Below are 163,366 nucleotides of genomic sequence, written 5' to 3' on the forward strand. Positions count from 1 at the left end.
TGCGATGGTGGGGGCACCTCCCACGCCCTTCGGGGCAGTGGGGGAGCATCTGACGCCGCACCCTGGTCCACGAAGATCCAAACGACACGACCTAGCCCCCCCGACCGCCGCCCACCCGAAGGAGAGGCACCGTGAAACACGTCGAGCACACCACGCACGTCGAGCACACCGTCACCGTGAACGCACCGGCCGCGATCGTCTGGGAGGTGCTCGCCGACGTCGAGGGGTACGCGGACATCTTCCCGCCCACCCAGAAGGCCGAGGTCATCGAGCGCGGCCCCGGCTACGAGGTGGCCAGGCTGCACGTGGACGTCGCGGGCGAGACCACCTCCTGGACCTCCCGGCGCGACCTGGACGAGGAGCGCCGGGTCATCGCCTACCGCCAGTTGGAGACCGCCCCCATCGTCGGCAGCATGGGCGGCGAGTGGCGCGCCCTGCCGCTGGCCGAGGACCGCACCCAGCTCGTGCTCACCCACGACTTCGTCCCCCGGGAGCCGGTCGACGGACTCGTCGCCGGGCGGCTCACCCCCGACGAGGCCCGCAGAACGCTGGAGGCGGCCGTCGAACGCAACAGCGTCGCCGACCTGAACGCCGTACGCGACCAGGCCGAGCTGCGCCACGGCGAGCGGGGAGGCGTCCGATGAGGCGCTTCCTCGACCTGAGCTTCGCCACCCGCGACACCCCGAGCGAGGCCACCCCGGTCACGGTCGACCTGCTCGACCACCGCACCGGCGCCACCGTGCTCGGCCTCACCCCCGACGACTTCCCCGACGGCATGGCGATCTCCAACGAGACCGTCACCCTCACCACACACACCGGCACTCACATGGACGCCCCGCTGCACTACGGCCCCACCAGCGGCGGCCGCCCCGCCAAGCCGATCGACGAGGTGCCGCTCGACTGGTGCTACGGGCCCGGGGTCCGCCTCGACGTGCGGCACGTGCCCGAGGGCGACGGCATCACCGTCGACCATCTGACACACGCCCTCGACGCGGCAGGGCACACCCTCGCACCGGGCGACATCGTGCTGCTGTGGACGGGCGCCGACCAGCACTGGGGCAGCCGCGACTACCTCAGCCGCTTTCCGGGGCTGACCGGCAAGGGCACGGCGTTCCTCGTGGAGTCCGGGGTGCGCGTCATCGGGATCGACGCGTGGGGCCTCGACCGGCCCGCCGCCGCGATGATCGACGAGTACCGGCGCACCGGCGACAAGGGCTGCCTGTGGCCCTCCCACGTCTACGGCCGCACCCAGGAGTACCTCCAACTGGAGAAGCTGACCAACCTCGCGGCGCTGCCCGGCGCCACCGGCTTCGAGGTGAGCTGCTTCCCGGTGGCGGTCGCCGGGGCGGGCGCGGGATGGACCCGGGTCGTCGCCGTCCTGGACGGCACGGACGGCGAGGGGGCGGCGAGATGAACGCCGACGTCGTCATAGCAGGGGCGGGCCCCACCGGCCTCATGCTCGCCGCAGAACTGCGGCTCGCCGGGGCCGACGTACTGGTGCTCGACCGGCTCCCGGGACCCACCGGGCAGTCCCGCGCGCTCGGGCTCAACCCCCGGGCCCTCGAACTGTTCGACCAGCGGGGCATCCTCGACCGCTTCGCCGACCTGCGCGTCATCACCGGCGCCCACTACGGGGCGCTGCCGCAGCCGCTCGACTTCGGTCGCCTGGACAGCCCGCACGGCGCCATGCTGGTCCCGCAGAGCCGTACCGAACGCGAACTCTGCGCCTGGGCACAGGAGTTGGGCGCCCGTGTCCGGTACGGCCACGAGGTGCTCGGCTTCACCCAGACACCGGACCAGGTGGACCTCACGGTACGCGGCCCCGATGGCGAGAGCCGGGTCACCGCCGCCTACCTGGTGGGCTGCGACGGCAGCCGCAGCGCGGTCCGCAGGGCCGCGGGCATCGGCTACCCCGGTACCCCGTCCACCGTGGACGCCCTCATGGCCGACGTGTCGGGCGCCGACCTCTCGTTCAAGTTCTTCGAGCGCGGCGAGCGCGGCCTGTGGGCGGTCTTCCCCGTCACCCCGGAGATCTCCAGGATCGTCGTCTACGCCTTCGACCGGCCGCCCGTCAGGGGCGCGGCGCCGCCCGACTTCGCCGAGATCCGGGAGGCGGCCCTGCGGGTCGCCGGCATCGACCTGGGCGGGGCCACCGCGCACTGGGTCGGCAGGCACGGCAACACCACCCGCCTCGCCGAGCGGCTGCGCGCGGGACGCGTCCTGCTCGCGGGCGACGCGGCACACGTCGTACCGCCCGCCGGGGGGCAGTTGCTCACCTGCGCCCTGCACGACGCGGTCAACCTGGGGTGGAAGCTCGCCGCGCAGACCGCGGGCTGGGCGCCCCCAGGACTGCTGGACAGCTACCACGACGAGCGGCACCCCGCCGCCGCCCGCGTCATCCTCAACGCACGCGTGCAGAACGAGCTGATGGCGGCGGGCGAGAACGCCGAGGCACTGCGCACCCTCTTCACCGAACTCCTCGCCCTCGACGAGGTGAACGCCACCCTGTCGGAACAGCTCAGCGGGGTCGGCGTGCGCTACGGCACCCACGAGGGCGACCACCCCCTGCTCGGCGTGCGGCTGCCGCACCGCCGCCTCGCCACGGACACCGGCCCGACCACCACGACACGGCTGCTGCGCCGGGCGCGCGGCGTGCTGCTCGTCCTCGACGGCGGCGCCGCCGACCCGGCGCGCCGCTGGCGAGGCCGCGTGGACACCGTCAGGGCGGCCGTGCTCGACGACGCCGAGGTGCTGGGCGGGGTGCCCGCGCTGCTCGTGCGCCCCGACGGGCACATCGCCTGGGTGGGCGGCACCGGCAGCGGCGCCGACGGCCTCGACGGCGCGCTGCGCCGCTGGTTCGGCGAGCCGTCCCACGGGGGAGCGGCGCGGTGATCCCCGACGAGGACGCGCTCGCGTTCGCCCCGGCCACCGACCTGGTGGCGGCGCTGCGGCGGCGCGAGGTGTCGAGCCGTGAACTCCTCGACCTCTACCTGGCCAGGATCGACCGGCTCGACCCCGCCCTGGGCGCCGTCGTCACCCTGGACACCGACCGCGCACGCGCCCGGGCGGCCGCCGCCGACGAGGCCACCGCCCGCGGCGACGCCACCGGGCCGCTGCACGGGCTGCCGATGACCGTGAAGGACACCCTGGAGACCGCGGGCGTGCGCACCACCTCGGGCGCGGCGGAGCTGGCGTCGCACGTCCCGGAGCGGGACGCGGAGGCGGTCGCCCGGCTGCGCGCCGCAGGGGCCGTGGTGTTCGGGAAGACCAACACGTCCACCTACGCCGCCGACGCGCAGACGTTCAACCCGGTCTTCGGCACCACGAACAACCCCTGGGACACCGGGCGCGCGCCCGGCGGCTCCTCGGGCGGCGCCGCCGCGGCGCTCGCCGCGGGGCTCACCGGCCTCGAACTCGCCGGTGAACTCTCCGGGTCCGCGCGCTACCCGGCGCACTGCTGCGGTGTCTTCGCGCTGCGGCCCTCGCACGGGCTCGTACCGGCCCGGGGCAACATCCCGCGCGCGCCCGGCTCCCCTACCTCCAACGACATGGTCACGCCCGCGCCGCTCGGCCGCGACGCCAGGGACCTCGGGCTCGCCCTCGACGTGCTTGCGGGCCCCACCGCGGACCAGGCCGTCGCCTGGCGGCTCGACCTGCCCGCCGCACGCGGCCGCGAGGTCCGGGACTTCCGCGTCGCGCTGTGGCTCGACGACCCCGACTGCCCCGTCGACGGACAGGTCGCCGCGGTCCTCGGGGCCGCCGTCGAGGCGCTGCGGGCGGCCGGGGCGCGGCTGTCCGAGACCCGCCCGCTCGACCGCGCGGCGCACGACCGGCTCTACGAGCGGCTGCTCCAGGGGGCGGTCGCCTCCGGCGTCCCGCGCGCGGTGTACGACCGGAACGTCCGGCTCGCCGCGGGGCTGTCGCCCGACGACGCCTCGCCGCGCGCCGCCATGCTCCGCGCCGCCACCCAGTCGCACCGCGACTGGCTCGCCGCCGACGAGGAGCGCGCCGCGCAGCGGCACCGCTGGGCGGAGTTCTTCCGCGACCACGACGTGCTGCTCTGCCCCGTCGCCCCGGTGCCCGCGACCCCGCACGACCAGAACCCCGACCTGTCCGCCCGCTTTCTCACGGTGGACGGCAGGCCGCGCCCGTACTGGGACCTGATCCGGTGGACGAGCCCCGCGACGGCCGCGGCGCTGCCCGCCGCCTCGGTGCCCGTGGGCACCACCCACGAGGGGCTTCCCGTGGGGCTCCAGATCGTGGGACCACGCCTTGAGGACCGGACCGTCGTCCGGTTCGCACACCTGGTGGCACAGCTCACGGGCGGTTTCCGGCCCCCGCCCGCCATGACGTCAGCGGGCCGGACCCAGGAGACCCGGACTCGGGAGACGGAGAGGGACGCACATGTCTGAGCGGACGTACGACGGGGGACAGGGGCCGGGCGGCGGCCACCCCGTGGTGGTGGTCGGCGGCGGCCCCGTCGGCCTGATGCTGGCCTGTGAACTGCGCAGGGCGGGGACCGGGGTGCTGGTGCTCGAACAGCGCACGAGCCCCTACCCGCTGCCCAGGGCCGGTTCGATGGGGCCGCTCGCCTTCGAGGCGCTGGAGCGTCTCGGCCTGCGGGAGGCGCTGCTGACCGCCGAGCAGGACACGCTCGCCGAGTACGCCCGGATGTTCGCCGACTGGGAGGCCAAAACGCAGGCCGCACAAGGCGGCACACCCGGCGGGCCCGCGACCCGCAAGGCGCCCAAGGAGCACTTCGCCGGTCTCGAACGCATCGACCCCACCCGCCGCACCGACCCGGACCGCCGCAGGGTCCGCGTGGAGCAGCCGGTCCTTGAGGACATCCTCCGCCGCCGCGCCCGGGAACTCGGCGCCGAACTGCGCCACGGGCACACGGTCACCGGAGTCCGCCAGGACGAGGAGCGGGTCGTGATCGACGTCCGGGGCCCCGGGGGCGGCGAGGACCCGGCGGGCACGCAGGATCGTGGGGAACCGGGCGGCCCCGGCGGGCGCTACACCGTGCCCACCCAGTACCTGGTGGGCTGCGACGGCGCCGACAGCACCGTACGGCGGCTGGCCGGCTTCGACTTCCCGGGCACGAGCGCCACCGTGACCGGGCGGATGGCCGTGGTGGAGATGGCCGACGCGGAGAAGCTCGCCCCCGGCTTCCACGCCACCCCGGTCGGCCTCTACGTCCACGGCCTCGGGCTCAACCGCCTCTCCACCGTCGAGTTCGACGGACCCCCGCCCGACGGCGCGGGGGAGCTGACGCTGTCCGAACTCCAGGACAGCATCAGGCGGGTGAGCGGCACCGACGTCACCCTCACCCGGATGTCCTCGGGGGCGCGCTGGATCGACACCGCACGCCAGGCGTCCGCGTACCGGATCGGCCGGGTGCTGCTCGCCGGGGACGCCGCCCACGTCTACGCGCCCGTCGGCGGGCAGGGCCTCAACGTCGGCCTCGTGGACGCCGCGAACCTGGGCTGGAAGCTCGCGGCGCAGGTCGGCCGGCGCGCCCCGCACCACCTCCTGGACAGCTACACCGCCGAGCGCCACCCCGTCGCCGCGCGGCTCCTGGCGAACACCAGGGCGCAGATCGCCCTGATGCGGCCCGACCCGCAGACCAGGGCCCTCAGGGAGATGTTCGACGGGCTTCTCGGTATCGACGAGGTCCACCGCGGTATCGCGGACATGATGGCCGGTATGGACGTGCGCTACGCACTCGGCGGCGGCCACGCCCTGGTCGGCACCCTCTGCGCCGACATGAAGCTGTCGGGGCCCGCGGGGGCGACCCGGCTCTCCGAGCTGTGGGGCGGCGGCTGCGGCGTACTGCTCGACCTGGCGGGGCGCGCCGAGGTGCGCGCGACGGCCGAGCCCTGGTCCGCGCGGGTGCGCACGGTGACCGCGGCCGCGGAGGGGCACGAGACCGAAGGACTCGACGCCCTGCTGCTGCGCCCCGACGGCTGCGTCGCCTGGGCGCTTCCGGCCGCCGCGCCCCTGGACGCGGACCTGCTCGCCGACGCGCTCGGCGCCTGGTTCGGCGACCGGTGAAGAACGACACCACGGAACTGACTTGGGGAAGGGAACGCGCGTGAATCCCGTGACCATAGACGACCTGCGCAGGCTCCTCGCGGAGTGCGCGGGCGAGGACGAGGCGGTCGACCTGTCCGAGGACATCCTCGACACCACCTTCGGGGACCTGGGGTACGACTCCCTGGCCCTGATGGAGACATCCGCCCGGATCACCAGCGAGTACGGCATCACCGTGCCCGACGAGGACTTCACCGGCGCCGCCACCCCGCGCGCCGTACTGGACGCCCTGGCGGCCGCGGCGGCGAAGCAGACGGCCTGACCGGAGGGGAGTTGAGGGGACCGTGGCACAGGGCAGGGCACACGGCCCGAGAGTGCTCGTCGTCGACGACGAGCCGAAGATCCGCATGGTCGTCCGCGGCTATCTGGAGGCGGACGGATTCGACGTCGTGGAGGCCGCGGACGGCCCCTCGGGGCTGCGCGCGGCCACCTGTGACCGTCCTGACCTGGTCATCCTCGACGTGATGCTGCCGGGCCTCGACGGATACGAGGTACTGCGGCGGATGCGCGCGGTCGGCACCACCCCGGTCATCCTGCTGACGGCGCGTGCCGAGGAGGTCGACCGCCTGATCGGCTTCACGGCGGGCACCGACGACTACGTCACCAAGCCGTTCAGCGCCCGCGAACTGGCGTTACGGGCCAGGGCGGTACTGCGCCGCACCAGCGCCGCGGGCGAACCGGGGCCGCCCGACACCTCGTTGCGCTTCGAGGGCCTGGCCATCGAACCGGCCGCCCGCCGGGTCGTCGTGGGCCCCGGCGACCGGCAGGCCGAGCTGACCGCGCTCGACTTCGACCTGCTGCTCGCCATGGCCCGCGCCCCCGGGCACGTGTTCACCCGCCGACGGCTGCTCGACCACGTCTGGGGCCAGAGCGCCTTCGGCGACGAGCGGGTGGTGGACGTGCACATCCGCACCCTGCGCCGCGCCCTCGACGACGACGCGGCGGCGCCGCGGTTCATCGGCACGGTGCGCGCCGTCGGCTACCGCTTCCTCGCCCGCCCCGCTTCATCGAACCTTCATGACCGGCGCGGCGCGGGACTCACAGGGGGGCGGTGTCATGAAGGCCATGACTGCGATCGCCGCTGAAGAGACTCCTCCCGTGCCCGCCGGTGTGACCGCGTCGGTCGTCCGCGGTACCAAGAGCTACTGGACGGGCGGCGCCGAGGTACGCGTCCTCGACGGGGTCACCGTCGACTTCCCGGCCGGCTCCCTCACCGCCCTGATGGGCCCCCCGGGTTCTGGCAAGTCCACGCTGGTGCGCTGCGCCTCGGGGATGGAGCGGCTCACCGCGGGCCGGGTGTACATCGGGGACACCAACCTCGGCGAACTCGACGACCGGGAGCGCGTGTTGCTGCGCCGCCGCCGCGTCGGGTTCCTGTTCCAGGCCCCCAGCCTCCTCGCGCCCCCGGCCGGGCAGCCGCTGCCGCCCAAGAACCTCGCGGGCACCCGCGCCGTGGTGCGCGCGGGCGGCAGGCCAGGCCCAGGACCTGACGTCGTATTCGTCGACGAGCCCGCGTGCCGTGCCGAGCGCGCCGTCGACACCGACGCGCTGGCGTTCCTCCTCGCCACCGCCGAGGGGCTGTGCGCGACCGTGGTGGCGGTCACGCACGACCCGCGGGTCGCCTCGCACGCGCACCGCGTGGTCTTCCTGGACGCGGGCCGGGTCGTCGCCACCCTTGAGGACCCCACGGAGGACGGCGTCAGGGAACGGGTGCTGAGCCTCGGGAGAGACCGTGGCGCGGCCCCCTGACGCGGAAGGCCCCGGGCCAGGCGGCGGCCCGCCGCGCTCGCGCGCGGCGGGGCGTCCGCGCGGCGCGGGGCGCCTGCGGCGGCGCCTCGCCGCGACGGGGCTGCGCGCCCGGCTCGTGCTCTCCCATGTGGCGGTCCTGGTCATCGCCCTCGCCGTGATGTCGGTGGCCGCCAGGCTGCGCGCCCCCAGGGGGTTCGAACGCGCCATGTGGGGCTACGAGGGCGCGCACGCCCGCAACGTCTCGTACTCCGTCCTCGACGTGCTCGGCGACTCGCTGCTGCTCGCCATGGCCGTGGGCCTCGCCGCCGCGGTCCTCCTCGCTCTCGCGCTGTCCAAGGTGCTGCTCAGCCCGCTCGACCGGATCAGGGCCGCGGCCCGCAGACTGGCCGCGGGCAAGTACGGGGAACTGCTCGACGTGCCGGGGGAGCCGGGGCTCGCGGTGCTGGTGCGGGACGTGAACCATCTCGCCGCCGCGCTCGCCGACACCGAGCGCCGCAGGGCCCGCCTGGTGTCGGAGGTGGCCCACGAGATGCGCACCCCGCTGGCCACGCTGCGCGGTCAGATCGACGGCATAGCGGACGGGGTGTTCGCCCCCGACGAGCCGATGCTCGCCTCGCTCTCGGAGGACCTGGACCGGCTGCACCGGCTGGCCGAGGACCTGTCCCAGCTCTCCAGGATCGAGGAGGGCGGCTTCGCGCTGCGCCGGGAGCGCGCCGACGTCTGCGAGGTCGTACGGCGCACCGTGGAGCGGCTGCGCCCGCGCTTCGCCGACGCGGGCGTCGCCCTGCTCGCCCCCTCCCGCATCCCGGCCTTCGCGCACATCGACCCGGACCGTGTCGCGCAGGTGGTCACCAATCTGCTGGGCAACGCGCTGGTCGCCTCGGGGCCCGGCGGCCTGGTCACGGCCGAGGTCCTGGCGGGGCGCGACGAGGTGCTGATCTCCGTCGAGGACGACGGCGTGGGGCTCGACGCCGAGGACCTGGAGCGGATCTTCGCCCGCTTCGAGCGGATCGACCACCCGAGGCGCGGCGCGCCCGCGAGCGGCAGCGGCATCGGTCTCACCATCGCCCGCGGCATCGCCAACGGCCACGGCGGCGACATCACGGCGTCGTCGCCGGGACCGGGCCGCGGCGCCCGCTTCGATGTCAGACTGCCGCGGCGGCGCCCTCAGGCGCCCGACGGGTGACGGCGGCCCTCAGGGCGCGCCGCCGGCCACGCGGGCGCGCACGCCCCACGGTGCGAAGACGCCCCTGTGGTGCAGGACCGGCACCCGGTCGAGCACGTCCGCCGCCTCCACGCTGCCGATGAGGACCCAGTGGTCGCCCGCCTCAAGACGGTCGACGACGAGGCACTCGGCCGCCGTGAGCACCCCGTCGAGCAGGACGGGGGCGCCGCCCGCCGCGGCGGAGGGGCGCCACCGCAGCCCGGCGAACTTGCGCTCCCCCTTGCCCGCGAAGCGCAGCGCCGTCTCCTGCCCGCCGTCCGCCAGCACGTTCAGCACGAAGACCCCGGACGCCAGTAGCGCGGCCAGGGTGCGCGAGCGCTTGTCGGCGCACACCAGCAGCAGCGGCGGGTCGGCCGACACCGCGGAGACGGCGTTGCAGGTGAAGCCCTGCGGCTCGCCGCCGGGCCCCACGGTGGTGACGATCGAGACCGCGGTCGGGAAAGAACCGAACACCGCGCGGAACCGTCCGGCGCTCACTGGCATATCCGCCCCCTGTTTCCGTCCGCTCCAGCGTGCCCGAGCGGCCCTGGAGCGGCGGTGGAGGGCGGCTGGAGGGGTACGGGGCCCGGGGGCGGGGGCCCCGGCTTCACACGTGGCGTTCTTGTCACTAGCCTGACGGCTCGTTCGCGACGGCAACGCGGGGGACAGAGGCGCAAGGATGACCGAGGCGTTGGGTCCTGACGACCCCGTGGAAATCTCCGGCTACGTGCTGCGTGGCAGGCTCGGCGAGGGCGGCATGGGGAGCGTGTACCTCTCGCACACCCGGGGCGGCCAGCCGGTGGCGCTGAAGGTGATACGGCGGGAGTTCGGGCGCAACGCCGAGTTCGTACGGCGCTTCGTCCGGGAGGTCGAGGCGGCGCGGCGGGTGCAGGGCGCGTACACCGCGGCGGTGCTCGACAGCAGCGTCGAGGGGCCCCGGCCCTGGCTGGCCAGCGCCTATGTCGCCGGTCCTTCGCTGGCGAGCGCGGTCGAGGAGCACGGGCCGCTGCCGCCCCGCACCGTCCTGCTGCTGGTGGCCGGGGTCGCCGAGGCGCTTCAGTCCGTGCACGGGGCCGGCATCGTGCACCGCGACCTGAAGCCGTCCAATGTGCTGCTCGCCGACGACGGGCCCCGCGTCATCGACTTCGGCATCGCGCGCGCCACCGACGCGACCGCCCTGACCGGCACCGGCGTACGCCTCGGCACACCCGCGTACATGGCGCCCGAGCAGGCCGTCGGCACCGAGGCGGGGCCCGCGCTCGACGTCTTCGCGCTGGGCCTCGTCGCACACTTCGCGGCGACCGGCGGGCATCCGTTCGGCGAGGGCGACGGGCACGCCCTGCTGTACCGGATCGTGTCCCAGGAGCCGGACCTCGCGGCCTGCCCCGAGGCGCTGCGCCCGCTGGTCGCTCGGTGCCTGACGAAGGAGCCGGAGCGGCGGCCGGGGCTCGCGGAGGTCATCGACGAGTGCCACAGGATCGCGGCGGCCGACGGCATCGCGCTCGCGCGCGGCGAGGGGTGGTGGCTGCCCGCCGGTGTGGCCGACGACGTGGCCCGCCTCACCCACGTCCTCCTCCCGCCGCCGACCGTCCCCGACGGCACGGCCCCCGCGCCGCCCGCACCTCCCGCGCCGCCCGTCACGGTCCCCGCCGAGAGCGGGCCCGACGGCGGCGGGCCAGGTGCGGGGCGGCGGTTCGCGACCGCGCTGCTCGGCGGCCCCCGCCGCCGGACGAAGGCCGTGGCCGCGGTCCTCGCGGTGGCGGTGATCGTGGCGGGGGCCGTGATCGCCGTCCAACTGGGCGGCGACGACGGGCCGTCCGACTCGCCGGGGTGGCGGGCCCAGAGGACGGACGTCCCCCTGACGATCCCCGCCCCTGTCTTCGACAAGCAGTCCAACTACCAGGAGTACGGCTCCGGGCAGTGTGTGAACGGGGACGGCGCCCTGTTCAAGTCGACCGTCTTCGTCGACCTGAACACCCTCAAGGTGCACGCCGGGCAGTCGGACAAGACCGCCGACGACATCCCCACCTCGTACACCCTGCGCTACGCCGACTGCTCCGACGGCCTCGGCACCTCGGGGGCCGGGCCGCAGAGCGGCTTCCAACTCCTCGAAGGGCGCGGCAGTTGGGGCGTCGTCGACAAGCACGCGATATCCGCGGCCGACTGCCGGAAGGCGGCCACCTCCAAGAAGCTGGACAGCACCGTCACCGTCGGGCAGATCCAGAGCCGCAAGGTGCTCCACTCCGGCATGGGCCTGTGCGTCCTCGGCCGCAACCAGACGCTCGTGCTGCTCTGGTTCACCAAGGACAGGCCCCGCCCCGACCAGGACGACCTGCGGGAGTTCTCCGTCCAGGCCACCCAGTGGCTGCCCACCTGACACCCGCCCCCGCCGCACCCCCGGCGTACAGTGGGGCACAGGCGCCGGGTGCCCGGTGCGAGGACGACGGTTACTTCTCACCTCCCGCGGGACAGCGGGTCGGCGTCGCACCGCCGTTCACCTGATCTCGGGCACCCGACCAGCGCCCGCGCGTACGGCCGTGCCTTGACGGCGACGAGGGCGTTCGCCGTCAGCGAGGCTCCGACCGCGGACGGGGCGGCTCCGGGGCGGGAGCCACCCGCAGGCCGTGGTGGGCGAGGTGCGCGGCGAGGAGTTGGGCCATGACGCTCGCCGGGTCGTTGGGCTTCAACAGCCGCCCGGCCTCTTCCGCCGCCGCGTTCCCCCAGGGGAACGGGATGTCCCCGGGCCAGACGACGGCACGGCTGAAGAAGTCGCACAGCACGTCGGAGAACGCGTCGCCTTCGTGGTCGGGGACGCTCTTGCCCAGCGTCGTCAGCCCGTTCTCCACCACGGTGTTGAGGTGGCGCCGGCGCGCGTTCCTGCGGTGCCTGGCCTCGCTGGTGGCGCTCTCCTCGCTCACCTCCACCACCCGGAACCTGCCCGGGTCGGCGCCGGGCCCCTCGCGCGGCCGCCAGTGCTCCGGGTCGCGCACCTTCACCAGCGCCTCTTCGAGCGAGGCCGCCCGCACGCCGGTCTTCCTCCTGATGCCCTCCTCCACGCTCTCCAACTGGACCCAGTAGTACGGCAGATGGTCCTCGCCGCCCGCCTCGGGGGCCGAGGGCCCTGCCGGGGTCCGCGGTGCCGGTGACTCGCTCATTCGCCCTCCTCGGGCGGCCGTACGGGCGCTGCCCGCCCCTGTGGCGCGCCGGGACCCGACGTCGGCCGCGGCAGCAGCGTAGCGGTCAGGCCCGTACGGGCTCCTCGTCGGCGGGGGCGCCGTCCTGCGTGCCGCTCGCGGCGTCCGTGCGCGGCGCGGGGATCAGCAGGGCGACGGCGGCGGACGCGAGGGCGACGCCGCAGCCGATGAGCAGGCCCGTGCGGAAGCCGTTCTCGGAGGCGAGGGTGTGGCCGCCCAGGGTGACGGTCATCTGCGCCAGGACGACACCGACGACCGCGGACCCGATCGTCGTGCCGAGCGAGCGCATCAGGGAGTTGAAGCCGTTGGCCGCCGCGGTCTCGGAGAGCGGCACCGCGCTCATCACCAGGGCGGGCATGGCGCCGTACGCGAGCGCGACACCGCTGTTGATGACGATGCCGACCGCCATCAGGCCCCAGGCGGTGCCCATCAGCGGCAGTGCGAGCGCGTAACCGCAGGCGATCACCACGGCCCCGCAGATCAGGGTGAACTTCGGCCCCCGTGCGTTGATCAGCTTCCCGCCGAAGGGGGAGAGGATCATCATCATCACGCCGCCGGGCGCCAGGTAGAGGCCCGCAGCAAGCATCGACTGCCCGAGCCCGTAGCCGGTGGCCCCGGGGAGCTGGAGCAGTTGCGGCGCGATCAGCATGAAGGAGTACATGCCGACGCCGATCAGCACCGAGGACGCGTTGGTGAACAGCACCCGGGGGCGGGCCGTGGTGCGCAGGTCCACCAGGGGCTCACGGGTGCGCAGTTCGTACCGCCCCCACACCAGCAGCGCCACCACGGCGAGCCCGAACAGGCCGAGGGTGGTGCCGGAACCCCAGCCCCAGTCGGCGCCCTTGGAGATCGCCAGCAGCAGCGAGACCAGGCCGATGGCGAGGCCGACGGCGCCCGGCGCGTCGAAGCGCTGCCCCTTCGCGCCGGTCGGCACCTCGGGAACCAGGAAGAAGATCAGCAGGCCGACGGCGAGGGCGAGACCGGCGGAACCCCAGAACAGCGCCCGCCAGTTCGCGTACTGCGCGACGGCGGCGGCCAGCGGGAGGCCGATGGCGCCGCCGATGCCCATGGAGGCACTGACCAGGGCTATGGAGCTGCTCAGCCGCTCCGTCGGCACGACGTCACGCAGCAGCGCGATGCCGAGCGGCACCATGCCCATCCCCATGCCCTGGAGCCCCCGTCCGACGATCATCGTGACGACGTCCGAGGCGAGCGCGCAGATCACCGAACCGACCACCAGCGGCACCGCGCAGACCAGCAGCATGCGCCGCTTGCCCAGCAGGTCCCCGAGGCGGCCGGAGACCGGCACGCACACACCGGCCACGAGCAACGTGGCCGTGACCACCCAGGCGGCGTTCGACGCCGAGGTGTCGAGGAGCCGTGGCAGCTCCGCGATCAGCGGGGTCACCAGGGTCTGCATGACCGCGGCCACGGTGCCTGCCAGGGCGAGCGTGGCGACGACACCGCCTGAGCGGGCCGTCGGCTGGGGGGCGTCCATGGTGTGGGGCTCCTCTGGGGGACTCGGTGTGAACTGACGACGGGGACTGCGAACCGGCGACCGCGCACCGCGGACCGGGGAACTGGGCACCCCGCCTTCGGCAGCGTGCATGTGCATACTACACATCGAGTGTGTCTACCACATACCGTGTGGGCTACATATGATGAGGTAGGGGGTGGTCGGCGCCACAGCACGGAAGAGAGGGCACGTGAACACCGCGGACAGGGGCACGGAACGGGTCGAGTTCGAACAGATGCTGCTGAGCCGCTACATGCATCTGCACAAGGGCAGGGGCCGCCGCACCGGCAGCGTCCTGGACCGCAGCGCCTACGTCCTGCTCAGCCGCATCCGTATGCAGGGCCCCATGTCGATCGGGCAGCTCGGCGACGCCTTCGGGCTCGACGCCTCCACGCTGAACCGGCAGACCGCGGCGGCCATGCGCGCGGGCCTCGTCGAGCGCATCCCCGACCCCGAGGGCGGGATGGCCCGCAAGTTCCGCATCACCGAGGAGGGCGAACGGCGCCTGGAGGAGGAGCGCACCGGCAACGTCGCGGCCCTGGACCACATCATGGCCGAATGGCCGGAAGAGGACGTCACCGCCTTCGCCGACTACCTCAGGCGCTTCAACGCCGACATCGAACGCCTCCACGGCATGCCGTGGCCCCGCACCGAGAGCGCCGGGCGCCACGCCTGAGCCTGCCCCAGGACCCGACAGGCCACCGGGATACGGCCGCGCACGGCGGCGTCGGCGCGGGCCGGCCTCGCGGGCGTGCGCGACACACCCGCTTCACCTGCACTAAGCTGCCGTTCATGTCTTCATCCGAACGGCCCGCCGAGCCGGTTCGCCGCCGCGACTCCGCGGCCACGAAGGCAGCGATCCTGGCGGCGGCACAGGAGGCTTTCACCGAACACGGCTACGACGGCGCGGGCACCCGGGACATCGCACGGGCCGCGGGCGTCGACGCCCGGCTGATCGGCCGCTACTTCGGCTCCAAGGAAGGGCTGTTCGCGCAGGTCGTGGACATCGCCTACGAGAAGTCGCTGATGATGACGCCCGAGGAGAACGCGCACGCGGCGAGGGTGCTGCTGACCGCCCCCGACCAGCGCGCCGAGCGCGGCCTGCTGCTCACCCTGCGCTCCGCGGCCAACCCGCGCGCCGCCGAGATCATGCGCCGCAGCATCGAGCGCAACTACCAGCGGCGGCTGGGCGAAGCCCTCCCCGGCGAGGACACCGTGGAGCGTGCGGCGCTCCTCGTCGCCTTCTGCTCCGGCATCCTCATGTCCCGCTTCATCCTGCGCAACTCCGCCCTCACCGGGCCCGACGCCGAGCGGCTCGTACCGCTGCTGCGGGCCGCCCTCGACACCGTCGCCACCGCGTCGGGCGTCGACGACGTGCCCGGGGGAGCCGGCCCGCGGCCGCCCGCGGGAAACGACCCTGCCGGTCAGTAGCGGGCCCCGGTGACCCGGGACGCCAGCCGGTCGAGCGCCGCGTGGTCCTCGGGGGAGAGGACGACGTCCAGCGCCGCGGCGTTCTGCTCGACCCACCGGGGCCGCTTGGTACCGGGGATCGGCACCACCGGCACCCCGAGCCGCGCGCCGCGCGCCGCCACCCACGCCAGCGCCACCTGCGCGGGCGCGGCCCCGGCCGCCGCGGCGATCCGCGCCACCTCGTCCACGAGCGCCCGGTTGGCCGACGCGGCGTCCGGCGCGAACCGCGCCAGCCGGCGCCGCCCGTCGTCGGCCGCGAGCCGCGCCGAGTCGACCGTCCCCGTCAGGAAGCCGCGCCCGAGCGGCGCGTAGGCCACCAGACCCACGCCCAGCTCCCGCGCCGCGTCCACGACCACGGTCTCCGGGTCACGGGTCCACAGCGAGTACTCGCTCTGCACCGCGGCGACCGGATGCACCGCGTGCGCCGCCCGCAACTGCTCGCCCGTGACCTCCGAGAGACCGATGTGCCGCACCTTGCCCTCCGCGACCAGCCCGGCGAGCGCGCCGACGGACTCCGCCAGCGGCACGTCCGGCTCGACCCGGTGCAGGTAGTAGAGGTCGATGCGGTCGGTGCCGAGACGCAGCAGCGAGGCGTCCGCGGCGGCCTTGATGTACGCGGGGTCGTTGCGCACGACGACCTTCCCGCGCCCCGTGGAGAAGTCCATGCCGACCTTCGTGGCGAGCTGCACCCGGTCGCGGCGGCCGGCGACCGCCCGGCCCACCAGGACCTCGTTGTGCCCCGCGCCGTAGGCGTTCGCGGTGTCGATCAGCGTCACCCCCAGGTCGAGGGCACGCCGTACGGTCCGCACGGACTCGTCCCAGTCGGCGGCGCCGTACACCGCGCTCATGCCCATACAGCCGAGCCCCTGGGCGGAGACCGTGAGCCCGCCGAGCCGTACCCGTTCCATGGTGATCTCTCCTCCGGTGGGCCGTGCGCCCCGTGCCCCGGACGGTCCGGGGCCGTGCCCCCACGCTCGCGCCGGGTGCGGACGCCTGCCAGTACCGAGGTCTTCCTGGGACTGACAGGGACAGTCACACCCCACGGGCGGCGACGTAGCGTGGGGGCATGGAGACCGGGAACGCCCTCGGCGGGTTCCTCAGGGCCAGGCGCGAGCGGACGCGGCCCGAGGAGCTGGGATTCCGCCCGCGCGGACAGCGGCGCACCCCGGGCCTGCGCCGCGAGGAGGTCGCCCTTGCCGCGGGCATCAGCACCGACTACTACCTCCGCCTCGAACAGGGCCGCGACCGCACCCCCTCGTCCCAGGTGCTCGACGCCCTGGCCACCGCGCTGCGGCTCGACCCGGACGAGACCGCCTATCTGCACTCCCTGGTACACCCGCCGCCGCGGCGCCCGCGCGGTCCCAGGGCCGAGCGGGTCCCCGACGGCACCCGGCGGCTGCTGCGGGCGCTGCCGATGCCCGCGTTCGTCCAGGACCGCCACATGACGGTGCTGGCGGCCAACCGCATGGCCGAGGCGCTGTCGCCCAACCTCGCGGCCGGAGTCAACCGGCTGGCCGCGGCCTTCCTCGACCCACGCGAGCGCGAGCTGTACGACGACTGGGAGCGGGCCACCGCCGCCGCCGTGGCCCAACTGCGCGCGGTCGCGGGCCCCGAGACCGACGACCCGCGGCTGGTCGAACTCGTCGGGGAGCTGTCCGTGAAGAGCGCGCGCTTCTGCCGCCTCTGGGCCCGCCAGGACGTCGTCCGCAGGACCGGCCGGCGGGTGCTGCTGCACCACCCCGAGGTCGGCGACCTCGAACTCGACCGCCAGAAGCTCGTCGTCACCGGCACCGACGACCAGGTCCTCGTCGTCTACCACGCGGAACCCGGCACCCCCTCGGCGCAGGCGCTCGACCTGCTGGGCAGCATCGCCGTCAGCGTCACCCGGGAGGCCGCCGCGGGCCCGGACCCGGGCAGGCGCGACGCCGCCACCCAGGAGTGACGTACAGGGGCGCACCGCAGCCCGGCGTTCGCCGGACCTTACCCGAGGACGGACGCCCGGCCTCAGCCCCTGCGGACGCTCGCGGGGGAGCGCCCGGTCACCCGCTTGAACGCCGCGCTGAACGCGCTCTCCGAGCCGTACCCCCACCGCGCGGCCGTCGCCGCCACCGTGCGCCCCGCCGCGAGGTCGGACGCGGCACCGGCGACCCGCCGCCGCAGCACGTACTCCATGGGCGCCATCCCGACCCGGGACTTGAAGCGCGCCGCGAACACCGTCCGTGACATCGACGCCTCCGCGGCCAGCGCGGCGACCGTCCAGGCCCGCGCGGGCTCCCGGTGCACGGCGACGAGCGCCGCGCCCACCCCCGGGTCGCGGAAGGCGGCGAGCAGCCGGGGCGCGCCGTCGCCCGAGGCGAGCAGGTGCCGCATCAACTGGAGGTGGAGCACCCGCGTCAGATGCAGCCCCATGGCCTCGCCGCCGGGCCGCTCCGCCCGGCGCTCACCGGCCAGCAGCCGCAGCGTCGACTGGATCACGGAGGCGGTGTACGGGTCGTCGACCCGGGTCGGTCCCAGCCCTTCGAGCAGGGCGGCGGTGGCGGGGTCCGCGGCGTCGATGGTGCCGCCGAGCAGCCGGGTTTCGGGCGCCTCGCCCGCCGTCGCCACCCCATCGACCGCGCGGGAGAAGAGCGGGCCGCTCGGCTCGGGGGAAAGACCGAGGTCACTGGCCGTGACATAGCCGGAGTCACGCGCCGCGAGAAAGCAGTCGCCCGCCGCGAGCCGCACCGGGGCGTGCCCCTCGGGGCGCAGCCAGCACGAGCCGGACAGCACCGTGATGACCTTCGCGTACGGGTGGCGGTCGAACCGCACCGACCAGCGGCCCCCGGCGGCGAGCTGGGCGGGGGCCGCGGGCCGCACGGCGGCCATCGCCAGCACACCGTCCAGCGCGGCGCCCTCCGGACGATCCAGCACGGACTCGGGACGATCACTCATGGTCGGCACCGGATACCTTCCGTAACGTCGAGGGCGGAAACAGCGGATGAGCCGCGGAAAGGACCCACCCGTGCAGTATCAACAACTCGGCAGCACCGGATCTTTCGTGTCCCGTGTCGCACTCGGCACCATGACCTTCGCGGGGGCGGGCAAGGACACCTGGGACCGTATCGGCGGGCTCGGCTACGACGCCGCCGACGAACTGGTCGGCATCGCGCTCGACCACGGGGTGAACCTCGTCGACACCGCCGACATGTACGCGGGCGGCGACTGCGAGGAATACCTCGGGCGCATCCTGCGCGGCCGCCGCGACGACGTCTTCCTCGCGACGAAGGCGTACGCGCGCGTCGGTACGGGCCCCAACGACGTCGGCCTCTCCCGCGTCCATCTGACCCGGGCCCTGGAAGCCAGCCTGCGCCGTCTGCGCACCGACCACATCGACCTCTACCAGGTGCACGCCTGGGACCACCTCACCCCGGTCGAGGAGACCCTGGCCACGCTCGACGACGCCGTACGCCAGGGCAAGGTGCGCTACGTCGGCGCCTCGAACATGTTCGCCTGGCAGCTCGCCAAGGCCCTCGGCGTGTCCGAGCGCGAGCGCCGGGAGAGGTTCGTGTCGCTCCAGGCGTACTACTCGCTCGTCGGCCGCGACCTCGACCACGAGACGCTGCCCCTGCTGCGCGACGCGGGCCTCGGCCTGCTGGTCTACAGTCCGCTCGCCGGGGGCTTCCTCACCGGCAAGTTCACCAGGGAGGGCGCCACCGACCCCACCGCGCGGCGCGCCCGGTTCGACAACCCGCCCGTCGACCTGGAGCGCGGCCACGACATCCTGGACGTACTGCGCACGGTCGCCGAGCGCCACGGGGCGAGCCCCGCGCAGACCGCCCTGGCCTGGGCGCTCGCCAGGCCGGGCGTCACCAGCGTCATCGTGGGCGCCCGCCGCCCCGACCAGCTCCGCGACAACCTCGGCGCGGCCGACCTCGCACTGACCACGCGGGACCTCGCGGAACTCGACGCCGTGAGCGAGCCGCGCGCGAGGTACCCGCAATGGGCCCTCGACGGCGCCTACCCGCAGCGCACACCCGCCGGGGCCTGAGCGCCCCCCGGCGCGCGCGGTCACCGGGGGGCGCCGGGTGGCGGCGCGGGCGCCGTGGTGAAGATCGGCCAGCCGATCTCCGTCACGGTGTGCGCCGTCGGGGAGTCCGTGTCCGCGTCGAGGTACGTCTCCCGCACCGGGCCCGGCACACCGATGGCCCGCTCACACACATACCCGCCGAGCGCCCCGTAGACCCGGTCGATGTCGATGTCCTCGCCCCGGTGGACGGCCACGGCCAGCTCGGCGGCCGGGACGGTCCGCACCTCGGCGCGCCCCGGCGGCGCGGGCGGCCGCGGCTGCGACGCCGCGACGGGCCGGTACACCGTCAGCTCGCCGCGGCCCTCCGCGAACAGCGCCGTCGAGTAGAGCCCGCCCCTGGGTCCCGCGGCCCTGAGCCCGTCGGCCCCGCGGAGCACCGTGTCCAGCTCGCGGAACGCCTCGGGCCACCAGGCGTCGAGGTCCGTGACCGGGATCTCGGCCGTGATGGCGAGCGCCGGGAACGCGGCCACCGAGCGGTGCTCGACGGGGATGTCCCACGGCTCCCCGCCGAGCAGCGCGCGCAGCGAGTCGACGGCCTCACGGGTCTGTGCGAGCCGCCGCTCCATGGCGGCCAGATGCTCCGCGACCAGCCGGTTGCGCTCGTCGGCCGACGGCGCGGCGAGCACGGTCCTGATCTGCTCGACGGACATGTCGAGCGCCCGCAGCCGCCGGATGACCTGCGCCGTGACGGCCTGCTCGGGACGGTAGCGGCGGTAGCCGTTGGCCGGGTCGACGTCGGCGGGGGCGAGGACACCCTCCCGCTGGTAGAAGCGGAGCGCCTTCGCGCTCAGGTGGGTCATCCGGGCGAACTCGCCGATCGTCACCATGCCCGACGCCATCTGCTCTCCTTGACCTTGCCCTCGGGGGAGGGTTGACGGTGGCCGTATGACTGTTCAGATACCGATGCAGGCCGTCCGCTACCTCGTCGCGTCCGACGGCGAGCCCGAGGACGTGCTCCCGGCCCTCGCCCCCGGAGCCACCATCATCGACGAGGGCAGGTCCCACACCGGTGAGGGGGCCATCCTGGAGTGGCGGCGGCGCTCCCGCTCGGGCGGCGAGTTCCGGTACACCCGCTCGTTCCTCGGGCTCCTGCCGTCCGCGTCGGGCACCTTCACCGCGACCTACCGTATCGAGGGGAACTTCCCCGGAAGCCCCGTCGACCTGCGCTACGTCTTCACCCTCGACGACGACGGCCTCGTCACCCGCCTGGAGATCACCCCCTGAGCACCGGGGCGCCGAAGGCGCGGCGGTAGGCGTGCGGGCTGACGCCCGTGCTGCGTTTGGACCGGTCACGGAAGGCGGTGGGTGAGCTGAAGCCGACCCGGGCGCTGCGGCGCGCAGACCCGCGTCAGGTGGCCGGGGCCGCCGTCGGGCGGCGTGACCCGCCCTAACACCTCGACCGGGGTGCCGAGATCGAACGGGATGACCTGGTCCGCCCTCATGGCGGCGGGCGCGGGCGCCGCCTACCTCAGCGGCGGCGGCATGGGCGGCCGGGAGTTCGCCTTCACCGCGGTGAGCACCTGTGTCGCCTACCGGGGCCTGGACTCCTGGGTGTTCATCGGCGTGGGCCGGCTGCTGCACGCCGCCTGGGACGTGGTGCACGCCGTCAAGGGCAGCCCGCTGATCCCCTCCGCGGAGCACTCCTCGCTCGGCTGCGCCATCTGCGACCCGGTGATCGCGCCGTGGTGCCTCAGGCGCGGACCCACCCTGCGCCCGCGGCCACGCGGCGCCGGGCGCGCGGCGGCGGAGCGGGGGGCGTAGCCGGTGACTGTCCGCCGACCCCGGATGAGCTGCTGGTCACAGTTCGGCCGGTGCTCAGGGCCAGGTCGGCAAGCTGATCTCCGTTCGTCATCTCACGGCCGCCCGGCTTCGGTTACTTCTCCATAGCTTCGTTGCGTTTGAAGTATCCACCCTGGAAGGACCCCTATGTCCACGGACAGTGACATACCCTCACAGGATGCGGACGGGCACAGCCGCCGAGGCTTCCTGCGCAACACGGCACTGGCCGGTGCCGGGACGGCGGCCGCAGGTGTCGGCGCCACCGTGCTCGGTGCCGCCCCGGCGTCCGCGGCCGAGGCCGCCAGGAGCGGCGGCGGCACCTGGAGACCCGACGCCACCGCCCTCCAGTTCACCCTCGCGGTCATGCCGGACACCCAGTACCTGTACTGGGGCAGCCAGGACAGTGTGAACAGGACGCCGCAGGAGGAGTCGTTCCGCTACGTCATCGACCACAGCGGACCCGGCGGCGGCGACAACATCGTGTTCATGGCGCACCTCGGCGACCTGACACAGGACGCCGACCCGTCGTCGTTCCGGCAGGTCGACAAGGCGTTCACCCTGCTGGACAAGCACGGTGTCGCGTACAGCGTGCTGGCGGGCAACCACGACGTGACCGGCGACGACAGCCGCGGCGACTCGCCGTACCTGCGGACCATGGGCCCGCACCGGTTCAGACGCTCCCGGACGTTCGCCGGTGCCGACGCGACCGGCTACAACACCGCGCACATCTTCCAGGCCGCAGGCCGCTCATGGCTGGTGCTCGCCCTGGACTGGCGCACCACCGACCAGGGCTTCGCCTGGGCCGACAAGGTCATCAAGGCCCATCCGAGGACCCCGGTGATCCTCACCACCCACGACCTCGTCCACTCGACCTACGACGACAACGTCTTCCCCTACGAGTCGGGCGACCCGGAGGACAACGCCGCGCTCGCCGACTACGGCCGGACGGTGTGGGACAAGCTGGTCGACCACAACGACCAGGTCTTCCTGACCCTCAACGGCCACTACTGGCCGCCCGGGCGCACGACCAGGAAGAACGCCGCGGGCAACGACGTGTACCTGCACATGACGAACTACCAGAACCGGTACTTCGGCGGCGGCGGGATGCTCAGGCTCTACCACTTCGACCTGGCCCGCGACACCATCGACGTCGAGACGCTCAACCCGTGGGTCCTGGCGCAGCAGCCGGAGTCCCGCAGCGGGCTGGCCGCCGAACTCTCCAGGATCAGCGGCCCCGTCGACACCTTCTCCCTCCCCATCGACTTCGAGAAGCGCTTCTCCGGCTTCGCCCCGGTGGGCGCCAGGCCCGCACGCCCCGCCAGGAGAGAGCTGGTCAGGGGCACGGTGGCGTACTGGCGCTTCGACGGGCAGGGCGCGCCAGGCACCGCGCTCGCCGAGGGCGACACCGTCCGCGACCTGTCGGGCAGCGGCAACGACCTGACGGTGGTGACCGTCCCCGGCACCGCCGCCTCCGCGCTGACCTGGTCCGACGACCACCACCCCGACCAGCCGGGGCACGCGAGCCTGACGTTCGCGGGCGGCAGGAACCCGCTCCACGGCAGCTATCTGACCACCGGCGCGAAGGCCCCGCTGAACGCGGAGACGTTCAGGAGCGGCTACACCATCGAGACGTTCGTCATGATGCCGCTCGACTGGGACGCCACCGACAACGGCTTCGCGTCGATCCTCAGCCGCCGCGGCTCCGCGGGCGCCGCGGGCAAGCACGGCAGGAACACCGACCCGGACGAGCCGCTGGCCCAGCTCTCCATCTCGAACAACGGCCGCGAGCCGCAGTTCAACCACTACCCGCTGAACGACACCTACCCGACGACCAACTGGGGCCACGGCCTGGTGGAGTCCCGGTGGTGGCACCTCGCCGTGGTCAACGACGGCCGGTTCACCAGGCTGTACGTCGAGGGCGCCCCCGTCGTCGACAACCCCGACCGGGTGTCGGTCGGCCTCACCACGCTCGGCAGGCCCTGGCTGTTCGGCGGCCACGAGAACGCCGACGCCGTCGACATCGTCTTCCACGGCAGCGTCGGCGACACCCGTATCGTGAACCGCCCCCTGCGCGGCGACGAGTTCCTGACCGCGAGGTAGGACCCGCGCCGCGGCACACACCCTCTTCCCCGGGCCGCTCGCCGGGGGCGGGGGACACCCCTGGACGACAGCGGCGGCGCCCCCGGGAACGGGTGGCGCCGCCGCGACGGAGTTCCCGGCCGGGTCAGCCGCCCTGCTGGTACTCGTACACGGTCGTGCTGACCATGCAGACCCCGGGCGAGACGACCTGGGCGCGCAGGACGCCGGAGCCCGGGTGGTAGTCGACACCCTCGGTCTCGAACGTGCCGGTGCAGACGCTCTCCTGCGGCAGCGGCCCGAGTTCGCTGACCTTGCCGGTGACCTGCTCGCCGTCGAGTGCGTGCGGCAGGTCGACCTGGAGCAGCGGGCGCGCGTCCGGCCACAGGTCGGTGGCCGCGTCGTCGGACACGCACACCAGCCGGGTGTCCGTGACGAAGTCACAGCCCTGGATGTCGCGCACCGGGTGGTCGAGGGAGATCTGCCCCGCCTGCGGCAGGGTGCCGCCGGTCTTCGGGGTGGACGGGTTCAGCAGCGGCGCGGGGAAGACCTGGAGCCGGTCCTGGTCGCCCCACTCGCCCGACACCAGCCACTGGTTGTCGGGAGACACCGCGGCGAAGGAGTTGTTGATCTTCTCGCCCGTGTCGAGGGGGTGCGTGTACTCGTAGCGCTGCCCGTCGGGGGTGGTCACCGCGAACATCTTCGACGTCCCGTCGTCGGGGCCCTGGTAGGCGTCGAAGACGTCGCCGTCGGCGATGTCGGGGTCACCGACGTGGTTCCAGCCCTTGACCCGCAGCTCCAGCGGGATCGAGGCGAGCCCCCGGTACAGCAGCGAGCCGTCGTCGTACGTGGCGAGCCCCTCGCCCCCGGTCAAGGAGTTCACCGTCGAGCTGCCGGTACGCACCCAGCCGGAGGGGTCGGCGAACGCGGCGGCGGCGCACACCGCCGTCAGCGCCGCGGCTCCCAGGAGCGCCGTGCCCGCTCTGGCGGCGGTGCGGGTACGGGGACGCAAGCGTCTCATCTTCACTGTCACCTCGTCAGTTCCGCAGTGGGGAACCCGAGCCTAGAACCCCGCACCCCGCCGCACTACCCCTGGGTAACAAACCTGCCCCGAACGCCCGTTGAACGTGCGAGGCGGGTCTGGCCGTACGGGCAGACCCGCCGAGGGCGGCGGCCGGCGCCCTCGCGGGACCGGCCGCCGCGCGGCTCACACCGTCTTCGCCAGGTGCTCGGCGAGCAGCCGGGAGAAGCGTGCCGGGTCGGCGAGGTCGCCGCCCTCCGCCAACAGGGCGGTGCCGTAGAGGAGTTCGGCCGTCTCCGGCAGGCCCTCCGCGTCCGCGGACCGCTCGTGCGCCGCGCGCAGCCCGGTGACCAGCGGGTGGTCGGGGTTCAGCTCCAGGATGCGCTTGACCGGCGGCAGCTCCTGGCCCATCGCCCGGTACATCTTCTCCAGCGTGGGCGTGATGCCGCCCTCGTCGCCGACGAGGCAGGCCGCGGAGGTGGTGAGCCGGGTCGAGAGGCGTACCTCCTTGACCTGCTCCTCCAGGGTCTTGCCGAGCCAGGACAGCAGCGGCGCGTACTCCTCGACGCGCTCCTCGGCCGGCTTCTCGTCGGTCGCGGACAGGTCCACCTCGCCACGCGCGACGGACTGGAACCTGTGGCCCTCGTGCTCCGCGACGGTCTCGACCCAGATCTCGTCGACCGGGTCCGTCAGCAGCAGCACCTCGAAGCCCCGCGCCTTGAACGACTCCAGATGGGGCGAGTTCTCCACCTGCGACCGGCTCTCGCCGGTGATGTAGTAGATCTCGTCCTGCCCCTCCTTCATCCGCCCGGTGTACTCGGCGAGGGTGGTGGGCTCCTCGCCCGCGGTGGACGCGAACGAGGCGATGTCCAGGATGGCGCCGCGGTCCTCCGCCTCCCCGAGCAGGCCCTCCTTGACCGCGCGCCCGAACTCCCGCCAGAACGTGCGGTACTTCTCGGTGTCGTTCGCCATCAGGTCCTTGACCGTGGCCAGGACCTTCTTCGCGAGGCGGCGCCTGATCAGATGGATCTGCCGGTCCTGCTGAAGGATCTCCCGTGAGATGTTCAGCGACAGGTCGGCGGCGTCCACCACGCCCCGCACGAACCGCAGGTAGTCGGGCACCAGCTCCTGGCTGTCGTCCATGATGAACACGCGCTTCACGTACAACTGGACGCCGTGCTTGCCGCCCTGCTGGTACAGGTCGTGCGGCGCGCGCGCCGGGATGAACAGCAGCGCCTCGTACTCGAAGGTGCCCTCGGCCCGCATCCGCACGGTCTCCAGCGGATCGGTCCAGTCGTGGCTGATGTGCCGGTAGAACTCGCTGTACTCCTCGTCCTTCACCTCGGAACGCGGCCTGGCCCACAGGGCCTTCATCGAGTTCAGGGTGGACTCGCCCATCCGGATGGGGAACGAGATGAAGTCCGAGTACTTCTTGACGAGTTCGCGGATCTTCGCGGTGTCCGTATAGTCGTGGAGCGCGTCCTCCTCGTCCGCGGGCCGCAGGTGCACGGTCACCGCGGTGCCCACCGGAAGGTCCGTGGTGTCCTCGACGGTCTCGATCGTGTACGTGCCCTCGCCCGACGACTCCCAGCGCGTCCCGGTGTCCTCCCCGGCCTTGCGGGTGACGAGGCCGACCCGGTCGGCCACCATGAAGGTCGCGTAGAAGCCGACGCCGAACTGGCCGATCAGCTCCGCCGACTCCCCGTTCTCGCGGTTCGCGCGCATCCTGCGCAGCATCTCGGCCGTGCCCGACCTGGCGATGGTGCCGATGAGGCCGACGACGTCGTCACGGGACATGCCGATGCCGTTGTCCCGCACGGTCAGCGTCCTGGCCTCCTCGTCGACCTCCAGACGGATGTGCGGGTCGTCCGTCTTCAGGGCCTCGTCGGTGAGCGCGGCGAGCCGCCTCTTGTCGAGGGCGTCGGAGGCGTTGGAGATCAGCTCGCGCAGGAAGATGTCCTTGTTCGAGTAGATCGAGTGGACCATCAACTCCAGGAGCTGGCGCGCCTCGGCCTGGAACTCCAGCGTCTCGGTGGTCATGAACTCCCTTACTCCCTTACTCCCGGGTGCCTTCGGTTCGGGTCGTTTTCCCCCCTCGGAGGATATAGCTCGCACACCCCCGCCGTGCGGCGTCCCGGCAACCCCGGTCCGCAGGTGGGGAGGGGCGTACGACGCGGCAGGGAAAGGGGCGTACGACGCGGCCGGGAAAAGCGGGTGCGGGCCGCGGCGGCGCCCCGCTACCCTCCTGGCGTACCGCGCGCCGCCTCCGGGCGGTCCGCGCACCGTGACGAGCGAGGGGAGTCCGGCCGTGCGCCACCGCACCGCTGCCGCCGTCCCCCCGTCACGCTTCGAGGTGATCCTGGTGTCTTCGCCCGCCCGGTGCCGGCTGCGCGGCCGGACCGGACGCCCGTGACGCACGCCTGACCAGGGCCCGGCCCCGGTCGGCCGCTGCCCGCACGGGAATCGCGCCGTCCACCGTGGACTACCGAGGAGAGGCCGAAGGGCCATGCGTGCCAACCGCAACCACACCGCTCCCGCAGCGCGGACACCGCTGTCCGCCGTACGCAACCTGGGCATCCTCGCCCATGTCGACGCGGGCAAGACCACCGTCACCGACCGCTTCCTGTACCTGGCCAAGGCCACCCACAAGCGCGGCGAGGTCCACGACGGCACCACCGTCACCGACTTCGACTCCCAGGAGCGCGACCGCGGCATCACCATCTTCGCCGCGGCCGTCAGTTGCGACTGGGACGGGCACAGGATCAACCTCATCGACACCCCCGGACACGTCGACTTCGCCGACGAGGTCGAGCGCTCGCTGCGGGTCCTCGACGGCGCCGTAGCCGTCTTCGACGCCGTCGCCGGGGTCGAGCCGCAGAGCGAGTCGGTGTGGCGGCAGGCGGACCGGTACGCCGTCCCCAGGATCGCCTTCGTGAACAAGCTGGACCGCGCGGGGGCCGACCTGGACACCGCCGTCGAGTCGATCAGACGCCGACTGCACCCGGTGCCGCTCGCCGTGCAGCTCCCCATCGGGGCCGAGGACGGCTTCAGGGGCGTCGTCGACCTGACACGGATGCGCGCCCTGATCTGGGCCGACGGCGCCGAGGCCCCCGAGGAGGGCCCGGTGCCCGGCGCGCTGGCCGAGGAGGCCGCGCGGCGGCGCCGACTGCTCGACGAGGCGGTGGCGGAGCTGCACCCCCGCGCCCTCGACGAGTTCTGCGCCGACGGCACGGTGTCCACCGCCACCCTGGTGCGGGCGCTGCGCGAGCTGACCCGCACCGGCGACGCCCTCGTGGTGCTCTGCGGCTCCGCCTACCGGGGCCGCGGCATGGAGCCGCTGCTCGACGCCGTCGTCGCGTATCTGCCCGCGCCGCCGGACGTGCCGCCGGTGCGCGGCACCCACCGCGGCGAGCCGCGGGAGCGGCCCGCCGACCCGGCGGCGCCGCTGGCCGCGCTCGCCTTCAAGGTGGCCGCGACCGCCACGGGACGGCTGACGTACCTGCGGGTGTACTCGGGAACGCTCGGAAAGGGGGACACCGTGCTCGACGCCACCACCGGCCGCACCGAGCGCGTCGGCCGGGTGCTGCGAGTCCAGGCCGACCGGCACACCGAGGTGGACCGCGCCAGGGCAGGCGACATCGTCGCCGTCGTCGGACTGCGCACCGCCCGCGCCGGTACCACCCTGTGCGCGCCCGGCGCGCCGCTGCTGCTCGAACCGCCCACCGCGCCCGAGCCCGTGGTGTCGGTGGCGGTCGAGGCGCGCCGCGCCACCGACACCCAGCGGCTGTCGGCCGCCCTCGCGCGGCTGGTCGAGGAGGACCCCTCGCTCGCCGTGCGCACCGATCCCGACACTGGCCAGACCCTGCTGTCCGGGATGGGCGAACTCCACCTGGAGGTGGCCGTGGAGAAGATCCGCAGGGCCCACGGCATCGAGGCCGCCGTGGGCGGCCCGAAGGTCTCCTACCGGGAGACGGTGGCCCGCGGGGTGACGGGGTTCGGGTACCGGCACGTCAAACAGGACGGCGGTGCCGGGCAGTTCGCCCATGTCGTCCTCGACGTCGCCCCGCTCGACAGGGAAACCGGCGGCGACGGCGCGGAGTTCGCGTTCGCGTCCACCGTCGTCGGCGGCCGGGTGCCGCAGGAGTACGCCCGCGCGGTCGAGGCGGGCTGCCGCGACGCGCTCGCCGAGGGGCCGCTCGGCGGGCACCGGGTCAGCGGGGTGCGGGTCACCCTGACCGACGGGGCCACCCACCCGAAGGACTCGTCGGAGATGGCGTTCCGCGCCGCGGGCAGGTTCGCGCTCCGCGAGGCGCTGCGGGCCAGCGCCATGGTGCTGCTCGAACCGGTGGCCGAGGTCACCGTGACCGTGCCCGACGACGCACTCGGCGTGGTCCTCGGCGACCTCGCGGCGCGCCGGGGCCGGGTCTCGGGCTCGTGGGCCAGGGCGGGCACCACGGTGGTGACCGCCACCGTGCCGCTCGCCGAGGTGTTCGGCTACGCGACCCGGCTGCGCGGCAGGACCCACGGCCGTGGCACCTTCACCGCGAGGCCGAGCGGCTACGCCCCGGCGCCCGCGAAGGACGCCGGCGCCGCCGCGGCCGGCTGACGCCGGGTGTGCGGCCCCTCCCACACGGGCGGGGCCGCACACCGTGGGTCAGTGGCCCCCGGGGTCCCGCCCCCGGGACGTCAGCAGCAGCGCCGCCGCGCGCGCCCGGTCGGCCGGGGCGGGGGAGCGCTCCACCTGGGCGGCGGTGATGGCGCCCTCGACCAGCAGGTGGACGCCCTCGGCGACCGCGGGGGAGTGCCCCTCGGCCAGCGGGACGCCGGTCACCACCTCATGGAACACGCGCTTGTGGCGCAGCGCCTCGGCGGCGATCGCCTCGTTGGTGGGGCCGAGTTCGCCGTAGGCGTTCATCCAGGCGCAGCCCCTGAAGCCCGGCTCGGCGCACCAGTCGCGCAGCCAGTCGAAGAGCGCGGCCACCCGCGCCCCGGGCCCGGCCGCGTCGACGCGCGCCCCGATCACCGCCATCATGCGGTCGTGCCTGCGCCGCAGGAACGCGCACACCACCTCGTCCTTGCCCGGGTAGAGCGCGTAGATCCGCTTCAGCGGCAGCTCTGCGGCGGTGCGCAGCTCCGCCATGCTCACGGCCTGGATGCCCCGTGCGTAGAACACGCGCTCCGCCGCTTCGAGCAGCCGGTCGCGCGCACGCTCGTCGTCGGGGGCCTCGGACGCCATGAAACCTCCAGGACCGGGACGGAAAACGATCTTCAGAGATTAGCAGCAGCGCGGCACCGGTCCCCGGCCCGCCGACCGGTGCCGACCGCACCCCGCCGCGGTGCGCACAGGGGCCCGGCGGGCCCGTGCGTCCCGATGCCCGTACGACGTATTGACTCGCCCAGGGGCCCTCAATAGAGTCTCCCGCCATCGCGTCTGAATCGATTCATCCCCCGCTCTCCCGTACGGGCCCCCTGCTCCGTGCCGTACGAGTCCCCGGTGATCGCGCGCAAGGAGCCGCCCCGCCATGGAGTCCACCCCGGCACACCCCAGCCGCAGACAGGTGGTGCGCGGCGCGGCCGTCGCCGCGGGGGCGCTCGCCGCGGGCGGTGCCGGGGCGGGCGGGGCCGCCGCGGCGGCAGGGCACGGGGGCGCGCGGCCCGTCACCGGGGCGCTGCGCGCCGACGACCTGGTCGACCCGTGCGGCATCGACGACACCGCGCCCCTGCTCTCCTGGCAGGTCACCTCGCCGGAACGCGGCGAGCGGCAGGGCGCGGTGGAGGTCCAGGCCGCCTCCACCGCCGCCGCGCTCGCGGCCGGGCGGCCCGACCTCTGGTCGAGCGGCCGTGTCGAGGGCCCCCGGCAGTCCCTGCCCTACGGCGGCAGGAGACTCGGCTCCCGGGACCTGGTGCACTGGCGCGCCCGCACCTGGGACACCCACGGCCGGGTCTCCGCGTGGAGCCGCACCGCCACCTTCGAACTCGGCCTGACCACCCCGGAGGACTGGGCGGACGCCGCGTGGATCACCGGACCCGGCTGGACCTCAGGCGACGCGCCGCACACCGCGCTCCCGGTCCTGGTGGGCGAGTTCACCGCGCGCCGCGCCGTGGCGCGCGCCCGGCTCCATGTGGCAGGCGGCGGCATCTTCGTGTGCAGCGTCAACGGCGAGGCCGCGGGCGACGAGGTGCTCGAACCCGCGAACACCGTCCTCGCCCGGCACGCCGAGTACGCCACCTACGACGTCACCCGGCTGCTGCGCCGCGGCCGCAACGCCGTCGGGATCAGGCTCGGCACCGGCATCGACGACGTAGCGGACACCGAGGGCCGCTACACCAAGTTCACCGGCACCATGTGCGCGCCACGCGCCGTCGCACGCCTGGAAGTCCTGTACACCGACGGCTCCCGCGACGCGCTCGCCACCGGCGACGGCTGGGCGGCCGCCGAGGGCCCGACCACCCTGGCGCACTGGTACGGCGGCGAGGACCACGACGCCCGCCGCGCCCTCCCCGGCTGGGACCTGCCGGGCACCGACAGGAGCGGCTGGGACCGCGCGGCCGTGGTCGGGCCGCCCGCCGGCACCACCCGGCTGACCGGGCGCGCGGCGCCCCCGCTGCGCGTCGTCGACACCCTGGACGCCACCCTGCTCGCCGGTCCCGCCGAGGGCGTGCTGCTCTACGACACCGGCACCAACGCGGCGGGCTGGCCCGAGATCACCGTCGAGGCACCGTCCGGCACGGTGGTGTCGGTGTACCCGGCGGAGCGGCTGAAGGACGGCCGCGTCGACCAGTCGGGCTCGGGGCAGCCGGTGTTCAACACCTTCACCGGCGACGGCCGCCGCCACATCTGGCACCCGGAGTTCGTCTACCAGGGCTTCCGCTACTTCGAGGTGCGCGGTGTCACCGACGGCGTACGGGTCACCGGGGCACGCGCGCTGGTGATCCGCGCCGACAACGCCCCCGGGGGCACGTTCCGTTCGTCGGACGACGTGGTGGACGGTGTGCACCGGCTGTGCGACCGCGCGATACAGAGCAACATGTACAGCGTCCTCACCGACTGCCCGCACCGCGAGAAGCTGGGCTGGATGGAGCAGAACCAGCTCGTGTTCGGCGCGGTGGCCCGCAACTACGACATCGCCGCCTACGCCCGCGGCATCGTGCGCACCATCGCCGACGCCCAGCTCCCCTCGGGCCTTGTGCCGGACATCGCGCCCGAGTACACGGTGTTCTCCGGCGGCTTCCGCGACGACCCCAACTGGGGCTCCGCGATGATCCTGATGCCCTGGCAGATGTACCGGCACTACGGCGACACCCGCACCCTCGAAGCCCACTACGCCGGTATGCGCGGCTATCTGCGCCACCTGGACTCCAGGGCCGTCGACGGGCTCGTGGTGTACGACGAGGGGCTCGGCGACTGGGCGGAGCTGCTGAGCGGCGACGCGCGGACCGACGTCGAACTGGTCGCCAACTTTGGCTACTTCAGGGCCACCGAGGGCATGGCGAACATCGCCGCGGTACTCGGCAGGGACGCCGACGCCCGGGAGTTCGGGGCGGCGGCCGACGCCGTCAGGGACGCCTTCCGGGCGCGCTGGTACGACCCCGAGGGCCGCACCGTGGCCACCGGCACCCAGGCGTCGCTGGCGCTCGCGCTCGACATCGGGGCGGTGCCACGGGAGGACGAGGACGCGGTGTTCGAGGCGCTGGTGGCCGCGGTCACCGCCAACGACACCCATCTCGACGTCGGCGAGATCGCCCTGCCCTCCGCGCTGCGGGTACTGGCCGCGCACGGCAGGAACGACCTGGTGCACACCCTCGTCACCCAGCCCACGGCGCCCGGTTACGGTTACTTCGTGGCACAGGGCGCCACCTCGCTCCCCGAGTTCTGGGACATGGCCAACTCGCTCAACCACTTCATGCTCTCCGCGGTGGACGAGTGGTTCTCCTCCCAACTCGCCGGTATCCAGCAGGCCGACGGCTCGGCGGGCTTCCGGGAACTGGTGGTGCGCCCCGCGGTCGTCGGCGGTGTCACCCACGCCGCCGCGACGTACGAGAGCCCGTACGGCACCGTCGGCTCGTCCTGGGAGACGGACGCCGAGGGCGTGGTGACGCTCGACGTGCGGGTGCCGTTCGGCGCCACCGCCACGGTGTACGTACCGCTGGGGCGGCGCCCGCCGCGGCCACCGCGCGGCCCCGCGGGCGCACGGGCGCGGGGCGTGCGGACCTGGGCGGACGGAAAGCCGTACGCGGTGTTCTCGGTCGGCTCGGGGGAGTGGCGTTTCACCGGGGGGTGACCGCGGGGGCCGCGCGGCCCGTTCCCGTGGGGGGAACTCGCGGGCCGCGCGGCCCCCGCCCGTGCCGGGCGCGCCGCCGGGCTACTCGGGGGCCTTGCTCCACTCGTCGACGGTGGTGATGCCGGCCTGGCGCGGGAACACCTTCTCCACCAGGACCCGGTGCACCTCCTCGTCCGGGTCGTAGCAGCCGTCGGAGAGCACGGTGAGCCGGAAGTCGAGGTCGGCGGCCTGCCGCAGGGTGGACAGCACCACACCGCTGGTGGCGATGCCGGACAGCACCAGATGGCGGATGCCGCCCGCGCGCAGCACCATGTCGAGGTCGCTGCCCGCGAAGGCGCTCACCCGCTTCTTGGTGACCACCGTCTCGCCCTCGGCGGGCACGACGGCAGGGTGGTTGGCCGAGCCCGGGTCCTGCGCGGTGAACACACCGTCGGGCATGGCGCCGAAGGACTTGTTGGCGGCGCTGATCTCGGGGTGCCCGGCGCGGAAGCCGATGACGACGTGGATCACCCGCACCCCGGCGCCGCGCGCCGCTTCGACGGCGCGGGCGAGCCGCGGCACATAGCCTTCGTCCTCGACGCGTCCCGTGATGCCCTGCTGGACGTCCATCACCAGCAGTGCGGTGTCCTTGGTGTCGCTCATGGGGAAACTGCCTCTCTCATAACGGTCGGTGACGGAACGTCACGTTCGTCGGCCCGGATACGGGCCTGTGGAAGGGGGGCTGAGGGGGGTGCGTCGGGGGTGGCCGCTCCCGGGGCTACTTCTCCGCGGCGGGCGCCGCGCCCAGCGACCGGTCGAGGACCGTCACCAGCAGGAACACCGCCGCGACGGCGATCAGGAACCAGGCCAGGTGGTGCAGCCCCGGGGTGTCGGCGCGCTCCGGGAAGAAGGCGCCGCCCGCGGCGGACGACACGATGGCGCCGAGGTAGCCGAAGGTGCGCAGCAGCCCCGCAGACGACGCCATGCGCTCGGGCTCCGCCTGGTAGTACACGGCGTTCTGGAAGGCGAGGCCGTTGAGCCCCTGGGGCACGCCGAGCACGAACGCGACGGCGAGCAGCAGCACGAAGGGGCTGTCGGGCGCCAGCGCGAGCAGCATCACACAGGCCGCGAGCTGCCCCACCGCGCCCGTGAGCAGCTTGCCGCGGATCTCGGTGCGGCGCCCGGTCGCCGTGGACACCACGATCGCGACGCAGAACAGCGGCAGCAGCGCGACCCCGGCCCGCGAGGCGCCGAGGCCCCGCCCGTCCTCCATCCACTGGGTGTACCCGTAGAGGAAGGAGTACGAGACGACGTACGCGAGCAGGGCGCGCCCGTAGGTCAGCAGCAGCGGGGAGTTGCCCGCGAGCACCCTGAGGTCGATGAACGGCTTCGGGGCCCGCAGCTCCCGTATCGCGAAGCCCGCGGCCGCGGCCGCCGCCAGCGCGAGCAGGTACCAGTTGCCGGGCGCCGGGCTCATCAGGAACAGCAGCAGGGACAGCAGCGCCGCCGCGAAGAGCGCCATGCCCGCCGGGTCGAGTTCGGCCAGCGGCCGTGTGCTGCCCGCGGTGCGCGGCGGCGTCGTCTTCGGCAGCCGGAGCAGTCCGAGGGCGCCCGCGGCGAGTGCCAGCGGGATGTTCACGGCGAGGGTGGTGCGCCAGCCGCCGAGGTCGATCAGCAGCCCGCCGAGCGAGGGGCCGATGACCGCGATGGTCTGGTTGGTGACCGCGAGCGCGGTCAGCACCCCCGCCGGGCTGTCGTGCCCGGTGCGCCTCGCCTCGCTGCGTATCAGGTACATGGCGGCCGGGTAGCCGGCGCAGGTGCCGAAGCCGAGGATGGCGCGGGCGGCGATCAGCACGCCCAGGTTCGGCGCGAGGGCGCCGACGACGCCCGCGACGCCGGTCAGCAGGGTGCCCGCGAGGAACAGCCGACGCGGCCCGAACAGGTCGATCAGCCGTCCCACCACGGGCTGGCCTATGGACGTCGCCAGATAGAGCGCGGAGATCAGCCATGCGGTGCTCGACGGTGGGGCGCCGAACGCGGCGCCGATCGGGACGAGCGACACCGAGATGATCGACGAGTTCACCGGGTTCAGTACCGAGCCCAGCATCATCGGGGCCAGCAGCCTGCGGTCGAACGCGGTCGCGCCACCGCTCCCGGCGCCGGGGCGCAGCCTGCCCACCAGCCGTGCGAACGGGGTGGTCACGGGCCGATCAGCCTCTCGACCAGCGCCATGGCCTCGATGACGGTCGCGCGCTCCGCCTCCGTGCACTTCTCTTCGAGCGCCGTCGCCAGCCACTCCTCGCCCAGCCTGCGCCGGTCGGTGAGGAACGCGGCGCCCGCCGCGCTGAGCGCCACCAACTGCCTGCGGCGGTCGCCGGGGTCGGGGCTGCGGGTGATCATGCCGCGCTCGTCGAGGACGGCGAGGGTGGCGGCGATCGACTGGGGCCGCACCCCCTCGGCTGCCGCGAGATCGCTCGCGGACATCGGGCCCTGCCGGTTCAGCCGGCTGACCGCGGAGGTCTGGGAGGGCGTGAACCCCTCGGTGTCGTACGTCTCCTTCAGCCGCCTGCGCAGCCTGCTGAAGACGATCCGCAGCTCACGGGCGGCGCGCACGGCGGATTCCGACGCCGTTCCGTTCTCTGGCATGCCCCCACCGTAAAACCTTCAGCTTGGCCTGTCCAGTTTCGGCTGAACAGGCTGGGCTGTCGATATGGGAGGGGGCGTGTCATGACGAAGCGGCGGCCCCGGCAACGGTCTGCCGGGGCCGCCGCCCCCTGGGGAAGGGGTTCGGCTACCAGCGATACCAGCGCCCCCTGCGGCCGCCGGACGCGGCGGGGCGGATGACGAAGCCGAGCAGCCATACGACGGCCACCACCACGGCGATCCACCACAGCGCCTGAACGGCGAAGCCGGCGCCGAAGAGGATCAGAGCCAGCAGCAGCACGACAAGCAGAGCAACCATGTCAATTACCTCCAAAAGGTCCCTCAGGCAGAAGGTTCCCCGAAATCCCCCCGCCATGACTCCCGGTTGCCCCGCTCCCCGCCGACCACGCACCGCCGGGGCGGAACCGGCCCCGCACCGGCGGGACGGTGGCTAGGGGCGGACCCCCGCCGCGAACGGCACCCCGGCTTCGGCCCGTTCCGCCGCCGGGGCCGTCGGGCGGGTCCACAGGCCGCGGCGCGCCAGCAGCGGCAGCACCCCCTCGCCGAACCAGTACGCCTCCTCGACGTGCGGGTGCCCCGACATGATGAACTCGTCGATGCCGAGCGCGTGGTACTCGGCGATACGGTCGGCCACCTCCGCATGGCTGCCCACCAGCGCCGTCCCCGCGCCGCCGCGCACCAGGCCGATCCCGGCCCACAGGTTGGGCGACACCTCCAGGCGCTCCGTACTGCCGCCGTGCAGCGCCAGCATCCGGTGCTGCCCCTCCGACTCGCTGCGCGAAAGCCCCTCCTGCACCGCGCGCACCGCTTCCTCGGAGAACCCGTCGAGCAGCCGCCGCGCCTGCGCCCACGCCTCCTCGGCGGTGTCCCTGGCGATCACGTGCAGCCTGATGCCGAAGCGCGGGGCGCGGCCCTCGCGGGCCGCGAGGCCCCGTATCCACTCGGTCTTCTCGGCGACCTGCGCGGGCGGCTCCCCCCAGGTGAGGTACACGTCCGCGTGCGCCGCCGCGACCCGGCCCGCCGCCGCCGACGAGCCGCCGAAGTACACCGGCGGCACCGGGTCGGGCACCCGCCCCAACTCGGCGCCCTGCACCTGCAGATGCTCGCCCCTGAAGGTGACGCTGCCGCCGCGCCACAGCCGCCGCGTGATCTCCAGGAACTCCCCGGTGCGCGCGTACCTGGCCTCCTTGTCGAGGAAGTCCCCATAGCCGCGCTGCTCATGGCTCTCGCCGCCGGTCACCACGTTGAGCAGCAGCCGCCCGCCGGAGTGCCGTTGGAAGGTCGCCGCCATCTGCGCCGCGAGCGTGGGGGAGAGCAGCCCGGGGCGGAACGCCACGAGGAACTTCAGGCGCTCGGTCTCCCGCGCGAGCATCGCGGTGGTCAGCCAGGCGTCCTCGCACCAGGCGCCGGTCGGGGTGAGCGCCCCGGCGAAGCCGAGCTGTTCGGCGGCGCGGCCGATCTGGGCGAGGTACCCCAGATCCGCGGGGCGGTGCCCGCCCGCGGACCCGGTCGGGACGCCGTGCCCGCCGCCGACGACATGGCGGCTGTCTCCGTACGTGGGCAGGAACCAGTGGAAGGTGAGGCTCACGGGGCTCTCCGGGGGTGGCGGGACGGGGGCGTGGCCTGCCGCGGGGTCACAGCAGGCCGTGTCTGGGGGGCCTGGTGCCGTTCAGGGCGTACCGGCCCAGGTGCTGGACCTTCCAGCGGACCGGGTCGTGCAGGGAGTGGGTGCGCGCGTCGCGCCAGAAGCGGTTCAGGTTGAGCCCCTCCTGGGCTGCCCTGGTCCCGGCAAGATCGAACAGCGCGCTGCCCGACTCGACGGCCGCGCGCGCCGCCTCCGCCCTGGCCGCCGCGACCGCGAGCGACGCCGTCGCCGCGGTCTCGTCGGTGAGACCGGCCGCGGCGGTGTCCACCGCGTCGGCCGCGGCGGCGAGCAGCGCCTCGGCGGCCCGCACCCGCAGGTCAAGTTCGCCGAACTGCTGGATCAGCAGCGGGTCCTGCGCGGCGGTCTCGACACCGCTCTCGAACCACGGCCTGCTTCTGGTGCGCACGAACTCCGCGGCCTCCCCGAGCGCCGCCCTCGCCAGCCCCGCGTCGATCGCGGCATGAAGCAACTGGGCGTTGGCGCCGTGCAGTTGAGGCCCCTGGAAGGTGAGGTGATGGGGGACGACCCGGTCGTCCGCCACCGCCACGCCCGCCAGCCGCACCGTGCCGCTCGCGGTGGTGCGCTGCCCCATGCCGTCCCAGTCGTCGACGACGGTGACCCCGGGCGCGCCGCGCTCCACGTACGCCACGTGCAGCGCGTCACCCGCGCCGCGCGCGAGCACCGGTATCCAGTGCGCGAACAGCGCCCCGGTGGCGTAGTGCTTCTCACCGGTCAGCAGATGGCCGCCCGCGCCGTCCGGGGTGAGCCGGGTGCGGTAGTCCTGGATGTGCCTGCCGCCGCGCTCCGACTGGGCGTTGCCGAAGCCGCGCCCGGCCAGCACCTCTCCGAAGAAGAACTCGCGCTGCGCCCGACTGCCCTGCGCGCGCAGCACGTTGACGTACACGAAGTGGTTCTGCGGGAGCTGCGCGAGGCTGGCGTCGGCGGTGGCGAGCAGCCGGAACACCTCCGCGAGGGTGCGCGCCGACACCTCGGCGCCGCCGCAGGAGCGCGGCACGGTGACGCCGAGCAGCCCCGACGCCGTGAGCCGCGCCATCTCCTCGCGCGGCAGCAGCCGTTCCGCGTCCCTGCGGGCGGCGCCGGGACGGAACGCGTCGGCGAGACGGGCCGCCACGGCGAGCGCCTCGGCGTCGGAGGCGATGACATGGACGGGGCGGGCGGAGGCGGCGGGCAAGGACACGGGCAGCTCCGGGGGCGGCGGACGGGACGGGCGGGGGCGGCCCGGGTGCACGGGGCACCCCCGCCCGGTACGGGGCCACGGCAGGTGGGACGCCGGGCGCCGGTCAGAGTGCGGCGGCGGGCCGCCAGGGCGCTCCGGGGTGGTCGCGGCGGCCGGTCAGGGGTGGTCGCGGTGGCCGGTCAGGGGCGGATACACAGGGCGCTCGACACGCGTACGAGGTCGACATGGCGGCGGCAGGTCAGCTCCCACAGATCCCGCACCGGCGCGTCACCCCCTCGTCCGTCCCTGCCGTACACCACCCTGGCTCCCGCTCGCCCCCGCACACCGGGGGCCTGGAGTCGGGCCGCTCGGCTCCTGACGATACGCCCGGGGGGCGGCCCCGTACATGAGGCGTCGGCCGTCCGCGCCCCGCACGGCATGGTCGTACACGGCGCCGAGGAGCACGTGCGGGACGGCAGCGCCGCCGTCGATTCTCAGGAGTTTCGAAGCGGGCACCAAGGCCGCTCTCATCACCGCCGACCAGCATGCTGGACATGACCGTAGCTGTGTCCCCGCCGACCCCGTACGCGCCGCCGACCGCGCCTGCCGCGGGCCGGGGCGTGCTGCCGCGCCCCGAGCGGGAGCCGCGGCGGCCCGACGGCGGCCCGGTGCGCGTCCTCGTCGTCGACGACGAGGCGCCCCTCGCCGACCTGCTCTCGCTCGCCCTCGGCTACGAGGGCTGGGAGGTCAGGGCCGCGCCCGACGGCGCGGGAGCGCTGCGCACCGCCCGCGCCTGGCGCCCCGACGCGGTCCTGCTCGACGTGATGCTGCCCGACATGGACGGCCTCACCGTGCTCGGCCGGCTCCGCGCCGACCTGCCCGGCATCCCGGTGCTCTTCCTGACCGCAAGGGACGCGGTCGAGGACCGTATCGCGGGGCTCACCGCGGGCGGCGACGACTACGTCACCAAGCCGTTCAGCCTCGCCGAGGTCGTCGCCAGGCTCCGCGGGCTGCTGCGGCGCGCCGCCGCAGCCGCGCCCCCGCCGGGCGCCCTGCTCACCGTCGGTGACCTCGTCCTCGACGAGGACAGCCACGAGGCATGGCGCGGCGGCGACGAGATCTCCCTCACCGCCACCGAGTTCGAGCTGCTGCGCTACCTCATGCGCAACCCGCGCCGGGTGCTCAGCAAGACCCAGATCCTCGACCGCGTCTGGTCCTACGACTTCGGCGGCCAGGCCAATGTCGTCGAGCTGTACATCTCCTATCTGCGCCGCAAGATCGACCGCGGCCGGGCCCCGATGATCCACACGAGGCGCGGCGCCGGGTACCTGATCAAGGCGGCGGAGTAGCGGCGGGCGCCATGGCACCACGCACACTCCGCGGGCGCCTGCCCCGGGTGGGCCGGTGGTCGCTGCGTACCCGGCTCGTGGTCTCCGCGGTGCTGCTGATCGCCGTCGTCGGCTCCGTGATCGGCGTGGTCACCGCCGTCGCACTCCACTCCTACCTGCAAGGCGGCCTCGACAAGCGGCTTGAGGAGTCCGTGCACAGGTCCTTCGGGCCGCCCCCGCAGCGCGGGCGCGACGACGGGCCCTCGCTCGACTTCGTGGCGCTGCCCGGGCAGCCACTCGACACCGTCGGCGCCCTCGTCGACCACGGCACGATCAGCAGCGGCGCGAGGAACACCGACTCCTCGTCCCGGCAGCCCGCGGGACACCTCACCGCCCTCACCGGGGCCCAGCTCGCCGCCCTGCGCGCCGTGCCCAGGGACGGCCACCCGCACACCGCCACCCTGCCGGGGCTCGGCGACTACCGGGTCGAGGCGGGGGCACGCGCCGACGCGACCGGGGCGGGAGCGGGGGACCCCGCGGTGGTGGTCGGGCTGCCGCTCCACGGCGTCCAGGACACCGTGGGCACCCTGGTGCTCGTCGAGGCGTCCGTCACCGCCGCGGGACTCGTCGCGGCCGGCCTCACCGGCACCGCCATGGTCTCCCTCGCCCTGCGCCCGCTGCGCCGGGTCGCCGCCACCGCCACCCGCGTATCCGAACTGCCTTTGCACCGCGGCGAGGTGGCACTCGACGAGCGGGTACCGGCCGCCGAGGCCGACGGCCGCACCGAGGTCGGCCAGGTCGGCGCCGCGCTCAACCGGCTGCTCGGCCACGTCGCCGACGCGCTCGCCGCCCGCCAGGAGAGCGAGACCCGGGTACGCAGATTCGTCGCCGACGCCGGGCACGAACTGCGCACCCCGCTCGCCGCCATCCGCGGCTACGCCGAGCTGACCAGGCGCGGCGACGAGGAGATCGGCCCCGCCACCCGGCACGCGCTGCGCCGCGTCGAGTCGGAGGCCGAGCGGATGACGGAGCTGGTGGAGGACCTGCTGCTGCTCGCCAGGCTCGACGCCGGCCGCCCCCTGCTGCCCGCGGACACCGACCTGTCCGCACTGCTCGTGGACGCCGTGAGCGACGCCCACGCCGCGGGCCCCGGGCACCGCTGGCGCCTCGAACTCCCGCCGGAGCCGGTACGCGCCCACGCCGACCGGCACCGGCTGCACCAGGTGCTGGCCAACCTCCTCGCCAACGCCCGCACCCACACCCCCGCGGGCACCACCGTCACCGCACGGCTGCGCCGGGACGGGACGCGGGTGCGCATCGAGGTCGAGGACGACGGGCCCGGCATTCCCGAGGAGCTGCGCCCCCGCGTCTTCGAGCGGTTCGCACGCGGCGACGCGTCCCGCTCCCGCGCCGCGGGCAGCACCGGCCTCGGCCTCGCCATCGTGCGCGCCGTCGTCGGCGCCCACCGGGGCACCGTCGAACTGGCGGGCGGCGCGGGACACACCGTGTTCCGCGTCACCCTGCCCACCGCCCCACCGCCCTGACCAGGCAGAACGCCACGACCCCCGGACTCACAGGCCCACCACAGGCTCGGCACACCCCCATGACAGGGCCGCCCACCAGCGTCGAGACCATGACGACGACCCAGCCGACCCAGCCGACCCAGCCGACCCAGCCGGGGCCCGGGTCCCTGCCGGCCAGGGAACACCTGTGCCCCAGGCCCACCGACACCGTGCTCGACGTGGTGGTGCCCGTCCACAACGAGGAGACGGACCTCGAACCCTGTGTGCGGCGCCTGCACGCCTACCTCGTCCGCACGTTCCCGTACGGCTTCCGCGTGACCGTCGCCGACAACGCGAGCACCGACCGCACCCCCGAGATCGCCGCCGCCCTTGCCGCGGAACTCCCGGACGTCGCGGTGGTGCGCCTCGAACGCAAGGGCCGCGGCAGGGCGCTGCGCACCGTGTGGACCGGCTCCGACGCGCCCGTGCTCGCCTATATGGACGTCGACCTGTCCACCGACCTCAACGCGCTGCTGCCGCTGGTCGCCCCGCTGATCTCGGGCCACTCCGACCTCGCCATCGGCACCCGCCTCGGCCGCGGCTCCCGGGTGGTGCGCGGCCCCAGGCGCGAGCTGATCTCCCGCGGTTACAACCTGATCCTGCGCGGCTCGCTCGCCGCCCGCTTCTCCGACGCCCAGTGCGGCTTCAAGGCGGTGCGCGCGGACGTCGCGGCCCGGCTGCTGCCGCTCGTCGAGGACGGCGGCTGGTTCTTCGACACCGAGCTGCTGGTGCTCGCCGAGCGCGCCGGGCTGCGCATCCACGAGGTGCCCGTCGACTGGATCGACGACCCGGACAGCACCGTACGGATCTGGCGCACCGCCACCGACGACCTCAAGGGCGTGTGGCGGGTGGGCCGGGCGCTGGCGGGCGGTGCGCTGCCGCTCGAACGTCTTGCCCGCCCCTTCGGCGACGACCCCAGGGACCGGCGGGTGCCCGGGGTGCCCAGGGGCCTGCCCTCCCAACTCGTCGGGTTCTGCGCCGTCGGCGTCCTCAGCACCCTCTTCTACCTCGCCCTCTACTCGCTGTTCAGGCTCGGCACCGGGGCGCAGGCCGCCAACGCCGTGGCCCTGCTGCTCTCCGCCGTCGCCAACACCGCAGCCAACCGGCGGCTCACCTTCGGCGTACGGGGCCGCGACCTCGCGGTGCGCCACCACGCCCAGGGACTCGTGGTGTTCGCCGTCGGCCTCGTCCTCACCAGCGGCTCGCTCGCCGCACTCGGCGCCGCGAGCGGCACACCGTCGCACGGAACGGAGCTGACGGTGCTGGTCGCCGCCAACCTGGCCGCCACCGTGCTGCGGTTCCTGCTGCTGCGCGCCTGGGTGTTCTCCGAGCGCACCCAGGGCTCCCCACCCCAAGACCGCCCCACCGGAGACTAGTTGACCCCCGCCATGTCCACCACGACGCCCCGTGACACCACCACCCCCGCCACGACCCCGTCAGGAGCACCGATGCCCTCCCACCCGTCCGCCGCCAGGCTGCTGCGCGGACACCCCGATGACCCCCGCTGGGCCAGGCCGGCGCTGTTGGCCCTGCTGCTGGTCACCGCCGCGCTCTACCTCTGGGACCTCGGCGCCTCCGGCTACGCCAACCAGTTCTACTCGGCCGCCGCACAGGCGGGCAGCACCAGTTGGAAGGCGTTCCTCTTCGGCTCGCTCGACGGCGGCAACGCCATCACCGTCGACAAGCCAGCCGGGGCGCTGTGGCCCATCGCGCTGTCCGTCCGCCTCTTCGGCCTCGGCCCCTGGGCGGTGCTCGTGCCGCAGGCCCTGATGGGCGTCGCGTCCGTCGGCGTGCTGTACGCGGCCGTACGGCGCCGCTTCGGGGCGGGTGCGGCGCTGCTGGCCGGAGCGTGCTTCGCACTGACTCCGGTGGCCGCCCTGATGTTCCGCTTCAACAACCCGGACGCGCTGCTGTGCCTGCTGATGGTCGCCGCGATCGCCTGTGTGCTGCGGGCGCTTGAGGGCGCGGCCACCAAGTGGCTGGTCGCGGCCGGGGTCTGCTTCGGACTCGCGTTCCTGGTGAAGACCCTCCAGGCATGGCTGATCCTGCCACCGCTCGCCGTCGTCTACGCGGTGTGCGCCCCGACGCCGCTCCGTCGCCGCCTGGTCCAACTGCTGCTCGCCGGACTCGCGATGGTGGTGTCCTGCGGCTGGTGGGTGGCCCTGGTCGAGCTGTGGCCCGCCGGGTCGCGCCCGTACATCGGCGGCTCCCAGCACAACGACTTCCTCGAACTCACCTTCGGCTACAACGGGTTCGGCCGGATCAGCGGCGACGAGGCCGGCAGCGTCGGCGGCGGTGGCGGCGGTGGCCGGGGCGGCGGCGCCTGGGGCGACACCGGGATCACCCGGCTCTTCTCGGCCGACATGGGCGGTCAGATCGCCTGGCTGCTGCCCGCGGCGTTCGTGCTGCTCGTCGCCGGTACCGTCGCCCTGTGGCGGGCCAGGCGCGCCGTCGACGCGCTCGACGCGGCCCGCCGCACCGAGTTCCTGGTCTGGGGCGGCGCGCTGCTGATGACCTTCGGCACCTTCAGCTTCATGTCCGGGATCTTCCACCAGTACTACAACATCGCCCTCGCCCCGTACGCCGCCGCGCTCGTCGGGATGGGCGCCACCGTGCTGTGGCAGCGCCGCGAGCATCTGGCGGCCCGGGCCGCGCTGGCGCTCGCGGTGGCCCTCACCACCTGGTGCGCCTGGGTGCTGCTGGGGCGCTCGCCCGACTGGCTGCCGTGGCTGCGCCCCGCGGTGCTCGCCGCGGGCCTCGTCTCGGTGGTGGGCCTGCTCGTGCCGGTACGCGCCCGGTGGCGGGCGGTGCCGTACGCCGCCGTGCTCGGCGCCTTCGCCGTGCTCGCGGGCCCGGTGGCGTACACCCTCGACACCGTGCACACCCCGCACAGCGGCTCCATCGTGACGGCGGGCCCCACGGTGACCACGGGCTTCGGCGGCCCCGGCGGCGGCTTCCCGGGGCGCGGCGGCGGCACAGGACCTGGCGGCGGCACAGGCCCCGGCGGCCCCCAGGGCCAGGGCGGGGCCGGGGCGCAGGGCGCTCCCGGCGGGCAGGCGGCCACGGGCGGACGGTTCGGCGGCGGCCAGGGCGCGCGCGGCGGCGAGTGGCCGGGCGGCACGGGCGGCGGACCGGGCGGCATGGGCGGCGGCAGGGGCGGTGGCGGCATGGGCGGACTGCTCGACGGCCGCCAGGTCTCCGCGGCGGAGCGCACGGCGCTCACGGCGGACGCAGGAGACTACACCTGGGTCGCCGCCTCGGTCGGCTCGCAGAACGCGGCGAGCATCCAACTCGCCACGGGGCACCCGGTGATGGCGATCGGCGGCTTCAACGGCAGCGACCCGTCACCCACCCTCGCCGAGTTCCGGCAGTACGTCAGGGACGGCCGTATCCACTACTTCCTCGCGGACGGGCGCGGCGGTGGTGGCGAGACCGGCGCGACCGGCGGTCAGGGCGCCCCCGGCGCGGCGAACGGCGGCGGAGGCGGCGGGGGAGGCGGCGGCCCCATGGGCGGCTTCGGGAACAGCGGCACCGCGGCCGAGATCACCACCTGGGTCGAGGCGCACTACACCAAGGTCACCGTCGGCGACACCACCCTCTACGACCTGACCAAGCCCACCTCCTGACACCCCCGCCCCCGTCCCCGGCGCCGCAGGGGACGGCCCCAGGCGCCCCGGCCCGCCACACCCGGCCGGGGCACCGCCCTGTCCGCGACTCCCGCGACTCCCGCGACCCACCGCACCCCCTCGCCGAGCGGCCCGCGGGGGCCTGGTGTGACCCCGCCCTCACCCCACCGGTGCCGGTGCGGGGTCCCGGTAGGGGTCGGTGCGGTGCAGGTTGTCCCGCAGCCGCTCCTGGAGTGCCGCGACCGGCACCTCGTGCACACCCCCGCCGTCCGCGAGCGCGAGGTCGAGGGCGTGCGCGGCGGCGGCGCCGGTCGCGATGCACGGCCCCATCACCCGCACGCTCGACAGCGCGGCGACGTCCCCGTCGACACACCGCCCCGCCGCCAGCAGGTTGTCGGCCTCCGGCGGGACCAGCGCCCCGTACGGGACGTAGTGCACATGGCCGGGCGGCTGCGGCTCCCACAGGGAGGTCTCCCGCTCGTTGTGCAGCTCGACACCCCAGCCGGTGCGGGCGATCGCGTCGTCGGGGCGGCGCCCGGAGCGCACATCGTCCACGGTGAGCTGGGTGCGGCCCCTGATCCACCGGGTCTGGCGCACCCCCAGGAGGCCCATGGTGCGCACCCGGGCGGCGCCGAACGCCTTCGGGAACTCCTCCCTGAGGAACCGCACCGTCTTCTCCGCCTCCGTCCTGCCCTCGTACGCGCTCCTGGCGGCGAGTGCGGGGTCGAGCGGGGTCTCGATGTGCGTCATGTTGAGGACGGCGGTGCTCCGCCCCACGAACAGGTTGGCCAGGCCGTCCTTGCGGACCACCCCGTAGCGGTCGCCCACCGTCCGCAGCCTGTCGAGGAGTTCGGCCGGTGCCGGGTAGAACTCCTCGTCGATGTTCTCCAGCACCACCTTCTGCGACCCGTACACGGGCCCGTCCGCGGGCTCCCTGCATTCGAGGCCCGCGAGCCATGCCACCGTCGCGTCCCCGGTGGCGTCCACATAGCCGCCCGCGCACACCCGCACGTCCCCGTGCCTGGTGGCCGCGTCCAGCGCGGTCAGCCGCCGCCCCTCGCGCTCCACCCCGCGCAGCACCGCGCCGAGCAGCACCGTGATCCCCGACTCGTGCACGGTGCGCTCCACCCACCGGCCGAGCGCCCCCTCGTCGTACATCACGGTGTTGTGCTTGCGGCGCAGCCGCAGGTCCCCCGAGGCGCCGAGCTCGCGCAGGATGTCCTCGGCGATGCCGTACGTGAAGGCGTACGGCTCCGGGTCGTTGGAGAGCAGTCCCGCGAAGGTGCCGATGACGGCGTTCACCGCCTGCCCGCCGAGCCGGGGCAGCCCGTCCACCAGCACCACACGGCGGCCCGACCTCGCCGCCTCCACCGCCGCCGACACCCCGGCGATGCCGGCGCCGACGACACAGACGTCGGCCTCCACGAGCCGCACCGCGTCCCGCTCCGACCTGCGCACCACCCGGGTCGCCGTGATGCTCCTCGTCGCCGCCATGGTCTCCTCTTCTCCTCTCGCCGCCTGCGCCGCCGTCTCCCGCCGGGGCGCCGCCCCGTTCAGGACGCGTCCGGTGTGACGTGCTCCATCAGTTCGGCCACGCCGTCCGCCTCGTCGAGCGCGAACGCCGCCGCCACCGCACGCTCCGCCTTGTCCGCGGGCAGCACCACCGCCGCGTTCACCCGGAACTTCTCCGCCAGCGCCTCGTCGGTGAACTCGTAACCCGGCACCGGGGTGCCGTACGCGTAGTCCGTGCTCTCCCGGTACGTGGCGCCCCGCGCCGCCACCTCGACCGCGCCGATGCTCATCTGCGCGTCCCTCGGCAGCGGCCCCCGGTAGGCCGGGTGCACCTCGTATGTGACCCGGTCCATGAAGGCGCGCACCGACGGGTCGGACAGGGTGGCCGCAGCCTGCCACGCCGGGCCCACCGGCACCCCGTGCGCCGCCACCGAGAAGATGTACGGGATGCTGAACTGGGCGTCGACGGTGTTGGTGACGTCCCTGTTCAGGGAGTTGGGGTGGGCGCCGTAGGGGTGCCCGGTGACCCGGATCGCCTCGATGTCGCCCGGTTTCAGGCCGTGTTCGTCGCGCAGCCGCAGGAACAGGTCGAGCGACGACTGCACGAGACGGCAGCACGGGTACGGCTTGTAGTGCAGCTCGGGGTAGCCCCAGGCGTCGCCGAGGCCGTCGAGCACCGCCTCCGGGTCCCACTTCTCCGAGCCCGAGAACCGCCAGAAGCCGATCTCGCTCTCGAACAGGGTGACATCGCCGGTGTAGCCCATCTCGGCGAGGAACACCGACACCACCGCGCCGGTCGACTGCCAGCCCGCGGTGCCGTACTTGGTCATCGCGGCGGGCGGCTCGCTGTGCGCGAACTTGGCGTTGGTGGGCAGTTGGGCGTGGTGCCCCGCGAGCCCGAGGGCGTGCGCCATGCGCTCCGCGTCGAGGCCGAGCAGCCGCCCTGCCCCCGCCGCTGCGGCGATGTTGAAGCGGGAGAACCCGTACGTCGGCGCCCACCGGTAGTCCAACTCGTCCGGGCGGTCCGGGTGTTGCTCCACCGTCATGATGGGGGAGAGCCCCCGGGAGAGCCGCAGCGCCAGCTCGTGCCCGATCGCGGTGGCCAGGATCAGCTCCCGGCCCGAGGCCCCCACCGCCTCCGCCACGGCGAGGATCGCGGGCAGCACACTGGGGGTCGCGTGGCCGCCGCGCCCGTACAGCGCGCTGTAGTCCATGGCGTTGATCAGCTCACCGTTGGCGAGCGCGGCGCTGGTGGGGGACACCTTGCCGCGCACCCCGATCACGGACGACTCGGGCGCCCCGCCGAGCCGCCGTGAGAGCGCCGTGCACATCCGGCCCTTGGGCACCGACGACGACGCCAGCGCGCACCCCAGCGAGTCGAGCACGGTGCGCCGCGCCTCGCGGACGACGGCCTCCGGCAGGTCCTCGTAGCGCGCCCCGGCGGCGAACGCGGCGAGTTCGGTCAGTGTGTTGCCCACGGTGTCTCCTCGTTCCCGGCCGCCCTCGGGTCCCTTGCCGCGGCGGCAGCCCGGCGCCCTGCGGCGAGTCCTGTGGTGAGGGCGAGCGCGAGCCCGCCGCCGTACCCGTCCCCGAAGGCGCCCCCGATGTCGGCGCCCGCGGCGAACACCCCGCGCACCCCCGCGACCGCGAGCCCGTCGTCGACGCGGAGCCCCGCGCCCGCGTGGGTGATGCTCGCCGTCACCTCGACGGCGTGGAACGGCGGGGTACGCAGCACCCCCGCCACCGCGGCGCGCGCCCCCGCGCCGAGCGGCGGGAGCCCCCACGTGCCGAGCGCGCCCAGCAGTTCGCCGAGGGTGTCGGCGCGCGCGGTGCGCGCGCCGTGCTCGCTCGCGAAGGCGAACCTGTCGGCCGCCCACGAGGCGCCCCCGACCGGCTTCCTGATCAGCGGCGGAGCCGCGTCGATGTCGTGGACGAGGAACCCGCGCCGCTCCGGGGTGCGGGCCAGGGCCCGGTTGAGGTGGTGGTCGTCGGTGCCGACCGGTGCCACCACCGTGCCGTCGGCGCCGAGCAATACCCCCGCGCTGCTGTGGTACTGGGCGGCGAGCGGCGCGGTGACCTCGCCCGGCGGCAGGCCCGCCGGTACCAAATGCCCGTAGATGCCGTCCGCGGTGCCGGCGAGGGTGGCGCCGAGGCCGGTGGCGAGCCGCACCCCGTCCCCGCCGCGCGGCCTGCTCCGCACCGGGAGGCCCACATAGTGGCCGAGGCCCGCGGCCCGCAGCAGGGCCGGGTCCCCGTGGATGCCACCGGAGGCCACCACCACCGCGCCCGCCGCGATCTCGCGTCCCGAGGCGCACACCACCCGCACCCCCGCGCCGTCCCGGGCGAGGCCCGTCACCGGGTCCCCGGTGGTCAGGGCCGCCCGCGCGCGTACGGCGGCGGCGAGCACCGCCACCAACTCGGGCGGCGACACCTGGTGGCTGGTGGCGGCCCCGTACAGGCTCGGGCCGCGCTCCGCGACCGTCACACCCTCCCGGCGCAGCCATGCCACCACCGACCCGAGCCCGCCGGTGACGCGCCGCGCGACGGCGGGGTCGGCGCCGGGACAGCGGGCGAGAAACGTTTCCGCGCTGTCGAAGGTCCACAGCGAGCCGTTCGACAGCGGCGCGGCGCCGCCCGGTTCCGGCGCCCCCTCGACGACCTCGGCTCGCGCCCCCTCGTCGGCCGCCCCGAGCGCGGCGGCGAGCCCCGCGGGCCCCGCGCCGACGACGACCAGGTCAGGCATGGACGTGCGCGGCGAAGAACGCGTCGACCTCGGCGGCGTCCCGCGCGGCGAGGCCCGCGCCGGTCAGCAGGGCGCACAGCCGGTCGGCCTCGGCGCGCTCGGGCTCCGGCATCGGGTCGCGCATCAGCGGCGAGGAGATCTCCCCGGCGAGCCAGGCGGCGACCTTGTAGCGGATGTGCAGGCGCGCGTAGTCGGAGTACACGTACTCGTGCAGCTCCGCGAGCCCGTCGAGCCACAGGTCGGTGGCGGCGGACACCTCGCCCTTGCGCCACAGCTCGATGTGCTCGACCATCGGGTCGAGCGCGTAGCAGAACGAGCCGGAACAGGCCCCGTCCAACTGCCGGTTGGCCAGGTTCTCGTGGTAGCGCACCGCGCTCGACGGCAGCACCGCCACCTGCGGCGCGTGCGCGCGCAGATAGCGGGCGACCCTGCGGTAGCCCTCGTAGGAGTACGTCATCTTCCACCCGGCGACGGTCGGCGCCCGGCCGATGACCGCCCGCACGGTCTCCAGCGGCCAGCCGATGCCGTACGCGGGCGAGCGCGGCCCCGAGGGGTGGATGACGAGCGGCACGTCGCCGACCGCGTCCGCGATCCGCCCGGTGTACTCGCTGACCACCCGGGGGTAGCGCACCGGGTCCCAGGAGGTGGTGATGTCGCCGGAGCCGAACGGCGGCAGCACGAACAGCGCCTGCGCGCCCGCCGCCACGGCCTCCTTCGCGACCTCGACCGCCTCCGCGGTGGTGCGGCCCACCACACCGCCGACCACGGGGCCGAGCCCGGCGCCCACCACCGCCTCCAGGTTGGCCGTCCGCTCCTCGCGGGAGAGCGTGTAGATCTCCCCGGCCTCCGCGTTGATGATCGGGACGAGCGGCACCGACGACCTGGCGGAGGCGTCCGCGAGCCTGCGGGCCATCGCCGTCAGCTCGTCGAGGAGCACCGCCCCGGTCCCGGGGTCGAAGGGGGTCACCAGGGTGGCGTGCAGCGCGTGCGAGGTGTAGCTCGTATGGGTTGTGAAAGTCGTACCAGACATGGTGTTGGCGTCCTCAGCATCCGTGCTCGTGCGGGCCGCGGCGCGCGGTGCGCGCGCCCGCGAAGGGGGTCAGGTCGGGCCGGGTCAGGCGTACTTGACGTCCTCGTTCCAGGCCAGACCGGCCTTCTTGTACGCCTTCTTCAGATACGAGAGGTCGATGGCCGACTCGTATGTCACCTTGGTCTTGCCGGGGATGCCGCCGCCCGCCTCCAGGGCCTTGAGCGCCGGGTCGACGAAGGAGTGCGGCATCCGCAGCAGTCCGCCGAGCTTCGACTCCTGCCCGATGTCCAGCAGCCGGTAGGTGACGTAGTCCCTCATGGTGGGCTTGTCGTACTTGAGGACGGGCTGGAGGAGCTTGACGGTCTTGGCGCCCTGGTGGGACGCGACGTCCTTCTCGATCCAGGACTCGGCCTTGAGCAGCCCCGCCAGGAAGCCGACGGCGCTCTTCTCGTTGTCCTTGAGCCAGTCGGTGCGTGCCACCACGCAGCCGGTGATCTCGATGGGCGCGTCGGCCAGCCCCGCGGTGGTGTCCACCACGTTGACCTTCTTCTCCGCCTTCAGGCCCGCGTAGTCGACGGCGAGCAGCAGCGCCGCGTCCACCTGGCCCTGGTCGAGCGCGCCCTTCATCTGCGGGTACGGCACGGGGACGATCTGCACGTCCTTGGTGCTGAGCCCGACGCCCTTCAGCGCGGCCCGCAGATAGAAGTCGTAGCTGGTGCCGATGCCGGTGACGGCGACCTTCTTGCCGCCGAGGTCCTTCAGGCTCCTGATGCCGGAGGACGCGGGCGCGGTGAGGTAGCCGGCCTGGTGCTCGCCCTGGCCGAAGCCGAGGCTGGCGAGGATCTTGAGGGGGACGCCCTGGGACATCGCGGCGAACGCGGTGGTGGGCGCCGAGTGGCCGAACTGGGCCTTGCGGCCGTTGGTGAGGTCGGTGGCGAGGCCGACGTCGTTGACCTGGTCGACCTTGACGGACACACCGGCGTCGTCCCAGGTCTTGAGCTGCTGGGCGGCCAGGACCGACGCCAGGGGCGAGGTCGAGGCGTAGGCGAAGCGGGCTCCTGTGGAGCTGGAGCCGCCCTTGGACTGTGACGAGCCGCAGCCGGCGAGCGCCAGTATTCCGGCCGCGGAGCCCGCCAGCAGCTCCCGTCGTCCGATCGTCCGCTGTGATTGCACGGGAACTGCCCTTCCGCTGAAGGTGGAGAACGAGGCACACGGTGCGGGGGGATGTGCGCGCGATGCGCGCCGAGGGGGGTGCGGGTGGCGGGCGCGCCCTCGCGCGCGCCGCGGGCGCCGTCAGCGCGCGGAGTCCTGCCAGGCGAGGAGCCGGGCGGAGGCGTAGCTGACGAGCCGGTCGATGACGAAGCCGAGGGCGGCGGTCGCGAGGATGCCCGCGATGACGAGGTCGGGCCGGTAGTTGCGCTGGGAGAAGATGATCAGGTAGCCGAGGCCGTCGTTGGCCGAGATCATCTCGGCGGCCACGACGAGCAGGAACGCCACCCCCGTGGCCACCCTGATGCCGCTGAGGATGTGTGGCAGCGCGGCGAACACGACGACGGTGCGCAGTTGCTGGAGCTTGTTCGCGCCGAGGGTGCGCGCGTTCCACAGCAGCACCCTGCTCACCCCCGTCACCCCCGCGTAGGTGTTGACGACCATCGGGAAGAACGCCCCGAGCACCACCATCACGAGCAGCGAGGTCTGGCCGATGCCGAACACCACGATCAGCAGCGGCAGCAGGGCCAGCTTGGGCATCGGGAACGCGAACGAGATCAGCGGTTCCAGCAGGTGTGCCACCCACTTGGACTCGCCCATCAGCACCCCGATGACCAGGCCGAGGGCGGCGCCGATCAGCAGGCCGAGCACCGCGCGGTAGAGGGTGGCCCCGAGGTCGGACCACATGTCGCCCTGGGTGATGAGCCCGTCCCACAGGGCGGTGCCGACGGCCTTGGGGCCCGGGATGATGGTGGGGTCGAACGCGCCGCCCGCGGAGAGCGCCCACCACAGCAGCAGGACGAGGACGAACGGCGCGAGCCGCAGCCCGGCCGCGCCCAGCCACTTCGCCGGGCGGCGGCCGCGGCGCGCGGGGGTCTTCCCGGGGACGGCGCCGCCGCGGGCGGGCGCGGCCTTCGCGGCGGTGCCCGGGGGCGCCGCAGCCTCGGCGGGGACCGCCTGGGCGCCGGGGGAGTCGGTGGAGTCCGTGGAAGGAGGGGCGTTATTCATCTGCGCCTGCCATCGCATACTGGTTGATCGTTTCCCAGACGGTCTGCCTGGCCTCCTGGAACTCGGCCGAGCCGCGCACCTCGGGGGTGCGCGGGCGGGCGAGCGGCACCCTGACCTCCCTGACGATCCGGCCGGGACCCCCGGCCATGATGAGGATGCGGTCGGCCAGGATGACGGCCTCGTCCACGCCGTGGGTCACGAAGACCACGGTGGTGCGCTGCCGCTCCCAGATGTCGAGCAGCGCGAGCTGCATGGCCTCCCTGGTGAAGGCGTCCAGCGCGCCGAACGGCTCGTCCATCAGGAGCATGCTGGGGTCGCAGGCCAGGGTCTGGGCGATGGCGAGCCGCTGCCGCATACCGCCGGAGAGCGCCTTCGGCAGCCGGTCCTCGAACTTCTCAAGGCCGACCATCCTGATCAGCTCCCTGGCGCGTTCCCTGCGCTCGGCCTTGGTGCCGATGCCCTGCATGTCGAGCCCGTAGGTCACGTTCCTGAGGACGGAACGCCAGGGCAGTACGGCCCCCTCCTGGAAGACCACACCGCGTGCGGGCGAGGGCCCCCTGACGGGCTCGCCGTTCGCGACAATCCGCCCCGACGACGGCGGCACCAGGCCCGCGATCGACATCAGCAGGGTGCTCTTGCCGCAGCCGCTCGGCCCCACGATGCAGACGAACTCACCTTGTCCCACGGTGAAGTTGACATCGTCGAGCGCGACGAAGTCGGCCCCGTCCACATCGAAGCGCCGGCCCACGGAATCGATCGACAACGCGGGCGCCGCGCCGGCGCCCGGCTCGGTACGACTCCGTGCCGCAAGCGAACCCGAAGGTGCCACGTTGCCTCCCTGTCCGGTTTCCATGGCGTCACGAGTGACGCCGGATGTGGCCGGAGCCTAACCATGGGTGCCGCTCAATGGGAATACTGCTCCCAGAAATTCTTTCCTGCGGACTTCGAAGAGGTGATTTCGGCCTTACGCGGTCTTGGTGAGGGTTTCCTCCACCGCGTCCACCGCGTCGAAGAGCATCGGGCGCCAGCGCTTGGCCCTGTCCAGGTCGAAGCGGCTGGCCGGGACGACCACCGCGAGCGCGCCGAGCGGGCTGCCCGTGGGGTCGCGCACCGCGGCGGCCACGGCGCTGATCCCGCTCTCGCTCTCCTCGAAGTTGATCGCGTACCGGTCTCTGCGCACCGCGTCCAGCTCGGTGCGCAGCCGCTCCCTGGACAGTGGTGACGAGGCGGTGAGCGCGGGCAGCTCGTCGTCGGGGAAGCGCAGCGCGAGGTCGCCCTCGGGGAGCGCGGCCAGGATCGCCTTGCCCCCGGCGGTGGAGCTTGCGGGCAGTACGAGCCCGGTACGGTCGGCGACCCGGACCGAGCGGGTGCCCTCAAGACAGGACACGAACCGGACGCTCTGCCCTTCGAGCACGGACAGGCTCACGGTCTCCCCGGTCTGGTCCCGCAGCCGCTCCAGCATCGGCGCCGCCGCCACCCTTATGTCGAGGCGCCGGTTGGCCGCGAGGCCGATCGTGGTGAGGGCGGGGCCGATCCGGTACGCCGCGTTCGCCTTGTCCTGGGCCGCGAACTCGTGGTCCTTGAGGGTCGCGAGGAGGCGGTGCGCGGTCGAGCGGGCGATGCCCAGCTCGGACGCGGCGTCGGCGACCCGCAGGCTGGGGCGGGCGCTGAGCAGCCGCAGGATGCGCAGCGCGTTGACCACGGAGCCGAGTTGGCCGGGGTTCGACTCGCCGGCTTCGGAAGTATTCGACATGCAGGAATTCTAGGAAGCATGTTTTCTTTGTCAAGGGATTGTGGTTACCTGCCCCCGTGGTTACTGCGAACCGAGGGCCCATCATCGTGGTGGGAGCCGGACCTGTGGGAATGACCGCCGCCGCGTCGCTGGCCCACGCGGGCATCGAGACCGTCATCGTCGAGCGGACACCCGAGCCGCAAACCGACTGGCGCGCCTCGACGTTCCACGCAGGGACGCTCCAACTCCTGGAGACGATCGACATCACGCCCGCGATGCTGGCCGAGGGGCTGCGTGTGCCCCGCTACCAGTTCCGCGACAGGCGCGAGGGCCTCATCGCCGAGTTCGACCTGACGGTCCTCGCCGACGAGACCCCGTTTCCCTTCCGGCTCCAGCTCAACCAGCAGCGTCTTGTCGCACTGCTCTGGGACCGCCTGAAATCCGACCCCCGGGTCACCCTGCGCTTCGGCGCCGAGGTGCGGTCGGTGCGCAACACGGGGGAGGACGGCGGGGGAGTCGAGGTCGTGGTACGCACCGCGACCGGCGAGGAGACCCTGAAGGGGGCGTACGCGATCGGCGCCGACGGCGCGGGCAGCACCGTCCGCAAGTCGCTCGGCATGCCCTTCGAGGGGTTCACGTACGAGGAGCGCTTCCTCATCGCCAGCACCCCCTGGGACATGCGGACCTTCCTGCCGGGCATCGCGGAGGTCAACTACATCTCCGACCCGGAGGAGTGGCTGTTCATCCTGCGCACGCCGGACGCCTGGCGGGTGCTCTGGCCGGTGCCCGCCGACGTGGACGACACCGCGGCCCTCTCGGACGGCGAGATACAGCGCCACTTCAGGGGCGTGGCGCAGACGGCCGACGAGTTCCCCATCATCGACACCCAGCTCTACCGGGTGCACCAGCGGGTGGCGGAGTCCTTCCGCGCGGGCCGCGTCATGCTCATCGGCGACGCGGCGCACCTCAACAGCCCGGTCGGCGGCGTGGGCCTCAACAGCGGCATCCACGACGCCTTCGACCTGACCAGGCGGCTGGAGCGCATCCTGCTCGGCGCCGCGGACGAGGACCCGGAACTCGACGCCTTCGCCGAGGTGCGCCGCCAGGTCGCCGTCCAGTACGTGCAGGCCGACACCCAGCGCAACACGGACCGCCTCCGCGAGAAGGACCCGGAGCTGCGCCGCCGCAGCGAGCGCGAGCTGAAGGAGATAGCCGCCACCCCCGCCCGCGCCCGCCAGTGGCTGCGCCGGGTCTCCCTCCTGGAGAGCGTCCAGAAGTACGGCATCGGGCTGCCGCCCGACGAGACCCTGCGGAGGCTGGCGGCGGCGGCCACCTGAGCAGGGGCCGGTGCGTCACCCGAGCAGGGGCCGGTCCTGAGCCTCCCGGGCCCGGGGCCCCCGGGCTCAGGGCTTGGCGGACTCAGGGCTTGGCGAACTCCACGTCGGCCGTCCTGACGGTCCCGGCCGTGCGGCCCGGCGCCTCTTGGTGGGTCCAGTACAGGTTCGTGTGCGCGATGACCTGCTCAGGGGCGGGGGCGCCCCACTCCGACTTGTCCCCCGTGGTGTGCGCGTCGCTCACCAGGGTGGCGTCGTACCCGCGGGCCAGCGCCCCGTGCAGCGTGGAGCGGATGCAGGCGTCGGTCTCGGCGCCCGCGACGAGGAGCGTGCCCACCCCGAGCCCCGCGAGCACGCTCTCCAGCGCGGTGTCCTCGAACGAGTCGCCGTAGTGCTTCCCCACCACCGCCTCGGCCTCCCCCGGGACCAGCTCGGGCACGATGCCCCAGTCCGCGCTCCCCTCCACCAGCCCGGCGTCGGAGTGCCGCACCCACACCACGGGCACCCCCGCCCGCCGTGCCTTGTCCACCAGAGCGGCCACGTTCCCCACCACGGCATCCCGCTGGTACGCCTCGTCGACGACCCCGCTCTGCACATCCACGACCAGCAGCGCGGTGGTGGACCGCCCCTGGAGCGTACTCATACACGACACCTCTCCGCCCTCGACGACTTCTGACCTCTCGCACGCTATATCGGGGGTCTGACAACGGCCCCCGGGCGGGAGGTCAGAGGCTCAGTTCGGTCAGGCCGGGGTGGTCGTCGGGGCGGCGGCCCCAGGGCCAGTGGAAGGCGCGGTCCGATGCGTCGATCGGCAGGTCGTTGATGCTGGCGTGGCGGGCGCGCATCAGGCCGGCCTCGTCGAACTCCCAGTTCTCGTTGCCGTAGGCGCGGTACCAGGTGCCGGAGTCGTCGTGGTACTCGTAGGCGAACCTGACCGCGATCCGGTCGCCCTCGAACGCCCACAGCTCCTTGATCAGCCGGTACTCCAGCTCCCTGCGCCACTTGCGGGTGAGGAAGGCGGCGATCTCGTCGCGCCCGGTCAGGAACTCGGCGCGGTTGCGCCACCGCGAGTCCGGTGTGTACGCGAGGGAGACCCGCTCCGGGTCCCTGGTGTTCCAGGCGTCCTCGGCCATCCGGACCTTGCGCACCGCGCTCTCCCGGTCGAAGGGCGGGAACGGCGGGCGTGCGGGGTCGCTCATGCGTGCTCCAGGGGCGGGGGTACGGGGGTGGGCAGGCAGACGGGGATTGTCGACCGTATGCACTCCGCATCGTAGGAGAATAAGCCTTCTCGGGCAATCATGCCGCACCTCGCCCTCGGCTTCCGCCCGCCCCGCCGGGCTCCCACCGCAACCCCCGTATGCATGCATAGGCCACTGATATAACGGACGTATGGACGCAACGGAGGGCAGGGTCTCGCTGATCACCGGGGGCTCGCGGGGCATCGGGCGGGCGCTCGCGCTGCTGCTCGCCGAGGGCGGCGGCACGGTGGTCGTGGGCTACCGGCGCGACGCCCGGCAGGCGGACCGCACCGTCGCCGCCATCGAGGCGGCCGGGGCGCGCGGCCTCGCGGTCCGCGCCGACCTGGAGACCGAGGAGGGCGTACGTACCCTCTTCGACGCCGTCGCCGAGGAGTGCGGGCGGCTCGACCACTTCGTCTCCAACGCCGCCGCCAGCGCCTTCAAGCACATCCTCGACCTGCGCCCGCACCACCTCGACCGCTCGTACGCGGCCAACGCGCGCCCCTTCGTGCTCGGCGCCCAGGAGGCCGTGCGGCTCATGGACCGCGGCGGCCGTATCGTCGCCCTCACCTCCTACGGCTCCGCCCACGCCTACCCGGTCTACGCCGCGCTCGGCGCGATGAAGGCGGCCGTCGAGGCGTGGGTGCGCTACATGGCGGTGGAGTTCGCCCCGTACGGGATCAACGTGAACGCGGTCAACGGCGGCCTCATCGCCACCGACTCCCTCGACTACTACTACGGGGTCCCCGGCATGCCCGACATCCGCACCGTGCTGGAGCGGACACCCGCGGGCCGCGCGGGTACGGCACGCGAGATGGCCGAAGCAGTAGCGTTTCTGCTGGGGCCGGGTGCCGGTTACATCACCGGTCAGACCCTGGTCGTCGACGGCGGCCTCAGCATCGTCGCGCCGCCGTTCTTCGCCGACGCGGGGCCGGGCCTCGCCCTGCCCCCGCGCCCCCGGCGCGACACCCCGGACGCGCCCGCGCCCGGAAGCTGACCCCTTCCACCCACCCACACCGGCGATGCACAGCAACCGACACGGGGGTCTTCGAGAGGAACCGCGATGGCGGACAACGGACATGTGGTGGTGACGGGCTTCGGTGCCGTCACCCCGCTGGGCAACGACCGGGAGACCACCTGGCAGGGCCTGCTCGCGGGCCGCTCCGGCGTCGGCCCCCTCACCCACTTCGACCCCGAGGGGCTGCCCACCACGATCGCCGCCGAGGTGCGCGGCTTCGACCCCGCCACGCTCTTCGACGAGCCGAAGCGGCTGCGCCGCACCGCGCGCTTCAGCCGGTTCGCGGTGGCCGCGGCCCGGGAGGCCGCCGCCGACGCCGGGCTCGTGGTGGGGGAGGAGGCGGGCGGGGTGGACTCCGCCCGGGTCGCGGTCGTCGTCAACAGCGCGGTGACCGGGATGCCGGAGATCGAGGCCGGGATGGAGCAGATGGCGAGCGACCCGCGCCGTATCAGCCCCTACTTCGTGTCCTCGGTCATCCCCAACATGGCCGCATGCGAGGTCGCGATGGACCTCGGCGCCCACGGCCCCGTCACCGCAGGCGCCCTCGCCTGCGCCAGTGGCATCCAGGCGCTCCTCGACGCCAGGCGGCTGATCCTGGCGGGGGAGGCGGACGTGGTGGTCGCCGGGGGCACCGACGCCGCCATCACCCGGCTGATGTTCTCCGGGCTCGCCACCATGGGCGCCCTGTCCAAGCGCAACGGCGAACCGGAGCGCGCCAGCCGCCCCTTCGACGCCGACCGCGACGGCTTCGTCTTCGGCGAGGGCGCGGTGGTCTGCGTCATGGAGTCCGCCGCACACGCCGCCGCGCGCGGCGCCCGCCCCTACGCCGAGGTCGCCGGGGGCACCCTGACCTGCGACGCCTTCCATGTCTCCGCGCCCGAGCCGAGCGGCAGGTACATCGTCGCCGCCATGCGCGGCGCACTGCGCGCCTCCGACACCGCGCCGGGCGACATCGACTACGTGTGCGCCCACGGCACCGCGACCCGTATCAACGACGTCACCGAGACCCGCGCGCTGCGCGAGACCTACGGGCCGCACGCCGACGAGCTGGTGGTCAGCTCCCCGAAGTCCATGACGGGCCACCTCATCGGGGCCGCGGGGGCGCTCTCCGCGATGGTGTGCGCGCTCGCCATCAGGGACGGCGTGGTGCCGCCCACCACCAACCTCGACACCCCGGGCGAGGGCTGTGACCTCGACTACGCCGCGGGCGGCGCGGTCCGCCGGGATGTGCGCGCCGCCGCCGTCGACGCCTTCGGCTTCGGCGGCCAGAACGTCGTCGCCGTGCTGCGCCGCACCTGAAACCCCCGAACCCGGCCCGCGCCGCCACCCCGGCGGGAGCCGCACCCCACCGGCAAGCCCAGGACAAAGGACCCCCACCCCGTGAGGAATCAGCCGAACACACCGCAGCAGCAGGACCCCGCCCCCGAGACCTACGACCCCACCGCCTTCCGCGAGGTCTTCGAGCGGCACTTCACCTACTGGGCGGGCTTCGCCCGCAACACCCACCGCCACGCCCGCGCCACCGCGATGACCGACCCCGCGAGCCGGCGCGCCTGGACCTACGCACAGCTCGGCGAGGAGGTCGAACGGCTCGCCGCGGGTCTCGCCGCCGCCGGTGTCGGACCGGGCGACCTGGTGGTCCACCAGCTCCTCAACACCCCCGAGTTCGCGCTGTGCTACCTCGCCACCCAGCGCCTCGGCGCCATCGGGTCCCCCGCCAACTTCCGGCTCGCGCCCGGCGAGAGCGCACACATCCTCGACACCGGCCGCCCGGCCGCGTACGTCTACGACACCGCGCTCGCCGAGCCCACCGCCCAGGCGCTCGCGCTCGCCCGGCACCGCCCCGCGCTGCTCGTCCATGTCACGGCGCCCGAGGGCGGCGGCCGCCCGCTGCCCGGCTCCGTCGCCTTCGACGACCTCCTCGCCTCGGGCGCCAGGGCGCCCGCACCGCCGCAGCCCGCGGCCGGTCTTTACGGCGAGACCACCCGGCTGTACACCTCGGGCACCACCGGGCTGCCCAAGGGGGTGCCGCTGAACAACGCCACCGAGGTGCTGACCGCACACGACGTGATCATGCACTTCCCGCTGGCGCCGGGGGACCGCACCCTCAACATGACCCCGTGGTTCCACCGCGGCGGCCTCTACGCGGGCGGCCCCAACCCCGCCTTCTACGTGGGTGCCGAGGTGCTGCCGCTGCGCCACTTCGACGCGGACACGGTGCTCGACCTCGTCCAGGAGCACCGCCTGACGTACCTGATCGGCGCCCCCACCAATATGAAGCTGCTCGCGGACGCCCAGGAGGCCGTCCCCCGCGACCTCGCCTCGCTGCGCGGCATCGTCACCATGGGCGCCCCGCTGGAGCGCCGCGCCTGCCTGCGCTACCAGGACGTGCTCACCGAGCGGATCTTCAACGGGTACGGCACCACCGAGGCGTTCTGGAACACCTTCCTGCGCCCCGCCGACCTGCCGGAGCACGCCGGCACCGCGGGCCGCGCCTGCACCGACGACGACGTCGCCGTCGTCCGGGTCCACGAGGGCCGCAGGGCCGCCCCCGACGACCTCGCCGCCAAGGACGGCACCGAGGTCGGCGAGGTCATCGTCCGCTCGCCCAAGGCCGGGTACGCCTACACCGCGCGCCCCGGGGAGCAGGCGGAGAACTTCCGCGACGGCTGGCTCTACATCGGGGACCTGGCCACCTGGGACGAGGACGAGTACGTCACCGTCGTCGGCCGCCGCGACGACATGGTGATCTCCGGTGGCGAGAACGTCCACCCCGTCCAGGTGGAGGAGGTGCTGAACGAGCACCCGGGCGTCGCCGATTCCGCCGTCGTCGGCGCCCCCGACCCCCGCTGGGGCCAGGTCGTCACCGCGTACGTAGTCCGCGCCGACCCGGAGCTGACCGCCGCCGACTGCGAGAAGCACTGCCGCACCCACCCCATGCTCGCCCCCTACAAGCGGCCGCGCGCCTACTGCTTCGTCGACTCCCTGCCCACCACGGCCACCGGCAAGAAGATGCACTACGTGCTGCGGGAGCGGGTGGTGCGCGACGGCGAGCGCGGGCTGCTGACGCGGGTCTGACCGGCCGCACGGTGCGTCGCGCACCGACCCGCACGGTGCGTCGCGCCCCGCCGCACGACGGGCCTGTGCCACCGTGGCCACCGGCCGCCCGGGCCCCGGGCGGTGTCGCCGTGTACCGGCCCGTACGGCGGGCCGCATACCGAGAGGAGAGGTCGATGGCGGGTGGCGTGTTGTCGGAGAAGATCGCGCGGAGGGTGGACGAGGAGCGGATGTTCGCCGGGGTGGCCACGGTGCTGCCGGACGGCACCCCGCACCTCGCGGTCGTCTGGATCGCCAGGGACGGCGACGACCTGGTCTTCGCCACCGCGGCGGGCAGCCGCAAGGAGCGCGATCTGCGCCGCGACCCCCGGGTCACCGTGCTGCTGAACCCGCACTCGGCCCCGTACACCTACGCCGAGGTGCGCGGCACCGCCACCGTGCAGGAGGAGGGCGGCGCCGAGCTGCTCGACCGGCTGTCCGTGAAGTACGAGGGCAAGCCGTACCGGGAGTTCTCCGGGACCGGCACGGACGGCGCCGTCCTGGTGCGGGTGACACCGCGGAAGGTCGTCGACATGCTCTGACCGCAGGGCACCGGCACCGCCCGGGGCGCCCCGCGCGGTCCCACGCCGCGGGCCCCGGGCGCGGGCCACCGGGGCGGGCTCGGCACGGGCCCGGCGGGCCGCCGTCGCCCGGCGCGGGTCAGAGCACGCCGCGCTCGTGCGCCGCCTCGATCGCCGACAGGGTCGAGCGCAGGTGTTGCAGCGTCAGCTCCTCCACGGCGTCGATCTCCCCCGCGCGGTAGAGCCGTACCAGGTCGGCGTGCTCGGAGTTGGCCTCGGGCACCTGCTCGGGCCTGGCACGCAGCGACAGGCTCACATAGGGGGACGCGCTGTCGCGGAGGTTCGCGAGGATACCGGCGAGCTTGCTGCCCTGGTCGGGCTCCCCGAACACCGCGTGGAACTCGCGGTTGAGGTCCACCCACGCCGACATATGGGACTCCCGCTGCATCCGCAGCGCCAGATCCTCCGCGTGGTCGAGCTGGTCGGGCGTGATGCGCTCCGCGACCCTGCGCACCATCAGCGGCTCAAGCGTGATGCGCAACTGGTAGATCTCGCGCACCTCGTCGATGTCGAGCCGCCGCACCACGGCCCCCCGGTGGGGGTCCATCACGACGAGCCCCTCGACGGAGAGGTCGCGCAGCGCCTCCCGCAGCGGGGTGGTGCTGATGTTCAGCTCGGCGGCCAGCTCCGTCTGCACGAGCCGGGTGCCGCCCGCCAGCGTGCCGTCCAGGATGGCGGTACGGAGCGTGGCCAGCGCGTACTCGTGTGCCGTTCTGGCCCGTCCGGCCGCCGCCAGCCTGCCGACCGTCACCGTTGCCTCCAATTACCGGGATCGATGTCGTCCGCACTCAGCTTAGAGCGCTCCGCCCCCGGGACCCGACCGAGTGGCGAAGCCGGCGCGCACCGCGTCCGCGTCGGCGCCCGACGCGAGGAGCGCCCACAGCAGCAGCCGCGCCTTGCGGCCGTCGAGCCAGCCCGCGGGGACGGCGCCCCGCCTGATCAGGTCCTGCTCCGAGCCGGTGAAGCCGTAGGTGTCACGGAACACGGCCCCGGCGCCGGTACGGGTGGCGAAGACCACCGGGACCCGCTCGACCGTCTTCGACACCGCGGCCGCGAGGTCGGCGGAGACGTGCCCCGCGCCGAACGCCGACACGACCACCCCGTCGAACCCCGCCGACGAGGCGAGACCGAGGAGTTCGCCGTCGTCCCCGAGGAAGGTCTCCAGCAGCGCGACCCGCGGCACCGGTCCTTCGGACGCGGCGGGCGGCGCGAGCGGTGCGGGCCTGGGCGCCGCGGGGCGGCTGCCGTACGCGAGGGCCCGTTCGTGGACCCGGGCCAGCGGTCCGAACGGCACGGAGGCGAACGCGCCGGGCGCGGCGCTGTCCTGCTTGCGCACCCGGGCTGCCGCGTGCACCTCGTCACCCAGGGTGACGAGCACCCCGAGGCCGCGGGAGCGCGGGTCGGCCGCGGTGAGCGCGGCGGCCAGCAGGTTCGCGGGCCCGTCGGCGCCCGGGTGCTGCGGGGGGCGCATCGCCCCGGCGACCACCAGCGGCTCGGGCCTGTCCCAGTACAGGTCGAGGAAGTACGCGGTCTCCTCCAGCGTGTCGGTCCCCTGGACCAGCACGGCGCCCGAGGCGCCCTCCGCCACGGTGCGCCGCGCCCAGGCGAGGGCCGCGAGCAGGTCGGGGAAGCCGAGGGAGGCGCCCGGCTTGGTGAACAACGTCTCGGCCCGTATGGAGGCGACGTCCGCCAGCTCCGGCACGGAGGCGGTCAGATCGTCGGCGGTGAGCGAGGGCGTGACCCCGGGGGCCCGGGCCGTGCCCGCCGTGCCGGCCCCCGGAGGTCCCGCGGTCATGGTGATCGTCCCGCCGAGGGAGGCGACGGCGACGACGGGCTGCGCGACGGGCGTACCGGCCTTGGGCATGGTGCTCACTCTCAGTTATTTGACAGTCAATAGTTTGCATTTTATAGGATGCTGGAATCATTCGGAATGCTACCCGAAACCCTTCGGAGGGACACCGTGGTCGCAGCAGCAGACATCGGGACCGAAGGCCGGCGCCGTGGCGCCTACGACGACGGTCCCCGGCTGAGCAACACGCTCGCGCTGATCAGCCTGGCCGTCCTGGCGGCCTCGTACGTCGTCAACGCCATGGACCGGCAGGTCTTCTCGGTCCTCCTGCCGGGCATCCGGCACGACTTCGGGTTCGACCTCGGCCAGGGAGGTCTGCTGGCCACGATCTTCACGCTCGGTATCGGAGTGGCCGGTGTGCCGACCGGCTACCTGCTCGACCGGGTCTCCCGCAAGAGCGTCATCATCGTCGGCATCGTGATCTACTCGGTCTTCACGTTCCTGACCGCGGTCGCCGTCGGATTCCCCGACATGATGGCCTACCGCGCGCTCTCCGGGGTCGGCGAGGCGATGCAGAACGGCGCCCTGTTCTCCGCCGTCGGCGCCTACTTCTTCGCCCGCAGGTCCGTGGCGATAGGCACGCTGAACTTCGCCTACGGCCTCGGCGGCTTCATCGGCCCGCAGTTGGGCACGAAGATCGCCGGAGGCAACAGCGGCTGGAAGACGCCGTTCTACACATACGGCCTCATCGGCCTGGTGTTCGCCGTCATCGTCGCGCTCGTCATCCGCAAGTCGTTCACGGAGCGCAAGGAGGTCGTCGTCGAGGAGGGGCCGCGGCTCCGCGTCGCGCACCTGCCCGACGCCCTCTACAACCGCAACGTGCTGCTGCTGATGCTGGCCGCCGTCGCCGTCGGCATCTCGATGTACGGCTATATCGGCCTGTACCCCACGTTCCTGGAGGACCACCTCGGCTTCGGCTCGGGGCAGGCGTCCCTCGCGGCCAGCATGTTCGGCCTCGGGGCCGTCCTCGGCATCCCGGCCGGCTGGCTCGGCGACCGCCTCAACCAGCGCGCCGTCATGATCGTGGCCGCGCTGGCCGGCTGCGTCATCGGCTATCTGCTCTTCAACGGCCCCACCACCGCGGGCCCGCAGTACGCGCTCTCCTTCGGCGAGGGCGCCATCGCCAGCGGCTTCCTGTTCGTCAACATCTACTCGGCGTTGCAGCGCTCGGTGAAGCCCCGGCTGATCGGGCGGGTCTCCGGCCTGTTCGTCGCGTCGTTCTACCTGCCCGCCGCCTTCGCCGGATACCTGTTCTCGGCGCTTGTCGACCACGCGGGCTGGGGCGGCGCGGGCCTGTGGCAGCTCACGGTGCTGCCGCTCGTCGCCGTCGCGGCACTGCTCTTCGTCAGGACCGACGCGCTGGCACGCACCGTGCGGGGACCCGGCGCCGACACCGCCTGACCCGCGCCGCCCGTCCCTCCACCACCCCCGCCCCACCGCAGCACACCACCCAGGAGCCCGCCCCATGAAACCCACGAGTGGCCCGCGCCGCTGGCACGAGCAACGCTGGATCACCGACTCGGTCCTCCGCACGGACGGACTTGAGTGGGACCAGCCCCGCGTCGCCTACACCCTGCGCCCCATGGGCGTCGACGCCACCGCCGACTTCCGGGTGGCCGAGTCGCGCATCCACAAGTTCGCCGACCTCGTGCCCGTCTTCACCGATCTCGCCGAGCGCCGCAGGAACCTCGCCGAGGAGGCCGAGGCGGCGGGGCGCACCGTCGCCGCCCGCGAGCACTACTTCCACGCGGCGCTGCTCTACGCCACGGCCGAGTGGCCCATCTGGGAGGACTGCGAGCGCCTCACCCGCCTCGACGACCTCAAGAACGCCTGCTACGGCGGGTACGGGCGGCTCGCGGACCACCATGTCGAGCGCGTCGAGATCCCGTTCGGCGACGGCTTCATCCCCGCCTGGTTCCACCTGCCCGTCGGCTATGCGGGCGGCCCCGTGCACACGGTCCTCTCCTGCGGCGGCATGGACGCGCCCAAGGAGTTGAACGTCAACATGTACGGCGACAAGTTCCTCGAACGGGGCTTCGCCGTCCTCGCGTTCGACGGCCCCGGGCAGGGCGAGGCCCCGGTCCGCGGCGTCAAGTTCACCCCGACCGCGTGGATCGACGCCGGGGCCGCGCTCGTCGACTGGTGCCGCGGGCGGCCCGAGGTCGACGAGGACCGCCTCGTCGGCTTCGGCCTCTCCTTCGGCTCCTACTGGATGTCCCAGATCGCCGCCACCCAGCCGTCCCTGCTGGGCAGCGCGGTCGGCCTGGTCTGCCACGAGCCCGGCTGCCACATGATCTTCGAGATGGCGTCGCCGTCGTTCAAGGCCCGGTACATGTGGATGTCGGGCCTCGAACACGACGAGGCCGCCTTTGACGAGATGGCCCGCGAGATCGACCTGCGGCCCCTCGTCGGCCGGATGAGCGCGCCATGGCTCGTCGTCGCGGGCGACGAGGACGAACTCTCCCCGGTCGAGCACAGCTACGACCTCGCCGCGGCCTGCCCCACACCCGCGCCGATGCTCGTCTACCAGCAGGGCAGGCACGCCCTCTCGCTGCCCACACCGTCCGTGGCCCTCGGGCCCAACTGGGTCACCTACAGCGCGGACTGGCTCCTCGACCGGGTGCACGGCGTCCCCGCCGACGACCATGTCGACTACGTCCTGCCCACCGGCGCCGTCGAGCGCCGCCCGCACCCCAAGGAGGCAGCCCGATGACCAGGCGGACGCCGCAGACACCGCACACACCGCAGACGCCCTCGACGGCACAGGCACAGGCACCGGCGCCGCGCACCGCACGCCCCGTGCCGTACGGACGCGCCGCCGTCGTCACCATCGACCTGCACCGCGGGCACCTGGACCCGGCCGTCGCCACGATGCCGCTGCCCGCCGCCGACGCGGAGCGCGTCACCCGGGCCAACGCCGAGTTCCTGGCCGGGGCCAGGGAGCGCGGCCTGCCCGTGGTGCACGTGGTCACCTCCTACCACGCCGTCGAGGACATCGCGTCCAACCCCTGGTGGGCCTCGGTCGCCGACACCGACGCCTCCCGCGCGAACGTGCTGCGCCACCAGCTCCCCGGCAGCCCCGGCCTCCAGCTCATGCCGGAGGTCCACGACCCCGCGTACGACCTCGTCGTCACCGGCAAGAAGCGCTACGACTGCTTCGCCGCCACCGACCTGGACCACGTCCTCAGGTCGCGGCACATCGACACCCTGCTGCTGACCGGCGTCAACACCAACAGTTGCGTCCTCGCCACCACGGTCGCCGCGAACACCCGCGACTACGTGCCCGTCGTCGTGGAGGAGTGCGTCGACACCATGGACCGGGCCGCCCACGAGGCCGCGCTGCTCGTGATCCGGCAGGCGTTCGGCTGGACCGCCACCGTGAAGGAGGTGCTGGCCGCCGTATGACCAGCCGGACCCGGCGGCCCAGGGCCGTCGACACCCACGCCCACGTCATCCCGCCCGCCCTCGTCGACGCGATGCGCGCGGGCACCGCTCCCGACGGCATCCGGCTTGAGGAGCAGGCGGACGGCTCCACCTGGGTCGTCCACCGGCAGGGGTACCGCTACCCGCTGCTCGACGCGTTCCACGACGTGCCCGCCAGGATCGCCACCATGGAGCGGCAGGGCATCGACGCGGCGCTGCTGTCCGTCGCGCCCCCGCTGTTCCTCTACTGGATCGAGGCGGAGGCCGCGGCCGACGCCGCGCGGACGCTGAACGACACCCTCGCCGGCATGGTCGCCGAGGCCCCGGAACGCTTCGCCGGGCTCGCCACCCTGCCGCTCCAGGACCCGGCCGCCTCGGTCGTGGAACTGCGGCGCGCGGTACGGGAGCTGGGGCTGCGCGGCGCCCAGATCGGGCCGCACGCCGAGGGCGTCCAGCTCGACGACCCGAGCCTGCGCCCCGTGCTCGCCGCCGCCGAGGAGCTGCGGGTGCCGCTCGTGGTCCACCCGTACTACGTCGGCGCCACCCCGGGACCGCTCGACGACTTCTACCTGACCAACCTCCAGGGCAACCCCTGGCAGACCGCGGTGTGCGCCTCCCGGCTCATCCTGTCCGGCACCCTGGACGCCCTGCCCGACCTCGACGTCGTCCTCGTGCACGGCGGCGGCCACCTCCCGTACCAGCTCGGCCGCCTCGACCACGGCCACGCGGTACGGCCCGAGGCGCGCGGCTGCAAGCTGAAGCCCAGCGAGTACGCCCGCCGCTTCCACTACGACACCCTCACGCACAGCCCCGAGGCCACCGCCTTCCTGATCCGGCAGGTCGGGGCCGACCGGGTCGTGCTCGGCACGGACACGCCCTTCGACATGGGCGGGGGCGGGCTCGGCGACCAGCTCGCGGGTGTCACGCTGTCGGACGGGGAGCTTGCCGAGGTCGCCCACGCGGCCGCGACACGACTCGTCGGCCCTGTGGGCCGGCCCGCGGAGAGTGAGTGAACACCATGTCCAGGACCCTGCTGCTGCACATCGACGGCAAGGACGTCGCCGCGTCCGACGGCGCCTCCTTCACCGTCGCCTCGCCCACCACGGGCGAGACCCTGTACGACGTCGCGCACGCCACCCCCGCGGACGTGGACACGGCCGTCACCGCGGCCCGCACCGCCTTCGACGACCGCAGGTGGCGCGGTATCGCGCCCCGCGAGCGCGCCCGCGTGCTGAACCGCGCCGCCGCCCTGCTCGCCGACCGCATCGACGCGTACGCCCGCCTGGAGACCTTGCAGATCGGCCGCCCGCTGCGGGAGATGCGCGCCCAGCTCGCCCGGCTCCCCGAGTGGCTTGAGTACTTCGGCGCCGTCGCGCAGACCGCCGAGGGCACCGTCCCCGACTTCGGCGCCGGGCACCTCAACGTGGTGCGGCGCGTGCCGCTCGGCGTCGCCGGGCTCATCACCCCCTGGAACCACCCCCTCCTCATCACCATGAAGAAGCTGTCCGCCGCGCTCGCCGCGGGCAACTCCCTGGTGATCAAGCCGAGCGAGCTGGGGCCCGCCGTACCGCTCGCGCTCGTGGGCCTGCTGGAGGAGGCCGGGGTGCCGCCCGGTGTCGTCAACACCGTCACCGGGCTCGGCGCCACCACGGGACGCGCCCTCTCCGAGCACCGGGGCCTCGCGAAGCTCGACATCACGGGCGGCACCGAGACGGGACGCACCGTCGCCGCCAACGCGGGCCGCTCCCTGATCCCGGTCACGGCCGAGCTGGGCGGCAAGGCGCCCGTCCTCGTCTTCGCCGACGCCGACCTCGACCAGGCGGTCGCGGGCGCCCTGTTCGCCTCGTTCATCGCCACCGGGCAGACCTGTGTGCAGGGCGCCCGCATCCTGGTCCAGCGCTCCGTGCACGACGAGTTCACCCGGCGCCTCGTCGCCCGTACCCGCGCCCTCAGGCTCGGCGACCCGCTCGCCGCCGATACCCAGATCGGGCCCCTGGTCTCCGAGGCCCAGCGGGCCAAGGTCGCCGACGCCGTCGCCAAGGCGCAGGACCAGGGTGCCCGGGTCCTCGCGGGCGGCCGGGTCCCCGAAGGGGAGGCGTACTCCCGCGGCTGGTTCTACGAACCGACCGTCGTCGGCGACGTCACCCCCGCCCAGGACCTCTGGTACGAGGAGGTCTTCGGCCCGCTGACGCTGGTCGTCCCCTTCGACGACGAGGCCGACGCGCTGCGCAGGGCCAATGACGCCGAGTTCGGGCTCGCCTCGTCGGTGTGGACCTGCGACATCGGCACGGCGCTGCGCGTCAGCGAAGGGCTCGACGTCGGCATCACCTGGATCAACGACCACCACAGGATCGACCCGGCGTCGCCCTGGGGAGGCTCCAAGGACAGCGGCATCGGCTCCGAGAACGGTCTTGACGCGTACCACGCCTACACCAGGCCCAAGAGCGTCGTGATCAACTCCTCGGGCCAGCCGTTCGACTGGTTCGCGACCACCGAAGACCTGCGCTACTCGTGAGGGGCCGAGCACATGCCTGACACAGACCTTGACCTCCTCGTCGAGGGCGGCACCGCGGTCACCCCGCAGGGCCGCCACCGCGCCAACATCGGTGTGCGCGGCGGCCGGATCGCCTATGTGGGGCCCGAGCGCCCCGCCGCGGGCGGCACCGTGGACGCGGGCGGCCTGCTCGTGCTGCCGGGCGGCGTCGACACCCACGTCCACCTCATGGACCCGGGCAGCACCGACCGCGAGGACTTCCCCACCGGGACGTCGGCCGCGGCCGCCTCCGGCGTCACCACCCTCGTCGAGCACAGCCACGGACAGCCCGTCAGGACCGTCGACGACCTCCGCGACAAGCGCGCCCACCTGCGCGGCAGGTCCAACGTCGACTACGGGCTCGCCGCCCACGCCTGGCCGGGCAGCGCCCCGTCCGTACCTGACCTGTGGGCCGCGGGCGTGACCTTCTTCAAGGTGTTCACCTGCACCACCCACGGCGTCCCCGGGCACACCGCCGCCGCGCTGAAGGAGCACCTGGCGCAGACGGCGCTGTGCGGCGGCGTCAGCCTGATGCACTGCGAGGACGAGTCGCTGACCGAGTCGGCCGAGGCGCTGCTGAAGGCGGCGGGCCGCACCGACGGCGGGATTCTGCCCGAGTGGCGGGGCCGCGACGCCGAACTCGTCGCCGCCGCCGTGGCCGCCCTGCTGGTACGGCTCACCGGCGCACGCGCCACCATCGCCCACGTCAGCAACCCCGAGGTCGCCTCCTACGTCGCCAGGGAGCGCGCCGCGGGCGCCCGCCTCGCCGCCGAGGGCTGCCCGCAGTACTTCCTGCTGCGCGAGGACGAGGTCCTCGACGCGGGCGCGCTGCGCAAGTTCACCCCGCCCGCCAGGGCCCGCACCGACGAGGACGAGCGCGAGATGTGGCGGCTGCTGCGCGGCGGCACCCTCACCCACATGTCGACCGACCACGCCCCCTCGACCCTGGAGCAGAAGCGCGCGGGCGACATCTGGAACGTCCACTTCGGCCTGCCGGGGCTCGACAGCACCATGGCGCTGCTGCTCGACGCGGCGGCGCGCGGACACCTCGGGTACGAGGACGTCGCCCGCGTCTACAGCGAGAACCCGGCGAAGCAGTACGGCCTCTGGCCCCGCAAGGGCCGCCTCGCGCCGGGCGCCGACGCCGACCTCGTCCTGGTGGACCCGGGCGCCGAGCGCACCCTGCGCAACGAGGACGTCCTGTCGAAGGCGGGCTGGACCCCCTTCGACGGCCGCCGGGTGCGCGGCCGGGTGGTGCGCACCTATCTGCGCGGCGTCCCCGTCGCGGAGGAGGGCAGGCCGCACGGCGCCCGGGAGGGCGCGTTCGTGCCCGGGGCGGGCGCGGCCCCCACCGCGGGAGCCTGACACCCGCCGCGCCGGGGGCCGACCACACGGGGGCGTCGGCCGCGGCGTGGCAGGCCCCCGTCCGGCGCTACCCCGTACGGCGCGGCACCCCCCAGGGGTTGCCCTCCTTGAGCGGGTCGGGCAGCAGCCGGTCGGGGACCGACTGCCAGGCCACCGGGCGCAGAAAGCGCTCGATGCCCGCCGCGCCCACCGACGTGGTGGCCTCCGCGGTGCTCGACGGGTACGGGCCGCCGTGCTGCTGCGCCCAGGACACCGTGACCCCGGTCGGCCAGGCGTTGTAGAGCAGCCGCCCGGCGTGCCGCTGCGCCACCGTGAGCAGCCGGGCGGCGGTGGCGTCGTCGCCCGGCTCCGCCTGCACGGTGCTGGTCAGGCTGGGCTCCAGGCTCCCCGCGAGCCGCAGCAGCTCCTCCTCGTCCCGGTAGGTCACCACCAGCGAAAGCGGCCCGAAGCACTCGCCCTGCAACAGCTCCTGGCGCCGTACGAAGTCCCGGGACGAGACCTGGAGCAGCAGCACGGGCGGCAGCCCCTGGCCCCCGCCGTCGGCCGCCGCGAGCACCGACACCCCGTCGGCGCGGGTGCGCGCGTCCGCGCCCGCCGCATAGCCCTCCGCCATCCGCCCGGTCAGCATCCGCTGCCCGCCCGCGCCCGTCAGCGCGTCGCGCAGCGCGCCGTCGAGGCCGTGCCCCTCCGGCAGGAACAGCAGCCCCGGCTTGGTGCAGAGCTGGCCCGCGCTCGCCGTGAACGACGCCACGTACTCGGCCGCCAGCGCCGCGCCCCGCTCGCGCACCGCGCCGGGCAGCGCGAAGACCGGGTTGACGCTGCCCAGCTCCCCGTAGAACGGGATGGGGTCGGGGCGGGAGGCCGCGATGTCGAAGAGGGCGCGCCCGCCGGGCACGGAGCCGGTGAACGACGCGGCGCGCACCCGGCTGTCCCGCAGCGCGCTCACCCCCGCCTCCTGCCCGTGCACCAGCGCGAACACCCCGTCGGGCGCGCCCGCGGAGCGCAGCGCCCCGGTGGCGAGCGCCCCGAACGCGGCGGCGAGACGGGGGTGCGCCTCATGGGTCTTCAGCAGCACCGGGCAGCCCGCGGCGAGCGCGGACGCGGTGTCCCCGCCGAGCACGCCGAAGGCGAAGGGGAAGTTACTGGCCTCGTAGACCAGGACGGGGCCGACCGGGATGTTCACCCGGCGGATGTCGGGGCGCGGGCCCATCGGCCAGTCGGCGTCCGCGTGGTCGACGACCGCCCCGAGGAAGCGTCCTTCGGCGAGCACGTCCCCGAAGAAGCGGAGCTGGAACGAGGTGCGCACCGCCTCCGCGCGCAGCCGCTCCGTGGGGATGTGGGTCTCCTCGTGGGCCAGCGCGATCAGCGCGTCGGCCTCCTCGTCGACCCGGTCGGCGAGCGCCCGCAGCCAGCCCGCGCGCTCGCCGGGTGTGGAGCGTGCGACGGTCTCGCGGGCGTCGTGCGCCGCGCCGAGCAGCGCCGCGAGGTCGCTCGGGGTGGTGGCGTCGGTGGTCCGTGTGCTGCTCATGCCTGCCCGTCCTGGTCGGTTCTCTGCTGCCGGGTGCCGCGGGCACCGGGCCGCACCGCCGTGCGCCCGGTGCCGTGGCGGCCGGGTTCCCCGCTCACCACACGGTGTAACCGCCGTCCACGACCAGATCCGTGCCCGTGCAGTAGCTCGCCGCGTCGGAGGCGAGGAAGACCACGGCGGGCGCGATCTCGCGGGGCTCGGCGACCCGGCCCATCGGGGTGCCCTCGATCCAGGCCCTGCGCCACTCCACGTTGTCCATGCCGCGCTGGGTCATCTCGGTGCCCACGTAGCCGGGGGAGACGGAGTTGACCCGCACACCGCGCGACGCCCACTCGCCCGCGAGGGACTTGGTGAGGTGGATGACCCCCGCCTTGGCCGCGTTGTACGCGGACTGCGGCTGCGGCCGGTTGGAGATGTGGCCGCTCATGCTGCCGGTGTTGACGATGCTGCCCGAGCCCTGGGCGAGCATCAGCCGCCCGGCGGCGCGGCACGAGTAGTAGACGCCGTCCAGGTTGACCGACAGCACCCGGCGCCAGTCCGTGTCGTCGAGGTCCTCGCTCGGCCCGTTGTGGACGATCCCGGCGTTGTTGACGGCGATGTCGAGCCGCCCGGACTCGGCCGCCACCCGCTCGAACGCGGCGGCCACGCTCGCGGAGTCGGTGACGTCCGCGGCGACGAAGGCGGCGCCGAGCCGGTCGGCGGTGGCCCGGCCGGCCTCCTCGTCGCGATCGCAGATGTGCACCCGGGCGCCCGCGTCGAGCAGTCCGGTCACGATGGCCTCGCCGATGCCCCGGGCGCCGCCGGTGACCACGGCCACCCGGCCGTCGAGGGAGAAGACACTGCTCATCGGGCAACACCCCTGTTCGTGACGGTGGGACGGGCGGACGGCGCGCCGGAGACGTTGCGGATCTCGTACTCGCCGGAGGCCGAGCCGATGACCATCTCGTCGGCGACCCCGGTGAACAGGCCGTTCTCCACCACGCCGGGAATCCAGTTCAGCTCGGCGTCCAGCGCGAGCGGGTCCTTGATGGCGCCGAGCGGCGCGTCGAGCAGGAAGTTGCCGCTGTCGGTGACGACGGGCCCGCCGCCCTCGGTACGCCGCGGCAGCTCCACGTCCGGGTGGCCGTGCCTGGCGAGCAGCCTGGCCACCGAGCGCCTGGTCGACTCCCAGGCGTACGGGACGACCTCGATGGGCAGCGGGAAGGCGCCGAGGGTGCGCACCAGCTTGGTGTCGTCGACCACGGCCACCATCCGCGCGGAGGCGTCCGCGATGATGCGCTCCCACAGCAGGCAGGCGCCGCCGCCCTTGATCATGGCGCCTTGGTGGTCGATCTCGTCGGCGCCGTCCACGGTCAGGTCGAGCCTGTCCACCTCGGCGAGGGTGGTCAGCGGCACCCCCACCTGGACGGCCAGGTCCCTGGTGCCGGTGGAGGTGGGCACGCCCACCACGTCGAGGCCGCCGGACACCGCCTCGCCCAGGGCGCGGACGAACCAGTGGGAGGTGGTGCCGGAGCCGAGGCCCAGCTTCATCCCGTTGTGGACGTAGACGTCGATGGCCGCCTTTCCCGCGGCCCATTTGGCGCGGTCCTGGTCGGTGGTCGGATGCATGGTGCGGGCTCCTGTGGGTGGGTGGTGGGGAGGGTCGGTTGGGTGGTGGGGAGGGTCGGCTGGGTGGTGGGGAGGGTCGGCTGGGTGGTGGGGAGGATCGGTTGAGCGGTGGGGAGGGTCGGTTGAGCGGTGGGAAGGGTCGGCTTGGTAGGAGGTAAGGGTGGTCGGTGGGAGGGTGTGGCTTCCGGTGCGTCGCTGGCCGCCGCGGGCGGCGGGCGGTGCGGGGGAGCGGCGTCCTGCCTCGGCGAGCAGACCGCTGGTCAGGGCGGCCTCGGCGACTTCGGCGAAGCCGCCGACGGTGGTGGCGCCGGGGACGGGCGAGCCCCAGGCGACGTGGCGGTAGGGCACGCCGAGGCGTTCCGCGGTCAGCGCGTCGACCCGGGTGTCGCCGACGTACAGCGTCTGGCGCGCGGAGACCCCGAGGAGGTCGAGGACCGTGCGCAGATGTGCCGGGTCGGGCTTGGCGGCCGGGGCGTCGTCGATGCCGACGACGATGTCGAACAGCGCGGCGAGTCCGGTGCCTTCGAGCACCCGGTCGGCGAGGTCGGAGCGCTTGTTGGTGCACACCGCGGTCCGCACCCCGGCCTCCCGCAGCTCCCGGAGCGCCTCGTGGGCGTCCGCGTGGACGGTGGTGGCGGCCACCGGGGTGCGGGCGTAGGCGTCGCCGTAGTCGGCGAGCACGGTGTCCGCGAGGCCGGCGGGGCCGCCCGTGAGGTGCAGCGCGCCCTCGACGAGGGTGGCGGCGCCGCCGCCGAGCAGGCCGCGGGTCTGCTCGACGCTGAGCGGTCCGAGTCCCCGCGCGGTCAGCGCCTCGTTCAGCGCCGCCGCGATGTCGGGCGCGGAGTCGACGAGGGTGCCGTCGAGGTCGAACACCACGGCGCGCACCGCTCCTTCCGGCAGGGTCACGCGTCCCCTCCTTCCCCCGCCGCCGTACGGTAGGTATCCGCGAGGCTGTCGTAGAGCCCCCGGTGGCGTCCGAACACGGTGTCGTAGCGGCGGGCGGCCGCGGTGTCGGGCACGTGGATCTCCTCCACGGCGATCCCGACCAGCGCCTCTTCGAGCGAGGACCACTGGCCGGTGCCGATCCCCGCGATGAGCGCGGCGCCGTACGCACCGCCCTCCGCGGCCCCGGTGACGGTGACGGTCTCGCGGCCGAGGACGTCGGCGAGCATCTGGAGCCAGAGCGGCTCCGCGGCGGCGCCGCCCGAGGCGATCACCCGCTCGCAGTCCATCCCCGCCGTCCTGCACACCTCAAGGATCTCGCGGAGGTTGAGCAGCACGCCCTCCATCACGCTGCGGGCCAGGTGCCCCGCGTCGTGGTACGGGGTGAGCCCCACCCACACCCCGGACGCCTCGGGCGCGAGGTGCGGGGAGCGCTCGCCGAGCAGATAGGGCAGGAACAGCAGCCCCCGGGAGCCGGGTTCGACCTCGGCGGCGAGTTCCACGAGCCTTTCGAAGGTGACGGGCCCCAGCGGGGTCAGCGCGTCCCGCAGCCACTGGAAGGCGCCGCCCGCGGAGAGCGAGACGCCCATGATGTGCCAGCGCCCCGGGGCGTTGCCGCAGGACACCTGGACCCGGCCCCCGGGGTTGTCGGGGCAGGCGGAGGTGCCGCCCGCGACGATGCCCGCGGTGCCGACGGTGAAGCCGACGGGCCCCGGGTCGACGATGCCCATGGCGGTGGTCTGGAGCACCGCGTCACCGCCGCCGCCGAACACCCGGGTGCCGACGGGCAGATGCCACCGCTCGGCGAGGGCGGGCAGCAGCACCCCGGTGGCGTCGCTCGACTCGACCGCGTCGGGCAGCAGCGCGCGGTCCACGCCGATGAGGCCGAGCAGCTCGGTGGACCAGGTGCGGTGCGCCACGTCGAACAGGCCCGTGCCCGAGGCGTCCGAGACGTCGGTGGCGTGGCCGCCCGTCATCTTCAGCCGCAGGAAGTCCTTGGGGTTGAGGAGGCGGGCCATCCGCTCGTAGTTCTCCGGCTCGTTCTCCCGCAGCCAGACGATCTTCCCGCCGGTGAACCCGGGCAGCATCCGGTTCTGGGTCATCCGCAGCAGCCCGTCGAGGCCCCCGGCGCGCTCGGTGATCCAGTCGCACTGGTCCGAGGAGCGCTGGTCGTTCCAGAGGATGGCGTGCCGCAGCGGCTCGTCGTGCTCGTCGAGCGCGGTCAGCCCGTGCATCTGCCCGCACAGGCCGATCCCGGAGACCTCACGGCCGCCCTGCGGCAGTGCGGCGGCGAGCGCGGTGACGGCCTCGTCGGTGGCGCGCCACCACTCGGCCGGGTCCTGTTCCGCCCAGCCCCGGCGCAGGTTGATCATGGGGTACTCGCGGCTCTGCTTGGCGACGACCTCGCCGCCGGGGCCCACCGCGATCGCCTTGCAGGCCGAGGTTCCCAGGTCGATCCCTATCAGCATGGCTGGTCAGTCCCTTCGTGCGCCTCATTGCGCGCCGTGGCGGAGCCTCACGTGCTTGTACTGGAGGTACGAGGCCAGGCCCTCGGGCCCGTGCTCCGAGCCGAACCCGCTCTCCCTGCGGCCCCCGTAGGGCGCGTTCATGATGCCCGCGTCCACGTTGTTGACGGCGACGTTGCCGAAGTCGAGCCCTCTGGCGAGCGCGAAGGTCTCCCGGGTGTCCTGGGTGTAGGCGTACGCGGCGAGGCCGCCGGGGGCGCCGTTGGCCCGCTCGATCGCGTCGTCGAGGTCGTCGAAGGGGGCGACGCCGACGAGTGGCCCGAAGGTCTCGTCGTGCATGACGAGCGCGTCGGCGGGGGCCCGCGCGAGAACGGTGGGCCGCAGGAAGAGCCCGGGCGCGAGGCCGTCCACGGGGCCGCCGCCCGCCACCACCTCGGCGCCGCGCGCCACCGCGTCCTCGATGTGGTCGAGGGTGCGCCGGTAGGTCTCGTCCATGGTGAGCGCGCCGACGTCGGCGTCTGGCACCGCGAGCCCGTCGGCCACCGTGAGCGCGTCGGCGGCCTCCGCGAGGCCCGCGGTGAACGCCTCGTACACACCGCGCTGTACGTAGACGCGGTTGACGGCGATGCAGATCTGGCCCGCGTTGCGGAAGGAGCGCCGGGTGGCGCCCGCGACGGCCGCGGCGACGTCGGCGGTGTCGGTGACCACCATGGGGCAGCTCCCGCCGAGTTCGAGGGAGAGCCCGGTGATCCCGGAGACGGTGCGGAACAGGGCCTCGCCGGTGCGCAGCGAGCCGGTGAAGGCGACCTTGGCGATGTCGGGGTGCCCGGCGAGCGCGGCCCCGGTTCCGCCCTCCCCGTAGACGAAGTTGACGACGCCGGGCGGCAGGGTGGCGGCGACGCACTCGGAGAGCACCTGGGCGCAGCCCGGGGTGTACTCGGAGGGCTTGACGACGATGGTGCAGCCCGCGGCGGTCGCCCCGCCCAGCTTCCAGCCGATCAGCTCGACGGGGTAGTTCCAGGGGACGATGCCGGCGACGGGGCCGAGGGGTTCGCGCTCGACGATGCTGAGGAAGCCGGGGGTGTCGTTGGGCACGGTGCGCCCGTAGACCCGTACCGCCTCCTCGGCGTAGTAGTGCAGCGCGGTGACGAACTTGGCGGTCTCGCCACGCGCCTCGTCCAGCGGCTTGCCCTGCTCGCGGGTGATGGCGGTGGCCAGGTCCTCGGAGCGGGTGGCGCAGGCGGCGGCGAGTTCGTGCAGCAGCCGGGAGCGCTCCGCGGGCACGGCGCGCTTCCACTCGGGGAAGGCGTCGCGTGCGGAGGCGACGGCGCGCGCGGTCTCCTCGGCGGTGGCGCGGGGCGCGACGGCGGCCAGTTCCCCGTTGGCCGGGTTGCGGCGCTCGATCGGCTCGCCCGTGCTGTCGTGCCAGGCGTTGTCGTGGAAGTTGCGGCAGACGAGGGGCGCGGTGTGCGGCATGGCTGCGGCTTCCTGGGGTGCGTTCGATGGCATGGGTCAGCTCTCCCGGTGCGGCTCGGGCAGTGGTACGGGGGAGCGCAGCGGCTCGCCGAGCAGGGCGCGGCGGGCCTCGTCGGCGGCCAGTTGCTGGAGCCGGTGCACGGAGCCCTCGGAGTAGAACGCGGCGTGCGGGGTGAGGATGACGTTCGGCAGGGTGCGCAGCCCGTCGTCGGGCGCCGGCGGCCCCTCCTCGACGACGTCGAGCGCGACCCCGCCGAGCCGCCCCTCGCGCAGGGCCTCGACGACGGCGGCGGTGTCGACGAGGGAGCCGCGCGCGGTGTTGACGAGCACCGCGCCGCGCGGCATGAGGGCCAGGCTCTCCCGGCCGATGAGGTGGTGGGTGTCCGCGGTGGCGGGGGCGTGCAGGGACACCGCGTGAGAGGCGGCGAGCAGGTCGCGCAGCCCGCTGGGCACGATGCCGGCCGCGGTGAGCCGGTCCTGGTCCGCGTACGGGTCGTAGCCGAGGACCCGGGTGCCGAAGGGGGCGAGCCGGGCGGCGAGCGCGCGCCCGATGCGCCCGGTGCCGACGAGGCCGACGGTGGTGTCGCGCAGCGCGCGCACCGGCGCCAGGTCGGACGGCGCCGGCCACTCGCCCGCGGCGATCATGGCCCGGTGCTGCGGCAGTTTGCGCAGCAGCGCGAGGAGCAGCGCGGCGGCGTGGTCGGCGACGGTGTCGGAGCCGTAGTCGGTCACGTTCGCGATCCGCACCCCGCGCCCGGCGGCGGCCGCGAGGTCGATGTTGTCGACGCCGATGCCGTAGCGGACCACGGTGGCGCCGGGCGCGAGCGCGGCCAGCACCCGGTCGGTGACCGGGGCGAAGTTGACCAGCGCGACGGCGGCCCCGCGCACCGCTGCCGCGGTCTCCTCCTCGGTGGTGCAGTCGTACCTGCGGTAGTCGGCGCCCGCCGCCCTCGCGGCGCCGCGCTCGGCGGCGTCGTCGGGGAAGGTCATGTCGGTGACGACCAGGAGCGGGGCGGTCATGAGGAGGGGCCGGTCGCGGTGCGTGCGGACAGATGGGCGTACAGGTCGCGGATGCCGGTCTCCCAGCGCGGCGCGTTCTCGCTGCTGGTGACGGTGTTGCGGAGCGCGCCCAGGGCGGGGGTGGCGATCTCCACCAGGTCGCCCTTGTGGTGGGTGAAGCCGCTGCCGGGCTCGTGGCGGTCCTGGGTGGGCGCGAACAGGGTGCCGGTGAACAGCACGAGGCCGTCGGGGTACGGGTGGCGCGCCCCGGTGGCCTGGCCCACCAGGTCCTCGAAACTGCGGCTGATGAGGCCGACGTGGGAGGAGGCGTCCAGCTCGAAGCCGTCCTCGCCGCGTACCGCGAGGCCGATGTGCGCGCCGCGGATGTCGTCGATGCCGAAGCGGTCGTCGAAGAGCCGCACCAGCGGCCCGACGGCGGTGGAGGCGTTGTTGTCCTTGGCCTGCCCGAGCAGGAGGGCGCTGCGGCCCTCGATGTCGCGGAGGTTGACGTCGTTGCCGAGGGTGGCGCCGACGATGGTGCCGCGGGAGTTGACGACGAGGACGAGTTCGGGCTCCGGGTTGTTCCACTCGGAGACCGCCGCGATGCCGATCTGGGCGCCGTAGCCGACGGCGGACAGCACCGGGCCCTTGGTGAACACCTCGGCGTCGGTGCCGAGCCCGACCTCCAGGTACTGCGACCACAGGCCCTCCTCGCGCAGCCAGGCAAGCAGCTCCACGGCCTGCGGGCTGCCCGCCCTGACCGCGTCGAGCCTGGCCCCCACCCGCGTGGTGATCTGCGCCCTGATCTCCTCGGCCGCCTCCGGCCTGCCGCCCGCGCGCTCCTCGATGACCCGCTCGATCATGCTGTCGGCGAAGGTGACGCCGGCCGCCTTGAGCACTTGGAGGTCGATCGGCGCGAGCAGCCGGGTGGCGGAGGTGTCACGGGCCGCGCTCGCGGCGAGCACCGCCTCCAGGGGCCAGCTCCTCGTGCCCTGCGCGGCGCGTACGACGGCCGCGGCGTCGGGGCGCTCCAGCAGGTCGGAGAGGGTGGGACCGAGATGCGTGATGTCGTGGAAGGCGCCGTCGCGCACGGTGACGAGGCTGGGTCCGCTCCCGTCGCCCGCGAGCACCCGGCCGACCAGGGTGGCGCCGCCGTCGGTGCCGTCGGTGCCGTCGGCGTAGTCCTCGGGCAGGACGTCGGAGGGTGCTGCGGAGATCTCGGTGGAGGTGGTCATGTGCCTGGACGGGCCTTCCTGCGTGGGAACCGGGGCGCGGGCGCGCCCGCGGGGCGCGGCGGCGGTCGGCTGCGGGTGGGGTCGGGGCCTGGTTCTGCCGGTCCCGGTTCTGTCGGTCCCGTTTTCGCGGGAGCCACGGAACGGAGGGAGGATGTGCGGCCCGCGGGAGAGCGGCGGAAACCGGGGTACCCGGGGCGTCGTACGGCCGCCGACAAGGTCTCATTGACTTTGTATGATGATTAGACAATAGTTCTCGTATGGACCCAATGCAACCCACCGGCACAGGCGCGAGCGACCCGTCCGCGCGCGATCTGCCGCCGCGCCCGCCGCGGCTGCCCGAGGTTGTCGCGGAGCGGTTGCAAGCCGACCTCCTCGCCCAGGGGCTACGCCCCGGCGACAGGCTGCCCACCGAGGCCCAGCTCGCCACCCGGCACGGTGTCAGCCGCACCGTCATCAGGGAGGCGGGGCGCATCCTCGACCAGCGCGGGCTCGTCGACATCAGGCCGGGCCGCGGCATGGTCGTCGCGATGCCGGACGGCTCCGCCATCGCCCGGCACTACGCGCTGATGCTCGGCATGAACACGGCCACCTTCCAGCAGCTCATGGAGACCCGCCTGGTCATCGAGGCGGAGATCGCCGCGCTCGCCGCGGAACGCCGCAGCGCGGACGACGTCGCCGAGATGCGGGCCTCGCTGGAGCGCGCCGAGGGCCACCCGGACGACTACCGGCGCTGCCTTGAAGAGGACATGCGCTTCCACGAGCTGATGGCCAGGGCCAACGGCAACCCGTTCTTCTCGTGGTTCATGAACCCGGTGAACGAGTGCCTGCGCGAGTCCTACAAGGACGCCAGGACCTATCTCGCCAGCCTGTCGGACACCTTCGGGGAGCACCGGGCGATCCTCGACGCGATCGAGGCCCGCGACCCGGACGCCGCGCGCGAGGCGGTGCGCGCCCATCTGCGGCGGGTGCTCGCGCAGCAGCGCGAGCTACTGGCCAGGGACGGCCGGACGCCGGAAGGCGCCGCGCCCGATGCCGCCGCGCCGGGCGCCGCAAGCGGCCCCGGGGACGGTCCACCCGAGGGCGGCTGACCGGCCGCCGCCGTACGCCGGGGCGGTTCCAGCACCCGTCCCGGACAGCGGTGCGGGGCGGCACGGCGCCTTCCGGCGCCGCCCGCCCCGCACCCGCGCACTCAGCGGTTCTCGTCCACCCACTGGTCGATCGCCTTGGCGGCGTCGGCCGGGCTCTTGCCGGTGTAGAGGCTCTGCGCGATCTCGGTGAACTTCGGGTTGAACCCGGTCACCGGCAGCCGCACGTTGCCCATGCCCTCACCCACGGCGACCAGTTCCGGCGCCTTGGTGAGGATGTCCTGCACCTGGGTGTCGGTCGCGGTCGGCTTGCCCGCGCCCGTGCCGTCCTCGCGGAAGACACCGTCGGCACCGAGCTGGCCCTTGATCGCGGCCTTGTCGGTGACCAGGTACTTCACCAGCTTCTTGGCGTCCGACTCGCTGCTCGCGCCCTTGCGCACCATGTAGGGGGTGGCCATGGTGGCGCCCTGCGGGCCCGGGTACGCCTTGCCGTCGGTGGGCGGCGAGAAGACGCCGACCTCGAAGGGGAGGTCCTTCGCCTGGTCCAGGGTGGCGGCGAACCAGCTCCCGTTGACGTACATGCCCGCCTTGCCGGCGATGAAGTTGCCGTCGGCCTGGGAGGGGTCGAGGCCCGCGTCGCTCTTGGCGATGTAGCCCTTCTTGATCCAGTCCGCGTACATCTGGAACATCGGCTTGTACGCGTCGCCGACCTTGAGCTTCTTGTCGGAGACCGCGGTCTGCCACTTGGGGTGCGCCTGGTTGAGCGCGGGGTGGTAGATCTGCTGGAGCTGGAGGCCGGTCTCGAAGTCGCCCGCGGTCTGCATGGCGGTGAGGCCGGCCTTCTTGAGCTTGTCCATGTCGGTGGCCAGCTCGTCCCAGGTGGTGGGCGTCTTGCTGATCTTCGCCTTCTTGAACGCGTCCTTGTTGTAGAAGACCAGCGACTGGATCTGCTCGCCGATGCCCACCGCGTAGTGCTTCTTGCCCATCGCGTAGTTCTCGAACATCGGGGTGCCCTTGGTCCAGGACTCGCCGCTCAGGTCGACCAGTTCTGGCGCGGTGTCGTCGTCGGGGAAGATCGACTGGATGACGTCGGGCGCGGTGCCGGCGGCGAGCTGCTGGGGGAAGGACTCCGCGACGCTCTTGCCCGAGGGGCCCTCGATCTTCACCTTGAGCCCGGTCTTGTCCTCGAAGGGCTTGACCAGCTTCTTCCAGTACGCCTGGTCGAGGTTGTCGGTGAGGTTGACCATCATCCGTATCTCGCCGTCCTTGCCTCCGCCCGTGGAGGAACTGCCGGACGAGCAGGCCGAGATGATCACGAGCAGGGGGGCGGTCGCGAGCACCGCGGCTCCCCGGACCCGCCGCCGGCCGATTACTGACTTCATGGGTTTCTCTCCAGGGGGAGCGGAAGCGAATTGCTTGTGTGGGTGGACTGGGCAGATGACGGAATCGCTCGGGCCACCCCGCCGCCGGGCGCGACGGGATGGCCCGGGGATTGACCGTCGGGCGGGAAGCGGATGGGGGAGGGCGCTAGCGGTTCTGGTCGACCCAGCGGTCGAGGTTCGTCGCCGCCTCCGAGGGGGAGGTGCCCTTGTACAGGCTCTGGGCGATCTCCGTGAACTTGGGGTTGAATCCGGTGACGGGCAGCTTGGTGTCGCCGAAACCCTCGCCGACGGCGACGAGTTTGGGCGCGTCGTCCAGCACGTTCTGTACCTGGGTGCCGATGTCGGACTGCCCCATGATGGCGTCCTGGCGGAACGACCCGTCGGCCTTCAACTGGACGATGATGACGGTCTTGTCGGTGGTCAGGAACTGGACGAGGCCCTTGGCGGCCTCGACGTTCCTGGACTCCTTGTGGACCATGTAGGAATTCGCCATGGTGGCGCCCTGCGGGCCCGGGTAGTTGCCCTTGCTCACCGGCGGCGAGAACACCCCCACCTCGAAGGGCATGCGCCCCGCTGACTCGATGGTGGCGGCGTACCAACTGCCGTTGCAGTAGAAGCCCGCCTTTCCGTCGATGAAGTCCTGGTCGGCATCGGCCGGGGTGACGTCGACGTCGTCCTTGCTGATGTACTTGCTGTCCAGCCAGTCCGCGTAGTGCTGGAACATGGGCTTGTACAGCTCGCCGGCCCCGTCCTGGCTGTCGGAGACGAGGGTCTGCCAGTTGGGGTGCAGCTCGTTCAGGTCGGGGTGGTACATCTGCTGGAGCTGGAGGCCGGTCTGGAAGTCGCCCGCGGTCTGGAGCGGGGTGTATCCGGCGTCGTTCAGCTTGCCGAGGTCCTCGCCGAACTCGTCCCAGGTGGTCGGGGGCTTGGTGAGCCCCGCCTCCTTGAACGCGGTCTTGTTGTAGAAGATGAGCGACTGGATCTGCTCGCCCACGCCGACGGTGTAGTGCTTTCCGTGCATGGCGTAGGTGTCGAACATGGGGGTGTCCTGCGCCCACTTCTCGTCGCTGAAGTCGACGAGGTGCTTCGCGGAGTTCTCGTCGGGGAAGATGGACTGGACGACGTCGGGCGGTGTGCCCGCGGCGAGTTGCTTCTGATAAGTGGCCGCGACGTTGCCGTCGTCGGGGCCGACTATCTCGACGTTCACACCGCTCTTCTGCTCGTAGGGCTCGACCAGGTTCTCCCAGTAGGTGCGGTCGAGATTCTCCGTCAGATTGACCATCATCCGAATGTGGGGCTTGTCACCGTTCGCGGAATCACTCCCCGTTGAGCAGGCGGCAAGCGTCATGAGCGGAACGGTCGTCACCACGACCGCATTCCGTACCCTGCGCCCTCTGATCTCTGATTTCACTGGCGGTTTCTCTTCTCCTCGACGGAAACCCCGCATGGTCTCGCGGACGGCGCTCCTTGATTGTCCGCTGCGGGGTATCGGACCGTGCCCAACCGGCCGATGACATGGGTCGCAGCGGCGCCCGAGGGCTGAGCCCCGACCGTGTGCGCCGCGGCCGCCGGCCTCCGGCGCGCCGTCACGCGCCCGCCGACCGGGGCCGGTTGGCGCGGGTGCGGGGCCGCGGGCCGGTCCGCGCCGAGGTGTACCAGTCTCATTCGCTCACTCTGCTGGCCGTCATGTCGCCGGATGTCGTCGCTGAGCATAAGGGGGCCAGGGGGGACCCGGTCGTACTACATCGTACGAATGCTATCGCGGTGAAGGGGTTCGCTGAAATCGGCTCCGGGTAGTGGTGAAGAGCGGGGTTCACAAGCCCTCCGCATCTCCTGCCCATGCCTGACACATCGCCATACGGTCGATTTGCCGCGTCAATTGGCATTCGCGGGGCCGGTCACCGAAGAAACGCGATAAGGGATAAAGGGGCGGGATGATCGCCCCTCCTCCCAAACACCCCCGGCATGACGGTTGTTGACTCCTGAGGGGGCTGAACGGGCCTCGGGCGGGCCCCACATGGCCGCGGGCCCGGCCGTGGTGAGGCCGGGCCCGCGGGCGGGGGTGCGGGGGTCAGGACGCGGGCGGTGGCGAGTCGACCACCATCCAGTCCAGCACCGGTGTGCTCTGGAGATACGCCAACAGGCACATGAACAGCAGGAACACCAGGCTCCACACGATGACCCGGCGGAAGAGGATGCCCTCCTTGCCCTGGAAGCCGACCGCGGACGCGGCGATGGCGAGGTTCTGCGGCGACACCATCTTGCCGAGCACACCGCCCGAGGAGTTGGCCGCCGCCATCAGCGCGGGCGACAGGCCCGCCTTGTGCGCCGCGGTGACCTGGAGGGCGCCGAACAGCGAGTTGGACGAGGTGTCGGAGCCGGTGACCGCGGTGCCGAGCCACCCCAGGATGGGGGAGAGGAACGCGAAGGCGCCGCCCGCCCCCGCCACCCACAGGCCCAGCGTGGTCGTCTGCCCCGACTCGTTCATGATGTAGCCGAGCCCCAGCACCAGCATCACCGTGAGGATCGCGAACTTGAGCTGGTCCAGGGTGCGTCCGTACGCGCGCAGCGCCCGCCCGGGGCCGAGCGCGAGCAGCGCCATGCTGAGGATGCCCGAGATCAGCAGCAGGGTGCCCGCGGCGGACAGGTAGTTGAGCTTGAAGGTGGTGGCGACCGGGTCGCCCGCGTCGTTGGTGATGTGCAGCCCCGGCCAGTTGACGATCCGGGTGACCGCCTCGATGCCGGTGCCCGACTTGCCCACCTCGGTCGGCGCCTTCCCGGTGATCGCGGGCACCCGGGTCGCCAGCACGAACACCACGATGATGACCAGGTAGGGCGCGTACGCCTTGAAGATGTCGAGCGGGGTGTCGCGCACCGCGGCGCCCTCGCCCGTCCTGGTGAGCACCGCCGTGCCGCCCGCGCCCGCCGGGGCACCGCCCCCTCCGCCGGAGCCCGCGGCGCCACCCGAACCGCCCGCGCCGGGGCCGGTGTCGCCAGCGCCCTCGTCGGGGTCGCTGTCCGTCTCCGTGTACGGCTCCCTGGCCTGCCACACCCGGGTCAGGGCGAGCACGGCGAGCGCCGAGGCCAGGGCGGCGACGATGTCGGCGAGCGGCACCGACCAGAAGTTGGACGACAGGTACTGGAACACCGCGAACACCACGCCCGCCACCACGGCGGGCTGCCAGGTCTGCCGCAGCCCACGGCGCCCGTCCACGATGAACACCAGCGCGAGCGGTACGAACAGCGAGAGCACCGGGGTCTGCCGCCCCACCATGGCGCCCAGGTCGTCCACCGGCATCCCGGTGACCCCCGCCAGGGTGGTGATGGGCACCGCGATGGCGCCGAACGCCACCGGCGCCGTGTTGGCGACCAGGGCGACGGTCGCGGCCTTCAGCGGCTTGAAACCGAGCGCGATCAGCATCACGGAACTCATCGCGACCGGCGTGCCGAAGCCCGCGAGCGCCTCCATCAGCGCCCCGAAGCAGAACGCGATGATGATGGCCTGCACCCGCTGGTCGTCGCTGATCGACGCGAACGACCTGCGCAGCACGTCGAAGTGCCCGGTCTCCACGGTGAGGTTGTAGACCCAGATCGCGTTGATCACGATCCACATGATCGGGAAGAACCCGAAGGCGGCGCCGAGCACCCCGCTGTTGAGGGCGTCGCCGACCGGCATCCCGTACGCCGCCACGGCCAGCACCACAGCGACGACCACGGATATCAACGAGGCCAGCCACGCCCTCATGCGCAGCACGCCGAGGAGCAGGAACAGCACGAGCAGCGGCAGGATCGCGACGATCGACGAGAGCCCGACGGAGTCCCCGAGCGGACTGTAGTCCTGTTGGTAGTCGGCGAGTTGATATGTGTGCATGTACCACCCCTCGGTTGGCGGCGCCGCCGTGGCGACGCCTGGGTGCCTGGTGGTGCGGCGGCTTGCCTGGCCGTCCCGGGGCGGGGCCCCGGGACACGGCCGCGGCGGGGGCCCGTCCGGGCCGTGGCGCCCCGCGCGGGGCGCCGGTGGGGTCCGCTACGGGCGCACGGCCGTGCCGGGGCCGTCGAGCGCCCTCGCCAGCAGCCGGTCGGCCGGCACCCCGCGCAGGGCGGCGTCCAGCACCTGCACGGTGTGCGCGACCGGCATGCGCTCGCCCATCCGGGCGAGCGTGGTGGAAATCTGCATCCAGCAGCCGGGGTTGGCCGTCACCAGGACGTCGGCGCCGGTCGCCAGCACGGCGTGCGCCTTGCGCTCGCCCAACTCCGCAGCGGGCTCCGGGTGCAGCACGTTGTACGTGCCCGCGCTGCCGCAGCACAGCTCGGGCTCCGCCAGCTCCCGCAGCCCGAGCCCCGGGATGCCGGAGAGCAGCCTGCGCGGCGCGTCCCGTACCCCCTGGGCGTGGGCGAGATGGCAGGCGTCCTGGTACGCGACCGTCATGGGCAGCGGATGGCGCTCCGCCACCGGGCCGAGTTCGTCGAGGAGTTCGGAGACGTCCCGCACCTTCGCGTCGAGCGCCGCGGCACGCTCCGCCCACCCGGGCTCGTCCCGCAGCAGGTGCCCGTACTCCTTCAGATGCGAGCCGCAGCCCGCCGAGTTGACGACGAGCGTGTCCACCCGGGCCGCCTCGAAGACGGTGACGATCCGTTTGGCGAAGGCGATCGCCTCCGGCTCACGCCCCGCGTGCGCCGACAGCGCCCCGCAGCAGCCCTGTCCGGGCGGCACCACCACGTCACAGCCCTCGGCCGCGAGCACCCGTACCGTCGCCGCGTTCACGTCGGGGAAGAACGAGCCCTGCACACACCCCGTCAGCAGCCCCACCGTGCGCAGCCTTGTGCCCACCGCGCGGGTGACCACCGGCAGCCGGGGCGCCCTGCCGAGCTTCGGGGCGAGCGACTCCATGGCGCGCAGCGGACCCGGCAGCCGCTCCAGCACCCCGGTGCGCCGCAGCAGCCGCCCCACACCGCTCGCCTGGTAGGCGCGCAGCGGGCCGCGCAGCGCGCGCAGCCGGGCCGGATAGGGGAAGAGGCCGTAGACCACGGCCCGCACCACCCGCTCGGCGGGCGGCCGCGCCACCCGGCGCTCCAACTGCGCCCGCGTCGCCTCGATCAGCTTGTCGTACTGCACCCCGGAGGGGCAGGCGGTGACGCAGGACATACAGCCCAGGCACTGGTCGAGATGGCGCACGCTGTGGGCGTCGAAGGCGTCGCCCTCCAGGGCGCCCTTCATGATGTCGATACGCCCGCGCGGGCTGTCCATCTCCTCGCCCCAGAGCACGTACGTGGGGCAGCTCGGCAGGCAGAAGCCGCAGTGCACGCAGTCGCCGATGAGGGCCGCGTCCGGCGGGTGGTGGGCGTCGAACGCCCCCTTCTCGGGCGGCCCCACCCCCGGCATCCCGAGGCCGACCGTGGCGCGGCCCGCGCTCGGCGCCACCGGGCCGCCGGGGTCGCGCCCCGGGCTGCCCGCGGCGGGTTCCGGAGCGCGGGACGCGCGCCCGGTGTGGTCAGCGGTCATCACAGCCCTCCCAGCAGCCGTCCGGGCGACAGTCGCCGCCCGGGGTCGAACTGGTCCTTGACCCGGGTCATCAGGCCGAACGCACCGCCCGGCGGGCCCCAGTGGTCCACGCCCGTGCCCGCGACCACCACCGCGGAGCCGTCGTACGGCGCGAGCGCCGCCCGCAGCGCGGCGAGGTCGCAGTCCCGGGGCACCGCCGCGTAGCCGACCCCGGTACAGGCGTGCGCGTTGCCGTGCGAGCCGTCGGGCAGCGCGTCGAGCACCGCGGTCAGCGCGGCCGGCTCGTACGCCAGCCGCAGCACCAGGCCGCCCTCCGGCCTGGCGCCGAACCACGCCGGGGGCGCCTTCGCCGCGGCGCCGCCGAGCAGCGCCACGGCGGCCCGCGCCTGTGCCCGTACGGACGCCTCGGTGCTCTCGAAGAGCACGGCGAACTCCGCGCCCTCCCCGAGTTCCCCGCCCCACCGCAGCTCGGCGGCGGCCGGGGTGAGCGGGGAGCGCGCCAGCTCAGCGGCGAGGCGGCCCGCGTGCGCGGTGTCGCGCACCGGCACCAGCACGGTGCGCGCGGCGGGCGGCAGCGGGTGCAGCCGCCAGGCCGTGGAGACCACGACCCCGAGGCTGCCGTGCGCTCCGGTGTACAGCTTGCCGAGGTCGTAGCCCGCGACGTTCTTGACGACCTTGCCGCCCGACCTGGCGACCGTGCCGTCCGCGAGGACCACCGTCACCCCGATGAGCAGATCGCGCACCGTGCCGTAGCGCAGCCGCCGCGGGCCCGACGCGTTGGCGCCGACGACGCCGCCGAGCGTCGCGCCGGGCTCCGGCGGGTCGAGCGCCAACTGCTGCCCGTGCTCGGCGAGCCGGTCCCGCAGCGCGTCGAGGCGCACCCCCGCCTCCGCGACCACCACCAGGTCCCCGGGCGCGTGCTCCACCACCCGGTCGAGCCCCGTGGTGCGCAGCAGCAGGTCGCAGGAGGCGGGCGGGGCCGCCCAGCCGGTCTTGGTGCCCGCGCCGACCGGGACCACGCTGCCGGTGCTGGACCGCAGCACCTCGGCGGTCTCGGCCACCGACGCGGGCGTCGCCACCGCGCCCGCCACGACCCCCGCCACCTCGGCCATCAGAAGCCCTCCTCGGCCATCAGAAGACCTCGCCGAGCGACGGGTCGTGGGTGTCGGCGGCGGTGCGCACCCCTGGCCGCTCGCCGCAGAGCCGGGGGGTGGGGAACTGCTTGCCCGGGTTGGCGATCCCGGCCGGGTCGAAGGCGCAGCGCACCAACTGCATGGTGTCCAGGTCGTCCTCGCTGAACTGGTACGACATCCGCGACCTCTTCTCCAGGCCCACCCCGTGCTCCCCCGTGATGGACCCGCCCGCGTCCACACACAGGTCGAGGATGGCGAAGCCCAGCTCCTCGGCCGCGTGCGCCGCGCCCGCCACCCGGTCGTCGAAGAGGATCAGCGGGTGCAGGTTGCCGTCCCCGGCGTGGAAGACGTTGGCGACCCTGATCCCGGCCTCGTCGGCCAGCCTGCCCACCTCGTCCAGGATCTCGGGCAGCCGGGTGCGCGGGATCACGCCGTCCTGGACGTAGTAGGCGGGGCTGATCCTGCCGACCGCCGCGAACGCGGACTTGCGGCCCTTCCACATCAGGGCACGCTCCGTGTCGTCGCGGGCGATCCTGGTCTCGAAGGCGGCGCGGGCCGCCGCGATCGCCTCGACCTGCCCGAACTGCTCCTCGACCTCCACCCGGGGCCCGTCCAGCTCGATGACGAGGACCGCGGCGGCGCCGTCCGGGTAGCCGCAGGCCACCGCGGCCTCGGCGGCCTCGATGGCGAGCGCGTCCATCATCTCGATCGCGGCGGGCACGATCCCGGCCGCGATGATGTCGCTGACGGTGCCCGCGGCGTCGGCCACCGTGTGGAAGCCGACCAGCATCGTGGAGACCGTCTCGGGCGCGCGTACCGTGCGCACCGTGACCTCGGTCGCCACCCCGAGCGTGCCCTCGCTGCCGACGAACGCGCCCAGCAGGTCGTATCCGGGGTGCTCGGGCGCGCTGCCGCCGAGCCGTACCGCCTCGCCGTCCGGCAGCACCACCTCGGCGCCCGTGACGTGGTTGACCGTGAAGCCGTACTTGAGGCAGTGCGCGCCGCCCGCGTTCTCCGCGACGTTGCCGCCGATCGAGCAGACCTGCTGGGACGAGGGGTCGGGCGCGTACGCCTGCCCGTGCGGCGCCGCCTCCCTGGTCACCCAGAGGTTGATCACCCCGGGCTCCACCACCACGCGCGCGTTCGCCGGGTCGACGGAGAGCACCCGGCGCATCCGGGAGAGCACGATCAGCACCCCGTCGGCCACCGGCACAGCGCCGCCGGAAAGGCCGGTGCCCGAGCCGCGCGCGACGAACGGCACGCCGTGCTCGGCGCACAGCCGCACTGTCTCCACCACATGGTCGCGGTGCTCGGCAAGCACCACGACCGCGGGACGCACCCGGAAGGCCGCGAGCCCGTCGCACTCGTACGTCCGGAGCTGGGCGGGTTCCGTGAGCACCCGCTGTGCGCCGATCCTGTCCCGCAGCGGCCCGGCGAGCCGTTCCGCACGCCCGCCGCCGCTGCCCTCGCTGGCGGTCATCTGCCTCTCCGTACGCCTTGGGTGAGTCCGGTGTCGGGCTACGTGAGTTTCCGCTAGGCGGTGGTCGGTTTCCGTCATGCGGTCATTGACGATGGTGCACGCATTGTCGAACCGGAGGTGGTTGAAGAGCAATACTATTGCGGGGGTTACTCGTTTCACCGGCGCCGACGCGTGCCGCGGGGGGGGTTCCTGGCCGGTTCCGCCGGGAACGGTGAAGGCCCTGTGTGTGTCCGTGTCGCCCCGCGTTCCCGCCGGTTGTCCCCTCATTCCCCCGGAAGCGCCCCGGTACCCGCGCGAACCGGCCCCGGGGGGCGGGGGGTTGAGCGCTCACGCCCCGGCAAACGCCGCGAAAACGGTCAAGTCCACCGGTGGGTACGCCCGGTGCGGGTGATCTTTTCGAGCCACGGTTCAGAGCCGTGCGGTGACAGTGTGTACTGTGCTGCGTGCGCCTCACGAGGCGGTCCGACTTCCCACCACGCCCGTCTTCCCTGGAACCGATTCGATGATCGAAATACCGGACCTGGTCGCCGGCTGCCTTTCCGCCGGGACGCTGGCCGCGTTCGTACTCGGCGCCGTACTCCTGCGGTCCCGACGCGTCAGAGCCAGGCAGCGACAGGAGATCGCCGCCCTCCGTGGACGGTTGGACGAGTCCAGACGAGCCACGGCGGCCGAGATGGAGCACCTCGCCGACAAGCGGGTCCCTGCCGCGCTCCAGAAGCTGAACCACCCTCACCTCCCCGTGCCGGGACCGCTGCTGCCCGAGGCGGAGGGCGGCAGGCTCGGCGCCGCCTTCGACCGCGTGCTCGCCGCCCTGCGCGAGGCGCAGAGCGCGCAGCGCCGCCGCATCGACGCCGCCGCCCAGGCCGGGATGCGCGGCGCCACCCGCGAGGTGCAGGCCGGCCTCTACCGGCTCCAGGACGCGCTGCGCGCGCTCCAGGAGAAGTACGACGACCCCGAACTCGCCGGCACCCTCTTCGCGTTGGAGCACGAGAACGAGCAGTCCCTGCGCCGCGCCCAGGTCACCGCCGTGGTCTGCGGCGCCTGGGTCGGGCTCGCCCGCGAGGAGTCCCACGTCGTGGACGCCGTCACCGGCGGCCTCGCCCGGCTGACGGGCTATCAGCGGGTACGCGTGCACAACCACCTGAAGGTCGGCACCGCACTCGTCTCGCACGCCGTCGAACCCGTCGCGATCATCGTCGCCGAACTCCTCGACAACGCCCTGCGGCACTCCGCGCCCGACACCGACGTCGTGATGCAGCTCGAACACGTCCACCACGGCGTGTGCGTCACCATCGACGACTCCGGCGTCGGCATGACCGAGGACGAACGCGACCGCGCCCAGCGCCTCGTGGGCGGCAGGGAGCCGATCCTGCTCACCGACCTCGGCGACCCGCCCCGTATGGGCCTCGCCGCGATCGGCCAGCTCACCCGGCAGTTCGACCTCAACGTCGACCTCACCTCCCGCTCCCCGTACGGGGGCGTGCGCGCCGTGATCCGGGTCGACGGCCGGCTGCTGACCACCCTCGACCCCGAGGAGCAGCCGCAGGCCGCAAGCTCGTCCCGCTCCACCCTCACCGAGGCCCCGGCCCAGGCCGCGGCCCCCGAGGACGGCGCCCACTCCTACGCGGCGGAACGCGAAGCCCCCGTTCGCGGCGGGCCCGCGCCTGTGCCCGTCGAGCGGCCCGCACCGGCGCCCGTCGGGCAGCCCGGGCCCGCCGCCCCCGCGGCCCCGCCGAGCGAACTGCCGCGCCGCCGCCGCAGGACCCCCGCGGCCCCGGGCGCCGAGCACAGCCCCCCGCCCGCGAACCCCGTGCGCCGCCCCGAGGAGGCCGCCGCCGCGCTCGGCGCCCTCCAGGCCGGCACCGAGGCCGCGCGCGCCGCGGCACCAGAACCGCCGGGAGCGCCCGCGCCCCGCGCCGCCGTCCCCGTTTTGGGCACGGCCGAGGACGACACCGCGGCGGCCGGGCCCGACACCAGGGACCCGGCAGCCGACAGCACCGCCAGTACCGAAAGCCACCCGGACAACCAAGGGGGAGCGGCCCGATGACCAGCCGCGATGCCGCCGACACCGCATGGGTACTCGATCCGATCCTGGAGGTGCCGCACGTCCTCGCCGCCGTCGTACTGACCCGTGACGGGCTCGTCACCGGATACAGCGAGGCCCTGAGCCAGGCCAGCGCGGAGCGGGTGGCCGCCATCACCAGCACCGTGCACGGCGCCTGCCGCACCGCGGCGGCCGCCTTCGCCGACCGCGACAGCGCCTCCGTGCGCCAGATCGTGGTCGAGTCCGACCACGGCTACATCCTCATCGTCCCCACGGAACACGGCAGTTGCGTGGCCGCCTCCGGGGACGGCGAGGTCCGCCTCGACCTGCTGGCGCACCGGGTGCACTCCCAGGTGGCACGGCTCGGGGAGAAGGCGATGGCCGCCGCGCCCCGCGCCGTCGACGGTGGCCCGGGGGCATGACCCCCCACCGTGGCGGCCGCCGTCTGGTCCCCGCGTTTCTGTCCACCGCAGGGGCGGCCCCGCAGGACTCCGCGAGCCTGGAGCGCCTCAGCGTGCTCACCGCGGACGGCGGGCCCGCCCCCCGGGACCTCCCGGCCGCCCAGCACGCCCTGCTCGACGTGCTCGACGGCGGCTCGCTGACCGTCGTGGAGGCCGCGGCCCTGCTGCGGCTGCCGGTCTCCGCGGTCCGCGTCCTCGCCGCCGCCCTGATCGACCGGAACCTGCTGCGTGCCCGGGCCCCGATCCCACCGGCCGCCCGGTACGACCCCGACCTGCTGAAGAGAGTGGCCGATGGCCTCCGTGCCCTCAAGCACTAGCGGTATCCATCTCCCCGACACCGCGCGGGATCTGGTGAAGATCCTGGTGGCGGGCCCCTTCGGGGTGGGCAAGACCACCCTCATCGACTCCGTCTCCGAGATCCGCCCGCTGCACACGGAGGAGCGCCTCTCCGAGGCGTCCACGACCGTCGACGACCTCGCGGGCGTCCGGGAGAAGTCCACCACCACCGTCGCCATCGACTTCGGCCGTATCAGCCTCACCGGCGGTGTGGTGCTCTACCTGTTCGGCACCCCCGGGCAGGAGCGCTTCAGGCCGCTGTGGCAGGACATCTCCTACGGCGCCCTCGGCGCGCTCGTACTGATCGACGCGCGCCGGGTCGACGCATCCTTCGACGTCCTCGCGCTGGTGGAGGAGGCGGGGCTGCCCTACGCCGTCGCCTTCAACGACTTCCCCGACTCCCCGCGCCACTACACGGAAGAGCAGTTGCGCGGCGCCCTCGACCTGGCCCCCGAGACCCCGATGGTGGTCTGCGACGCCCGGGACCGGGACTCGTCCATCGACGCGCTGCTCGCACTCGTCCAGCACCTGATCGACCACCAACCCCCGGAGCAGTCCAGGTGACCACGACATCCGCCGCCCCCCGCGTCGTCACCGACGCCGAGCCCATCAGGCTGTGGGAGAACGGCTTCGCGACCGACCCGCACCGCTACTACGCCGCGCTGCGCGCCCAGGGCCCCGTCGGCTGGGGCGAACTCGCCCCAGGAGTGCCCGCGTACGTGGTCACCGAGCGCATCGCGGCGCTCGACCTGATGCGCGACACCGACACCTTCTCGCACGACCCGCGGCCCTGGGAGAGCACCGTCTCCGAGGAGTGCCCGCTGCTCGGCATGATGCGCTGGCGCCCCAACTCGCTCTTCAGCGACGGCACCGACCACCTGCGCTACCGCACCACCCTCCTCGACGCCTTCGACCTGGTCGAGCCGCACGACCTGCGCGAGCGCGTGCACCGCGCCGTGCATGTACTGGTCGGCCGCTTCGGGCCGCGCGGCGAGGCCGACCTCGTCGCCGACTTCGCCAGGCCCCTGGTCTCCATGCTGTTCAACAGCCTCTTCGGGCTCCCCGACAGCCAGAGCGGCCGGCTCACCCAGGCGCTGGTCAAGGTGATCGAGGGCGGCGACCAGGCGGCCGAGGGCGAGGCCGAGTTCGGCGGCTACATCCTCGAACTGATCGCCACCAAGACCGAGGAGCGCGGCGACGACCTGACCAGCAGGCTGCTCGACCACCCCGCAGGGCTCTCCGCCGAGGAGGTCACCTGGCAGGTGTTCCTCACCGTCGCCGCCGGGCACGAGCCCTCCGCCAACCTGGTCTCCAACGCGCTCTCCCGCATCCTCGGCAACCCCGAGTACTACACCACCCTCACCAGCGGCGCCCGCCCCGTCATGGACGCCGTCGTCGAGGTGCTGCACCACGAGACCCCGCTCGCCAACTTCGGCATCCACTTCGCCCGCCGCCAGACCGAGTTCCACGGCACCGAGATCAGGCCCGCGGTGCCCATAGTCATCTCCTACGGCGCCCTCGGGACCTTCGCGGAGCGCGCCGCCACCGGGCCCCTGCACCCCAAGGACGCCTCCCACCTGTCCTGGTCGGCGGGGCCGCACGCGTGCCCGGTGCGCAGGGAGGCGCTGCTCATCGCCACCGAGGCCATCGAACGGCTCACCCAGTGGCTGCCCGACCTCGAACCGGTCCTCGCGCGCGACCGGCTCGCCTGGCGCCCAGGACCGTTCCACCGCTCCCTGATGGCCCTGCCCGTCCGCTTCACGCCACGCACCCCCGACCTACCGGCGGAGGACCGCACGTGACCCCGGGACAACGCACCGCCCTCGACCCCTTCGGCGCCGACATCCCCGCCGAGACCGCACGGCTGCGCGCCCTCGGCCCGATCGTCCCGGTGGAGCTGCCCGGCGGCATACCCGCCTGGGCGCCCACCGACTACGACACCCTGCGCCGCCTGATACTCGACCCCGAGGTCAGCCGCGACCCACGGCGCCACTGGTCGCTGTGGCCGGAGATACCCGACCACCCCACCTGGGGGTGGATACTCGGCTGGGTCGGCGTCGTGAACATGTTCTCCACCTACGGCGCCGACCACACGAGACTGCGACGGCTCGTCGCCCCCAGCTTCACCCACCGTCGCACCGCGGCCATGGCCCCCCGGGTGGCCGCCATCACCGGCGAACTCCTCGACGCACTGGCCCGCAAGGGCGCCGAGGGCGCCCCCGTCGACCTGCGCGAGGACCTTGCCAGGCCGCTGCCGATCCGTATGATCTGCGAACTCTTCGGGGTCCCCGACGAACTCCTCGCCGACACCGCCCGGCTCGCCGACGGCGTCATCGACACCTCGGACCCCAGCCCGGAACACGCCGAGATGGTGCAGAGCCTGATCTTCCGCACCCTGCCCGCGCTCATCGCGCACAAGCGCGACCGGCCGGGCGACGACATGACCACCGAGCTGATCCGGGTACGCGACGAGGACGGCGACCGGCTCAGCGACGAAGAGCTGATGTACACCCTGCTGCTGGTGATAGGGGCCGGGTTCGAGTCCACGGTCAATCTCATCGGCAACGCCATCGTCGCCCTCCTCTCCGACCCGCGTCAACTCGCCGCGGTGCGCTCCGGGTCCGTCGGCTGGGACGCTGTCATCGACGAGACCCTCCGCCTGCACCCCTCCTTCGCCACGCTGCCGCTGCGCTACGCCGTCAGCGACCTCACCGTCGGCGACACCACCATCCCGGCAGGCGACGCCATCATCACCACCTACGCCGCCTCGGGCCTCGACCCCGCGCACTACGGCGACGACGCCGCTGACTTCGACGCGGCCCGCGGCGCCGACGACCACCTCGCCTTCGGTATCGGCGTCCACCGCTGCATCGGGGCCCCCCTCGCCCGCCTGGAAGCCGCCACGGTCCTCCCCGCCTTCTTCACCCGCTTCCCCCACTCCACCCTGACCGTCCCCCCGTCAGAACTGCACCAGGTCCCGTCGTTCATCGCGGAGGGGTGGCGGGAGATTCCGGTGCGGTTGGGGGGCTGAACGGGCCGCGGGGGTGGTCCTCGGCTCCGCGGTCGGCGACGCGCTGGGCGTCCCCTTCGAGTTCGGGCCCACCGGCGCCTTCTCGGCCCGGTTCCCCGAGGCCGGGTGCGGCGGTGAGATGTGCGGTGGCGGCGGCTGGGACCCGGGCGGGGCACCCCGCGCTCGCGGCGGCCCGGCTGCGCCAGGTCGGGTGACCCGGCCCGCCCCACACCCCCTTGCCGCCCCGCGCCCCGCCGGGTGATGGTTGCCCCTGGGCCGCCCGGGGCTCCCGGGGACGGGAGCCGTATCCGGCGGCCCTGATCGCGAACGGATCGCGGCAGGGCAGGAGAGTGGGGCAGGGCATGGAGCCGAACGGTCAGGACAGCACCGCGGGCCGCCGCAGCCAGGCGTGGTTCGGGGCGGGCGGGCGCGCGGGGATGATCCACCGCTCCTGGATGCGCAACCAGGGCTACGGGGACGAGGTCTTCGACGGGCGCCCCGTCATCGGCATCGCCACCACCTGGTCCCAGCTCGCCCCCTGCAACGCACACCTCGACGAGGTGGCCGAGGCCGTGCAGCGCGGGGTGTGGCAGGCGGGCGGCTTCCCGCTCGTCTTCCCGGTGCTGGCCACGGGCGAGACCATCATCCGCCCCACCGCGATGCTCTTCCGCAACCTGATGGCCATGGAGGCCGAGGAGCTGATCAGGAACAACCCGCTGGACGGCGTGGTCCTGCTCTCCGGCTGCGACAAGACCACCCCGGGGCTGCTGATGGGCGCCGCGAGCGTGGACCTGCCCACCCTGATGGTCACCGGCGGGCCGATGCTGAACGGCAAGTTCCGCGGTCAGGACGTCGGCTCCGGCACCCATGTCTGGAAGTTCGAGGCGGAGATGGCCGCGGGCCGCATGTCCGAGTGCGAGGCGCGCGCCGCCGAGGGCTGTATGGCCCGCTCCAAGGGCCACTGCATGACGATGGGCACCGCCTCCACCATGGCCTGCATGGCGGAGGCGCTCGGCATGCAGCTTCCCGGCGGCGCCGCCTGGCCCGCGGTGGACATGCGCCGCATGGAGCTGGCGCAGGAGTCCGGCCGCAGGATCGTGGACATGGTGGAGAGGGACCTGCGCCCGAGCACCGTCATGACCCGCGCCGCCTTCGAGAACGCGATCCGGGCCAACGCCGCCATCGGCGGCTCCACCAACGCGCTCGTCCACCTGGTGGCCCTGGCGGGACGGCTCGGCGTGGACCTCGAACTCGCCGACTTCGACACCCTCACCCGCGACATCCCCACCCTCGTCAACCTGATGCCGTCGGGGAAGTACCTCATGGAGGACTTCTGCTACGCGGGCGGTCTGCCCGTGGTGCTGCGGCGCCTGCTCGAAGCGGGCCGTCTGCACCCGGAGTGCGTGACGGTGTCGGGCCGTACCGTCGCCGAGAACGTGTCCGCCGCCGAGTGCTGGAACGACGACGTCATCGCCCCCTGGGCGGAGCCCTTCCAGACCGCGGGCAGCGGCACGGCGGTGCTGCGCGGCAACCTCTGCCCCGACGGCGCCGTCATCAAGCAGTCGGCCGCCACCCCCGGACTGCTCGTCCACGAGGGCAGGGCCAGGGTGTTCGACTCGCCCGAGGACTACCACGCGGTGTGCGAGGACCCCGACCTCGACATCACCGCGGACGACGTCATCGTGGTACGCGGCGCGGGCCCCCGCGGCTACCCCGGCATGCCCGAGGTGGCCAACGTCCCCCTGCCCGCGAAGCTGCTGAGGGCCGGTGTCACCGACATGGTCCGCATCAGCGACGGCCGTATGAGCGGTACGGGGTACGGCACCGTGGTGCTGCACGTGGCGCCCGAGGCCGCGGTCGGCGGCCCCCTCGCGCTGGCCCGCGACGGCGACCGCATCCGCCTCGACGTCCCCGCCCGCCGCCTCGACCTGCTGGTACCCGACGAGGAACTGGCCGCCCGCACCCCGTCCACCACCCCCGCGAAGGCCGCCACCGGCTACGCCTGGCTCTACGTCAACCACGTCCAACAGGCCAACGAGGGCGCGGACCTCGACTTCCTGCGCGGCGCCCGGGGTTCGGAGGTCCCCCGCGACTCCCACTGAGCGCCGCGGGGCGGCGGCCGTGACGGGGGCCGCACCCCGTCGGCGCGCGGACCGCCGGTGTGGCCTCCGGGAACAGCGCGCGCAGCCGTGCCCGCGCTGAACCGCCGATGGGGAAGGGGCATGTGTGGCGAGGGTCGCGCCTCATCTCGCCCTGGAAGACAGGGAGTGCTTCGAGTCCCTGGTGGAACTCGACCCGCGCGCCACGCTGCGGTTCGACGAGGGGAGCGCGTTACTGGTCGACGTCGTGGCGGCAGATGCCGACGGGCAACTCTTCCTCACCGCCCACGAGGCGGAGCCGGAAGACGCGGAGGAGCAGCAGCCGACTCGGGCTCCGTGGGCGCGAAGCACGCTCTGGTGTGGTGGGCCGGGCGTTTGGCGCGGTCGGGGTCCGGCGTCGGCCGGCCCTCACTCCTCCCCGGGCCGCCTCCGCCTCCAGGACTCCCCGATGTGGTCGCGCATCGCCGCCCCGGCGGCCTCCGGGTCGCCTGCCAGGAGGGCGTCGTGGATGCGGGTGTGGGCGTGGTGGGTCACCGTCAAATCCTCCGGGGTGGGGTTTCCGCTGTAGCCGGAGGAGTGCAGCGCCCTGCCCTGGATGCTGGAGACGATGGCCCGCCCGAAGGCGTCGCCCGACACCTGGTGGATGAAGTCGTGGAAGGCGATGTCGGCGGCGGCGTACGCCTCCGCGTCGTCCAGCAGCCCGGCCAGTTCGGCCAACTGGCCACTCAGGTGCTGCCGTTCCGCGTCGGTGATCCGTTCGGCCGCCGCCGAGGCCATCGGGCACTCCAGGGTGATCCGGATCTGGATCACGTTGTCCAGGTAGCGCAGCCGGTCGTGCCGCTGGAACAGGGCGTCCAGGATCAGCGGGTCGAGCAGGCTCCAGTGGCTCTGGTCGAGCACCACCGTGCCCCACCCCTGGCGGGTGCTCACCAGGCCCTTCTCCGCGAGCGCCATGGTCGCCTCCCTGATCACGGTGCGGCTGACACGGAACATGGTGCACAGCGTCCCCGCGGGCGGCAGCACCGTACCGCTCGGGTACTCCTCGGTGACGATCGCCGTGGTGAGGCTCTGCACCACCGCGGCGGCCAGGGGAGGCCGGTTCCGCGGGGCGGGTGCCGAGGCCGCTGGGCCCGGGGGCAGGGTAGTCATCGTGCAGGGCTCTCCGTCGCTGTCGTGAGTGCGCGCCGGGCGTCGATCCGAAGGCCACACGCTGGGGGAACAGGGCAGGGTGCGGGGGAACGGGCGGGCGGATGGCAGGCGGTACGCAGGGGGACCGCAGGGGAAACTGCGGCGAAACCCGGGCCAGGATATCGCAGACCGGCCAGTCATCACTTGTATGATAAGTTACGACCGCATCGACGGGCAGGGGGCACCCACGCCTCCGCCGCCGAGACCCCCGTACCCCATCTCCCCGGGCGCCACAGCAAGGGGAGGGCCGGTCGGCGGTCCCCCGTCCCCCGTACGACCTCCCGGCACACCCCCGAAGCCAGCCGCACCACGGGCTTCGCGTAGGGCGCGTGAGCCAAGGGGCCCGCAGGCCCGGTCCCGGAGGCGAACAAGCCGAAAATTGAGGTGCTGATGAAGATCACGGGCTACCGGAGTCTGCGGACCGTCCACCGGTGGGGCCGCCCCGTGGGGGACGCCAACGGCTTCATCGCCAGCGGTGTCACCGAGGTTCCGGTCCTGCTGCTGGAGACCGACGGCGGTCTCACCGGCGTCGGCCTCGGCGCCCACGCGGACGCGGGCCGTATCTTCCCCGCCCTCGCGGGACAGGACCCGCGCGCCACCACCGCCCTCTACGACCGGATGCTGGCCCACACCTTCAAGAGCGGCCACGGCGGCATGACCTTCGGCACCATCGGCGCCTTCGACATGGCGCTGTGGGACCTCAAGGCGAAGATGGCCGACGAGCCCCTGTGGCGCACCCTGGGCGCGGCCGACCGCTTCGTCCCCGGCTACGCCTCCGGACTCGACTTCGCCCTCGACGACGACGAACTCGTCGCCCTCTACGCCCGCTGGGCCGAGCGCGGCTTCACCGGGGCCAAGATCAAGGGCGGCCTCGACACCGACCGCGACATCGTGCGCCTCGGCGCCGTCGCCGAGGTGCTGCGCGGCAACACCCGCTCGCCCGCCATGATGCTCGACGTCAACGAGAACTGGGGCAGGCACCAGGCGGTACGGCTGCTCGCCAGGATCGAGGACCGGGTGGAGCTGACCTGGATCGAGGAGCCCGTGCGCCGCTGGGACGTCGAGGGCAACCGCGCGGTGGGCCGTGCGGCCCGCACCGCCGTCGCCTCGGGCGAGAACCTCACCGGGCTCGAACAGTTCCGCCCGCTGCTCGCCGCCGACGCCGTCCAGGTGGTGCAGGCCGCCAGCGCCTGGGGCATCACCCACTTCCTGCGCGTCGCCACCCTCGCCCTCGGCCACGACCTGCCGGTGAGCCCGGTCGGCTACAACGCCAACCCCCTCGCCCACGCCGCCGCGGCCACCCCCAACCACCTGGTCACCGAGGTGCAGGACACCGGCATGCCCTTCGGACTCACCGTGGACCAGGTCATCGCCGACGGCGGTATCGTCCTCGGCGACACCCCGGGGCTCGGGATCTCGGTCGACGAGGCCGCCATCGGCGCCCTCCAGGAGACCGGCGAGTGGTCCCACCCCGACGGCCCCCATGTACGCCCCGTCGACGCGGGCCTCAGGCTGGTCCCCGAGGAGGGCCCCGCGGGCGCCGGAGCGGACGTGACCTCATGAACCCCGTGACCCCACACCTCATGCACCCCACGACCCCACCGACCCCCGCCGCCTGCACCGGCACGGCCGCGACGGCCCGAGAGGGGGTGGCGCCATGACCCGGCCGCGGGCGGTGCTCACCATGAACCCCCGGCAGCTCGCCGGAGCCCTCTTCGACGACGCCACCATGGCCCGGCTGCGCCGCGTCGTCGACATCGACCCCGGCCTGGTCCTCGGCGAACTCGACTCCGAGGGCTCGCGCGCCGCGCTGGCCTCCGCCGAGATCCTCATCGGCGGCTGGGCGGCGCCCGTGATCAGGGCGGAACACCTCCCGCACACCGCCCGCCTGCGCGCCGTCGTGTACGCGGGCGGTGTCGCCGCCACCCTCCTCGAAGAACCCGCGGTGTTCGCCGCCCGCGGCGTGGTGGCCGCCAACGCCCGCGCCGCCAACGCGGTCCCCGTCGCCGAGTACACCCTCGCCATGATCCTGCTCGCCGGCAAGGGCGCCCTCACCGCGGGCCGGCTCTACCGCCGCTTCAGATACCTGCCCGACCGCACCAACCCCGTACCGCACGGCGGCAACTACCGCGGCACCGTGGGCATCGTCGGCGCCTCCACCGTGGGCCGCGCCGTCCTCGGCCTGCTGCGCCCCTTCGACCTCGACGTCCTGCTCTACGACCCCACCCTCACCGCCGAGCAGGCCACCGCGCTCGGCGCCCGCCTCGTCCCGCTGCCCGAACTCATGGCACACAGCCAGGTGGTGTCGCTGCACCAGCCGCTCACCCCCGAAACCCGCGGCCAGATCGGCGCGGAACTCCTCGCGCTGATGCCGCGCGGAGCCACCCTGCTCAACACCGCACGGGGCGCCGTCGTCGACGAGGACGCCCTGCTAGCCGAGCTGCGCACCGGCCGCATCGACGCCGTACTCGACGTCACGGAACCCGAACCCCCGGCCAGGGACAGCGAGTTGTGGACCATGAGCAACGTGGTGCTCACCCCGCACCTGGCGGGCTCCATGGGCGGCGAGCTGCGCCGCATCGGGCAGTCCGTCGCCGACGAGGTGGAGCGGTACGCGGCCGGGCTGCCCTTCGCCCACCCCGAGGACCTGGCCGCCTCGGCCGCAGCGAGGGTGCGGTGAGCACGATGCGTACCCATGTGACCCCGCGCGGCCAGCGGCTGACCCGGCTCGGCCTCGGCGCCGCCCAACTGGGCAACCTCGCCAGGGCCACCACCGACGAGGACGCCGCGGGCGCCGTGGCGGCCGCGTGGGCGAGCGGAGTGCGCTACTTCGACACCGCGCCCCACTACGGCCTCGGCCTGTCGGAACGCCGCCTCGGCGCCGCCCTCGCCGACCGCCCCCGCGCCGAGTACACCGTCTCCACCAAGGTCGGCAGGCTGCTGGTGCCGAGCCCCCGGACCGCCGACCGGCAGGACGACGGCGGCTTCGCGGTGCCCGCCGCCCACCGCAGGCAGTGGGACTTCAGCCGGGACGGCATCCTGCGCTCCCTCGAAGGCAGCCTGGAGCGCCTGGGCCTCGACCGCGTCGACATCGTCTACCTCCACGACCCCGACGACCACTGGGAGCAGGCGTCCACCACCGGGGTGGCCACCCTGGTCGAGCTGCGCGACCAGGGCGTCGTCGGCTCCGTCGGCGTCGGCATGAACCAGGCCGCGATGCCCGCCGAGTTCGTCCGCCGCTGCGACATCGACCTGGTGATGCTCGCGGGCCGCCACACCCTGCTCGACCAGTCCGCCACCGAGGAGCTGCTGCCGCTCGCCCTGGAGCGCGGGGTGGAGGTCGTCGCCGCCGCGGTCTACAACTCGGGCCTGCTCGCCTCCCCCCGCCCCCCGGCCGACGCCACCTACGACTACACCCCCGCCTCCCGTGAGCTGACGGAACGCGCCCGCGCCCTCGCGGACGTCTGCGAGCGGCACGGCACCACCCTGCCCGCCGCCGCCGTCGGCTATCCGCTGCGCCACCCCGCGGTGGCCTGCGTCGTCCTCGGCGCCCGCGACGCCTCCCAGTCCACCGCCAACGCCCGGCGGCTCGGCGCCGAGGTGCCCGAAGCCCTCTGGGCCGAACTCACCGCCCTCGGCCTGATACCCGCCGACCCCGCCACCCCCGGGGAGCGGCCATGACCGTCATCGACGCCCACCAGCACGTCTGGGACCTCGGGCGGGCCCCGTACGACTGGCTCGGCCCCGCCATGGCCCCCGTCGACCGCACCGTCGCCTTCACCGAGGCGCGCCCCGCGCTGCGCGCCGCGGGCGTCACCGGCACCGTGCTCGTGCAGGCCGCCGACCACGACGCCGACACCGACCACATGCTCGCCACCGCCGCCGCCCACCCCGAGATCGTCGGCGTGGTCGCCTGGGTCCCGCTCGACGACCCCGCGAGGGCCCGCGCCCGGCTCACCGCGCTGCGCCGCGACCCGCATGTGGTGGGGGTGCGCGCCCTCCTCCACGAGCGGGCGGAGCAGGACTGGATACTGCGGCCGGAGGCAGGTGAAAGCCTCGCGCTGCTCGCCGCCGAGGGCGTCGCCTTCGACTACGTGGTCTCCGCCCCGGCCGCGCTGGCCCACCTACCGGAGCTGGCCCGCCGCCACCCGGGGCTGCGCCTCGTCGTGGACCACCTCGGCAAACCCCCGGTCGGCGGCGACGCGCGCGAGCGTGCCGCCTGGCGCGGACTGCTCGCCGCCGCCGCCCGCCACCCCAACGTGCACGCCAAGCTCTCGGGCCTCTACGCGGCCCACGGCCCGCTCGACTCCTGGACCACACGGGCGGTACGGCCCTTCGTCGACGACGCCCTCGACCTGTTCGGACCCGGGCGCCTGATGTACGGCGGCGACTGGCCCGTCTCGCTGCTCGCCGGGGGCTACGCCCGCACCTGGGAGGCGTACACCCACCTCCTCGCCGACCTCGACACCGCCGCACGGGACGCCGTGCTCGGCGGCACCGCCACCGCCTTCTACCGCATCGACACGGCCCTCCTCGACGCCGCGCGCGCCGCGGCCGTATGAACCGCCCCGGAAGGAACGCCATGGAACACCGCACCACCGCCCCGGACACCGCCGCCCTCGCGGGCTGGCTGCGGACCTGGGTGACGGCCGAGGGCGCGATCAACGGCTTCCACAACCACAGCGTGTGGGGCACCAACCCCTTCAGCTTCCTCGACTTCACCAGCGGGCACACCGCCTTCGCGGGCCCCGCGGTCGGCGCCTTCGCACAGGCGCTCGCGGCCGACCCCGACGAGCGCGGCACCGACCTGCTGCGCCGCCTGGTGCGCTACCAGTACTCCGAGGTGCAGGCCGACGGCCAGTACGAGCACATCGGCTTCCAGGTCGGCGAGTCCGCCACCCAGGGCCTCATCCACAACGCCGTCGGCAGCCTCGGCATCCTGCTCGCGCTGAAGCACGCACGCCATCTGCTGCCCGCCGACGAGGCGGCGGCCGCCCTGGCCGCGGTCCGGCGCAACCTCGACGCCTGCGAGGTGTACGGCGGCGGCCGGCCGGGCGAGGACGGCACCTGCAACCAGGAGTACGCCAGGGTCTGGGTGAAGCAGCTCTACACCGAGCTGTCCGACGACACCGTCTTCGCCGCGCAGCTCCCCGAGGACCTGGCCACCCTGGTACGCCTCTTCCACCACCGCGGTGTCCCCGACGACGACAGCGCGGCCACCTTCCGCACGGTCGGGGACAGGCGCGGCGGCGGCATCCTGGAGCCCGCCGAGTACTACGGCCTGTGCATCGTGCCGCTGGTCATCGGCTACCGCACCCACGGCGACCCCGAACTGCTCGCCGAGGCACGGCGGCTGTGCCGCCATGTGGCGCGCTCCGCGTGGACCGACACCGAGGGCGCCACCCGCTACCACCGCTACTGGTACGTCAAGGACGGCCGGGCCCTGAAGACCGACACCCCGATGCTGATCGCGGGCATGGGCCTGACCCTCTACGGCATCCACGAGGTGCTGGCCGAGGGCCCCGACGCCGAACTTGAGGCGTTCACCGAGGCGTGCCTCGCCACCTACGCCCGCTACCAGACCCCCGCCGGTTACTTCGCCTCGGCGAGCGGCTGGCACAATGAGGCCGACATCGCGCCGAGCACCGCCTGGCACGCGCACGACCTGCTGTTCCTGATGGCACGGTGCGGCGGCGGCGAGGGCTTCTGGGACCGGGTGTTCGCCGCCCGCGACCGGCAGTCGGTGCTGGTGAGCGACCGCGCCTTCTGGGCCGAGCGTGGTGCGCACTGGTGTGTCCGCAGCCCCCTGACCGCGGGCGACCTGCACCTCTACGGCCGCAAGGACCGGGCCACCTTCACCCGGGAGTTCTTCTCCTGGACCGACCGCGAGCCGCTGCCCGAGGAGTTGCACTACCCCGACGTCCCCGAGTTCTTCGTCGCGAACGACGGCATCCACCGCGTCGACACCGCCGAGGACCCCACCGACATCACCGCCGTCGGCCCGCTGCCCTACCGGGGCAGGCTCTGACGGCGCCGCCCGGCAGCGCTCGCGCCACCCCGTCCCGTACCCGCACACCCGAACGTCCCCCCGTCCGAACCGCCCAGGGGAAGCCGACCCACCGAGTGCCTCCCCCATCGAGGAGAAGAGAGACGACAATGATGTCAACCAGCCGATGGAGCAGGGCACGTGGCGCCGCGGTGGCCGCCACGGTTCCGCTGATCCTGGTCGCCGCCTGCTCGTCGGGCGGCAGCGGCTCGTCCGGCGGCAAGGACGGCGAGATACGGATGATGGTCAACCTCACCGACAACCTCGACCAGGCGTACTGGAAGAAGCTGGTCAAGCCCTTCGAGGACAAGACCGGGCTCAAGGTGAAGATCGAGGGCCCGACCGGGAAGTCCGTCGCCGAGTCCTTCCCCGAGCAGCTTGCCGCGGGCACCGCGCCCGACGTCATCCAGTCGATCTTCCCCGACGACGACACCGCGCCAGAACTGGTCGACCTGAGCGGCGAGTCCTGGGCCAAGGGCACCCCGATGTTCGAGAACTACGCCATGAAGCGGGAGCACTACGCCGTCGGCGTGGGGGAGCAGACCCAGTCGCTGATCTTCTACAACAAGGACGCGTTCAAGAAGGCGAAGATCAGCAAGACGCCCACCACCTGGGACGAGCTGGCCACCGACATGGGCAGGCTCAAGAAGGCCGGCTTCACCGCCATGCAGACCGCGGGCGACTTCCAGACCGGCCTCCAGCTCCAGCAGATCTACCACCCCGCGCTCAACCAGGCGCACCCCAAGTGGCAGACCGACGTCAACAACAGCATGCTGAACGTCGGCGACGCGTACAAGCCGATGTTCCGGATGTACGCGGACTGGATCAAGAAGGGCTACATCGCCAAGAGCGACGCGGGCCTCGACCCCTCCCAGGCCGACGGCAACTTCATCGCGGGCAAGGCGGGCCTCTACACCAACGGGAGTTGGTTCGCCGCCACCCTCGACCAGGCCGAGGACGTGCCCTTCGAGGTCGGGGTGTTCTCCCCGCCGGTCGACGACGGCAAGCCGTACCCGGGCCCGCAGGGCGCCACCATGGCCGACCCCTACATGATCAACAAGGGTGCGCGCAGCGAGTCGGACGCCAAGAAGCTGGTGAAGTACCTGGTCACCGACAAGGCCGCGATCGAGGCCCAGCTCGGCTCCGACGGTGTCTTCCGCAAGGACGCCAAGCTGAAGCAGACCGCCCTCGACACCGAGGTGCAGGGCATCCTCAACGACGCGCCCGAACTGGTGGCGGTCGGCGAGGGCCAGGGCAACGTACGGCTGCCGGTGACCGGGTTCAACCCCAAGTTCACCGAGGTCGCCCAGAGCCTCTACACCGGCAAGAGCCCGGACGAGGCCGCGAAGACCATCGACCAGTGGGTCAGTGAGAACCGCTGACGATGGCACGCAAGTCTCCCTCACGGTCGCGGGGATGGCGCGACGCCGGCGCCCGCGTCAGCATGGTCGTCCCCGCGATCCTGATTTACGTCGCACTGCTCGTCGTGCCGGTGGTCTACGCGTTCTACTACAGCTTCACCGAGTACAACGGCTTCCCGAACCGCATACCCGAGTTCATCGGCCTGGCCAACTACCGCACCATCTTCGACTCCAGTGACATCACCGGCACCATGGTGGTGACCGTGATCGTCGCCGCGGTGGGCGCGGTGGCGGTCAACCTGGCCGCGCTCGGCCTCGCGCTGCTGTTGCAGCGGACCAACAGGTTCAACACGTTCGGCCGGGTGGTCATGTTCTACCCGCACGTGCTGAGCGCGCTGGTGGTCGGCTTCCTCTGGCAGGCCATCCTGGGCCCGCAGGGCGTGGTCAACACCATGCTGGAGAAGGTCGGCACGGACAGCCTGCCGTTCCTCAGCGACCCGGACTGGGCGCTGTGGTCGATGATCCTGGTGATCGTCTGGTCGCTGTTCGGGGTGCAGCTCATCCTCTATCTGGCCGGGCTCCAGGCGGTCCCCGCCGACCTGCTGGAAGCGGCCCGTATCGACGGCGCCGGGCGCTGGCAGACGTTCCGCGCGGTCACCTGGCCGTCGCTCGCCTCCACCGTGACCGTCGCCATCATCACCTCCGGCATCTCCCTGCTGAAGACGTACGACGTCGTCGTGTCGCTGACCGGGGGAGGGCCCGCCGGGTCCACCAAGACCCTCGCCTACTCGATCCTCGCGGTCTCGTTCCCCCAGCGGAAGATCGGCGTCGCCTCGGCCCAGGCCGTGCTGCTGATCCTCGCGGCCGCGGTCCTCGCCATCACGGTCCTCGTCCTGCGCAGGCGCGCCGAGGACGACGCGGAGTCCATCGGATGAAGAAATCAAACAGTGCGGCCGCCGCGGTCCGGGTGGCGTTCATCTCCCTGGTGTCGCTCGGCATGCTCGTGCCGATGTACATCCTGGTGGTCAACACCTTCAAGAGCCAGCAGGAGATCCTCGCCAACCCGTTCTCGATCGACTTCGCCACGGCCACGTTCCAGCACCTCGCGGACGCCTGGGACAACCCCGACTTCAGCATCCTGAAGGGGTACGGCATCACCATCGCGCTGGTGCTCGCCGTGAACGCCATCGCGATGGCGGTGTGCGCGCCCGCCGCCTACGTCCTGGCGCGCACCCCCAGGCTGGTCGCCAGGCTGCTGCTCTTCTTCTTCATCGCGGGCATGTTCATCCCCACCCAGGTCATCCTGGTGCCGGTGATCTTCGTGCTGCGCGCGGTGGGCCTGATGGGCACCCTGCCGGGCCTCATCCTGTTCATGACGGCCACCACCATCCCGTTCACCCTGTTCGTGTTCTTCGGCTACATCAGGGTGCTGCCGCGCTCGCTCGACGAGGCGGCGGCCATCGACGGGGCGGGCAGGTACTACACCCTGTGGCGGATCATCCTGCCGCTGATGCGCCCGATCATCGCCACCGTGTTCATCCTGAACTCGCTCAGCGTGTGGAACGACTTCGCCAGCCCCCAGATGATCCTGGGTCCCGGCAGCGGCATCTACACGGTCACCACCGGGGTGTACCAGGCGGTGGGGGAGTACTCGACGGACTACACCAAGGTGTTCCCGACCCTGCTGCTCGCGGTCATCCCGATCCTGGTGATCTTCATCGTGATGCAGCGGCACATCATGAGCGGCCTTGCGGCGGGGGCGGTCAAGGGCTGAACCGGGGGGTGGTTCCGGCGGGCGGCCCGGCGTGGCCGCCCGCCCGCGCCGCGTCCCGCCATGTCGGCCAAATGCCCTGCACACAGGGCGAATTGGGGATGTACCGGCGTTGAAACGTAGCCCCGCCGAAGCTACGGTCAAGCCAGACAGCACACGTAACACCTTTTACATGTGTCCCACGGGACCCACCCCTTACCTGAGGCCGAACCGTGCTGTCCTCCCTCGGCCAGGACAGGAGTCCGACGAGCATGAGAAGAAGACAGAGACAGAGATGGGGCACGGCCGCCGCGGCGGCCGCGTTCGCCGCGGGCACCGCCCTCGGCACCCCGGCGGCCGCGGGGGCCGCCCAGGACCACGGCGCCGCCGCGGCGGGCACGACCGTCTACGTGGCCACCGACGGCAAGGAGGGCGCCTCCGGCACCCAGGACGACCCGTTCGCGACCGTCGAGGACGCCCGCGACGCGCTGGCGGGCACCACGAGCGCCGACGCCCCCGGCACCGTCTACCTGCGCGGCGGCACCTACCCGCGGGCCGAGACGGTCGAGCTGAAGGGCGCCGCGAACTCCTACGTCACCTACGCCGCCTACCCGGGCGAGAAGGTCGAGTTCACCGGCGCCGCCGACCTCGCCGCCGACAAGTTCACCCCGGTCGACTCGCTCGCGGACAGCACCGACGCCAAGTGGTCCTCGCTCGTCCGCATCCCCGAGTCGGTCCGGGCCAAGGTGTACGCCTACGACCTCGGCGCCGAGGGCATACCGGCGGGCGACATCTACAAGAACGGCTTCAACTGGGAGGCCCAGCCCTTCGCCCCCGAGCTGGTCACCGACGACGCCACCCAGACCGTCGCCCAGTACCCCAACGGCACCGACCAGCTCGACGCCACGGACGTCGGCGTCCAGGAGGCGTTCAAGGGCGCCAGGGACTACTTCTCCGACAAGACGCCGGACGGCAGCAGCCTCCCCTACGACGAGATGCTGAAGCTGCCGGGTCCTGTGTACTCGGTGGTCAGCGACGCGGTCAGGGAGCGCTACACCGACTGGGCGCCGCCCACCGACACCGGCTCGGAGAGCTCCACCGACCAGCCCGACCGGGACATCGACAACACCAAGTACGAGACCGACGGCTGGCTCTCCGGCTACTTCGGCAACAACTACGGCAACGACCGGGTCCGCATCTACTCGGTGAACCCCGAGGGCACCGACGACGACGGCCAGGCCGCCGACTGGAACATCCGCACCAAGTTCCCCACGATGTACGCGGCCACCGACAAGTGGACCAAGTTCGTCGCCCAGAACATCCTCGGCGAGCTGGACAGCGAGGGCGAGTACTACATCGACCGCTATGACGGCCACGATGTGCTCTACTACTACCCGCCGGGCGGCTCGATCGACGGCAAGCACATCACCCTGACCGCCTTCGACCAGCCCTTCTTCACGCTGGACGGGGTCACGGGCGTCACCCTCAAGGGCCTCACCCTGAACGGGTCCACCGGCAGCGGGGTGCGGATGCTGGACGCCGAGTCCTGCACCCTCGACTCCGACGAGATCATGAACGTCAGCCTGGACGCCGTCACCATCGGCGTGTCCAACCAGGTGCCCACCGCGCTGCCCGAGTTCACCACCAGCCGCGGCGGCCACGACAACAAGGTCGTGAACAGCAAGCTCCACGACCTCGGCGGCGGCGGGGTGTTCACCGCCGGAGGCGACCGCAAGTCCCTCGATCCCGGCAACAACACCGTCGAGCACAACGAGATCTACAACTTCTCGAAGCTCGCCACGTACACCCCGGCCGGCTACATGGACGGCGTCGGCAACACCTTCGCGTACAACGACGTCCACGACGCACCGCACATGGCGATCCAGATCATGGGCAACGACATGCGCATCGTCCACAACAGGTTCGAGAACATCCTCACCAACACCTCGGACCAGGGCGTCATCTACGCGGGCCGCGACTTCACGTACCTCAACAACGAGATCGCCTACAACTACTTCGGCCATCTCAACCACGCCGACGACCAGGCCGTCTACATGGACGACGGCGCCTCGGGGCTCGTCGTGCACCACAACTACTTCGAGGACGCCGAGCACGGCCTGTTCTTCAACTCCGGGCACAGCAACGTCGCGTCCGACAACGTCTTCAACGACGTCACGGACACCGGCCACGACAAGCTCTACCACTCCGAGGGCCAGAAGCTGCCCGTCTCCAACTCCATCGTCGTCATCGAGCGCTTCGACGACATGCTGAAGCCGGGCGACGGCACGCACTTCACCAACACCCAGGCCAACATCGACAAGTGGTACGCCGCGTACGCCGCGCAGTACCCCAACATCGAGGACTGGTACGTCCCGGTCGACAGCGCGGGCGAGGTGTGCGCCGCGGTCGGCACCACCGACTGCACCCAGAGCTACGTCTGGGAGGACCCCGACTCGCTCTACGTCCCCTCGCACAACGTGCTGACCCGCACGGTCCGCATCAACACCGGGGACTTCGCCTACACCGACGGCGCCGCGGGGCAGACGGTGAAGACCTTCAGCCCCGACTTCAACTCGTACGACGTCTCGGGCGACGCCCCGTCGGACTTCGCCTTCGACACCGCCACCGGCACCTTCGGCGCGGACTCCGCGCTGAAGACCACGGACGGCTTCGGCGAGGACTGGCTGAAGGACTGGAACGACAACTTCGACCTCACCGGCGTGGGACCGCAGGACTGACCCCCGCATGAGGACCCCCACGCGGCGGCGGACACAGCCGCGCCCTGCCGCCGCGTGGGCCATCCCCCCGGGCTCCGGGCCCGCTCAACGCCCCAGCTCCTCCGCCACGAACGCCAGCGCCGTCGCCGTCTGGAACGCGCCGCCGCCCTCGTGGCCGCCGTACGGCCAGATCTCCAGGGACTTGGGCCCCGCCCACCCGTGGTGCGCGGCGATGACCGTGCCTGGCGGGCAGACCGGGTCCCTCAGCGCCGCGGAGAACAGCGCGGGCGCGGTGGCGCGCGCGGCCAGGTTCACCCCGCCGAAGTAGTCGAGCGCGGCCGCCGCGATGGCGACGCCGCCGCCCTGCCCCGCGCCGTGGACCGCGACCCGGTCGGCATCCACCCGCGGATGCGCGCGCCGCGTCGACCGCCCGCACCGCGTCGGTGAAGAGCCGCCGGCAGATACGGGCCCGGTGTCTCACCCGGACACAGAAAACAGGGGGCGGTCGGTCGGGGACGCCCTGCCTCACCGGCCACTTACGTCCGATCTGTTGTGGCCGAAATGCGGGCGCTATATCTTCGGCCGGACCTCGATCGGCCTGCAAACAGCAGAGTGAGGAGCATCCCTCCATGGCGCTGCCCACCCCTGACCATCGGCAATCATCCCCCAGTCGTCGGACCTTTCTCGCGGCCTCCGCCGCCGGTGCCCTGGCCGCCACCGCGCTGCCCCGTTACCGCGCCGCCGCCGCGGAGCCCCTGCGCCCGGCCGGGGACCCCCGGGTGCCGGAGCGCGACGCGCTGCGGCTGTGGTACCCGGGCCCCACCGACCGGGACCGGATGATCGAACAGGCGCTGCCGATCGGCAACGGGCGCCTCGGCGCCCTCGTCGGCGGGGTACAGGACGGCGAGACGCTGTATCTCACCGACGGCACCCTGTGGACGGGCGGCCTCAACGACACCCTCGACGACGACGGCCAGTTCCCCTACGAGCAGGAGCACTTCGGCTCCTTCACCCAGCTCGCCCACCTCACCGTCGCCGTCCCCGGGCACACCGCGGACACCGTCACCGGCTACCGCCGCGCCCTCGACCTCAGCAACGGGCTCGTCACGTCCTCGTACGAGCACGGCGGCCACACCTTCCACCGCGAGGTCTACGCCAGCCACCCCGACGACGTCGTGGTCGTCCGGCTCACCTCCGACGGCGGCACCCTCTCCGGAAGCGTCACCCTCGACGGCACCCACGGCGAGACCACCGCCGCCGCCGGGGGAGTGCTCGGCATCGCCGCCGCCTTCGACAACGGGCTGCGCTACGCCGCCGCCGCGACCGCCACGGCCGCCCACGGCACCGTCCGCGCCTCCGGCACCGCCCTCGCCTTCGAGGACTGCGCCGAGCTGACCGTCGTCCTCAGCGGCGGCACCGACTACGCCCCCGACGCCGCCCACGGCTACCGGGACCCGGGCACCGTCCCCGCCGACCTCGCCCGCGCCAAGGTCCACGCCGCCGCCCGGCACCCCGCTGCCCTGCTGCGCGCCACCCATGTCGCCGACCACCGGCGCCTCTTCGACCGCATGGCGCTCTCCCTCGGCACGTCCGACGAGCGGCAGCGCGGCCTCGACACCTGGGCAAGGCTCACCGCACGCGCCGCGGAGGGCGCCCCGCCCGACCCCGAACTGGACGCGCTCTACGTCCAGTTCGGCCGCTATCTGATGATCTGCGGCTCACGCGACAGCGTCCCGCTGAACCTCCAGGGCCTCTGGCTCGACGGCAACTCGCCCGCCTGGATGGGCGACTACCACACCGACATCAACGTCCAGATGAACTACTGGATGGCCGACAGAACCGGCCTGCCGTCCTGCTTCACCCCCCTGATCGACTACTGCCTGTCCCAACTGCCCTCCTGGACCGACGTCACCGCCCGCACCTTCAACGACCCGCGCAACCGCTTCCGCAACTCCTCGGGCCGAGTGGCGGGCTGGGCCGTCGCGTTCTCCACCAACATCCACGGCGGCTCCGGCTGGTGGTGGCACCCCGCCGCCAACGCCTGGCTCTGCAACACCCTCTTCGACCACTACGCGTACACCGGCGACCGCAAGGTGCTGGAGCGCATCCACCCGCTGCTCCAGGGGGCCTGCGCGTTCTGGGAGGCCCGTCTTGTCACGACCACCGTCGACGACCCCGACGCGCCGGGCGGCACCCGCCAGGTCCTCGTCGACGACAAGGACTGGTCCCCCGAGCACGGCCCCCAGGACACCCTCGGCAACACCTACTCCCAGGAACTGGTACACGCCCTCTTCGGCAACTACCGCACCGCCTGCGAGGTGCTGGGCCGCGACCGCGCCCACGCCAAAGCCGTCGGCGCCCTGCGCGAACGGCTCTACCTGCCCCGGGTCAGCCCGGCCACCGGCTGGCTTGAGGAGTGGATGTCCCCCGACAACCTGGGCGAGACCGAGCACCGCCACCTCTCGCCGCTCATCGGCCTGTTCCCCGGCGACCGCATCCGCCACGGCGCCGGCCCCGACGACCTCCTCGCGGGCGTGCGCGCCCTGCTCACCGCGCGCGGCATGGACAGCTACGGCTGGGCCAACGCCTGGCGCGCGCTGTGCTGGGCGCGGCTGAAGGAGCCCGAGACCGCCTACCGCCTCATCGGCACCAACCTGCGGCCGTCCCACGACGGCGGCAACGGCACGGCACCCAACCTCTTCGACATCTACGAGGCGGGCCCGGGCGACGGCATCTTCCAGATCGACGCCAACTTCGGCACCCCGTCCGCCGTCGTCGAGATGCTGGTCCAGTCCCGCCCAGGACACGTCGAACTCCTCCCCGCGCTCCCCGCAGCCTGGGCGCGGGAGGGCCACATCACCGGCGCCGGGGTGCGCGGCGGCTTCGTGCTCGACCTGCACTGGCGCCACGGCCGCCCCACGAGCGCCGTGCTGCACAGCGTCGGCGGCACCGCCACCACCGTCGTCGCCGGACACCGCTCCCGCACCGTGCGGCTGCGCCCCGGAGCCTCCGTCACCCTCCGCGGCCCCGGGCTTTCCTGACGTTCCGTCGGGAATGCCCCCGCATGCCACCGGCCTGAACGGGCCACCGCACGCAGAAGTTTCAGTTAATTAGCAATAATCGTTGACAGCGGCGCGGGCGCGTCAGATCTTGGTGACTCGCCCGCGCCCGACCCCGGTCACGCCGTTACGTACCTGGGCCCGGAGGCGGCGCGTGTCCTGACACCAGCACCCCTCCGGGAGGGCAACCCATGTGGCAACGCGCGACGACGACCCCCCTCCGGCGCGCGGCGGCCGTGCTCGGCGCCCTCGCCCTCGCCGCCGTCACGGTCCCCGCCGCGCAGGCCGCGGAGGCGGGCACGGCCCCGGGCCGCGGCGGCGGACACACCCCGCTCGCCCCCACCCCGTACATGGGCTGGAACACCTACTACGGGCTCGGCGCGCCGACCGAGGGCCAGGTCAAGGACGTGGCACGGCAGATGGCCAGGAGCGGTCTGCTGCGCGCCGGGTACGACATCGTCTGGCTGGACGGCGGCTGGCAGGGCCCCGAGCCCCGCGACGCGCGGGGCAGGCTGACCGCCGACGCCGGACGCTTCCCCTCCGGCATCCCCGCGCTCGTGAACTGGCTGCACCGGCACGGCTTCAGGGCCGGGATCTACACCGACGCGGGCGAGTACGACGGCGGCACGAGCTGCGGCCTCGGCAGCGGCGGCCACCAGGAGCAGGACGCCAGGCAGTTCGCCGACTGGAAGGTCGACGCCGTCAAGGTCGACTTCCTCTGCGGGATCTCCCAGAAGCTCGACCCCGCGCCGACGTTCAAGAAGTTCACGGACGCCGTCGCCAAGACCGGCCGCCCGATGCTGCTCAACCTGTGCAACCCGCTCACCGACGACTGGGGCATCCCGCACACCCCCGCCCAGGACGCGCACCACGCGTACACCTACGGCCCCGCCCTCGCCACCTCCTGGCGCACCGACACCGACATCGCCTTCGGCACCCCGACCGCGGGGGAGTGGTCGAGCGTCCTGCGGAACATGGACAACAACGCCGCCCACCCCGAGGCCCAGAGCCCCGGCCACTACAACGACCCGGACTACCTCATACCGACCCGCACCCTGGCGGACGGCGGCTACGAGCTGAACCCCGAGGAATCCACCAGCCAGTTCGTGATGTGGGCCGAGATGGGCTCGCCCCTGGTGATCGGCTCCGACCCGCGCACGCTCTCCCCGACGATGCTGCGCACCCTCACCAACCCGGAGATCATCGCCGTCGACCAGGACCCGCTGGCCCGCCAGGGTGTCCGCGTCGCGGGCGACACCACCGCCGAGGTGTACAGCAAGGTGCTGCACGGCAGGGGCGGGCGCGCCGTCGCGGTGCTCAACCGCTCCGGCCGACCGGCCACCCGCACCGTGCGGTTCGCCGACACCGGCCTCACCGGGCGCGTCGCCGTGCGCGACCTGCGCGCCCGCCGCGACCGCGGCGCCCACACCGGCTCGTACACCGTGACCGTGCCGCCGCACGGCACCGCCTTCCTGCGGCTGTCCGGCCACGAGGCCGCCCCGGGCGCCGCGGGCACCGCCCGGTGACGGCGCCGTGCAGCCGTGCGTGAGCCAGCCACCGCAAGCAACCCAGGGAGCCACACCATGACCGCCATCCCCCGCCCGGGCCGCCGCGGAGTCCTCGCCGCCGGTGGCGCCGCCACGGCCGCCGCCCTGCTCGGCGGCTGTGTCACCGCCACGTCGAGCGGCGGCAAGAGCGGGGCGGGCGGCGGCCCCGTGACGCTCCAGTCCAACCTGTCGGCGCCCCTCGCCAAGACCGCGATGCAGAAACTCGTGGCCGCCTACGGCGAGAAGGGCGAGGGCAAGGTGTCCCTGAACACCATCGCCGCCGAGACCTTCCGCACCCAGCTCCCCACCTACCTCACCTCGGCCAACCCGCCCGACCTGCTCACCTGGTACCCCGGCTCGGTCGCCGACGCCTACTCCCGGCAGAACCTGCTCCTCGACGTCGGCGACATCTGGGACGGGCCCGACCTGTCGACGTACTCGGCCGCGCAGAAGAAGATCTGCACCGACTCCCGGGGCAGGAAGGTCTTCGTGCCCGCCTCCTACTACTGGTGGGGCGTGTTCTACCGGAAGTCGAACTTCGCCAAGTGGGGCGTCAAGGAGCCCAGGACCTGGGACCAGTTCCTCGACGTGTGCGACAGGCTGAAGGCCAGGAAGATCGCCCCCATCGGCCTCGGCGCGGGCAACGGCACCACCTGGGTGGCCTCGTCCTGGTTCGACTACCTCAACATCCGTATCAACGGCGCCCCGTACCACCGCGACCTGCTCGCCGGAAAGCACCGCTTCGACGACCCCGAGGTCCGCAGGGTCTTCGACCGCTGGGGCGAGGCGCTGCCCTACTTCGACCCCGACGGCACCGCCCTCGCCTTCCAGGACGCCACCACCGCGCTGCTCCAGGGCCGCACCGGCATGATGCTGATCGGCACCTTCTTCGCCGACGCCGCCCCCAAGGACGCCCTGGACGACATCGACTTCTTCCGCTTCCCCGTCATCGACCCCAAGGTGCCGATGGCCGAAGAGGGCCCCACCGACGGCTACTTCGCCAGCGCCCACACCCGGCGCGAGGCGGCGACCAAGAAGTTCATGGAGTACCTGGCCACCGCCGAGGCACAGGAGCTGTACGTCAAGGGCTCCTCCGGCACCTCCATCCCCGTCCACCCCAAGGCGAAGGACAGCGGCACCGCGCTGGTGAGGAAGGGCCGCGCGCTCATCGAGAACGCCGACGAGGTCACCCAGTTCTTCAACCGCGACTCCAGCGACGCCCTCCAGCCCTCCGCGGACACCGCGCTCACCCACTTCCTCTCCAAGCCCAAGGACGTGGGGTCGATCCTCACCACCTGGCAGCGCGACGCCCAGAAGATCTGGAGCAAGTGAGATGGCGGTCCTCGGCGCGCCCACGCGCCGCCGCCGCGCGACCGGGGTGCCGCCCGCCGTGCTCCTGTTCCTCCTGGTGCCGCTGCTCGCCGAGGGGTTCTGGGTGCTGTGGCCCGCCATCCAGGGCTTCTACCTCGCCCTGACCGACTGGGACGGGGTCGCCCCGGCGACCTTCGTGGGCTTCGGCAACTTCCGGGAGGCGTTCGGCGACTCGGTCTTCCGCGGCGCCCTCTGGCACACCGTGCTGTGGCTGCTGCTCTTCGGCGGCCTGTCGATCGTGCTCGGCCTCGGCGCCGCCCTGCTGCTCCAGCAGGAGCGCCGCGGCGTCGGCTTCTACCGGGCCGCGCTGTTCCTGCCCGTGGTGTTCTCGCTGGTCGCCACCGCCCTCGTCTGGCAGGCGATGTACCAGCCCGACGGGCTGATCAACCGGGCGCTCGGCGGCGTCGGGCTCGACGGCTGGACGCACTCCTGGCTGGCCGACCAGGACACCGCGCTGTACGCCGTCATCGTGCCCGCGCTGTGGCGCGAGATCGGCTATGTGATGGTGCTCTACCTCGCCGGGCTCAAGGGCATCGACCCCGTGCTCCACGAGGCGGCGAAGGTGGACGGCGCGGGTCGCCGCCAGCGCTTCAGGCACATCACCCTGCCCCAGCTCAGCAGCGTCAACGCGGTCGTGATCTCGGTCATCGTCATCGACTCGCTGCGCTCCTTCGACGTGGTGTGGGCCCTCACCCGCGGCGGCCCGTACCACTCCTCCGAGCTGCTGAGCACCTACATGTACTCGACCGCCTTCCAGTCGGTGCGCCTCGGCTACGGCTCCGCGCTCGCCGTGGTGATCTTCGTGCTGGCCTTCGGCGTCATCGTGTCCTACCTCGTCCGCGCCTTCAGGGAGGCCGAGTGATGGCTGCCACCGACACCGCGGCGCGCCCCGCCGCCGCCGAACGGCGCACGGCCGGGCGCTCCGCCAACGACCGGGCGAGGCGCCGCCGCAGGCTCGGCACCGCCGGTTTCCACACCGGCGCCGTTCTGCTGTCCGCGCTCTGGCTGCTGCCGGTGGCGCTCGTCCTCGTCACCGCGACCCGCTCCTTCGACGACATCGCGAGCAACGGCCTCGGCGCCCTCCCGCACAGCTTCACCCTCGGCGGCTTCTCCCAGGCGTGGACCGACGGCGGCCAGGGCAGGGCGCTGCTCAACAGCCTGATCGTCACCGTGCCCGGGGTGCTGCTGTCGCTCGGCCTCGCCTCCCTCGCGGCGTTCGCGCTGAGCCGCTACGAGCTGCCCGGCAGGCGCACCGTGCTGCTGCTGATGCTCGCCGGCAATCTGCTGCCCCCGCAGATCCTGCTCGTCCCCGTCTCCAAACTCAGCGAGCTGCTGGGCATGTACGACAGCCTGTACGCGGTCATCGGGGTGCAGGTCGGCTTCGGCGTCGGGTTCTACGTGTTTGTGCTGCACGGGTTCATGCGGGCGATCCCCCGGGAGATCCAGCAGGCCGCCGTCATCGACGGCGCCGGGCCCTGGACCGTCTACACCCGGATCGTGATGCCGCTGACCAGGCCCGCGCTCGCCGCGCTCAGCGCGCTGGCGTTCACCTGGATCTTCAACGACCTGCTGTGGTCCATCACCGTGCTGCGCACCGACTCCCGGATGCCGGTGACGGCCTCGCTGATCGGGTTGCAGGGCCAGTACGTGTCCGCGTGGAACGTGATCGCGGCGGGCTCCGTGATCGCGGCGGCGCCGACCGTCCTCGTCTTCCTCCGCTTCCAGCGGCACTTCGTGGCGGGCCTGAACCTGGGTGCGGTCAAGTAGCGCGGTCGGGGAGGGGCCGGCCCCTAGCCGAACAGCATGCGGAGGTGGTCGTTGAGGAAGAGGCCGTGCGGGTCGAAGCGGGTGCGCACCTCGTCGAAGTCCCGCAGCGCGGGGTAGAGCCGGTGCACGTCGGCGCGGTCGTGGCGGTAGAGCTTGCCCCAGTGCGGGCGGGCCTCGTAGTCCGAGAACAGCCCGTGCAGGTCGTCGAAGAACGCCTCCTCGCCGGTGTCGGGCCACGCACCGGCCGAGACCGTGATCGAGTCCCGCTCGAAGAACGGCGAGAGATACGCGTCGTCGCCCGCGGCGAATCGGAAGAACAGCGGGTGCGCGCGTTCCGGGTGCCGTTCCCGCAGCAGCCCGCGGGCGGCGGCCATCAGCTCGGCCGCCCGCCCGACGGGCATCGCGTACTCCATCTCGTAGAAGGGCGCGGGCGGTTCCGTGCTGCGGAAGGAGAGCACGTGGTGGGCGGGCTCGCCGTCCGCGCCGTCCGACTTGTCGAAGGAGAACGACAGATTGCGGTCGCCCATGGCGACGCCCGGCGGGCTCGGGATGCGGTAGCACGTCTCCAGCGAGTCGTCGTGCGGCGACCACATCGTCGAGTAGTGGCGGTGGGCGGCGAGGTCCGTTCCCAGGGTGTGCAGGGTGTCGCTCCACGTGGGGCAGCCGATCTCGCGGCGCAGATGGTAGCGCGGCTCGACCTGGAGCCGCACCTCCACGATGACGCCGAGCATGCCGAGGCTCACCCGCGCCGCGCGCAGCTCGTGCTCGTCGTCCTCGTCGATCTCGACGAGTTCGCCGCGGCCGTCGACGAGGCGGACGCCGCGCACGAAGCTCGCGATGTTCCCGATCCCGCTGCCGCTGCCGTGGGTGCCCGTCGACAGCGCCCCCACGATCGTCTGCTGGTCGAAGGCGCCCTGCTGGCTGAGGGAGTAGCCGGCGTCCCACAGCAGGTCGCCGAGGTCGCGGACGACCGTGCCCGCGGGCACCCAGACGGTGTCCGTGCGCGGGTCCACCCCGGCCGCTCCGGTCAGCGACCTGGTGTCGACGAGCATGCCGCCCGTCGGCGCGAGCGGCGACCACGAGTAGCCCGCTCCGGCGGGCCGCACCGGTATCCGCCGCCGCACGGCGTGGCGCACCGCCTCGACGGTCTCGTCGACGGTGCGGGGCCGCACGGTGTGCCGTGGGGTGGACGACTGGGCGCCGAGCCAGTTTGTCCAGACCTGGTCGCGGCGGTCGGGCGCCGCGAACTTCGGTGCCTCGGTGGGGCTGGAAACGGTCACGGTGGCTCCGCGGGTCTCGGCTCGTCGGGCCGCGTCGGAGCACGCCCCGGCGAGGCTGGGCGGCTGTTCATGAGAATCGTATCTCACGAAGCTCGCTAGGATGGCGGGATGCCGAGACCGCGCACCAGAGAAGTCGACCTCGAAACGGGGCGGGTGGACCAGAAGCGGCGCACCAGGGCCGCCATCGTGGCCGCCGCGACCGAGCTGACGCTCGGCGACGGGCCGATCAGCCTGGCCCGTGTCGCCCAGCGCGCCGGGGTGTCACGGGCGACGCTCTACCGCCACTTCCCCGACCTGCCGACCCTGGGGCTCGCCGTCGCGCGCGGCGTCTGGCGGGAGCCGGAGGAGGTCCTTGCCCCGCTCGCGGGGGTGACGGAACCGGTGGCGCGGGTGCGGCACGCGGCCGGCTACCTGCTCGCCACCATGCTGCGCTTCCGGCGCAGCGTCCGCGCCGTCATCGGGGAGTCACTGGCCGACCCCGACGCGCTCGGGCACCGCCCCGATCTGCGGATGCCGCTGATCGCCGCGGCGCTCGCCCCGACCCCCCTCGACCCCGCCGCCCGGGAGCTGCTGACCGGGCGGCTCGCGGTGGTCATGGGCCCCGAGGCGCTGTTCGTGCTCACCGACGTCGTCGGACTCGACGGGGACACCGCGGTCGGCCAACTCCTCGACCTCGCGGAGACGGTGGTGCGCGCCGCCCTCGTGGCGGCGCCCGACGCGCCGCCCGCGAACGGCTCCTGACGCCCCGTCAGCGGCGCGGCTGGGGGGACCTGCGGCGCCGCCACGCCTCCTCGATGTGCGCGGACATGGCCTGCGCAGCGCCCTCCGAGTCCCGCGCCAGCAGCCGCTCCACGATGCGGCGGTGCTCGGCGTTGGCGGTGCGGCAGGACGCCTCGTCGGGGGTGCCGTTGTACAGCTCGGTGGTGCGCGCCTGGGCGTGCACGATCCTGACGATGGACTGGCCGAGGCGGTTGCCCGACGCGTGCATCACGGCGGCGTGGAAGGACACGTCGCTCTCGATGAAGCGCAGCGGGGTCGAGGTCTCCCGGTCGAGCCGGGACAGCATCGCCTGCGCGGCGCGCAGGTCCTTGTCGCTGCCGACCGCGGCGGCCTGCGCCGCCATCTGCGACTCAAGCGCCGAGCGCACCCCCACGAGCTGGTCAAGCACGACCAGTTCGTCGTCGTGCTGGAAGGTGGCCGCGAGGACCACAGGGTCGAGGAGGTTCCACTCCTCCTGCACCGTGACGGTGGTGCCGGAACCCTGTCTGGCGTGGACAAGCCCCTTGGTCTCCAGGGCCTTCACGGCCTCCCTGACGGTGGTGCGGCTCACCCCGAACGTCTCGCACAGCTCCGCCTCGACCGGCAGCGCGGAACCGGGCGGGAAGTGCCCCGCCACGATCCGGTCCGTGAGGGCCTCGATCACCGCGTGGGCCAGCCTGGCCGGGCGCCGGGGCCACGGGGCCAGCTCAGCGACCGCGGGGCCCTCCCCTGTGCCGGGCTGCGCCATGTTCGGTTCCTCTCGTCGTGGGGGCTGGCCGGCTCGATTCTAGCCTGGCACCCCTTGACAGCATTCGTATGACGACTTACGTTACACGAACATTTCCGGGGAGCCGGATACGGCCCGCGCACCCGCGCCACCCCGCCGCCCGCTTCCCGTACGACACCGAACAGCAGCCGAGGTCAGCCATGCGCCAGGGTCACGACGGTGTGTTCCGCCGCACGGCGCGCCGCGCGTCCGCCGCCGTCGCCGCCCTCACCGCGCCGACCCTGCCGGCGGCCTGCGGCGAGGCGGGCCCGCCGCCCGCCGGGACCCGGGCCCCCTTCGCACCCGTCGCACAGCACCCCGGCAGCGAGATCACCGTGTGGGCCGACGCCACCCGGGCGCCGGGAGTCAAGGCGTACCAGAAGGCGCACCCCGGTGTGAAGGTGAAGGTCGTCACCTACAGCGGCGACGCCAACGGCGCGAACGACCTCCAGACGAAGGTGCGGCTCTTCGACCGGGCCGGTGGCGGCTGGCCCGACGTCGCCTTCAGCACCAACTACAACGACGCCGCGTGGGCCACCGAAGGCCGCACCCCCTACGCGGACCCGCTCGACGACGGCATCGTGCGCAAGTCCACCCTCGACGGCTTCGCGTGCTCTCCGCCGCCCGCATCGACGGCTGCTCGGAGTGGCGGGTGTTCCGGCACGTCGCGCTGCCACTGGCCAGGCCGGTGATCGCGCTCGTCGGGTTCTTCGACTTCACCGGCAACTGGAACAACTTCTTCCTGCCGTTCGTGATGCTGCCCGACAGCAACCAGTACCCGGCGCAGGTCGGCCTGAACAACCTGCTGACCTCGTCGTCCGTCTTCAACACCGCGGCCGGGCTCGGTGAGAGCATCATGCGGCCGGAACTCGCACTCGCCCCCCTGATCACCGTCGTACCGGTGCTCCTGGGGTTCCTGTTCTCCCAGCGGGCCCTCGTCTCGGAGATGCTCGCGGGTGCCACGAAGGAGTGAGCCAGATGCCCGAGTCCGCCGCGCGCCCACCGCGCCGCGTCGCGTCCGTGATCCGACTTCGCCCCGAACAGGAGGAGAACTACCGGGAGTTGCACCGCAACGTTCCCCGGCCGGTGCTGGCCACCCTCTCCCGCGCCCACATCACCAACTACTCCATCTTCCTGCGCGACCACACCCTGTTCTCCTACTACGAGTACACCGGCGACGACTACGAGGCCGACATGGCCGCCATCGCCGACGACCCCGACACCCGGCGCTGGTGGATGCTCACCGACCCCTGCCAGCAGCCCCTGGACACGGCGGGCCCCGGGGAGCGCTGGGCCGACGGCGAAGAGGTCTTCCACCTGGACTGACCAGCACCCGCCGAGCCCGGCCCCCGGCGCCCGCCGTACCGCCCCCGCCCCCGCACACCCCTGAGCACGAAGGAACCCCGCCATGCCGCACACCGCCCCCTCCCAGGCCCCCGAACTCGACGGCCTCGCCGCCCTGGTGACCGGCGGGGCCTCGGGCATCGGACTCGCCACCGCCCGGCTGCTCGCGGCCCGCGGCGCCCGGGTCGCGGTCCTCGACATCGCCCCCGACACCCTGCCGGAAGCCGACCGCGACACCCTCCTCGCGTTGCGGTGTGATGTGTCGGATGACGTTTCTGTGCGGGGTGCGGTGGGGGAGGTGGTGGAGCGTCTGGGGGGTGTGGATGTGGTGGTGAACAATGCGGGGATTGGTGCGCAGGGGACGGTGGTGGACAACGGTGATGCGGAGTGGCATCGGGTGCTGGATGTGAATGTGGTGGGGATGGTGCGGGTGGTGCGGGCGGTGTTGCCGTTTTTGCGGGTGTCGTCGTGTGCGTCGGTGGTGAATGTGTGTTCGGTTGCGGCGGTGGCGGGGTTGCCGCGGCGGGTGTTGTATTCGGCGAGCAAGGGTGCGGTGCTGGCGTTGACGCGGGCGATGGCGGCGGATCATGTGGGGGAGGGGGTGCGGGTGAACTGTGTGAATCCGGGGACGGCTGATACGCCGTGGATCGGGCGGCTGTTGGACTCGGCTGACGACCCAGTGGCGGAGCGGGCCGCGCTGGAGGCCCGGCAGCCGATGGGGCGGTTGGTGTCGGCGGAGGAGGTGGCGGCGGCGGTGGTGTATCTGGCGTCTCCGGCGGCGGCGTCGACGACGGGTACGGCGTTGGCGGTGGACGGCGGGATGGACGGCCTGCGCGTACGCCCCACCACCGACTGAACCCCCGCTTTCTGAAACGCGGTTCGCGCCGCCCACCGGGACGCAGTCCGCACCGCCCACCGAACCCCCTCGTCCCGGGGCGCAGTTCGTTTCGCCCGGCCGATCCCTCGCTCTCGGGGCGCGGTTCGCCCCCCCACCCGTACGACCTCCCCCCTCCTCCCCGACCCACCCCACCCATGCCCGAACGGAGAAGCACCGTATGACGACCGCACCAGGACCCGAGGCGTCGGCCGAGGGCGCCGTGCGCGGTGAGCGCGAGGGGCACGTCCTCCTGCTCACCCTGGACCGCCCCGCCAAGCTCAACGCCCTCACTCCCGCCATGACCGCCCAACTCGCCGACGCCGTACGGGAGGCCAACGCCGACGATGCGGTGCGCGCGGTGGTCGTCACCGGCGCAGGACGCGCCTTCTGCGCGGGCAGCGACATCGCGGGCCTCGACGGCTACGCCACCGCCTGGGAGTTCGGCGAGCGCACCGACTACGGCGACATCCTGCGCACCCTGAAGAAGCCCGCGGTCGCCGCCGTCAACGGCCACGCCCTCGGCGGCGGCCTGGAGCTGGCGCTGTCCTGCGACATCAGGCTCGCCGCGGTCGGCGCCACCTTCGCGGCGCCCGAGATCAAGCTCGGCTGGATCGGCGGCAGCGGCCAGTCCGCGCTGCTCGCACACAGCATCGGCGCGGGCAACGCCTCCTGGATGGTCCTCACCGGCGACCCCGTCGACACCGACACCGCCCTGGCCTGGGGCCTGGTGTCCAAGGTGACCGAGCCCGGCGCGCTCCTCGACGAGGCCCGCGACCTGGCCGCCCGTATCGCGGCCAGGGCACCGCTCGCCGCGCGGACCGCCAAGCGCACCCTGCGCGCCGCCCACACCATGGCGCTCGACGACGCCATCGCCCTCGAACGCCACCTCCAGACGGTGTGCTTCGCCACCGAGGACGCCGCCGAGGGCCGCGCGGCCTTCGCCGAGCGCCGCACCCCCGAGTTCAGGGGCCGGTGACCGCCATGGGAGTCCTCGACGGATACCGCGTCATCGACCTGTCCATCGCCATGGCGGGCCCGCTCGCCGCGATGCGCCTCGGCGACCTCGGCGCCGACGTCATCAAGGTGGAGCCCGTCAGCGGCGAGTGGCAGCGCCACGCCCCCGCGGGCGGCGCCACCGGCAACCGGGTCAACGCCTCCTTCCTGTCCCTCAACCGCAACAAGCGCAGCCTCGCCGTCGACCTCAAGTCCCCCGAGGGCCGCGAGATCGTCACCGCGCTGGTGCGCACGGGCGACGTCTTCGTCCAGAACTACCGCGCGGGCGTCGCCCAGCGCCTCGGCCTCGACTACGACAGCGTCCGCGCCCTCAACCCCGACATCGTGTACGTGTCCATATCCGGGTACGGCGAGGACGGCCCCTACGCGGCCCGCGCGGGCCAGGACCTGCTGCTTCAGGCCATGAGCGGCGCCATGGCCAACGTCGGCCGCGACGGCGACCCCCCGCAGCCCTCCGGCACCTACGCGGTCGACGCGATCACCGCCTACAGCGCCTTCGAGGCCGCCCTCGCCGGACTGCTGCACCGCGAACGCACCGGCGAGGCCCAGCACATCACCGTCAACATGCTGGACGCGGCCATCGCCGTACAGGCGCAGGAGATGTCCATCTACAGCGTCGGCCACGTCCCCCAGCACCGCGGCGCCGAGCCGCACGGCCACACCTACATCCGCGCCCCCTACGGCGCCTTCGCCACCGCCGACGGCTACCTCGCGCTCGCCATGCCGCCGCTCGCCACCCTCGGCGAACTCCTCGGCAGCCCCGAACTCGCCGCCATGGACGACCACACCGACGGCCACACCCACCGCGACAGGATCACCGCCATCGTTGCCGGGAAGCTGCCCACGAGGACCACCGCCGAGTGGCTTGCGCTGCTGGAGGAGAACGGCATCTGGGCGGCCCCCGTCTACTCCTACGCGGACGTGCTGGCCGACCCCCAGGTGCGCCACAACGGCTCCTTCGTCACCTACGAGCACCCCACCGAGGGCACCGTCACCACCCCCGGCTTCCCCTTCCGGCTCACCCGCACCCCCGCCGAGGTCACCAGGCCCGCACCGCTCACCGGCGAGCACACCCGCGACATCCTCGACGGCCTCGGCTACCCCAGGGAGCGGGTCGACGCGCTGCTCGCCCAGGGCAGGATCGCCGCCGAGACCCCCGGCGCCCCGGCCACCGGGGACGAGCCCGCGGCAGCCGCCTCATGACCGCCGCCCTCACCGGCATGACCTGGGACCACCCCCGCGGCCACCGCGTCCTCGACGCCCTCACCGAGCGCGACCGCGCCGCCCCGGCCGCCGGGTACGCGCCCGTCACCTGGCGTCGGCACTCCCTTGAGGACTTCGAGGCACGCCCGCTGCGCACCTTCTGCGACGAGGCCGACCTCGTCGTCCTCGACCACCCGGGCCTCGGCGAGGCCGTCGCCGACGGCTGCCTGCGGCCCCTCGACACCCTCTTCACCCCCGGTGAACTCGCCGCGCTCGCCGCCGAGTCGGCAGGACCCAGCTTCGCCAGCTACCACCACGAGGGCCGCCAGTGGGCGCTGCCCGTGGACGCCGCGACCCAGGTGTCGGTGGTACGCGCGGACGTGGCGCGGCGCCCCGGCACCTGGGCCGAGGCCCTGGCAGCCGCCCGCGAACTGCCCACCGCGCTCTGCCTCGGCGGGCCGCACGCCTTCCTGATGTTCGCGGCGGTGTGCACCGCACTCGGCGCACCCCCCTGCCAAACGCGCGACCGGGTGGTGGACCCCGCCGTGGGCGCCGCCGCCCTCGACCTGATGGCGGAGCTGCTGGACGCCGCGGACCCCGGTCTTTCCCTGCGCAACCCGATCGCGGTGCTCGACGCCATGGCGGCCCCCGGCGGCCCCGCGTACTGCCCCCTCGTCTACGGCTACGTCACCTACCAGGGCGCACTGCGCGCCTTCGACGCACCGCGCGGCGTCGGCGGGCGCGGCAGCGTACTCGGCGGCGTCGGCATGGCGGTCACCCGCTCCTGCACCGACCCCGACCAGGCCCGCGCCCATCTGCTGCGGCTGCTCGGCCCCGAGGTGCAGACCTCGCTCTACCCGGACCTCGGCGGCCAGGCATCGACCGCGGCGGCCTGGCGGGACCCGGTCGTCAACGCGGCCGCGCACGGCTTCTACCGGGACACCCAGGACACCCTGGACACCGCGTGGACCCGCCCGCGGTTCGCCGGCTTCGTCCCCTTCCAGCAGGGCGCCGCCGCCACCATCAGAGACGGGCTCGCCGAACGCACCACGCCCGCACGGGTGCTGGCGCGCCTCGACGCCGCCTTCCACGAGGCACACAGGACCGCACCGCACGCGGCGCACACGACGGGAGACTCGTCATGACAACAGCCGTGGTCACCGGGGCAGGCGGCTCCCTCGGCCGGGCCATCGCCACCCGGCTCGGCGCCGAGGGGCACACCGTCGTCGCCACCGACGTCGCCGCCGGACCCCTCGCCGACACCCTCGCGGCCCTGCGCGCCGCCGGGGTACGGGCCACCGCGCACCCGCTCGACCTCAGGGACCCCGACGGCATCGCCGCGCTCTACGCCGCGGTCGCCGAGGAGCACGGCGGCACCGGCATCCTGGTCAACAACGCCGCCGCCTACCCCGCCACCCCGTTCCTCGACGTGCCGCTCGCCGAGTACGACACCGTGCACGCCGTCAACCAGCGCGGCTACTGGCTCAACGCCCAGCACGCGGCACGCCAGATGAAGGCGTCCGGCGGCGGCGCCATCGTCAACATCGCCTCCATCACCATGCACGGCGGCTGGTCGGAACTCGCGGCCTACGTCGCCACCAAGGGCGCCGCCGCCTCCCTCACCAGGGCCCTCGCCAGGGAACTCGGCCCGTACGAGATCCGCGTCAACGCGGTGTCCCCCGGCGCGTTCCCCACCGCCGCCGAGGAGATCCACGCCGACCCGGAGGCGTACCGGGCGCACGTACTGGAGCAGCAGTCGCTGAAGCGGCGCGGCACCCCGGCGGAGCTGGCGGCCGCGGTCGCCTTCCTCTGCGGGGACGACGCCTCGTTCGTGACGGGGCAGACGCTGGAGGTCAACGGAGGATGGGTGATGGCATGAGGATCGACGGCGGCGACTACACACGGCGGCAGCTCGCCGAGCGCACGGGCGACCTCGCCGCGGTCGGCGGGGTGCGCGCGGTGACCCTGGACGACGGGGTCGAACGCGGCATCAGGGCCCTGGAGTTCCGCACCGGAGGGGGCCTGCGCTTCGAGGTGCTCGTGGACCGGGCGATGGACATCGGGGTGGCCGAGTTCGACGACCGCTCCGTCGGCTGGCGCTCCCCGACGGGCTTCCGCCACCCGGGGCTGCACGAGTACCACGACGAGAACGGCCTCTCCTGGCTGCGCAGCATGTCGGGGCTGGTCGTCACCGGCGGGCTCGACCACACCCTGTTCGGCGGCACCGTCGACGCCTCCGACTACCGCTACCCGCCCAAGGAGGGCGCCTGGCACGCGCTGCACGGCCGGGTCGCCAACATCCCCGCCAGGCTCACCGGCTACGGGGAGCGGTGGGACGGCGACACCTGTGTGCTGTGGGCCGAGGGCGAGGTACGGCAGGCGGCGGTCTTCGGCGAGCACCTGGTGCTGCGCCGCCGCGTCGAGGCCGACCTCGGCGGCACCGAGATCCGGCTGCACGACACGGTCCTCAACGCGGGCTTCGAGCGCACCCCGCACATGTTCCTCTACCACGTCAACGTCGGCTGGCCGCTGCTCGACGAGGGTGCCAGGGTGGCGACGGGGGCGGTGCGCACGGTGTGGGAGTCGGACAGCGTCCGCGAGCAGGGGCAGGGCCACGAGGTGATGCCCGCGCCGCTGCCCGGCTTCGTCGAGCAGGTCTACGAGCACGAGCTGCGGGCGGGCGACGACGGCCGCCACCGGGTGCGGGTCACCAACGGCCGCATCGCCCGCGGCCTCGAACTCGACTTCGACCCGGCCCAGTTCCCGCACTTCTTCCAGTGGCTCAACCTGCGCTCCGGCGACTACGCCCTCGGCCTCGAACCGTCCACCCACGCGGTCGGCGGCGACGCGGCGGCCCGCGCCGACGGCACGATGACCTGGCTGGAGCACGGCGAAGAGCGCCGCTACGACACGGTGTTCCGCTTCCTCAGGACCTGAGCGGCCCCGGGAACACCAGGCCCGGGGACGGCCGCCCCCGGGCCCCGCCGGTCAGCGGGGCAGACGCAGACCGGTGCAGCCGTGCCGCTCGGCCGCGCGCTCGGCGAAGGCACGCAGCGCGGATGTCAGGTACCCGGCCTTCGGGTCCGCGTACTCGGTGGCGTCGACGAGGAACAGCGCGCGTGCGGTGTGCCCGGGGCAGCGCGCGGTGGCCCAGGCGCGCGCCCGTTCACGCCCCGCGGGGGGACCGAAGTCCCCCTCCTCGTCGGGGCGGCTCCGCAACCGCTGCGCGTACACCCCGTAGTCGGCCTCGAAGGAGTACGCGACCGAGCTGAACGCCACGGTCCTGCCGAGTTCGCACCTCTCGACGGGCGCGGTGCCGCCCGCGTCGGTCTCCTTGAGCCAGCCGACCTCGCCGGTGTCCACGACCGGCTGTACGGGGATGCCGCGGCAGGTGCCGGTGGCGCTCTCGGGAGGCATCTCCCCGGCGGGACCGGGCACCCGCGGCACCTCCCCACCCGGCTTCGCCTCGCAGTGGCGGCGCTCGGCCGCCCGTACGGCGGTGGCGGTGACCAGCCGGGCGACCTGCCGGGCCCGGGCCTGTCCCGTGGTGTGCGATCCGTCGGAGGTCGCGGACACCACCACCGTGGAGTGCCGGTTGCCGCAGGGCAGCACGACGCCGGTGCTGTCCAGGTCGGTGTAGCCGCGCCAGCCGCCGCCGAGCGGCACCGGGAGGTGGTCGGAGCCGGCGGGCCCCAGCAGGGTCATGACACCGGCACCGCCCCCGGTGTTGGTGAAGCGGTCGGCGACGTCGCCGATGGCCAGGCGCAGGCCGGCCACCTCGCAGTCGTCCAGGACCGGTTCGCCGGGACCGCCGTCGTGGAAGTCGTGCCCCAGGCCGCCCTCGTCGTGGCCGGTGAGGACGGCGGACTCCGCCTCCGGTATGAGCCCCTGGCAGAAGTCCGCGAGGCGGGCCCGGTAGCGGTGGTCCCTCCCGGTGTCGCTGAACCGGTACCAGCCGAACGCGGCCACCGCCAGCACCACGAGCGGCAGCACCCCGTACAGACCGGCCCGCCGCACCCACCGCACCCGCATCCGCACCCCGTCCTCCGGCAGGCCGGGGATCCGGCTCCCGGCACCAGGCCCCTTTCGTACCTGTCACGAGAACCGCCGGTCAAGGCGGTTTCGCCGGGGCGGGGTCAGGAGTACGTGTGGTAGTAGATCAGCTCGCCCGACTCCCCTGGCGCCGAGTTCTGGCTCGGCACGAACAGGGTCACCAGGATCGCGTCGCGGCCGTCGGGCGCCTTGAGCGCGGTCACCGTGGGATTGGCGAACGCCAGGCTGCCGCCCGCGGTGCGGATGGCGGTGGTGTCCGCGTTGCCGGTGGCGTAGTCGTACACGAAGGTCCGCCAGGACCCGAAGTCGCCCTTGGTGTACTGGCCTTCGAAGAGCCCGTAGGTGTAGCCGCGGAAGGTGACGGCGTCCCGGTCGCCGATGTTGCCCTGGACGCCCCAGTAGAGCATGGCGTTGTCGACCTCGGGCTGAGGTGTGGCGCTCCACGACGAGAAGTCGGTGAGGGTGGCCCGCATCTGCCGGTCGACGTCGCAGTCCCGGTAGTAGTGGCCGCCGAGGTCGATCACCGAGTGGTCGATGTCGGGGGAGAGCTGGACGGAGTAGATGCTCGGGGTGCCCTCGGGGCACGTCGACAGGGTCTGCGGCGCGTCGAACTCGCGGGCGGGGGAGGCGGACAGCAGCGTGTCGCGCCCGGTGTAGTAGCGCAGCGCCACGTGGTTGCCGGGGTCCTGCTCCCAGGCGACGAGGAAGCCGCCGTCGGAGACCCGGGTGAGGGTGGGCTGCGAGGCGCCGGTGCCGAGGTCGGCGGCGAAGGTCCAGTTCAGCAGGTCGCTGGAGGTGGCGACCGAGGCGTGGAAGCGGCCGTCGTCCCTCATGGTGTGGTAGACGGCGAGATAGCCGCCGTCCCCGTCCTCGATGATCTTCGCGGCGTCCATGCCGTGGCCCGCGCTGTCGGTGGCGGCGTAGCGCGCGGTGGCCCCGGTGACGTCCTCCACCATGCCCCGCAGCTCCGCCCGCGGCCCGTCCGAGGGCGGCGGTTCCGCGGCGGCGCCCGGCGCGGTGGCGAGGCCCGCGGTGAGCAGCGCGAGCAGGGCGGCGACCAGGAACACGGTCCGCGGCCCGACGGCCGCCCGTCTTCCTGCGGGGCGGGGCGGGGCACCAGAACCCGACAGCACGATGGCGGTCCCTTCTGTGGGGGGCGAAACCGCACGGTCCGTGGGGGACGCTACCGCCGAACGCCGCCGGGGAACATGCCGCGTGCGGCTCCCGGGTCAGTGGTGGATCGGCAGCGGCGTGGTGTCGGCGAGCCGCCGCCCCGAGCCCCCCCAGTTGAGGGAGATCACCTCCGCCATGATCGCCACCGCGGTCTCCTCCGGCGTACGGGCGCCGAGGTCGAGGCCGATCGGCGAGGCGACCCGGGCGAGGTCGGCCTCGGGGACCCCCTCCTCGCGCAGCCGCCGCAGCCGGTCGTCGTGGGTGCGGCGGCTGCCCATGGCGCCGATGTAGCGCGCCGGGGTGCGCAGCGCCTCCTGGAGCAGCGGCACGTCGAACTTGGGGTCGTGGGTGAGCACACAGATCACGGTGTTCGCGTCGACCTGGGTGCCGGCGAGATAGCGGTGCGGCCAGTCCACGACGAGTTCGTCGGCGCCGGGGAAGCGGGCCTTGGTCGCGAAGACGGGCCGCGCGTCGCAGACCGTCACCCGGTAGCCGAGGAAGCGGCCGAGCCGCGCCACCGCGCCCGCGAAATCGATGGCGCCGAACACCAGCAGCCGCGGCGGCGGCGCGAAGGACTGCACGAAGACGCCCACGCCGTCGGCCCGCTGCTCGCCGTGCGGCCCGATGTGCACCACCGCGCTCGTGCCGCGGGCGAGCAGCCCGCGGGCGCGCTCGGCGACCGCCGCGTCGAGCCGGTCGTCGCCGAGGCTGCCGTGGGAGTCGTCGGGCGTGACGACCATGTCCCGCTCGGGCGGCGGGTCGCCCGAGACCAGCGACGCCACCGCGACGGGGCGAGTCTCCCGCAGCGCGTCGAGCACCCCCGCGAGATACGGGTGGTGCCCGCCGCCCGCCGGGCGCACGAAGACCTCGATGATGCCGCCGCAGGTGAGCCCCGCCTCGAACGCCGCGTCGTCGCTGACGCCGTACGTGGTCAGCGCGGGCACCCCGGACTCGATGACCTCACGGGCCAGTTCGTACACGGACGCCTCGACACAGCCGCCCGAGACGCTGCCCAGCGCCTCGCCGTCCTCCGAGACGGCCATCGCGGCGCCGGGGCCGCGCGGTGCCGACTTCCAGGTGCCCACGACGGTGGCGACGGCGAACCGGGCGCCGTCCGCGAGCCACCCGCCGATGCCGTCCGCGATGTCCCGCACGGTGCTCTCCTCTCGCCTCGCCCGAAACCGGCCGCCCATCCGCGGGCACGGCCCACGTGCCGGGCCGGCCCCACGGAAGCGGCCCACACCGGCGCGGCGCACCGGGTGCCGCAGCGACGCCCGCCGCAGAGCATGGGCAGCGGGCGCACCGCCGTCAACAGCGGGTTAAGCAGTCACTTATGCGCGCCCCCGGCGCCCCGCGGGGGACATAAGCGAGTGCTTAAGCGGCTGTTGACACCCCCGGCACCGAGGGCGCCCAATGGCGGCACGAACCGACCCCCAGGGAGTGCCCTCATGCAGGTTCCCGCTCCGTTCGAGTACGAGCGCGTGGGCAGCGTCGACCAGGCGATCGGCCTGCTGGAACGGCTCGGCGACAGCGCGAGGCTGGTCGCGGGCGGCCACAGCCTGCTGCCGATGATGAAGCTGCGCCTGGCCAACTTCGAGTATTTGATCGACATCAACGACCTCCACGACGAGCTGGGCAGTATCACCGTGGAGCCGGGCCGCATCCGCATCGGCGCCATGACCCGCCACCGCGAGCTGCTGGAGTCCGCCGAGCTGGCCGCCGCCCTCCCGATCTTCCGGGACGCCGAGCGGGTGATCGCCGATCCCGTGGTGCGCAACCGCGGCACCCTCGGCGGCTCGCTCTGCCAGGCCGACCCCTCGGAGGACCTGTCGGCGGTGTGCACCACGCTGGACGCGGAGTGCGTGATCCGCGGCTCGGGCGGCGAACGCGTCGTGTCCATGGCCGACTTCCACCGCGGCCCCTACGAGACCGCCGTCGAGGACGCCGAGATCCTCACCGAGGTCCGCTTCCCCGTGCTGCCCGGCTCGTCGAGCGCCTACGAGAAGGTGGAGCGGCGCGCCGGGGACTGGGCGGTGGTGTCGGCGGGCGCCGCGGTGCGCCTGGTGGACGGGGTGATCGCCTCGGCCAGGGTCGGGCTCGCCGCGGTGGGCCCCGGCACGGCGGGCATCGCGGGCGTCGACGAGGCGATGCGCGGCCAGGAGCCGTCCGAGGAGCTGTACGGGCGCGCGGGCGACATCGCCGCCGGGTCCTGCGACCCGGTCACCGACCGCCGCGGCAGCGCCGACTACAAGCGCCATCTGGCGAGGGAACTGACCGTCCGGGTGCTGCGCACCGCCGTCGCCAGGGCCACGGCGGCCCCCGGGAAGGGAGAGTGATCATGCAGGTGACGATGACCGTCAACGGTGAAGAGGTCACCAGGGACATCGAGGGCCGACTGCTGCTCGTCCACTTCCTGCGCGACCATCTGGCGCTCACCGGTACCCACTGGGGCTGCGACACCAGCAACTGCGGCACCTGTACGGTCTGGCTCGACGACGAGCCGGTCAAGTCGTGCACGGTGCTCGCGGCGATGGCGGGCGGCCACGACGTGCGCACCGTCGAGGGCCTGGAGCGGGACGGCGAACTCGACCCCGTACAGCGGGGGTTCATGGAGTGCCACGGCCTCCAGTGCGGCTTCTGCACCCCCGGGATGATGATGACGGCGCGGGCGCTGCTCGACCGCACCCCGCACCCGAGCGAGGCGGAGATCCGGGAGGCCATCTCGGGCCAGATCTGCCGCTGCACCGGCTACGCCACCATCGTGCGCTCCGTCCAGTGGGCCGCCGCCGAGGAGGCCGGCACCCGCCAGAGCGTCACCTCCGACGGCGCCCCCGGCGCCGCCACGACCGCGGGGAGCGCGTCATGACCACCGTCACCCCGGGCACCGGGCGCGTCGAGTTCGAGGACAACAACCACAAGCCGGTCGGGCACGGCCGGATGCTGCGCAAGGAGGACCCCAGGTTCGTGCGCGGCCGCGGCCGCTACGTCGACGACGTCCAGCTCCCCGGCATGCTGCACCTGGCGATCCTGCGCTCCCCGATGGCACACGCGAAGATCGTGTCCGTGGACACCAGCCTCGCCGAGGCCCACCCCAAGGTGCGCCTCGTCGTCACCGGCGCGATGCTCGCGGAGAAGAACCTCGCCTGGATGCCCACGCTGTCCAACGACGTCCAGGCCGTCCTCGCCACCGACAAGGTGCGCTTCCAGGGCCAGGAGGTCGCGTTCGTCGTCGCCGAGGACCGCTACTCCGCGCGCGACGCCCTCGAACTCATCGACGTCGAGTACGAGCAGCTCGACCCGGTCGTCGACGTGCGCACCGCGCTCGCCGAGGACGCCCCGGTGATCAGGGACGACCTCGAAGGCAAGACCGACAACCACTGCTTCGACTGGGAGACGGGTGACGCCGACGCCACCGAGGCCGTCTTCGCCCGCGCCGACGTGGTGGTCGAGCAGGACATCGTCTACCCCCGGGTGCACCCCGCGCCGATGGAGACCTGCGGCGCGGTCGCCGACTACGATGCCGTCGACGGCAAGCTGACCCTCTGGTCCACCACCCAGGCCCCGCACGCGCACCGCACCCTGTACGCGATCGTGGCGGGCCTGCCCGAGCACAAGATCCGGGTGATCTCCCCGGACATCGGCGGCGGCTTCGGCAACAAGGTGCCGATCTACCCCGGTTACGTGTGCGCGATCGTCGGCTCGCTGCTCGCCGGCAAGCCGGTGAAGTGGATGGAGGACCGCTCGGAGAACCTGATCAGCACCGGCTTCGCCCGCGACTACATCATGCGCGGCGAGATCGCCGCCACCTCCGAGGGCCGCATCCTCGCCATCCGCACCCATGTGCTCGCCGACCACGGCGCGTTCAACGGAACCGCCGCCCCGGTGAAGTACCCGGCCGGTTTCTTCGGGGTGTTCACCGGCAGCTACGACATCGAGGCCGCGTACTGCTCGATGACCGCCGTCTACACCAACAAGGCCCCAGGCGGCGTCGCGTACGCCTGCTCCTTCCGCATCACCGAGGCCGTGTACCTGGTCGAGCGGATCGTGGACTGCCTCGCCGACGAACTCGGCATGGACCCGGTCGCGTTGCGCTCGAAGAACTTCATCCGCCCCGAGCAGTTCCCGTACCGCACCAAGACCGGCTGGGTGTACGACTCGGGCAACTACCTGCCCACCATGGAGGTGGCGAAGGAGCTGGCCGGCTACGACAGGCTCCGCGCCGAGCAGGCCGAGAAGCGCGCACGCGGCGAACTCATGGGCATCGGGGTCTCGTTCTTCACCGAGGCGGTCGGCGCCGGGCCCCGCAAGGACATGGACATCCTCGGCCTCGGCATGGCCGACGGCTGCGAGCTGCGGGTCCACCCCACCGGCAAGGCGGTCGTACGGCTCTCCGTGCAGACCCAGGGGCAGGGCCACGAGACCACGTTCGCGCAGATCGTCGCCGAGGAGCTGGGCATCCCGCCGGACGACATCGACGTGGTGCACGGCGACACCGACCAGACCCCGTTCGGCCTCGGCACCTACGGCAGCCGCTCCACCCCGGTCTCCGGCGCCGCCGCGGCCCTGGTGGCCCGCAAGGTGCGCGACAAGGCGCGGCTGATCGCGTCCGGGATGCTGGAGGTCCCCGTCTCCGAACTGGAGTGGGCCAAGGGCGCGTTCCACGTCACCGGCGACCCCACCGCCGCCGTCACCATCCAGGACATCGCGATGAAGGCGCACGGCGCGGGCGACCTGCCCGAGGGCATCGAGGGCGGCCTCGAAGCGCAGATCTGCTACAACCCGGAGAACCTGACCTACCCGCACGGCGCGTACATCTGCGTGGTGGACGTCGACCCGGGCACCGCCGTCGTCAAGGTGCGCAGGTTCGTCGCGGTCGACGACTGCGGCACCCGCATCAACCCGATGATCATCGAGGGGCAGGTGCACGGCGGCCTCACCGACGGCGTCGGAATGGCCCTGATGGAGATGATCTCGTTCGACGAGGACGGCAACTGCCTCGGCGGCTCCCTCATGGACTACCTCATCCCGACCGCGCTCGAAGTCCCCGACTGGGAGACCGGGTTCACCGTGACCCCGTCCCCGCACCACCCCATCGGCGCCAAGGGCGTCGGAGAGTCCGCCACCGTCGGCTCGCCGCCCGCCGTGGTCAACGCGGTGGTGGACGCCCTGAAGCCGTTCGGCGTGCGCCACGCCGACATGCCGCTCACCCCCTCCCGGGTGTGGGAGGCCATGCAGGGCACACCCACCCCGCCGGTATGACACGCCGGGGCGGCAGGTGACAGATCGTGCGGCAATGTGAGGCAAGGAGGCGGCCGTGTCCGTACTGGCATCGCCCGTGACACCCGCGGGCACCGTGGGGGAGCGGGTGCGTGAACTGCGCACCCGGCGGGTGCCGTTCGTGCACGCCACGGTGGTGCGCGCCCAGGTCCCGTCCTCCGCGCACCCCGGGGACGAGGCCATCGTCCTCGCGGACGGCTCCATCGACGGCTTCGTCGGCGGGGTGTGCGCCGAGGGCTCGGTGCGCACCGCCGCCCTCGGCACCCTCGCGGACGGCGGCCCGCTGCTGCTGCGGGTGCTGCCCGAGGGCGAGCGCGACTTCCCCCGCGCACCGGGCGCCGAGGTGGTCGTCAACCCCTGCCTCTCCGGCGGCGCCCTGGAGATCTTCCTGCGCCCCGTGCTGCCGCCGCCGCTGGTGGAGGTCGTCGGCAGCACCCCGATCGCGGCCGCCGTCGAGGCGGTGGCAGAACTCCTCGGCTACACCGTCTCGCGCACGCTGCCAATGCCGCCGCCGGGCGACACGGCCGCCGTGGTGATCGCCGCGCACGGCCGCGACGAGGAGGCGGCGCTGCGTGCCGCGCTCGACGCGGGCGTGCCCCATGTGGCGCTGGTCGCGAGCCGTACCCGCGGCGGCGCCGTCCTCGAAGGGCTCAGCCTGACGGACGCCGAGCGCGCCCGTGTCCACACCCCCGCGGGCTTCGACATCGGCGCCCGCACCGCCCCCGAGGTCGCCCTGTCGATCATGGCCGAGGTGGTGGCCGCCGTACGCGCCACACCCCCGCCCCCGCCGGACGACGCACCGCCCGCCCCCGTCCAGGCCGTCGACCCGGTCTGCGGTATGACGGTCACCGTCGTCGACGGCACACCACGGCTGACGGACCCGGAAGGCGGCGAGGTCTACTTCTGCTCCCCGCACTGCCGCGACCGGCACGCCGAGCGGCTGGGGGCCTGAGGGTGCCGGTACCCGACTCCACCGGGCCCGCCGGGTTCACCGGCGCCGACGACGTGCGGCGCCGCCTCGCCGCCGCGGGCCACCTCGTCGACGACGGCCTGGCGACCGCGCTCCACCTGGCCACCGTGCTGGGCAGGCCGCTGCTCGTCGAGGGCGAGCCCGGGGTGGGCAAGACGAGCTGCGCCCTCGCCGTCGCCGCCGCCCTCGGCACGCCGCTGATCAGGCTCCAGTGCTACGAGGGCCTGACCGCGGGCGAGGCCCTGTACGAGTGGAACTACCAGCGCCAACTGCTCGCGGTGCGGCTCGCGGAGGCACGCGGCGGCGCGCTCGGCGAGGCCGATCTGTTCACCGCCGAGTTCCTGCACGAGCGGCCCCTGCTGAAGGCGCTGCGCCACCCGGGGCCCGTACCGCCCGTCCTGCTGATCGACGAGATCGACCGCGCCGACGACGAGTTCGAGGCGCTGCTCTTCGAGTTCCTGGGCGAGCACGCGATCACGGTGCCCGAGGTGGGCACCTTCGCCGCCGAGCGGCCCCCGTTCGTCGTGCTGACGTCCAACCGCAGCAGGGAGCTGCACGACGCGCTGCGGCGCCGCTGCCTCTACCACTGGATCGACTTCCCCGCGCCCGAGCGCGCCGCGGAGATCCTGCGCCACGCGGTGCCGGGCGCCGCGGAGCCGCTGATCGCCTCGGCCACCGCGTTCGTCGGCCGGGTCAGGGCGCTCGACCTGGACAAGCCGCCCGGCATGGCGGAGGCCATCGACTGGCTGGCCGCGCTGACCGCCCTCGGGGTGACCCGGCTGGTACGGGCGGACCTGCTGCGCACGCTGAGCACCCTCGCCAAGAGCCCCGACGACCGCACGGCCGTCCTGGCCGCGTTCGGCGCGGGCGCCCCCGGCGGGCGCGGCGAGGCCCACGAAGAGGAAGCGAGTGAAGCATGAAGATCGACAACGCGTTCGTCGTCGGGGTCCCGGTGGAGCGGGCGTGGGAGGCGCTGACCGACCTGGAGGGCCTTGCCCCGTGTCTGCCGGGCGCCCAGCTCACGGGCATCGAGGGCGACGTCTACCAGGGCAAGGTCAAGGTGAAGGTCGGCCCGGTCGTCAGCCAGTTCGCGGGGACCGCCCAGTTCGTGGAGTCGGACCCCGAGGCACGGCGCGCGGTCGTCAGGGCGAAGGGCAGGGACGCGCGCGGCGGCGGCAACGCCTCGGCGCTGATCGACATGCGGCTGGCGCCGGACGGCGACGGCACCGCGGTCACCGTGGCGACGGACCTCAACATCACGGGGAAGCTCGCCCAGTTCGGCAGCGGCATGATCAAGGAGATCTCGCAGAAGCTGCTCGGCCAGTTCGTCGCCAACCTGGAGGAGAAGCTGCACGCCCCGGCCGCCGAGGCGCCCGCGCAGACCGCGGAGCCGGGAGCGGCGCCCGCGGGGTCCGGGGAGGCGGCGGGCACCGCGCCCGCGGGGACACCGGAGACCACCCCGCGCCCCGCGCCCGCGGGGGCGTCGGCCCCCGACGCGGCGCACACCGCAGGCACCACCACGACCGGCACCCTCACCGAGACGTCGCCGGAGCGCCCCGAGCCCCGGCCGGAGCCCGCGGCGGCCGCGGCGCCGCCCGTCGAGCGGCCCACGCCACCGGCCCCCGTACCCCACGAGGCCACCGCCGAGGAGCCGCCCGCCGTCGGCGCACCTGAGGCCGCCCCCGAACCGGCCGCCGCGGCACCCGCCGCGTCGGGCACCGCCAGCACGTCAAGCGCCCCGAGCACGTCAAGCACCCCGCGCACCCCGGCCGCCGCGGAGGAGCCCGAGGCGTTGGACCTGATGAGCCTCGCGGGCGGCTCGGTGTACAAGCGGGTGATACCGGCGGCCGTGGTGGTGCTGATCGTGATCGCGGTGGTCGTGTACTTCCTCGTCAGGTGAACGGCGCGGACGGCCGCGCCGCGCCGCTGCTGCCCGCCGTGGACCGGGCCGCCTTCGCCGCGGCCCTCGTGGACCGGCTGCGTACGCGCGGCGTGCGCACCGGGCCCGCCGAGGCGGCCGACCTGGTACGGGCGCTTGCCGCCGGGTGCGCGGCGGACCGCACCGGGCTGTACTGGACGGCCCGTATCTGCCTGGTGCGCCACCACGACGACCTGCCCGCCTTCGAGGAGGTCTTCGCGGCCGTCTTCGGCGACGCGGTGCTCGGGCTCGACCCGCACGCACGGCGCTCCGCCCCCGGCAGTGCCGCCAGGGGCCGGGACCGCCCCGCCAGGATGCCGCCCGGCGCCCCGGTGGACGCGCCGGGGCGGGACGGTCTGCCCTGGGTGACACGCCCGGCGGCGGTGGCCGCCGCAGAGACCGCGGGGGAGCATGCGCGCGGCGTGCCCGAGCGGCTGCCCAGCGCGCTCGCCGGACTGCTCGACACCCCCTTCGAACAGCTCGAACCCCCGGACGCCGCCGCGCTCGGCGCCCGCCTCGAAGCCGCCCTGCGGGTATGGCCGACACGCCGCTCACGCCGTCTCGCGCCCCGCAAGGACGGCGCGCGGCTGCTGCCGAGGGCGACACTGGCCCGCGCCAGGCGCACCGGTTTCGAGATGGTGCGCCCGGTGTACGCGGGCCCGGTGCCGAGGCCGCGCCGGGTGGTGATGCTCTGCGACGTCAGCCGCTCCATGCAGCCGTACGCCGTGGCCTATCTGCACGTCATGCGGGCGCTGGCGGTGGCGGCGCCCGGCGCCGAGGTGTTCGCCTTCGCCACCGCGCCGACCCGGCTGACCGCCGTGCTCGGCCACCGCTCGGCGACGGCGGCGGTGGCAGGCGCCTCGGAGCAGGTCGCCGACCGCTTCGGCGGCACCAGGATCGCCGGCTGCCTGCGGGAGGTGCTGGCCTCACACCACGGCGGCCTGCTGCGCGGCGCCGTCGTCATCGTCGGCTCCGACGGCTGGGACGCCGACCCGCCGGAGCGGCTCGGCGCCGCGGCGGCCAGGCTGCGGCGCCGCGCGCACCGCGTCATCTGGCTCAACCCCCGTGCGGACGCGCCCGGTTATGTGCCGGGCACCGCGGCGATGCGGGCCGCGCTGCCCCATGTCGACGCGCTGCTGCCGGGCGGCACCTTCACGTCCCTGCTGCGGGCGGTGGACGAGATCAGGGCCGCGTCCTGGGGAGCGCGGCGCCCCCCTGCGCCCGCCGGGCGGTGAGGGACGGCACGCGCGTCAGCTCCAGAGCGTGACGTGGATCGCGGGCTTGAACCGGCCCGCGGTGACCCCGGCGCCGCGCAGCATGGCCTGGGTGGCCCGCGGTGTGGTGACGAAACGGGCCAGCTCGGCCGCGGGGGGCGGCGCGTCGCGGTCCCGCAGGGTGAAGACGTTCCACGACCCGCGCGCCGGCAGCGAGGGCCCGGTGACCTGGGCGAGCACCCCGGCCGCGAGGTCCTTGGAGACGGCGAACGCGACACTGAGGGCGATCCCCCTGCCGTGCTTGGCCTCCTCGACGGCCGCGGCGTGGCTCTGGAAGATCTGCTGGTTCGACTCGGGCACCCCGAGGCGCCGCAGCACCGTCGGCACCATGCCGAGCCTGCCCACCGCCGAGGGCCCCAGCAGCCAGGTCTGGCCCCGCAGTTCGGCCTGTCCGACCCTGCCGCCCGCGAGCGGGTGCCCGGCCGCGACCACCGCCACCATCTGGTAGTTGAGGAACGGGGTGCAGCTCAGCGAGGAGTCGAGGGTGGCGGGCGGCGGCCCGAGCGCGACATCGACGGCCCGCGAGGACAGTTGGGCCGCGAAGTCCTGCGGATTGAGCACGCTCAGCTCCACGTCGAGGTCGTCGGCGCGCCCCGCGAACAGCTCGATGAGCCCGGGGGCCGCGTACTCGGCGAAGAGGCTTGACGCCGCCATCCGCAGCAGTCGGCGCCCCGACGCCGCCTGGCTGACCTCCAGGATGGTACGGCTCTGCAACCCCAGCAGCTCGGCGGCCCTGCTGGCGAGCCGCAGCCCGCCCGGGGTGAACGCGAGACCGCTCGCGGTCCTGGCGAAGAGCCGGTCCCCGAGTTCCTTGCGCAGATGGGCGATGTGCAGCGAGATGGCGGGCTCGGTCACGTCGAGGTCCGCGGCGGCGGCCTTCAGCGACCCGCCCCGTACCGTCGCCAGGTACGCCCGTAGTTGTGTCGGCGTCAGCTTGCGCCTCCGTTTGCCCAGATGAGCGGTCTTCTGACCAGCACGCTATCCCAACGGCGACGGGAGGGCTACGGGTCGTGAGCCGGTTGTCCACGCGCGCACCGATCACCCGGGCGATCACCCGGTGCCGCGCTCACGGCGCGGGCGCGACGTCCCCGGCCCGCCTGAACCCCTCCCACAGCGGCCCGCCCGCCTCGTCGAGCACCGCGCCTGCCACGTCCAGCAGGGGGTGGGGGTCCTCGTCGCCGAGGCAGGCACGCACCGCCGCCTCCATCTCCCGCAGCGTCTCGGGCGCCACCTCCCGCAGCCGCCGCGCCGCCCACTTCCCGGTGCCCACCCAGCCGCCGCGCACCAGCACCGCAAGCTCGGCGGTGCGCCTGGCGATCTCCGCCGCGACGAACGTCCGCTCCGCGGGGTCGACGCAGCCCCGCAGATCGTCCAGCAGGTCGGTGAGCGCGTAACGGTACGGCTCCAGCTCGTACGCCCCGATCGGCCGCGGCCCCGCGGCCACCCGCTGCCGCGCCTCGGCCACCAGCGCGGCGCCGCAGCCGTCGCGGTCGTGGACGAGTTCGCCCCGGGCGCACAGGAACAGCAGCGGCGACCTGCGCCGGGCGGTCTCCCGGTCGACGAAGCCGCGCCAGCTCTCCACGGTGTGCGCGAAGACCTCCACGGGCCAGCCCGCCTCGGCCAGACTCAGCCGGTACGGAGCGGGCGCCCCGTCGAGCAGGACGACCAGGTCGAGGTCGGAGTACGCGGTACGGGCCGACGTCAGCACACTGCCCCCCAGCACCACGGCCCGCGCGTCCGGATGCAGCCGCAGCGCCGCCCCGCGCGCGGCGTCCCGCGGCGCGGGACGGCCGCCGTCGCCGCTCAACACCGGGCGGAGCCGGGGGAGTCGGCCCGGACACCGCCGGACACCGCGATCGTGTCGTCCTCCGCCATGCACCTCACCTCTCCCGCGCCTCGGCACCTCCCGGGACGCCGCCGTGGCGGGCGCCCGGGGGCGCATCCTCGCACAGCGCGGCCCCGTTCCGCTGACGGATTCCTGGCATCGCGGACGGGTCCCGTGGGCGCAGGGCACCATGCCGGGCGAGGGGACACGCGCGACGCCGGGCCGGGCGCGTGCCCCGCCACGGACCGCGAGGGCCTGCTCCTGGTCACCGGGGGTTCAACGGCGCCCTGCGGGTCTGGGACGTCGCCTCACGCAAGCGGCTCCTCACGGACCGGCACGGGGAGCGGGAGCGGGCGCGGTGCATGGGCATGGCCCCCGACGGCTCGTACATGAGGGCGGGCGACCTCGGCGACGGCATCGTCCCCCGTGAGCTGCCCTCGGGCGAGGCGTCCCCGCGAGCCGCGCCGCCACCGCCTGTGCCGCTCACCCGCTCACCCGCACAGGCGCCCAGGCGCACCGTACTCACCCGCCACGGGACCGGTCACGCCCCGGAGCGACCTGTCGAAAACCGGTTGCGGACCCGCGGGAGAGCCCGCGAGAGTGACCGCCGACGCCGCGCCACCAGGGCGCGGATCGCAAAAGAGAGGAGGGATAAGCCCATGATCGCCACGACGACCGCGCTTGTCCCCTCCCGGGGTGCGCACCGCGTCTGACCCCGGAGCGGACGGGCGCCCTCATCCGGAGAGTGCCTTGACCGTGACACCGTACGACCTGACCGTGCGCCCGATCACCGGGCGCGCGGAACTCGACCTCTTCCGCCGGCTCCCGTACCTGAACAACGGGGAGCTGGCCGGCGACCTCGACTCGGGCCGCCGCCGCCCCGAGTGGCTGTGGGTCGCCCTGCGCGGCGACCGCCTGCTCGCCAGACTCGCCTGGTGGAGCCGGCCGGGCGCCAGCGCCCCGCTGCTCCTCGACTTCCTCGACCTCGACGACACCGCACCGCGCCCCGAACGCCTTGAGGCGGGGGAGCGGCTGCTGCGCACCGCGCTGGCCGCCACCGTCGCCGAGGGGGCGCCGCCGCCCGAGTACGGCCGCTACGTCCCGTCCGACTGGGGCGAGCACCCCGAGACGGCGGGGCCCGTGCGGGACCGCATGACGGTGCTCGAACGGACCGGCGCCCGCCTCTTCGTCGAGCGGCTGCGCCTTGAGTGGCGCCCCGGGACACCGCTGCCCGCGCCCTCGGGGCGGCTGCGCTTCCGCCCGGTCCACGGCAGGGCGGAACTGCTTTCGCTGATGACCTCGGTCCTCGACGGGACGCTCGACGCCCACGGCCGCGCCGACCTGACCCGGATGTCCGCGCCCGCCGCGGCCGCCGACCACTACGAGGGGGAACTGGCGCGCCTGCGCTCCCCACGGGACTGGTGGCGCGTGGCGACCCTGCCCGGCGGGGAGCCGGTGGGCTTCGTCCTCCCCGCGCACAACGGCTACAACGCCGTGATCGCCTATATCGGGGTCCTGCCCGCCCACCGGGGCAGGGGCCATGTGGACGACCTCCTCGCCGAGGGCACCCGCGTCCTCGCCGCACAGGACGTCCCCCGGGTCCGCGCCTCCACCGACGTCGGCAACACCCCGATGGCACACGCCTTCCGCCGCGCGGGCTACGTCGACTTCCAGCACGAGATCAACATGACCTGGTCAGGGCCGCCGACACCGGCACCGGCACGGGAGGCGACGTAGGGCGGTCGCGCGACACCGCGTCCGCGGCGGGGCACCGGGCGCCCTCCGGCCCCCGGTCGCCGTGGGCGGCGGCCGGTCACCGCAGGGCGCTGTCGGTGGCCTGTAGGGGCTGTCGCCCGGGTGTACGTGCCCTGTCGGCGCCGGGTGACACGTTGGCGTGGACTCCGCCGGGCGCCCGCCCGGCGGGACCGCGACACCCGAGGAGTGGCCATGCGCACCCCTGTCACCATCATCGGCGCCGGACTCGGCGGCCTCACCCTCGCCCGCGTCCTGCACGTCCACGGCATCCCCTCCGTGGTCTACGAGGCGGAGCCGTCCCCGCAGGCCCGCAACCAGGGCGGGATGCTCGACATCCACGACTACAACGGCCAACTCGCCTTGCAGGCGGCCGGGTTGATGGACGAGTTCCGCGCCATCATCCTGGAGGGCCGCCAGGCGGTGCGCTTCGTCGACAGCGAGGGGACCGTCCTGCTCGACCAGCCCGACGACGGCACCGGAGGGCGCCCCGAGGTGCAGCGCGGCGACCTGCGGCAGATGCTGCTCGACTCCCTCCCGGCGGGCACCGTGCGGTGGGGCCGCAGGGCCGACACCGTCCGCGCCCTCGGCGGCGGCCGCCACGAGGTGGCGTTCACCGACGGGAGCAGCGTCACCACGGAACTGCTCGTCGGCGCCGACGGCGCCTGGTCGCGCGTGCGACCGCTGCTGTCCGACGTCACGCCCGAGTACGCGGGCACGTCGTTCGTCGAGACCTACCTGTACGACGCCGACACCAGGCACCCGGCCGTCGCGAAGGCGGTCGGCGGCGGCACCTTCGGCGTGTTCGACCGGGAGGGGAGCGAACTGGGGCTCGCGGCACACCGGGAGAAGGGCGACACCGTGCACACCTACGTCATGCTGCCCAGGCCCCAGGAGTGGTTCGACGCCGTCGACTTCACCGACCCGGCCGCCGCCACCGCACGGATCGCGGCCGAGTTCGACGGCTGGACACCGGACGCCGTCGCCCTGATCACCGAATCCGACACCGCGCCGCTGCTGCGCCTCCACCACACCCTGCCGGTCGGGCTCCGCTGGAACAGGGTGGCGGGGGTGACGCTCGTCGGCGACGCCGCCCACCTCGCCGCCCCCAACGGCGAGGGCGCCAATCTCGCCATGCTCGACGGCGCGGAACTCGGCGAGGCCGTCGCCGCCCACCGCGACGACACCGAGGCCGCGCTCGACGCGTACGAGCGCGTCATGTTCCCCCGCAGCGCCGCCGCCAACACCCAGGCCGAACGCGAACCCACGAAGGAAGAGATGATCGCGTTCTTCAGCCGGGACCATGCAGAGCGGCCCAGCTAGGCCGCCCGCCGCCCGCCGCCCGCCGCCCGCCGCACGGCAGTCGCGGCGGGCGCCCGGCGCCGGTCACCTCGCCCGGCGGGCCACCGTGAAGTGGTCGACGCGCTCCCCGCTCTCCGCGATCGCGGACACCGTCAGGGTGGACTCGCGCCCGGCGTGGGCGGGGCGGACGTCGACCGACAGGAAGGAGTAGCCGGTGTAGCGCACCCGCGACCAGTGCACCGTCTCGGCGACGTGCCCGCCCTTGGCCTGGTAGTAGCTGTCCACCGAGTCGACGTCCTCGACGTGGCCCTCGTAGGAGTCGGCGACCGGGAAGGAGTACAGGCTCTTGCCCGCCCCGCCCGCGGTCACGTACACGACACCCTCGGTGGCCGGGCGTACGGTGGCGCCGATCGGCAGCGGCTTCGACACCGCACCTGACCTGATCGCGTCGGTGCGCTCGTAGACGTGGTTGTGGCCGTTGATCACCAGGTCCACCTGGTGCTTCTCGAAGAGCGGCACCCAGGCTTCGCGCACACCGCCCTCGGAGGCGTGCTCGTTGGTGGTGGAGTAGGCGCAGTGGTGGAAGAAGACCACGAGGAAGTCGATGCCGCGCTGCCCCCGGTAGCGTGCCAGGGTGTGGTCGAGCCACGCGGTCTGCCCGCCGCCGCTGATGCCGAGGTTCGCCGGGATCTCGTACGACACGTCGTTCGCGTCGAGCGCGACGACCGCGGTGTTGCCGTACACGAAGGAGTACGCCCCGGGCTGGTTGGCCGGGCGGGGACCGTTGGCCGGGAGGGTCCAGCGTGCCTCCTGCCCGCCGTAGCCGTTCGGCGAGTACCACGCCTCCATGTCGTGGTTGCCCGTGGTGACCATCCACGGCACCCGCGCCGCCACCGACTCCGTCTGGCCGAGGAACTGGTCCCAGGTCCGCGCGTCGTAGTCGGCCGAGTCCGAGGACTCTCCCGACCCGTCGGGGTCGGCGTAGCAGATGTCGCCCGCGTGCAGATGGAAGGAGGGGTTCCGGCCGAGGATCAGCGAGTCGTTGGCGAGCGCGTGGTAGCTGACGCCCTGGTCGCCGAAGGCGGTGAAGGTGAAGCTCTCCCTGCCGGACGGCGCGGTGGTGAAGCTGCCGATCGTGGCGAAGGCGGCGGCGTCGGCCGGGTCGAAGCCCTCGTGGCCCACCCCGTAGTAGTAGGTCGTGCCGGGGCGCAGACCGCTCAGTGTCACATGGTGGTAGTACTGGTCGACCGCGGGCAGGCTGCTGCCCGGAAGCTGCGGGGTGTGCAGGTCCCGCACCTCGGCCGGGACCCGGTGGCCCAGCGACCACGGCTTGAGCCCGTACCTGAGGAACGGCCGGCGGACCGCGAGCGGCACCTGCCAGGAGACGGTGAACCGGGTCCGCGGGTCGGCCCCGTACTGGAGGTGCCGCCCGAACGGCGCGACCAGCGAGCCGTGCACACCGTGCCCGGTGGCCGGGCGGCCCACCAGGGCCGGTGTTGTGGCACCCGCGGCCCCGGCGGCGAGTCCGGACACCGCGACGGCGCCCGCCGCGACCGCGCCCCCCTGCACAAGCCGCCGTCTGGTGAGCCGGGACCGCAGGTACTCGTGCTGCTCCGCCATGCTCAGCTTCTCGACGAGTTCGGCCTTGATGCCCATCTGTGGAGTATCCATAACGGGGAAGCTGTCAGTGCGCGTCGAGGCCCCGACATACGGGAGGCGAACGAACGGTGTCGGAGGGCTGTCCGCAGTCCCCCTCCGGCTCGCCCCGCGCCCTCACGCCGTGCCTGTCGGACCCTCACACCGTGCCCGTCAGATCCTCCGCGTATCCCTCGATCGCCCCGCGGTACTCCAGGACGGTCGGGTCCGTGCTGGTGGCGGCGACAAGACGCAGGAGGAGGCGGGTGCACTCCTCGTGGCGGCCTGTGTTGAACAGCGCCATGGCGAGGAACGCGCGCAGCCCGCCGTCCTCGGGGAACTCCGCCACGCCCTGGCGCAGGGTCTCGACCGCGGCGCCGTATCTGCCGAGGACGCGCAGGGTACTGCCGAGGCCGAGCAGCGCGCCCCGCCGGTCCTCACCCCGCAGCCCCGGAAGCCGCAGACAGCGCTCGTAGTACGGCACCGCCTCCGCCTCAAGGCCGAGCACGTCATGGGCCCACGCGGTCTGGTACGCCACCTCGGCGTCCTCGGGCCACGCCGCGGCCAGCGCCACCAACTCCCGCCGCGCCCGCTCCCGTTGCCCGCTCTCCCGCAGCGCCACCGCCGCTGCGAGCAGCCCGCCCCTGCCGCCGTCACCGTTCTCCGTCATACGCAGATCATCCCGTACGCCCTCCAGCCGCAATGGAAGCGTTTCCACAGCGATCGCACAGTTTCCGCACCGTGTGCCATCGGAAAACGGCGCCCCGGAGCCGGGTCCAAGCCCGTGCTGGCACCCAACTTGACCGAAATACAAAGGATTTGCGGCCGTGAGCCTGCGTGATGTTTGGCGCAACCCCTCCCCTCGGGGACTCTGGACGCCGTACAGTCACGCGGGGTGTTTCCAGTTTCTTCCAGACCGGTTCCCGTACGGGTGCGCGACGGGTGCACACACGGGTTCACGGCATGGGTCTCCACGGACGAAGGGAACGTACCGATGCGACGCGCGAGGGTCGCCGCTGCTGCGGCGGTTGTGGTGCTGGCGACACTGGCCGCCGGGGGCTGCGGCGGTGGCGGTGACGACGACGGCTCGAACGCCGACGCGCCCCCCGTCGGAGCCGACAGCCCCGCACTCCTCAGGGAACTCGCCCAGGTCAGAGCCACCGACCGGGCCCGCGCCTGGACCACCTACGGTGACCTCGCCGCGCAACGCGCGCTGGGCGACGGCACGGCACCCAGCACACTCTTCACCCTCAGCGGCTACGGCTGGCCCACCACCCAGGCCCGTGACGTCGAGGCACGCGGAAAGCTGGGGCTCTCCGGCGCCGCCGCTGACCGCGCGATCGAGATCGGCGAGACCCATGGCACGGGCCGCTTCGACGGCGGCGTCGACACCGGGGCGGTGGCCGACGGGGCGAAGCGCCTCGGCGGCCACGAGGACGGCAGCGCGGGACCCCTGACGGTGTGGCGGCTCGCCGCCGACGACGCGGTCGCCAAGAACGGCGACATTGCCCAACTCTCCCGGGGCTCCGCCGACTTCAACGTCATCGCGGTCGGCAAGGACACCGTCGTACGGGCGCAGTCCGCGGCCGCGGCGAAGGACCTGGCCGCCGACAACAAGGGCGATACCCTCGCGCGTGACCCCGAGGTGCGCGCCGTCGCCGACTGCCTGGGCACCCCGCTCGCCGCCACCTTCTCCGACCGGCACATCACCGCGGGCGGCGCCTCCCCGAAGCCCGCCGACTTCACCACGGGGGCCGGGGTGACCGGCTCCGACCCGAAGAAGCTCACCCAGGTCGCCTGTCGCACCACCGGTTCCGCCGCGGAGGCCAAGCGGACCGCCACCGCCCTGCGCACCGAACTCGCCCACGGCACCACTCGGTTGAGCAGGCTCCCCTGGAACACCATGCTCGCGGACGCCAAGGTCTCGGTGGTCGCGGGCACCACCGTGAAGGTGACCGCCACCTCGAAGAAGAGCCCCCAGGTGGTGCTGGAGATGATGCGCTCGGGAGACCTGTCCGACCTTCTCGACACCTCCGGATGAACGGTGGCCGCGCCTCCGACAGCAGGGCCCCACCTCGTTCACACCGCCCCGTCTCTCGCACCCTCGTCTCCCGCCCATGTGGTGCCGCCCGCCCGGACGAACCGCCGGAGGTGGCCGCGTACCGTCTCCGGCTGTTCGAGCCAGGGCTCGTGGCCCGCGTCCTCGACACAGGTCAGGGGCACCCCGAGCCGGTGTGCGAGCGAGGCGAGTGCCGTCAGTGGCCTGGGGGCCCGGTCGGCGCCGATGATCTCCGTCCGCTCGGGCAGCCGGACGCGCAGCGTGTCGAGGTGCGGGGCGAGCGGGTCCGTACGCCCCTCGGCACCGAGTTCCCGGTTCATGTCCCAGTTGACCGGTCGGCGCCGCACGGCCGCACGCGCGGCCCGGCTCCGGCCCCGTACCGGCTCCGCGTGGTCGGTGGACCAGGCCAGCGTCAGCAGCTCCGCCTCCTCGTCCGCCGTGCGGTGTGTCCGCTCCTCCAGCGCGCGGAGCCGGTCGCGCTCTGCCGCGGACATCCGGCGGGCGCGCTCGCGCCGGTACCCCGCACGCCAGTCGCCGACGAACGGCCCGCACATCAGCAGCATCCCGGCCACCCGCTCCGGATGGGCCAGGCAGAAACGGCAGGCCAGGTCGCTGCCGTAGGAGTGCCCCACCAGCATTGCCCGCGGCGCCTCCCATAGGTCGAGCAGTCCGGCGAGGTCGCGCACATGCCGGGCGAGGGTGTGGCAGCCCCGCCACTCGGAGCCGCCCGTGCCCCGCTGGTCGTAGCGGTGCACCGGCGCGAGATCCGCGACCGCCGCCGCGACGTCCTCCAGGTAGTCCGGCAGCCCGGGGCCGCCGTGCAGCAGCACCACGGGCGGCTCCCCGCTCCCGCGCCGCCCCAGCCGCCGCCAGCGGATGCGCGCCCCGTCGTCCATCGATGCGAGGCCCCCGGCCTCCGTCATGTCCACCGCCGGGAACTTACCGGCGCGGCGGACTGGCCACCAGCCGATACGGGCCCCGTGCGGCGGTCCTGCCGGGCGCGGGCCCCGCGAAGGACGCGGCGGGGCGGCATCCGTGTCGTCGGCGGCGTTGCGTAAGGTCGGCCGTGTGACGATCACCGTACGCAGGTCCCGCGCCGACGACCACGCGGCGATCCTGTCCCTCATGGACAAGGCCCGCGGTGTGGGGCTCAGTGACGAGGAACGGGCACGCCGGGGCTTCGTGCAGGGCGAGATGACCGCGGCGCTCCTCGACCGCTTCCAGGCGGGCCCCGGCATCTTCGTCGCCGACGCCGACGGGGAACTCGCCGGCTTCGCGATCACCAGCGAGCCCGGCGGCCTCCCGCCCGGACATCCCGCGGCCGTGGCCGTCACCGCGGTCGTCGAGGCGGCGGACGGCCGGGACCTGGGGCGGCTCCTCCTCTACGGGCCCGTCGCCGTCGACGAGCGCTTCCAGGGGCGTGGCGTGCTGACGAAACTGCTCGCCGCACTTGCCACGGCTCTGCGCGACGACTACGAACTGGCCGTTGCCTTCGTCGAGTTGGCCAACGAACGCTCCCTCGCCGTGCACCGGCACTACGGGATGGCCGAGGCCGCCCACTTCGAAACGGACGACCGCGCCTACGCCGCCTTCACCTTCCCCCTGGCCGCCATGGCCCGGCGGACGCCCTGAGGGAGCCCCTGCCGAGAGCGGGAGGACCCGGGTGGGCCGCTTGTGCTGCCGCGCGACCCCGCCCCCGCGTACCCCTGATGCCGAGCCCGTACCGCGCGCCCCAACTCCCCTCCGCTTGTGCGTGTTTCGTGGGTGATGCGAGGAAGTTTCGTGACCGGCCGGTGAGTTGGTGACGCGCCATTTACGCGGGAGAAGCGTCGCGTTACCGTGTGGGAGCGCTCCCATATGGGCCGGGTCCATGCGCGCCCTCCCCGTGGGAGCCCGCCCAGAGTCCCCCCACACTCCACCCCCAAGGAGATCTGCCCCATGGTCAAGCGACACACCGACAGAGGAAAGAGGCCCGCGCTGCGGCCGCGGCACCTCGCGGGAGCCCTCGGAGCCGCCGCGCTCGCCCTGGTGTTCGTGTCCATGCCGTCACCGGCCTCGGCGCACGGTGTGGCCATGTCGCCCGGCTCGCGCACCTACCTCTGCTACGAGAACGCGCAGACCGACACCGGCGCGCTCGACCCGAGCAACCCCGCCTGTGCCGACGCGCTCGCCGAGAGCGGCCCCAACGCGCTCTACAACTGGTTTGCCGTACTGGACTCCAACGCGGGCGGCCAGGGCGAGGGCTACGTGCCCGACGGCACCCTGTGCAGCGCGGGCGACAAGTCCCCTTACGACTTCTCCGCGTACAACGCGGCCCGTGACGACTGGCCCAAGACCCACCTCACCGCGGGCTCCACGATCCAGCTCCAGTACAGCAACTGGGCCGCCCACCCGGGCGACTTCCGGGTGTACCTCACCAAGCAGGGCTGGTCCCCGACCACCCCGCTCGCCTGGTCAGACCTGGAGCTGCTCGACACCGTCACCGACCCGCCCCAGGAGGGCTCGGCAGGTCAGAACGGCGGCCACTACTACTGGGACCAGGCGCTGCCCTCGGGCCGCAGCGGCGACGGCCTCATCTTCATCCAGTGGGTGCGCTCCGACAGCCAGGAGAACTTCTTCTCCTGCTCCGACGTCGTCTTCGACGGCGGCAACGGCGAAGTGACCTTCTGAGGCCCCCGGTTCCCCGCGCCGGGCCGCGGCACACCGCCACGGCCCGGCGCCCCGGCGCGGAACCACCCCTCTGCCGCGGGCGTCTGTGTACGCGGACGAACGCAGAGGCAGGGGGGATCTTCCATGCGCAGACGTACGAACGCCGTGGTGGGCGCGGCGGTGGGCGCCGCCGTGGCGCTGACCGTGCTCAGCGGGTGCAGTGACTACAACGACAAGCGCGGCAAGGGCGACGCACCCGTCTCCGACAAGCAGGGCGACAACACACCGGCGCAGGTCTACAACTTCCCGGACGGCTTCGGCAACTTGGCCACCAAGTGCGTCGGCCACGGCAACCGCGCCTATGTCACCACCAACGACAACGCGCCGTCCAACATCGAGATCCGGCCCGACAGCAGTTGCAAGGACACCCCGTGACACCCCGCCGCCAACTCGCGCGCGGCGCGGTGGCGGCGGCCGGGTGCGCCCTGCTGCTCGTGCTCGCCACCGGCTGCGGCGACGACTACGACGAGACCCGCGGCAAGGGCGACGCGCCGGTGAAGGGGCGGCACGGCGACGACACCGCCGTCGAGGTCTACAACTTCCCCGATGGCTTCGGCAACCTGGCCACCAAGTGCGTGGGACCCGGCAAGCGGGGCTATACCAGAACGAAGGCGTACAGCCAGGACTCCGACGACGACGATCCCAAGTTCGTGCCCGCGCATGAGGCCGTCGTCGACGACCCGGCCTGCCACTGAGCGCCCCACCCGCGACCGCGCCCCGCACCACCCTCCCGTCACGGCTTTCCGCGTACGCGAAAGGCCGCCGACGGGACCCTCAACCCGTCGGCGGCCGGTCTCAGGGGGCGACGATCACCCCCGTGTCGCCGTCGCGGCCGCAGCCGCGGGGGCGCCGTTCGCGGGCGGCACCACGGCCGGCACACCGCCTGCGCCGCGCAACCGCGTCAGCACCGTGCCGAGCGTCAGGCTGCCAGGACCCAGGAACACGATGAGCAGCAGCGCCCAGCAGAACATGACGGCAGGCTCACCCCCGTTCTGGATCGGCAGCAGCCCGTGCGGCTGGTGCTCGGTGAAGTACGCGAAGGCCATGGAACCGGAGCCGACGAGCGCCGCGCTCCTGGTGCCGAGGCCGAGCAGCACGAACGCGCCCGTCACGAACTGGATGAGCGCGGCCCACCAGCCCGGCCACTCGCCGACCGACGGCCGGGCGCCGTGCGACGCGGCGAGCACATGGAAGAGGGTGGACACACCGTGGAGGAAGAACAGCAACGCCACGACTATCCGGAAGAGTCCGAGCACATGCGGTCTCAGTCTGTCCAACTGATTCATCGGGAGGCCCTTTCTCGCGTGCAGCGATGATCAGGAAGGACCACGGAGCCCGGGCGGGGCGCTCCGTGGAGTGGTGCGCGGTGCGCGACCACCCCCGGGGCCCGGCGGAACCTGAACCGCCTGAGGAGTCACACACCGCCCGGCCGGCACCCGCGACAGACCGTCCGCCGGTACGCCCGACCGGTTCTCACTGACCGGGAGCGGCACCCGCCGCGCCTGCTCCCGTGGCCAGGTCATAGGCGAGCTGCGGGCCGAACTCGCCCGCGGGGCCCGCACAGCCGTCCGCCTCACCGGGCAGCTTCACCCAGAGGAACGCGTCGATCTGCTCGTCGCCCGTCTGGTCCGTGCTCGGCGTGCCGATGGCGCGGCCCGCCGGGTCGCACCACTCCGCGTCCGGGGCCGGGCCGTTGCCGTTGCGGCTGGTGTCGACGACCGCGTGCAGTCCGGGATCACCGACGGCGGCCAACACCGCTTTGTCGTAAGCGATCTCATCGGCCGTCAGGTTGTAGTTGGAGACGTTCGTCGAGATGCCGTCGGCGCTGTCCGCGATGTCGGCCGCGACCAGGCGGCTCGCGATCGCGTCAGGCGCAAGCCAGTTGGAGTGCCCCGCGTCGAAGTAGACCTTCGCCTGGTCCGACGCGGCCTTCAGGGCCTTGCCCGCGTACCCGAGCGACGCCTCCGTCTCGGCCTGCTGCCCGGCGTCCTGGCACGTCGACATGTTGGAGAGCACATCGGGCTCCAGGATCACCGTCGCCGCCCGGCCGTCGAGGCCCGCCGCCAGTTCGTCGACCCACGCGCGGTACGAGGCGTGGTCGGGGGCACCGCCGCTGCTCGCGCCCGAGCAGTCGCGGTTGGGGATGTCGTACACGACCAGGATCGGGACCTTGCCCGCCGCGGCCGCGTCACCGACGAACGCGTCCACCTCGGCGCGGACGGTGTCGGTGTTGGTCTCGGTGAACCAGCGCGCCTGCGGCACGCTCGCGATCCGGTCCGCGATCATCTGGGCGCGCGCGTCCCCGGGGTTCTCCGCCACCCACCGGGCGGCGTTGGTGTCGGGGTCGACGTAGAACGGCGAGTCCTCTGCCGCCGCGGCGCCGCCCGGGGCGGCGACGGTGGCGAGGGCTGCTGCCAGGGCGCAGACCGCCGCGCCTGCGGACCTGCGGAGCGTGGTGCTGGGGGCCATCGGGGCTCCTGTAGGGGAGGGGGTGCGTGTGGGGGCCCGCTGCGGGGAGCGGGTGGTGCCGTGTCCCATGGGGGGATGCGGGGGAGGCGTCCGGCCCGAAGCGGGGCTGGCGGATCGGGCCGGACGGGCCTGGTTTCCCGTGGGGGGAGGTGTCGGTGCGGTGGGTCGGGGAGGGGGAGGCCGCCGGGCCCGGCTGTCGGTGTCGCCGGGCCCGGCGGTGTGCCGGGCCGGGCCGCGCGGGGGCGTGTACGCGGCTCACACGGCCTAGCGGCGAGGTGACGGCGGGGTCCTGGGCAGATCGCCGCTCGTCACCGGGTGGCCTTGACGGGCCCGGGTGGGCCTGGCCGGGGGCACGGTGTGCTCGTGCGCCGTCGGCATGAGGGACGACACGGGGGCGTCGGTGCCGCGGCGGTGCGCGGCGTCCTCGCCGGTGCCGGGCAGGACCAGCTCCGTGAGCGAGTAGCCGGGCAGCGTGAGCGACGCGGCGCCGTCGTCGAGGCCCTGGTCGGGGGCGTGGACGATGGTGCCCGGGTCGTCCGCGCCGTACCGGAAGACCTGTGCGGAGGTGCTGCCGGACAGGCCGGAGACCGAGAGCGGCGCGGTGACCTCCTCGGTGGACTTGTTCACCACCATCAGCGTCAGCGCACCGTCACCGGAGCGGCGGGCCGCGAAGACCGACACCCGGTCGGGGTCGTCGCTGCCCGCGGTCAGACTGGTGTCGCCGAACGCACCGCCCCGCCCGTCGTAGTCGAGGAACATCCGGAAGGCGTACGCGCCGGGGTCGGTGGGTGCCGGGGGCGACCACAGGGTGGCGAGGTCGAGGCCCTCGCGGCCGAAGATGCCCAGCACGTCCGCCTCGGCGAGCGCGCCGTCCATTTGGTCGAGCGCGCCCCAGTTGTACTCGCTGACCGCCAGCTTGGTGCCGGGGTAGTCGGTGTCGACGAGCGAGCGCATCCGCGGGATCAGGTCGACCGGCTGGCCGATCCAGCTCTCGTCGGTGTATGACGGGTCCCACAACTGCCGGGTGGAGCGCAGCCGCAGCGCCCGGGTCTCGGCGCTCTCGTCGCCGCTCGTGATGCCGGTGCCCTGCGGGTACCAGTGGTTGTCGTAGTAGTCGAGCAGCCGCTCGCCGTGCTCCTGCTCGTACGCGGCCATGTGGTGCAGGTACCAGTCGGCGAACGGGACGCCCCCGTGGGCGGCTCGGTCGGGCGGGTTGCTCCAGCAGTCGCCGCCCTCCTCGTTGCAGACCTGCTGGTCCTTGCCGGAGAGGGTGAGGGAGTTCCAGCCCCAGCCGACGGGACCGAGGGTGCGCGCGGCGGGGTCGGCGGCCTTGACGGCGCCCGCGATCTCCTCGGTGCGCTCCGCGATCTCGTCGTATCCCGCGCCGTCCGGGTGGACGTCGCGGTGGGTGGAGTGCCACAGGTCGGGTTCGTTGTCGAGGTCGTAGTAGCGCACACCGCCGTCGTCCGCGGTGCCGTACGTGGCGGTGAGGTGGCCCAGCCAGTCGGACACGTAGTCGGCGCCCGCCGGGGTGCTGGTGTCGGCGGGGTCGTTGCCGGTGACCGGGGCGCCGTCCGTGCCGAGGCCGTTGCCGCAGTCCGGCATCCACTCGTCGGTGCTCTGCTGCGGCCCGTACTTGGCGACGCTGAACCCGCACGCCTTCTCACGGTCCTTGGGCACCCAGCCGATCAGCGGCACCGTCAGGACGGTCGAGGTGCCGGCCGCGCGGTCCTTCTCGACGAAGGTGTCGGTGGCCGAACCGTCGGGCAGCGCGGCCGGGTCGGCGACCTCGTCCGGGATGTTCTCGAAGTACCAGTCGGAGGCCCGGTTGCTGGTGCTCGTCAGGTAGTTGTAGCGGGTGGTCGCGTTGCCGCCCCAGCGGTCCACGGGCAGCTTCAGCTCGGAGACCAGGGACGCGTCGGCGAAGTTCATGCCGTAGATGTCCCGGCTGATGGGGTGGCCCTGGGCGGCGGCGTCCACGGTCAGCGCGGGACCCGCCGCCGCGGCGCCCGCGTACGGGGCGCCGGTGGCAAGGCATACGACGGTGATCGCCGCCGCCAGCGGCGGCAGAACCTTCCGGGTGGAGAGCACGGGCCCCTCCTGACGGGTCACGGGTGCACGGCACGAACGAGCACCGCGGCATGCCCTCGCGAGCACGGCGGCCGGTACGTCCCACGCCCGGACGAGGCGGAGTGCCGAAGCGACGTGCCTCAGGCACTCGCCCTTCCTGTCCGGGACATGACATACATGGAGGGCCGTCGGGCCGAGCGTCGGCCGGGGTGGCTGGGAGCGCTTCCAGAGAACAGCCATCCACCCGATGCCGTCAAGAGGATGTTCAACTCTTGTTTCGACCCGGTCACTTGGGTCCGTCTCCAGCGCGTGATCCTTCAAGTGTTTGCGGTGTGCTACTTCCGCCCGGGTATTCCACTCGTTACAGTCAGAGGGGTATGGGAGCGCTTCCATGGCGCTTTTCGGGACACGGGCCGGGTCCCGCGCGAGCCGCGCGAGAGCGGCGGCCAGATGCGGACGACGGCCGATGACGACCGGCCACGACCGGGGACAACCGAGAAATGCCGAGGGAAGACGACATGACCGCAGTCGGCGCTCCACCCCCCGTGCGAGAAGAAGCGGGATCACTGATGCGCGACGAGTCCAGCGTGCCCGCCCTGTCCTGCGACTTCTCGGTGCCCGCCGAGCCCGTGTCGGTGCCCGCGTCGCGCGCCATCGCGGGGCACGCACTGGCGGCGTGGGGGCTCGCCGACGAGGACACCCTGTGCGAGACCGCGCTGCTGGTGCTGAGCGAGCTGGTCACCAACAGCGTGAAGCACGCGGCCCGGCTCTCCCCGAGCGTCGACATCGGACTCACCCTGACCGGCGGCGAGTTGACGGTCGCCGTCCACGACAGCCATCCGCACCGCCCGGTGGCCGCGCCACGCGCCCGCGAGGACGGCTCGGGCGGCTGGGGCCTGCGCCTCGTCACCGACCTCGCCATCCGCCGGGGTGGCGCGGTCGCGGTGCGCGCCGACCGCGAGGGGCCGGGGAAGACGGTGTCCGCGAGGCTGCCGCTGAGTGCGTGAGGGCCGTTTGGCCGGCCGGTGGCGGGGAGGGGCCGCCGGGGCGGGCGCCCTGACACCTGCTGTGTGGGCCGCCGGGCGGGGCTCCTGGGCGGTGGCCTCGGTGTGGGTTGGGGCGGCTGCCACCTCCCGGGGGTCTACGTCCCGGTGCGGTGCGGTGCGGTGCGGTGCGGTGCGGGCCCCGGGCCCGCGTGGTCCCGCCCAGTTGCCATGGCCCCAACCCGGGCGAGTGCGGCCCCCGCGCTCCCGTGCTCCCGGCGAGCATGGCCCAACCGGGGCCAGTGCGGCCCCGCCCCGCGAGGTGCCGCGGCTCTCCCGTACCGAAGCGGGCCCCGCCGCCCGGAGGCCGTACGGCTTCCTCAGTCGCGTGGTCCCTCCCGCATCACCCCCGCGAGCAGTAGGTCCACCAGGCGGTCCGCCTGGTCGCGTTGGGCGGGGCTGCCTGCCATGAGGGCGATGCCCGCCAGGGCGGCGAGTACGTCGTCGGCCCGCACCGAGGGGCGGAACACCCCCTCCGTACGGCCGTGTTCGAGCAGGATCTCGATGGCCTCCGTCACCCGCTCGACCGTGCCGATGCGCGAGTCCGTGTTGCCGTCGGTGAGCGCGCGCAGGGTGTCGGCCATGCCGCTCTTGAGGCTGAGGTAGTCCAGGAACTTCGTCAGCCAGGCGCGGGTCGCGTCCAGCGCGTCGCGCTCGGCGGCCAGGGTGCCTGCCGCGGCGCACAGGGAGACGAGCGACTCCCGGTAGACCGCCTCGACCAGGGCCTCCCTGGTGGGGAAGTGCCGGAACAGGGTCGCCACGCCGACGCCCGCGTCACGCGCCACCGCGTTCAGGCTCGCGTCCGCGCCGTCCGTGGCGAACGCCCTCGCCGCCGCTTCCATGATCAGTCGGCGGTTGCGCTGCCCGTCGGAACGGGGCGCGCGGCGCCGCGGGGCGGGGTGTGCCACCGGGACCTCCTTGCTAAGCGGAGTGCACTTCGGTTAATCTCGTTAAACGGAACGAACTCCGTTTGAACTCAGTCTAGCGAGGACACCACCATGAGGCACAGGGTGCTGGGCGCCACCGGTATGCAGGTCAGCACGGTCTGCCTGGGCGCGATGATGTTCGGGAGCATGGGCAACCGCGACCACGACGACTCGATCCGCGTCATCCACACCGCGCTCGACGCGGGGGTCAACTTCATCGACACGGCCGACGTCTACTCCGCGGGCGAGTCCGAGCAGATCGTCGGCAAGGCGCTGCGGGGCTCACGGCGCGACGGCGTGGTGCTGGCCACCAAGTTCTCCATGCCGATGGGCGAAGACCCGAACAGCCGCGGCGGTTCGGCCCGTTGGGTGCGGCGTGCCGTCGAGGACAGCCTGCGCCGGCTCGACACCGACCACATCGACCTCTACCAGATCCACCGGCCCGACTACGACACGGACGTCGAAGAGACCCTGTCCGCCCTCTCCGACCTGGTGCGCGAGGGCAAGGTGCGGGCCATCGGCTCCTCCACCTACCCCGCCGAGCTGATCGTCGAGGCGCAGTGGGCGGCACAGCGAGGCGGGCACCGGCGGTTCACCACCGAGCAGCCGCTGTACTCCGTCCTCACCCGCAGTGTGGAGCGGGCGGTGCTGCCGACCGCGCACCGCCACGGTATGGGGGTGCTGACGTACAGCCCGCTGAACGGCGGCTGGCTCTCCGGCCGCGCCGACCCGGCCGGGGGACAGCGCGCCGCGGGGCGGCCCACCATGTACGACACGTCCATCGCGGAGAACCGCGCCAAGGCCGAGGCGGTGGCCGCCCTCCGCGAGATCGCAGCGGAGGCCGGTCTCACCCTGCCGCACCTCGCGCTCGGCTTCGTGCTCGCGCACCCGGCGGTCACCTCCGTGATCATCGGCCCCCGCACCCACGAACAGCTCGTCGGCCTGCTCGACGGCGGCGATGTCGAGCTGCCCGTGGACGTCCTCGACCGTATCGACGAGGTGGTGCCGCCGGGCGTCGACGTCAACCCGGCCGACAACTACAAGGCCACCCCGCCGGACCTCACGGACCTCGCCCTGCGCCGCCGCATCTACGGCCTGCCGCTCCCGGGCAGGGCCGCCACCGCGGCGGTGGCCGCGGCCTGAGGGGGCGGGGACGCCCGCTCCCGCGGTCCCTCGGCCTCGCGAAGGGACGGCCTCGGTGTGGGGGTGGGAACGCGCCCTGCGCCTTCGAGGAGTGAACGCGAGAGACGTGGCGTGGGGAGCCGTGCGCACCGAATCCGCGAGCAGGCCACCGGCCCGTGTAGGGAAGGGCGTTCGGGGCCGCCCCACACGCCGAAGGGCCCGGCGATCCGTGGATCACCGGGCCCTGGACTGGAGTTGACGTACCGTCAGGGATACGCCACATCGCGAGTGTTGCTAGTCCACCGGCGGGTACGCGTTCTGCACCAGCTCCTGGAACTGCGCGGAGAACCAGTCACCGGACAGCGGCGCGTCGGGCAGCGCCCCCGAGGGGTTGTTGCCGTTGCGCGGGTTGCCCTGGTAGGAGGGGTCGCACATCTGGTCGAAGCCCTTGCCCTGGTCGTTCGGGATCTCCTTGCTCGACCCGTCGGACTCGCCCGGGGGCTTCATCCACACATACGCGTCGATACCCTGCTCGGGAGAGGCGGTCGGGCGCTCGCCGAGGCCGGCGCCGGACTGGTTGCACCAGTTGCCGAGCTGGATACGGCGGTCGACGCGGCCACCGTCCACATAGTCGTCGGCGCTGGTCTCGGGGCCGGGACCGGTCGGACGGTCGGCGCCGCCCCAGCCGTTGCGCGAGGTGTCGATCAGGCCGCCGATGTCGCTCGGGAAGCCCTGGCTGACCAGCTCCTGGCGGAAGTCCTGGGCGAAGCTCAGCTCGTCGACGTAGTTGTTCCAGTCGATCCACTTGGCCTGCTCACGGACCGGCTGGCCGTTGACGGTGTCGTCGACCTTGAAGTAAGGCTCCTCGGTCGCCGAGTAGTTGGCCGTGTTCGCGATGAAGCCGGCCACGTCGTCGGGGGTGGCGCCCTCGGTGCTCGCCGCCTCGGCGATGACCTGGGCGGTGGCCGAGAAGTTGTCCTCCCAGCCGATCCAGCCGTGGTGGCCCGCGTCGATGTAGTTGTACACGTTCGGGATCGGACCGAGCTGGGCCAGGGCGTAGCCCACGCCCTTCTGGTAGTTCCCGTTCGCCTTCATGGTGTCGCAGTTCTCGGTGGCCGTCTCGCGGTCGCCGGTGTTCGTCACCAGGTTGGGCAGGGAGTCGATCTCGATCGTGTTGACGATCCGCAGGTCGGCATAGGCCGGGTCGGCCTCGATCTCGGCGATCGGGTCGATGAACTCCGACTCGTAGCGGTCGATGTCGTCCGGGCCCAGCTCACCGTTGGAGGCCAGCGCGGCGCAGTCGCGACCGGGCAGGTCGTAGACCACGACCTGGATCAGGTTGGCGCCCTGCTCCAGGGCGGCGTCCAGGTGGTCGCGCAGACCCATCGCCCCGTCTGTGCCCTCGATGGCCGCGATGCGGTCCATCCAGACGCCGGTCGGCTCATTCGCGACCGCCTCGCCGCCCGGCTCGGCGGCGGCCTTCGCGGACCAGTCCGGGTTCACGTACACCGTGGCGCCGTCGTACGGATTGTCCACGCGCTCAGCGGCGGGGGCACCGCTGGCGGCGCCGCCGCCGACCATCATCAGCCCGGAGGCGAGCGCCATAGCGGCCACCGCGGCAAGGCTGCCGCGACGGTAGCGCGAGCTGTGTGGGGGGCCTGATCTCATGCTGAACTCCTTCGTTGTGACCGCGACGGAGTTGTCGTGATCATGACATGCAGTCAGAAACGTCGCTCCATTACGGGCGGGGGGAACTGGGAGCGCTCCCATGGAAGCGCTTCCAGTTTTTTTGACCGTACCAGCGCCGTAACACTCTGAAAAGGGCTCGCAACAATCTGGTGTCCCTCCGGGGCGATGGCTCCGGAGCGGTGCCGGTACGGAGACGTGGGAGGGGTGTGCGGGCAGCGCCCGGCAGCCCCTTCCGGTGTGTGCGTGGGCGCCTCGGTGTGTCCGGGCGTGCGGTGCGTGGACGTCCAAGTCGCCTTGTGAAGAGGGAAGTTGTATGCCGCCGGGGGTGCGGTGGGCGGGCACGGGCGGACGGCACGGGTGCGGCGCGCGCGTCCTGGTCGGCGCCGTACCTCTCCGGTCCGCGCCCGTGCCACCGTTGTGCGGCGCCGGGGACCGTCCGTCCGTGCCCGGGCGCCGACCGCGCCCGGTCGCCGCCCCGTCATGGGGCGGCACCCAGAACCGTGCCGCTGGTCGTGCCCGCGGCGGGTCCCGGGAGATATGGGGTGTCATCGGGCGCCCTCCGTACCGGCGCCGCCGCTCTTCGCGGCCTGCCGGTCGGTGCGCGCCGTGAACTCGGCGGGTCCCGAAGTGCTCTCCGGCGCCGGGCGGGCGGGGGCGACGCCCTGTATTCGTAGGCCGGGGTGCCGCCAGGAGGCGGTGGCGCTCCGGCCGTGGGCCTCGAACTCCGGGAAGACGGCTCGCCGCCGGTCGCTTCTGTCGATGCCGCCGGAGTGCGTGGTGGTGAACTCGCCTGCGGGGAACAGCACTTCGGCCTCCTCGGGGGAGTCCTCGGCCCAGACGTCGACGGGCGATCTCTTCCCGTCGAGCGAGAGACCCGCCCACTCCTTGGTGGGGTGCGGGCGGGGCGAGGCGAAGTGGGCGTGTGGGGGACGCCGGGTGTGGGCGAACGGGGTGCCGTCGTCGAAGCCGTAGGTGCTGCCGTGCTTCTCGGTCCGGGCGTGCACCATGTGACTCGGGCCGACGCTCTTGAGGCGCCTTGCTGTCTCGTCCGCCCGTAAGGGCCCCCGGTGGTTACTCTCGCCGCTCAGCGAGTCCTTATAGGGCGGCCGGGCGTCGAAGCTGCCGTACGTCTCCCGGTGGCCGCAGGCCAATTGGCGGCGGTTCCTCACGGCGTAGTACTCGAAGCCGTCCCCCCGGAAGTGCGCACCGCGGTGGCCCACGGAGCCCTCGGGTGCGGCGGCATCGCTCACGGCATCGGGCGGTGCGAAGGTGCCGGTCGGCGGCGGTGTGGCGGAGGCGCCGGGCGTGGCGCGAGGAAGTTCCCGCGGTCTCATGGCGCCCCCTCGGGCTCGTTCTCGACGGCGGGCGGCGCGGTGCGTGGTGCGCGGGAGCCGGGGCGGCCGTGCCCAATCCCGTGCTCCCGCACGCGGGCGGGCGCGGCGCGGTCCCCTGGGCGGGCGGCCCTGTGCTCCGGCCTCGGTGGGACTCATGCGCTGCCTCCGTGTGAAGCGGTCCGGCAGGGGTGGGGCTGTGGTGCGCGGTGTCCGCCCGCGGTGGGGGAGTGGGCACCGCGCGACGGCGCCGCGCGTCAGGCCGTGTCGTCACACCACGGCCTGGGCCGGGGCGCGGTGGCCGCGCAGCCGGTGGCCGTGGCTCCCGCGTGCGGGCGCACGACACGACTCGGGGGTGTGATGGGCTCCCCGTGGCCCGGTAGGAGTGCCTGGGAGCGCTCTTAGACTGAGTGGGTGGCGGGGGCGTGTCAAGGGTCCGGATGACGGGAGTTCGCTCCCCTGGGCAACCGCCCCGTAACACAAGGCAATCCGCAGGTTGTTTTAAGGCTCCCATAAATCCCCAGCTCAGAAGGGGAGTTAGGGTGCGGCGAGGCGCGACGGCGGTTGTCCGGGGTGTTGCCGGGGCGATCCGACGGGTTTCCAGTCTGTCATGTCCCCGCTACAGTCCAATCTGGGAGCGCTTCCAGAGCGCTCGGAGTGCGATTCGCTTCCGCCCCCACAGGAGGACATCGTGCGCGACCGTGCGGCACATCCCTGTCCGCGGAGCGCGGTGGCACTAGGTCGTGTCGTTTGGATCTTCGTGGACCAGGGTGCGGCGTCAGATGCTCCCCCACTGCCCCGAAGGGCGTGGGAGGTGCCCCCACCATCGCA

Annotated in this window: 138 protein-coding genes and 4 pseudogenes; 83 read left to right on the forward strand and 59 right to left on the reverse strand. The window is 73.4% G+C overall.

What is annotated here, in order from left to right; translation table 11 throughout:
• Positions 1 to 131: 131 nt before the first annotated feature.
• From ACIBIW_RS31590 to ACIBIW_RS31630, 9 genes are read left to right on the forward strand one after another with little or no spacing between them, the layout of a single operon-like run.
• Positions 132 to 644 carry an aromatase/cyclase gene (locus ACIBIW_RS31590; protein WP_399341091.1) on the forward strand — a complete coding sequence of 171 codons (513 nt, stop codon included), beginning with the start codon at positions 132 to 134 and terminating at the stop codon, positions 642 to 644.
• Complete coding sequence (locus ACIBIW_RS31595) at positions 641 to 1,414, forward strand: cyclase family protein (RefSeq protein ID WP_399341093.1); 774 nt, start codon at positions 641 to 643, stop codon at positions 1,412 to 1,414. The genes ACIBIW_RS31590 and ACIBIW_RS31595 overlap by 4 nt, the downstream gene beginning before the upstream one ends.
• Positions 1,411 to 2,892: an FAD-dependent monooxygenase gene (locus ACIBIW_RS31600; protein WP_399341095.1), complete on the forward strand. Its 1,482-nt coding sequence runs from the start codon at positions 1,411 to 1,413 to the stop codon at positions 2,890 to 2,892. Before ACIBIW_RS31595 ends, ACIBIW_RS31600 begins: the two co-directional genes overlap by 4 nt.
• The gene (locus ACIBIW_RS31605) at positions 2,889 to 4,412 is read left to right on the forward strand and encodes an amidase (RefSeq protein WP_399341096.1); all 1,524 of its coding nucleotides are present in this window, start codon (positions 2,889 to 2,891) and stop codon (positions 4,410 to 4,412) included. Before ACIBIW_RS31600 ends, ACIBIW_RS31605 begins: the two co-directional genes overlap by 4 nt.
• Positions 4,405 to 6,054, forward strand: coding sequence for an FAD-dependent monooxygenase (locus ACIBIW_RS31610; RefSeq protein WP_399341097.1), 1,650 nt, complete (start codon positions 4,405 to 4,407; stop codon positions 6,052 to 6,054). Before ACIBIW_RS31605 ends, ACIBIW_RS31610 begins: the two co-directional genes overlap by 8 nt.
• 40 nt (positions 6,055 to 6,094) lie before the next feature.
• A complete protein-coding gene (locus tag ACIBIW_RS31615; protein WP_399341099.1) occupies positions 6,095 to 6,355 on the forward strand; it encodes an acyl carrier protein in 261 nt (86 codons plus the stop codon).
• A 22-nt stretch (positions 6,356 to 6,377) separates the two neighbouring features.
• Positions 6,378 to 7,178 carry a response regulator transcription factor gene (locus ACIBIW_RS31620; protein ID WP_399341100.1) on the forward strand — a complete coding sequence of 267 codons (801 nt, stop codon included), beginning with the start codon at positions 6,378 to 6,380 and terminating at the stop codon, positions 7,176 to 7,178.
• The gene (locus ACIBIW_RS31625) at positions 7,159 to 7,842 is read left to right on the forward strand and encodes an ATP-binding cassette domain-containing protein (protein WP_399341102.1); all 684 of its coding nucleotides are present in this window, start codon (positions 7,159 to 7,161) and stop codon (positions 7,840 to 7,842) included. The genes ACIBIW_RS31620 and ACIBIW_RS31625 overlap by 20 nt, the downstream gene beginning before the upstream one ends.
• Positions 7,826 to 9,028: a sensor histidine kinase gene (locus tag ACIBIW_RS31630; protein ID WP_399341104.1), complete on the forward strand. Its 1,203-nt coding sequence runs from the start codon at positions 7,826 to 7,828 to the stop codon at positions 9,026 to 9,028. The genes ACIBIW_RS31625 and ACIBIW_RS31630 overlap by 17 nt, the downstream gene beginning before the upstream one ends.
• 9 nt (positions 9,029 to 9,037) lie before the next feature.
• Here ACIBIW_RS31630 and ACIBIW_RS31635 read toward each other — a convergent pair whose 3' ends face one another.
• On the reverse strand, positions 9,038 to 9,550 hold the full coding sequence (locus ACIBIW_RS31635) for a flavin reductase family protein (RefSeq protein ID WP_399341105.1): 513 nt from the start codon (positions 9,548 to 9,550) through the stop codon (positions 9,038 to 9,040).
• A gap of 175 nt (positions 9,551 to 9,725) precedes the next feature.
• Here ACIBIW_RS31635 and ACIBIW_RS31640 point away from each other — a divergent pair, with 175 nt between their 5' ends.
• A complete protein-coding gene (locus ACIBIW_RS31640; RefSeq protein ID WP_399341107.1) occupies positions 9,726 to 11,423 on the forward strand; it encodes a serine/threonine-protein kinase in 1,698 nt (565 codons plus the stop codon).
• 190 nt (positions 11,424 to 11,613) lie between these two features.
• On the opposite strand, the gene ACIBIW_RS31645 is transcribed toward ACIBIW_RS31640, so the two are convergent.
• Both ACIBIW_RS31645 and ACIBIW_RS31650 read right to left on the reverse strand, forming a co-directional pair.
• Positions 11,614 to 12,201: a hypothetical protein gene (locus tag ACIBIW_RS31645; RefSeq protein ID WP_399341108.1), complete on the reverse strand. Its 588-nt coding sequence runs from the start codon at positions 12,199 to 12,201 to the stop codon at positions 11,614 to 11,616.
• Between the two features lie 85 nt (positions 12,202 to 12,286).
• The gene (locus tag ACIBIW_RS31650; RefSeq protein ID WP_399341110.1) at positions 12,287 to 13,738 is read right to left on the reverse strand and encodes an MFS transporter; all 1,452 of its coding nucleotides are present in this window, start codon (positions 13,736 to 13,738) and stop codon (positions 12,287 to 12,289) included.
• Positions 13,739 to 13,991: 253 nt separating this feature from the next.
• Here ACIBIW_RS31650 and ACIBIW_RS31655 point away from each other — a divergent pair, with 253 nt between their 5' ends.
• A complete protein-coding gene (locus ACIBIW_RS31655; protein ID WP_399341332.1) occupies positions 13,992 to 14,432 on the forward strand; it encodes a MarR family winged helix-turn-helix transcriptional regulator in 441 nt (146 codons plus the stop codon).
• A 116-nt stretch (positions 14,433 to 14,548) separates the two neighbouring features.
• Positions 14,549 to 15,187, forward strand: coding sequence for a TetR/AcrR family transcriptional regulator (locus ACIBIW_RS31660; RefSeq protein WP_399341112.1), 639 nt, complete (start codon positions 14,549 to 14,551; stop codon positions 15,185 to 15,187).
• Here ACIBIW_RS31660 and ACIBIW_RS31665 read toward each other — a convergent pair.
• Entirely contained in the window at positions 15,181 to 16,134 is a 954-nt protein-coding gene (locus ACIBIW_RS31665) for an aldo/keto reductase (protein WP_399341113.1), read from the reverse strand. The two genes, ACIBIW_RS31660 and ACIBIW_RS31665, sit on opposite strands and share 7 nt — an antisense overlap.
• Before the next feature lie 158 nt (positions 16,135 to 16,292).
• On the opposite strand from ACIBIW_RS31665, the gene ACIBIW_RS31670 reads away from it, so the two are divergent.
• A complete protein-coding gene (locus tag ACIBIW_RS31670) occupies positions 16,293 to 17,168 on the forward strand; it encodes a helix-turn-helix domain-containing protein (protein WP_399341115.1) in 876 nt (291 codons plus the stop codon).
• A 62-nt stretch (positions 17,169 to 17,230) separates the two neighbouring features.
• Here the strand turns inward: ACIBIW_RS31670 and ACIBIW_RS31675 are convergent, their stop codons facing one another.
• The gene (locus tag ACIBIW_RS31675) at positions 17,231 to 18,157 is read right to left on the reverse strand and encodes an AraC family transcriptional regulator (RefSeq protein WP_399341118.1); all 927 of its coding nucleotides are present in this window, start codon (positions 18,155 to 18,157) and stop codon (positions 17,231 to 17,233) included.
• A gap of 70 nt (positions 18,158 to 18,227) precedes the next feature.
• Between ACIBIW_RS31675 and ACIBIW_RS31680 the strand changes: the two genes are divergently transcribed.
• On the forward strand, positions 18,228 to 19,253 hold the full coding sequence (locus ACIBIW_RS31680; RefSeq protein ID WP_399341119.1) for an aldo/keto reductase: 1,026 nt from the start codon (positions 18,228 to 18,230) through the stop codon (positions 19,251 to 19,253).
• A 20-nt stretch (positions 19,254 to 19,273) separates the two neighbouring features.
• On the opposite strand, the gene ACIBIW_RS31685 is transcribed toward ACIBIW_RS31680, so the two are convergent.
• Positions 19,274 to 20,131: a MerR family transcriptional regulator gene (locus tag ACIBIW_RS31685; RefSeq protein WP_399341121.1), complete on the reverse strand. Its 858-nt coding sequence runs from the start codon at positions 20,129 to 20,131 to the stop codon at positions 19,274 to 19,276.
• Between the two features lie 46 nt (positions 20,132 to 20,177).
• Here ACIBIW_RS31685 and ACIBIW_RS31690 point away from each other — a divergent pair, with 46 nt between their 5' ends.
• Complete coding sequence (locus ACIBIW_RS31690; RefSeq protein WP_399341122.1) at positions 20,178 to 20,516, forward strand: nuclear transport factor 2 family protein; 339 nt, start codon at positions 20,178 to 20,180, stop codon at positions 20,514 to 20,516.
• On the opposite strand, the pseudogene ACIBIW_RS31695 reads toward ACIBIW_RS31690, so the two are convergent.
• A pseudogene (locus ACIBIW_RS31695) lies at positions 20,506 to 20,628 on the reverse strand (AraC family transcriptional regulator); the annotation flags it as partial. The gene ACIBIW_RS31690 and the pseudogene ACIBIW_RS31695 sit on opposite strands and share 11 nt — an antisense overlap.
• Before the next feature lie 86 nt (positions 20,629 to 20,714).
• Here ACIBIW_RS31695 and ACIBIW_RS31700 point away from each other — a divergent pair.
• Positions 20,715 to 21,053: a DUF6010 family protein gene (locus ACIBIW_RS31700; protein ID WP_399341124.1), complete on the forward strand. Its 339-nt coding sequence runs from the start codon at positions 20,715 to 20,717 to the stop codon at positions 21,051 to 21,053.
• A 165-nt stretch (positions 21,054 to 21,218) separates the two neighbouring features.
• Entirely contained in the window at positions 21,219 to 23,171 is a 1,953-nt protein-coding gene (locus tag ACIBIW_RS31705) for a LamG-like jellyroll fold domain-containing protein (RefSeq protein WP_399341126.1), read from the forward strand.
• Between the two features lie 124 nt (positions 23,172 to 23,295).
• Here the strand turns inward: ACIBIW_RS31705 and ACIBIW_RS31710 are convergent, their stop codons facing one another.
• A complete protein-coding gene (locus tag ACIBIW_RS31710) occupies positions 23,296 to 24,168 on the reverse strand; it encodes a hypothetical protein (RefSeq protein ID WP_399341128.1) in 873 nt (290 codons plus the stop codon).
• Between the two features lie 186 nt (positions 24,169 to 24,354).
• On the reverse strand, positions 24,355 to 26,208 hold the full coding sequence (gene htpG / locus ACIBIW_RS31715) for a molecular chaperone HtpG (RefSeq protein ID WP_399341129.1): 1,854 nt from the start codon (positions 26,206 to 26,208) through the stop codon (positions 24,355 to 24,357).
• A gap of 466 nt (positions 26,209 to 26,674) precedes the next feature.
• On the opposite strand from htpG, the gene fusA reads away from it, so the two are divergent.
• Positions 26,675 to 28,774 (forward strand): elongation factor G, encoded by a 2,100-nt coding sequence (fusA, locus tag ACIBIW_RS31720; protein WP_399341132.1) that lies wholly within the window; start codon positions 26,675 to 26,677, stop codon positions 28,772 to 28,774.
• Between the two features lie 48 nt (positions 28,775 to 28,822).
• Here the strand turns inward: fusA and ACIBIW_RS31725 are convergent, their stop codons facing one another.
• Positions 28,823 to 29,404 carry a TetR/AcrR family transcriptional regulator gene (locus ACIBIW_RS31725; RefSeq protein ID WP_399341134.1) on the reverse strand — a complete coding sequence of 194 codons (582 nt, stop codon included), beginning with the start codon at positions 29,402 to 29,404 and terminating at the stop codon, positions 28,823 to 28,825.
• A gap of 286 nt (positions 29,405 to 29,690) precedes the next feature.
• Here ACIBIW_RS31725 and ACIBIW_RS31730 point away from each other — a divergent pair, with 286 nt between their 5' ends.
• A complete protein-coding gene (locus ACIBIW_RS31730; RefSeq protein ID WP_399341136.1) occupies positions 29,691 to 32,450 on the forward strand; it encodes a family 78 glycoside hydrolase catalytic domain in 2,760 nt (919 codons plus the stop codon).
• Positions 32,451 to 32,531: 81 nt separating this feature from the next.
• Here the strand turns inward: ACIBIW_RS31730 and ACIBIW_RS31735 are convergent, their stop codons facing one another.
• The 6 genes from ACIBIW_RS31735 to ACIBIW_RS31760 all read right to left on the reverse strand — a co-directional run bounded on the left by ACIBIW_RS31735 (position 32,532) and on the right by ACIBIW_RS31760 (position 37,936).
• Positions 32,532 to 33,092, reverse strand: coding sequence for a cysteine hydrolase family protein (locus ACIBIW_RS31735; protein WP_399341137.1), 561 nt, complete (start codon positions 33,090 to 33,092; stop codon positions 32,532 to 32,534).
• Between the two features lie 115 nt (positions 33,093 to 33,207).
• Positions 33,208 to 34,632 (reverse strand): MFS transporter, encoded by a 1,425-nt coding sequence (locus ACIBIW_RS31740; protein WP_399341139.1) that lies wholly within the window; start codon positions 34,630 to 34,632, stop codon positions 33,208 to 33,210.
• The gene (locus ACIBIW_RS31745) at positions 34,629 to 35,075 is read right to left on the reverse strand and encodes a MarR family winged helix-turn-helix transcriptional regulator (protein WP_399341140.1); all 447 of its coding nucleotides are present in this window, start codon (positions 35,073 to 35,075) and stop codon (positions 34,629 to 34,631) included. The genes ACIBIW_RS31740 and ACIBIW_RS31745 overlap by 4 nt, the downstream gene beginning before the upstream one ends.
• A 145-nt stretch (positions 35,076 to 35,220) precedes the next feature.
• Complete coding sequence (locus ACIBIW_RS31750; protein ID WP_399341142.1) at positions 35,221 to 35,391, reverse strand: hydrophobic protein; 171 nt, start codon at positions 35,389 to 35,391, stop codon at positions 35,221 to 35,223.
• Between the two features lie 132 nt (positions 35,392 to 35,523).
• Positions 35,524 to 36,681, reverse strand: coding sequence for an LLM class flavin-dependent oxidoreductase (locus ACIBIW_RS31755; RefSeq protein ID WP_399341144.1), 1,158 nt, complete (start codon positions 36,679 to 36,681; stop codon positions 35,524 to 35,526).
• Positions 36,682 to 36,727: 46 nt separating this feature from the next.
• On the reverse strand, positions 36,728 to 37,936 hold the full coding sequence (locus ACIBIW_RS31760) for an SfnB family sulfur acquisition oxidoreductase (RefSeq protein WP_399341146.1): 1,209 nt from the start codon (positions 37,934 to 37,936) through the stop codon (positions 36,728 to 36,730).
• A gap of 533 nt (positions 37,937 to 38,469) precedes the next feature.
• Here ACIBIW_RS31760 and ACIBIW_RS31765 point away from each other — a divergent pair.
• The 4 genes from ACIBIW_RS31765 to ACIBIW_RS31780 all read left to right on the forward strand — a co-directional run bounded on the left by ACIBIW_RS31765 (position 38,470) and on the right by ACIBIW_RS31780 (position 44,431).
• Positions 38,470 to 39,264 carry a response regulator transcription factor gene (locus ACIBIW_RS31765; RefSeq protein WP_399341148.1) on the forward strand — a complete coding sequence of 265 codons (795 nt, stop codon included), beginning with the start codon at positions 38,470 to 38,472 and terminating at the stop codon, positions 39,262 to 39,264.
• Between the two features lie 11 nt (positions 39,265 to 39,275).
• On the forward strand, positions 39,276 to 40,787 hold the full coding sequence (locus tag ACIBIW_RS31770) for a sensor histidine kinase (RefSeq protein ID WP_399341150.1): 1,512 nt from the start codon (positions 39,276 to 39,278) through the stop codon (positions 40,785 to 40,787).
• A gap of 89 nt (positions 40,788 to 40,876) precedes the next feature.
• The gene (locus tag ACIBIW_RS31775; RefSeq protein ID WP_399341151.1) at positions 40,877 to 42,181 is read left to right on the forward strand and encodes a glycosyltransferase; all 1,305 of its coding nucleotides are present in this window, start codon (positions 40,877 to 40,879) and stop codon (positions 42,179 to 42,181) included.
• 12 nt (positions 42,182 to 42,193) lie between these two features.
• On the forward strand, positions 42,194 to 44,431 hold the full coding sequence (locus ACIBIW_RS31780) for an ArnT family glycosyltransferase (RefSeq protein WP_399341152.1): 2,238 nt from the start codon (positions 42,194 to 42,196) through the stop codon (positions 44,429 to 44,431).
• 159 nt (positions 44,432 to 44,590) lie between these two features.
• Here the strand turns inward: ACIBIW_RS31780 and ACIBIW_RS31785 are convergent, their stop codons facing one another.
• From ACIBIW_RS31785 to ACIBIW_RS31820, 8 genes are all read right to left on the reverse strand, one after another.
• Positions 44,591 to 45,925, reverse strand: coding sequence for an FAD-dependent oxidoreductase (locus ACIBIW_RS31785; RefSeq protein ID WP_399341154.1), 1,335 nt, complete (start codon positions 45,923 to 45,925; stop codon positions 44,591 to 44,593).
• Between the two features lie 59 nt (positions 45,926 to 45,984).
• The gene (locus ACIBIW_RS31790) at positions 45,985 to 47,421 is read right to left on the reverse strand and encodes an MmgE/PrpD family protein (protein ID WP_399341156.1); all 1,437 of its coding nucleotides are present in this window, start codon (positions 47,419 to 47,421) and stop codon (positions 45,985 to 45,987) included.
• Complete coding sequence (locus tag ACIBIW_RS31795) at positions 47,406 to 48,686, reverse strand: FAD-binding protein (protein WP_399341158.1); 1,281 nt, start codon at positions 48,684 to 48,686, stop codon at positions 47,406 to 47,408. Before ACIBIW_RS31795 ends, ACIBIW_RS31790 begins: the two co-directional genes overlap by 16 nt.
• Positions 48,679 to 49,716 carry a dihydrodipicolinate synthase family protein gene (locus ACIBIW_RS31800; protein WP_399341160.1) on the reverse strand — a complete coding sequence of 346 codons (1,038 nt, stop codon included), beginning with the start codon at positions 49,714 to 49,716 and terminating at the stop codon, positions 48,679 to 48,681. The genes ACIBIW_RS31795 and ACIBIW_RS31800 overlap by 8 nt, the downstream gene beginning before the upstream one ends.
• Before the next feature lie 84 nt (positions 49,717 to 49,800).
• Positions 49,801 to 50,889, reverse strand: coding sequence for an ABC transporter substrate-binding protein (locus tag ACIBIW_RS31805; protein WP_399341162.1), 1,089 nt, complete (start codon positions 50,887 to 50,889; stop codon positions 49,801 to 49,803).
• Between the two features lie 120 nt (positions 50,890 to 51,009).
• Entirely contained in the window at positions 51,010 to 51,933 is a 924-nt protein-coding gene (locus tag ACIBIW_RS31810; RefSeq protein WP_399341163.1) for an ABC transporter permease, read from the reverse strand.
• A complete protein-coding gene (locus ACIBIW_RS31815; RefSeq protein WP_399341165.1) occupies positions 51,926 to 52,762 on the reverse strand; it encodes an ABC transporter ATP-binding protein in 837 nt (278 codons plus the stop codon). The genes ACIBIW_RS31810 and ACIBIW_RS31815 overlap by 8 nt, the downstream gene beginning before the upstream one ends.
• 135 nt (positions 52,763 to 52,897) lie before the next feature.
• Complete coding sequence (locus tag ACIBIW_RS31820; protein WP_399341167.1) at positions 52,898 to 53,686, reverse strand: IclR family transcriptional regulator; 789 nt, start codon at positions 53,684 to 53,686, stop codon at positions 52,898 to 52,900.
• Positions 53,687 to 53,775: 89 nt separating this feature from the next.
• Between ACIBIW_RS31820 and ACIBIW_RS31825 the strand changes: the two genes are divergently transcribed.
• Positions 53,776 to 55,002 carry an FAD-dependent oxidoreductase gene (locus tag ACIBIW_RS31825; protein ID WP_399341169.1) on the forward strand — a complete coding sequence of 409 codons (1,227 nt, stop codon included), beginning with the start codon at positions 53,776 to 53,778 and terminating at the stop codon, positions 55,000 to 55,002.
• Positions 55,003 to 55,084: 82 nt separating this feature from the next.
• Here the strand turns inward: ACIBIW_RS31825 and ACIBIW_RS31830 are convergent, their stop codons facing one another.
• Complete coding sequence (locus ACIBIW_RS31830; RefSeq protein WP_399341171.1) at positions 55,085 to 55,642, reverse strand: isochorismatase family protein; 558 nt, start codon at positions 55,640 to 55,642, stop codon at positions 55,085 to 55,087.
• A gap of 82 nt (positions 55,643 to 55,724) precedes the next feature.
• Positions 55,725 to 56,198: a DUF1348 family protein gene (locus tag ACIBIW_RS31835; protein WP_399341172.1), complete on the reverse strand. Its 474-nt coding sequence runs from the start codon at positions 56,196 to 56,198 to the stop codon at positions 55,725 to 55,727.
• Positions 56,199 to 56,388: 190 nt separating this feature from the next.
• Here ACIBIW_RS31835 and ACIBIW_RS31840 point away from each other — a divergent pair, with 190 nt between their 5' ends.
• The 4 genes from ACIBIW_RS31840 to ACIBIW_RS31855 all read left to right on the forward strand — a co-directional run bounded on the left by ACIBIW_RS31840 (position 56,389) and on the right by ACIBIW_RS31855 (position 60,893).
• A complete protein-coding gene (locus ACIBIW_RS31840; RefSeq protein WP_399341173.1) occupies positions 56,389 to 57,234 on the forward strand; it encodes an SDR family oxidoreductase in 846 nt (281 codons plus the stop codon).
• 66 nt (positions 57,235 to 57,300) lie between these two features.
• Complete coding sequence (locus ACIBIW_RS31845; RefSeq protein ID WP_399341176.1) at positions 57,301 to 58,554, forward strand: beta-ketoacyl-[acyl-carrier-protein] synthase family protein; 1,254 nt, start codon at positions 57,301 to 57,303, stop codon at positions 58,552 to 58,554.
• A gap of 81 nt (positions 58,555 to 58,635) precedes the next feature.
• Positions 58,636 to 60,333, forward strand: a complete 1,698-nt coding sequence (locus ACIBIW_RS31850) for a class I adenylate-forming enzyme family protein (protein WP_399341178.1) — start codon at positions 58,636 to 58,638, stop codon at positions 60,331 to 60,333.
• Positions 60,334 to 60,488: 155 nt separating this feature from the next.
• Positions 60,489 to 60,893: a PPOX class F420-dependent oxidoreductase gene (locus ACIBIW_RS31855; protein ID WP_399341181.1), complete on the forward strand. Its 405-nt coding sequence runs from the start codon at positions 60,489 to 60,491 to the stop codon at positions 60,891 to 60,893.
• Between the two features lie 118 nt (positions 60,894 to 61,011).
• On the opposite strand, the gene ACIBIW_RS31860 is transcribed toward ACIBIW_RS31855, so the two are convergent.
• Positions 61,012 to 61,683 carry a GntR family transcriptional regulator gene (locus ACIBIW_RS31860; protein WP_399341183.1) on the reverse strand — a complete coding sequence of 224 codons (672 nt, stop codon included), beginning with the start codon at positions 61,681 to 61,683 and terminating at the stop codon, positions 61,012 to 61,014.
• Between the two features lie 42 nt (positions 61,684 to 61,725).
• Positions 61,726 to 62,796, reverse strand: coding sequence for an asparaginase (locus ACIBIW_RS31865; RefSeq protein ID WP_399341185.1), 1,071 nt, complete (start codon positions 62,794 to 62,796; stop codon positions 61,726 to 61,728).
• A gap of 96 nt (positions 62,797 to 62,892) precedes the next feature.
• Between ACIBIW_RS31865 and ACIBIW_RS31870 the strand changes: the two genes are divergently transcribed.
• From ACIBIW_RS31870 to ACIBIW_RS31895, 6 genes are all read left to right on the forward strand, one after another.
• Positions 62,893 to 64,182 (forward strand): MFS transporter, encoded by a 1,290-nt coding sequence (locus tag ACIBIW_RS31870; protein ID WP_399341186.1) that lies wholly within the window; start codon positions 62,893 to 62,895, stop codon positions 64,180 to 64,182.
• A gap of 64 nt (positions 64,183 to 64,246) precedes the next feature.
• A complete protein-coding gene (locus ACIBIW_RS31875; RefSeq protein WP_399341188.1) occupies positions 64,247 to 65,494 on the forward strand; it encodes an alpha/beta hydrolase family protein in 1,248 nt (415 codons plus the stop codon).
• The gene (locus tag ACIBIW_RS31880; protein WP_399341189.1) at positions 65,491 to 66,186 is read left to right on the forward strand and encodes a cysteine hydrolase family protein; all 696 of its coding nucleotides are present in this window, start codon (positions 65,491 to 65,493) and stop codon (positions 66,184 to 66,186) included. The genes ACIBIW_RS31875 and ACIBIW_RS31880 overlap by 4 nt, the downstream gene beginning before the upstream one ends.
• On the forward strand, positions 66,183 to 67,217 hold the full coding sequence (locus tag ACIBIW_RS31885) for an amidohydrolase family protein (protein WP_399341191.1): 1,035 nt from the start codon (positions 66,183 to 66,185) through the stop codon (positions 67,215 to 67,217). Before ACIBIW_RS31880 ends, ACIBIW_RS31885 begins: the two co-directional genes overlap by 4 nt.
• Positions 67,218 to 67,222: 5 nt before the next feature.
• Positions 67,223 to 68,719: an aldehyde dehydrogenase gene (locus ACIBIW_RS31890; protein WP_399341334.1), complete on the forward strand. Its 1,497-nt coding sequence runs from the start codon at positions 67,223 to 67,225 to the stop codon at positions 68,717 to 68,719.
• A 12-nt stretch (positions 68,720 to 68,731) separates the two neighbouring features.
• Positions 68,732 to 70,102 (forward strand): dihydroorotase family protein, encoded by a 1,371-nt coding sequence (locus ACIBIW_RS31895; RefSeq protein WP_399341193.1) that lies wholly within the window; start codon positions 68,732 to 68,734, stop codon positions 70,100 to 70,102.
• 67 nt (positions 70,103 to 70,169) lie between these two features.
• Here the strand turns inward: ACIBIW_RS31895 and ACIBIW_RS31900 are convergent, their stop codons facing one another.
• The 7 genes from ACIBIW_RS31900 to ACIBIW_RS31930 all read right to left on the reverse strand — a co-directional run bounded on the left by ACIBIW_RS31900 (position 70,170) and on the right by ACIBIW_RS31930 (position 79,356).
• Positions 70,170 to 71,630, reverse strand: coding sequence for an aldehyde dehydrogenase (NADP(+)) (locus tag ACIBIW_RS31900; protein ID WP_399341195.1), 1,461 nt, complete (start codon positions 71,628 to 71,630; stop codon positions 70,170 to 70,172).
• Between the two features lie 94 nt (positions 71,631 to 71,724).
• Positions 71,725 to 72,477, reverse strand: coding sequence for an SDR family NAD(P)-dependent oxidoreductase (locus ACIBIW_RS31905; protein WP_399341197.1), 753 nt, complete (start codon positions 72,475 to 72,477; stop codon positions 71,725 to 71,727).
• Positions 72,474 to 74,144, reverse strand: a complete 1,671-nt coding sequence (gene rpiA, locus ACIBIW_RS31910; RefSeq protein WP_399341199.1) for a ribose-5-phosphate isomerase RpiA — start codon at positions 74,142 to 74,144, stop codon at positions 72,474 to 72,476. Before rpiA ends, ACIBIW_RS31905 begins: the two co-directional genes overlap by 4 nt.
• Positions 74,141 to 75,649, reverse strand: coding sequence for a xylulokinase (gene xylB, locus ACIBIW_RS31915; RefSeq protein ID WP_399341200.1), 1,509 nt, complete (start codon positions 75,647 to 75,649; stop codon positions 74,141 to 74,143). Before xylB ends, rpiA begins: the two co-directional genes overlap by 4 nt.
• A gap of 24 nt (positions 75,650 to 75,673) precedes the next feature.
• Entirely contained in the window at positions 75,674 to 77,155 is a 1,482-nt protein-coding gene (locus tag ACIBIW_RS31920) for an aldehyde dehydrogenase family protein (RefSeq protein WP_399341202.1), read from the reverse strand.
• Positions 77,156 to 77,158: 3 nt separating this feature from the next.
• Positions 77,159 to 78,142 carry a C-terminal binding protein gene (locus ACIBIW_RS31925; RefSeq protein ID WP_399341204.1) on the reverse strand — a complete coding sequence of 328 codons (984 nt, stop codon included), beginning with the start codon at positions 78,140 to 78,142 and terminating at the stop codon, positions 77,159 to 77,161.
• Positions 78,139 to 79,356, reverse strand: coding sequence for a fumarylacetoacetate hydrolase family protein (locus ACIBIW_RS31930; RefSeq protein ID WP_399341205.1), 1,218 nt, complete (start codon positions 79,354 to 79,356; stop codon positions 78,139 to 78,141). The genes ACIBIW_RS31925 and ACIBIW_RS31930 overlap by 4 nt, the downstream gene beginning before the upstream one ends.
• Positions 79,357 to 79,613: 257 nt before the next feature.
• Here ACIBIW_RS31930 and ACIBIW_RS31935 point away from each other — a divergent pair, with 257 nt between their 5' ends.
• Entirely contained in the window at positions 79,614 to 80,444 is an 831-nt protein-coding gene (locus tag ACIBIW_RS31935) for a FadR/GntR family transcriptional regulator (RefSeq protein WP_399341207.1), read from the forward strand.
• Positions 80,445 to 80,545: 101 nt separating this feature from the next.
• Here ACIBIW_RS31935 and ACIBIW_RS31940 read toward each other — a convergent pair whose 3' ends face one another.
• From ACIBIW_RS31940 to ACIBIW_RS31965, 6 genes are all read right to left on the reverse strand, one after another.
• Positions 80,546 to 81,823 carry an ABC transporter substrate-binding protein gene (locus ACIBIW_RS31940; protein WP_399341209.1) on the reverse strand — a complete coding sequence of 426 codons (1,278 nt, stop codon included), beginning with the start codon at positions 81,821 to 81,823 and terminating at the stop codon, positions 80,546 to 80,548.
• Positions 81,824 to 81,968: 145 nt separating this feature from the next.
• Positions 81,969 to 83,105: an ABC transporter substrate-binding protein gene (locus ACIBIW_RS31945; protein WP_399341211.1), complete on the reverse strand. Its 1,137-nt coding sequence runs from the start codon at positions 83,103 to 83,105 to the stop codon at positions 81,969 to 81,971.
• Between the two features lie 789 nt (positions 83,106 to 83,894).
• Positions 83,895 to 85,694, reverse strand: a complete 1,800-nt coding sequence (locus ACIBIW_RS31950) for an L-lactate permease (RefSeq protein ID WP_399341213.1) — start codon at positions 85,692 to 85,694, stop codon at positions 83,895 to 83,897.
• 156 nt (positions 85,695 to 85,850) lie between these two features.
• A complete protein-coding gene (locus ACIBIW_RS31955; RefSeq protein ID WP_399341215.1) occupies positions 85,851 to 87,326 on the reverse strand; it encodes a (Fe-S)-binding protein in 1,476 nt (491 codons plus the stop codon).
• Positions 87,326 to 88,438 (reverse strand): FAD-binding oxidoreductase, encoded by a 1,113-nt coding sequence (locus tag ACIBIW_RS31960; protein WP_399341216.1) that lies wholly within the window; start codon positions 88,436 to 88,438, stop codon positions 87,326 to 87,328. Before ACIBIW_RS31960 ends, ACIBIW_RS31955 begins: the two co-directional genes overlap by 1 nt.
• Positions 88,439 to 88,457: 19 nt before the next feature.
• Complete coding sequence (locus ACIBIW_RS31965) at positions 88,458 to 89,939, reverse strand: FAD-linked oxidase C-terminal domain-containing protein (RefSeq protein WP_399341217.1); 1,482 nt, start codon at positions 89,937 to 89,939, stop codon at positions 88,458 to 88,460.
• A gap of 502 nt (positions 89,940 to 90,441) precedes the next feature.
• On the opposite strand from ACIBIW_RS31965, the gene ACIBIW_RS31970 reads away from it, so the two are divergent.
• From ACIBIW_RS31970 to ACIBIW_RS32005, 8 genes and pseudogenes are all read left to right on the forward strand, one after another.
• Complete coding sequence (locus tag ACIBIW_RS31970) at positions 90,442 to 91,986, forward strand: ATP-binding protein (RefSeq protein ID WP_399341218.1); 1,545 nt, start codon at positions 90,442 to 90,444, stop codon at positions 91,984 to 91,986.
• Entirely contained in the window at positions 91,983 to 92,405 is a 423-nt protein-coding gene (locus ACIBIW_RS31975; RefSeq protein WP_399341219.1) for a roadblock/LC7 domain-containing protein, read from the forward strand. The genes ACIBIW_RS31970 and ACIBIW_RS31975 overlap by 4 nt, the downstream gene beginning before the upstream one ends.
• On the forward strand, positions 92,402 to 92,761 hold the full coding sequence (locus ACIBIW_RS31980; RefSeq protein ID WP_399341221.1) for a DUF742 domain-containing protein: 360 nt from the start codon (positions 92,402 to 92,404) through the stop codon (positions 92,759 to 92,761). The genes ACIBIW_RS31975 and ACIBIW_RS31980 overlap by 4 nt, the downstream gene beginning before the upstream one ends.
• Entirely contained in the window at positions 92,736 to 93,344 is a 609-nt protein-coding gene (locus tag ACIBIW_RS31985; RefSeq protein WP_399341223.1) for a GTP-binding protein, read from the forward strand. Before ACIBIW_RS31980 ends, ACIBIW_RS31985 begins: the two co-directional genes overlap by 26 nt.
• Complete coding sequence (locus ACIBIW_RS31990) at positions 93,341 to 94,582, forward strand: cytochrome P450 (protein WP_399341225.1); 1,242 nt, start codon at positions 93,341 to 93,343, stop codon at positions 94,580 to 94,582. Before ACIBIW_RS31985 ends, ACIBIW_RS31990 begins: the two co-directional genes overlap by 4 nt.
• Positions 94,579 to 95,811 carry a cytochrome P450 gene (locus ACIBIW_RS31995; protein WP_399341228.1) on the forward strand — a complete coding sequence of 411 codons (1,233 nt, stop codon included), beginning with the start codon at positions 94,579 to 94,581 and terminating at the stop codon, positions 95,809 to 95,811. The genes ACIBIW_RS31990 and ACIBIW_RS31995 overlap by 4 nt, the downstream gene beginning before the upstream one ends.
• A pseudogene (locus ACIBIW_RS32000) lies at positions 95,807 to 95,965 on the forward strand (ADP-ribosylglycohydrolase family protein); the annotation flags it as partial. The gene ACIBIW_RS31995 and the pseudogene ACIBIW_RS32000, both read left to right, overlap by 5 nt.
• Before the next feature lie 187 nt (positions 95,966 to 96,152).
• Complete coding sequence (locus ACIBIW_RS32005; protein ID WP_399341230.1) at positions 96,153 to 97,892, forward strand: IlvD/Edd family dehydratase; 1,740 nt, start codon at positions 96,153 to 96,155, stop codon at positions 97,890 to 97,892.
• A 405-nt stretch (positions 97,893 to 98,297) separates the two neighbouring features.
• Here ACIBIW_RS32005 and ACIBIW_RS32010 read toward each other — a convergent pair whose 3' ends face one another.
• Positions 98,298 to 99,038: a FadR/GntR family transcriptional regulator gene (locus tag ACIBIW_RS32010; RefSeq protein WP_399341232.1), complete on the reverse strand. Its 741-nt coding sequence runs from the start codon at positions 99,036 to 99,038 to the stop codon at positions 98,298 to 98,300.
• A 429-nt stretch (positions 99,039 to 99,467) separates the two neighbouring features.
• Between ACIBIW_RS32010 and ACIBIW_RS32015 the strand changes: the two genes are divergently transcribed.
• The 9 genes from ACIBIW_RS32015 (at position 99,468) to ACIBIW_RS32055 (ending at position 110,972) form a co-directional block, all read left to right on the forward strand.
• Positions 99,468 to 100,640 (forward strand): mandelate racemase/muconate lactonizing enzyme family protein, encoded by a 1,173-nt coding sequence (locus ACIBIW_RS32015; protein WP_399341234.1) that lies wholly within the window; start codon positions 99,468 to 99,470, stop codon positions 100,638 to 100,640.
• 94 nt (positions 100,641 to 100,734) lie between these two features.
• Positions 100,735 to 101,757 carry a hydroxyacid dehydrogenase gene (locus tag ACIBIW_RS32020; RefSeq protein WP_399341236.1) on the forward strand — a complete coding sequence of 341 codons (1,023 nt, stop codon included), beginning with the start codon at positions 100,735 to 100,737 and terminating at the stop codon, positions 101,755 to 101,757.
• Positions 101,758 to 101,762: 5 nt separating this feature from the next.
• The gene (locus tag ACIBIW_RS32025; protein ID WP_399341336.1) at positions 101,763 to 102,758 is read left to right on the forward strand and encodes an aldo/keto reductase; all 996 of its coding nucleotides are present in this window, start codon (positions 101,763 to 101,765) and stop codon (positions 102,756 to 102,758) included.
• Positions 102,755 to 103,639: an amidohydrolase family protein gene (locus ACIBIW_RS32030; RefSeq protein WP_399341238.1), complete on the forward strand. Its 885-nt coding sequence runs from the start codon at positions 102,755 to 102,757 to the stop codon at positions 103,637 to 103,639. The genes ACIBIW_RS32025 and ACIBIW_RS32030 overlap by 4 nt, the downstream gene beginning before the upstream one ends.
• Positions 103,640 to 103,659: 20 nt before the next feature.
• Positions 103,660 to 105,105: a hypothetical protein gene (locus tag ACIBIW_RS32035; protein ID WP_399341240.1), complete on the forward strand. Its 1,446-nt coding sequence runs from the start codon at positions 103,660 to 103,662 to the stop codon at positions 105,103 to 105,105.
• A 128-nt stretch (positions 105,106 to 105,233) separates the two neighbouring features.
• Positions 105,234 to 106,505 carry an ABC transporter substrate-binding protein gene (locus ACIBIW_RS32040; protein ID WP_399341243.1) on the forward strand — a complete coding sequence of 424 codons (1,272 nt, stop codon included), beginning with the start codon at positions 105,234 to 105,236 and terminating at the stop codon, positions 106,503 to 106,505.
• Positions 106,506 to 106,507: 2 nt separating this feature from the next.
• Positions 106,508 to 107,419, forward strand: coding sequence for a carbohydrate ABC transporter permease (locus tag ACIBIW_RS32045; protein ID WP_399341244.1), 912 nt, complete (start codon positions 106,508 to 106,510; stop codon positions 107,417 to 107,419).
• Positions 107,416 to 108,258 (forward strand): carbohydrate ABC transporter permease, encoded by an 843-nt coding sequence (locus tag ACIBIW_RS32050; RefSeq protein ID WP_399341246.1) that lies wholly within the window; start codon positions 107,416 to 107,418, stop codon positions 108,256 to 108,258. Before ACIBIW_RS32045 ends, ACIBIW_RS32050 begins: the two co-directional genes overlap by 4 nt.
• A gap of 248 nt (positions 108,259 to 108,506) precedes the next feature.
• The gene (locus ACIBIW_RS32055; protein ID WP_399341248.1) at positions 108,507 to 110,972 is read left to right on the forward strand and encodes a right-handed parallel beta-helix repeat-containing protein; all 2,466 of its coding nucleotides are present in this window, start codon (positions 108,507 to 108,509) and stop codon (positions 110,970 to 110,972) included.
• A gap of 84 nt (positions 110,973 to 111,056) precedes the next feature.
• Here the strand turns inward: ACIBIW_RS32055 and ACIBIW_RS32060 are convergent, their stop codons facing one another.
• Complete coding sequence (locus ACIBIW_RS32060) at positions 111,057 to 111,353, reverse strand: acetylxylan esterase (protein ID WP_399341250.1); 297 nt, start codon at positions 111,351 to 111,353, stop codon at positions 111,057 to 111,059.
• A gap of 227 nt (positions 111,354 to 111,580) precedes the next feature.
• Between ACIBIW_RS32060 and ACIBIW_RS32065 the strand changes: the two genes are divergently transcribed.
• The 5 genes from ACIBIW_RS32065 (at position 111,581) to ACIBIW_RS32085 (ending at position 118,695) form a co-directional block, all read left to right on the forward strand.
• Positions 111,581 to 113,992, forward strand: coding sequence for a glycosyl hydrolase family 95 catalytic domain-containing protein (locus ACIBIW_RS32065; RefSeq protein WP_399341252.1), 2,412 nt, complete (start codon positions 111,581 to 111,583; stop codon positions 113,990 to 113,992).
• Between the two features lie 209 nt (positions 113,993 to 114,201).
• Positions 114,202 to 115,536, forward strand: a complete 1,335-nt coding sequence (locus tag ACIBIW_RS32070; RefSeq protein ID WP_399341254.1) for a glycoside hydrolase family 27 protein — start codon at positions 114,202 to 114,204, stop codon at positions 115,534 to 115,536.
• Positions 115,537 to 115,593: 57 nt separating this feature from the next.
• Complete coding sequence (locus ACIBIW_RS32075) at positions 115,594 to 116,889, forward strand: ABC transporter substrate-binding protein (protein ID WP_399341255.1); 1,296 nt, start codon at positions 115,594 to 115,596, stop codon at positions 116,887 to 116,889.
• A gap of 1 nt (position 116,890) precedes the next feature.
• Complete coding sequence (locus ACIBIW_RS32080) at positions 116,891 to 117,790, forward strand: carbohydrate ABC transporter permease (RefSeq protein ID WP_399341256.1); 900 nt, start codon at positions 116,891 to 116,893, stop codon at positions 117,788 to 117,790.
• A complete protein-coding gene (locus tag ACIBIW_RS32085) occupies positions 117,790 to 118,695 on the forward strand; it encodes a carbohydrate ABC transporter permease (RefSeq protein WP_399341258.1) in 906 nt (301 codons plus the stop codon). Before ACIBIW_RS32080 ends, ACIBIW_RS32085 begins: the two co-directional genes overlap by 1 nt.
• Before the next feature lie 23 nt (positions 118,696 to 118,718).
• Here ACIBIW_RS32085 and ACIBIW_RS32090 read toward each other — a convergent pair whose 3' ends face one another.
• On the reverse strand, positions 118,719 to 119,975 hold the full coding sequence (locus ACIBIW_RS32090) for a D-arabinono-1,4-lactone oxidase (RefSeq protein ID WP_399341260.1): 1,257 nt from the start codon (positions 119,973 to 119,975) through the stop codon (positions 118,719 to 118,721).
• Between the two features lie 108 nt (positions 119,976 to 120,083).
• On the opposite strand from ACIBIW_RS32090, the gene ACIBIW_RS32095 reads away from it, so the two are divergent.
• Positions 120,084 to 120,716, forward strand: a complete 633-nt coding sequence (locus ACIBIW_RS32095) for a TetR/AcrR family transcriptional regulator (protein ID WP_399341262.1) — start codon at positions 120,084 to 120,086, stop codon at positions 120,714 to 120,716.
• A gap of 7 nt (positions 120,717 to 120,723) precedes the next feature.
• Here the strand turns inward: ACIBIW_RS32095 and ACIBIW_RS32100 are convergent, their stop codons facing one another.
• On the reverse strand, positions 120,724 to 121,482 hold the full coding sequence (locus ACIBIW_RS32100; protein WP_399341264.1) for a FadR/GntR family transcriptional regulator: 759 nt from the start codon (positions 121,480 to 121,482) through the stop codon (positions 120,724 to 120,726).
• Positions 121,483 to 121,661: 179 nt separating this feature from the next.
• Between ACIBIW_RS32100 and ACIBIW_RS32105 the strand changes: the two genes are divergently transcribed.
• The 9 genes and pseudogenes from ACIBIW_RS32105 (at position 121,662) to ACIBIW_RS32145 (ending at position 128,875) form a co-directional block, all read left to right on the forward strand.
• Complete coding sequence (locus ACIBIW_RS32105) at positions 121,662 to 122,192, forward strand: hypothetical protein (protein ID WP_399341266.1); 531 nt, start codon at positions 121,662 to 121,664, stop codon at positions 122,190 to 122,192.
• Positions 122,111 to 122,473: pseudogene (locus ACIBIW_RS32110) on the forward strand (ABC transporter permease subunit); the annotation flags it as partial. The gene ACIBIW_RS32105 and the pseudogene ACIBIW_RS32110, both read left to right, overlap by 82 nt.
• Before the next feature lie 5 nt (positions 122,474 to 122,478).
• Positions 122,479 to 122,826: an L-rhamnose mutarotase gene (locus ACIBIW_RS32115; protein WP_399341268.1), complete on the forward strand. Its 348-nt coding sequence runs from the start codon at positions 122,479 to 122,481 to the stop codon at positions 122,824 to 122,826.
• An 82-nt stretch (positions 122,827 to 122,908) separates the two neighbouring features.
• Positions 122,909 to 123,700 carry an SDR family NAD(P)-dependent oxidoreductase gene (locus ACIBIW_RS32120; protein WP_399341270.1) on the forward strand — a complete coding sequence of 264 codons (792 nt, stop codon included), beginning with the start codon at positions 122,909 to 122,911 and terminating at the stop codon, positions 123,698 to 123,700.
• Between the two features lie 199 nt (positions 123,701 to 123,899).
• Complete coding sequence (locus tag ACIBIW_RS32125) at positions 123,900 to 124,697, forward strand: enoyl-CoA hydratase/isomerase family protein (RefSeq protein WP_399341272.1); 798 nt, start codon at positions 123,900 to 123,902, stop codon at positions 124,695 to 124,697.
• A 5-nt stretch (positions 124,698 to 124,702) separates the two neighbouring features.
• On the forward strand, positions 124,703 to 125,938 hold the full coding sequence (locus ACIBIW_RS32130; protein ID WP_399341338.1) for a CaiB/BaiF CoA transferase family protein: 1,236 nt from the start codon (positions 124,703 to 124,705) through the stop codon (positions 125,936 to 125,938).
• Positions 125,935 to 127,083, forward strand: a complete 1,149-nt coding sequence (locus ACIBIW_RS32135) for a carbohydrate ABC transporter substrate-binding protein (RefSeq protein ID WP_399341273.1) — start codon at positions 125,935 to 125,937, stop codon at positions 127,081 to 127,083. The genes ACIBIW_RS32130 and ACIBIW_RS32135 overlap by 4 nt, the downstream gene beginning before the upstream one ends.
• Positions 127,080 to 127,817, forward strand: a complete 738-nt coding sequence (locus ACIBIW_RS32140) for an SDR family NAD(P)-dependent oxidoreductase (protein WP_399341275.1) — start codon at positions 127,080 to 127,082, stop codon at positions 127,815 to 127,817. The genes ACIBIW_RS32135 and ACIBIW_RS32140 overlap by 4 nt, the downstream gene beginning before the upstream one ends.
• Complete coding sequence (locus ACIBIW_RS32145; protein WP_399341277.1) at positions 127,814 to 128,875, forward strand: aldose 1-epimerase family protein; 1,062 nt, start codon at positions 127,814 to 127,816, stop codon at positions 128,873 to 128,875. The genes ACIBIW_RS32140 and ACIBIW_RS32145 overlap by 4 nt, the downstream gene beginning before the upstream one ends.
• Positions 128,876 to 128,926: 51 nt before the next feature.
• On the opposite strand, the gene ACIBIW_RS32150 is transcribed toward ACIBIW_RS32145, so the two are convergent.
• The 3 genes from ACIBIW_RS32150 to ACIBIW_RS32160 form a co-directional block, all read right to left on the reverse strand.
• On the reverse strand, positions 128,927 to 129,970 hold the full coding sequence (locus tag ACIBIW_RS32150) for a hypothetical protein (protein ID WP_399341279.1): 1,044 nt from the start codon (positions 129,968 to 129,970) through the stop codon (positions 128,927 to 128,929).
• A gap of 104 nt (positions 129,971 to 130,074) precedes the next feature.
• Positions 130,075 to 131,124 (reverse strand): hypothetical protein, encoded by a 1,050-nt coding sequence (locus ACIBIW_RS32155; RefSeq protein WP_399341280.1) that lies wholly within the window; start codon positions 131,122 to 131,124, stop codon positions 130,075 to 130,077.
• A 96-nt stretch (positions 131,125 to 131,220) separates the two neighbouring features.
• Positions 131,221 to 132,318 carry an XdhC family protein gene (locus tag ACIBIW_RS32160; protein ID WP_399341283.1) on the reverse strand — a complete coding sequence of 366 codons (1,098 nt, stop codon included), beginning with the start codon at positions 132,316 to 132,318 and terminating at the stop codon, positions 131,221 to 131,223.
• Positions 132,319 to 132,612: 294 nt separating this feature from the next.
• On the opposite strand from ACIBIW_RS32160, the gene ACIBIW_RS32165 reads away from it, so the two are divergent.
• From ACIBIW_RS32165 to ACIBIW_RS32195, 7 genes are read left to right on the forward strand one after another with little or no spacing between them, the layout of a single operon-like run.
• A complete protein-coding gene (locus ACIBIW_RS32165) occupies positions 132,613 to 133,500 on the forward strand; it encodes an FAD binding domain-containing protein (protein ID WP_399341284.1) in 888 nt (295 codons plus the stop codon).
• Positions 133,501 to 133,502: 2 nt separating this feature from the next.
• Positions 133,503 to 134,030: a (2Fe-2S)-binding protein gene (locus ACIBIW_RS32170; protein ID WP_399341287.1), complete on the forward strand. Its 528-nt coding sequence runs from the start codon at positions 133,503 to 133,505 to the stop codon at positions 134,028 to 134,030.
• Positions 134,027 to 136,423 (forward strand): aerobic carbon-monoxide dehydrogenase large subunit, encoded by a 2,397-nt coding sequence (locus ACIBIW_RS32175; RefSeq protein ID WP_399341289.1) that lies wholly within the window; start codon positions 134,027 to 134,029, stop codon positions 136,421 to 136,423. Before ACIBIW_RS32170 ends, ACIBIW_RS32175 begins: the two co-directional genes overlap by 4 nt.
• 55 nt (positions 136,424 to 136,478) lie before the next feature.
• Complete coding sequence (locus ACIBIW_RS32180) at positions 136,479 to 137,393, forward strand: XdhC family protein (protein ID WP_399341290.1); 915 nt, start codon at positions 136,479 to 136,481, stop codon at positions 137,391 to 137,393.
• Between the two features lie 2 nt (positions 137,394 to 137,395).
• On the forward strand, positions 137,396 to 138,331 hold the full coding sequence (locus ACIBIW_RS32185) for an AAA family ATPase (protein WP_399341292.1): 936 nt from the start codon (positions 137,396 to 137,398) through the stop codon (positions 138,329 to 138,331).
• Positions 138,328 to 139,311: an SRPBCC domain-containing protein gene (locus ACIBIW_RS32190; RefSeq protein WP_399341293.1), complete on the forward strand. Its 984-nt coding sequence runs from the start codon at positions 138,328 to 138,330 to the stop codon at positions 139,309 to 139,311. Before ACIBIW_RS32185 ends, ACIBIW_RS32190 begins: the two co-directional genes overlap by 4 nt.
• Complete coding sequence (locus tag ACIBIW_RS32195; RefSeq protein WP_399341296.1) at positions 139,308 to 140,564, forward strand: VWA domain-containing protein; 1,257 nt, start codon at positions 139,308 to 139,310, stop codon at positions 140,562 to 140,564. Before ACIBIW_RS32190 ends, ACIBIW_RS32195 begins: the two co-directional genes overlap by 4 nt.
• A gap of 15 nt (positions 140,565 to 140,579) precedes the next feature.
• Here ACIBIW_RS32195 and ACIBIW_RS32200 read toward each other — a convergent pair whose 3' ends face one another.
• Complete coding sequence (locus ACIBIW_RS32200; protein ID WP_399341340.1) at positions 140,580 to 141,557, reverse strand: LysR family transcriptional regulator; 978 nt, start codon at positions 141,555 to 141,557, stop codon at positions 140,580 to 140,582.
• A 112-nt stretch (positions 141,558 to 141,669) separates the two neighbouring features.
• Entirely contained in the window at positions 141,670 to 142,413 is a 744-nt protein-coding gene (locus tag ACIBIW_RS32205) for a nucleotidyltransferase domain-containing protein (protein ID WP_399341297.1), read from the reverse strand.
• Positions 142,414 to 143,178: 765 nt separating this feature from the next.
• Between ACIBIW_RS32205 and ACIBIW_RS32210 the strand changes: the two genes are divergently transcribed.
• Positions 143,179 to 144,165, forward strand: a complete 987-nt coding sequence (locus ACIBIW_RS32210; protein ID WP_399341299.1) for a GNAT family N-acetyltransferase — start codon at positions 143,179 to 143,181, stop codon at positions 144,163 to 144,165.
• 210 nt (positions 144,166 to 144,375) lie between these two features.
• Positions 144,376 to 145,503, forward strand: a complete 1,128-nt coding sequence (locus ACIBIW_RS32215) for an FAD-dependent oxidoreductase (protein ID WP_399341302.1) — start codon at positions 144,376 to 144,378, stop codon at positions 145,501 to 145,503.
• A 63-nt stretch (positions 145,504 to 145,566) separates the two neighbouring features.
• On the opposite strand, the gene ACIBIW_RS32220 is transcribed toward ACIBIW_RS32215, so the two are convergent.
• Positions 145,567 to 147,153, reverse strand: a complete 1,587-nt coding sequence (locus ACIBIW_RS32220; RefSeq protein ID WP_399341304.1) for a purple acid phosphatase family protein — start codon at positions 147,151 to 147,153, stop codon at positions 145,567 to 145,569.
• A gap of 124 nt (positions 147,154 to 147,277) precedes the next feature.
• Positions 147,278 to 147,787 (reverse strand): tetratricopeptide repeat protein, encoded by a 510-nt coding sequence (locus ACIBIW_RS32225; RefSeq protein ID WP_399341306.1) that lies wholly within the window; start codon positions 147,785 to 147,787, stop codon positions 147,278 to 147,280.
• Between the two features lie 324 nt (positions 147,788 to 148,111).
• On the opposite strand from ACIBIW_RS32225, the gene ACIBIW_RS32230 reads away from it, so the two are divergent.
• Positions 148,112 to 149,158 carry a hypothetical protein gene (locus ACIBIW_RS32230; protein WP_399341308.1) on the forward strand — a complete coding sequence of 349 codons (1,047 nt, stop codon included), beginning with the start codon at positions 148,112 to 148,114 and terminating at the stop codon, positions 149,156 to 149,158.
• A gap of 38 nt (positions 149,159 to 149,196) precedes the next feature.
• Here the strand turns inward: ACIBIW_RS32230 and ACIBIW_RS32235 are convergent, their stop codons facing one another.
• Positions 149,197 to 150,099 carry an alpha/beta fold hydrolase gene (locus ACIBIW_RS32235; protein ID WP_399341341.1) on the reverse strand — a complete coding sequence of 301 codons (903 nt, stop codon included), beginning with the start codon at positions 150,097 to 150,099 and terminating at the stop codon, positions 149,197 to 149,199.
• 145 nt (positions 150,100 to 150,244) lie between these two features.
• Between ACIBIW_RS32235 and ACIBIW_RS32240 the strand changes: the two genes are divergently transcribed.
• The 4 genes and pseudogenes from ACIBIW_RS32240 (at position 150,245) to ACIBIW_RS32255 (ending at position 152,580) form a co-directional block, all read left to right on the forward strand.
• On the forward strand, positions 150,245 to 150,808 hold the full coding sequence (locus ACIBIW_RS32240) for a GNAT family N-acetyltransferase (RefSeq protein WP_399341310.1): 564 nt from the start codon (positions 150,245 to 150,247) through the stop codon (positions 150,806 to 150,808).
• Between the two features lie 408 nt (positions 150,809 to 151,216).
• Positions 151,217 to 151,840: pseudogene (locus ACIBIW_RS32245) on the forward strand (lytic polysaccharide monooxygenase); the annotation flags it as partial.
• Positions 151,841 to 151,969: 129 nt separating this feature from the next.
• A complete protein-coding gene (locus ACIBIW_RS32250; protein WP_399341313.1) occupies positions 151,970 to 152,260 on the forward strand; it encodes a hypothetical protein in 291 nt (96 codons plus the stop codon).
• Complete coding sequence (locus ACIBIW_RS32255) at positions 152,257 to 152,580, forward strand: hypothetical protein (protein WP_399341315.1); 324 nt, start codon at positions 152,257 to 152,259, stop codon at positions 152,578 to 152,580. Before ACIBIW_RS32250 ends, ACIBIW_RS32255 begins: the two co-directional genes overlap by 4 nt.
• Before the next feature lie 114 nt (positions 152,581 to 152,694).
• On the opposite strand, the gene ACIBIW_RS32260 is transcribed toward ACIBIW_RS32255, so the two are convergent.
• From ACIBIW_RS32260 to ACIBIW_RS32270, 3 genes are all read right to left on the reverse strand, one after another.
• The gene (locus tag ACIBIW_RS32260; RefSeq protein ID WP_399341317.1) at positions 152,695 to 153,171 is read right to left on the reverse strand and encodes a DoxX family protein; all 477 of its coding nucleotides are present in this window, start codon (positions 153,169 to 153,171) and stop codon (positions 152,695 to 152,697) included.
• A 187-nt stretch (positions 153,172 to 153,358) separates the two neighbouring features.
• Positions 153,359 to 154,354: a glycoside hydrolase family 6 protein gene (locus tag ACIBIW_RS32265; protein ID WP_399341319.1), complete on the reverse strand. Its 996-nt coding sequence runs from the start codon at positions 154,352 to 154,354 to the stop codon at positions 153,359 to 153,361.
• A 264-nt stretch (positions 154,355 to 154,618) separates the two neighbouring features.
• Positions 154,619 to 156,466 (reverse strand): glycoside hydrolase family 44 protein, encoded by a 1,848-nt coding sequence (locus tag ACIBIW_RS32270; protein ID WP_399341321.1) that lies wholly within the window; start codon positions 156,464 to 156,466, stop codon positions 154,619 to 154,621.
• A gap of 527 nt (positions 156,467 to 156,993) precedes the next feature.
• On the opposite strand from ACIBIW_RS32270, the gene ACIBIW_RS32275 reads away from it, so the two are divergent.
• Entirely contained in the window at positions 156,994 to 157,431 is a 438-nt protein-coding gene (locus tag ACIBIW_RS32275; RefSeq protein ID WP_399341322.1) for an ATP-binding protein, read from the forward strand.
• A gap of 356 nt (positions 157,432 to 157,787) precedes the next feature.
• Here the strand turns inward: ACIBIW_RS32275 and ACIBIW_RS32280 are convergent, their stop codons facing one another.
• Positions 157,788 to 158,375, reverse strand: coding sequence for a TetR/AcrR family transcriptional regulator (locus ACIBIW_RS32280; protein ID WP_399341324.1), 588 nt, complete (start codon positions 158,373 to 158,375; stop codon positions 157,788 to 157,790).
• A 90-nt stretch (positions 158,376 to 158,465) separates the two neighbouring features.
• Here ACIBIW_RS32280 and ACIBIW_RS32285 point away from each other — a divergent pair, with 90 nt between their 5' ends.
• Positions 158,466 to 159,536 carry an aldo/keto reductase gene (locus ACIBIW_RS32285; RefSeq protein ID WP_399341326.1) on the forward strand — a complete coding sequence of 357 codons (1,071 nt, stop codon included), beginning with the start codon at positions 158,466 to 158,468 and terminating at the stop codon, positions 159,534 to 159,536.
• A gap of 273 nt (positions 159,537 to 159,809) precedes the next feature.
• Here ACIBIW_RS32285 and ACIBIW_RS32290 read toward each other — a convergent pair whose 3' ends face one another.
• Both ACIBIW_RS32290 and ACIBIW_RS32295 read right to left on the reverse strand, forming a co-directional pair.
• Positions 159,810 to 161,183 (reverse strand): glycoside hydrolase family 6 protein, encoded by a 1,374-nt coding sequence (locus ACIBIW_RS32290; RefSeq protein ID WP_399341328.1) that lies wholly within the window; start codon positions 161,181 to 161,183, stop codon positions 159,810 to 159,812.
• Positions 161,184 to 161,749: 566 nt separating this feature from the next.
• Positions 161,750 to 162,538 carry a hypothetical protein gene (locus ACIBIW_RS32295; protein ID WP_399341330.1) on the reverse strand — a complete coding sequence of 263 codons (789 nt, stop codon included), beginning with the start codon at positions 162,536 to 162,538 and terminating at the stop codon, positions 161,750 to 161,752.
• Positions 162,539 to 163,366 lie beyond the last annotated feature (828 nt).

Source organism: Streptomyces sp. NPDC050560 (genome assembly GCF_044457285.1).
GTDB lineage: Bacteria > Actinomycetota > Actinomycetes > Streptomycetales > Streptomycetaceae > Streptomyces.

Coding starts and splice junctions, on each gene's coding strand:
- ACIBIW_RS31595 (WP_399341093.1), top strand. CDS start 641: ATGAGGCGCTTCCTCGACCTGAGCTTCGCCACCCGCGACACCCCGAGC.
- ACIBIW_RS31600 (WP_399341095.1), top strand. CDS start 1,411: ATGAACGCCGACGTCGTCATAGCAGGGGCGGGCCCCACCGGCCTCATG.
- ACIBIW_RS31610 (WP_399341097.1), top strand. CDS start 4,405: ATGTCTGAGCGGACGTACGACGGGGGACAGGGGCCGGGCGGCGGCCAC.
- ACIBIW_RS31625 (WP_399341102.1), top strand. CDS start 7,159: ATGACTGCGATCGCCGCTGAAGAGACTCCTCCCGTGCCCGCCGGTGTG.
- ACIBIW_RS31635 (WP_399341105.1), bottom strand. CDS start 9,550: ATGCCAGTGAGCGCCGGACGGTTCCGCGCGGTGTTCGGTTCTTTCCCG.
- ACIBIW_RS31640 (WP_399341107.1), top strand. CDS start 9,726: ATGACCGAGGCGTTGGGTCCTGACGACCCCGTGGAAATCTCCGGCTAC.
- ACIBIW_RS31645 (WP_399341108.1), bottom strand. CDS start 12,201: ATGAGCGAGTCACCGGCACCGCGGACCCCGGCAGGGCCCTCGGCCCCC.
- ACIBIW_RS31650 (WP_399341110.1), bottom strand. CDS start 13,738: ATGGACGCCCCCCAGCCGACGGCCCGCTCAGGCGGTGTCGTCGCCACG.
- ACIBIW_RS31655 (WP_399341332.1), top strand. CDS start 13,992: ATGCTGCTGAGCCGCTACATGCATCTGCACAAGGGCAGGGGCCGCCGC.
- ACIBIW_RS31660 (WP_399341112.1), top strand. CDS start 14,549: ATGTCTTCATCCGAACGGCCCGCCGAGCCGGTTCGCCGCCGCGACTCC.
- ACIBIW_RS31665 (WP_399341113.1), bottom strand. CDS start 16,134: ATGGAACGGGTACGGCTCGGCGGGCTCACGGTCTCCGCCCAGGGGCTC.
- ACIBIW_RS31670 (WP_399341115.1), top strand. CDS start 16,293: ATGGAGACCGGGAACGCCCTCGGCGGGTTCCTCAGGGCCAGGCGCGAG.
- ACIBIW_RS31675 (WP_399341118.1), bottom strand. CDS start 18,157: ATGAGTGATCGTCCCGAGTCCGTGCTGGATCGTCCGGAGGGCGCCGCG.
- ACIBIW_RS31685 (WP_399341121.1), bottom strand. CDS start 20,131: ATGGCGTCGGGCATGGTGACGATCGGCGAGTTCGCCCGGATGACCCAC.
- ACIBIW_RS31690 (WP_399341122.1), top strand. CDS start 20,178: ATGACTGTTCAGATACCGATGCAGGCCGTCCGCTACCTCGTCGCGTCC.
- ACIBIW_RS31700 (WP_399341124.1), top strand. CDS start 20,715: ATGACCTGGTCCGCCCTCATGGCGGCGGGCGCGGGCGCCGCCTACCTC.
- ACIBIW_RS31705 (WP_399341126.1), top strand. CDS start 21,219: ATGTCCACGGACAGTGACATACCCTCACAGGATGCGGACGGGCACAGC.
- ACIBIW_RS31710 (WP_399341128.1), bottom strand. CDS start 24,168: ATGAGACGCTTGCGTCCCCGTACCCGCACCGCCGCCAGAGCGGGCACG.
- htpG (WP_399341129.1), bottom strand. CDS start 26,208: ATGACCACCGAGACGCTGGAGTTCCAGGCCGAGGCGCGCCAGCTCCTG.
- fusA (WP_399341132.1), top strand. CDS start 26,675: ATGCGTGCCAACCGCAACCACACCGCTCCCGCAGCGCGGACACCGCTG.
- ACIBIW_RS31725 (WP_399341134.1), bottom strand. CDS start 29,404: ATGGCGTCCGAGGCCCCCGACGACGAGCGTGCGCGCGACCGGCTGCTC.
- ACIBIW_RS31730 (WP_399341136.1), top strand. CDS start 29,691: ATGGAGTCCACCCCGGCACACCCCAGCCGCAGACAGGTGGTGCGCGGC.
- ACIBIW_RS31735 (WP_399341137.1), bottom strand. CDS start 33,092: ATGAGCGACACCAAGGACACCGCACTGCTGGTGATGGACGTCCAGCAG.
- ACIBIW_RS31745 (WP_399341140.1), bottom strand. CDS start 35,075: ATGCCAGAGAACGGAACGGCGTCGGAATCCGCCGTGCGCGCCGCCCGT.
- ACIBIW_RS31750 (WP_399341142.1), bottom strand. CDS start 35,391: ATGGTTGCTCTGCTTGTCGTGCTGCTGCTGGCTCTGATCCTCTTCGGC.
- ACIBIW_RS31765 (WP_399341148.1), top strand. CDS start 38,470: ATGACCGTAGCTGTGTCCCCGCCGACCCCGTACGCGCCGCCGACCGCG.
- ACIBIW_RS31770 (WP_399341150.1), top strand. CDS start 39,276: ATGGCACCACGCACACTCCGCGGGCGCCTGCCCCGGGTGGGCCGGTGG.
- ACIBIW_RS31775 (WP_399341151.1), top strand. CDS start 40,877: ATGACGACGACCCAGCCGACCCAGCCGACCCAGCCGACCCAGCCGGGG.
- ACIBIW_RS31780 (WP_399341152.1), top strand. CDS start 42,194: ATGTCCACCACGACGCCCCGTGACACCACCACCCCCGCCACGACCCCG.
- ACIBIW_RS31785 (WP_399341154.1), bottom strand. CDS start 45,925: ATGGCGGCGACGAGGAGCATCACGGCGACCCGGGTGGTGCGCAGGTCG.
- ACIBIW_RS31795 (WP_399341158.1), bottom strand. CDS start 48,686: ATGCCTGACCTGGTCGTCGTCGGCGCGGGGCCCGCGGGGCTCGCCGCC.
- ACIBIW_RS31800 (WP_399341160.1), bottom strand. CDS start 49,716: ATGTCTGGTACGACTTTCACAACCCATACGAGCTACACCTCGCACGCG.
- ACIBIW_RS31810 (WP_399341163.1), bottom strand. CDS start 51,933: ATGAATAACGCCCCTCCTTCCACGGACTCCACCGACTCCCCCGGCGCC.
- ACIBIW_RS31820 (WP_399341167.1), bottom strand. CDS start 53,686: ATGTCGAATACTTCCGAAGCCGGCGAGTCGAACCCCGGCCAACTCGGC.
- ACIBIW_RS31830 (WP_399341171.1), bottom strand. CDS start 55,642: ATGAGTACGCTCCAGGGGCGGTCCACCACCGCGCTGCTGGTCGTGGAT.
- ACIBIW_RS31835 (WP_399341172.1), bottom strand. CDS start 56,198: ATGAGCGACCCCGCACGCCCGCCGTTCCCGCCCTTCGACCGGGAGAGC.
- ACIBIW_RS31840 (WP_399341173.1), top strand. CDS start 56,389: ATGGACGCAACGGAGGGCAGGGTCTCGCTGATCACCGGGGGCTCGCGG.
- ACIBIW_RS31845 (WP_399341176.1), top strand. CDS start 57,301: ATGGCGGACAACGGACATGTGGTGGTGACGGGCTTCGGTGCCGTCACC.
- ACIBIW_RS31855 (WP_399341181.1), top strand. CDS start 60,489: ATGGCGGGTGGCGTGTTGTCGGAGAAGATCGCGCGGAGGGTGGACGAG.
- ACIBIW_RS31865 (WP_399341185.1), bottom strand. CDS start 62,796: ATGCCCAAGGCCGGTACGCCCGTCGCGCAGCCCGTCGTCGCCGTCGCC.
- ACIBIW_RS31875 (WP_399341188.1), top strand. CDS start 64,247: ATGAAACCCACGAGTGGCCCGCGCCGCTGGCACGAGCAACGCTGGATC.
- ACIBIW_RS31880 (WP_399341189.1), top strand. CDS start 65,491: ATGACCAGGCGGACGCCGCAGACACCGCACACACCGCAGACGCCCTCG.
- ACIBIW_RS31885 (WP_399341191.1), top strand. CDS start 66,183: ATGACCAGCCGGACCCGGCGGCCCAGGGCCGTCGACACCCACGCCCAC.
- ACIBIW_RS31890 (WP_399341334.1), top strand. CDS start 67,223: ATGTCCAGGACCCTGCTGCTGCACATCGACGGCAAGGACGTCGCCGCG.
- ACIBIW_RS31895 (WP_399341193.1), top strand. CDS start 68,732: ATGCCTGACACAGACCTTGACCTCCTCGTCGAGGGCGGCACCGCGGTC.
- ACIBIW_RS31900 (WP_399341195.1), bottom strand. CDS start 71,630: ATGAGCAGCACACGGACCACCGACGCCACCACCCCGAGCGACCTCGCG.
- ACIBIW_RS31905 (WP_399341197.1), bottom strand. CDS start 72,477: ATGAGCAGTGTCTTCTCCCTCGACGGCCGGGTGGCCGTGGTCACCGGC.
- xylB (WP_399341200.1), bottom strand. CDS start 75,649: ATGCTGATAGGGATCGACCTGGGAACCTCGGCCTGCAAGGCGATCGCG.
- ACIBIW_RS31920 (WP_399341202.1), bottom strand. CDS start 77,155: ATGCCATCGAACGCACCCCAGGAAGCCGCAGCCATGCCGCACACCGCG.
- ACIBIW_RS31925 (WP_399341204.1), bottom strand. CDS start 78,142: ATGACCGCCCCGCTCCTGGTCGTCACCGACATGACCTTCCCCGACGAC.
- ACIBIW_RS31930 (WP_399341205.1), bottom strand. CDS start 79,356: ATGACCACCTCCACCGAGATCTCCGCAGCACCCTCCGACGTCCTGCCC.
- ACIBIW_RS31935 (WP_399341207.1), top strand. CDS start 79,614: ATGGACCCAATGCAACCCACCGGCACAGGCGCGAGCGACCCGTCCGCG.
- ACIBIW_RS31940 (WP_399341209.1), bottom strand. CDS start 81,823: ATGAAGTCAGTAATCGGCCGGCGGCGGGTCCGGGGAGCCGCGGTGCTC.
- ACIBIW_RS31945 (WP_399341211.1), bottom strand. CDS start 83,105: ATGGTCAATCTGACGGAGAATCTCGACCGCACCTACTGGGAGAACCTG.
- ACIBIW_RS31950 (WP_399341213.1), bottom strand. CDS start 85,694: ATGCACACATATCAACTCGCCGACTACCAACAGGACTACAGTCCGCTC.
- ACIBIW_RS31955 (WP_399341215.1), bottom strand. CDS start 87,326: ATGACCGCTGACCACACCGGGCGCGCGTCCCGCGCTCCGGAACCCGCC.
- ACIBIW_RS31960 (WP_399341216.1), bottom strand. CDS start 88,438: ATGGCCGAGGTGGCGGGGGTCGTGGCGGGCGCGGTGGCGACGCCCGCG.
- ACIBIW_RS31965 (WP_399341217.1), bottom strand. CDS start 89,939: ATGACCGCCAGCGAGGGCAGCGGCGGCGGGCGTGCGGAACGGCTCGCC.
- ACIBIW_RS31970 (WP_399341218.1), top strand. CDS start 90,442: ATGATCGAAATACCGGACCTGGTCGCCGGCTGCCTTTCCGCCGGGACG.
- ACIBIW_RS31975 (WP_399341219.1), top strand. CDS start 91,983: ATGACCAGCCGCGATGCCGCCGACACCGCATGGGTACTCGATCCGATC.
- ACIBIW_RS31980 (WP_399341221.1), top strand. CDS start 92,402: ATGACCCCCCACCGTGGCGGCCGCCGTCTGGTCCCCGCGTTTCTGTCC.
- ACIBIW_RS31985 (WP_399341223.1), top strand. CDS start 92,736: ATGGCCTCCGTGCCCTCAAGCACTAGCGGTATCCATCTCCCCGACACC.
- ACIBIW_RS32005 (WP_399341230.1), top strand. CDS start 96,153: ATGGAGCCGAACGGTCAGGACAGCACCGCGGGCCGCCGCAGCCAGGCG.
- ACIBIW_RS32010 (WP_399341232.1), bottom strand. CDS start 99,038: ATGACTACCCTGCCCCCGGGCCCAGCGGCCTCGGCACCCGCCCCGCGG.
- ACIBIW_RS32015 (WP_399341234.1), top strand. CDS start 99,468: ATGAAGATCACGGGCTACCGGAGTCTGCGGACCGTCCACCGGTGGGGC.
- ACIBIW_RS32020 (WP_399341236.1), top strand. CDS start 100,735: ATGACCCGGCCGCGGGCGGTGCTCACCATGAACCCCCGGCAGCTCGCC.
- ACIBIW_RS32025 (WP_399341336.1), top strand. CDS start 101,763: ATGCGTACCCATGTGACCCCGCGCGGCCAGCGGCTGACCCGGCTCGGC.
- ACIBIW_RS32030 (WP_399341238.1), top strand. CDS start 102,755: ATGACCGTCATCGACGCCCACCAGCACGTCTGGGACCTCGGGCGGGCC.
- ACIBIW_RS32035 (WP_399341240.1), top strand. CDS start 103,660: ATGGAACACCGCACCACCGCCCCGGACACCGCCGCCCTCGCGGGCTGG.
- ACIBIW_RS32040 (WP_399341243.1), top strand. CDS start 105,234: ATGATGTCAACCAGCCGATGGAGCAGGGCACGTGGCGCCGCGGTGGCC.
- ACIBIW_RS32045 (WP_399341244.1), top strand. CDS start 106,508: ATGGCACGCAAGTCTCCCTCACGGTCGCGGGGATGGCGCGACGCCGGC.
- ACIBIW_RS32050 (WP_399341246.1), top strand. CDS start 107,416: ATGAAGAAATCAAACAGTGCGGCCGCCGCGGTCCGGGTGGCGTTCATC.
- ACIBIW_RS32055 (WP_399341248.1), top strand. CDS start 108,507: ATGAGAAGAAGACAGAGACAGAGATGGGGCACGGCCGCCGCGGCGGCC.
- ACIBIW_RS32065 (WP_399341252.1), top strand. CDS start 111,581: ATGGCGCTGCCCACCCCTGACCATCGGCAATCATCCCCCAGTCGTCGG.
- ACIBIW_RS32070 (WP_399341254.1), top strand. CDS start 114,202: ATGTGGCAACGCGCGACGACGACCCCCCTCCGGCGCGCGGCGGCCGTG.
- ACIBIW_RS32075 (WP_399341255.1), top strand. CDS start 115,594: ATGACCGCCATCCCCCGCCCGGGCCGCCGCGGAGTCCTCGCCGCCGGT.
- ACIBIW_RS32080 (WP_399341256.1), top strand. CDS start 116,891: ATGGCGGTCCTCGGCGCGCCCACGCGCCGCCGCCGCGCGACCGGGGTG.
- ACIBIW_RS32085 (WP_399341258.1), top strand. CDS start 117,790: ATGGCTGCCACCGACACCGCGGCGCGCCCCGCCGCCGCCGAACGGCGC.
- ACIBIW_RS32095 (WP_399341262.1), top strand. CDS start 120,084: ATGCCGAGACCGCGCACCAGAGAAGTCGACCTCGAAACGGGGCGGGTG.
- ACIBIW_RS32100 (WP_399341264.1), bottom strand. CDS start 121,482: ATGGCGCAGCCCGGCACAGGGGAGGGCCCCGCGGTCGCTGAGCTGGCC.
- ACIBIW_RS32105 (WP_399341266.1), top strand. CDS start 121,662: ATGCGCCAGGGTCACGACGGTGTGTTCCGCCGCACGGCGCGCCGCGCG.
- ACIBIW_RS32115 (WP_399341268.1), top strand. CDS start 122,479: ATGCCCGAGTCCGCCGCGCGCCCACCGCGCCGCGTCGCGTCCGTGATC.
- ACIBIW_RS32120 (WP_399341270.1), top strand. CDS start 122,909: ATGCCGCACACCGCCCCCTCCCAGGCCCCCGAACTCGACGGCCTCGCC.
- ACIBIW_RS32125 (WP_399341272.1), top strand. CDS start 123,900: ATGACGACCGCACCAGGACCCGAGGCGTCGGCCGAGGGCGCCGTGCGC.
- ACIBIW_RS32130 (WP_399341338.1), top strand. CDS start 124,703: ATGGGAGTCCTCGACGGATACCGCGTCATCGACCTGTCCATCGCCATG.
- ACIBIW_RS32135 (WP_399341273.1), top strand. CDS start 125,935: ATGACCGCCGCCCTCACCGGCATGACCTGGGACCACCCCCGCGGCCAC.
- ACIBIW_RS32140 (WP_399341275.1), top strand. CDS start 127,080: ATGACAACAGCCGTGGTCACCGGGGCAGGCGGCTCCCTCGGCCGGGCC.
- ACIBIW_RS32145 (WP_399341277.1), top strand. CDS start 127,814: ATGAGGATCGACGGCGGCGACTACACACGGCGGCAGCTCGCCGAGCGC.
- ACIBIW_RS32150 (WP_399341279.1), bottom strand. CDS start 129,970: ATGCGGGTGCGGTGGGTGCGGCGGGCCGGTCTGTACGGGGTGCTGCCG.
- ACIBIW_RS32165 (WP_399341284.1), top strand. CDS start 132,613: ATGCAGGTTCCCGCTCCGTTCGAGTACGAGCGCGTGGGCAGCGTCGAC.
- ACIBIW_RS32170 (WP_399341287.1), top strand. CDS start 133,503: ATGCAGGTGACGATGACCGTCAACGGTGAAGAGGTCACCAGGGACATC.
- ACIBIW_RS32175 (WP_399341289.1), top strand. CDS start 134,027: ATGACCACCGTCACCCCGGGCACCGGGCGCGTCGAGTTCGAGGACAAC.
- ACIBIW_RS32190 (WP_399341293.1), top strand. CDS start 138,328: ATGAAGATCGACAACGCGTTCGTCGTCGGGGTCCCGGTGGAGCGGGCG.
- ACIBIW_RS32215 (WP_399341302.1), top strand. CDS start 144,376: ATGCGCACCCCTGTCACCATCATCGGCGCCGGACTCGGCGGCCTCACC.
- ACIBIW_RS32220 (WP_399341304.1), bottom strand. CDS start 147,153: ATGGATACTCCACAGATGGGCATCAAGGCCGAACTCGTCGAGAAGCTG.
- ACIBIW_RS32225 (WP_399341306.1), bottom strand. CDS start 147,787: ATGACGGAGAACGGTGACGGCGGCAGGGGCGGGCTGCTCGCAGCGGCG.
- ACIBIW_RS32230 (WP_399341308.1), top strand. CDS start 148,112: ATGCGACGCGCGAGGGTCGCCGCTGCTGCGGCGGTTGTGGTGCTGGCG.
- ACIBIW_RS32235 (WP_399341341.1), bottom strand. CDS start 150,099: ATGACGGAGGCCGGGGGCCTCGCATCGATGGACGACGGGGCGCGCATC.
- ACIBIW_RS32250 (WP_399341313.1), top strand. CDS start 151,970: ATGCGCAGACGTACGAACGCCGTGGTGGGCGCGGCGGTGGGCGCCGCC.
- ACIBIW_RS32260 (WP_399341317.1), bottom strand. CDS start 153,171: ATGAATCAGTTGGACAGACTGAGACCGCATGTGCTCGGACTCTTCCGG.
- ACIBIW_RS32265 (WP_399341319.1), bottom strand. CDS start 154,354: ATGGCCCCCAGCACCACGCTCCGCAGGTCCGCAGGCGCGGCGGTCTGC.
- ACIBIW_RS32275 (WP_399341322.1), top strand. CDS start 156,994: ATGCGCGACGAGTCCAGCGTGCCCGCCCTGTCCTGCGACTTCTCGGTG.
- ACIBIW_RS32285 (WP_399341326.1), top strand. CDS start 158,466: ATGAGGCACAGGGTGCTGGGCGCCACCGGTATGCAGGTCAGCACGGTC.
- ACIBIW_RS32290 (WP_399341328.1), bottom strand. CDS start 161,183: ATGAGATCAGGCCCCCCACACAGCTCGCGCTACCGTCGCGGCAGCCTT.
- ACIBIW_RS32295 (WP_399341330.1), bottom strand. CDS start 162,538: ATGAGACCGCGGGAACTTCCTCGCGCCACGCCCGGCGCCTCCGCCACA.